This window comes from Streptomyces sp. BA2 (genome assembly GCF_009769735.1).
GTDB lineage: Bacteria > Actinomycetota > Actinomycetes > Streptomycetales > Streptomycetaceae > Streptomyces.
Genome location: NZ_WSRO01000002.1, coordinates 9,081,622 through 9,308,518, shown reverse-complemented (window position 1 = coordinate 9,308,518; position 226,897 = coordinate 9,081,622). Strand labels below are relative to the sequence as shown.

Genomic DNA, 226,897 nt, shown 5'->3' with positions numbered 1-226,897 from the left:
TGCTGTCCAGTGGGTCCGCGGTGAGCGTCTCCGAACTCGGCAATCCTCCCGCGTTCGGTTTCGCGGTGATCGGTGCGCTGTGCGCGCGCTTCGGGTTCACGGTCACCATCGACAGCACTTCTCCCTACGGCGGCGTCCGAGCGGTGGTGATGGTGCCGAAGGAGTTGCTGACCGACATGCCGGAACCCGCGAAACCCGCCGCGACGCAAGGAGCCAACGCGGGCACAGGGGAAAGCGGTTCGGCTCCCGCGACGACAGCGGGCGACCTGCCCCGGCGACAGAACAAGCGCCGCGCCATGGCACTCGTGCCGGACAACCAGCCCGATGAAGCGACTGCGCCGCCGGCCCGGTCGGCGGAGGCACGGGTGGCGGCCATGGGCGCATTTCAGCGCGGCACTCTCAGCGGCCGAAGTGCGGGGGTACCGGCCGCCGAACGCGACACTCCTGCCGATACACACGAAGGATTCGATGCCCCGTGAGCGACGACCTGTCCTGGATGCTCGAGGACGCGCTGGCGATTCCCCATGCCCTGCACGCGGTCCTGATCTCTGCTGACGGCCTGCAGATGTCCCGCACCGCGGAGATCGGCCGGGACGACGCCGACAAGGTGGCCGCCGCCGTGAGCGGATTGCAGTCGCTCAGCCGGTCCGTCGGATTCTTCTGTGGTGACGACGGCACGACCTGGCGCCAGACGCTCATCGAGTTCGACGGTGGCTGGGTGTTCCTGAATGCCGCAGGAGGTGGCTCCTACCTTGCCGTGGCAGCGTCCGCCGAGGTCGACATGGGAGACATCACGTATCGGATGCAGCAGCTGGTCAGCCGACTGGGCAAGGCCATGTCGACCGGCCGCCGCACCGACACGGTCACCTCATGACGGATCCGGACCGTACCGAGCCCGAGCTCGTGTCCGAGGCCGGAGAATTAGTCCGGCCCTATGTCATCACCCGTGGGCGTGACCTGCTCGACGAGGGCGCGTTCGCCCTCATCACTCTCGTCACGGCATCCACCGATGATCAGCAGCGCCCCCAGCGGCTCTCGCCCGAGGAGCAGCAGATCCTGGAGATGTGCTCCAGCGGCTACCTCTCGGTCGCTGAGATCGCCGCCCATTCTCAGCTGCCTCTGGGTGTCGTCAAGGTGCTGCTCAGTTCCCTCGCCGAGGGGGGCTATCTGGTCACCCGTGCGCCGGTGCCCTCGGCTCGTCTCGCCAACAAGGCCTTGCTTCAGGAGGTGCTCGATGGTCTCAAGGCTCTCTCTGTCTGAGGACGCCTACGTGCGCAGCGGTGCACAGCAGACTGCGGTGAAAATCCTGGTCGTCGGGCACTTCGCCGTCGGCAAGACCACTCTGATCGGCTCGCTCTCCGAGATCGCGCCGCTGTCCACCGAGGAGCAGATGACGAGCCTCTCGGAGAGAGTCGACGACCTCAAGGGAGTTCAGGGGAAGACCACGACTACGGTCGCCCTGGACTTCGGTCGCCTGACCCTCAGCGAGCGCATCGTGCTGTATCTGTTCGGGTCACCGGGCCAGCAACGGTTCGTCAATCTGTGGGACGACATGGCCCGCGGAGCACTGGGCGCCCTGGTCCTGGTGGACCCCGAGCGACTGGCCGACAGTTTCGAGGTCATGGATCTGGTCGAGAGCTACGGCCTCGACTTCGCCGTGGCCCTCAACCAGTTCGACGGCAGCGCGGTACACACCCCCGAAGCAGTCCGGGAGGCGCTCGACCTGCTGCCCGACACCCCGGTCGTCACCATCGACGCGCGCGACAAAGCGTCGTCCGTCAACGCCCTGATCACCATGGTCCGCTATCTGCAAAAGCGCGCCGCCCTGGAGCACGCATGACAACCACTCCCGTACCTCCGCCCGGCTGCCCCGCACACGGCAGCGGGCAGCGCATATCCCTTGACACCCCGGAGTTCGCCGCCAACCCGCACGCGTACTACCGTTACATGCACCAGCTCGGCCCCACGGCGCCGGTCACCATCGCGCCCGGCGTGGAGGCGACCCTGGTGACCGACTACAACGCGGCTCTTGAGCTGTTGCAGGACCCCACTACCTTCCGCAAGGACGCGCGCCGCTGGCATGCGCTGAACGAGGGCCTCATCCGCCCCGACAGCCCGGTCCTGCCGTTGCTGGCCTACCGGCCGAACTGCATGTTCACCGACGGCGCCGAGCACGTGCGACTGCGGCAGGCCATCACCGAGAGCTTCGCCCGCGTCAGCAACAGCCGGCTGAGCCGCATCGTCAACCAGGCCGCCCAGTTCCTCATCAACCAGTTCAGCGCTCGCGGCAGTGCCGACCTTCTCAGGGACTACGCGCAACAGCTCCCCCTGTACGTCTTCAACGAACTCTTCGGCTGCCCGGCGGAGATCGGCGACCGGGTCCTGTTCGGCATCTCCGGCATGTTCGACGGCGTCAATGCCGAGCAGGCCAGCCAGGTCCTGCTCCAGGCGGTGGGCGAGCTGGTGGCACTCAAGCGCGTCAACCCCGGGGAGGACATCACGTCCTACCTGATGCAGCACCCGGCACAGCTGACCGACGAGGAACTGGCGCACACGCTGGTGCTGCTCCTCGGCGCGGGCGGCGAACCGGAAGGCAACCTCATCGGCAACGCCTTCTACACGATGCTGACCGTTGAGGAGTACGCGCGCAACGGGCAGTTCGACAAGGCCCTCGATGACACCCTGTGGCGCAACGCGCCCATGTCCAACTACGCGCCGCACTACCCGGTCTCCGACACAGACGTGGCCGGCGACAAGGTCCGCGCCGGTGAGCTGGTCCTGGTGTCCTTCGGTGCCGCCAATACGGCGCTCGCGGACCAGGGGGCCGACACCCGCGGTCACCTGGCCTGGAGCGCAGGCCCGCACGCCTGCCCGTCCAAGGAACCGGCCAGGCTCATCGCCCTGACCGGCCTTGAGGCTCTGTTCAACGCGCTGCCGGACGTTGAACTCGCGGTCCCCGCGGACAGCCTCGCCTGGCGGCCCGGCCCCTTCAACCGGGCTCTGGCCAGCCTGCCCGTCCGCTTCGGTGCGGTCACCCCGCGCCCCGCCGCCGCGCCTGAGCCGACGGCCGCGTCCCCTCTCCACCAGGCGCACCCTCCCCTGGCGCCCACGCCCACGCCCGCGCCCGCGGAGCCGCAGGCCACCGGCAAGCCGGCGCGCTGGAGCAGCTTCGTGAGGTGGCTGACGGGCCAGTAGCCGGTGCACCCCCTGTGATGCAGGCGACACGGGCAGTTGTTGTAGCCTGCATGAAAGATCAACTGCTGGGGTAGGACAGCGCGGAGTGTCTGGAGTGACACGAGATGAAGGAGAGGCAGTGAACCTCGCAACCTCCGCGCCCCGTTCCGCAGGCAACCGGCCGGGCCAACGGCGCACCACATCCAGCAGCAAAAACTCGTGCGGGTGCGACGACCCCGAAAAGACGCAGGGCCGAATACCCGCCGCTTACGGCGGATCGGCCCTCGTCTCCCACCTCGTTGGCGCAGCACGCCCCCGTACCTCCGCGCCATACAGACGCTTCATGCGCCGTGCCGTGCGAGGAACGCGATGACGTCCCTGCCGGAGGCGGGCATACCGGCAGACGAACCCGGTAAGGCCACGCTCGGCGATCACGTGCTGGGTCAACTACAGCGCCTCGGCGCCGCGGTGGGCCTGAGCCAGGCGGACACCGCGCTGTACGGGCAGGTCCTGCTCGACTCCCTCGCGGACTCCGCCCGGCGACCGTTGTCTCTGCCCCCGGCGTCGCCCAGCTTCCTCTCCGACGACCACACCCCCGTCGAGTTCTCCCTGGCCTGCACGTCGGACGCCGCCCCGGCACTGCGGGTGCTCGTGGAGCCCGGATGGACCCACGAGGACATGGGCGACAGCGGCCGCGCCGGACTCGAGGCCATCCACGCGATGGCCGCCCGCTGGAACTTTTCCACCGATCAACTCGACGCCCTGCACGACTTGTTCCTCCCCGCTACGGCCGAGGGGCCGCTGTCACTGTGGTACGCGCTCGATCTGCGCGCGGGAGGGGTCCCCGGCGTCAAGGTCTATCTGAACCCCTCCGCCGCCGGACCCGAACACGCTGCACACACCGTGCAAGAGGCGTTACGCCGACTTGGCTACGACAAGGCCTTCGCGCAGCTTCCCCCCGCGGCGGGCTATCCGTTCCTCGCACTGGACCTGGGCTCCTGGGAGTCACCTCGCGTCAAGGTCTACGTGAAGCACCCGCGTATGTCGGCCGACGACGCCTGCGCGCTCAGCCATGCCTCCGGGGCCGCAGCGGCAGACATCCGCCACTTCTTCCACGCGGCCGCCGGACCCCTCCCGCCATCCGGGCAGCAAGGGGAGGGTGCGCCGCGCCTGCTGCGGCGGTCCGCGCTCACCTGCCATTCCTTCACCGAAGGCGACAGCGACCCCAGCGGCTTCACGCTGCACATCCCCGTCCGTGACTACGTGCGCGACGACGAGGAGGCCCTCGACCGGGCAACCGCTCTGCTGACCCGGTTCGGCATGGACCCCACGGTCCTGCGCCGGAGCCTGCGCGCTCTCACACAACGACAGCTCACCGACGGTGTGGGGCTGATCGCCTACCTCGCTCTCGTGTACGAACGTAACCGGCAGCCCCGCATCACGGCCTATCTGTCCTCCGAGGCCTATCTGACCAGGGCGCCGACAGAGCAGTACGCGCAAGTCGGCCTGTTAGCCGCACAACGCACCCAGAGCGCTCTGAACTCCGGTCGCAAGGCCGCCGATCATGCCATCCCGCACACCGCACCAAAGGAAGTCTCGTGGAGCCGTACCGCATCAAAGTTGTAGAGCCGATCGCGTTCACCACCCGTGCGGAACGTGAGGCCGCGCTGAAGCGGGTCGCCTACAACCCCTTCGATCTGCGTGCCGACGAGGTCACCATCGACCTGCTGAGCGACTCGGGGACCGGTGCCATCTCCGCGGACCAGCTCGCCGCGGGCATGCACGGCGACGAGTCCTACGCCGGCAGCCGCAGCTACTACCGGTGGCACGAGGTCGTCTCCGAACTCACCGGATATCCCCACATCCTGCCGACACACCAGGGCCGCGCCGCCGAGCGCATCCTGTTCTCCGCGCTGCTCAAGCCCGGCACGAGCGTGCTGTCCAACACCCACTTCGACACCACCCGCGCCAACGTCGAACTGACCGGCTGCCAGGCCTACGACCTGCCCTGCGCCGAGGCGAAGGACCTCGACAGCGATTACCCGTTCAAGGGCAACATCGACCTGATCGCCCTTGAGCAGGCGTTGGACAACGCGCATCAAGCGCCCGTGGCGGCCGTGCTGATGACCATCACCAACAATGGTGGCGGTGGCCAGCCGGTCAGCATGGAGAACCTGTACCGGACCGCCGAACTGTGCCGCCGCCACGACGTGCCCCTGATCCTGGATGCCGCGCGTTTCGCGGAGAACGCCTGGCTGGTGATCCAGCGCGAGCCCGGCTACGCCAACCGCACCCCCCGGCAGGTCGCCGAGGAAGCCTTCCGCCTTGCGGACGGCTGCGTCATGAGCGCGAAGAAGGACGGCATCGTCCACATCGGCGGCTTCATCGGTCTCAAGGACCCTGAACTCGCAGAGAAGTGCGCGGGCCTGCTCATCGCCACCGAGGGCTTCACCACCTACGGCGGCCTGGCCGGCCGTGACCTCGACATGATGGCCCGCGGACTTGTGGAAGTCACCGAACCGGCCTACCTCGCCGAACGCGCCGACATAGCCGCCTACCTCGCCGCGCGCATCCGCGAGGCCGGAGTCGACATCGTGGAGCCGGCAGGTTTGCACGCCCTCTACGTCAACGCCGGGCGGCTGTTGCCCCACATCCCCCCGCACCAGTACCCGGGCACCGCACTGGTCTGTGAGCTCTACCTCCGCGGAGGCATCCGCTCGGCGGAGCTGGGCAGCCTGTACCTCGGGGAAGAGGACGAACAAGGCAACTCCGTCAAGACCGCACCTTATGAACTCGTGCGGCTGGCACTCCCCCGTCGGGTCTACACCCGCAGCCACTACGACCATGTCGCCGCCACCCTGGCGGACATAGCCAAAAACCCCGAATCGGTGCACGGCTACCGCATCGTGGGTCAGTCGCCGATCCTTCGCCATTTCAGCATCAAGCTGGAGCCCGTGCAGTCCGGCGGCTGATCGCTCCTCGACACGTCGCGTCGCGCAAGAGTGGGGCCGGCAGCGCCGGCTCCCACTTCTTGAGCTTGACTCTGTCGGGGATCTTGGAGTTTCCCGGTGCGGCAGCATGGTCAACGGGCATGCTCGGGTAGTTCCGCCGACCGATGCAGCTGTCGAGGTGCCTGTTGTCCCTTCGCCCCCGTCCCGGTGAGCAAGTCCCGCCTCTGACTGTGCAGGTCGCGCAGGCGAGCAACCCGGGTGGCACGACAGCGATATGGGTACGTGACCGCCTCGATGGACTGTGGTGCGACGAGGACTTCGCCGACTGGTACACGCGGGACGGGCGACCGGGTCTCTCGCCCGCTCAACTGGCCACCGTCTGCGTCTCCAAGGTCCACAGGCCCGCCTCGAACCCGTGCGCCTGGGCGCCCTGCTCCAACGCGGCTCGAACCAGCTCGACTTGGGTGTCATCCAGTTTGGGCGGCCAGCCGCTGGCTGGACGCCGCCGCACGCTCTCGGGGTGCATCCCCACCATCCGCGCGACCTCGGATGAAGAACGTCTTTGCTCGAACAACTCGACCGCGCGCATGCGACGGGCCTCGGCCAACTGCGGCCGCGTCAGCGGCAGAACGGAGACAGCGGAAACAACGGCCTGCGACGTGGATCAGGTCTCCCGTACTTGCGGGGGTGGTCCCCAGCGCACGGGGCACGCGTCGTCGTCCGACGCGTGCGGGGGATGATCCGGTATTGGACTCCAGGGCGGAGTAGCGATCGGCGCAGGCGGAGTGCCTTGTGAAGCGGCGCGGAGCGCTTTGTCGGGTTTGCCGGCCTCGGTGAAAGTGCTGAGATCTGCGGGTTGGTAGCGGCAGAATAGCTGGTGAAGGAGTCTGCTCCCCGCACGCGCGGGGATGGTCCCGAGCCCGGAGGAGGCCTGGGTCTGCAGGCTCTTGGCGGCGACCTTCATCCGCAGCACCTGGCTGTCGGTGCGGGCGATGTTCGCACAGTTGCTGCGGCAGCGGTCCAGGCTCGGGGTCTCCTTCTTGCCGCCGCGGCCGGGGTGGCAAAGGGCTTTGGCCCGGTCGTAGTTGCAGAACAGGAAGGCTTCCTTGTTCTCGAAGACGTTCAGGGTAGGGTCGGCCAGCAGGCTGCGGGCCTGCCGGACGGTGGCGATCATGCCGCCGAAGCGGTGCTGTTGCTGGGTGGCGGCGTGGATGAGGCGTCGGGCGGCCGGGCCGGATACTCCCTCGCCCTCCTGGAGGGCCTCGTGGACGCGCTGAGGTGCTCGGCGACCGTGCGGGCCGTCTCGAAGTCCAGCAGGTCGTGGATGCCTCCGCGAGAGCGTGAACCGTACTGGCCGCTGATTAGTGTGCGCATGTGCCCGTAGATGATGTCCGTGTCGGTCGGCTGACAACGAGATGGGCACTTTATGCGCGTCTTCACCTGGTCCACCGCCACACCGGCCTTGCACGCCCAATATCGTCTTGATTGACGCTTTCGGGCACGACCCGAACGAGACGTGAGTCAACGGGAGTGCAGGTGATCCAGGCGCGTCCCAGCGAGCAGATGCGTGACCTCGGCGTCGTGCAGTACGGCGCTCGCATCCTCACCGAGCCCGCCCGCCCCTTCGACCTCCCCGCCGACCGCGAGGACGCGGAGCAGGCCGTGGAGAGCTATTCGCCTCTATGGAGCGCATCGGACAGGTCCAACCCTTCACCAAGGGCACGGGGATCGCCGCCCCGCAGATCGCCGTCGCACGGGCGGCGGCCGTCGTCCAGCCCGCCGAGCCCGACGCAGCGCCGATCGTCCTGTTCAACCCGCGCGTCACCGCCTACTCCGACGAGATGGACGAGCAGTACGAGGGCTGCCAGTCCTTCTTCGACGTCCGCGGCCTGGTGCCCGGCCCCCTACGGATCACAGTGGAGACCGCCGCGCTGGACGACACCACGGTCATGGCCAGGCCACAGACGATGGCCTGCGCACGCGCCCACCGGGGCGGCGACGGGCTCCCCCGGCACCGCCGGATGGTCACCGGCGGCGGAAACGCCCGGCGGCGAGTGTGAGCGTCGCGGGGACGGGCAGGCGTCGGGTGCAGGGGTGACAACCTGACGGGCGCCGCCGATGGATGATCAGTGGGCGGCGCCACCTGTGAGCTGAGTGGCCGCGCCTTCGTGGGACAGGGAGCGGCCGCTCACGCGGTTCACCCGGCTACCGGGCGTCGCATATCTGGTCGCGCCGGGGCAGCTTGCCCGTGGCCAGGTAGTCGTTCACCTGCCCGTCCACGCAGGCGTTGCCGTAGTCACCGTAAACACCGTGCTGGTTGGCCCCGGGCACGGTGATCAGCCGGGAGCGTGACCACTGCTTCCGCGCCTGCCGTGCCCCGGAGTAGGTGGTCCGGGTGTCACCCGTGGCGTTGACCAGCAGCGCGGGCACGTCGTTGTCAACGACGGTCGGCGTCTCGGCGGGGCGGTCCCAGAACTCGCACGCCGTGATGTTGTGCGTCAGGGGACTCGCGAAGGGAGCCGTGGCCCGGTCGGCCTGAATGTTGCGCCAGTAGCTCTCGGTCCCGCGCCGGGTCGCGACATCCCCGCAGAGGATGGCCGCCTGGGCACTGCCCTGGTGCGACCCGGCCTTGGTCGTCGTGGACGCCAGCATCCCCGTCAGCCAGGGTTTCGGCGTGACGCGCTCACGGTCGGCCGCCCGCGCGAGGGTGCGGGTCGCGGTGGCCAGTTCGGCCCGGGCCGCGTCGAGATCGCTCCCGAGGCCCCCGAAGAAGACGATCGGCAAGAAGTGTTCGTCGACGCGGAACGTCCCGACCCGCAGGGGCTTCTCGGCCGCGGCCTCCTCGATCCGGTCCACCGTGGCCAGCACGGCCTTCGGGGTGCGGCCGAGGCCATACGTCTTGTGGCGCGCCGAGGTCCAGGCCGCCCAGTCGCGCAGGGCCCGTTCATTGGCCGCGGTGGAGTCCTCCAGGAGCGTCTGGCTGTACCTGGCGGGGTCGATGACTCCGTCGAGCACCATGCGGTCGGTGCGACCGGGGAAGAGCTCGGTGAAGACCTGGCCGAGGTAACTGCCGTAGGAGAAACCGAAGTACGAGATCCGCTTCTCGCCCAGCGCGGCCCTGACGACATCCATGTCACGGGCGGTGTTACGGGTGGTGATGTACGGCAGTACGTCACCGTTGGTGCGCCGGCACCGTTCGGCGAGGTCGCGCCCACGGGTGACCGACCGCTTGAACCCCGTCCGGTCCCGGCCTGCGGAGAAGACCATCGAGCCGACGTCCCAGCCGCAGTCCAGCGGCGTGGAACGGCCGACGAACCGCGGATCCATGCCGATCAGGTCGAACTTCCCGGCGGTCTTCCCCATGAACCCGGCCATGCCGGGCGGCATTTCGAGGCTCGGTCCGCCGGGGCCGCCGTTGTTGAGCAGCATCGTGCCGACGCGGTGCGCGGGATCGGTGGCGCGCAGGCGGGAGATGGCGACGGTGATGGTCCGGCCGCCCGGGTCGGAGTAGTCGAGGGGCACGGTGATGTCGGCACACCGGGCGCCCGCGGCGTCGAGCTTCTTTCCGGCGGTGTCATCGGGGCCGAGGGCGCAGTCCTGCCAGTCGACGGCCTGATCGTAGTACCGGCCGAGAGGCTCGGCCGTGGACGAGGCCGCGGCGGGCAGCGTCCCCGCCCCGACGGCCAGCATCGCCGCGGCGGCGACGGCGCCCCGTGAACACACGTTGATTCTCATGCACCGCACGCTAGGCGCGGCGCCACCTCCGGCTCACTGTGGTCCGCCCCCGAATCGTGCCTGGGGCCAACCCCACCCCGCGGAACTACCTCACCCTCGGCCTGCTCCTGGCTGTCTGGGTCACCGCGGCAGGCGTTTCCGACAACGTCGGCGGCATGCACCTGATGTCTCACATCGCCGCCACTCACCCTCGCGTGACCAAAGCCTGGGCCGACAGCGGCTACCGCACCAAAGCCATCGACGACGGCGCCCGCCTCGGCATCGACGTGGAAGTGATCCAACGCGCCCCGGGCGTCAAAGACTTCAAGGCGATCCCGCAACGCTGGGTCGTCGAGCGGACCTATCCTCGGCAGCTCGCCCCTCAACTGCCCCGGATCAGCCGCTACTTGCCTGGCAGCGGCCACCGCCTCCCTTGGAGATCAGGGTCGGTGTTCATCCAAAGCACCCACCTCGCGATCGCAAGCGCGTACCCTCCTCCCCCACCCGCGCATGAGTTGCCACCTGTGCAGGTAGGACAGCGAGTAGTCCAAGCAGGGAGCGCCCGATCATGAGCACGATCTGCACCCTGCACGAGCGTGTGCATTGACGAAAGGTCACTGTTATGCCAGACATCCAGTCGGAAGCTGCCGGAGTGCAGGCCCACTACGCCGCCCAAGTAGCCGCGGACCTGGAGACCAACCGTAAGGAACAAGAACGCGTCGGGGTCGATGTCGCGGCGCTGAAGGAGCAGTTGCAGGGCTGGAGAGCGACCACGCGGTGCTGCTGAGCATGCAGCAGGCACTGGGCTCCCCCACCGCCCCGGCGGCCGCCGCCAAGAAGGCGACACCTCGCAAGGGCGCTGTGCCTGGCCCGCGGGCGAGTACGAAATACTCCGATGCCGCCCGGACGAAGGAGCCTGCGGCCGCCAAGTCCAAGGCCCAGGACAATCCGGCGAAGAGTGCGCCCAAGTTCGCCGCGAAGAAGGCGACCGCTCCAGCGTCCGGTCCATCGCTGGTCGAACTGATCCACAGCCACCTCGGCCAGCGCAACGAACCGCGCTCCGCCGCCGAGATCACCACTGCACTCACCTGGGCCTGCCCCGAGCGCACCATCAAAACCACCGTCGTACGCACCACCGTGGAAGGCCTGGTCGCCAAGGGCCGCGCCCACCGCACCAAGCAGGGCTCCTCCGTCTTCTACACCACAGCCACCCCGGCAGGCTCTCCCGCCGCACCGCAGCCGGAGACCTCCACCGGCTGAACTAGGCCTGGGCCGGACGGACTCCAGCCGTGAGCACCCTCGCCTGCCAGACGGAATCGTCTCCTCAGTGGCGTGCGGCGGTGGACCGAAGCGGCTGATCGCCAGGGGCAGGCTGGCCGAGGGCGATCCGGTCCTGTTCTCTCCGGCCCACCATGAGGCGGAAATGCCGAACACCTCAGTGCTGTCAGCCAGGGCACCGAGCGCCTCAACCCGCTGTCGAACGCCGGTCCATATCGGATCGTTCATGCCGCGCACCACGCGGAGGGTCCGACAGGCCCGAGGCGGTGACCCCTCCCTTCAGCAGAGCCGCGCCCAAAGCCGATTAATGCCAGCAAACCGGATTCAAAACACCCAGCTATTCCTTCTGGTCGTCCCATGACGTCCGATACCAGCCCCTGAATGACGTCAGCAGCGCCGCGAGCGCGGCGCCGACCCGGGGATCAAGGCCTGGACCACGGAGCAGTACCGCGTTGGACGACGGTTTGTGCTCCATAGCTATCTGGCCGTCCGCACGCCATCTCACGCGCCGTGGCGCGCGCGGGAGGTCGCCGTTATCCAGCACGGCGGCGACGAGGGCGAAGGGAAGCAGAGGAGACAACAGCCAGCAGAAGGCCCACCAGAACAGCCGTCCCTTGTAGCCCACGGCGTCCGGCACACCAGCCTGCGACACCGTCCAGCGGACACGCAACCCGCCGCCCCTGAACGCCTTCCGCCGCGTAATGGTGCCGATGATCTGCCCGTAGGCGTCAAGCACCTGATAGGTCACACAGTGCCCCTCGGTGAACTGCGTGACCAGACGGGCCAGCGTCTGCGCACGTCCCTCGTCGGCCCACAGGAGGAAGGATCGGGTCCCCCTCTTGCGGTCGCCGCGGTACGCGGGGACGCCGCCGGGCGGAAGCTCGCGCTCCACGTGCGCCAGGACGTGGGGCTGCACTCCCGGACCCGCGATGTGGACGGGATACAGAGGCGGCACCAGAAGCCCGGTGGCTTGCGCGCTCCTGCGCGGTCGCGGGGTGTCGTACATGGTGAGACTGACGGTCATGCGCCCTGCTTCCCATCGGTGATACGGCCGGGTGAAATCGGCGGCGTCCGGGCGGCGGCGTGAGCGGTGGTGTCCGGCGCCGCTGGATCCGGCCCGGGGCTCCGCTCAGCAGTCGCGTCGCGCCTGGAATTCCAACAGGACTGTAGTTCGTCCTCGGAGGGCGCCTGACGTGGTAGGGCTGCGACCACCTCCCCTGCCGGCATGAGGCCTGCCCTTGGCTATGTCATTTGGTTGGGGGATCAGGCACGAATTCCGTGAGGACGATCGGAGCGGTTCGGCCTTGGTGACATGACGTTGTCTGGGATCGTGGTGCGGTGTGATGAGCTGGTCGGCCTGCTGTTCCCTTATCTCGACGCCGTGTTGGTGGAATCGGTCTTCCGGGTGAACGAGGTGGTTCACGTCGAGGCGAGAACCCGGGGGCTCGACGTGGTGTGTCCAGACTGCACGACAGCATCCGGACGGGTACACAGCACCTACGAACGGCACCTTGCCGATGGACCGGTGGGTGGCCAGGCGGTACGGATCGACCTGACCGTCCGGCGGTTGTACTGCGAGAACGCCGGTTGCGCTCGCCGTACGTTCGCTGAGCAAGTCAGGGGGTTGACCGTGCGCTATGGCCGCCGAACGCCTGCCGCCCAGCGGGTTCTGGAAGCTGTGGCCATCGCCCTCGCTGGTCGGGCCGGAAGCCGGCTCGCGATCGTCCTGAACACCCGAGTGAGCCGGATGACGCTGTTGCGCGCAGTCATGAACGTCCCTGATCCAGCCTGGAATGTCCCGAGGGTCCTCGGAGTCGACGACTTCGCTACCAGGCGCGGGCAGCACTACGGCACCGTCCTCATCGACTGCGAAACCCACCGGCCCCTCGACCTGCTGCCCGGCCGTGACGCCGCGACGCTGGCCACTTGGCTGCGAGAGCAACCCGGTTCCGCGGTCATCTGCCGTGGCCGGGCCGGCGCCTACGCTGAGGGTGCCCGCGCCGGTGCGCCGGACGCAGTCCAGGTGGCCGACCGCTTTCACCTGTGGCAGAACCTCGGCACCGCCCTCGAACGCAGCGTCCGCCGCCACAGCCACTGCCTCAAGGCGGCTGGCACCAGCGCTGACGGCCTGGTGAACGACACCGGCGCTGCAGAAGTCGAGCAGTTCATGTCTCCGATCGAGGCCCGCATCCGCGAGCGCCACGCAACCATCCACCGTCTCTTGGCTCAGGGGCACGGCATCCGTGAGATCGCCCGGGAACTACACATGGGCGGGAACACCGTCCGCCGCACAGCCCGCGCCGCAGCTCCTGAAGAACTACTGAGCGGGCGACACCAGCCTCGCCGCAGCCAACTCGACCCCTATAAGGCCCACCTGGACCAACGTTGGGCACAGGGCTTCACCAACGCGGTCCATCTGCACGCCGAGCTTCGGGCCTTCGGCTACCAGGGTGGCTACCAGCCGATCAGTGACTACCTGCAGCCGAGACGCCGTCGTCGAATTCGCGTGGTGGCTCCCGCACCGCCGGGTGTCCGGCAGGTCACCGGCTGGATGATGCGGCACCCCGAGCACCTGGGGATCGAAGAGCGCCGCCAGCTCACCGCCCTCCTTGCCCGCTGCCCCGGGCTGACCGCCCTCAACAGGCATGTCCGTGCATTCGCCGAGACCCTCACCACCCGCTCCGGCCAGCACCTCAAGGACTGGATCATCGCCACCAATGTTGAGGACCTCCCCGGACTCAGCACCTTCGCGCACGGCCTGGAAAAGGACTGGGAAGCCGTGGTCCAAGGACTGACCACACGCTGGAACTCCGGCCCGGTCGAAGGCAGGGTCAACCACATCAAGATGATCAAGTGTCAGATGTTCGGACGTGCCGGCCTCTCCCTCTTGCGCAAGCGTGTCCTCCTCACCGCCGCCCGATAACGGACCCGCTCAAGCGGGATGACGCTCGCCGCAGGACCCAGCCCGACGGCCAACAGAGCGCCAGGACAAGTGTGTTGTTGACCACGAAGTACCACGGACTGACCCAGTGGCCTTCTTTGTCCACAAGCCCTGGCCCGTCCTCGCGGCAGAGATGACGCAGCAGGCGGTAGCGCACTGGAGCCCCGGCGGCCAGCAAGAACGGTGCCGCAGCAACGGCCCCGACCGTCACACCGAACCGGACAGCAAGACTCCCCACAACGCTCTCTACTCGCATGACTTCAGTCTGCGGACCAGAGGGGCCCCACACACCGCGCTCTCACGGAATTCGTGCCTGATCCGCGGCGGGTTCGCGCCCGCCGAGCATGACTGGGGCGTGGCATCGCTGCAAAAGGACGGCGCTCCGGGCGGCGCAGGCTGACCGAGGTCGCAAGTTATCCACAGGCCCGCGCGGGATCTCCGCGCGGGCCTTACCGTGCTGCTCCTGTGGATCACGAGGGGGCGTTATGCACAGGGTGGATCTTGCGCGCGAGGCCGATCAGGCGCTGTGGGCGATGCCGGATGACGTGCACGAGGAGATGCCCGCGCTCATCGACTCCGTGGCCGACGAGCGCGAGGACGGCATCGGCCCGATGCCAGCGGCCGGAGCGGCACTCCGCAGACGCCGTCGGGGCGTCTACGTGCCGGCGGGCGGCCTGCTCGTGGTGCTCCACGCAGGCCGAGCGGGCTGAGCCAGCGCCGTCCACCCGTCAACTCAGCCTCCGTTGCCCTGCCCGTGGCGTTTACGGTGGCAGGCGCAGACCCAGCGCCGCCCGGCGCCCGTTATCCTTCGACAGGCTTCACACCGCCCATGCAGACCTGCCCGTAACCCCCGAAGTCCCTCCCGGCGTCACTGCTGTAGCCACCAGGCCGGATCGTGCCGTCCACCACATAACCGGTGGTCCCCGCGATGTACTTGTAAACGACTGCGTTGACCCGCAGATTGTTCACGTACGACCTGATCTCGTATAGGCCTCCTGTCCTGATCCGGATGCAGGCCTTGGTGCTGGTCGACGTCAGCGCCAGGACTTTGTAGTCGTCATACTTATACAGACACAGCTTCTTGGACGGACAGCCGCCGACCGCTGCCGCCGGCGCCGCCGTGGCGGCGAGACTGCCCCCGGCCATGGCCATCGCGCTTACCGCGAGAGTGACCTTACGAATCCAAGCCATGATGAGCCCTTCGTTGACGAGGGGAATGCTTTCGTCCAAGAGCTAAGGGTCTCCGGGCCTGGGAATCCCAGCCTCCGCACACCGGTTGGCCGGATCTCACGTTCTTCGGTGACTCTCTGGCTTGATCGCGGTGGAGTACGCGCGCAGCACGGCCAGCCGGTGCAGACCGGCAGGCAGGAGCACCGTTCCCTAAGCACACTGGACGACGAGAAGGCGGCAACATGACGAAGCCGGCCGCCTGGTTCCCCCGTGGCGGCCGGCTCGTGTCTGAGCGTTCAGAGATCAGAGTGGCGGCGGCGTAGTTTCACCCAAAGAAGTAGCTGCAGCCTGCGCACCTGAACGGGATCACTGCAGTCGTCGAGCTGACAACAGGCATGTGAATTACTGTGCGGCGATGAGCGCAGACTGGGGCCTAATCACAGGAATCGTCGGAGCCGCTACCGGGGTCGTCGGCATGGCGATGGGGTTTTTCGGATGGTCAGTGGCACGCAAAGGCAACAGCCTCGCGGAGGAGGCCAACACCAAAAGCGACGTAGCGAACCGTCTGGCTCGCGAGGCCAACGCCCTTGCCCACCATCAAGATCGTCGCGAGACGGAGAGCCACGACATCAGGTGGGAAGGCGAATGGGTCGCGGCTGGCCGGTACGCACTGGTCGTCAAGGGGACGCACACGGCGTACGACGTCGTGGCGAGAGTGTCTATCGACGACGAGTCTCAGCGTGTAGAGCGCCCCTCCGTAGGGCCCGGTGAGCAGATCATCTTCGACTTCCCAGAGGCCCGCCGAACGTACGAGGAGGAGCTTCGCGCTCGGTGCAGCGAAGGAGCATGAGAGCTCGCCGACGTTCGCAACGCTTGGAGAGTTCGACTGAGGCCCAGGGGCGGATCTTGCGGTCACTACGTGCCGTGGTCACTCGGTCAATGCGGGGCTGTGCTGCTCGTCGAGGGCGGCGCGCAGTTCAGTCGCGGTGCTGCCGTACGCGCGCAGCATGGCCCACCGCGAGGCGAGGGCGCGGGCCCGCTCGATGGCAGCCTCGGCTTGATCGGCCCGGTCGCGTTGCGCGTACAGCGCCGTGCAGGCCTGCTCGTAGGCCCATGCGGTGGGGTAGGGCTGCCGGTCGTGGGCGATGGCCTGGTCCCGCTGGCGGCGGAGTTCGTCGATACGGGCCGTGAAGATCGGCAGGATGGCGGCAGTGACGAGCGCGGCCTGCTCCTAGACGGTGTGCTTGCCGCTGCTCGCGCGGATCATCTGCACCGCGTCCGCGCAGACCTCGCGCAGCTCGGCCGCTGGGGCTTGGTCGCTAGGGCAGCCGCATCCCCAGTTGTGCGTCTCGGGTGTCGGGCAGTGCTCGGTGTGCTCGGTGCCGGCGTCGCAGGACGGGCAGTCGCGGGGCCCGGCCGCTTCAGCCGCCAGCTGCCGCCAGCTGCCGCCCGCACCGGGCGCCCTTGAGCCACTCCCGCACGTCCGCGGTCGTGATGGGGCGCTGCTCCCGGTCGGCGATGTCGCAACACTCGCCGACGAACGCGAGCGCGTCCTGAGCGCGGTAGAGGTCGGTGGCCAGGTCGCGGGCTTCCTCGGCGGTGAGGTCGGGCTCGGTCGCTTCGAGTGAGCCGTCCGGTCCGATTGACCCCTGTCGGCATCGCGCTCGTCTTCTCATGCGCGGCGTGCGCGGGCGGGGAAGGCGCGTCGAGCGCCGCCTCGTCCGCGGCGCCATCGCCGGACCCAGTCTCCCGTTTGCAGAAGGCGCCTGAGATCAGTGTGAGCGGCGATCCGTTCGCTGCCCTTGACGCCGCGCGCCCCTCCGCCGACCGGAGGGCCGTCGGGGAGCTCCGCAGGGGCGCGGACCGGCTCATCGCCTATACCGAGGGCCACCGGTGCGGCCTCCAGGTGATCCGCGCCGACGATGACAAGCACCCGGTGCTCTCTCTCGACACGGCTATGCCCAAGAACGACGATCAGGGCAGCAACCGGTTTGCTGCCGGTCCATACCTGAAGTCCACGGCAACCGGCACCGGAACCTCCAAGCCGTGGGCCTCGGTGTCCTGCGGCAGGAACGCCATGGTCATCGAGTACTCGTCGCATGACACCGAGGCCCCTTCCAAGCCCCGCGGTTCCATCTCGGCCGTCGAAGGGCCGAAGGCAGACAAGACCCTTTACGTGGCCGTCGGGGAGGACAAAGACAGGAAGAAGGTCCTCTCTTCCCTCCCCCCGCGTCCCTGAGCTGCAATGAGCAAGGGTCAGGACCGCCTCGTAGGTGTCCGCCGTCCAGCCGTCACCAGGCATGGGGTGGAAGGAGCCGCCGTCGCGGCGCAGGGTCAGGACGGCCGTGCGCAACAGGTCACGTGCGGGCTCATCGCCGGCGCAGTCCAGGAGGCTGTAAGTCTGCCCGAGGACCAGATCGAGCTTGCTCATGTCGTCGTCGTTCAGCGGCAGCGGGACCAGCGGTCCCGTGGGCGCGAGCCGGACCGGCGTGTAGATAGGGCGGCCCGAGAGGAACTCGCGTGAACGCAGACCCCATCCGTCCGGTGCCAGCAGCCGGTTCAGCTCCTCAACCTGCTTCGTCGCCTCCTCGACACCAGCCGCAACCTCGGGGTGGACGGTTCGTGCCAGGAAGGCGAGCCGGCTGTTATCGGCCGTAGGTTGGTCCACGTCGTAGAGGGCCTCCAGGAACGTGGCCTCGTCCAATCTCCCCCACCAAGGGCTCGATCTCCCGCGCAGGTAGTCGAAGATGTCGTACCGCGTCACCGCTGTGATCAATGGCTGTGGATGTGCCGAGGCGGGGCCACTGGACGTCATGTGTCTCAGGACGAAGGGCAGGAAGGCCACGTACCGGCCGATCGAGATTTTCCCCTCCCAGACGCGACGTCAGGCAGAGTGCCGCAGCAGGGCCGCCGACCGCGAGGGAACAGCTACACCCCACGGAAATCTCGCGTCCAGGACAGTGGCCCCAGCTGTCGGTGGCCAGTTGGAATCCCCCACCAGCGGCCACCTGTTGGGAGCTCCCTGGCCACGGAGGGAACTACGCTCAGTAACGAAGGCCGGTCCCAACTGCCCGGGCGCCAGCCGACCCTGAAACCTAAGTCCCGTGCTCACATCCACCTTGATCTCAACCAAGCTTTAGGTTGCAGGCTGATCTCCATGGCAGCGGAACTGACTGATCGAATTGCACTCATTCGCCGTGAACTGGCTGAACTGGGGCTCACTCAGCCCCAGTACTGGATCCTGCGCTACCTCGCCCCCGACGACCTGGGAGCCGATGTGTCCGGGCGTAGCCTCGACGAGCTGACCGGTTCCCTCCAGGAATACCTGCTGCCGGGCGACGATCTCCCAGCAGACGCGGCCGACCTCACCACCCGCGCCCTAATCAAGCGGACCGCCGACGGTCATCTGCAGCTCACCTCCACCGGCCTAGCGGCTCACACCCGGGTCAAGGAGAGCATCCCGGTTATCCAAGCCCGCCTCGACGAAGAACTGCCGTCGTGACCGGGGTCTGGCCGTCGTCACGCTGGGTTTGGGGATCTGCACCTGACTGTCACTCAATTCGTCACGCCATGACACCGAAACCAGCCCACCAGAACGTCACCGCCTGCTCAACAACGGTGACCCCATGACGTACATGGTGACAGCCACGTGCAGATTCGCACACGGCCGAACAGCACCCCCCACCCACACGAGACGAGGACCACCATAGCCAGCGGCCGAAGCCAACCGAACAGACTCTGATGACCCATCACCCGCACGAGTAACCACACAGAAACACGCCCACACCCACGCCTGAACGCCGCTCCCTCCAACGGCAGACCGAGAGCCATTGATGCTCCTATTGATCGTCAAGCGTGGGCGCTCGCCCGAGCGAGGTACCTTCACTCCATGTCACTCACTCCCGACAGCGAGGTCCGCAGCCGCGACGAGCTGGTCGCCTTCGTTCGAGAACTGCACCAGGACTACCTCCGCCGGGGGCACGAATGGGAGAACCAGAGCCTCGATCACTTCCTTGAAGCCCTCGCGGCGTGGATGGATGCCTCGCCGGGCTGGTACCGAAACTTCGGGAAGGAGCTTCCGGAAGGAGGGGATTGGACCTTCCTGGCCAGGGCCCTTCAGGCCGCCACCGTCTATGAGTGAATCCGCTCCTGAATCGGTCAGGCCGCGGTGAGCCAGTCCCGGTAGGCGCTGGCGAGGTCGTCGTCGCGGCGTGTGCCGCGTTCGATGCAGGAGATCACCGCCGGCCAGACGCCGAAGTGCTCGGCGACGGTGGTGAGGGTGATGTTCTTGGCCTGACACTAGACAGCGCCACGTAGCCGGCACCGGGGACGGCCTCGGCAGACTCCGTCAGCAGCCTGACCACCGCCCCTGCGTCACAGGCCCCACCGCCGACCCTGCCCTCTGTCTGCCACGCAAGCCACTCCTCGCACCGCACTCCACCATCAGCGCCGACACCGACACCCGATAGCGTTCTGCGCATGACAACGGACACAACGCCCGGGCCACCGACACCGATATGCCCGCGCTGCGGCGGAGCCGAGGTACGCACGGTCGAACAGGCGCAGTCCGGCAAGGGCGCCCTGACCAAGAACCTCGGCTCCCGCCTGGCAAAGGGCCCGGAGAAGAGCGGCGATGGATGCATCCACTTCGCCGAGGGGCTCGTCCTGAGCCTCGTGATCGGCGGCGGTCTCGTCTATCAGGGCGACGTGGAGAACAACCAGCTGTACACGGTCGGTGGTGTGGTCCTCGGGCTGCTCATCCTCGCCGCCACCATCGCGGTGGTGCGCGCCGACGGCCGGGACAAGGACGCCGAGACGTCCGGCGAGACACTGGCCAACGAATACTGGATGCCAGCGCACTACTGCTACAACTGCGAGGGCGTCTTCTGCCCCGATGGCACCCCCTGGCAGGGCGTACTCACCACCGAACAGTTCAAAAAACTCGTCTGGCGCCAGGGCCGCTACGACCGCCAACTGCAGCCCGGCGACAAAGCCAAAGACGCAGAGATCCCACCGGGAACCCTGATCGAAGGCTGACGAGCTCGTGCATGGTTGGCGTGCGGGCCTCACGGCGGCACAGTGAGGTCATGGGGAGCGTTGCCCGATCGGTGATCGTCAACCGATCGCGGATTACCGGGCTGACCAGGGACGTGGTCGCTGAACTCGTCGTCGAGATCGGCCCGTTGTGGGCTGCTCAACGTCATCGTCGGCTTTCGGGACGGCCGCGGCAACGCGCCGTGGGAGCAGGAGCCCCCTACAAGTTGGTCTTCGTCGACCGGCTACTCGCCACGCTCGTCCATCTGCGCCATGGGGTCACCCACGATGTGCTGGCCTGCTGGTTCGGGGTGGACCGCTCCACCATCACCCGCGCGATCAGTGAGATCCGGCCCCTGCTGGCCCAGCGCGGCTGCGCAGTCGGGCAGGACGTCCGGCTGCGTACGCTCGCTGACGTCGTCGACCATCTCGGGTCCAGCGGGCAGAGCGCCATCATCGACGCGACCGAGATCCGTGTCCGCCGTCCTTCGCAGGGCACCAACGGCCGTGACCGCTACGTCTCCGGCAAAAGCAAGCAGAACGCGGTGAAGGTCCTGGTGGTCACCGACACTCAGGGGCGGCTGCTGTTCGGCGGCGCGTTGAAGCCGGGCAGCTGCCCCGATATCACCCAGGCCCGCGATGCAGGACTCGTGGAACTACTCGGCCACCATCGTGACCTGCGCATCCTGGCAGATGCCGGCTACCAGGGGCTGGGTGCCCAGACCGGCGGCCAAGTGATCACTCCACCGCACCGCAAGTTCAAGAAGAACGCCCCGCTCTGGTGGGAGGAGCGGTTCGCTCAACAGCGCAAGGCCCACTCATCCCGACGCATCCGGGTCGAGCACGGCATCGCCCACATCAAGAACTGGCGCGCACTGACCCGCCACCTCGGCCGGCGTGAGCTCCTCTACGAACTCGTCCCCGCCATCGCCGGACTCGCATCCATTCCACGACAGTCACCGCCGCCTGTCGCAGCGGGGTGAGAAACACCAACGCACCCCGTCGTCATGCCCGCACGCCAACCATGCACGAGCTCGTTAGCGGCAAAACACGAGCCCCGCTGGTCCGCACGCCGGTAGTCGGCGTGCGCGTGCTCGCGCCCGGCGGTTGCCTCTGTGGCTGTAGAGCTTCGTCGACGGCCAAGGCCTGCAGCTACCCAGGACGGGGAGGACGGCGTCCGCGAACCGCTGGTGACGGTGACTCCCGAACCCATCGCGCTCAGAGTTTGCCTTCCATGAGGACCGTGCGATGCCCCCCGAGCGCGCGTGAGAGGCCTTCGAGGAAGCCGGGGCTGAAGTCGGGCCAGTCCCAGAACTCAAAACCGAGATACCCGAAGGCGAAGTAGTCATCCGACCAGGTCCACGCAGTCACGTCACCAGGGCGCCGACAATACGGGCAGGCGACTGCCGCGCTGCCTGTGTCGCTCCAGGCGCTGATGGCCTCACTGAAGGGTTCCCACACACCCTCAATCTCCTCCAGCCGGTCGGTGTAGAAATCCGCCCGACCGGCACAATGGGGGCACACCGCGAACCTGGGTTCGCCCTGGCCGCAGTTGAATACGGTGCGGCCGATCTCGACCCTGAGTCCGTCGCTGGGCTCCCAGTCCTCCTGACCGACCGCCTTGGCCCAGGCTGGACCGGGCGGATGCCCCGACGGCGCCCCGAGAACACAGTCGGTGAGCTCGGCCCGAACTATCCCCTCCCTGACCAGCCAGTCGAGTCCGCTGTCTGCCAAGGGCCGGGCGTCCGCATGCGTGGCGTCGAGATCGACGACGGTCTGAAAATAGTTCCCCATGAGGCAACAGTAGAAGCAGCCACCGACAGCCCGGCACCCGCCGGCTCCGCCACCTGGCCGGGCGCTGCGGATACAGCCGGGCGAGGGCAAGGCGGCAAGCCTGGTGGTGCCGGTGCTGCTCCGGCCCGGGGAGACGGCGGACAACATGCTCACGTCCGGGGCGTTCGGCGGGCTGGCCAAGCTGTTGGAGGCGCTGCGGGCGCACGACGCGCGGATCGTGGAAAGCCTCGCGGAGCAGCAGGCCCCGAGCCGCTCCAAGCCCGTAGCCACGCGACCTCGGATGAAGAACGTCTCTGCTCGAACATCTCGACCGCGCGCATGCGCCGGGCCTCGGTCAACTGCAGGCGCGGCAGCGGCAGAACGGGGACATGGGAAACAACGGCCTGTGACTCGGAAGACACACCAACATGTTCACACCGCCGAAGCCCCCGCACCCACAACAGCCGTGCCAGAACGTGCCAGGTCGTGCGGGGAACCACGGGGAACACCGGGGACCAACTCGGCAGTCAGCTCGGGTGCAGACACCCTCGATCGCAGGTCAGCACACGAGACGGGGCCAAAGCACCCGAGCTTCCCAAGCTCAGTGTGCGGACGGTGCTGACGCAGACGATGCCCTCCGATACGGTCCCGAGCCATGGCGAATGGCAATGGTGTGCCGGAGAAGGTGGCGTGGATCCTGGTTCGGAACGACCAGGTATTGGTGACGCGTAGTCACGGCAGAGATCGCTTCTACCTCCCGGGCGGCCATCGTGAGCCGGGTGAGTCCGACGGCGAAACCCTGGTGCGGGAGATCGATGAGGAACTGCAGGCGGCGATCGCCCCCGGTTCCATGGTGCACTTCGGCACTTTCGAGATCGGCGAGGGCCATCCGGATCACGGCCCCTTCCGGATGATCTGTTACACCGCCGATCACCGCGGTGGGTTGACCCCGTCGAGGGAGATCGCCGAGCACGCCTGGTTCCGTTACGCCGATCGGGACCGAGTCTCGGCCGTGGACGAGATGGCCTTCGACGCGCTTCACGAGGCCGGGCGACTTTCTTGATCCCGTGACCGCGGCCTTACGGTCGTTGCTGCGGTCTTCTTCTACGTTACGGCCGCACCACAACCGCACCAGATTGGACGGGGAACAGCGGGGAATCACGGGAAAGAAGCACCGGACCGACGAAGTCGCCACAACGCCGTTCGCCCAGGTCAGCGACTGAGACGACCCCGAATGCCCGAAACTTCCCAAGCTGATGGTCGGACGGCGGAGTGAGTGTCTAAAGGGTGTTTGCTGGGCCCTCGGCGTCCCCCGTTTGCCGTAACGCATCTGCGGGGCCCCTGGGTCGGCGCAGGCTCGGGGGGAGGGCCGGCCTGCCCCGTGCCGGAAGGCCCCATGATCCCGGTGGGCGCGTACCCGTTGCCTGCTGGTGAGAGCGCCCCTGGCAGGGCTGCGAACCGAGGGAGAACGCATGAGTGAGCAACCTGGCGTGCCCGTGCCCAACCGCGACGGCCTTCCGCCCGGGGAGTCACCGCGTCCCCGCTTCGAACCCGACAAGATTCTCAAGCCCACCGAACCCCGGGCCGAGTCCGGTATCGAGCTGCCCCTGCCGAAGGCGGGGCGAGACCTGAAGATCTGGGAGATGTCGGGACTGGCCTACCGGTATCCCCGCGGCTGGGGGGAAGAATTCCCGGGACATCCTCATCTGGAATGGCCTCGACGAGGACCTCTACGTCCAAGGCAAGTCGGACGAGTACGGAAACTGGCCGTCATACTGCGATCCCCTGGTGATCTTGACTGACTTGCCAGTGGTAGTTCGTGGCTGCTGATGTCACGGGGGCCGCGCGCGGTGTGGGCTGCCCTGCACCGGATGCTGCGCTGCTGGCGCATGGCAGAGCCCCGGCCACCGTCTCGTCGGCCGGGGCTCTGGGACATCAGTTGGACGCGCTCTCGTCCTCGAAGTGGAACCAGTCGTCGGCGGTCTCGCACATGAGGAGGCGGGCGCAGTCGTCGTCGGGCTTGGGCTGGGACGCGGTGGCCCCGGTGCGGCTGGTGGCGAATGCCGCCGTGGGAGCGGCCACGGTCAGGGCGGCGGACAGAGCCGCTGCCACGATGTCGTCGCCTCACATCAGGGGCTTTCCTACGTGGATGCGTACGAGGTGAAGGCCAGTACGCCGGTGCCACGCACCGGTGTTTGCGGTGTCAGCGCGAGCGGGCTGGTCCCCAGCGTTGTGGCGATCTCAGGCGCCATGTAGAGAGCCTCCCACCTCCATGCGTCCTCGGCTCCACTCAACGCGGGACACACCGGATCCTCCATCAGACCCGGAGCGGTTCACTCCGCACAGGCCAGCACGATCTGGGCCTGCTCGGCCAGACGAGGCGACACCGTCCCGCCCACCCAAAGGGTCAGCTCAGCTACTTCCTCAGCGGACAGCACGACGTCAACAGCAGGTGCCCCCAGCGATATGAAAACGCACTAGCCACTTACGCCTCTCATTCCCGGCGCACCACACTAAGGGTTCTCGGCGTGTGTCAGGGTCTCCCAGGCCACGAACAAGTCGTCCGTCCCGGCCGGTCGCATCCGTGCTGCCAGCTTGCGTGTCTGCGGCAGGGGCTCGCCCAGGCGGTTTCCCAAATGGTTGACACCCACCTCCAGGTCAGGGCCCATCGTCAGCTCCGGCTTTCCGCCGCACAGCCACTTCGGCATCTTCTCGCCGAGCTGGTACCGGGAGTGCAACTCCAGTGCCGCGGCCAGGCGTTCACGGACCGGACCGTACAGGTCCACCCCCTGATGCCAGGCCGTCTCCGCGATATGGGACGTCGCGGCGAGAGCGTACCCGACGTGCTCGAAGTTGCGGCAGGACTCCTGCCCCAGGCCGTTCACGAACCGTTTCTGTCCGAACCAGTACGTCCTGATCTGCTGCTGCGTCTTCACCGTGCCACCCGGCGGCGGGACCGGGAGCTTTCCGTCTGAGCGGAGATAGAAGTAGGCGGGAACCCGGGCCCGGAAGCGGCTCAGCGCCTGATCGAAGGCCTTGCGGTCGTCGAGGAAGACGGCGATCCCGACAGCCGCGTCGGTCATCGCCAGGTCCCAATTGCCGTTGTAGTCGGCGACTTTGCCGGAGAGTTCGGGCAGGTACACGTGGCGCAGCATCCGTGAGAAGCGGTCCACGTCCTGCTGCGGCCACCCGGCACCGGTGTGCCGCACGATCTCCGCCGCCCGGGCCCAGGTCGACCCCGCCCAGGCGGCCTGCAGCCCCGAGTTGCCCTCTGTGTGGTCCTTGATGACGGCCGACCAGGAGTCCATGATCTGCCTCGCCTTGTCCGCATGCGCCTGCTCCTCGGTGACGTACCAGAGCAGGGCGTGCGTGTACGCGGCGATGGCATCTTCGCGCTCCGCCATGCAGGCCGGCGGCTTGGCGTAGGGCTTGCAGGCAACGATCTTGTACGGTCGCGGGCGGCGGTCCAGGACTGCGTACCGGCTGCGGCGCATGGCGTCGTACGCCGCTCGCCACGGCTGTTGCCCGGAGCGCACGCGCTCGCGGACCGCGTCGAGCTGAGTGCGGCCGACGTGCACTCCGGGGTGCGTGAAAGGCGTCGGCTCGGCGGGGTGTGCGGCCGCGGTGAGCAGGGGCGCCAGGAGCACGGAGGCGACCACGGGAGCGGTCCGCCGGGCGATGACGCGAACGAAGGCGGTAGTGCGCGGTGCGACAGCGTACGGTCTCGGCATAACGGAAGCCTCGCCCCTTCCCCGTCGGGGCGCAGGATCTGTTACTCCGCTCAAAGCCCTGCCGAGGGACATGCGCCTGGACGTCGGCGACTTCGAAGACGACTACGAGCGTCGCTTCCAGCTGCACCTGGACGAGAAGGCCCGCAAGGCCGAAGCGAAAGCCAAGGGCAACGTCACCCCCACTCAAACCACCGCACCTCAAGCGCGTTCTCTGACACGGCCGGGTGACACGGCGCTGCATCCAGGGCCCGGGGCGCAGCGCCAACTTCATGTCCGCAGCTCAGGCCGGGTTGCGGCAGCTCTGATCTAGGCTCACAGCATGGGCATGTGCTGGAACTCCTCATCGTCGACTGCGCGTACATAGAAGCCGCGCCGGCCGAACAGCGAGCCGGCCTGGTGGAGAGCGCGGCGTTCGGCAGCGACGACGCCCGGGGGCCCGACCTGCCCGAGGGATGGACCTGGCCCGAGGCCCAGAACGGCCCCTGGTACGCGCGCTACGAGTTCCGCAACACCCTCACCTCGTACAAGCCGCACTTCTGGGCCGGCGAACGCTGGGAAAAGATGCGAGGGTTCGTCCGTCCCGGACTGCGCACGGCACTCGACGAGTTCAGCGCTCCCCTGTTCTGGGGCGAATACAACTGGGAGTCCGCGGACCCTCCCTTCACCCCTTCCGTCCCCGGACGGGAGAACCACTGGTGCCCGGAGACCATGCTCTGGCTCCTCCCCGAGGACGTGACAGCCCTCCATCACTTCTGGACCCTGGCCGAGCCCGGCCTGCCGTCCCTCCGCCAACCGTTCGAACAGCACCTCGCCGGGGCCACGGGGCGGGTCAGCACCTTCTCGTCGTTTGCTGCCCTGGTCACCGAATGGGGAGAGGTCGTCACCGAGGCGGCAGGGCGCGGGTGGGCCATCATCGGCCTGAAATGCTGACATGGACCCGCGCTAACTGGCTCTAACAAAAGCGGTTCGGTCATGTGACTGTCGGCTTGATCGCTCGTTGATGTGAGCATGGAGACACCGCGAAGTCCGGCACGTGCTCCATCGGGCGGCCGGACACCGTGAACCGCGGCGTGAACGGCTGGGACAGCACCTCCCTGGCCCCCGGCACGAAGTCGAGAACCAGAGGAAGCCTCCGCTCTGCCAGGCTCTCGCCGCTGTCGACGGACACGGAATCCCCCAGTTGTGACGGGTTGAGCGTCACGGAATTCCTCACCCTCACGGTCACGAGTCCCCATGGGGACGGCGGTCGCGGGAGTTGAGAGACTCCCGCTATGGGATCTTGGGGAACCTTGGGGCCGGCATTGTTGTCTCTGGCCGGTGTCGCACTCGGCGCTGGTGGGTCGATCTTTGGCCAGTACCTCGTGTCGCGAGCGAGTACCCGGCAGCTCGAAGTGCAGGAATCAGCCGCGCATCGCGCGGAGTTGAAGAACGCGGTCCTGAAGTTCCTCGGCATTGCGTCGCAGGTGGAGAAGGCAGCTCTCACGCGCTCGGTCAGTGATGACACGGCAGACGATGCGGTGCTCGACCGACTCGTGGATGACCTGTGGCTTGCACAGGCGGAGATCGACCTGGCGGCCAGAACTGAGCCCCTGCGAGGTTCTGCCTACCGTTATGCGTTCGGCCTGGTGCAGGCAGTCCGGGGCGAGATAGCCGACTCCTCTGCGCTGCGCGGGCCGCAGACGCAGTTCATGGACGCCGCGTATGACGACATGTGGCCCGGCCAGCGGCGGGCAACCGGGGATTCGGTCGCACCTCGGTGAGACGGATAGAGGGTTTCCGCATGTCGGGTAGTTTGAGCGCTATCTAGTTACTAGTACCCATTTAATCTACGTCCACTGGTAGGCAGGCCGCTCGAAGAGCGCGCCGGCAGCGTCGACAGGAGACTGCGGCAGGTCACCTGGTCCGACATCGACGAACACCGCGACTACATCAAAGACTTGCTGGGGACCGTGACGGTCTCCACGATGCACCAGCGGCTGCGGGACGAGCACAAACTGAAGGTATCGATCTCCTCGTTCCGCCGCTGGGTCCACGCCACGCTGCCCGACGAGGTGAGCCGGTCGCAGGTCACCGTCCTGCGCGATGAGGTCGAGCCGGGCGAGGAGGGCCAGATCGACTACGGCTTCCTCGGCCAGTGGATCAACCCGCGCACGTCGTGAGTGTCCACGGAGGGCAGCGGCGCCGCGGGCAGGGCGTGCAGGGCGAGTACGTGGTCCCGGTGCCCGCGGGCTCGCGGGCCCGCAGCGGTGTGCTCGGCCATGAGGGCGGTACGGGACGAACTTCCGGAGGGGCGAGGACGGTGGCGTGGCCACGGGCCCCCTCGGGAGCTCCTCGGGGACCCCTCCGCACCTCCTGGGTATTCAGGGGGACTTGGCGGTGAAGGGTGGTGGGCGCTGAGGTACGGAGGCCCGGCGGTCCCGCGTCAGCGCGGGCTGTCTGGCATGCCGTAGGCGTCGGCGATCAGCTCGATGGAACCCAGCCGGGCCTGGACGGAGTGACCGACGCCGCCGATCATGAGCTCGTCGGCGCCGGAGTCCCGCTGGACCTGGTTCAGATGGGCGGTGACCTGCTCGGGGGTGCCGTGCGGGACGTGGTTCAGCCAGCTGCCGACGGCCTGGCGTTCCTGGGCGTCGTAGGTGTAGGCGTCCACTTCCTCGGGGGACGGCAGCAGGTAGGACTTGCGCTGGAACATGCGGAGCATGGCGTGCGCGAGGGTGCCGGCCTGGCGGCGAGCCTCCCGCTCGTCGTCAGATACCGCGACGGTGAAGCTGACCAGCGCGTACGGCTCGGCCAGCGCCTCGGACGGAGTGAACCGCTCGCGGTACAGGCGCAGGGCGGCCACGACATCGCGCGGGTTGAAGTGCGCGGCGAAGGCGAATGGCAGGCCGAGCCGGGCGGCGAGCTGCGCCGAGTAGCCGGACGATCCGAGCAGCCACACCGGCAGGCGGCCCGTAGGCGGAGTGATGCCATTGAGCCGATCCTGGGCAGGACCCGGAACGGCGTACACGCGGTCGGCGTAGGGGTGGTCGGCCGGGAAGTCGTCGCCGACGAAGTGCAGGAGTTCGACGACCTGTTGGGGGAAGTCCTCGCCGTCGCTCGCACCGCGGCGCAGGGCCGCGGCCGTGGCGTGATCGGTGCCCGGGGCGCGGCCCAGGCCCAGGTCGATGCGGCCGGGGGCGAGGGCGTCCAACATGCCGAACTGTTCGGCGACCACCAACGGCGGATGGTTGGGCAGCATGATCCCGCCCGCGCCGAGCCGCAGCCTGCTGGTCTCCGCGGTGAGCCGGGCCAGCAGGACGGGCGGGCTGGAGGTGGAGACGCCGGGCATGGCGTGGTGCTCGTTCATCCAGTAGCGGGTGAAGCCGCGCCGGTCGGCGAGCCGGGCGAGTTCGATGCTGCCGGCCAGCGCCTCCGCTGCGGACTGGCTGGTACCGGTCATGGCGGAGTCCAGTACGGACAGGGCAGCGGGGGCGGAGCCATGGCGGGTGCCGCGGATGGGGTCGGTCATGGTCGTGCGGTCCTTCGGTTGTGAGGTGTGCGGCATGCGCCGTGCGCCGTGCGCCGTGCCGGGGAGATGGGGGGGCGCCGGCCGACAGTCGCGTCGGGTCTCTGTCGTCCGGCGCCCGGCCGTCTCCGGCGTACGTGTCCGAAGTACGTGGGATCAGCCGCGGACGCCGAAGTCGACGCGGTCGGTGAGACCGGCGGCGGCAAAGGCGGCGACGAGCTCGTCGCGGCCCTCGGTGAAGTGGGCCCAGCTGTCGTAGTGGACGGGGACCACGCGGCCGGCATCGAGGATCTTCGCGGCCTGGGCGGCCTGGGCGCTGTCCAAGACGATCACCTCGTTGTCGAAGACTTCACTGAAGCGGGGCGCTCCGGCAAAGAGAAGGGCCGTGTCCACCGGGGCGAATCGCTCGGCGATGTCCCTGACCGCGTCGAGAGAGGCGTTGTCGCCGCTGACGTAGACCGTGGGCAGGCCCTCGCCGGTCAGGACGAACCCGACGACCTCGCCGCAGATCGGCTCGACCTCCTCGCGCGGGCCGGGCCCATGGATGGCGGGCACGCCGGTCACGGTGACCGTGCCGGGTCCGCCGTCCCGGCGCTGGAGCTCGACCGACTGCCAGTCGGCGAGGCCGGTGGCGGCCTCTCCGAGACGCTCCCCGCCGCCGGGGGTGGTGAGGGTCAGCGGGACGTCGGCGAGCAGGGCCCGGCCTGAGGTGTCGAGGTTGTCGGCGTGCTCGTCGTGCGAGAGCAGGACCACGTCGAGGCGGCCGAGATCGTCCGGGCTGCCGTCAGCCGCTGCCGTCTTGGTCAGCACGACGGCCGGTGCCTGGTGGTCGCCGGGGCCGTCGAAGGTCGGGTCGGTAAGAAAGCGCAGGCCGCCGTAGTCGAAGAGAGCGGTCGGGCCGCCGAAGACACGGACGGGAAACGGGGCGGTCTGGAGGGTTACGGAAGACACGAGAAGGGTTCCTCACGGATAGATTGCCTGTTAACCATGAGGTGGACTGTACGCACGTCTCACGGATGGATGCAACCCGTACCATGAGAAGCATGGAAGAGTTCGTGATGGAAGAAGCCGCCCTGCCATCGGCGCCGGGCGAGGCGGAGCACCCCTCCCTGAGCCTGGCCAACAGCGCCGTCGCACTGACCGGCGGGCACACGGCCGACCTCCTGGGCACCCCGGCGCAGGCCGAGCAGTGGCTGACGCAGCGCGACCTCGCCCCGGAAGGTGCCGGCTTGGCGGAGGTATGCGCGACGCAGCTGCGCTCGTTGCGCGAGCAAGTCAGATCGCTGCTGGCCTCCCGCATCGCCGGGCAGCCCGCCCTGCCCGCCGCCGTCACGGCCATCAACAACGCGATGACCCGCGTCCCCACCGCGTCACTGCTGCTGTGGGACGAGAAGTCCGGCCCCTACCGCGCCACACCCCACCCCACCACGGCGATCGTCGAGCACGCCCTCGCGGTCATCGCCGCCGACGCCGCCGACCTGCTCACGTCCCCCGACGCCACCCGCCTGACCGCCTGCGCCTCCCCACCCTGCAACCGCTTCCTGCTCAAGCGCGGCCGCCGTCAGTGGTGCTCCACCCGCTGCGGCGACCGCGTCCGCGCCGCCCGCGCCTACGCCCGCCGCACCACTCTGGAGTGACGACGCCGCGCCACCCGCCCAGACAGCACCGCCTACGGCGAAGGCCCCAGTCACCGAGGCCCCGGATGCCGCTCCGGTCCCTGACGCCACCTTGTCCGCGGCGGGAAACGCCGCCTGACGGACACGGGCTCGGCCCGGCCGGGGGCCAGGCTTCCGCCGTGTTCAGCATCGCTGCGAGCTCCACGGCCCAGATCCGCTCGCACCCCTGTTCCTTGCCGAGAACCTGCTCGTGCGCGTCCCGATACCAGCCCCGACGCGAGGTGCAGAGGACACCGCGCTCGGCAAGGAATCGACGACCGCGTCAGGATCCGGCTGGTCGGGAGCGGCCGAATGCGTCGGGGACGCCGGGCACTTCAATCCGCAGTCGCCACGCTCAGGACTGCCCCTGGCCGTGGCCCTCGCGACAGCAACCGCGCTGGTCAGCGCTCCCGTCCCCGCGGTTTCAGCGGCACGGGCGAGAAGGGCGCTGTTCGGCTTCGCCACCTGACCCGGCATCCCCACCGCCCTCGAGACCGAAGGCCCTGCCAAAGCATCCGTCCGGCGAGCCGCCGAACTGCTCGAACTCGACTACTCTCACGCCCGGTTCGGCAGCGTCGACGAGGTCCGCAAGAGCGAGCCCGGCCGCGGCGCCCTCACCGAGCACGCTCGCCCCTTCACCGGGGCCGAGGAGCATGAGGTCCCTCCGTGAGCTCGGCGAAGAACTGGAGGATGTCCGCGGCGAGCAGGTCGGGAGCGTCGTGGGCGGCCCAGTGGCTGCCGCGGTCGAACTGCGACCAGGACGTGATGTGGGTGTGATCGCGTTCGGCCAGTGTGCGGATCGACTTCATGTCGTAGGCGAAGCCGACGAGCCCGATCGGCACGGTGGTGGGCTCCGGATCCGGTTCGGCGCGATGGTTCTCGTAGTAGAACCGGGCCCCTGAGGCGGCGTTGTTGATAAGCCAGTAGATCGTGGCGTTGGTCAGCAGTGGCGTCGCGTCCGGGTTGTCCGAGCGGACGTGCACGAAAGCGCAAGCCGCGCGTTATCTGCAGCGAACCGACATCGCCTTCGTGCCCATCCACGACGCCCCGCTCTCCAGATGAGCCCTCGTCTGGCGAACCGCCGCCGAAGCCGAACTCATCCGCACCTTCGCCGAAACCGTCGACGAGCACGGGCCCGTCAGCCTGTAGCGGAGGCGAACGACCAGCAACTGGCTTACGGCTTCGTCCTGGTCCGCGACCGACGAAAGCCATGCGGCCAGGGCGTCGGTCATCAGGAGCAACCGGTCGCCAGGTTGGCACCAGCCCTCGGTGAACGCGTGCGGCGGGCCAGCAGTGCCACGTCGTGGTTGCGGCTGCTGAAGAGGTCGGGAGTCGTGTCGAATTCCTCGACGGCCACCACCGGGAAGGACTGGGCCAGCCGATCGTGGTGCAGGTGGAACAGGCACCTGTCCCCCAGGGCGGCAGCGCGCCATCGCCAGGCCGGCGCACTTGCGTCGGGGTGGAAATCGGAGTCCGGGTCGACGCGCACCGTGAGCAGGGTCGCGTAGGCGCCCTCGGCGAGCTTGGTGTGCTCGTACGGGCCCGGCTGGGATGGATCGTCACGCTGCTACACGGCGGTCACGGTGACGCCCAGCAGGTCGGCGAAGCCTCGTTCGGTGAGGATGTGCGCCGCGACGCCGTCCGGCAGCAGGCCGTCGGGCGAGCATCCGGCGGACCTCCGCGTCGTCGTACGTCCACGTCGGCTGCCCGAACAGCACGCGCACCGGGGCGTCCTCCGCGGTCACCGGCACGCCGTAGCGCAGGCGGATTGTCGGTGCGGCGCGTGTGCCCGTTCCTTCGACGCGCGGAAACGTCGTGCCGCTGATGTCCCCTGCGGGCGGCTCTCTCTCCCCCCACACACACATACCTCAGGAGACGGATTGTGATGACAGCTTGCTTGAGGGGCCCGGTAGTTGATCAAGGATGGTTTTCTTATGCTTGCGATCGCTGTGAGCTATCAATGGAGTGACCTGCACCATGCAGTTGCGCGATATCGAGATATTCCTGACCTTGGCCGACGAACTGCACTTCGGGCGCACAGCTGAACGTCTGAGAATCGCCCAGGCGTCGGTCAGTCAGTCCATCGCCAAGCAGGAGCGCAGCATCGGGGGCAGGCTCTTCGACCGCAGCAGCCGCACAGTGCGGCTCACCGCTCTTGGCCGGCAGCTCCGCGAAGACCTCCTGCCGATTCCCGACGCGCTGCGGCGCAGCCTGGACCGAGCCGCACTCGCCGCCCGCGGCGGCACCGCCGTGCTGCGGGTGGGAATGATCGGCGAGAACGCTCACGACCTTCTGCCCTTCTGGGAGTCGTTCCGCTCTCGTCACCCCCAGTGGCAACTGAAGGTGCGGCGCAACCCGTTCATCCGTCCCTTCGATTCGCTGCGCCAGGGTGACATCGACGTACTCGTCGCGTGGCTGCCGATCGAGGAGCCCGACCTCAGCGTCGGTCCTGTCATCTGCACCGAACCCATGGTCGCGATGATGGCCGCGAACCACCCCCTCGCCGACGACAAGCACGTGTCCATGGAGGTGTTCGGCGATCGTGGGCTGTTTGGGCCCAGCGAGTCTCAGCCCGCGTACTGGGAGAACGCCTACAGCCCGTTCACGACCCCCTCTGGACGCACCATCGAACGCGCCCACACCGTCGCCAAATGTGAGGAGGTGCCCACGATCGTCGCCACCTCCGACGCCATCGACCTCACCAGCGCCCACGCGGCACGCTACGGCGCCCGCCCCGACATCGCCTACCTCCCGATCACCGACTCCCACCTGCTCAGATGGGGCCTGGTCTGGCGATCCGACTCCGAGACGGAACCCGTCCGCGCACTCGCACAGGTGATACGAGACCTGGGCCGTGTCTGATGGCGCGAAAGGTGTGGTCGCGTTTGTCGTAGTGCCTTTCGCGGCATCAGGTGCATGCTCTTTACGTGTGCTGCACGTCCGCATGGCGGTTGTGGCGCTCGGCGGCCTCGGCCGGTTCCTGCTGAGCGGGCACCTTGATCGCCGGCTGGCAGGTGCGTGTCGGTGCTCAGCGGAGTCACCGGCCGTCGGCGAGGACCATTCCTCTCCTGGAAACGAGCGGCCTCGGCGCCCTGACGGTCTTTGGGCGGATGTGCCGCGTTCGATGGTGGTTCGTCCTGCACCAGGCCGTTCCCTATCGATAGTTCACAGCGATCACAGGCATCAGAAAAGCATCCTTGATCACGTCCTGATCCTCCAGCAAGCTGAACGCGGGTCCGCCTCCGGGGAGTTCCACCGAAGTGCGGCGAACCGTGTGCAGGATCCTGAGCGGTTTGCCTCGCGCGCAGCGCGGGCCCCCGCGGCGCACGTCCGCGCGGCGCACGTCCCCCGCGCGGAGCACCGCTGACAGAGACCGGCACCGGCCGGCATGCACGTCACACACACCTCATGGAGCACGAGTGCGCAAGAGCAAGTTCGCCACGTTTGTCGGAGTCGGCGTCGCCGCCGCGTCCTTCGCCCTGGTGCAGGCCCCTGGGGCCTCCGCCGCCGGGACCACCCCGGTCGAGGCCGAGGAGTCGGTGAAGCTCCGGACCCACACCAAGCTCAGCAGCACGGCCGTGGGTCTCTTCCCGAAGAAGGCGCTGGGGAAGGCGGCCAACGATGCAGGCTCCGACAACATGAGGGTCTACAAGGGCGGCACGCACAACCACTGCGGCTCCAAGGGCACCATCAATGACCGCAAGTGGGTCAAGGTCTCCTACAAGGGCAAGAAGGGCTACGTGGCCCTGAACTGCATCGACGTCGTCGCGGACCTGCCGGGAGGGGACCCCCGGCGCTGACGCCCGGCCGCGCACCGGTGCGCGGCCGGACCGGTGACGACCCGGCCGGGCGCCTGGCGCGGACCGGCCGCCGGTGACGTACGCCGCGCGTACCGAGCACGGCGTACCCCACCGGCGGCCTCAGCGCACGCACCCACGGCACCAGCAGGCGCCCACCAGGGCTGCCGTAGGGTCCCGGCCTTCGAACAGGCCGAGTCCGAAGACGACTCCCGGGCGCCGTGTTCGGCATCGGCCTTCCGGAGCAGCTCAGTTGCGGCTGTCTGAGAGTACGTCTCGGTAGCTGCGCACCACCTCGGCGTACGTCTTCGCGCTCGGCTTCGGGCGGCGCTGGAAGGTGGCCCGGTCGACTTCGTGGAGCCCGAGCTGGGCGCCGTATCCGAAGATCCACTCGAAGTTGTCCATGAGCGTCCAGTGGCAGTAGCCGAGGACGGGTGTGCCGGCTCCGGCCTGTGCCACGAGTTCGTCGATGGCGGCGGGGATGAAGGCGGCGCGTTGGGTGTCGTCCGGGGTCTGGATGCCGTGCTCCGTCACCAGCACCGGAACGCCCGACACCGCATGGGCGTAGCGCGCCGCGCCGGTGAGGGAGCCGGGCGCGATGGCGGTGCCCATGCCGTTGAGTTCGCCTTCGATCTTCACTTCTCCCCCGGGGCCGTGCACGATGCGCTCGTAGTTCTGTACGCCGATGAAGTCGTCGTGGCGTGCCTCGCACAGCCATGGGTCGTACACGGCGGCCCGTTTGGCGTCCCTGCGCTCTTCACCGCCGGGGACGGCCACCTCGTCGGCGATGGCGATGGACACGCCGACGGGCAGGTCGCCGCGGCGGGCCTTGATCGCTGTGCGGGCGGCGCGGTGGGCATGGATGAATGCCTCCTGGAACGCCTCTTGCAGGTCGGCGGGGATGACGTTCGCGCTTGCGTAGGTGCCGGTTCCGGCGGCCCGTGCCGCAGCCGCGAGCATCTGTGTCTTGAGCACCTCCGCCTCGGCCGGGAGCTTCCCGCCCGCCTGCAACAGCTGTTCCAGGTTGGGTTCGTTGAGGGTGACGGCGAAAGCGATCCGGTCACCGAAGCGCGCCATGACACGGTCGCACTGTTCGGCGAACCGTGCCGGGGCGTCCGCACCGGTCCAGGAACCGGCCGCCGCGAACCAGTGCGGTCCGGTGAAGTGGTTGAACGTCACGACGGGAGCGAGGCCGCGGTCAAGGCAGCCGTCGACCATCTGCTCGTAATGGTCGAGAGCCTCGGCGGACACGACACCTCGCTCGGGCTCGACGCGTGCCCATTCGACGGAGAACCTGAAGGCGTTGAGCCCGAGTCCCGCGACAAGGTCGAGGTCCGACTCCCACTGCTGGTAGCCCCTGCACGCCGGTCCGCTGGGCTCGCGGAACAGGGAGGGCGTGGTGTGCTCCAGGAACCACGTGTCGCTGGCGGTGTTGTCGCCCTCGTTCTGGTGCCCCGCGGTGGCGACTCCCCAGAGGAAGTCGTCGGGCAGGCCGTCGCGTGTCATGGGTGCTCCTTGCATTGATGTGCCTTGTGTTCATTCGCCCGGTGGTGGGTGTTCATTCGCCGGTGGTGGGGCGAAGGGTGAGCGGCGGGCGTGGGGCGCCGTCACCGCGTCGCGGGGAAGGGGATGAGGAAGGAGTGCCGGCCGGGGCCGGCTTCCACGTCCGCCATGCCCGGCAGGTCGACCAGCGCGGTGACGTCCGGTGGGACGAGGAGGTCGACGCGCAGCGTGTGTCCTGCGATCTGCCATCCGGCCTCGGCCCGGCCGTAGGGCGTGTCGTGTTCGGCGCGGGCCCAGGTGAGGTCGCCACCCGGGCGTGGGCGGATCAGGAGGCGGCGGTAGCCCGGCTCGGCGGGCGCCAGGCCCGCGACGGTGCGGTGGATCCAGTCGGCGACCGCGCCGAGCGCGTAGTGGTTGAAGGAGGTCATCTCGCCGGGGTTGACGCTGCCGTCCGGGAGCAGACTGTCCCAGCGCTCCCAGACCGTGGTGGCACCCATGTCCACCTGGTGGAGCCACGACGGGCACGAACGCTCAAGTAGCAGGCGGTACGCGGTGTCGGTGTGGCCGGAGGCGGTGAGCGCGTCGCACACCAGGGGGGTTCCCAGGAAGCCCGTCCCGATCCGGTGACCGCGTGCTGCCACCAGGGCGGCCAGCCGGTCACCGGCCTCGGCTCGCTCGGCGTCGTCCTGAAGCAGGTCGAAGCCGAGGGCCAAGGCGTAGGCGGTCTGGGTCTCTTCCGTCAGGCGGCCCGCGCCGGTGTGGAAGCGGGCGCGGAACGCGTGCCGCACGGCGTCGGCGAGCACGTGGTAGTGCCGGGCGTCGTCCTTCTCTCCCAGCACCTCCGCGGTGAGGGCCAGCAGCCGTGCCGAGTGCGCGAAGTAGGCGGTCGCGACGAGCTGGGAGGAGGTCGTCGCCCGGCCGGGGTCGTCGGGGGACGCGCTGGGGTCGAGCCAGTCGCCGAACTGGAATCCCTCGCCCCACACGTGTCCTGGCCCGGCGATCCGGTCGACGGCGTCCACCCAGGCGCGCATGGACGGGTATTGGGCGCGCAGTACCCGGCTGTCGCCGTACCGCTCGTACAGAACCCACGGGACGATGACTGCGGCGTCGCACCAGCCCGCCATCGCGGGGTTGCCGGGAGGCATCGGTACGGGGATGTTCAGCGGGATGTCGGGGCTGATGACCGGCGGAATGCCCTCGGGGTCCGTGCTCTGGTCGGCGGCGAGGTCGCGGAGCCAGGAGCGCAGGAAGTCCCTCGTGTCGTAGAGGAACGTGGCGGTGGGGGCGAAGACTTGGATGTCGCCGCTCCAGCCCAGGCGTTCGTCGCGCTGGGGGCAGTCAGTGGGCACGTCCAGGAAGTTGCCCCGCATCCCCCACACCACGTTCTCGTGCAGCCGGTTCAGCGAGGGGTCGGATGACGTGAACCAGCCGGTCCTGCGCAGGTCGCTGTGCAGGACCACGGCGGTGACGTCATCGGGGGTGAACTCGCCGGGCCAGTTGTCGAGTTCGGCGTAGCGGAAGCCGTGGAAGGTGAAGCGGGGCTCCCACTGCTCGCCGTCGGTGGCGCCGCGCAGGGTGTAGCGGTCGATGGCCGGGGCGCCGCGCAGCGGGCGTACGCACAGCTCCCCGTCCTCCAGGACCTCGGCATGCCGCAGCGTCACGGTGTGTCCCGCCTCGCCGCGGACGCGGATGCGCAGCCGTCCGACCAGGTTCTGCCCGAAGTCGACGAGGGTGCGGCCGGTGGGCGAGGTGGTGACGGCCACCGGCGGGAGGCATTCGATGCGCCGTACGGGAGGACTGTCCGCGGGGAAGAGCACCGAGGTGTCGAAGTCCAGCACACGTACCGGATGCCAGTGGGTGGCGTCGAAGTCCGGTGTGCTCCAACCGGGCAGCTCCCGGCGGGCGTCGTGGACCTCCCCCTCGTACAGTCCGGTCGCCGTGACCGGTCCGGCTGCCGCGCGCCAGCCTGGGCCGGTCGTGGCCGTTCGGACGCTGCCGTCGGCGTACTCGATCCGCAGCTCGGCGAGCAGCCCGGTGTGCGGTCCGTAGAGGTCGCGGTTGCCGCCGTTGAATCCGAGCAGGCCGCGGTACCAGCCGTCCGCGAGGTGCGCGCCCCAGGTGTTGGCTCCCGGCCGCAGCGAGGTGGTCACGTCGAAGGACTGGTAGCGGTGGCGGTGGTGGTAGCTGGTCCAGCCCGGCGCCAGGACGTGGTCGCCGACCACGGCGCCGTTGAGCTGCATCTCGTACACCCCCAGGGCGGTGACCCGCAGCTCCGCCTGTCGCACCGGGCCACTCACGGTGAACTCACCACGCAGCAGCGTGGCCGGGCGTCCCGCCGGACCGGGTGGCTCTTGTGGCCAGGCCGGGGTGATGACCTGGGCGGTCCAGGGGTGTGACATGTCTGCCCTTCTCGGTGGTGCGGTGTTCAGATGGCGCGGGGCAGCCGAAATTCAGGCGGCGGGGGCCGCGTCGGTCTCGGCGGGATCCCGCAGGCGGGGGACGAACAGCGAGAGCACCAGGGGCACGGCGGTGAGCAGCGCTCCGGTCCAGAAGATCCAGTCGTAGCCCGCGTCCTGGTAGAAGGCGGTGCCGTTCTCGACGGTGCTGTGCGTCGCCAGAACGGCGAACGCCAGGGCGGTGAAGACAGCGCCGAAGAGGCTGATGAGCATGTTGAGAATGCCGCTGCCCAGGCCCTGTTCTTCCTTTGACACCACGCCGACGACCAGTACCGGAGCGCCCGCCACGACAAGGCCGGAGCCGAGGTTGGCCAGGCACGAGGTGAGGATGAGTTCGGTCTCGTCGGCGTGGAAGAAGCCCGCCAGGCCGTAGCCGACTCCCATCAGGATCAGCCCGGCCCACCACAGATGGCGGGCGTCGATCCTGCGCATCAGGCGGCTGGCGGCGATGCCGGTCCCGAACATCACGAGATTCCAGGTCACGCCGACGGCCGCGTTGTGCTGGGCGGTCCACCCGAGGCCGGCGGAGACACCGGGGATGTGCGGGTACAGGGCGAGCAGGATCACCAGGCTCGGCATGGTGTAGGCGATGGCCTGGGCGAGTCCGCCCGCGGTGAGCACCAGGGCGACCGGGCGGCGCCTGAGCACCGTGAAGTCCAGGATGGGGTGGGCGGTCGAGCGTTCCACGAGGACGAAGACGGCAAGCGCCACGAGACCCGCGGCGAGCCAGCCGAGCGTCTTGGCGTCGGTCCAGCCCCAGCTCTGTCCCTGGCCCAGCGCGTAGACGACCGCGGTCAGACCTCCGCCGAGCACCAGACCGCCGAGCCAGTCGAAGCCCGGACGCCTGTCGCGCGGCGGAATCTGCGGCACCAGGAAGGCGATCAGCACGAAGGAGAGAGCGGTGGCCGCGGTGATGAACCACATCACGCCCTTGTAGCCCCAGCCGTCGACCAGCCAGCCGGCCAGGAAGGGCGCACCGATGCCTACCAGGCCGACGCTGCTGCCCAGGATGGCGCTGGCCGGCTTCACCAGACGGGCCGGGAAGATGTGCCGTACGGCGGGGAAGGACAGAGCGCCGAACGGTCCGTAACAGCCGGCGATCGCCCGGCCGACGAGCATCAGCTCGAAGCTGCCCGCGGTCGCGGCGATGATGTCGCCGACGGTTCCGAGGCCGGTGATCACCAGCATGAGCCGCTTCTTGCCGTACCGGTCCCCCAGCTTCATCACGAACGGCGTCAGCAGCGTGGTGACGAGGACGAAGGTCAGTCCGAACCAGGCCACGTGGGTGGTGTGGAAGCTCTGCGCCACGCTGGAGGTGGCGTTCGCCCCCAGGATCCCGGCGGCGGCCAGCATCTGGGTCGGCCAGATCAGCGCGATGAGTACACCGGCCAGGCGCGGGGTCCATCTCGCGGTGTCGTCGGACGGTGCTGCGTCGAGCGAGGGGCTGGCGGACGTCGGTGTCATCAAGCCGCTCCTTTCGCGAACAGGGAGGGAGGGGGCGTGGAACGGCAGACCGTCAGCCATGGCTCACATCTGGCCATGGGCGCGAAACGTTCCCTCGCTTTCGGTTGATGATGAAGCCAATACTTAGTGCACGCTAGGTATTGGATGAGTGACACACGTCACGTGACTAGTGGGTCGAGACGCCCTCCGACCAGGCGTCAGCGACGCTCCCCTGGGTGCCGATGACGGCACTCGGTACGGCGACGCACATCGGGACACCAGCGGGCCGCGCTGCTGCGCTTCGGCCTGGGCAGTTAGCCCGAGAGACCTCACCAACAGTGGGTCCGCGGGCCCGACTCCGTACGGGACGGCTCAGCAGGTCGCGGATGTCCGCGTTCTCGCCCGGCTCATCCACAGCCGAATGACGTTCATCCAAGAGAGCGGTGGGACAGGGGCTAGGCACCGCCGACGGCCTCGCCCATAGTCGTGGCAGTCGCCGAGGCCCGTTCCTTCCGGGCCGTTTCCCCGCAGGTGCGACGAGGTCCGTGGCGTTGCGTGTCCTGGGCGCGTGGCCTGGTCGGGGGGGGAGGCCGTCTTCCTCCTGTTGCCGCCCTGTGGAGCCTCGTATGCCCGAACCGATTTCCCCCCGTCCGCCGCCGTGGCCGCCCCTGCGCCGGGCGTCCCGCACGCTTCCGGCGCGGCACACCGGCTGCGCCTGACGTTGCTGGGGGGCTGCGGTCGCTCAACCGGCCGACGCGCGCGATCCGCGCGGCGCCGCCCCGGAGCCGGCGAGCACCGGACCCGGCCGGTGCTCCTGGGGACGGCGGACGGGCCGGCCTGGGTCGACGGGGCGGTCACCGACTGGCCCGCTCTCTACGCGATCGGACCGATGAACACGTGGGGCGCGTCCTGCCCGCGATCGAGGTGTTCGGCCCGGGAGACCGCGGCACCCTGCCGCGGTCTCCCCGCGGGCAAGCCCGCACCGCCGGTGTTCAACCCCAAGGACCCGACACCGGGATCTCCGCCATGACCGGCTACCTGCGGCAGGCGTTCGCCCACGACTTCAACGACCGGGCACGCGACAGCATCTTCACCAGCCCGGGCGACCTGTTCTCCGTACACGACATCGACCTGACCGGCATCTGGGACATCGACCCGCAGGGCAAGCCGCCCAGCCTCAGGGCTCCCCTCCCGGTGGGAGGACGACGACGTCCGGGTGACGGCCACACTGGTCGACCACCACCCCGCGGCACCTGCCTTCGCCTACCGGTTCGACACCCCGAACGGCTCGGTCGTCTTCTCCGGTGACACCGGCGTCAGTGACAACCTCATCGACCTGGTGATCCGCTGCGGGAACATCTGCTCGCCGCCCACACCACCATCGAGCAGGTGGGCCGCGACGTAGCGGAGCCGGCCGGAGCCGGGAACCTGGTGCTCAACCACCTGGTTCCCGGGAACAACGCCAACCGGCGCGGAAGGCGGCGCAGCGCGGCTACTCCGGCCGGCTCATCGTCGGCGAGGACCTGTTTCAACTCCCCGTGGGCCGAGCCTGACCCGCCTCAGTGAGGGCCAGGGGCCTGGGGGTTGCGTCGTACGCCGACGGTGGCGAGGACGGCACCGGCCACGCACAGCACGCCGGTGACCAGGGCGGCGGTGTGGACGCCGTTGATGAATGCCTGGCCGCTGCCCTCGATCACCGCGGCTTTGAGCTGCGCGGGCGCATCTCCCGAGACCGGCGAGACGCCCATCGCCACGGCGTCCTTGGCTTCGTGCAGCTGCTCGGCCATGGGCGCGGGCACGCCGGCTCCGGCCATCTCGCCGGTCAGGGTGGAGCCGACCCGGCTGCTGATCAGGGAGACGAGTACGGAGGTGCCGAGCGCCCCGCCGACCTGGAGCGCCGTGGCCTGCAGGCCGCCCGCCACGCCGGCGTCCTTGACGGGCGCGTTGCCCACGATCGCGTCGGAGGAGGCGGCCATCACCATACCGACGCCCAGGCCCAGCGCGATGAACGGCGGCCACATCGCGGCGTAGGAGGAGTGCACACCCCATCCGAGCATCGCGAAGGAAGCGCCGGCCTGAAGCACCATGCCGAGCGGCATGGTCAGCCGGGCGCCGAACTTCTCGGTGAGCTTGGCACCCAGCGGCGAGGCGACGACGGAGGCCAGACTCAGAGGCAGGGTGCGCACCCCGGCCTCCACGGGGGTGAAGCCCCGCACGTTCTGCAGGTACAGCATCACGAAGAAGATCACGCCGAGCAGGACGAAGAAGTTGACCGCGGTGATGATCGTGCCGATGGTCAGCGCGGGGTTGCGGAACAGCCGCATGGGCAGCAAGGGGTGCTCCACACGCGTCTCGTACCAGCCGAACACCAGCAGGATCATGATGCCGACGGCGAGCGTGCCCAGCGTCGAGCCACTGCTCCAGCCCCACGTCTCGCCCTTGACCACGCCGAAGACCACGACGAGCAGGCCGAGGGCGAGCAGGATGACGCCGGGCACGTCGAAGCGGTGCCGGCCGGTGGCGTTCTTGCTCTGCGGCAGCACCAGTGCGCTGAAGACGAGCGCGATGACGCCGATCGGCGCGTTGATGTAGAAGACGGACTCCCAGCTGACGTGCTCCACGAGCAACCCGCCGACGATGGGGCCGAGCGCCGTGGAGACCGATGACACCATCGCCCAGATACCCACCGCCATCCCGAACTTCTTCGGCGGGAACACCGCGCGCAGCAGGCCGAGCGTGTTCGGCATCAGCAGCGCGCCGAACAGACCCTGCAGAGCGCGGAAGGCGATGACGCCCTCGATTGAGCCCGCGAGGCCGATGGCGACGGAGGCCGCCGTGAAGCCCGTCACGCCGATCATGTAGTACGTGCGCCGGCCGAAGCGGTCGCCGAGTTTGCCGCCGAGGATCAGCGCGGCGGCCAGGGCCAGCAGGTAGGAGTTGGTGACCCATTGCAGGTCGGCGGTGGACGCGTTCAGGTCGCGGCCGATCTCGGGGTTGGCGATCGAGACGACGGAGCCGTCCAGACCGACCATGAACAGGCCGAAGGCGACCGCGATGAGCGTCAGCCACGGGTTGCCGCGGCGGCCGCGCGGGCCTGCCGGTGGAGTGTGTGCGGGCGTGGGTGAGTGATCCACGACGGTGGAGGGCATGGAAGTGCCTTGCTTCCTGGAAGAGATGAGGGCATGCGGCCGCGAAAAGGCGGGGCATGCGGTTACGGAGACGCGACTGATCGCGCGAACGCCGTCAGTCGGCGGCGGGGTGAATGTGCTGCGTCAGCGTCTGGAGCGCGCCGAGGGCGGAGCCGATGGCGCCGCGCTCCCCCTCGGTGAGGGTGTGCAGCGCCTCGAGGACGTACCCGTCCATGAGGTCCCCGACCATGGCGATCCGGTCTCGGGCCTCGGCCGTGAGGTGCAGGTGCGCGACCCGCTTGTCGTCCCCGTCCTGCCTGCGTTCCAGCAGCTCCAGGCCGGCCAGCTGGGTAACCAGCGCGCTCATGTTGTTCGGCTTCATGAGGAGGGTGTCGGCGGCCTTGCGCACGGTGATGCCGTCACGCTCCCCGACCAGACGCAACAGTGCCAGCTGGCCTTCGGGCAGCTTGGGGTGCGGAAAGTCCTGGGCAAGACGCCGGTCGAGCGCCCGGTGCAGCGCGGGCGAGACAGCCGCGAGCCCGGAGGCGATGCGACGGGTGTCCTGCTCGGACGCGCTGGGGGTGGGCATGCAGGAATCATAAGGATGCCCCTATACCTATGTCAACATACCTACTGTCTTCGTTGCGGAGCATCGCCCCCTTCCAGGGCTGCGGAGCCGCTGACCGGTACGCGCTCAACGGCTCTCGGTACGGTTGGGCCCATGGGGACACCACGGGGGCCGCGCGGCGGCTACGCAGCAGGGATGGCCAGGCGCAACCAGATCCTTGAGGCCGCACTGCTGCGCTTCGGCAAGGACGGTTACCGCAAGACCTCGCTGGCCGGCATTGCCCGCGATGCCGGGATCACCGATGCCGGGCTGCTTCACCACTTCCGCGACAAGCAGCAACTGCTGCTGGCCGTGGTGCAGTACTGGCACGAGCAGCTCGACGAGCAGTGGGTCCGCGTGTCCGACTCGGTGCGGGACGCCTTCCGCTGCCATCTGGACGACGCTGCCGAGTCGCTGAACATGCCGGGGATGCTGGAACTCGCCGTCGTCGTGGGCGCCGAGGCCACCGCTCCCGACCATCCCGCCCACGACTTCTTCTCCCAATGGCAGGAAAAGGGCGTACGCGAACTCGCGGACCGTCTGCGTGCCGGCGCCGAGTCGGGTGAACTCAAGGGCGGGCTCGAACACGAGAACATCGCTCGCGAGTGCGCCGCGCTCGACGCCGGGCTACGGCTCCAGTGGCTGGCTTCCGGGCGCTCCTTCGACTTGATCGCCGTGATGCGCTCCCACCTGAACCGCTTGATGAGCAGCATCGCGGCCGACGGCAAAGGGCTGTAACGCCCGTGCAGGTCTCCGGCTGGGGCGGGGGCCGCCTTCGGACGTGAGCTGTTCTCAGACCCGTTCGAGCAATACGGCCATGCCCTGGCCGCCGCCCACGCACAGGGCGGCGATGCCCAGGCGCCCGCCGGTCGTCTCAAGCCCGTTGAGCAGGGTTCCGATGAGCCGTAGTCCGGTCATGCCGAAGGGGTGTCCCAGGGCCAGGGCGCCTCCATAGGGATTGAGTTGCTCATCCAGGTCGATGCCGAGGTCCCGGCTGACGGCCAGGACCTGGGAGGCGAACGCCTCGTTCAGTTCGACGATGTCCACCTCCTCGATGCTCAGCCCGGCCCGGTCGAGGAGACGGCGGACCGCCTCGATCGGGCCCACCCCCATCACCGCCGGATCGACGCCGCTCACCGCCGTGCCGAGGATGCGCGCCCGTACGGGCAGCCCCTGGCGTTCCGCGAGCTGTTCGTCGACGAGTACGGCTGCTATGGCGCCGTCGTTGAGGGAACAGGAGTTCCCCGCGGTCACTGTGCCGCCGGGCCGGAAGGCCGGTGGCAGTGCTGCCAGTTGTTCCCTGCCGGTGTCCGGGCGTGGCCCGTCGTCGGCCGTGACGAGTCCTTGCGGGGTGTGGACGGGAAGGATTTCGCGGGCGAAGAACCCGGCCCGGGTGGCGGCCACCGCCCGCCGGTGGCTATCCGCGGCGAAGGCGTCCATGTCCTCGCGGGAGATGGCCCACCGCTCGGCCACGTTCTCGGCGGTGATACCCATCGGCACGTAGACATCGGTGACCCGGTCGCTGGAGGACAGCTCGGGGTGTTTGTCCTCCTCCTTGAGGGTGCGTCCCACCTGGCTGACGGACTCGACTCCGGAGACCAGGTATGCCTGGGCCTCGCCGGACCAGATCGCGTGTGTGGCGATCCGGGCCGCCTGCATGCTGGAGGCGCAGAACCGGGTCACGGTGGCACCGGGCAGTGCTGGACTCAGGCCGGCGAGCAGGCTCGCCCGTCTGGCCAGGTTGGAGCCCTGGCGCCCTTCGGGGTAGCCGGTGCCGAGCACATGGTCGTCCAGCAGGTCCGACCGGTCGGGCGCCAGGCCGGAATCCGCGACGGCGCGGCCGATGACACCGGCCGCCAGGTCGTCGGGCCGCATGTCGCGCAGCGATCCTTTGACGGCCCGGCCGATAGGGGTGCGGACCAGGGAGGCGATCACGACGGACCGCATACGTGAACTCCTTTGTTCGGGCGGGAGGGACGGTCAGCCTCTGGGGTTCTTCCGGAGTTCGCGCAGGCGCTCCGCGGTGCCGGGCAGGGAAAGCGACCAGAGTTGCTCCCGCGTTTCCTCTTCCACCACCTGGTCGTGCTCCCGCCCGTCGCCCGCGCGCCGCAGCGATCGCTTCGTACGGCGGACAAGCTCCGGTTCGACAGCGTCCGCTCTGGCGGCCAGGGCGTGGGCCACGGCAAGCAGGTCCGGGTCGGGGACGCATCGGTAGGCCAGTCCGGCGGTGGTTGCGGCGGCGCCGTCCAGGCGTTCACCGAAGAGCACCATGGCGGCGGCCGTCTGCGCTCCGACCAGGCGGTGCAGCATCCAGGTGTGACCGCCGCCGGGGTGCAGGCCGAGCTTGAGGAAGCGGGTGTCGAACCACGCCGATTCGGCGGCCACCCGCACGTCGCAGGCCAGCGCGAGATTGAGGCCGGCGCCGACCGCCGGGCCGTTGACGGCGGCGATGGTCGGCAGAGGAGACCGGGCTACCCGCAGGAAGGACTCGTAGACGGTCTCGACTCCCGCGGTGTCGCCCTCGGATGCCGCCAGGAGGTCGGTGAGGTCGGCTCCGGCGCAAAAGGCCGTGCCCGCCCCGGTGAGGACGATTGAGGTGATGGCGGGGTCTGCCTCCAACTCGTCGAATGCCGAGAGGAGTTCGGCGACGAGCGGGCCGGACAGGACGTTGCGGCGGTCCGGGTCGTCAAGCGTGAGCGTGGCGGTGCCCCCTGCGCGCTCGATGCGCAGCAGGCCGCTCATGCGTCACCGCCGGGGGTGGCGGACGGCGCGTCGTCGGCGGACGGCGCATCGACTGCGGACGGCGCGTCGTCGGCGAAGCGGGCGACCAGGTCCTTCTTGGAGACCTTCCCGACGTGCGACAGGGGCAGGCTCGGCATGATCTCCAGTCGCTCGGGGAGTTTGAACTTGGCGATCTCGTGCCGGGACAGGAACTCGGTCAGCTGGTGCAGGGTGGGTGGCGCCACTCCTTCGCGGGGGACCACGCAGGCGCACATGCGCTCGCCCAGTACGGGGTCGTTCACCGGAATGCAGGCCACGTTGACGATCGCCGGGTGCCCGATGAGGAGGTTCTCGATCTCTTCGGCGCTGATCTTCTCCCCGCCGCGGTTGATGAGGTCCTTGCGCCGGCCGGCGACGACGTAGTTGCCCGAGGGATGTCGGCGCATCAGGTCCCCCGACAGATAGAAGCCGTCCGGGGTGAAGGCGCGGGCGTTGTGCTCGGGGGCGCGGAAGTAGCCGCGCAGGGTGTAGGGGCCGCGCGCGGCCAGTTCCCCGACTTCGCCGTCGGGCACCTCCTGGCCGTTCTCGTCCAGGAGCAGCACTTCGTCGTCCGGGCAGACGGGGCGGCCGACGGTCTCCATCCGCACCTCTTCGGGGTCGTCGAGCCGTACGAAGGTCAGCAGTCCTTCGGCCATGCCGAAGTTCTCCTGGATACGGCAGCCCGGCAGCATCCGCTGGGCCAGCGCGCGGGTTTCGGGCTGGAGCCGCTGCCCGCCGCTCTGGATCACGCGGACCGACGACAGGTCGTACTCGTGGATCAGCGGATCGTTCAGCCACTTGATCAGCAGCGCGGGCACCACATGGATGTGGGTCACCCGGTGTTTCTCGATCAGCGGGAACACCTGGGCGCCGCGCGTGGTGGGGTGCAGCACCGTGCGGGCCCCGGCGAGCAGGAAACCGTGCAGGCCGGGGCAGGCCAGCGGCAGGTTGTGCGAGATCGGCAGGACGTTCAGCAGGCAGTCGTCCGGCCGGATGTCGCACACCGACATGGCGTTCTTGGTGTTGAAGACGTAGTCGTTGTGCAGGCGCGGAATCAGCTTCGGGACGCCGGTGGTACCGCCGGAGAGCTGGAAGAGCGCCGCCTCCATGGGGTCGACCTCGACGGCCGCCAGGTCCACATCGCCCTCCGCGCCCGCGCCGCCTGCCAGGACGGCGCTCAGCGCCGTGGCGTCCTGCCCCGGGTCACCGGAGACGATGTGCAGACGCAGGGACGGCGCCGTGGCGCGCACCCGGGCGACGATCTCACGGTGATCGGCGTCCTTGGACCGGTCCGGAGTGATCGCGGCGACGGCGTCCGACAGCCGCGCGAACTGCTCCAACTCCCGGTAGCGGTGCGCCGGGAGAGCCATGATGGGGATGACGCCGATCTTCTGCAATCCGAGATGGGTCACGGCGAAGTCGGCAGTGTTCGGCAGTTGCAGCACCACCCGGTCCAGCGGACGCAGGCCCAGCGCCCACAAGCCCCGGGCCGCTCGCGCGGCGCGCTCCTCCAGTTCGCCATAGGTCATATCGGCGCCGTCGTGGTGCAGGGCCACGCGATCGGCGTACTCCGTGCATGCTTGCGCGAACACGTCGCGCAGTGTGCGGTCCTCCCAGTAGCCCTTCGCGCGGTAGCGCTCGACGTACTCGGGCGGGAAGGGAACGATTCCATCCAGGGTCACGGTGTCCTCCTGCACTCTGGTCGTCTCTGCACTGAGGTCGTCTCTGCACTCAGGTTGTCGCGCTGAAGCCGCCGTCGATGACGACGATCTCGCCGGTCACAAAGGGGTTGGAGTCGATCAGCGCGAGGATGCTCTGGGCCACTTCCTCCGGTGTGACGCACCGCCGCATCGGGGTGTGCCGGCCCCGCCGTTCCATCAGCCGTTCGTAGTTGTCTCCCAGCTGGTCCTCCATCCACTCCCCCACCATCCAGCCGGGGGCCACGGCGTTGACCCGTATGCCCTCCGGGCCCAGACGCCCGGCGAGGGTCTTGGTCAGGTTCACCACCGCCGCCTTGGAAGCGGCGTACGGGAACGGCTGCGGTCCCGGACGCAGTCCCACGATGCTGGCCAGGTTCACCACGGCCGTGCGGCCCGGACGCTTCCCGGCAGCGTCCTTGAGCAACGGCACGCAGGCGCGGGTCACTTGGAAGAGGCCGCGCACATTGACCGCGAAGACCCGGTCCCACTCGGCCATGTCGAGCCCATCCAGGTCAGCGGGCGGGGTACGGGCCGTGGTGCCCGCGTTGTTGACCAGCACATCCAGGCGGCCGAACCGGTTGCGGATCTCCTCCATCATGGCGAGCACCGCGCTCTCGTCGGCCACATCGGCGCGGCAGACCAGGGCCGCGGCCCCGGCCTTCTCAGCAAGGGTGGCGGTCTCTTTGGCCGCCTCGTCACTAGAGGCGTAGTTCACCACCACGTCGTATCCGGCCGCGGCGAGCGCCAGAACGGCTGCCCGCCCGATTCCCCGTGCGGAACCTGTCACCAGCGCTACCGGCTTGTCGTCAGTCATGATCATTCCCTTCGCTCGGACAAGAACTGGCGGCCTAGAGGCCGAGAAGGCGCTCCGCGTTGCCATGGAAGACCTGGTGCATAACAGCCTCCGTGTAGTCCAGCTCGTCCCATTCGCGCAGGATCCGTTCGAACGGCAGGCTCGGGTGGTCGGTGCCGAACATGACCTTGTCCCGCAGCCGGGCGCGGATGTCGGTGCGTAGCTGCTGCGGAAAGTGCTTCGGCGCCCAGCCCGACATCTCCCAGTAGACGTTGCCCTTGTGCAGGGCCACGGCGGTCATCTCCTCGATCCAGGGCCAGCCCGGATGTGCGGCGATGATCGTCAACTCCGGGAAGTCAGCGGCCAGTTCGTCCACCGCCCGGGGGTGCGCGTGGCGGATGCGGGCACCCATGCCGCCGGGCATGCCCGCGCCCATGCCCGTGGTTCCCACGTCGATCATCACCGGTACGCCCAGGGCGGTGATCGCCTCGAACAGGGGGTAGAGCTGCCGGTCGTCCACCGCGTAGCGCCCCATGATCGGGTGGAAGTGGAAGCCGAGCACGCCGTGTTCGCGCACCGCCGTCTCGGCGTCGGCGATGGCTTGTTCCCCGCGCAGCGGGTCGACGGCCCCCCAAGCGCCGATGAAGGTGTCCGGGTGCCGGTCGCGCAGAGCGGCCACATAGTCGTTGCCGCAGGGCGGGGCGCCGGTGACGGTTTCGATGTCGAAGGCAACCAGCACCGCTTCGATGCCGTGCTTGTCCAGGTCGGCCACCACCTCTTCCTCGGCGCGTGGTTCCCAGGGCTTGTTCCAGTACTCCGCGAGCGCTGCCGGGAAGGGCTGCTGGGAGGCGATCCACTCGGCAGTCCCCGGATAGCAATGCAGGTCGATCCTTCTCATCCGCGCCCCTCTTTCCGCCTGTGCAGGGAGTCAGTCACTCCCTCACGTTTCGTCCGCGCAGACCTCTGTACAGCGGGGCCTGGCTCGCCTCAGTGTGTACTACCTACTGCGGTAGTGACTAGACCCTTCGCCGGGCCGATTGCTCATGGGAGGCGCAATGACCGAGGCACCGCCACGATCCGAGGACACCAGTACGCGCGGGGGTGAACTCCTGGCCAGGTGGGAGCGGTTGCCGTTCACCAGCGCCCACCGCAGGGCCTTTCAGATCCTGGGGACGGGCACGTTCTTCGACTCCTTCGACACCGTCGCGCTGGCGGTGACCCTCACCGCGGTCACCTCGACGATGCACATCGGCCTCGGCGACGCCGGCCTGCTCATCAGCGCCGGCTACGTCGGTCAGATCGCGGGCGCGCTCGGACTCGGCTGGGCCAGCGAGCGCTACGGCCGCCGCCCGGTGTTCCTCGCCTCCATGGCCCTGTTCGGGGTGGCCGCCCTGCTGGCCGCGGCCGCGTGGAGCGGCCTGAGCCTGGGCCTCTTCCGCCTGGTGCAAGGGATCGGCCTCGGGGCCGAAGTACCGGTGGCCGCCGCGCTGTTCAACGAACTCGTACGAGGACGCGCCCGCGGCCGCTCGGTGATGCTGTACGAGACCAGTTTCACCCTGGGCAACATGGCCGCGTCCCTCGTCGCGGCGGCACTGTTCGGTCTGCTGCACGACGAAGCCACGTGGCGCACCATGCTCGCCCTGGGAGCGATCCCGCTGCTCGTCGCACTCTGGGCACGCCCACGCCTTGTGGAGTCCCCGCGCTTCCTCATCTCCCGGGGCCGGACCGCGGAGGCGGGGAGGCTGGTGACCGCCATGGAGGCAGAGACTCTGCGCAAGGGAAACCAACTGGAGCCCGCCGAGGCGCCGATCGCGCCCGATACCCGGGCCACTCGACTGGCGGAGATCTTCTCCGCGCAGTACCTCAGGCGCACCATGATGATCTGGACCGTCTGGTTCACCACCTACTTCACCCTCTGGGGACTCACCACCTGGCTGCCGAGCCTGCTGGTCAACGAGGGCGGCATGCACCCGGCGACCGCGTCCCTGGCCAGCGCGGGACTCCAGGCCATCAACGTGGCGCTGGTGGTGACTATCGCGCTGACCGTGGACCGGCTGGGGCGCCGCTTCTGGATCACGCTCGGCTACGCGGTCTCCGCCCTGGGAGCAGCGATTGGGGCGCTCGTCACCTGGTCCGGGCAGACCCAGTCCCCGGTCGGCCTCATCGCCCTGGCCGTCCCCGTCCTGCTGGGCGTGAACGCGGTCGCGCCGATCGCCTTCATGTACACCGGCGAGCTGTACCCGACCCGGATGCGCGCGTGGGGCACCATGGCCGCCAGCAGCTTCCGCAACGTCGGCGCCGTCCTGGCCCCCGCGGTGATCGGCTGGATTCTCGACGGCGACGGCGGCATGGCCGCCCTGTACCTCATGTTCCTCACCACCCTGGTGGTGGGTCTCGCGGTCTTCTGGGCCTTCGGGCCCGAGACCGCCCGGGAGAAACTGGAGTCCCTGGCCTCCTAGTCGCCGATACACTCACTCTTTCGGTAGTGACCATGCAAAGGCCGGCTGACGGGAGTGCGGAACGATGAGTACGGCTGACGAGACCGCGGCCCGGCTGGTGGAGCTCGGCTTCTCCCAGTACGACGCGCGGGCGTACGTAGGGCTGCTCGGCCGGGAGCCCCTGACGGGCTACGCGCTGTCCAACGTGACCGGTATCCCGCAGCCCAAGGTCTACGAGACCCTGCGGCGGCTCACCTCGCGCGGCGCCGTGGTCAAGACCGGCGACTCCCCGGCCCGGTTCGTCGCCGTAGCGGCCGACCAGCTGCTCGGCCACCTCGAGACCGACTTCCGAAGGCGGGTCTCGGACGCCCGTTACGAACTCAACCGGTTCGTCGCCGAAGACCGGACCGAGCAGATCCGGCCCCTGCGGTCCATGAACGACCGCGCCTCCATCGTCGCGCGGGCCCGCACGATCCTCGCGGACGCCGAGCGGCACGTGTATCTCTCGGGCCGCGCCGAGGAGCTGGAAGCACTCGGCGATGAGGCGCTCGCCGCCGCCGAACGCGGCGTCACCTTCGATGTGCTCTGCTTCGGCACCCCGCCCTTCGAACTGCCCGGCCGCACCCTCCGCCACGCCAGCACCGAAGGCGTCGTCTACCGCCACCACCAGGCCCGGCACCTGGCCGTCGTGGCGGACGGCGCGGCAGCCCTGTGGGCGCTGGCACCCGGCGGCAAGGACTGGGACTGCGTGTGGGTCAACGACCCACTGTTCGCCGCCCTCGTCAAGGGGTACGTCCGCCACGACATGTACGTCCAACAGATCTACACCGACCTCAGCGAACCGCTGAACGAGCAGTACGGCCCTGGCCTGGCCGGGCTGACCGGCATCAGCGAAGAGCGCTCATCCACGCCCGCCAAACCCGCGGCACGGCCCAGGAAAAGCACCCCCGGGCGGACCGCATAACGCCGGCGAACCGGTCGGCCGACCGTGTGGACAGTCGGGGAGGACTACGGCACGGGCGACCGTGCCGAGCCAGTGGCCGCTAGGCTCGATTGTGCGGCCGAAGGCGCGTGCCCCGCCTCAGCTTGTTCTTCATGGTCTGAAGCTTGTTCTTCATGGTCTGAGGCTCGTTTCTGATTCTCAGAGGATCTCCCAGTCCAGTTCGGTCTCGTCGACTGCGACGGGCAGGTAGCCATCCACAGCTCTGCCTGTCTCCAGGGCCGTGGCCGTGGCGTCCAGGAGAGCTGGCAGCGACGACCACATGGGGTGACGGCCGAAGCGGGTTCCCTGCTCGTGGTCAGCCACACCGATCCTTCCGCGGCGGTGGTATGGGCGCTGATCGACGATGAGGGTGTCGCCACCACCGTCGGCTGCGAAGGGAATCCAATGGGAGTGCCACCACGGTCCGAAGTCTCCGTCGGGGTCGCCTTCCTCAGCCCTCTCCAGTTCATCGCGGTAGATCCGCATGCCCAGTTGCCAGTCCCTGGCGACAATCTGGACGTTGAGCAGTTTCCAGAACGGGGGCAGCAGGCGATCATAGCCCGTGCCATTGTGACGAAGCAGCGACTCCACCAGAGGCTCGGGAAACGGCTGGCCGATGATCCTTTCGGCCGCTGCGATGTCCGAGCGTTCTGCCGGTGGCTCAAGAGCAGCGAACGTGCGGGATGCATGGCGGGCAAGCCACCTCTCGATACGGGTCCAGGACTCGGATATCGACGAAGTCATCCTGGGATCATGTCAGTTCGGTCCACTGCCCAACGGAAAGTATCGAGACGGGGTCTGTCCTCGAACAACGCCCCAAACGCGATCGCTCGTATGAGAATTCCGGGGCCGTGAACACGGCCTTCGTCTGATCCTGTGCTCTGTTACAGAGGCACGTGACCAGCACGAAGGCCGTGAGGGAATGAGTCTGCCGAAACCTGGTATCCGGCGGGATTCGTTCGTGGTGGCGTCATGCTTCCGGGACGACTTCTTCGACTGCCTGACCGTGCGCGGAGACACGTTGTTCGAGCTGACCGACGCATTGCTGTGTGCGGACGGGCCGGTGAAAACGCCGGTGGACCTCACGCTGACGGCCGAGCACCGGCGCGGGCACGGCGCGATGTACGAAGCCTTGATAACCGGTAACGTGCATGTCCCCCGGCTACGGCAGGTGCTGGCTGGGCTGCCGCAGCCCGAGGCCGCCGACGGGCGCCTGGTCCTGGCGGTGGACGTCACCCACTGGCTGCGACCAGACGCACCGACCAGTACGGACCGCCTGTTCTGCCACGTCTACGGCCGCAGCGGACGCTCGTCGGACCAGTTCGTGCCCGGCTGGCCCTACTCGTTCATCGCCGCGCTGGAGACGAGCCGGACCTCATGGTGCCAGATCCTGGACGCCCTGCGGCTGGGGCCGGCCGACGATGTCGCCGAGGTCACCGCCGTCAAGGTCCGCCGCGTGGTCGAGGACCTCATCGACATAGGGCGCTGGAATACCGGTGACCGGGACATCCTGATCGTCGTCGACGCCGGTTACACGCCCCTCGCATGGCGTATCTCCTCGACGGACTCCCCGTCGAGGTGCTCGGCCGGATGCGCACCGACCGCGTGATGCGCAAGCCCGTCCCGGTGCCGTGGTTCTCACCGCCACAGGGCGGACGACCACCGAAGCTCGGCCAGGAGTTCCGCTTCGCCAAGCCCGAAACCTGGGGCGAGCCCGGTACCGCGACCGCACAGGTCACCGACCGCTATGGCACCGCCCACGTGATGGCCTGGCACCGCATCCACCCGAGTCTGACCACCCGCTTCAGCATGGATCGACCACACCGGCGAACTCCCGGTCATAGGGGGCACGTTGATCCGACTTCGGGTCGACCGGCTACCTGGCGGCAACGAACCACTCCCCATCTGGCTGTGGTCGTCAGCCACCGGCCTGACCGGCGAAGGTGTCGACCCGCGCTGGCGCATTCCTCCGGCGCTTCGATCTGGAACACACCTTCAGAATGATCAAGCAGACCCTCGGCTGGAACCCCCAAAGCTCCGCAGGTTCCCTTGTTTTCGACGTGCAGAATTCGGGAACCGGTGGACTTCCGCCTTCGACCTCCTCGCCCTCGGCGACACCGATTGGCGGCCGCGCAGGTATGAGGAGCGCCGGAGCATGCTGCTGGCGGTACTGGAGGATGGTGCGGCATTCATCATCCGGCCGGTCCCCGCCACCGGCGACGTGGAGACAGCTCTGCAGTGGGTCGGCAGTCTGAGCGTCGAGAGTTGGGAGGTTCAACTCGTCGCCGCGACCAGCGACCAGCAACTTGCATGCCGGAGCTGAACGAGCCGACGTGGGAGAGGAGTTGAACGTTCCGACGTCCGGCTCGTAGTGGGGCTGCGCAGCGTCCTCACCTCGCCCGGTGAACGAGGTGAGGCGCGAGGGCTCAGGTCAGGAAGCTCCCGTTGTACACCCAACGCTTGTCGCCTTTGTGCTCCCCGGTCAAGACCTTGCCCCACCACCAGCTGTAGCCACTGTCCAGGCCCTTGATGCAGTAGACGCGGAATTTGTGTCCCTTGTAGAGAACTCCCTTCTTCGCGTAGCTGGTGCCGGGGCCCGTCCTGAGGTTGGCGGCCTCCCGGGTTGTGTCCGTGAAGTCTGCCGGATTGCCGGTGCACTTGGGGTTGGGGCCGACCGCCGAAGCAGTGGGCGACATGGCGACGGCCCCGCCGAGGAGCAGGACGGTGGCGGCAGTCGTGGTGACCACCCGTTTCAGGACCTGGTTCTGCATGAGTGTCCATTCTCTGAAATGGCTTGCGGGATACCGAAGCAGTGGAGAGCGCCGTTTTTCCATGGAGGACGGTTACGGTCCGGACGAATGGCATCGCCAAGGCAGGCGGACCGCCTCCTCGAGATAGGCCCTCACCCACTACGCAGCTACCGTCGCCTAGCCCACCAACAATTCGCCAACAGGCTCGTTCTGGCCCGCCATTTCGTGCGGCAAGCGAAGCTTCGGCGATATGTGTTCATCGACCTCGCCCTCATCACCGGGGACTGGACGCAGAAGTTGTTCGCACTCCCGCTCGGTAACGGAACTCGGACTTCCCGGCCCGACGGCGCCACCGTCGTGGATGTCACCAATCGTGACCCTGGCCGCCGCCCCGACCGCCTAGTGGAGTGGCCAAAGCCACCGGGCTGAACATCAGGCTGGGCTACGGCTGGCACTCGGGCCCTACTTCGGCGACAAGGTGTGGACCCTTCTCGCCGGCCAGCTGACCGAGGACATCGTCACCGAAATCATCGACGGCATCGGCACCACCCGCGCCCGGCATCATCGGAGAGTTCGGCTCCCATCGCGGTTACGTCTCCCCTCGGTGAGGAGGAGTCCTTCCGCGTGGCCGCCCGCACACACCTGCAGAGGCCGGCCTGACGATCACCGCGCACGCCTACCTAGGGAGGCGTCGGCTACACCTTCGTCCCCGCCGAACCCGCCGAGCAGCCGTTGTCCTGCCGAGCACAGCGGGGGGGTGAGGAACTACGCGCTACCGCACCGGCCGCGTCATGGAGTCACGACTCCGAAGGACTTGTCGGGTTCTGTGACGTAGGAGAAGAGCTTGGTGAGCAGGGCTTGGTCGCCCTCGGTTGTCACGCCCTCCAGGCCCTTGCCCGCCAGCACTCCCAGGAGCTGCGGTTTGGTGAGGGCGAGGGACAGGCCTGGTGCGTTGTTCGGGGACTTGGCCTGGTCGGTGGCGCGGTGGGTGAGTGCCCCGTTGTGGAGGGTCAAGCGGTGGCGGCGCCGTTCGTCGGACAGGACCAGGTCGATGGCCAGTTCTTCGTCCCAGGCGCGGGGGGCCGTCGAGACGAACTGCGATGGAGTCCAGGAGTTGTTCGATGGTGAGGGCCATCGCCATTTCGGGGCGGCCCTTGGCGTCAGCGGCACCGGCGAATTCGAACTGGCCGCCCTCACAGAGGAGTCGCTGCAGGCCAGCGAGCAGCGAGCAGGGCATCACGGAGGCGCGAGCACAGCTGGAGGAGGCGAAGAAGAACGCGGCCGACTCCGCGCACTGGTTCGGCACGCGTGCCGTACACGGAGACGACTACCTCACCCGCGCGGTCGGCGTCGACACGGGCCTCTACGGACTCCCGGCAGCTGAAGCCTGGTACGCGGGCTGGGTACAGGACGACCAGGTCAACTGGCCCCCGGACGCTTCCAGGCGTGACTACACCGTCCGCTTCGCGCCCGGCAGGCCGCCGCCGGCCCGCTTCTTCTGGTCGCGACCATGTACCGCCTTCCCGAACGCCTCCTGGTCGCCAACCCCATCGACCGCTACTCGATCGGCGACCGCACTCCGGGCATCGTGGGCTGACACGGCAGGTGCTCTGGCGCTGCTTGGCGAGAGTGTCGGCGTCGATGGTCAACCTGTGCGGTGCTCGGAGTCCCCTACGCGGACCACGAGTTCTTCGTAGCCCAGTCCCGGGGGCAGCACAACGGCTATCTGTACGAGTTGGTCGGGCGCACACGCCAGAAACCGGGTGGACGAGATGATCGCCCAGCGGCTGGAGGTCGGCGAGAACGATGTCCAAGAGCTGGCCGACCTGGCCCCGGCCCTGCTCGTCGCAGGGCCGTGAGGCCATCCCTCACAAGCCCGGCGGGGGCAGGGAAGTGGCAAGTCGCAACGGTAGATGGTTATTCGTCGCCGCAAGTCCTCGACGCCGGACGACAGATGTCTCAGGCTCAGGGGCGGCGACAGTGGAAGATGCCCCAGCGCAGTTGCCCTTGGTGCGCCGCGTCGACCCACAGGGACAGACTGTTCAGTAGTGTGTCGACGTAGTCGGGGCTGATGACGTTGCGCAATTCCTGTTCGCGGTGGTGGGTCTCCTCGATGAGGCGCTCATAGTGGTTGCCGATCTGGTCGCTGAGATCGTCGAAGTCGACATGCGACATGCCGAGCCCGGCGAGCGAACTGCGGTAGAAGTTGGGCGTGGCCAGTTCGTCCACCCTCAGCCGGGACACGACGGGGTGCAGCGTCTGGGCGGAGATGCCCTCGTCGGCCATCAGGTCGGTGAAGGCCAGGGCCCCTCCCGGTTTGAGGACACGTACGGCCTCGGCCAGGGTGCGTGTGCGGTCTGGGCTGTGGCAGAAGGCTTCCTGGGACCAGACGACATCGAAGCGGCCGTTCTCGCAGGGGATGTCCTGGAACGATTCCGTGACCACGTCGATGAGGTCGTCGAGTCCACGCTCGGTATTGACGGCGCGGTGGTGTCGGTTCTGTGTCTCGCTGATGTTCAGGGCGGTGATCGGGCAGCCGAAGGTGGCGGCCAGGTAGCGGGACGGACCGCCGTATCCGGACCCCATGTCCAGCACCTTGGCCTCGGGTGTGAGGAGGTCGGCCACCTTGTCGGCCACCCGCTCCACCGTGCGACGGGAGGCATCCGCGACCGCCTCGCCTGCGTGCGTGTAGATGCCGTTGTGGATGTCTTCGCCGCCCCACACATGGGCGTAGAACGCGTCGACGTCGCTGGTCTCGTAGTAGTCGCGGGCGACGTCCTCGCCGCGCGAACCGCCGTGGTACGGCATGGATCTGCCTCCGTTGCTCCCTTTGCAGGCCGGTCGCCGAGATCAGTCTCGTGACCGTGCCGCCCGCCTGCATAGAGCCCGAATGAGTCACGGGCTGGACACCGCGGTCCGCACTGCGCCCATTGAGGGTCAGGGCTGCGCCGCTCAGACCTTAAACGGGGAACCCAAAGCTCTTCTATTTCGGTCCCGTTCGAGCTCACTGAGCGCGTTTGGTCGGGTAGGCCTGGCTGCTGACGGCCAGGTGCCACTTGCGGCCGTTGATCCTCTTCCCGGCATCGAAGCCGCGGGGCGCGGCCCCCACCGTCTCGGCGCCCTTGACCGACTGGGAGTCCAGGATCACCGCGACGGTGCTGGGGGTGAGCCCGTCACGCAGCCGAACTCGCTGGTGGAGTTCGCTGTGGATGCGGGCCAGGATTGAACTGGCGCATGGGCAGGCTGTGCTGGCCCGCGAGCGAACATGGTGGCTTCATGATCCTACGATGTCGCCCGCGTCCGCTATATCAGTGGTGCAAGCGACCGTTTGGGTCACCCTCCAAGGCCCCGTTCTCGTATAGCTACGGCGAGGGGACAAGTAGCTCAGCGTGATTTCAGGGCCTCTGCGTGAGTGCGGGGCTCGGAGACCGCTCCGTTGTTCATGGCGGCGAAGTCGGCGTGCGCGGCCTCGACGGCTTCGGGGTACGCCTCGCCGCCCGGTAGATGCTGGCGAACCGACTCGCCAGGTCAGTGCCGTAGGAGTGCCCGATCAGCACGGCCTTGGGCACCTCCCATGCGTCGAGTAGCTCGGCGAGATCGTCGACATGCCGGGCGAAGGAATGGCGGCCCCGCCACGGGGATTGGCCTGTGCCACGCTGGTCGTACCGGTACACGGGTGCGAGGTCCGCGATTCTGGGGGCGACATCGCCCAGATAATCCGGCAGCCCCGGACCGCCATGGAGCAGGACCACGGCCGGCAGCCGAGTCGTCTCCCCCAACGCCATCCAACGTAACTGCGCCTCGTCGGTCATCGACGCGAGGCCCTGCGCCTCCATCAACGTCACCGCGGAGAACCTACCGGTGTCACCAAGACTCCGCCAAAGGTTACAGAGCAAGCTCAGTTCGGCGGCACGTAGACGATCCCCACGGACCCACCGAAACTGCTGATCAGGCCCTGGATTCGCCGATACCGGCTAATCCTCCCGAGGCGGCAGCTGAGGATAGGGCTGCTCCGCGAGATCTCGCTTGATCGCGTTGTCGAGGTCCGCACGAAGCGGTGTCACGTGCTTCTCCCACAACTCGGCGCGTTCCTGCAGAGTCCTCGAGGTGCTATTCGCCAGCACTCCGCAGTAGGGCCGTACACGTACTGACGCGCTGAAGACTTCGTCCGCTGCCACCATGCGCAATACATGATGAAAGTCATGGATCACGTGGCCCGCTTCACTCCGTTCCACCAGGTCTGACGTTTCCGACAGAACGAGGCGCCGAAGCTGGTCCAGCGCCTTCTGGTACTGCTCATAGACGGTCTTCCGGGCTTCCCATCGAGTAGCGGCCCACTCGAACTCGGCCTGGCGGCGCGCCAGTTCCACAGCCTGGCGGTGTGTGGTCTCAGTCAGTTCCAGAGAGCTGCGATGGGATGCCTCTGCGACCTCTAAGGCCGCACGATGGCTCGCCTCTGCCTGGGCCAGTGCGGTGCGGTGGTTCGCCTCCGCCTGTTCTAACGCGCTCCGCTTCTGCCAATGGGCGACAACCAGGGTTGCAGGTATACCCCCGAGGGCGCAGAGCGCTGCGATGCCGGTCAAGTCCATGGCCCACATACTCAATCACGGGGCGCGCCTCAGTCGGAGACTTCGTGAATTCGCTCAGATTGGCTTCTCGAGATCGGGGAGCGCAGCGGCACTGGCCTTCTCACTCAGCCGACTGAATTGGAGTTCACTACCAGGCGACGCCCCCACCGAGCTGACTTCAAGAAGGACCGTCCGCATCCGGCGGCCCGAGAACCCGCTCACGCGTATAGCGGCCGTCAGCGAATGGTCACTCCGCTGCCGCCACCCCGAGCTGGGATCGGGCGCACCTTCCCGCGCCACACCTGTTCATCAGTACTGCAGGCGATGCGAGGACTACAGCGATCACACTGCCAACCCCGTAGTCTTCAAGATTCCCGACAGTGTCCGCTACTGAGGCCGGTCTGGCGGACAGCGATTTCGGCCTTGTCTGCTGCCAGGGACCAGCGCAGTTCCGTGGTCGTCCAGTCGGCGGCGTAGGTGCAGCGGGCGTCGGTCGGCGGCGGGAGCCACTGGGCGGGATCCTGGTCGGACTTGGGCCGGTTGGTCTTCGCGGTGACCGCCACCAGGCTGCGTTCGGCGTCCAGGTCGTTGGCGTAGTCCTTGCGGTGTCCGGCTGACCACTGGGAGCCGCCGAGTGGCGGGAGGCGTCATTCCGCATGGGCGATATTCCGGAGGACCTGTGCTCTCAGTACGCCTTTTCCTGGGCGAGTTGGCGTTCGAGGGGAGTGCGGTAGCAGGGGGTGATGCGGGTGGTCGCCAGGAAGGTGGTCAGGCGGCTGATCTCGACATTGACAGCCGTGCGTGCCGCTGTGCCCGGGTCGGCGAGGAGGCGGTGGTTGATGTGTCCGTCGGGGTGCTGGGCCCAGGCTCCGATGATGCGGCCGTTCCACCAGATGGTGGGGCCGATGTTGCCGTTGCGGTCGAACAGCGCCGCGGTGTGGGCGGGGTCGAGGTACCAGTGGCGGTGGCGCCAGCCCATCGGGGTGGGATCCAGGCTGGGCAGCAGCGCCGCGCCCTGTTCGCGGGGTGTGAGGGGTTCGAGGCTCTCGAGGTCTTCGGGCAGGAGGTAGCCGGTGCCTTCGTCGAGCTCGACGGCCAGGGCGCCGGTGGCGGCGATGGCTTTGCGGGTGTCGCGCAGGCTCCAGCCGGTCCACCACTTCATGTCGTCGACCGTGGCCGGTCCGAAGGCGGCCAGGTAATGGCGGGCCAGTGTGCTTCTCGCCTCGGGCACGGGCACGGCGGGCAGCGGCTGAGCGGGCGTCCAGCGGAACTGTGCCGAAGTCCACGATCCGGCCGGTCGGGAGCGGCGGATGCGGCCCTCGGCCGCCAGGACGCCCAGGACGGTCGAGCTGACGCGCTGTCGGGACTCGTAGGACTTGCCGGGAAAGGTGATCAGCTGCTCGCGCAGGGCGGGCACGTCCGCGGCCAGCTGGGCGGCGCTCGCCTCGCCGCGTGCCGCCATCGCGGCGAGCGTGTCCTGTTCCACCGCGGCGTAGCGCCGCTCGTCCCAGCCGAGGGCCTGAGACAACTTGTCCCGTGCGTCGGCCCGCAGGCGGCCGGGGTCCTGCGCGGTCGCGGAGCGTACGGCGGGTGCGAGGTGGGCGGGCACCACGAACATGGTCCGGCGCATGCACCGTATGCGTTCCATGACGGGCCCGTCGGCCGTCATCTGGTAGAGGGCGTGGTCGACGGCGTCGGCCGTGGAGGTGTGGATGCGGGCGGCCGCGGTGAGGAAGACGGTCGCCGGGTCGGTGGCGTGCAGGCCGATGAGGGCGTCTGCCACCTCGTGCACGGTGTCCACGCGGGTGGGGCCCTCGAGCAGCTGCTGGTGGACGAGGCGGGCGCGGCGCTGGTCGGCGGTGATGCGGGGCAGGGCGGTCGTCATGGCTGGCTCACGTGGTCGGTCCGGGTCATGGGGTTCTGCTGCTCCGGTCGACCGGCGGGCCTCGCTTGCGGCGGGCCGGAAGGGCTAGGTGGGCAGCACCGACCTGGCCGCTGCTGGTAGCGGCCAGGCCGGGAGGCGGTTGTCCGGGAAGTACCGGTGACGGTGATAGGCGGTTGTGTCAGTTGTGTCAGCGCACGAGTTTGATGCCGAAGCGGGCGCCGCCGAGCGCGAACTGGATGGCGCTGTGCATGTGGGCGTACATCTCCATGCCGCGGCAGGAGACAATCGGCCCGAGGTCGAGGATGTCCTGCCAGCCGTAGGCGCGTAGGAGCTCGGTGACCTGTGCCTTGGCGTCCGCGTCCTCGCCGGCGATGAACATCGTGTGCTCCCCGTTGCCGACGGTCTTGGGGGCGACGGCTGTCTCCTGTTCCTGGGTGACACAGGCCTTGACGACCTTCGTCTGCGGCAGGGCGCGCTGGAGGCGTTCGCCCAGGCTGTCGGAGTCCACCGGGTCCAGGGCGGGCATCACGCCCCAGGGGGTGGGCCAGGGGTGTTCCCGCTCCGGGTTGTAGTGGAAGGGGACGGCGTAGTCCATCAGGGTCTTGCCGGCCAGCTGTTCGCTGATCGCGGTAAGCGCCGCTACCGCGTTGGCGCCGTCGATGCCGTTGATGACGAAGTCAGCTTCCGCCGCCGCCTCCCCGAAGGTCGTGAGCTCGATGCCGGGGTGATCGGCGAGCCACTGCCCGAACGGCGGGGTGCCCATGAAATCGGGTTCGGTGCGGGCGAGGGTGGCCTTGGGGTCGCGGGTGCCCACGACCACCGTGTGGCCGAGTTCGGTGAGCTTGGCGGCGTTCGCGCGGCCTCCGCCGCCTGTACCGAGGACTGCGATCTTCATGCCGACACTCCGCTCTCGTGGCTGTTCTCATTGCCGGTCTCGCACAGGAACCAGTGGTTGCCCCACGGGTCCTGGAAGACGGCGACCTCGACGGGGCCGGTCTGCCGCGGCGGTGCGGCGACCGTGCCGCCGTGCCGCTCCACCTCGGCGAGGGTGGCTTCGATGTCCTGGGTCCCGAGGAAGGGCACCGCCTTGCCGGTCTGCCAGAACTTCGACAGGTCGCCGGACTGCGGGTTGCCCTCCCACATCAGTCCGACCTGGGCGCCGCCCGGGCCGGTCCCCATGATCGGGTAGCCGGGGATGTCCGCCTCGACGCTCCAGCCAAAGGCCTCCAGATAGAAGCGGCGGGCGTCGTCGTGTGCCTCACGGGGGACGGTGACGTCCACCAGGTTCAGGGGATGTGCGCTGCTTGCCATGAACTTTCTCCTTCACGGACCCCCCGCTGACTACATCTCCACCATAACATTGGTACGGACGTACGTACCAATAGACTGGTGCGAGAGTGATCCCACACGAGAAGGAGCCTGACCACCGTGACCGAGAAGACCCGCCGCACACGCCGACATGACCCCGACCGCCGGGAACGGATCACCGAGGTGGCCGAAGAGCTGATCGCCGAACGCGGCCTGGAGGGACTGACCCACCGGGCGATCGCCGAGCGGGCCGACGTCTCGCTCTCCTCCACCACCTACCACTTCGCCGACCGCGAGGCACTGATCCGCGCCGCCCTGGAACGCGCCGCCGAACGCTTCGCCGGCTTCGTACGCTCCTGGGCCCAGGAGCACGCCACCGCCGGCCCCGACCAGATCGCCGAGGCTCTGGCCGACAGCGTCCTGGCCTGCCTGGGCGAAGGCCGCACCAACGCGGTCGTCGAGTACGAACTGCACATCGCCGCCCTGCGCCGCCCGGAACTGCGCGAGGCGGCCACCTTGTCCGCACACGTCAGCACCGAGGCCATGACCCCCCTGATCGGCCCCCTCGCCGCCGCGACCATCCCCCCACTCATGACCGGGCTGTGCCTGCACGCGATGACCGCACCCACGCCCCCCACCCGCGACGAAATCCTCGCCATCCTCCGCCACGCCCTACTCCCACCCCAGTGAACGAAGCAACAAGGCAACGGACTTAGCTTGTCCTTTTAACCTCTGATCTCGAACGGGGTGCCGTACGAGGTCACTCACCTGGGGATTCGCCGGACAGGCGGACGACCTTCGCATGATCCTGCATTCCGCCACGGAATCGGATTCATACGAAGGCCGCAGAGGTGAGTTTGCTGAACCACGATGCCCGGCGGGACGCGTTCGACTTCACGTCACACTTCCCTACGTTGTTCTGCGGGACCTGGTGAGCCCTTCGCATGGTTCATCTACCCAGGGGCGTCGGGTGTGGCTCTCACGCTTCTGCCGATTGTGGCTACCCCGGATTGGCCGCCCGGCGCCCCACGACGACTCGGCTGCCAATTAGGAATTGCGAATGATCGCTCCGTAGGGAATCGACAGCGAGGTCGTCCGTCGGGAGGTACCAGCAGCACACCGCACGGAGGCACCACATGGCCACGATCTGGGCCGGCATCGATGCAGGCAAGACTCACCACCACTGCGTCGCGATCGACGAGAGCGGCAGTCGGCTGCTGTCCCGGCGCGTCGCCAACGACGAACCCGACCTCCTCCAACTCCTCGCTGACGTCTTGGCTCTGGGAGGCGAGGCGACCTGGGGAATCGACCTGGCCGACGGCGGAGCCGCCCTGGCCATCACGATCCTCCTCAACCACGACCAGCCGGTGCTCCGCGTCAAGGGACCGGGCCCGTACGCTGCGGGCACTGTACGAACGGCTGGACCGCCTCCAAGACACCGCTCCTGTGGCGGAGGCGACCACCACGGCCTTTCCCTGATCGTCGTCCGGCGCCGCCTCCCCCGTCGGCGCCGGACGACCCGCACGCATCGTCGGCCAAGCACGGTGCTCCGCTCCCGCTCCTCTGGATAAAGAAGCGACCCGCCGGCACCGCTCCTACCGCATCCGGTTTCGGTTCGCGGCGGCTGCCTTCAGGGCCGCAGGGAGTCGGCGGTGAGGTGGGACAGCTGGTGGGCGATGCCTTGGACGAGGGTGGTGCGGGGTGCCCAGTCCAGGAGGGCCGCTGCCCGGGAGCGGTCGGCGAGGGTGGCGTCCACGTCACCGGCCTGCGCGGGGAGCCTGGCGACCGGCACCGCGTGACCGGTCAGCTCCTCGACGGCGGACAGCACGTCCAGCACGCTGGTGCTGACGCCGGCCCCGACATTCAGGACAGTCGTGCCGATCCGACGGGTGGCGGCGGCGATCGCGGCGCGGACCACGTCGCCGACGTAGGTGAAATCGCGTGTGTGACGGCCGTCCCCGTAGAGCGTGAGCTCCGGGCCGCCCAGAGCCGCCGTCAGGGCGCGGCCGATCAGCATGTCGGGGCGTTGGCGGGGCCCGTAGACGGTGAACAGGCGCAGCGCCACCGCGGTGAGCGCGGACGTGGCCCGGCTGGCGTGAGCCAGGCACAGCTGTTCGCCGGCGAGCTTGCTGACCGCGTAGGGGGAGGCGGGGTTCGGTGCGGTCGCCTCGCGGGTGGCGTGGCTGCTGGTCCCGTAGACGCTGGAGGAGGAGGAGTAGACGAGGCGGGGTACGCGGGCGTCCTCGCAGGCGGACACCACGCGTTCGGTGGCGAAGATGTTGCACGACGTGTATTCGGTGAACCGCTCGCCCCACGAATCGCGCACCCCTGGCTGGGCGGCGAGGTGGAAGACCGCGTCGGCCTGCCGGAACAGGGCCGTGAGCGGAACGATCCGCACGTCGGCCGTGACGAGCGTGAAGTTCGGGTCGCCGAGGGCCCGGCCCAGATTGGCCGCGGCGGCCGGGTCGAGGCCGGGGGCGCGGCGGTCCACGCCGACCACGGTGGCCCCGCCCGCGAGGAGGGCTTCGACGAGGTGCGAGCCGATGAAGCCGGCGGCACCTGTGACGACGGCCCTGGCCAGTGCCGGTTGCCGGGTAGCCCATTGCTGCATGAACTTCTCCCCTGAGGTGAGTCTTACCGCTGGTCCGGAGGGTGTGGTCACCGCGTCCCGCCGGTGCCCGGGGTGTCCGGCAGGCCGAGGTCCGCGAGGACCAGGTCGGCCCGGCGGCGCCAGGTGTAGTGCTCCAGGAACTGCCGCCGGGCTTCGTCGCCGAGCGTCCTGCGCAATGTCTGGTCCGTGACGAGCTCGGTGAGGGCGTCGGCCCAGGCCTGCGGGGCGTCGGACGGACGCAGCAGGCAGTTGACCCGGTCCTGAAGGACTTCGCGCAGGACTGGGAGGTCCGAGGCGAGGATGGCCCGGCCGTGGGCCATGTACTCGAACAGTTTCATCGGGGAGGTCCAGCGTCCGATCTCGTCGAGGCGGCCCCAGGTGTACACCTTGGGCTGGTGGGGCGCGAGGACCACGTCGAAGAGCGGGAAGTAGCCGCGGAGGGCGGAGGGCGGCCGGTGCCCGTGGAAGTACACGTTGGGATGCGGGCAGGGGTCCTCCCAGCGGGCCCTGTCCTCGGTGGTGCCGCCGACCAGGTGGAAGTCGTAGCCGGGGAGCCGGCCTGCGAGGTCGAGGATGAGGTCGATGCCGCGCCCGTCGTAGAGGTGCCCGACGTAGCCGATCTTCGGTGCGTCCGGGCGGCCCGGCAGCCCGGGTATGTCGACCGCCGGGTCGGGATCCGGCGGGTCGGCGCAGTCGGGTGCGACGCGGATCGGCAGCGCGCCCAGGTGCTCGTAGGCTTCCTGGAGGTCGTGGGCGAGCGCATGGGTGACGACGACGACCTGTGCGAGCCGGGGGTGACTGAGCAGGGCCTGTTCGGTCCCGGCGGGCAGGTCCCGGCGCAGCTGGTGGACCTCGTACACGAAGGGCGCAAGGTCGGCGGTGGCGGTCAGGGTGTAGGGATCGCGAGCGTAGATGAGGTCCGGGGCGACGTCACCGGTCAGCAGCTCACGAACGTCCTCGCCGCGTTTGCGGTAGCCGGCCGGGGTGTAGTCGGGGGCGGGGATCAGCCGGATCGGGAAGCGGTGACGGACGCCGTAGTACGTGTACGGGTCGTCGTCGGTGTAGGAGCCGGGCAGGGAGTAGAGGGTGGCGTCGTGCCCGGCGTCGGTGAACGCGTCGCACATGCGCATGACATGGACGCCGTTGGCGAAGAACGAGGGGATGCTGCCTCCGTGCAGGTAGGCGATGCGCATGCCGTGCTACTCCTTGCTCGCCGTGGCGCGGTGGCCGGTGTGGATGCGGTGGCCGGTACGGGCGCGGCCGGTTGGTGCCGCCGCGCGCTGGGGGGTTGTTGCCGGGCCGGCTCCGCACGGGCCACCGGGTTCTCCTCGTGGTGGGACGCAGGGGGCCGGTCATGTCTCACCAGCGCACCGGCAGTGTTCGGGGGGACCGGGTGATCTGGCCGCGCTTCCAGTCCGCCGGGCCCGCCGCGCGCAGGGCCGGAAAGCGGCCCGTCAGGCCGGTGAGGGCCTCCTGGAGCTGGACCCGGGCGAGTTGCGCCCCGACGCAGAAGTGGGCGCCGTGCCCGAAGGCCAGGTGTGCCGGAGCGGCCCGTGTGAGGTCGAGCAGGTCCGGCGCGGTGTGGACGTCCTCGTCGTGGTTGGCCGAGGAGGTGAGCGCGATCACCGCCTCGCCCTCCTCGATCTCCACCCCGCTCAGCACCACGTCCTGGGTGGCCACCCGGAGGTTGGCTCCGACGGTGGCCTGGGCGTACCGCAGCAGTTCCTCGACGGCACCGGGGATCAGCTTCGGTTCGCGGCACAGCAGCTGGTAGCGCTCCGGCTGGTCCAGCAGCAGGTGGACCAGGCCGGCCAGCCGGTCGGCGGTGGTGCCGTAGCCGCCGGCGAGCAGGACGATGCAGAACGAGATGAGTTCGCCCTGGCTCAGCCGGTCGCCCTCATCCCGTGCCGCGATCAGCACGCTCAGCATGTCGTTGCCGGGGTGGGCGCGTTTGGCGGCGACGAGGACGGTGAGATAGCGGGTCATGTCGTCCACCGCAGCCATGACGTCGGCGTCCGGCATGGCGGTGACGCTGCGCATCGCGTCGTTCCAGGCGTCGAGCTGGTCACCGTCGAGCCGGGGTGTCCCCAGCAGGTCGCAGATCACCGTCAGGGGCAGCGGCCGGGTGAAGGACGCGACGAGATCGGCGGGGGACGGCTGCCGCTCCATACCCGCCAGCAACTGGTCGGCCCGGAGCGCGATGTCGCCGCGCATCGCTTCTGCCCGGCGACCACTGAGGGCCGGCGCGACGAGTCGGCGCAGCCGGGAGTGGTCGGGCGGGTCGGCGGCGAGGATCGAGTCGGGCAGTGTGGTGGTGCGGGCGGCCCTGGGGCCCTCGCCCCTGGTCGCCCGAGCCCGGCTGAAGCAGGGGTCGGCCAGGACGCGGCGGACGTCCGCGTGCCGGGTCACCAGCCACGCGGTGTCGCCGCTGGGCATCCGGACCCGGATGACCGGAGCGTTGCGGCGCAGCTCGGCGAACTCGGGTATCGGGTCGAGCCCGTCCCGGTGCGGGAAGGGGAACGACTGGATTTGTTCTGGCTGCTTCATTCGGCCTTCCGCCGTTGTGTGAGGGTGTGCTGGTCAGGGGCGTTCGTAGACAGAGACGTGGTAGGTGCTGTCGCCGGTGAAGGGGGTGCCGGTCCAGCTGCCCCAGCGTTCCTTGAGCCGCAGCCCCGCCTGACGTGCCATCAGGTCGAGTTCGCCGTGGCCCGCGTAGCGGAACTCGACGCGCAGGTGCCGGGTGCGTCCGTCCTCGTGGATGACGTAGTGCGAGCGGTAGCGCTGGGTCGACGGGTCGAGTCGTCGGTAGCACAGCACCAGGTGGTCCTCCCCCTCGGAGACGATCTCCGGTCCGGTCGCCGCCGCCAGGGCCTCGGGCACGTGGGCGTCCAGCACGAACAGACCGCCCGGCGTGAGCCGCGCTGCCACGTTGGTGAAACAGCGGGCCTGGGCGGCCTGGTCCGGCAGTTCGGCGAAGGTGCCGCCGGCCAGGAAGGCCAGGCTGAAGCTCCCGTCCACCGGGACCTCCGCGAAGTCGCCGAGCGTCACCGGGATCCCGGCTCCGCCCGGCTTGGCGCGCAGGCGGCGGAGCATCGCCTCGGACCCGTCGACGCCGTGCACCCCGATGCCGCGTGCCCGCAGGGGCAGGGCTACCCGGCCGGTGCCGATGCCGAGTTCGAGGACCGGCCCGTGGCCTGCGAGAGCGGCGAGGGATTCGACGGTCGCTCCGGTGATACCCGGCTTGGCGAACCAGCGGTCGTAGTCGTCGGCGTAGTCGGAGGCATAGCCGGGTCGGGACAACAGCGATGGGGCGGGGTTCATGGGGCTCCTAGCCGAAAGGGTGGGGGTGTCCGGGGCAGGGACCGGACGGCAGGGGCAGGGCTCCGGGGGCGAGTATGCGCACCACCCGCACGCCGGCGTCGCGGGCGGCTGCCGCGGTGCTCTCCACCAGGGCGACGTCCTGGCCGGTGTGCCCGGCGAGCACGTCGAGCGGATCCGTCGCGTCGAGCCGGTCCGTCCGCACGCCGTTCTCCGGCCGGGTGCCCGTGTGTCGCGACACGTTCCACAGCCGCAGGCTGTCCTGGCGGTGATAGGTCCACAGCGCGTGCTGGACGGCGGTCGCCGGCTCGCTCGTGCCGTGCCACTGCTCCCAGGCCGCACGGGCGACCGGTGTCCCCATGCTCCACCGCACCATGAGCGCCTCGTAGGCCGCCTTCTCGGCCAGGGACTTAACGGTGTGCGCCGGCCCGCAGCGGGCACCGAACGCCTGACCGGTGCCGTCGGGCCGGTGCAGGCATACGACGACACAGGCCGTCGTAGCCGGAGCGGGGAGGCCGAAGGCCGTCATCGTCAGCCCGCCGTCCCGGAGGAAGGCCGCTAGGGGCGGCGGGGGAACGAACGGGAGCAGGCTCCGCGGCCGGTCGGCGAGCCCGTACCAACTGCGCCGCAGCAGGTCGCGTTCGAGCACTTCCCAGGCCGCGTGGCGGGCCGCCGCCGTCATGTCGGGGTGCGCGGCGATGCCGGTGGACCCCGACGACTGCGCGGCATCGCACCCGGCGGGGGGCCGGTGGTGGAGAAACGCCGAGCCCGCCGGGACGAACACCTCCGCACCGCCGGTCGTCCGGCCGCGCACCCACAGCCTTCTGGTGTCCGGGCCGGGCCGCGGCTCGATGGCGGGTACCCCCTTGCGGCGCAGTTCCTCGCGGGTGCCCACCAGCTCGGCGGCGGCCTCGGCCTCCCGCCCCGCCATCACATTCCCGAGCCGCTCCAAAAGCTCTCCGCGCGCGCTCAGGACGACTTGGTCCCGGTCGTGCCCTGCGGCGCTGCCGACGAGCACCGGCGCTCCGCCGGCGGCGCTCGTACTCTCGAACGCCGCCGAGCGGGCAGCTACCCGCGCGAACACGATGTCCGGCTGTTGCGGATAGGGCGAGAACACCTGGGGCGCCCATGACGTCACGCGGATTCTCCGATGACGTCGGCACACTCCGCCAGCACCCCTCTGCCGTGGGCCGTCAGCTTGTCGGCGTAGGCCCCCAGGGTGTCCACGGCCTGGTGCGCCGCGCCCAGGAGTGTCTCGTGCCGGGAGCCGACCGCCGGGTCCGGACCGGCGAGCCGCCGGTACAGCAGCACACTGCGGGCCAGCACCACCGTCTGCTGGAACAGGCCGGTCAGCGGCCGGGGGTCGGCCCGCAGCGGCGTCGCGACCAGCAGGTCCTCACCTCGCTCCGCACCGCTGGCGCCCTCGGCCTGGTCGGAGAGGTCAGGCCGGCCGGGGAGGTCGGGGAGGTCGGGGAGCAGGAAAGGATCCGTCAGAGCCGCCGCGTTGCACCGGGTATGCGCACCCTCGTGCACCAGCGCCTCGGCGAACCGCACCGGGCCCGGCAGCCCGGCGGCACCGGCCGTCAGGCGGGCCCGGTGCACCAGGATGGCGCCGTGAATGGTGAAGTCCGTGAACCCGTCGATCGCATCGCCGTCCAGCAGCGCAATCTCGGCGACCGTCTCCCGTACTTCGGCGGCGGCTTCGGGCCAGACCCGGGTCAGCAGGCTGACAGCCTGGGCCAGCGCCTCGCGCTCGCATTCCTGCCACACCGCGACCTCGGCCGTGACCGGCTGTCCGTCGGCGCGCTGATGAGCCGGGATGGACCGCAGCGCCCGGGTCACGCTACGGCTCAGATGGCCCTGCGGGTCAGCGGGCCCGAAGGCGGACGGTGACACTTGCTCCAGTCGTTCGGCCAGCCTCCGCCGCCGCTCCTGATCCAGCGGGCCGGACCGCAGCGCCCGTTGGGCGGTGTGGGCGACCTCGGCCACCGCTGGATGGCGCAGACCGTCGCCGCCCGGCGGCACCAGCTCCGCTCGCTCGAGCACGCTCCGCATGCGCCGCAGCAGCTGATCCCGTTCGTGGACAGCCTCCTTGGCATCCGGTTCGACGCGCATGCACCCTCATTCTCCGGACCTCGACAGCGACGTGCGGCGGGCCGGAAGGGCCCGCCGCGGGAAGTGCGGATGTGCCGTCGCGACTAGTCGCGAGAGGGGATGTCAATCATCAGCGCGAGCTCGGGAAGGTCTTCGTCTGCGACCTGCTCGATTTCCTCGTTCATGGAGGACTCCCTTCACCTCACCGGCCCCACCGTGATCGGTCGGGCTTCACCGGCAGCGTCATCGTCCGTGGCTCAATTGCCGCGGCCAAGGGTGGGTGGCGGATACGAAGGGTATCCGGACGCCGGCGTGCAGTCCGAAATCCGGCTAGCCAAAGGAGTCAGGGCCGGTGTGAGGCACCTGTCCGGTGCAATCGGCTCACGGCGGTTTTTCGGCGGAAGGCCGTGCCGTGGGCGGACCGGGAGGTTCGGGGACCGCCGGCCGAGATGTTGAGCGATCGGCCGGTCTCAGCCATATCGCCGACGCCCGGGATGCGTCAAAGATGGCCGGATGAGGCGGTCTTCCGCTGGGTCGAAGGGATGGGTACTTTGGAGAAGAACCCCTCCTGCGCGCCATTGGCGCCATTCCCCTGCTCTGTCGCACGGACGGTCGCCGAGAATTCCGCATATGTCTGGTCAGGTGGTCAGGGAATCTTCACCAGGCCGAGAGGAGTCGCGGAGCGAGAGCGCACGAAAAAGGGGAGGAATCACATGACGGAGGACTGGCAGCTCGACGTCGAAAGCCGTCTCTGCATCGGTTCGGGAGTGTGCGCAAGTGCCGCGCCCCACCATTTCACGCTCGACAGCACCCGCCGGTCGCGGCCGACCGCCGCGCACGTCACCCCCGACGACCGAGTACTGAACGCGGCGTTCACCTGCCCTGTGGAGGCTATCTCGGTCGTCGAGCGGAGTACGGGGCTGACGCTCTTTCCCGAAGAGGAGGAACGTCAGTGATTCTGCTCGCCGACCCGCATACAGCCGACGAGCCGACCGGCGCGAGGCTGAGTTGAGCCAGTGCGCACCGTGCTGCCACTCCCCCCGCCTCTCGACGCTATTGTGCGGTTGCCCGCAGGGTACATAGTCATTCTCCATGACGGGCTCATCGCTATTTCCTGGACTCTCCGCCACAGCGGATGTCTATGTCCTCTCCTTCCCGAAGTGCGGACGCACTTGGCTGCGGCTACTGATGGCCAAGGCCATCTCGCTCAGCTGGGGCCTCCCGATGGAGATGTGCCGAGATCTGCGATTGGAGGAGTTCAGTGCCGCGGATACGCGGATCCCGGAGATCACCTTCTGGCACGACGACCGAGTCGGCTGGCGCACACCGGGGCAACTGTCCACGGACAAGGAGCACTACCGCGATCGCCGGGTGGTGTTCTTGACCCGCGACCTGCGTGACACGACAGTTTCCTACTATTTCCAGCGGAGTCTGCGGCCGGACAATCCCTATACCGGCCCGCTCGGACAGTTCATCGGTGAACACGAGGGCAGCCTGCGGACCTGTGTCGCGTTCTGGAACATATGGCACGCCTGTCAGGACGTTCCACGGTCGTTCCTCCTCACCTCCTACGAGCGTCTCGCAACCGACACCTCCGCAGAACTCGCCCGGATCATGGCCTTCTGCGGACTCCCGGGAGTCGAGCCCGAAGTGCTGCGGGAAGCGGTCGAATTCGCCAGCTTCCCGAGCATGCGGGCGATGGAACTCAGCGACACCCTCAACTCGGAACGCCTACGGCCCGGCAGACCGGGTGACCCCGAGTCCTTCAAGACCCGCCGCGGGATCATCGGCGGATTCCGCGACTACCTGACAGCGTCTCAGGTCGAGGAGATCGATGACCTGATCAGGACCAACCTGGTGCCCGACTGGCGCGCGCTGGCGTTCGCGGCGGATGATCCCGTCGCCACAGCGCAGCACACCCGGAAACCGACACGCTGACGCCGGGCCGGGCCGGCGGCGACGCCCCCGGGCATGTTCTGGCACCGCAGATGGCTGCGCCTGGCCGCTTAGCTTGTTCTTTATCTTCCGGAGGCGGCCGATGGCTTTGGGGGTTCCCGGGCGTTTAACCGTCTTGCCCACGTCGTACGGGGTGCCGGACAGCGGTTCTTGCCGTGGCCCGTTGGACGTTCACGTTCACCCCTACCGAGTGCGGCACCCGAGCCGAGCAGACCTAGCACGACCTGCGGGTGGATCCCTTCGGGATGCTGCTCGGTCGGGCGTACGTGCGACTCGGCCGCACGGGACCGCGGGCGGACCACAACGAACGGACGTTGCGCAGGACGCTGGCCGCGTTGAAGGACACCCTGGAGGGAGCGGCGCACGGCCTCCCCTGACATGTGTTTCGGTCCTGCCCGAAAGCTCTGTCCCCCTTCCCGTGCACGCGGCAGCGTGTACGCATCAACGGGGAAGGCTCACCGGCCCCACAACTGCGGTAAGGATCACTATGTCTCAACTAGTTGCCCGACGCACCGGAGCAGCCACCGCGCTGCTGGGATTGGCCGCAGCAACAGCCCTGGTAGGAGCCGGTCCCGCTCACGCAGCCTCCTGGAACTGCGGTGGAGAGTCGAACGGCGTGTACACCATGGCGTACTGCCAGAAGGGCGGCAGTAAAGTCAAGGTCAGCTATGTGGAGGAAGGCGACAGGGTCACCGTCTGGGACGAGTTCGACAACGGCCGGTGGACCATCGCCTACGTCAAGGTCGCGGGTGAAGGAACTGCCCGATTCACCAGCCAGGGCCATGAGATCAACCGATACGGAAACCAGGGCTACGACGAGGGCAAGTCCGTCAAGGTGAAGGTGTGCACCTCGAAACTGCCCGGCGCCGTGTGCTCGGGTTGGAGCCCTGCGGGCAAGACCTGACCAGGCAGCACGCCGCGGGGGCGGAGCGCGCAGGGCGCCCGCCGCCAGGCCACATGGCTCAGTCGCGCCCCCACTTCGCATGGGACGCCCCACCTGCAACTCCACAGGCCACCTAGGGCATCTGAAGACACGTCGGCCGAAGCCGGTCGGCAACGGGAGACGTGCCGGCCCGGGGAAAGCGGCGCAGAGGACACGGAGACACCCAGCATGAGGACACATCGCAACCCGACCGTGAACGCGAAGACCCGACGCAGCGCCAAGGGCCTGGGCATCGCGGCGCTCGCCGCTGCCGCCATGGCCACGGCTATCCCGCTCGCAACCGCGACACCCGCCGCCGCGGTGCCTGTGGGCTGCAACCTGGTGCCTGTCCACGACGACTGGGAAGGGCTCTGCTACCGGCGTCCCACGGACGGCGACTCCGGAGGCGTCAGCGGCGCCGTCAAGATCAACAACGTTCGCAACCCCAACTTCGGGAGTATCGAGTTCCGCGCGAAGGGCGAGAACTTCTACCTCAACACCAAAGGCCAGTCGGCGGCATTCACGGCCTGGTACATCCGCGACGGACGGGCCCACTACTTCTTCGATCGCCTCCGGGTGGGCGCAAACAGCTTCAAGTTCGTCGATAAGGACTTGTCCGAAGGCCGCACCGTCTGGATCAGGGCATGCGTCACGCAAGGTTGCGCCACCCTGAAGACACTGCGGTCCTGACCAGGAGACCCTCGTCGGAAACTGCTGCACCGATCCGGAAGGCTCACGCCGCAGGGCCGGGCAGCCGTAGATTCGCGATCAGACAAGCGACTTGACTCACCAGATCCAGCTCGCCGGTCACGGTGACGGTTCCTCGAACGGCACTCCAAGGCGCCCGGTGGTGGAGCGACCGTAGGTCGGACTCAAGGGCTTCGGCCCAGCCCGAGTCTGCCCACTTTTCCGTATCGGGGGTGTCCTCCGTGAAGTCCTTCATGCCCCCGGCGCCCATCTCAGGCATGGACGGCGGCGGCTGCTCGTTGAAGAGCCGCACGAAGAAGGTGCCGTCGAAGGGAGGCCGGATCTTGGGCAGCTGGATCGAGGCGATCTTGTCGAGGCCGAGCGCCACCAGCGTGTACGTATCGCCGTCGCACGGCAGGACGCAGCTGTCACCGGTGTAGTTGGGGCCGCTGTAGAGAACGAAGTCTTCGGAAGATTCGCTCATGATCCATACGCTATCGGTGCCCCCGCCAGATACCGACCGATTCGCGGGGGGAATCCACCCCTTCGGGTGCCTGACCCAGGGACCCAGGGCGTATCGGACAGAGGGTTGGGGCCTGGCTCCCGTGAGGAACCAGGCCCCATGGGCCGAAGCTCAATAGTTGTCACCAGCAGTGCCGTTTGAGCTGATACATGAGACCAGTTGAAGCAACCTGGCTGTCACCGGCAAGGCACGCGGCTTGTCACAAGTTTCCATTCGGCAGTCTTTCTGTCACCAGCAGCAAAGATCGCAAGTACCGCAGGGAGCTCGCCCCGGACCGGCATCGGCCCCAGGGCCGCAGGGCGTGCGTTGCGGTTGACCGCGCGCCCCTCGATCTCGCCATATTGGCACTGTCTGTATAGGGCCTACTGCGATGTGTCATGCCGGTGGGAAGGACGCTGCTGTCGCATATACGACAGCAGCGTCCTTCTCTGGATGGGGTTGGTCATGTCATCTGAGTTCACGGTGTCCCGGGACAAATGTGTGGAGCGGCTTCGTGCGCAGTTGCAGGGCGGGGAGCTGCCGGCGCAGTTGGCAGCGCGCACGGCGACGTCGCGGGGGTCGCGGCTGCTGTACGGGGCGATGCTGCACGGTGCGGCCCGGCTGGAGGCCGGACAGGAGCTGACGGACCTGGAGGCGCCGCTGGTGAGGCTGCTCCAGCGGCTGTTCTCCACGGAGGGAGCGTGGGAGATCGGCCGAGTCTTCCTGGAGGAGGAGTCGGTGCGCAACGCGTCGACGCTGTTCCCCGACAGTCTCGTCGCGCGTCCCGTCGAGCAGGGCTACACCTCACAGGACCTGCTTGCCGACCTGGAAGTGGTCGGTGAGGAGATCAGGTCGCAGCCGAACGTGAGCCTGACCGACCTCGATGCCGCGGGCGCGGCCGGGGCGGACGGCGGGGACATGGACTCGCAGGAGTTTGTGCACGCGATGGCGGACTACGGGTACGGGGCGACGGTAGTGACCGCCTCGGAGCTGCAGAAGACGCTCGGGGAGCCCAAGGCGGTGCAGACCCTGCTGGCGCTGTCGAAGTTCTACTGCGTGCGTGAGTCCAACGAGGCCAGCGCCTCGGACGAGATTTACTGGGCCCTGGCAGCGGGCGCTGATCAGGGCGGGAAGCAGTCGTCCGTCACCCGTATCTACGAGAACGTGGACAAGGGTGAGACACACACCGTCGACACGGGCACCGTGCTGTTCTCCGGCTCGGTCGACAAGGCGCTGGTCTGCACGATCCACTGCTGGGAACGCGACCACAGCATGCCCGATGATCTCGGCGACACGATCAAGGACATCTCCACCGCGGTCCAGGATGTCGCCAGCTTCCTGGGCAAACTGCCCCTGGGCACGCCTTTCCAGACGACGATGAAGTTCGTTGAGCTGGTTGGTCTGATCGGTGAGCTCATCGGCGAGATCCTCAACTGGCTCAGGGACGACTTCGTGGCCGAGCGCACCCTGGCCTTCGACCGCGCGGCCCTGGAGCGGCTGCACAACCGGCCCGGGCGTGAGGACTACTGGAACTTCAACGGCCCATCTGAGGAAGGGCACTTCCAGCTCTACATCCGCAGCGGCCCGATGCAGTACCCCACCATCTCCGGCGGCTGGCCCGGACTCAGGGGCACCAGCTTCACCTCCAACCTCGGCGCGGCCTGCCCCGTGCCCGGCAGCAGCACCGACATCTACCTCTTCCGGGACAGCCAGTACGTCCGCTACACCGTCAGGAACGAGACGATCGACTTCGGGCCCGCCGACATCGCAGCCAACTGGCCCGGACTCAGGGGCACCAGCTTCACCTCCGGTATCGGCGCCGCTTGCAAGGTGCCCGGCAGCAACAGCGACATCTACCTGTTCCGCGGCAGCCAGTACATCCGCTACAACGTCAGCAAGGAGAAGCGCGAGCACGGGCCCGCCAGCATCTCAGCCAACTGGCCCGGACTGCAGGGCACCAGCTTCACCTCTGACATCGAGGCCGCCGTCAACAGGCCCAACAGCAGCACCGACGTCTACCTGTTCAAGGGCAGCCAGCACGTGCGCTACGACCTCAACCGGGAAAGGATCGTCTTCGGCCCCGCCAGCATCCCGGCCAACTGGCCCGCCCTGCGCGGCGGCTCCCGGTGATCTTTGGGATACTTGCAGGCTATGAGGTTGCTGGCAGGGATTCGTGAGACAGACCAGAGTCTGGCCAAGCAGCTTGCTGCCCGTGCCTGGCCCAGCCTTCACCGGACGCTGTCAGCAGTGGAGGAGACGGCGGAGGGGACCAAGCTGTGGTGCGGCGCGGCCGCCACGATGGTCTGGCTGGGCGGCTGGCGCGGGCGCAAGGCCGCCATCGCGGGCCTGGCCGCTGTGGCGGTGGCGCAGCTGGTCTCCAACGGGGTGTGCAAACAGCTGGCCCACCGCCCCCGGCCCCCCAGGGAGTGGTTCCCGCACGACGAGGTCGAGGACCGTCCCGACTCGTCCTCCTTTCCCTCCGGGCACACTGCCGCCGCGGTCGCCTTCACCACCGCCGTCGCCCCCGCATGGCCCCTGGCCGGCGCCCTGTGTTCGGTACCGGCCACCATGGTGGCCATCGAACGCGTGCAAAGCGGCGCCCACTACCCCAGCGACGTGGCGGTCGGCGCCGCGATCGGCCTGGCCAGCGCCTGGCTCACTCACCGCACCCCGCGCCTGATCCTGCACCACTGGCTCTAGCGGCCGCCCCTCAAGGCGCTCCCGTACGCGCCGACCGGTACGAAGTCACGACCACCCCTCAGAAGCTCACCGAGCTCGGCGGAGAGCCTGACCCACGCCAGCGAACGCCAGGTCGCCGAGGCACTCTGTCGGGATGGGGTCTTCCGCGGGGGGCTAGGCAAGGTCGTCAATGCACGCGGCCCTCAACCATCTCGTCCTCTTCTTCGTCCGAGAGGTGGACGTCGTTAACGGCGATGTTCACCTCGGGGAACAGACGCACCAGCAGCAGTAGTCACACAAGTACTTACGAGCAACTACTGGCGCAAGACACTGGTCTCACCCAAGGCGGATCTCCTTGAGGGTAAGCGCTGGAAGGTTACATGGACACTCAACGACCCTCCCAAGACAGGCAGTTGGCGGGTCGTACTGGTCCCCCCTTCGGCGCGGTTCCAGTGCATGACCACTGTCCCCTCGACGCCCTCCCGTATTGCGGCCGGTTTCCCATGCCAACCGCGCGTCGTCAGGGACACTGTGAGCGCTCCCGTCACCTGATGGGGTCGAGGAACGCGTCGAGGCCTAGGCGGACGGTCGCGCCGAGGCCATCGCAGGTGGGGCACATGCCCTGGGGGTCGTTCAAGGAGAACGCGCTCGGTGGCAGGCCCGCGCGATCGCCGGCCCGGGAGAACAGCAGACGCAGCAGCGGGTTGATGTCGGTGACCGTGCCCACGGTTGAGCGCGGGTTGCCGCCCAGGCGTTTCTGGTCGATGACGACTGCCGCGGAGATGTTCTCGACGGCGTCCATGTCCGGCCGCCCGTGGTCGGGCAGGAAGGTCCGGACGAAGGCGCCGAAGGTCTCGTTGAGCTACCGCTGGGCCTCGGCCGCGAGGGTGTCGAACACCAGGGACGACTTGCCCGAGCCGGAGACACCGGTGAAGACGGTCAGGTGCTGTCTCGGGATCTGACGCGCGACGTTCTTGAGGTTGTTCTCCCTGGCACCGGTCACCTTGAGGGCGTCGGCCTCACGTGTGCTTATTGGTGGTGCGGGTGGGCTCCCCCACCGGGGGATGTAAGGGGGAGCCCAGTCTCGGGTGGGCCTGCGGGCGGTGCCGTCAGGCGTTCTCCTTGCGGAAGGTCCGCGTGCCCCACAGCAGGGCGAGGGCGGCCATGACCAGCAGCACGAGGCAGCCGGTCAGCAGCCCCGTGGCGCTCATGTCCCCCCGGAACGCCGCGCGTTCGGCGTCGACCACATGGGTCAGGGGGTTGATCCGGGCCAGGTTGTACAGCCAGCCTGGGGCCAGTTGCTCGGAGACCGGCAGCAGCACCCCGGACAGCAGCAGAAGCGGCAGGAGCACGGCGTTCATCAGCGCGGGGAACGCGGCCTCGCTCTTGAGGACCATCGCCAGTGCGTACGATCCCGAGGACAGCGTGATGGCCAGGACCGCGGCGATCGCCAGGCTGAGCAGCAGCCCGGTCAGTGAGGCGTCGAGGTCGAAGACGAGCAGCGTCACCAGCACGATCAGTACGGACTGCGCGGTGGCTTGCACAGCCTGGGCCAGGACCTTGCCGAACAGCAAGGCGGCCCTGCTCGCGGGCGTGCCGCGGAAGCGGTCGACGACGCCGACCCGGTACTCGGTGAGCAGCCCCACCCCGGCGAAGGAGCCGCTGAACAATGCCGTCTGGACGATGAGGGCCGGGGTGAGGACCTCCCAGGCGCCGCCGGGCGGGAAACCGGGGGTGTGGTCGACCACGGACACCATGAGGGGTCCGAAGAGGAACAGGTACAGCAGCGGCTGCATGATCCCGATGAGCAGCCAGGTCGGGCTGCGCAGCGCGAGCTTCATGTCCCGCACGAAGATCAGTTGGGTGTCACGCAGCATGGACGGCCTCCCTGGCCTGGGGCGCGGGGTCGTCGTCCCGCAGGGAGCGTCCGGTCAGGCTGAGGAACACGTCGTCGAGGGTGGGCCGGTTGACCTTGACCGAGACCATGGTGATCCCCCGGCCGTCGAGGGTGCGCAGCAGTTCCGGCAGGGCGGCGTCGCCGCGGGGCACCCGGAAGCGCACCGTGTCGCCGTCAACGCTCACCTCGGTCGCGCCGGTCAGCCGCCCGGCGACGTCGGCCGCCTCCGCGATCTGGTCGGTCACCTCGATGGTGATCGCGTCGCCGGCGACCCGGGCCTTGAGTGCGTCGGGGGTTCCCTCGGCGACGATCGTGCCGTGATCGGTGACGAGGATCCGGTCGCACAGCGCGTCCGCCTCGTCGAGGTAGTGCGTGGTGAGGAAGACGGTCGTGCCCTGCTCGGAGCGCAGGCGGCGGACGTGGTCCCAGAGGTTGGCCCGGCTCTGCGGATCGAGCCCGGTGGTGGGCTCGTCGAGGAAGACGAGCGTCGGTTCGTGGACCAGTCCGAGAGCGATGTCGAGCCGACGGCGCTGACCGCCGGAGAGCGTCTTGACGGGGCGCTGGTCCAGGCCGGCGAGGTCGAGCCGCTCGGCGAGCAGGGCCCCGCGCCGTTTGGCCTCGGACCGGGACAGGCCGTAGAGCCGGGCCTGGAGTTCGATCTCCTCGGCGACTCTGGACTCGGGCCAGGTGGCGCCGCCCTGGTGGACGCAGCCGATCCTGCGCCGGACGCCCTGGGGGTCCGTCAGCAGGTCGCAGTCGGCCACGGTGCCGGTTCCGCCGGTGGGGCGCAGCAGGGTCGTGAGCATCCGTAAGGTCGTGGTCTTGCCCGCCCCGTTGGGGCCGAGGAACCCGACAACCTCCCCGGGCGCCACGTCGAAGTCGATGCCTTTGACCGCTTCGACACTCTGGCCGCGCACGGTGAACCGGCGGGCGAGACCTCGTACTGTGATCATCAAATCCTTCTCTCGGCCCGGCAGTCGTCCGGCCGACTCGCGGCGCCCGGCCGGGATGCCGGCTCCGGCGCGCGGCTCGTCAGGACTGGCCATCGGCCGCCGCCTGGTACTCGGCGAGGCGCTCCTGCGCCTCGGCCATGTCGTCGGCGGTCGGGGCGTCGTCCTGGGTGAGCTTGACGCGCCAGTAGCCGCTGAAGTCGATCGCGCGCTTGTCGAGCCCCCTGTCGTTGACCAGGTGGCGCCGCAGGGTCCGGACGACGCCTGCCTCGCCGGCCAGCCAGGCGAAGGGGCGCCCGGGCGGGAACTCGGCGCCGCGGACGGCGTCGATCAGGGCTTCGCTGCGGCCGGCCTGGGTTCCGTCGCGGTGCAGCCAGTGCAGGGTGACGTCGCCCGCCGTCTGGAAGGTCTGCTGCTCGGCGCGGCCGGCGACCTCGATGTAGACCTGGGCGCGGGTCCGCTCGGGCAGGGCCTCCAGCAGGGTGCCGATGGCGGGCAGTGCCGTCTCGTCGCCGGCGAGCAGCAGCCAGTCGGTGGAGGCGATCGAGTCCGTCAGGGAGACCGGTCCGGCGTAGAGCGCGGAGGGGCCGACCATGCCGAGCCGGTCGCCGGGGCGGGCGGAGCCGGCCCAGGCGCTGGCCGGGCCGCTGTCGCCGTGCAGGACGAAGTCGACCTCGACGGTGTTCGTCCCGGGTACGCGCCGGCGGAGGGTGAAGCTGCGCATCCAGGGCCGCTCGTCCTCCGCAATGGCCAGAAATGCCTGGTACCAGCCCGTCGCGTCGTCGCTCTGCTCCGGCAGGACGGGCCGCTCCTGGCCGGGCCGGGGGAAGCAGAGCTTGAGCTGCTGGTCCGGGGTCAGGCCGACTGAGTCGTCGAGGTGGGAGGCCTCGAACGTCACGCGGGCCATCCGCGGTGTGATGCGTGTGATGTCGGTGACCTGGATGAACGTGACGGGGAGCTCTGCCATCGAAAACCTTCCACGAACGTACGGGCATACCGGGGCCGGTGACCGCCCAGCTGGTATCCTTACAGCGTAAAGAGTTGCGCCGGTGAGGTTACTTTATGCAGTAAGGAGTTGCAAGGTGGTTGTTTTCGCCGGACAGGGCGATGCCCGCCGATCCATGTCCCTGCTCTGGCGATCGGCCGAATCCGGGGGGCACGCTCTCAAACCCGGATCCAAACCCGGTCCCAAACCCGGACTCGACGTGGACACGATCGTGGCCGCGGGTGTCGCGGTGGCGGACGAACAGGGCATGACGGCCCTGTCCATGCGGGCGGTCGGGACCCAGCTCGGGCGGACCGCCATGGCGCTCTACACGTACGTGCCGAGCAAGAGCGAACTGGTCGACCTCATGCACGACCGGGTGCTGGCCGAACTGCCCACGGAGTACGACACGAGCGCGGGGTGGCGGCCGGCAATCACCGACTGGGCCGACGACGCCTGGGCGTTCTATCTCCGCCACCCCTGGGTCCTCCAGGTCTCGCAGGCCCGACCCGTACTCGGGCCGAACGAGTACACGCGGCTGGAAACGGTGGTGCGGATCCTGGGCGGAATCAGCCTTGAACCCCTGCACGTAAGACGGGTCATCGCGGTGTTGTCCCAGTTCGTGCGGGGTATGGCCATCGTCGCGACGGAACACCGGCAGGCGGCGCCGGAGACCGGGGTGCCCGACGAGGAGTGGTGGGCCCAGCGGTCCGCACTGCTCGCGGAGTTCGCGCCCAACTTCACCGAACGCTTCCCCGCCCTCGCGGCCCTGGAATCGGCCGCGACTCTCGCCGCCATGACCGAGGCGGAGGCGGGCGGCGCCGCGTCACACATGGAGCAGGAGGCGAAGGAGGCCTTCCGGGTGGGCCTGGACCTGATCCTCAACAGCGTCGAGGCGGCGGCGCGGACGGGCTCCGACGGCACGCTCCACGCCTCGGCCGGAACCCCCTGACAGGCTGACAGGGTCGTGCGGGCCCGGGCGGGCCCGCACGAGTCAGCCCCTGCCGCACTCCCGAAACGGTCAGTATCGAAGCCGATTGCACCCCAATCGGCCATCTCCGGCCGAAAATATTCATTGACGGTATCTCGGACGGTGACTACCGTTTTTTGAGCTTGCGCCCTTAATGGCTCGAGGGCGCGATGAATGGTGCGAGAAGCATCATGCCCCGATTTCAGGAGAAAGCCGGTGCACCACATAGCACAGCACGACCGGAGTGACCGTCAATTACCAGTCGGCCGCCGAGCGACCGAGGCGGCCCGCCCTCGCAGGCCCGGCGAGCGGGAACGAATCTTCACCACCCGGGTCGGCCTCAAGATACCCACCAGCCTCACGTACGACCGATGGGAGAAGGCCGGGCAGCACATCTTCCAGATCGCCGACTCCTCCGCCTGGTGCCTGGGCGACTGGCTCGTCTACGGCCAGGACCGCTACGCAGACCGCTACCAGACCGGAGTCCAGGCCGCGGGCCTCGACTACCAGACACTGCGCAACTACGCGTGGGTGGCACGACACTTCGAGCTCTGGCGTCGGCGCGAGACGCTGAGCTTCGGCCACCACGCCGAGGTCGCCTCCCTGCCACCGGCGGAGGCCGACACCTGGCTCGACCAGGCGGAGCAACACGGCTGGTCACGGAACCAGCTCCGACTGCGGCTGCGGGAGGGCCGCAGAGGAAACCGGCCAGCCAGCCCCGCGCGGGCCAGCCAGCTCCGGATCAGCGCCCCCTGCGACCGTGTCCAGCGCTGGCGGGAGGCCGCGTCGAGGGGAGACCGCGACTTCGAGGAGTGGGTCCGGCTGGCGCTCGACCGTGCCACCGCGCACGATCTCGGCCATTGACGCCCCCGCCCGACCACCGGAGACCACCCCAGATGGAGATCCGCATCGACCACCGCACCTGTATCGGGGCCGGACAGAGCACCCTCACGGCACCCACCGTCTTCACTCACGACGACGACGGGTACGCCACGCTCGTGCCCGACGGGGCGCGGACGACGACCCCGCGGAAGGTCACCCAGGCCGCGCTGTCCTGCCCCGTCCAGACCATCGCCGTGGGGAACGACCCACCTGACACCTGACGTCGCAACTCCCGCCACCCCCCAGGGCTGAGGGCTCCACAGTGCGGACCGTGGAGCCCTCAGTGCTGCGCTCACCTCATGGTCCGAAGAGTGCTGTGGCCACTTCAGGGGCCGAGCAGCAGGCGCAACGCGTTCAGCCGCCAACTGCCGGGCAGCCGGGCGCGTTCCTGCTCCGGATCGCCGTCAGCCAGCGCGAGGTCCGGGTAGCGGTCCAGCAGCCGGGCGAGCGCCACCTCGCCCTCCTGCCGGGCCAGCGTCGCGCCCAGGCTGCAGTGGATGCCGTGACCGAAGCCCACGTGGTTCTCCGCCTGCCCGTCCGGCTGACGTGTCAGGTGCAGCCGGCCCGGGTCGGTATAGCGCCGCGGGTCGAAGTTGGCGGAGACCAGCACCGGTTGGACCGGGTCACCGCGGGCGATGCGCGTGCCGGCGATCTCCTGCACCGCTCTCGGGAGCAGCGCCGGGTTCTCCCTGAGCCGTGCCAGCTGGTCGGGATGGGCGAGCAGGGCCGCGGTGCCGTTGCCGATCAGATGCGTGCTCGTCTCGTGGCCGGCCAGCACCATGGTGACCATCTCCGTGTCGTGCTCCAGCAGGCCCACCGTTCCGTCCTGCGCCCGGTGGGGCAGTTCGGCGAGCAGCCTGTCGGCGATCCGTTCGATGGCGGGCGCAGATCGAGGATACGGCGGGCCGTGAACGCCCGGGTCACCAGGCGGCGCAGCCGCGGATGGTCGGGCGGGTCGCTGTCCAGGATGGATCCGAGCAGGTAGACCCATAAGTGCTCGGGGACCCTGAGCAGCTCCATCATCCCCTCAACCGGATCCGTGCCCGGCGCGCCGGGCACGTGGGAAGGGGTGTTGACGAACCGTGGTCGCGCAGCACAGCGTGGACGTCGTCGTAGCGGTCACGAACGACACCGGAGTGCCGTCGACGAACCGGCCGCGGACGACCGGGTCCTGCTCGCGCAGCCGGCCCTAACCGCCGAAGGGGTCGGCGAGCAGGTCGGGGGCCATCATGTGCGGGCCGGCGGGGCACGCCCCTCCCCCACCGGCCGGCGGGGCGTCCTGGAACGTGGGAGACATGATCGGCTCCGGTACTCGCTGGGGCGTCACTTGACCGCGCTGATCACGCCGTGCGGCGTCCACCGGCCGCCGGGCAGCCGCTCGGGCTTCACGAACCCGGCCGCGGCGAACCACTCCTCGTACTGGCCCCACCGGTAGATCGTGCTGCTGGCTGCCGGCAGCGTCGCGAAGTACACGTTGTCCAGGGCCGCGTACAGCGGGCCGTCCCCGCTGTCGTCGGACATGGCGTTGAACACCAGCACCCGCCCGCCGGCCGGCAGCGCCGCGTGCGCCTTGCGCAGCAGCCGTATGTTCTCCTGCGGTGACCAGATCACGAGCTGGTTGGCGAAGAGCACGCAGTCGTGGCCTGTCGGGTAGGTGTCGGCGAAGATGTCCGCGGCCCGCACGGAGATCCGGTCGGACAGACCGTGCTCGGCGACCTTCTTGCGGGCGATCTCCACCGTGCCGGGCAGGTCCAGGACGGTGAACTCCACGCCAGGGTTGGCCTGGGCGAGGGCGATGGCGTTGACGCCGTCGCCGCCGCCCACGTCGAGCACGCGCCGCACTCCGGTGAGGTCGGCCTTCTCGACCAGCACGGGGTTGGACAGCCGGGACCAGGACCGCATGCAGCGGTAGAACAGCTGCTCCAGCTCGGGGTCCGCGGACAGCCGGTGGTAGAGGTCCTCCCCCGTGCCCTTGATCCGTCGCAGGCCGACGTTGGTGTTCTCGCGCAGCGACGCGATGAAGTCCACCTCGGCGGGCCGGACGATCCGCTCCTCGTACTCGACGAGATCCTCGATGATCTCCCAAGTGCCCTCCGCGAAGAGGCCGTTCAGCACGTCTGCATTCTCGTAACCGCCGCCCTGACGCACCGTCAGCCCGAGGGCGGTGGTGCCGAGCAGCAGGATCTGTACCGGCCGCTCCTCCAGGTCGAGTTCCCGGCCGATCTCCGGCGGGGTCAGGCCCGGTCGCCGGTGCAGCAGGGTGAACAGGCCCAGGTCGCTGCCCGCGCGGAGCATCTGAAAGGCCGAGGAGCCGAACAGGATCTGTACCAGTCCGTCGGTGGTGAGCGGGGACGCGTGAGCCATGGGCACTCCGAATCGGCTGAGGTGGAGAGGGTGGTGTGCGGGGAGGCGGAGGTCAGGTCACCCGGGCGAGGCCGACGGGCCGGGAGGCGTAGGCGCCCTCGGCCACGACGTCGCGGATACGGGCCAACGCGTCCCAGACGTCGGTGAACCGGGTGACGAGGGGGGACAGACCGATGCGCAGCCGGTCCGGGACCCGGTAGTCGCAGACGACCTTCGCGTCCGCGGCCGACGCCTGGCAGATCCGCCAGGCGTCGGGGTGGTACAGGGACAGATGCGAACCGCGCCGCTCCGGCGGGCGGGGCGAGGCGGGCCGGAAGTCCAGCGGAGTGAGCCAGGCGTCCGCCAGATCGTCGGCCAGCCGGCCCAGCCGCAGCCCCTTGGCCCGGATCCGCGCCAGGCCGGCCTCCTCGACCAGGGCGAGGGCGGGATCGATCGCCGCCAGCGACACCAGCGGCGGGGTGCTCACCAGGAACCGCTCGATGCCCGGCACCGGGTCGTAGTCGGGCCCCATCTCGAACTGCCCGCGCTGCCCGTACCAGCCCCACACCGGCTGCCGCAGCCGGGACTGCAGGTCGCGGCGCACATAAAGGAAGGCGGGTGAACCCGGGCCGCCGTTGAGGTACTTGTACGTGCAGCCGACGGCGAGTTCCGCGCCGGTGCCGGCCAGGTCCACGGGGACGGCTCCGGCGGCGTGCGACACATCCCACACCACCCGCGCGCCGACCGCGTGGGCCAGGTCGTTCACCTGCGCCATGTCCAGCAGCGCGCCGCTTCGGTAGGACACCAGCGACAACACCACCAGCGCGACGTCACCGTTCAGCGCCGAGCGCAGCGCGTCGAGGTCGAGGCCGCCGTCGAGGTCGGACGGCAGCCGCACCAGCCGCAGCCCACGCTGTTCGGCGAGGCCCTGGACGATGTACCGGTTGGTCGGGAAGTCCTCGGCGTCCATCAGGACAGTGCCGCGCCCCGGCGCCGCGTCGAGGGCGGCGGCCGCCAGCTTGTAGAGGTTGACCGACGTGGAGTCGGAGATCACCACCTCGCCGGGCGCGGCGCCGAGCACGTGCTCGGCGAGGCGGTCGCCGAGCCGTGCGCCCCAGTCGATCCAGCCCTGCCACGACCGCACCAGTCCGCCGCCCCAGCCCTCCTCGACCACCTCCCGCAGCACCTCCGGCGTGGCGGCGGGCAGCGGGCCCAGCGAGTTGCCGTCCAGGTAGATCAGCTCTGGATCGGCGATGACGAACCGCTCGCGGAACGCGGCGAGCGGATCGTCCGCGTCCAGTTCCTCGGCCACCGTGCGCGAGATCCCACTCCCCATCGGCCCTCCTTCTGTTTCGTATCGTCCGTGTCCGCGTGTCCCCGCCGTCCGCGGGGAGGCCGTGGGTGGCCCGGTCAGAGCGTGGAGCGCACCGACCACAGTTCCGGGAAGAAACGGTGCTCACTGATCCGGGCGAGCCAGGCCACGCCCTCGGTGCCGCCGGTCCCGGGCTTGGCGCCCAGCATCCGCTGCACGGTCACCAGGTGGGTGTAGCGCCAGCGTGCGAACTGGTCGGCGGTGTCCATCAGCGCCTCGGCGAGCAGATGCAGGTCGCGATGGCGGACGGGGTCCTGGTAGACCGCCCGCCAGGCCTCCTCGACCTCCGCGCCGCCGCGGTACGGCCGGGTGACGTCCCGGTCCGGGGAGTCGTCGGGCGCGAGCAGCCCGCGGCGCGCCAGCAGCGCGAGCGCGGCGTCGTACAGGCTCGGCTCGTGCAGCTGGCCGACCACCGCCTCGTAGCCCGCCGTGTTCCGGTGCGGCGCGGCCATCGCGGGGTTCTTGTTGCCGAGCAGGAACTCCAGGCGCCGGTAGCCGGCCGACTGGAAGCCGGAGGCCGACCCCAGGACGTCCCGGAACTCGGCGAACTCCACCGGGGACAGCACGGAGAACGTCTCCCACGACACCAGCAACACCTGCTGCACCCGCGCGGCGCGGCGCAGCGTCCACAGCGCGTCGTCGAGCAGGTCGTCGGCCAACTGGTCGCGCGCTGTGCTGAATTCGGTGTGCAGCAGCTTGAACAGCAGCTCCTTGACCTGGCTCATGATGATGAACCCCGGCTCGGTACGGGCCGAGCTGAGCGGATGCTGCAACGCCAGCAGCTCGTCCATCCGCGCGTAGTGGGCGTACGGGGTCGTGTCCGACGGGGATCCGACGGACAACGGGCACGCGGGGCTCCGGGTGGTCTGTTCGGTGGTCATGCGGTCGTTCCTTCCAGTCCCATCTGCGCCAGGACCGCGTCGCCCAGCCCGGTGCCCGGCATGCCCAGGTCGTAGGGGAGGTCGAAGTGGTCGCGCCGATCGGCGACGACCTCCGTCACCGCTGCCCAGGGGCGCAGCGCCGTCACCATCCGGTCGTGTTGGCGGACGTACTCCTCGGTCTCGTTGCCGCCGCGGGCGACCACCGTCTCGGGCAGCCGCGCCGGCAGTCGAAGGATCGGGCTGTTGCGCAGGGCCGCGGCCTCGTCCAGCCGCAGCGCGTCGTTGACGTAGGACAGGCGGACCGGCTCCAGGTCGTACATGCCGCTGAGCAGCACCGCCCCGGCGATCCGGCCGGACACGTCCGGGCCGGCCGGCGCATCCGGCAGCAGGGCCATGGCGGCCAGGTGCGCGCCGGCCGAGGTGCCGCACAGATGGAGGCGGTCCTGGGCGAACCCGAGCCCGTCCGCGTGCCGCAGCAGCCAGTCCACGGCCCGGCGCACCATGCCCGCCATGGCGTCCAGGCCGACGTCCGGCGCCAGCCCGTACTCGATCACCGCGACCGCCGCGCCGGCGGCCAGCAACGGCGGCACCGGGAACGCCGATTCGGCGCGGCCGAGTGCCTGCCAGTTCCCGCCGTGCACGAACACCAGCAGCGGCGCCCGCCCGGCCGCCGGTCCGGGGAAGTAGTCGAGCCTCTCCGCAGGGTGCGGCCCGTAGGCGAGAGAGGTCCGCACCGGGTGGTCCCGGCGGGCGGCCTCGCTCAGCCGCTCGTACTCGCGCAGGTAGGCGTCCAGGCTCGCCACACGCGAACTCGGCGAGTACTGCCGGTCCAGCGTGGCCTGGTCCATGCCCCGGTACACGGCACCTCCGGCCGGCCGTGCGTCGCGCATGCGCTCAGCTCCCCGGCGCGTAGGCGGCACAGGCCCGCTCGTACACCTCGGTCAGCAACGGGTCGATGCCGTGCGAACCGCTGCGGTAGCGGGCTCCGAAACGGCTCGCGTACTCCTCGAACCACTCCCGCCGGTCGGCCAGGAACAGCACGTCGTGGATCGCCATCGACCGCACCGCCATCATCGGCACCGGGGAGTGGCTCACCTCGAACGCCGGGTTGCGCGCGGCCTTCTCCTCGCACTTCTCGTGGAACTGGGCGATCATCAGCCCCCGCCGCACACTCTCCGGCTTGAGCGCGGTGTGCGCCGCGTCCAGCAGGTGCAGGTGCTCGGCCGGCAGGTCCGGCAGGACGAGCAGCAGCGAGCGCAGATTCGGGTTGCCGGACTTCCAGTCGACCTCGCTGAACTCGTCGAGGCCACAGCGGACGATCTCGTCGATCAGGGTCTGGCTCGGGGTGGGGCCGATCAGCCTGATGCGGATCTCCAGCGCGTCGGCACGCTGGGCGGGTTCGACGAACGGGCACACCGGGCCGGTGCGTCCGAGTTCGCCGTGCGGTCGGCGGATGTACTCGCTCAGCCATTCGTCCACGGCGGCCAGGGCCTTGGCCACGTCGACGGAGAGCACGTCGGTCAGCATCAGTGTCAGTCCTCAGGTGTCGGTCCTCGCGGACAGCGGACGGCGGGTTCCTGGTCGGCGGCCCGCGCAAGTCACTCGTCGCCGGTGAGGTCGTGGAGCTTTGCCGAGAGGATGCGGCCGATCTCGGCCAGCGTGTCCGGGCGGGTCAGCATCGACCCGTGGTCGCCGGGCACCACATGGGCCTCGACGGAGCCGCGCACGTACGTCTGCCAGGCCTCGGCGGTCACCGGCGGGTCCTGCTCCTCCGAGCAGGCGATCAGCAGCAGGTCCCCGTCGATCGGGCCGGGCCGGTAGTCGATCGTCAGATGGGTGTTGTTCGCCGAGATCTCGGTGATCGTCGTGAGCCGGTCCTCTTCCAGGTTGGCCAGCACACTGCCCTGGCGGCGCAGGATCTTCCGCGCCTTGGCGAAGGTCATCTCCCCGTCGTCGTGGTGGCTGCCGCCGTCGACGAGACCCACGTGGTAGAGCAGCGTCACCCGGTCGTCCGGGGCGGGCACGTCGGCGTGGGTGAGGCCCTGCCAGTCGGGGATCACGTCGAGCACCGCGACCAGCGCCACCGGCTCGCCGCGCCGCTGGAACTCCGCGGCCAGCGCGTGCGCGCACAGCCCGCCGAACGACCAGCCGGCCAGGTGATACGGCCCGTGCGGCTGCACCCGCTGGATCTGGTCGGCGTAGTCCACCGCCATCTCCTCGATGCTGGCCGGCCGCGGTTCCGGCCGGGCCAGACTGCGCGCCTGGATGCCGTACAGCGGGTACTGCGGCTCCAGGTGCTTGATGAGCGCGCTGTACGACCAGCTGATGCCCCCGCCCGGATGGACACAGAACAGCGGCGGCCTGCTGCCCCCGGTACGCAGCGGCAGCATCACCTCGTACGAGCCGTCCGCGTCGTCGACGTCGAGCCGGGCCGCGATGCCCGCCGGTGTCGGCGCCTCGAACAGGCTCCGCACGCCCAGCTCGACACCGAAGGCCGCGCGCAGCCTGGCCATCAGCCGGGTGGCCAGCAGGGAGTGCCCGCCCAGGTCGAAGAAGTCCTCGCTCACACCGACCACCGGTCGGCCCAGGACCTCCGCGAACAGCTCGCACACCACCTGCTCCTGCGGGGTGGCCGGCGCCCGCCCGAAGTCGGCACGCTCCGGTTCGAGCGCCGGCAGCGCGGCACGGTCGAGCTTGCCGTTGGAGGTGAGCGGCAGCCGGTCGAGCGGAATGATGGCGGCGGGGCGCATGTACTCGGGCAGCCGACCGCGCAGGTGCTCCCGGACGGCCATGAGCAGGGCGCCGGTGCTCCGACCGGTGGCCGGGCTGGTGGTCCAGGAGGAGAGCGACGTGCCGGGGCCGGCCGCACCCGTGGGCGCGTAGGCACCGACGGGCACCCCCTCGCCAAGCAGTTCGCGCTTGACGTACGTGAGATCGAGGGCGGCCGGGTCGTGCCCGTTCCAGCTGACCGCCGTCCAGTAGCCGTACTTCTCGCCCAGACGGTGCAAGTCCTCCGGATCGACCCCGGCCGTGTCCCGGACGTCCGGTGCCGTCCCGGACTCGAGCACGCGCTGCGCGGCGAAGTCGGCCGCGATGCGCGCGTGGGGCACCCCGGTGACGCGCAGCCGGTCGGGCCGCGCGCTGCCCAGATGATCGGCGAGGGCACCCAGGTCACGGGTCCAGGGTCGGGTGGGGGCGTCGTTGAGGGGCCGGGTGGTGATGCCGGTCTTGTAGAGGGTGGCGTCGTAGCGGTAGCGGGTGAGTTCGTTGTGGGCGGTACCGCGCTTGAGCTGGATGTCGGTGCCCGCCAGGTCGGGGACGTGGTGGGCGAGGGCGCTGAAGTACTCGGGGTCGACGAGGAGTTCCTTCTCCTGTACCAGGCTCTGCTCAACGGCACGGCGGATCGCGGCCGTGTCGCTCGGGTCCTCGGCACGCGCCGCCTGCACACCGGAGGCGAAGGTCCGCAGCAACCGCGGATTGCGCAAGTCACCGAGAAACAGGGCGCCACCGGGCGCGAGCAGATGGAAGGCCTGTTCGACGACCTGCGTGAGATATCCGCCGTTCGGGAAGTACTGGGCCACGGAGTTGAGCACGATCGTGTCGAAGTGCCCCTGCGGAAGGTCGCCGTGCTCGTGGGCGGCCTGCACCCGGAGCCTCACCCGCCGAGTCAGCTCGGGGTCACTGTCGACATGGCGCCGCAGCTCCTCCACGACGACCGGGGAGAAGTCCGTGCCCCAGTACTCCTCGCACTCGGGCGCCAGTCCGGACAGCAGCAGACCGGTGCCGACACCGATCTCCAGGACACGGCCGGGCTTGAGCGCCCTGATCCGCTCGAGCGTGGCCGCACGCCACTCCCGCATCTCGGGCAGCGGGATCGGCTCGCCGTCGTAACTGCTGTTCCAGCCGGAGAAGTCCTCGCCCAGCGTCGAACCGGGCGCCGAGTACAGCGAGTCGTAGAGATCCCGCCACTCGCCGATCTGGTCCCGCTCCTCCTCGTCCCCCGTCGGTCCGCCGGTGTCGGGGACGAGGTAGGCGATCAGGCGGGTGCTGCCGGGCTGGTCGTGGTGGGCGACCACGGCGGCCTGGGCGATCGCCGGATGGTCCGTCAGGACGTTCTCGATCTCGCCGGGTTCGATACGGAAGCCGCGGACCTTGACCTGGTGGTCGGCGCGGCCCATGTACTCCAGATCGCCGTCGGCGTTGGCACGCACGAGGTCACCGGTGCGGTACATCCGGCCACCGGGCTCGGGACCGTAGGGATCGGCGACGAACCGCTCGGCGGTCATGCCGGGCTTGTTCAGGTAGCCGCGGGCCAAACCGGCCCCGGCGATGTACAGCTCGCCCGTCACCTGCGGCGGCACAGGCCGCAGATGCGCATCAAGAACATAGACACGGGTGTTGGCCATCGGACAGCCGATCGGCACCGTCGCGCTGCCGCTGTAGGGGCGCGGGACGGGGTGGTGGGTGGCGAACGTGGTCGTCTCCGTGGGGCCGTAGCCGTCCACGACCGTCAGCGCCGGGCAGGCCTCGTGCAGGCGGTGCACGGTGGCGCCGGAGACGGCCTCGCCGCCGCTCCACACTTCCCGTACAGCCGACAGAGCGTCCGCAGCGTGGTCGGTGATCACGTTCAGCAGGGAACTGGTCAGCCACAACGCGGTGACACCCTGAGTGGTAATGGTGTGGTGCAGGGCGGGGACGTCCAGGTCCCCAGCCGGGGCCACGACGACAGTCCCGCCGCTCAGCAACGGCACCCACAGCTCGTAGGTGGAGGCGTCGAACGCGGTCGGCGAGTGCAGCAGGACGCGTCGATGTGTCTGGCGGTCAAAACGCGGGTCCAGAGCCAGAGCGGCGACATTGCGATGCGTCACCACGATCCCCTTGGGCGCACCCGTCGAACCCGAGGTGTACATCACATACGCCGCATCCCCCGACCGCACACCCACCCCAGGCGCTTCGCGCTGCTCCTCTCCCCCAGGTGTGGAGTCGATGACGAACACGTCTGCCGCCGGGAGTTGCGGTTGAGACGCGTCGTCCGTCACCACCAGCGTGGCGCCGGTGTCGGCCAGGACATGGCGGATGCGGTCGGCCGGATAGCGGGCGTCGAGGGGCACGTACACGGCGCCGGCTTTCATCAGGCCGAGGACCGTGGTGACCGTCTCGATCGAACGCTCCAGAAGAACACCGACCGCGTCACCGGGCCGCACTCCCCTGCCGATCACATCGTGCGCGAGATAGTTGGCACGCGCGTCGAGCTGTGCGTACGTGAGCGTGGCGGCGCCGTCGGTGACCGCGGGAGCATCAGGCGTCTCAGCCACCTGTCGTGTGAACAGCTCGCCCAGGGAAGCATCCGGCACGGCATGCGCCGTGTCGTTGAAGTCGACTACGGCACACCGGTGTTCGTCGGGGGTGAGGATGTCGATGTGGTTGAGGGGCTGGTCGGGGTGGGTGGTGGCGATGTCGAGGAAGTGCAGCCAACGCTCGAACAAGGCCTGGACGGTGGGCGCGTCGTAGATGTCACTGGAGTACTCGATCGCACCGCTGATGCCCTGGGGTTCACCGTGGGCGCCGCGCTGCTCGGCGAGGCTGAAGAACAGGTCGAACTTCGCCGTACCCGTACGCCCCGGAGCGACGTCGATCGTCAGACCGGGAAGCCGGAAACTCGCCTCGGGCGCGTTCTGGAGTGCCAGCATGACCTGGAAGAGCGGATGATGCGACAAGGTGCGGGTCGGATTGAGCAGCTCGACCAGGTACTCGAAGGGGACGTCCTGGTGCGCGTAGGCGGCCAGACTCCGCTCCCGCACTCGAGTGATCAGCTCGGCGAAGCTCGGATCACCGGATGTGTCCGTGCGCAGAACCAGCGTGTTGACGAAGAACCCGATCAGCTCATCCAGCGCCTGGTCGGTGCGGCCGGCCACCGGACTGCCCACCGCAACATCCTCGCCCGCCCCCAACCGGGTCAGCAAAGCCGCGAGTCCCGCCTGCAACACCATGAACAAACTCGCACCCGACGCCCGCGCCACATCCGACAACCGCCGATGCAGATCCGCGTCGATATCAACGGTGACATAGTCACCCCGGTAGGTCATCACCGCCGGACGCGGACGGTCCGCCGGCAGCGTCAGCTGACCCGGCAGACCCGCCAACGCCTCCGTCCAGTAGCCAATCTGCGTAGCAAACAAGCTCTCCGGGTCATCCTGGTCACCCAGCAGCTCGTTCTGCCACAGCGTGTAGTCCGCGTACTGCACCGGCAACGCAGACCACTCCGGCACCCGCCCCTCCACCCGCGCCGTATAGGCACGCGTGAGGTCAGCGGCCAGCGGGCCCAGCGACCACCCATCACCCGCGATGTGATGCACGACCAACAGCAGTACGTACTCCTGCGCCGAGAGTTCGAAGAGGTCGGCGCGCAGCGGGGTGTCGGTCGCCAGGTCGAAGGCGTAGCGGGCGGCTGACCTCAGTGCGTCCGGCAGCTCGGCCTCGGTCGTGAGATGGACGGCGAGGTGCGGGACGGCCGCCTCGGGTGACAGCACCTGCTGGCAGGGGACCCCCTCGGCCTCGGGGAACACCGTCCGCAGACTCTCGTGCCGGGCCACCACGTCACCGAGAGCGGCACGCAGCGCGTCACGGTCCAACTCACCACTCAGCCTCAGGGCCAGTGGGATGTTGTAGGTGGCGCTCGGCCCCTCCATCTTGTGGATGAACCACAGCCTGCGCTGGGCGAAGGACAGCGGCATGACCTCGGGTCGCCGGCGGACGGTGAGGGCCAGGCGTCCGGGGGCGGCGGTGTCGAGGAGTACCGCCACTGCGGCCGGCGTCGGGCCCTCGAACAGCGCACGCAGCTCCAGCTCCACGCCGAACGCGGCACGGATCTGGGCGATCAGACGGGTGGCCAGCAGCGAGTGTCCGCCCAGGTCGAAGAAGTCGTCATCGACTCCGGCCCTCGGCAGCCCCAACACCTGCGCGAACAGATCGCACACGATCTGCTCCTGCGGCGTGCGTGCCTCCCGCCCCGATCCGGCCGACGCGAACTCGGGCGCGGGCAGGGCCGCCCGGTCCAGCTTGCCGTTGGCGGTCAAGGGGAGCCGGTCGAGGGGAACGATGGCCGACGGGACCATGTAGTCGGGCAGGTGGTCACGGGTGTGCTCACGGAGCTTGGTGACCAGGGCACCGGTGCCGCGGCGGGCGGCGGGGTCGGTCGCCCACGTGGACAGGGGCGCGGTGGAGGCGCTGGTGGGGAGCGCGGCGTAGGTGCCGACGGGGGCGCGGCCGGACAGCCGGCTCCGGTCGACGAAGACGATGTCCACAGCGTCGGCGTCCTGGGTGTTCCAGGTGACGCCGGTCCAGTAGCCGTGCTCGTCGCCCAGGGTGTGGAAGGCCTCGAGGCCGGTTGGTGAAGCGGTGGGGCGGTCGGGCAGGGGTGCACCGTCTTCGAGGGCCTGCCGCACGGCGAGTTCGTGGACGAGGCGGGGGTTCGGGACGCCGGTCAGGCGAAGTTCCGCGGGCCGTTCGCTAGCCAACTGCTGCCTCAGATCAGCGAGGTTGGCTTGGGCGTCGGCGTGAGCGAGCCAGGGTCGGGTGGGGGCGTCGTTGAGGGGCCGGGTGGTGGTGCCGGTCTTGTAGAGGGTGGCGTCGTAGCGGTAGCGGGTGAGTTCGTTGTGGGCGGTACCGCGCTTGAGCTGGATGTCGGTGCCCGCCAGGTCGGGGACGTGGTGGGCGAGGGCGCTGAAGTACTCGGGGTCGACGAGGAGTTCCTTCTCCTGCACCAGGCTCTGCTCAACGGCACGGCGGATCGCGGCCGTGTCGCTCGGGTCCTCGGCACGCGCCGCCTGCACACCGGAGGCGAAGGTCCGCAGCAACCGCGGATTGCGCAGATCACCGAGGAACAGGGCGCCACCTGGGGCGAGGGCACGGAGCGCGTGGTGGACGACCTGTTCCAGGTAGCCGGCGTTCGGGAAGTACTGGGCCACGGAGTTGAGCACGATCGTGTCGAAGTGGCCCTGTGGAAGGTCGCCGAAGTCGTGAGCGGGCTGGGGGCGGAGGTGGACCCGGGTGGCCAGGACGGGATCGGCGTCGACGTGCCGCCGAAGCTCGTCGATGACGGTGTGGGAGAAGTCGGTGCCCCAGTACTCCTCGCACTCGGGCGCCAGCCGGGCCAGGAGCAGGCCGGTGCCGACACCGATCTCCAGGACGCGGCGCGGCCGCAGGGACCGGATGCGGTCGACGGTCGTGTCACGCCATTCCCGCATCTCGGGCAGCGGGATCGGCTCGCCGTCGTAACTGCTGTTCCAGCTGGCGAAGTTCTCGCCGAAGGCCGTCTGCTCCGCAGCGGTGTACACGACGTCGTACAGGTTCTGCCACTCGCTGAGCTGGTCCTGTTCCACAGCCTCGTCGTGGTCGCGCGCCGAGGTGTCGGCGACGACGTAGGCGACGAGTCGGGTGTCACCCGGCTGGTCCTCGCGGACGACGACGGCTGCCTGCGCGATGTCCGTGTGGTCGGTGAGGACCTCCTCGATCTCGCCGAGTTCGATGCGGAAACCGCGGATCTTGATCTGGTGGTCGGCGCGGCCGACGAACTCCAGCTCGCCGTCCTGGTTCCACCGCACCAGGTCACCGGTGCGGTACATACGAGCACCGGGCTCGGGAGCGTACGGGTCCGCCACGAACCGCTCGGCCGTCAAGCCGGGCTTGTTCAGATAGCCGCGGGCCACACCGGATCCCGCGATGTACAGCTCGCCCACCACACCAGGCGCCACCAACTCCAGCCCCGAACCCAGCACATAGGTCCGAGTGTTGGCGATCGGCCGGCCGATCGGCGGTGCGCCCGCGCCGCCGGCCAGGTCTGCGGCGGTCGACCAGATGGTGGTCTCGGTGGGGCCGTACAGGTTGGTCAGGTCGTCGGTGAGCGTGCGCATCGACTCGGCGAGAGGGGTGGGCAGCGCCTCACCGCCGACCACGATGCGCAGGCCCCGCAGCGCCTCCGGCTCGTGCGCCACCAAGAGCTGCCACAGCGAGGGGGTGCCCTGTACGACCGTGACGCCGTGCCGGGCGATCAGGTCGAGCACGGCGGACGGTTGAGGGACGGCCTCCTTGGGGGCGAGGACGACCGTGGCGCCCGACAGGAGCGGGTGGTACAGCTCCAGCGCGGCGATGTCGAACGCCACCGTGGTGACCGCGAGCAGCCGTTCCCCCGTCCGGAGCGGGACCTTGCGCCGCATTGCTTCCAGGAAGTTGAGCAGCGGCGCGTGCGGTACGACCACGCCCTTGGGACGACCGGTCGAGCCGGACGTGTAGATCACGTACGCGGCGGCCTCGGGGGCCGGCGGCCGTGCGTGGCCGGTCTCGGCCGGGTCGGTGTCGGGGCAGACGGCCAGCAGTGCGTGTACGTCCGGGGAGTCCAGCACCAGTCGTTCCGCCGAACCACCTCTCGGCATACGGGAGTCCGTCGACAGCGTGGTGAGCAGCAGCGCGGGTTGTGCGTCCTCGAGTACGTAGGCGAGGCGGCCGGCCGGGTGGTCCGGGTCCAGCGGCAGGTACGCGGCGCCGCTCTTGAGCACGGCCAGCAGGGCGACCACCAGCTCGGCCGAACGCGGCAGAGCCAGCGCGACCACCCGGTCCGGACCCGCGCCCCGGCGCAGCAGGACGTGCGCGAGGCGGTTGGCGCGGCGGTCCAGCTCCGCGTACGTCAGGGCGGTGTCCCCGGCGATGAGGGCCACGGCGTCCGGGGTGGCGGCGGCCTGCTCGGCGAAGCAGACCGGCAGCAGCTTCTCGCCGATCTCGGTCTCGGTCTCCAGCCAGGTGCCGAGCAGCTTCCCGTGTTCGTCGGGGGTGAGGATGTCGATGTGGTTGAGGGGCTGGTCGGGGTGGGTGGTGGCGATGTTGAGGAAATGCAACCACCGCTCGAACAAGGCCTGGACGGTGGACGCGTCGTAGATGTCACTGGAGTACTCGATCGCACCGCTGATGCCCTGCGGCTCACCGTGGGCACCGCGCTGCTCGGCGAGGCTGAAGAACAAGTCGAACTTCGCCGTCCCGGTCCGTCCGGGAGCGACGTCGATCGTCAGGCCGGGGAGCCGGAAGCTCGCCTCGGGCGCGTTCTGGAGGGCGAGCATGACCTGGAAGAGCGGGTGGTGCGACAGGGTCCGGGCCGGATTGAGCAACTCGACCAGGTACTCGAAGGGGACGTCCTGGTGCGCGTAGGCGGCCAGACTCCGCTCCCGCACCCGCGTGATCAGCTCGGCGAAGCTCGGATCACCGGATGTGTCCGTGCGCAGAACCAGCGTGTTGACGAAGAAGCCGATCAGCTCATCCAGCGCCTGGTCAGTGCGGCCGGCCACCGGACTGCCCACCGGAACATCCTCGCCCGCTCCCAGTCGAGTCAGCAGACCCGCGAGTCCCGCCTGCAACACCATGAACAGACTCGCACCCGACGCCCGCGCGACATCCGACAACCGCCGGTGGAGATCCGCGTCGATATCGACCGTGACGTAATCGCCGCGATACGTCATCACCGCCGGGCGCGGACGGTCCGTCGGCAGCGTCAGCTGATCCGGCAGGCCCGCCAACGCCTCGGTCCAGTAGCCGATCTGCGTGGCGAACAGGCTGTCCGGGTCGTTCTGGTCGCCGAGGAGTTCGTTCTGCCACAGCGTGTAATCCGCGTACTGCACCGGCAACGCAGACCACTCCGGCACCCGCCCCTCCACCCGCGCCGTGTAAGCACGCGTGAGGTCGGCGGCCAGCGGGCCCAGCGACCACCCGTCACCCGCGATGTGATGCAGGACCAGGACGAGGACGTGGCGGTCGGGGGCGAGGCAGAACAGCTCGGCACGCAGGGGGATTTCGGTCGCCAGGTCGAAGGCGTGCCGGGCCGCCGACTTCAGGGCGTCCGGCAGCTCCGTCTCAGTGATGTCGGTGGCGGGCAACTCGACGCTCACGCTGTCGAGGACATGCTGGTAAGAGGTGCCGTCGGCCTCGGGGAACACCGTCCGCAGGCTCTCGTGCCGGGCCACCACGTCACCGAGAGCGGCACGCAGCGCGTCACCGTCCAACTCACCACTCAGCCTCAGAGTCAGTGGGATGTTGTAGGTGGCGCTCGGCCCCTCCATCTTGTGCAGGAACCACAGCCGCCGCTGGGCGAACGACAGCGGCACCGCGTCGGGCAGTTGCTGCTTGGTCAGGGCGAGCCGTGCAGGACCAGCGGTGTCGAGCCGGGCCGCGACCGCGCCCGCGGTCCGTGCCTCGAAGAGCGTGCGCAGGCCGATCTCGACGCTGAAGGCGGCCCGGATGCGGGCGATCAGACGGGTGGCCAGCAGCGAGTGGCCGCCGAGTTCGAAGAAGTCGTCGTCGACGCCGGCACGCGGCAGTCCCAGAACCTGCGCGAACAGATCGCACACGATCTGCTCCTGCGGCGTGCGCGCCTCCCGCCCCGACCTTGGCACGGTGAAGTCCGGCTCCGGGAGCGCCGCCTTGTCCAGCTTGCCGTTGGCCGTCAGCGGCAGGCTGTCCAGGATTGCGACGGCCGAGGGCACCATGTGTTCGGGCAGCCGCTCGCGCGCAAACTCCCTGGTCTCCTCGGGGCGCAGGGCCTCCCGAGCCACCACATAGGCCACCAGCCGGGTCCTGCTGAGCTGGTCCTCGCGGGCGACTACGGCGGCCTGGGTGATGTGGGGGTGCTCGGTGAGGACGTTCTCGATCTCGCCGGGTTCGATGCGGAAGCCGCGGATCTTGACCTGGTGGTCGACGCGGCCGACGAACTCCAGCTCGCCGTCCTGGTTCCACCGCACCAGGTCACCGGTGCGGTACATCCGCGTGCCCGGCTCAGACGCGTACGGATCCGCCACGAACCGCTCGGCCGTCAAGCCGGGCTTGTTCAGATAGCCGCGGGCCACACCGGATCCCGCGATGTACAGCTCCCCCACCACACCGGGCGCCACCAACTCCAGCCCCGAACCCAGGACGTAGGCCCGGGTGTTGGCGATCGGCCGGCCGATCGGCGCAGTGAGCGGCCAGCTGCCGGGGCCGTCGCTCAGGGTGTGGGCCGTGACCACGTGGGTCTCGGTGGGGCCGTAGTGGTTGTGCAGCACGCGCTCTGGTGCCGAAGTGTGGAACTCGCGGACGACGCGGCTCAACGTCAGGGCCTCACCGGCCTGCGCGATGGTCCGCAGCCGGGGCAGCGCGCGTCCCTGCTCGACGGCGGCCTCGGCGACGGCCTCCAGCACGAGGTTGGGCGCGAACAGTTCCTCCACTCCGTGCTCGTCCAGCCACTCGACGAACCGCGCCGCGTCCCGCCGGACGTCCTCGTCCGGGATCACCAGGGTCTTGCCGTACATCAGGGCCGACAGCATCTCCTGCGCGGAGACGTCGAAGCTGATGGCCGTGAACTGCGCGGTCCTTGTGCCGGGTTCGCCGCCGACCGCCTCGTTGTGCCACTCCAGCAGGTTCACCAGCGCACCCACGGGCATGACGACGCCTTTGGGTCGGCCGGTGGAGCCGGAGGTGTAGATGACGTACGCGGGATGATCGGGCGCGAGTGCGGTGACCGGGTTGTCCGCGGACTGACCCGTCACATCGAGCGTGTCCAGCAGCAGCACAGGCGTCCCGCTCGCCGCCTCTACCGAGGCACGGTGCTCGGTCGTCGTCAGCACAAGCGCCGGCCCGGCATCGGTGACCATATGAGCCACACGAGCAGCCGGATAGGCCGGATCAAGAGGGAGATAAGCCGCACCCGCCTTCAGCACCGCCAACACGGCGACCACCAGGTCCGCGCCCCGAGGCAGAGCCAGAGCCACCACGTCCTCCGGACCCACACCACGACCCACCAGCTCATGAGCCAACCGGTTCGCCCGCTCATTCAACTCCCCGTACGACAGCGTGGACCCGTCCCACACCACCGCCACCGCACCCGGCGCCACCGCCACCCGCGCCTCGAACAACTCCGGCAACGTCGCCCGCGACGGCACAACAACCGCAGGCACCGCCAGCACAGCCGCACGCTCCTCCGCAGAGAGCAGATCGATCCGCCCGATCGGCCGGGAGGGATCCGTGACGACGAGGTCGAGCACCCGGATCAGCCGGTCGACGAACCGGGTGGCCGTCGCTCCGTCGAACAGGTCGTCGCGGTAGTCCAGGCGGAGGTACAGACGGCGACCAGGAGCGGCGATCAGAGTCAGTGGATAGTGCGTCGCGTCCCGCCCACGGCCCAGGTCAGGGGTGATCCGCAGCCCGGTCTCCGGCCACTCGCCGGGTTCGTCCCACGGGTAGTTCTCGAAGACCAGGGAGGTATCGAAGAGGTCGCCCAGCCCGGCCAGTTGCTGGATGCGGGCGAGCCCGAGGTGGTGGTGCCCGGTGAGCCGCGACTGCGCGCCCTGCACCTGTTGAACGGCGGTCAGCAGTGACTGCGCCGGGTCCAGGGACACCCGCACCGGCACCATGTTGATGAGCAGACCCACCATGCTCTCGACCCCCAGCAGTTGAGGGTCGCGCCCGGCCACAACGGCCCCGAACACGACGTCGTCGTGGCCGGTGCGCCGGCTCAGCACAAGCCCCCAGGCGGCCTGGAGCACGGTGTTCAGGGTCACGCCGTGCCGGCGCGCCCAGTCGGCCAGCGCTGCCGTGCGGTCCTCGTCCAGCTCCACCGTGATCCGCTCCGGCATCAGTCCGGGGCGGCCCGGATCCACCGGGGTGAGCAGCGTCGGCTGTTCGAGTCCGCCGAGCGCCTCCCGCCAGGCGGCCTCCGCCGCCGGCTGGTCCTGCTGTGTGAGCCATTCCAGGTACTGCCGGTAGGGGGCCACTCGGGGCAGCACGGTGGCGTCGCCCTGGCTGCCGTACAGCGTGGTCAGCTCGCGCACGAGCAGTGGCGTCGACCAGCCGTCGAGCAGGATGTGGTGGGTGGTCATGATGAGGCGGTGGCGTTCGGCGGCCAGGCGCACCAGGGAGAAGCGCAGCAGGGGCGGCTCGGCCAGGTCGAACCGGCGGGCGTGCTCCTTGGCGGCGAGCCGGGCCAGCTCCGCCTCCGCGTCGGCATCGGGAAGGGGCGACAGGTCGAACTCATCCCAGGGAACATCGACCTGACGTGGTATCAGCTGTACGGTCCGGCCGGAGTCCACCTGGCGGAAACCGGCGCGCAGGTTCGGGTGCCGTTGGACGAGCGCGAGCACGGCGGCCCGCAGCCGCGCCGCGTCGAGAGCGCCCTCGATGGCGAAGACGTGCTGCACCGCGTAGACGTCCGCGCCGACCTGCTCGTAGCGGGAGTGGAACAGCAGCCCCTCCTGCATCGGGGAGAGGGGGAGGATGTCTTCAAGGCCCGACGACGTCATTTCTGCACCCTCCACGCTGCTTCGAGCTGCTCGATGTCGTACTGGCTGAGTTCGGTCAGGGGAAAGTCCGAAGGGCTGTGGCCGCCGGTGCCGGAGCGCTCGCCGTGCCGGACCAGTCCGCGGATCGCTCGGAACCAGTGGTCGGCCAGGGCTCGGACGTCCCGTTCGGGCCAGAGATCCGGCGCCCAGGTCCAGACGGCCTCCAGTTCCGGCCCGTCCGGGGCGTCGCGGACCATGCTGTTCACCTCGAGCCCGTGCGCCAGCGCGGTCGCCGGGTCGGCGCTGCTCAGCAGGCCCGTCTCGGCGGCCACGGTCCATTCCGGGCGGCCGGGGACCACCGGGGCGCCCGCCGAGGGGAAACGGCCGAGGTAGTTGAATCCGAGTTGCGGTACGGCGAGCCCGGCCAGCTCCGGCCCGGTCTCGGGATTGAGGTGCCGCAGCAGGCCGTAGCCGATGCCCCGGTCAGGCAGGGAGCGGACCTGTTCCTTGACCCGTTTCAGGGCCTGTCCGAGCGACGGCCCGCCGTCGACGACCTCGTCCCACGCCAGGAGGCCGGGGTCGACGCGGACGGGATACAGAGAGGTGAACCACCCCACGGTGCGCGAGAGGTCCGCGCCCTCGACGATCTCCTCGCGCCCGTGTCCCTCCACGTCCACGAGGAGAGCCGTGTGTCGCCCGCGTGCGTGGGTCCGGCGCCAGTGGGCGACCGCCAGGGCGAGCGCGGTGAGCAGGACGTCGTCGACCTTCGCGTGGAAGGCCGTGGGCACCGTCGTCAGGAGCAGGGTGGTGACCTCGGGTGGCAGGGAGAGCGTGAGCTCACGGGCCCGGCCCACGGTGTCCCGCGTGGCATCGAGCCAGCCAGTGGTCAGCGGTGGGTCAGCCACGGTGAGCAGTTCGGTCCACAGCGCCGCCTCGGCGGTGCGGGCCGGCTGCCGGGCCTCGACCTTGAGGAGACTCGCCCAGCGGCGCAGGGAGGTGCCCACCGGGTCCAGCCGTGGGGGACGACCGCCCCTGACGGCCTCGCAGGCGGCGATGAGATCGGGAAGCAGGATCCGCCAGGACACCCCGTCGACGACGAGATGGTTGACGACGATCAGCAGCCTGCCCCGTTCGGCCGGGCCGGCGTCGAACCAGACCACCTGAACCAGCAGACCACGCTCGGCCGACAGGCGGGCGGACGCCGCCTCCGCCTGTGCGCGGACCAGCTTCGCGTCGACGGCGGCGCCGGCGGTCTCGACACGGTCCACCAGATCCGCGGCCGACACGGACCCCGCCGGACCCACCTCGAGCGACCACGCCCCGTTGTCCTGACCGCTCGGTGTCCGGGTCAACCGCAGCGCGTCGTGGTGGTCCACGAGTGCCTGCACGGCCGCGACGAGGTGGTCCTGGCGCAGCTCGGCCGACACCTCCAGCAGGATCGCCTGGTGGAACGCGTCGATGTCGCCGCCCCGCGCGTCGAACCAGCGCATGATCGGGGTCGGTTCCATCCCTCCCACGCCGGAGTCGTCCGTGTCGGGTGCCGACACGGCCAGTTCCTCGGCGACCTCGGCCAGCCCGGCCGCGGTCCGCTGCTCGAAGACGTCCCGGACCGCGAGTCCGACACCCGCCGAGCGAGCGAGGCTGACCAGCCGGATCGAGACGATGCTGTCCCCGCCAAGCGCGAAGAAGTCGTCGTCGGGCCCGACCTTGTCCACGCCCAGGGCCTGCGCGACCAGCGTCCCCAGCAGTCGCTCGCGCTCGGTCCGCGGCTCACGACGCGGCACATCCGCCCGCGCGCTCTGATCGGGTTCGGGCAGCGCGGCCCGGTCGAGCTTGCCGTTGGCCGTCAACGGCAGCCGGTCCAGGGTGACGTACGTGGACGGCGCCATGTACTCGGGCAGCCGCTGCCGCACGAACTCACGTATGTCTGCCGGTGTTTCGCCGGTGTCGGGGACGACGTAGGCGATCAGGCGGGTGCTGCCGGGCTGGTCGTGGTGGGCGACCACGGCGGCCTGGGCGATCGCCGGATGGTCCGTCAGGACGTTCTCGATCTCGCCGGGTTCGATACGGAAGCCGCGGACCTTCACCTGATGGTCGGCGCGGCCCATGTACTCCAGATCGCCGTCGGCGTTGGCACGCACGAGGTCACCGGTGCGATACATACGAGCACCGGGCTCGGGACCGTAGGGATCGGCGACGAACCGCTCGGCGGTCATGCCGGGCTTGTTCAGGTAGCCGCGGGCGAGGCCGGCCCCGGCGATGTACAGCTCGCCCGTCACCTGCGGCGGCACCGGCCGCAGGTGTGCGTCGAGGACGTAGACACGTGTGTTGGCCATGGGACGGCCGATCGGCACCGTCGCGCTGCCGGTGTAGGGGCGCGGGACGGGGTGGTGGGTGGCGAACGTGGTGGTCTCCGTGGGGCCGTAGCCGTCCACCACCGTCAGCGCCGGGCAGGCCTCGTGCAGGCGCTGCACCGTGGCCCCGGAAACGGCCTCGCCGCCTGTCCACACTTCCCGTACAGCCGACAGAGCGTCCACAGCGTGCTCGGTGATCACGTTCAGCAGGGAACTGGTCAGCCACAACGCGGTGACACGCTGAGTGATGATGGTGTGATGCAGGGTCGGGGCATCGAGATTTCCCGCCGGGGCCACGACGACAGTCCCGCCGCTCAGCAACGGCACCCACAGCTCGTAGGTGGAGGCGTCGAACGCGGCCGGCGAGTGCAGCAGGACGCGTCGATGTGCCTGGCGGTCAAAACGCGGGTCCAGAGCCAGAGCGGCGACATTGCGATGCGTCACCACGATCCCCTTGGGCACACCCGTCGAACCCGAGGTGTACATCACGTACGCCGCATCCCCCGACCGCACACCCACCCCAGGATCACCGGGGTCGGACGCGAAGGCCCGAGAAGACGAAATGTGGAGCAACTCCACGGCCTCGGCACCTGATTCCGGAACCGACCGTTGGTCGGTGATCAGTAGGCGCGCGCCGGTGTCGGCCAGGACATGGCGGATGCGGTCGGCCGGATAGCGGGCGTCGAGGGGCACGTAGACGGCGCCGGCTTTCATCAGGCCGAGGACCGTGGTGACCGTCTCGATCGAACGCTCCAGAAGAACACCGACCGCGTCACCGGGCCGCACTCCCCTGCCGATCACATCGTGCGCGAGATGGTTGGCACGCGCGTCGAGCTGTGCGTACGTGAGCGTGGCGGCGCCATCGGTGACCGCCGGAGCATCAGGCGTCTCAGCCACCTGTCGTGTGAACAGCTCGCCCAGGGAAGCATCCGGCACGGCATGCACCGTGTCGTTGAAGTCGACTACGGCACACCGGTGTTCGTCGGGAGTGAGGATGTCGATGTCGGCCAGCGGACGGGCGGGATCGGTCACGGCCGCGTCCAGCAGCCGTAACCAACGGTCGAACAGGGCCTGAACGGTGGGTGCGTCGTAGATGTCGCTGGAGTACTCGACGGCACCGGTGATGCCCTGGGGCTCGCCGCGCTCCCCGCGCTGCTCGGCGAGGCTGAAGAACAGGTCGAACTTCGCCGTGCCCGTCCTGCCCAACTCGACCCTGGCCCGCAGCCCCGGAAGGTCGAGCTCGGTCTCGGGCGCGTTCTGGAGGGCGAGCATGACCTGGAAGAGCGGGTGGTGCGACAGGGTGCGGGTCGGATTGAGCAGCTCGACCAGGTACTCGAAGGGGACGTCCTGGTGCGCGTAGGCGGCCAGACTCCGCTCCCGCACCCGCGTGATCAGCTCGGCGAAGCTCGGATCACCGGATGTATCCGTGCGCAGAACCAGCGTGTTGACGAAGAACCCGATCAGCTCATCCAGCGCCTGGTCAGTGCGACCGGCCACCGGACTGCCCACCGCAACATCCTCACCCGCCCCCAACCGGGTCAGCAAAGCCGCGAGTCCCGCCTGCAACACCATGAACAGACTCGCACCCGACGCCCGCGCCACATCCGACAACCGCCGATGCAGATCCGCGTCGATATCAACGGTGACGTAGTCACCCCGGTAGGTCATCACCGCCGGACGCGGACGGTCCGTCGGCAGCGTCAGCTGACCCGGCAGACCCGCCAACGCCTCCGTCCAGTAGCCGATCTGCGTGGCGAACAGGCTGTCCGGGTCGTTCTGGTCGCCGAGGAGTTCGTTCTGCCACAGCGTGTAGTCCGTGTACTGCACCGGCAACGCAGACCACTCCGGCACCCGCCCCTCCACCCGCGCCGTGTAAGCACGCGTGAGGTCGGCGGCCAGCGGGCCCAGCGACCACCCATCACCCGCGATGTGATGCACGACCAGCAGCAGTGCGTGTCGGTGTTCGGACACCGTGAACAACTCGGCGCGGAGGGGGATTTCGGTTGCCAGGTCGAAGGCGTGCCTGGCCGCTGACTTCAGGGTGTCCGGCAGTTCCGTCTCGGTGATGTCGATGGTGGGCAACTCGACGCTCACGCTGTCGAGGACGTGCTGGTAAGAGGTGCCGTCGGTCTCGGGGAACACCGTCCGCAGGCTCTCGTGCCGGGCCACCACGTCACCGAGAGCGGCACGCAGCGCGTCACCGTCCAACTCGCCGTTCAGCCGTACGACGAGGGGGATGTTGTAGGTGGCGCTCGGCCCCTCCATCTTGTGCAGGAACCACAGCCGCCGCTGGGCGGACGAGAGGGGAAGGGCAGGCTGGCGCTCCCGCGCCGCCAGGGGCGGCCGAGCGGGTCCCGCGGTGTCGAGGAGTGCCGCCACCGCGGCCGGCGTCGGCCCGTCGAACAGCGCGCGCAGTTCCAGCTCCACGCCGAACGCGGCGCGGATCTGGGCGATCAGACGGGTGGCCAGCAGCGAGTGGCCGCCAAGTTCGAAGAAGTCGTCATCGACGCCAGCCCGCGGCAGCCCCAACACCTGCGCGAACAGATCGCACACGATCTGCTCCTGCGGCGTGCGCGCCTCCCGCCCCGACCTTGGCACGGTGAAGTCCGGCTCCGGGAGCGCCGCCTTGTCCAGCTTGCCGTTGGCCGTCAGCGGCAGGCTGTCCAGTACGACGACGGCGGCCGGCAGCATGTAGTCGGGCAGCCGGTCCCGCGTGAACTCCCGTACGTTCTCGGCGCGGAGAGCTCCCGATGCCGCCACGTATGCGATGAGGCGGGCATCGCCGGACTGCTCCTCGCGGACCACCACCGCGGCCTCGGCGACGTCGGGGTGGTCGGTCAGCACGTTCTCGATCTCGCCGGGTTCGATGCGGAAGCCGCGGATCTTGACCTGGTGGTCGGCGCGACCGACGAACTCCAGCTCGCCGTCCTGGTTCCACCGCACCAGGTCACCGGTGCGGTACATCCGCGTGCCGGGCTCGGGAGCGTACGGGTCCGCCACGAACCGCTCGGCCGTCATACCGGGCCTGTTCAGATAGCCGCGGGCCACACCGGATCCCGCGACGTGCAGCTCCCCCACCACCCCGGGCGCCACCAACTCCAGCCCCGGACCGAGCACATACGTCCGCAGGTCGGGGATACCGACGCCGATGGCGCTGGCCGCCGCGGCGGTTGCTCGCTCCTGGGTCAGTGGCTGGTACGTCACGTGGACCGTGGTCTCGGTGATGCCGTACATGTTGATCAAGGCCGGCGTGTCGTCGGGGTGGCGCAGGTACCAGTCGGCGAGACGGGACGGTTGGAGTGCCTCGCCGCCGAACACCACGGTGCGCAGGGCGAGTCCGCGGCCCGGCGGTGAGGCGTCGGCGTCGGCCTGCGCCAACTGGTAGAAGGCCGACGGTGTCTGGTTGAGTACGGTGACGCCGTGATCGGCCAGCAGGTCAAGGAAGGCGCCGGGCGTCCTGCTGACCTCGTAGGGCACCACGACCAGCCGGCCGCCGTGCAGCAGCGCTCCCCACAGCTCCCAGACGGAGAAGTCGAAGGCGTACGAGTGGAACAGCGTCCACACGTCGTCGGGACCGAAGCCGAACCACTTCCGAGTGGCATCGAAGAGCCGCACCACGTTGCGGTGGGCGACGACGACGCCTTTGGGTCGGCCGGTGGAGCCGGAGGTGTAGATGACGTACGCGGGATGATCGGGCGCGAGTGCGGTGACCGGGTTGTCCGCGGACTGACCCGTCACATCGAGCGTGTCCAGCAGCAGCACAGGCGTCCCGCTCGCCGCCTCTACCGAGGCACGGTGCTCGGTCGTCGTCAGCACAAGCGCCGGCCCGGCATCGGTGACCATATGAGCCACACGAGCAGCCGGATAGGCCGGATCAAGCGGGAGATAAGCCGCACCCGCCTTCAGCACCGCCAGGACCGCGACCACCAGGTCCGCGCCCCGAGGCAGAGCCAGAGCCACCACATCCTCCGGACCCACACCACGACCCACCAGCTCATGAGCCAACCGGTTCGCCCGCTCATTCAACTCCCCGTACGACAGCGTGGACCCGCCCCACACCACCGCCACCGCACCCGGCGCCACCGCCACCCGCGCCTCGAACAACTCCGGCAACGTCGCCCGCGACGGCACAACAACCGCAGGCACCGCCAGCACAGCCGCACGCTCCTCCGCAGAGAGCAGATCGATCCGCCCGATCGGCCGGGAGGGATCCGTAGCCGTGACGGCTCGCAGGGCCGTGCGCAGACGCCGGTGGTGAACGGCCAGTTCGTCGTGCGTGCACAGTTCGGGGTGGGCGTTCACGTCGACGGCCGGCCCGGTGCCATCGCGTCGGTCCCACACGGCGAGGGTGAGGTCGCCCACCAGGCCCGAGGTGAGGTTGTGCGCGGTGGTCGGCAGTCCGGCGAACGTGATCGCGTAGTCGAAGGACATGACGTTGACGACCGGTGCGTACCACGTCCCCATGCGGCCGGGCAGTGCGACGTCGCGCTGGATGTCCTCGGCTCGGTACCGCTGGTGGCCGCCCAGTTCGCGCACGCGCTTGCCGATCTGGGTGAGGAGTTCGCCGAGTGTCAGCTCCGGTCGTAGCGTGAGCCGGAGTGGTAGGACGTTGGCGGCCGTGCCGGGTGTGCGGCGCTCCACCTGGGTGAGGCGCGCCGTCACCGGCAGGCCCAGGACGACGGTGGCCGCGCCGGTCGTCCGGTGGACGTGGAGGGCCGCGGCGGCGATGACCAGGTGCGACCAGGGGGCGCGGGCCCGGCGGGCCGCGTCGCGCAGTGCCGTGTGTTCCGCCGGCTCCAATGCGGTGGTGTGCCGGAGATAGCGCTCCGGCGTGGTCGACGGCCTGCCGACGACTCCGGCCGGCTGCGGGCGGTCGGCGAAGCGTTCCGTCCAGTATGCCCTGTCCTGAGCGAATTGCTCCGACGCCTGGTATGCCTGTTCGGTCGCGATCAGGTCGGACAGCGTGCCGAACGGGCTCGCTCCCACCGGGCCGCCTCGGGCGAGTGCGGTGTAGACGTCGGCGACCCGGCGTGTGATCAGCAAGGACCCGAAGGCGTCCATCACGGCATGGTGGTAGCCCTGGTACCACCAGAAGCGGTCGGCGCTCAGCTTCAGGAGCGCGTACTCGAACAGCCGGTCCTCGGTCAGGTTCATGGGCCGGGCGACCGCGGTCTCCATCCAGTCGCGGGCGGCCTGTTCGGGGTCCGGCTCCGCGCTCAGGTCGGTGACCGCGAGCGGCCAGCCAGCAGGCTCCTGGAGAGCTTGCCGGACCTCGTCACCTTCCTCGACGAAGCAGACATGCAGCGCCTCCGCCTCGGCGACGACGAGTCTCAGGGCTTGCACGAAAAGCTCCGGGTCCACGCCTCCGTGGATCTCCAGGTACTCCCCCACCCGGAAGACTCGATTCCCTCTCCCCAGCCGCTGCTCGGCGATCCATATTTCGCGTTGCGCAGCCGTGAGGGGCAGCGTGGTGCCAGCACTGACGGACAAGTCTCCACCTCCGAGAATTCCCCCGCACGGACGGCCGGAGAGGCAGGAATGAAAAACTCACAATGTCCTGGAAAACGCGTCGTCAATTTCGATCGCGCAGAAGTGAAACGGCGAACTCCGCTCTGTCGGAGCGACGTGGATCGCCGTATGTGTATGGGAGCCGGACGTAACCGCCCGGAAAACTCGACAGAGGGAAACCTAACCCTGGGAGATCCGGAGGGTCAAGGAGATCAATCGGCTATGCCACGTGCATGTCCAGGCCGTGTCCCGCTGGCGGGACACGCGGGACAACCCGGCGGGACCCCCGCGCACGCCCGGCATCGGCCGCGGTGCCCGCCGATACGGCCTGGCGGCCAACTGCCCCTGGATCGGCTGGTGAAGGCCCGCCGCCCGCGCTTGCTGCGGGGCGTGACCGATGCTCGCCACACGCCGGACGGAGTCCTTTCCCGCAGGCGGCGCCCTGCCGGTGCGGCGACCGGCGTCGGGACCCGCGCGTCGCTCGCGAGGCGGTTCGCCTTGATCGACGGGCTCTTGCCCGCCGTTTATCGGCGGTGTTAGCTTCACCGTCCATAAATGCCGATCGCACGTTTCCCGAGGCTGTTTCACAGAAGGAAACCCGTATGGCGAAAACGCAGTGGGTGAGTCATCTGCTGAACCGTGGCGCGGACGACGACCCGTGGGCCGTTTCGAGCGCTTCGGTCACCCGGGGACAGTTACGCAGTGCGGTAGCCGAGTTTGAGGATCGTTTCCGGAACCAGGGAATCGGCGAAGGCAGCTCGGTTCTCCTGAGGATGACGCCGAGTTTCACTTATATTCAGGTGCTGTTGGCACTGTGGAGCCGTGGGGCGCAGGTGGTCCTGGTCGACTTCCGGCTGAAACCGGCCGAGTACGAACCGCTGGTCCAGCTGGTGCGTCCGCAGTACCTCGTCGCCGCGGCCAGCGCCGGAGGGCCGGTGGCCGGATTCCGTCAGGAGTCGGACTTCACGGTCCGGCCGCTTCCGGACGGCCGGACCGCCGTCGACGGCATACGACTGGTGCAGTTCAGCTCGGGCTCGTCCGGCCGGCCCAAGGTGATCGGCCGACCCGCCGACTCCGTGCTGGCCGAAATCGACCGGCACGCCGCCCTCCCCGGGATCCCCAGCGCGGACGACCGGGTGATGCTGCTGAACTCGGTCATGCACAACATGGGCCTGGTCAGCGGCGTGCTGCACGCGCTCGCGTCCGGGGCGACGCTGATCATCCCGCCGACGCTGCGCCCGGCCGAGGTCGTACGGCTCATGGCGGCCACCGGGACAACCGCCGTCTACGGAACGCCCGTCCACTACGACCTGCTGTCCCGCGTCGCCGACCGGCCCCAACTGCCCGCACTGCGCCTCGCGGTGTCCGGCGGCGAGCGGGTGCCGCAGGAGACGTACGAGAACTTCCGTTCACGCTTCGGCCTGCCGATCAGCCCGGTCTACGGACTGACCGAGATCGGACTGATCGCGGGTGACCTGTCCGGCACGTCCGTCCCTCCGCAGCTGGGGCTTCCGGTGCCGGGAGCCGAGGTCAAGGTCGTCGACGACGAGCTGTATGTGCGGATCGACCACTCGCCGTATCTGTACGGCGAGCACGCGGACCGCTATACGGACGGCTGGCTGCGGACCTACGACCGGGTCCGGCAGGACCCCGCGACCGGGGTGCTCAGCATGCTCGGCCGGGCCGACTCGCTGACCGTGATCGGCGGACTGAAGGTCGACCTCACGGAAGTGGAGAACGTCCTCCTGGCCCACGACCGGGTGACAGAGGCCGTCGTGACGCACGGAGAGGTCATCGAGGCGTTCGTGGGCGCCGACCCCGCCGTCGACGCGGACGAGTTGACGGTCTGGTGCCGGGAGCGTCTGAGCCCCGTCAAGGTCCCCAAGCGGTTCCACGTCACGCGACTGCTGCCGCGGAACTCGATGGGGAAGCTGATCCGCGACCGTGCGCTGATGCACGGACGCGTCCTGTCGGAATCGCCCTCGCGGGCACAGGGGGACCAATGATCTCGAAAGACGACCTCAGGGCGATATTGACCGAGAACGCGGGACTCGGGCCGCCCGAGGAACTGACCGACGACGCCGAGCTGGTGATCGACTCCTTCACCCTGGTGGTCCTTCAACACGTGCTGGAGGAGCGGCACGGCGTGGTCATCGAGCCGCAGTTCGACGACATGGCCCAATTCACCTCGATCGACGGCATACACACCTATGTGACCAGGGTCGTGCAGGAGCACTGACCGTCACACCTGGCCCCCCATCCGACCGCATTGCACAGGGAGCGATGATGAGCAACCCCTTCGAGAACCCCGACGGCACCTTCCTGGTGCTCGTCAACAACGAGGGCCAGCACTCGCTGTGGCCCTCGTTCGCCGAGGTGCCCGCGGGCTGGACGGTCGCGCTCGGCCAGAGCGACCGCCAGACCTGCCTCGCCTACGTCGAGAAACACTGGACCGATATGCGCCCGCTGAGCCTCGTGCGCCGATAGGAGACCTCGATGGACGACGCCGCATTCCAGCAGCTGCTGTTACGGGAGGAGGACCTCGAGGAGTCGTTCTACGGCGAGGAGCCGAGCGCCGCCTACGATCCCGTCTTCGTCTCCGGCGACGAGTCGGGACGGGCCATCGTCGACCTGACCAACATGCTCACGCACGGCACGCATCCCGAGACGGTGCACCACGCCTCCGCGCTGTTCACGAACGTCGCGGGATCGGTGGTGTTCCACCATGTCACCCAGTTCGGCCACCGGACCTGCCGGCAGATCTACCAGGAGCTCTTCGACGCGGTGCACGCCTGCGCGCAGTACCGGATGGAACTCAACGACGGCGTGCAGCTCGACATCTCGAGGGTGGATCTGGGGCCTGTCGAGCTGGGAGACGGCGGCTTTGTGGTGCGGTGGCTGTCCACCGTCGACCACTTCCGCATCGAGACCGCCTGGGTGATCGTCGCGAAGGACGACATTCTCACCTTCGTCAACGCCCGTGTCCCGGACGAGTCGGAGATCCAGCGGCTCGCACGCATAGCCGTCGACCGCGTCGCCGAACTGACCGGTGCGTCATGACGTCCACGGCATCCCTGGTCGACTTCGCGTCCGCGCTGGAGACGGTCGAGGAATGGCTGACCGAGTACATCTCAGCGAGCCATCCGGAGATCAGCCGCACGGGGCCCATCTGTCCCTTCGTGGCCCCCTCGCGCAAGAACCGGACGATGGAGATCCGCCTGCGTTTGGCCGGCCACGCGCCGACCCTGGAGCTGATCGAGGAGATCGCCCGCAGCAGCCTGCGAGAGTACGAACTGACGTCCTGGCAGGGCCGCAATCCCATGCTACGGGCCATGGTGGTCGCACTTCCCGACCTGCGCAGTGAGGACACCGGACTGCTCGACCAGGCCCATACCCGAGTGAAGGACGCCTTCGTGGCACAGGGGCTCATGATCGGCCAGTTCCACGAGAACTGCGAGGTGACGGCCGCACGCAACCCCCGCTTCGCGGTGAGCAAGGCACCCTTGCCCCTGTTCGCCATCCGCGCCATCGCCCTGCACGACGTCTTCTTCCTGTCCGAGCGGCCGCAATGGTTCCAGCAGTACCGGGAGCGGTTCGGCAAGTTCTTCGAACCCGGGTCCACCGTGATGGACCCGCTCTTGATGGAGCGTTACCAGGAGGCCGAGCAGGCTCACGGTGGTCCGCCGTAGATTCCGCCCAAGTCCGTACCGGGCATGGCCCCGAGAACATGGCCGTCCTGCGCAACCTCGCGATCAACAAGCTCCACGAACACGGCCACACCAACATCGCCGCCGGTCTCCGCGAGGTGCCCTACGAGCCCTTCACTCGGCCACTCGACCTCCTCCGCGTGTCCCGGTGACCAGCAACTACGCCAAGATCAAACGACTTTGGACCAGCCCTGCCGCCGGACCTCACGCAGCCTGACGACCAACTGCAGGAAGTTTTCACCTCAGCGTCCGGATATACCGGCGGGGGCTTTCGTGTCAGATCGTCGCGGCGGGCAGCAGCCCTTCCAGCATCTGCATTCGGGGAAGACTCAGACCGAACCGGTCTTCCACCACCGACAGAGACCTGACATGGGCGGCGTCACGGTCCTCCTCCCCCTCGATACCGGCAGCCTGAACATCACGGAGGATCAGCTCCGGCGCCGTACCGCCCACATCCGGGAACGAACACAGGTCGAAACCGCACATGTACGTCTCCTGGTGGAAATAGGAGAATGAGGGTGGCGGCACCTTTGGATTCTCACTCTCGTAGTAGAGCTGGAAGATGCGCGTCCCCCTGGAGAGACCGTCGGTGAACCCCGGCCCCGTATACCCCGGCCAGTCCCCGTACGCCACCGCGAAGGGCAGTACCCCGCCCACGTCACGTCGCTGTTCGCCGGCCACGTCAGTCCGTCACTCATACTCTCTCCCATGACGAAGGGGCCCCGAGAACGGTACACGCCGCTCCCAGAGCCCCCGTTGAACGGTCAGTCCTCAAGGGCTACCGGATGTCACACTTCACGACAGCCTTGGAGGGGTCGCACTTCTCGAATCCCGGAGTCTCCACGAAGTAGAGATCCTCGTCCGTGAGACGGAACTCCTTCGCGAACGACTGGAACCGGCTCATCGACGTCGAATTGCCCCACCCCGACATCGCCGAACGGCCACAGACTTCCTTCCAGTGCGGCCTCGGTCGCGCTCATCGTGGGCGCGCTACCGACAAAACCGGGGTCGCATCACAGATGTGACGCACAATCACGCGGGCACCGCGGGCTCGCCGACGGCGCTCTCAGCCCTCCCGACTCCGACGCTCCCCCGTCGAGCCGGGCCGTCCGTCATAGGTGCAGTCACTTCGCCGGGGGTACCCACGCATTCGTCGCAGGCCGCTCCCCGGCCGGAGTTGCCTCGCCCATCTCGGCTACATCCATGTCGACCTCACAGCCTTCCGGGATCTTCTCGCTGGAAGTCGCGCAGGCCGAGGGATCGGCATCGGGGGCGACCCTGTTCGCCTGGCGCTGGCTCTTCCCCTGTTCGTCCGACGTCGAGGTACCCGAAGACGGGTTACCGTCCGAGGACGACGAGCAGGCCGCCGAGCCCATCACAGTGCACAGGATCAAAACGGCCGAAGCTGCAGCAGTACGAGCACGCATCAAAGCCCCCCAACGCGGACGCGGAGTGTCCGGCCCACCAGTCGATCAACCATGCCACCTTGCGTCGTGCAGCTGGCATGGGAAGTGTGAAGAGAACGCATGCCTGCTTGACGCGTACGCGGCTAAATGCGGCATTCGACACAAGATCGCGTCCCGGATCTGACAGGCACTCACGTTATGAAGCGGAGCTGGAGATCGGGTGTGGAGCAAGGCGGCCAGACCGAAGCCGCAGGCACATTGATCGCCCAGGTGCAGAGCGCCGACAAGGGGCGCGTCGGCCGCCTGGCGGGAACCGACCCGCTGTAGCCCAGTTGAGAGGTCGTTAACCTCCACCCTTGTTGCCCATCAAGCCATGTCCTGTCACAGGTACATGTTGGGATCAAACAGGCTTCACAGGTGAAAACGACCTCGAATCTGTCACCTACGTTGCGACGGGACAATTGCGAGGCTCGTGCTGAGTACGGCGCTGGCCGGATTGGCCAGTTACCGCGCTCAGTGGCCAACTACGGCGCTCAGTCACAAACAAGTGTGACTGAGCGCCAGTTGGCCACTGTGCAGTTGGCTGCTTCGTGCTCAGGCGGGAGGGCGCGGCTTCAGTGATCCAGATCGGCAATCCGTTTCCTTCGCTCGATCCCCAGGGTCCCGCCGCATGACCGTCAACCTTCGCGGCAGGCGGGGCCAACCCGTGTACGTCAGGCAACGACAGCCCTATGATCACCGATTGTGCGAGTGTGGTTACCGTCGGTCGTGGTCTATGTGGAGTGGTTCGGCGCTGAGCGGGACCGCACTCGTGCACTGACCCATCGGAGAGCAGGGCTATGCGGGTACCCAGCCACGCGGCCCGCCCAGGCGCGAGGAGACAGCACATGGCGAAGGCGAAGTTTGAGCGGACCAAGCCGCACGTGAACATCGGCACGATCGGGCACGTCGACCACGGGAAGACCACGCTTACCGCAGCCATCACCAAGGTGCTGCACAACGAGTTCCCGGACCTGAACCCGTTCACGCCGTTCGAGGACATCGACAAAGCGCCGGAGGAGCGTCAGCGCGGTATCACCATCTCGATCGCGCACGTCGAGTACCAGACCGCCGCCCGCCACTACGCCCACGTCGACTGCCCCGGGCACGCGGACTACATCAAGAACATGATCACGGGTGCCGCGCAGATGGACGGCGCCATCCTCGTGGTCGCCGCTTCCGACGGCCCGATGCCGCAGACCAAGGAGCACGTGCTCCTGGCCCGCCAGTCCGGCGTTCCGTACATCGTCGTCGCCCTGAACAAGGCCGACATGGTGGACGACGAGGAGATCCTGGAGCTCGTCGAGCTCGAGGTCCGTGAGCTCCTCTCCGAGTACGAGTTCCCGGGCGACGACCTGCCGGTCGTCAAGGTCTCCGCGCTCAAGGCGCTCGAGGGTGACCCGGAGTGGACCAAGACCGTCGTCGAGCTGATGAAGGCTGTGGACGAGAACGTCCCGGAGCCGCAGCGTGACGTCGACCAGCCGTTCCTGATGCCGATCGAAGACGTCTTCACGATCACCGGTCGTGGCACCGTCGTCACCGGCCGGATCGAGCGTGGCATCCTCAAGGTCAACGAGACCGTCGACATCATCGGCATCAAGACCGAGAAGACCACCACCACGGTCACCGGCATCGAGATGTTCCGCAAGCTGCTCGACGAGGGCCAGGCCGGTGAGAACGTCGGCTTGCTCCTTCGCGGCATCAAGCGCGAGGACGTCGAGCGCGGCCAGTGCATCATCAAGCCGGGTTCGGTCACCCCGCACACCGAGTTCGAGGCCACGGCCTACATCTTGTCGAAGGACGAGGGTGGCCGTCACACCCCCTTCTTCAACAACTACCGCCCGCAGTTCTACTTCCGCACCACGGACGTCACCGGAGTCGTGACCCTCCAGGAGGGCACGGAGATGGTCATGCCAGGCGACAACGCCACCATGAACGTCTCGCTGATCCAGCCGGTCGCCATGGAGGAGGGCCTGCGCTTCACCATCCGCGAAGGGGGCCGCACCGTCGGCGCCGGCCAAGTCACCAAGGTCGTCAAGTAGGCGGACCCCTGCCCACCTCCAATGGCCCTGTTCTAAGCCAGCAGGCGCAAGAGCAAGAAATCCTCATTGGGCTGAGCGCGCCAGTAGCCAACTGAAGTACACAGTGGCCAACTCGCGTGCTCAGTCACACACCCTCGTCCTGCCGGTGGTGATAGGGCGTGTTCACAGGTCGAACTCCAGGTGCTGGATGTCGTTGAGCTGCACCTCGTCGAGGGAGCCCGCACGGCGGCCGCCGTCCTGGAAGTGCACCTCGCGGAGGGCGTCGGCGGTGAGGCCGCAGAAGAGCCTGAACGGCCGCAGGGCACCCATCGCGAACTCGCTGCGGTAAGACACGGCATGACGGCCCTGATGGACCCGGGGCGGCGGCCGCCCTCGGGCCGGAAACCGTTGGTCTTGAGATCCGCACAGAACTCGCCACCGACCGGTCAGTTAGACAGACCGCCCTGACCCTCTGACCCGAGCGACGCCGGCACCGGCCCCCTCAGCCCGGATCATGCCAGGACACTTGTGGAGAACCCCGTCTCACCTCCAGCGACATGGAGGAGAGGCGGGCACACATGGGGCGGTCAGACCGACGCGGCGATCCCAACCCCGCGCCCAGATCGAGTTCCACCTTCCCATAGTGGCGCACATGGCCCCAGAAGAAAGACGTCCGCGCCTGGATCAAGGAATGGAATGCGGACCCGAAGCCCTTCGTGTGGACCCAGACCGCCGATGAGATCCTCGAAAGCCTCGCCGCTTGCTCCCGACGTATTGACGACTCAGGCCGGTAACGGAGGACTGGCCGTCGTTGGCATCTCGCCTTGGCCCTCTGCCGGGTTGGTGGCGAGAACACAGGCAACTGGTGGGGCCAAAGGGAGAGTTTCCATGCGGGCTTGAGTGAAGCCTGCCTGGGTGAGCCGATCGTGAAGTTCCCGGCCGGCTCGGGCGGTGGTGTCAGCGGTGGCCCCGGCGCAGCGGGGCTGGCTGGCGAGCGCGATGCGTCCGCCCGGCCGGAGCAGACGGCGCAGTTCGCTGAGCTGTTGCGTCGGGTTGGGCCAGAACCCAAGCGAGTTCACGGCGACGATGGCGTCAAGCGGCTTGTCGAAGCGCGGCAACCGATCCACTGAGGTGTGCAGCAGTGTGACCCGCTGGGTGCGGATGGCAGCCGCGTTCCGCTTACGGGTTTGGCGGATCATGGCGTCAGAGTGGTCGATGCCATAGATGTGTCCTTGGTTGGCGCGGCGGGCCAACTCGGCGATGGCCAGACCAGGGCCGAAGCCGACTTCGAGCACCTGATCGGTGGGTTGGACGTCGAGCAGGGACACCACCCACAGACTCCGCTGCCGGTTGGAGGCGCGGTGTGCCATGACCCATCCGACCAGCCATCCGGGCACACCGTGCGGGCGGCCAAACTGGCGCACGATTTTGGTGGTCACGCGCTGCTTGAGCAAGGTCGATGTCATGGGCGCCAGCCAACAGCTTCAAGTACCCTTGAAGTCAACATGGTGGACAAGCAGCCTACGAAGCAGTTGACGATCGGTGAGCTGGCCAGGATCACTGGGGTCGCTACCTCGGCGTTGCGCTACTGGGAGGAACTGGGCCTGGTTCCCACCCCGGCCCGGGTCTCAGGCCAACGGCGTTACCCGGCTTCGGCAGTGGGACTGGTCGGACTGATCCTGCTCCTACGAGACGTCGGTTTCACGCTGCGCGAGGTCAAGGCGCTTGTCGCCTCTCGTTCCGATGACCCCGGCGCCTGGCGAGAACTCCACCAGCGCAAGCTTGCCGAGCTCGACGAGCACATCGCCCAAGCCCAAACGGCACGCACCGCCATCGCCCACGCACTGGCCTGTCCACACACCGACATCCACAACTGTCCCAACTTTGCTGGCGTCCTCGGCGCCCGCCTTGCTGGATCGCCCCTTCACGAGGCCCACCCCCACTGACGACGTGGGGCAACGCCTCTCAGCGAAACGCAGGCTCACCCGCAAGTCCTTCGCGATCACCGTGTTCTTCTCGCCCCGCTCGAAGCCCTCGGCCGCCAGCACCCTGACCCGTTCCCGGGCCACTTGTTCGTAGGTCCTGCGTCCCCCCTTGCGCATACCGGATGACATCGGCGTAGCGCGGAGCACCCGCAGTGTCACCCCCGACACCCCTTCGGGAAGGTCAGTAACACGGGCGGTGACGGCCACCAACGAAGCAGGGGCGACCAGGTCGTTGGAGTACGCCTCGCGCCGCTCCGCGCTCCGGCCCACACTCCCAGGGCTCCGTCGCCGATGATGAGCGGACTTGGAGCAGGTGTACGACAGGAGTTACTGGCGGTCTTCCTGCTCGGACCACTGAGAGCCGTAGCTCACGCTAACGCCCTGGCCTCGCGCTTCCGAGTGAACCTTCGGCAGGGCGCGTACCTACGCTGTTCATTCCGAGGCATGATCCGCAGCACCTCGGAGAGGTTCACGCCTTCCGGGGGCATCCTCCTCCCGCCTCGTCCCGCCACTTGTGCTACCGGCACGAACGGAGAGAAATGTCGAGCTCCCGCCGACTCGCCCTGGCCGCCGCACTCGCAGCCGCCTTGTGCAGTGCCCCCACTGCAGCACCCGCAGCCTCCCTCACTGCTGGCCAACCATCCCTGAAGACCCATGCCTTCACCAACAAGACGACGGCGACACCTTCGTGCCAATTGACGTGAAGGTTTCACAGCCCACCGACGAGCGAATGTGGCGCCTTGGCCCCATGAACTCGTCCTGGTGGGGCGGACCGGCCAGAGACTGCATTTCCGGCAACAACATCGAAGGCGAATATTGCTGAGCTCGTTGGCGTTCGGCGATCCGGTTGAGATCGGCGTCGAGGAGCGCTAGAGCGTGTCCCTTTGATCGGCTGGTCAGTTGATCGGGTGTGTCTGTCCGATTAGTGATCACTGATGCGATGTGGGACCGGATCGAGCCGCTGATGCCAGCTGATCCGGTCCGCGGTCGGCGGTGGGCCGACCACACCGCCGCACCCTTGAGGCCATCGCGTGGAGGCCCGGTCATGGGGTTCAAAGCTGGGCCCTCAAAGGCGGAGCCCAGTTGGCGGTGAGCGTCAGCATCGCGGAAGCGGCGAGTCGAGCGGCGATGGTGGAGACGGTGCGAATGTCGGAGATTCCGACTCGTCAACCTGTGCAGTAGCTGTGCACGCTGTACCGCTCTGGATTGATACCTATCTCCAACTACCACTGGATTTCATGCGTTTAGCTCGCCAATACGTTGGTTCCTGACTTCGCAACAAGGGGGAAACCATGGCGAAACAACGCCTCGGGGCAATCCTCGGCGCGCTCGCGATCGGTGTTGCCGTGCTACCGACTGGCTCGGCTGTCGCGCAAGCCGACAACCCGACGAAGACGGCGGCCGTCAGCTGTAACGCGAACCACGCCTACACCTTCTCAGCAAGCAGCGGCAGCGGGCCCGTGTACCTGAACGTCTCGGGAGGCAGCCGCAAGGGAGCCAAGGTGATCACGTGGCCGTGGTTCGGCGGGAAGGGCAACGAAAGGTGGTGCTTGACCCAGGGGCCGCGCGGGTACGGGTGGAATCTCCGCCCATGGGACAACAGGGGTCTGTGCCTGGACGTCCCCGGGAGCAGGTACAAGAAGGGACAGGGGCTCATCGTCTGGAACTGCAACGGACGCAAGAACCAGGACTTCTACGTGAAGCCCGTGCACACGGACTACAGCTACACCTTGCTCGGACCGTGGGAGAAGGGAAGTTTGAAGATCCATTGCGGTGCGGACGGACGGGGTAGCCAAGTCTCGCTGTGGCCGCACTTGAACACGAATGCGCAGTGGAAGTAGTTCCCGAAGCACACAGCACCAAGGCCCGCCACGCGGAACTGCGCGGCGGGGCCTCCGTGGTCTCAGGGTGTCACCTCGCACCGACAGCACCACGACACGGCCCTGCCTATCGTCCGCGGCCTCACCCGCTTCCTGGGTTACGTCCAGGGGGCACGCTGAAGTGGTCAGCGCAGGCACCGGCGCGAACGAGTCGAAGGACGCACCGGCTATGCCTGGGAGCCATTTGAGAGCCGACTTACAGGGAAGCGTTCTAATTACAGGAAAGCGTTCTAATCGGCTTCGGACTCCTTGTCCGGGCCTGCTTGCGCGAGCAGCGTGTGATGTTGATGCCACGAACCACTGCGTTACGGCATTGCCGCGTCCCGGGCGAACGCGGCGGTGAAGCCGGCATCGCCCAGGGCCGTACGGACGGCGGCCGTGATGCGGTCGACGTCGCCGCGTTCGGCCGGCGGCAGAGGTGCCCGCACGGAGGTGCGGGAGCGGGCGGCTGTGCCGAGGAGTTGGGCGGCGAGTTCGAAGCGGCCGGCCAGCTGGTGGGCGCCGGCCAAGCCCTCCAGGGCGAGGGCGACGGCTCGGGGGTCCCCGGTGGTGCGGGCGGCCGTCAGGCCCTCGGTGTGGAGGGCCAGGGCCGCATCGTGGTCGCCGCGGAGTTCGGCGATGAAGCCGAGCTCGGCGAGGATGAGAGCGGCGCCGTTCTGGGCCTCGAACCGGCGGTTCCACTTCAGCCAGGTACGCAGGTAGGGCTCGGCCTCGTCCAAGCGTCCCTGACGCCGGGCGCCCAGAGCGAGGCCGACCTCGGCGAACTCCTGGGCGCGGTGGTCGGCATGCTGGACGGCGAGCCGTCGGCCGTTGTGGTGAAGTCGCTCGGCTCGCGCGTGGTCGCCGTCGAGGAGGGCGATGCGGCCCAGTTCGGACCAGCGGACGGATGCCTCGGTCCACAGGCCCAGGTCCTCGGCGATGCGCAGGCCGTGTCGGTGCTGGGCCTGCGCGGACCGGTAGTCGCCTTCGATCTCCGCCAGCCTGCCCAGCACTCCGATGGCCTGCAACTGGCCCCAGCGGTCGCCGAGTTCACGGAAGAGGTCGAGGCTGTCGTCGGCGTCTGACCGGGAGGCTGTCAGGTCGCCGCGTACGTAGCGCTGCACGCCCCGTAGGCTCAGGGACGCCGCGATGCCCCAGCTGTCGCCCCGCGTCCGGACATCGGCCAGAGTACGGTCAACCAGCTCCTCACCCACCTCCATCGCGCCGAACATCGTCGCGGCATGGGCGAGGAACCAACCTGGGGTGCCCCTGCCGATGTCACCGCCGTCTGCCATGTCCTCGTACAGCCGCAGCGGCACTCGACTCACCTGCCCGGGTCCCAGCGGGTCGCCCGACAGCAGGGTCATTCCCGCGTGCCACGCGGCCACGTGGGCGCGGTCGTCACCGGACGTCCCGCTCTCCTGGTCCGCCGTGGGCTTCTGTGCGATGGCCAGCGCCGTGGCCAGGGAGCGCTTGGCTTCCGTGAGCCGGCCACGCAGGAACCAGTACCAGGCCATGGCCCGCACAAGGCGCCGGGCGAGCGGGGCCTCGCCGGTGGTGGCCGCGGTGTCGAGTGCGGCGCGCAGGTTGGCCGATTCGGCGTCGAGGCGGTGCAGCCAGCGCTGCTGGTCACCGCCGCGCAAATGACTCTCGGCCCGCTCGGCGAGCTCGGTGTAGTAGCGGAGGTGGGCGCGGCGCAGCTGGTCGTACTCGGTCGCGGACCCACCCCCGTACGCGGCCGCCGGTGCGGTTTTGTGTGCCGGGTTCGTCCTCGTCGCCCGCAGTTGTTCCAGGCAGTACGCCGCCACCGACTCCAGCAGCCGGTAGCGCGGCTGCGGTTCTTCGAGGGCGCCGGGAGGCTGCTTGCCGTCGGTGACGACGACCAGCGACCGGTCCACGAGCCGGGCCAGCAGGTCGACGACCTCACCGGGCTTCACCCCACCCCCCGAGCAGAGCGCCTCGGCGGCGTCCAGAGTGCAGCCGTCGGAGTGGACGGCCAAGCGGCGCAGCACCGCCCGCTCTGCGGCGGTCAGCAGCTCCCAGCTCCAGTCGATCACCGCTCGCAGGGTCTGCTGCCGCGCCGGGGCGTCTCGCCGCCCACTCGTCAGGAGCCCGAACCGGTCGTCGAGCCGTTCGGCGAGTGTGGCCGCGCCCAGGACGCGGAGCCGGGTGGCCGCCAGCTCGACGGCGAGTGGAATGCCGTCCATGCGGCGGCAGATGGTGGCGACCGCCTCGGCGTTGCCCTGGGAGAGGGTGAAGCCGGGCGACACGGCGGCGGCCCGCGCCACGAAGAGCCGGACCGCACTCGACCGCATCACGTCCGCGGGCGCGGCTCCGGGCATCGGAACGTCCAACGGCGGTACGGGCCACAGCTGTTCGCCGGAAATACCCAGCGGCTCACGGCTGGTGGCCAGGAGGCGTACGCCCGGCGCGGCCTGCAGCAGCAGCCGCGCCAGGGCCGCCGCCGCCTCGATCACGTGCTCGCAGTTGTCCAGGACGAGCAGGAGCCGCCGGTCTTGCAACGCATGGGACAACCGGTCCGTCAGGGGGTGCGGGCTGCCGGCCGCCGACGGCGGCAGTGAGCCGGGGCGGGCGTCGTCGCGGATGCCCAGCGCCACCGCCGCGACCTCGGCCAGTTCGTCGACCGCGGCGCCGGACGCCCCGGCCGAACGTGCCGCTCCGGAGAGTTCCACCAGCCGTACCCCGTCCGGGAACAGCCCCGCGGCCTCCCCGTGGGCACCTGGTCCCGCCTCCCCGCCCGCAACTTCCAGCGCAAGGCGTGTCTTGCCGACGCCGCCGGGTCCCGTCAGCGTCACAAGGCGCTCCCCCGCAAGCAAGGCCCGTACCTCGGCCACGGACCGCGACCGCCCGATCAGACCGGTGACCGGGACGGGCAGCTTCGCAGCAGGTGGATGCGGACGGACAGCCTCCGCCGTCGCGTGGTGGAGCACCACCGGGCGGTGGGCGGCCTGACCTGCCCGGCCGTCCTGACCTGCCCGGCCGTCCTGACCTGTCTGGCTGAGGATCTCCCCCTGCAGCGCGGCCAGTTCGGGGCCCGGCTCCAGGCCCAACTCGTCGGCCAGCAGGCGGCGCACCTCCTGGTAGACGTCCAGCGCCTCGCTGGGCCGACCGCCGCCGTACAGGGCGCGCATATGGGCAGCGCGCAGCCGTTCGCGTAGGGGATGTCGCTCAGTCAGTTCTTTTAGCTCAGCGGCTAGTTGACCATGTTCGCCGAGTAGGAGCCGGGTCTCGGCCTGCTCCTCCCGGACAAGGAGCTGCTGTTCTTCGAGCCGAGCCGCTGCCGCCCGGGCGAACGGCTCGTCCGCAAAGCCGGCGAAGGCGGGACCCCGCCACTGGGCAAGGGCCTCGGCGAACCCGGTGGCCCGCTCGCGGGGGTCCGCGGTACGACGGGCCCAGGCGGCCAGTGCGAGGAAGTGCTCCGCGTCCACCGCGTCGCCGGCCACCCGTAGTTGGTACCCCGGCGGGCGGTGCACCACCATGCCCTCTCCCCCGGCCGTCGCCAGGGCTTTGCGCAGCCGGGACACCAACGTCTGCAGCGCCGCGGCCGGCCGGGCGGGCGGCGCCTCACCCCAGAGGTCCTCGACCAGCCGATCCGCCGAGACAACCTGTCCGGGCGTGACCAGCAGGCCGGCCAGCAGGACGCGCACCTTCGCCTCAGGCACCGCCGCGAGTTCGCCGTCCGCCGTCCAGAGGGCCAGTGGTCCCAGTACCCCAAAGCGCATCGGTTCAGCGTACGGGCAGCACGCGGGCCGTGGGCGAGCACCCGGCAGCAGACCGAAAGCGCCTGGCAGCGGACCGAAAGCGTCTGGCAGTGGACCGAATGCGGATCGCAGGCGGACCGAAAGCGCCCTGCCGCAGAGTCGTTCTCGCAAGCCCGATCCAACCGCAAGACGCACCATCACCCGACAACTTACGGAGTCATCATGAGCAGGTTCACCGGCAAGAAGGCCGTCGTCACCGGTGGGACGCACGGCATGGGCCTTGCCATCGTCAAGGCGCTGCTCGCCGAAGGCGCGGAGGTCGTCCTGACGGGCCGCAGTGAGAAGACCCTCGAAGAGGCGCGTTCGCAGCTCAAGGGCGAGGCGGCACACGTCGTACGCTCCGACGCCGCCAGCATGGCGGACATCGCAGCCCTCGCCGACCTCACCCAGGAGAAGCTCGGCCGTGTCGATCACCTCTTCGTCAACCACGGCGTCGCGGAGTTCGCCGAGCTGGCGGAGGTCACCGAGGCGTCCTGGGACCGGCACTTCGCCATCAACACCAAGGGCACCTTCTTCACCGTCCAGGCGCTGGCACCGCTGATGGAGGATGGCGGATCGATCGTCTTCACCACGGTGGCCAACGACGTCGTCTTCCCCGGACTGAGCGCGTACTCCGCGTCGAAGGAGGCCATGCGCGCCCTCGGGCACGTGCTGGCGGCCGAGTTGCTGCCCCGGAAGATCCGGGTGAACTCCGTCGCTCCTGGGTTCATCAAGACGCCGACGATGGGAGTGACCGGCCTGACCGAGGAGCAGCGCAGGGAGTTCGAGCAGCAGGGTGACAAGACAACGCCGCTCAGGCGCAACGGCACGGTCGAGGAGGTCGCCGCGGCCTCGCTCTTCCTGGCGGCCGACGCGACCTTCACCACCAATGTCGAGTTCGCCGTCGACGGCGGCTTCGCCCAGGGCCTCGTTGCCGCTCACTGAGTCGGCCCGGCCCTCACCTGGAGAGCCTTGGAGAGTCTTATGTCAGCGCAGGACACGGTAGTCGAGAGCCCCGACCCCTCGGTGGCGGAGCACGTACGCCGCTATGTCGCAACGGACGGCGCCAGCGGCCACCGGGAAGGCGGGATGACCAATCTCGTCCTCAGCCACCGGGGCCGCAGGACGCCGGCGACGACACCGCCGCGCCCTACTGCCCGGGGGCGCCGCCCCGGCCACCCACGCGGTGAACCCCCCACCGGCGCCAGGCCGCCACGACGATGACGACCGGGGAGCCGCAGGCCATCGCCCCATCGAGCACCCGCCCTGCCCATATGACAGTTGGGGGTCATCGGTGTCGCAGCCCTCGCCCGACGAGCCGCGCCCGAACAGACCCGACCGGTCCCCGGCCACGGCCACGGCCACGGCCAGGCAGACGTCGGCCGCCGCCAGATCGTCGACGAACACGGCGCCCGGAAACTCGACGCGCAATGCCTCGGCGAGCGTCTACACCTCGACGCCTGTGGGCAGTTCGGGATGGCGCACGCCCGCGTGCCGGGGGAACGTGTAGCAGCCGAGCATGGCGGCCTGCTCGTCGGCGAGCGACCCGACGACGGCGATGCGCGTCCCGTCACTCAGCGGCAGCGCCCCGGATTCGTTGGCGAGCAGGACTACCGATTCCTCGGCGATGTTCCGCGCCGGCTCCCGCATGTGCCGGGGATTCAGGTCGACGGGCTCGCCGCCCATGACGGGCTCCCAGTCGGGATCGAGCAGCCCCAGTTCGCACTTCTGCAGGAGGACACTCAGCGCGGCACGGTCGAGCAGCTCCTCGGGGAGCGGGTCCGCGGGGTTGAAGCAGCGGGTCGCTGGCAGCTCCACGTCGACACCGGCCGCGAGGGCGAGCCGTGCGGCGCAGCCCTCCCCGTCGGCGATCCGGTGCGCCTCCTCAAGGAGCGAGACGCCGTAGTAGTCCGATACCACCGCGCCGGTGAATTGCCATTGCGCGCGCAGGAGTTGAGTGAGCAGTTCGGCGTGGGCGTGGGCGGGCAGGCCGTCGACGTCGTTGTAGGCGGGCATCACGGAGCGGGCGCCGCCCTCGCGCACCGCCATCTCGAACGTCGAACGGCGGCAGGATCACATCCGCAAGCTCCCATGACAACTGCCCAGCAATCACGACAAGCACCGTTGCAGTACTAGGAGCTGTCCGGCCGATCATGTGGCCGTCGGCTGATCTGCTCGTTGTTTCGGGCATGGGGCGGGAACGCGGCGATCTGTCGGACGTGGAGTGGGAGCAGCTGCGGCCCTTGCTGCCGGTGAGCAATGGGCGGTGCGGGCGGTGGCGTGATCACCGGCAGGTGATCGACGGGATCCTGCACCGGGTACGGACCGGGGTGCAGTGGCGTGATCTGCCGGAGCGGTTCGGCCCGTGGAAGACGATTTACGAGCGCCACCGGCTGTGGTCGGCGGACGGGACTTGGGAACGCCTGCTGCAGCAGGCCCAGTCCACGGCCGACGCGACGGGCGAGATCGACTGGGACGTACGTCTCGGTGGACTCCACCATCGTGCGCGCGCACCAGCACACGGCCGGTGCCCGAACCGACCCGCCGCAGATGCTGGTCGCACCAAAGGGGGACGTGGGGGCAGAACACCAGGACGAGGCTCCGTGGCAGAGCCTGGTCGGCCGGCTGGTGGAGGTGGTGAGCGAGGTGAGGGACTGGGCCGCTCGCGCGGCGGCTTCACCAGCAAGATCCACCTCAGCGCCGACGGCCGCTGCCGCCCGCTGTCCCTGATCATCACCGCGGGACAGCAGGCTGGCTGCACCCAGTTCGGGCCGGTACTGGAGAAGATCCGAGTTCCCGGGCTCGGGCCGGGCAGGCCCCGAAGGAAGCCGGACAGTGTCGCGGCGGACAAGGGCTACAGCAACGGCCCCTGCCGTGAGTACCTACGGGGCGGCGGGGCATCCGGCACACCATCCCAGAGAAGACCGACAGACGGGCCGCTCGCCTGCGCCGAGAATCGTGAGGCGGACGGCCACCGGGCTACGACGAGGAGCGGTACAAGAAGCGCAACACCGTTGAACGGGCCATCAACAAGCTGAAGAACGCCCGAGCGGTTGCCACCCGGTATGACAAGCGCGGCTACGTCTTCCTGGGCACCGTCACCGCGGCAGCTCTGGTCACCTGGCTGCGAGCCTGACGCATTCTCACAGCGCGAACGGTCGGTAGGCCAGAGCTTGTTCGACCACCTCAGCCGCTGTCGGCTCCTGCCCCTTGGGCCAGAAGATCAAGCCGCTGACATAGCCACTCGGACAGCCGAGGGCCCTGTCCAGCGCCTCCAGCGCACGGTCGGCCTCGGTGTCATCGACGTAGTCCGCATCCATGATCTTCTGCGCCATCACAACGGCACTCTCACCAGTTATCGCCGCCATAGCCACCCTTCCAGGAGCAGAGGAGCCCAGTAAGTGACGTGATCGACCGGATTGCCCCTAAGGGACAAGGACGACCTTGCCGAGGTTACGGCGCTGCTCGATGAGGGTGTGGGCTCGGGCGGCGTCGTCGAGGGGGATCTCCTCGTGTACGGCGGTGCGCAGGGTGCCCTCCTCGCGCATCTGCCAGAGCTCGCGCAGCCAGCGATCGTAGAGTTCAGGCTTGCCGACAGCGATGGCCCGCATCTGGAAGCCGATCAGCGAGGCGCCGCGGACCAGGAGTTCGTACGCCTCCACCGTGCCGCCGCCGGAGCTGAAGGCCACCAGTCGGCCGCCCGTCGCCAGGGCTCGTACAGCGGGGCCGAGAAGGTCACCGCCAACACCGTCGAGAATCACGTCGTACGGAGCGCCCCAGTCGGCGTCCTCGTAGAGGACGACCTCGTCGGCGCCCAGCCCTCGGACGAAGTCGGCCTTGTCGGCGCTGCTGACGGCGGCAACGACGCGTGCTGCCCCACCGGCCTTGGCGTACTGAAGGGCGAGCGTGCCCACTGCGCTGGCCGCCGCCGTGACCAGGACCGACTCGCCGGGCTCCAGACGTGCAGCCTCGTAGGCGCCACGCGCCACCAACCCGCTGCGGACCAGCGCGACCGCCTCCACGGCGGTCACGCCGTCGGGGATTGAGGAAGTCATAGCCGTGTTCAGAACCGCGAACTCGGCGTAGGCGTCGGCGAAGCACAGCCCGGTGACGCGGTCTCCGACACCGAAGGCGGTGACTCCCGCGCCCAGGGCGACGATCTCCCCAGCGACCTCGCCGCCGAACGGGATCGGCTCGCTGCCCTCCCGGACCTTGCGCACGGTGGGCAGGGTCACCCCGACCGCCTCGACCCGGATCAATACCTCCCCGGCTCCTGCCTCGGGTCGGTCAACCTCCTCGGCGAACAGCACTTCGGGTCCACCGTTGACCTCATGGCGAATGCGCAGCACAGAACCTCCCCGATCCGAACTCATTGGATGCCCCAACGATAAGGCGAATCTCATTGGGACGTCCAATGACATTTGGATAGGCTGAGCCCATGACCTCGGACCTCCAGCGCATCCAGTCCCTGCCGACGTGGCTCGTCGGCCGTGTTGCGGCGCGTGGCCGGGGCATGGTCGCCGACGCGATCGCTGCAGAGGGATTGAAGCTCATGCACCACGCGGTACTGGCCGCGACGGCCGAGTACGGGCCCGCCACCCAGGCCTACCTGGGCCGTCGGCTGGCCGTCGACCCCAAGGACATGGTCGGTATCCTCAACCACCTCCAGAAGGAGGGCCTCGTCCTGCGCACCCCCCACCCCTCCGACCGCCGCAAGAACGCCGTCACCGTCACCCAGGAGGGCACGGCCGTCCTCACCCGCTGCGGAGCTCTGGCCGAAGCCGCCAATGCCGAACTGCTGGCACCACTCACCCCGGATGAGCAGAAGCAGCTGTTGGCCCTGCTGACCCGGCTCCACGAAACAACGGAGATCTGGCCTGATCACACATGATCGGCCGGACAGCTCCTATTCACGCTTGGGCCAGACCGGGCCCTGGTCGGTCCAGATGACGCCCTTGTTGCGGCACAGGCAGAAGGGATGGCCGATCGGGTCGGTGTAGACCTGCCAGCCGTAACCGTTGGGGCCGATGAAGTCCTGCCTCAGTGTTGCGCCGAGGTCGAGGACGCGGCGCTGCTCGGACTCGATCTCGTCCACTTCGAAGTCGAGGTGGAACTGCTTGGGGTGCTCGCTGTCCGGCCACTGCGGAGCGCGGTAGTCCTCCACCCGGATGAAAGCCAACTCGATCTCGCCGAACTGGATACCAGCCCAGTCCTCAGAGCTGCCTTCCTTGACCGGACGGCCCGTCACCTCGGAGTAGAAAGCCGCCAGCTTCATCGTGTCCGGGCAGTCGATAATGAAATCGGTGAGTCGCAGCATCCCGCGATCTTGCCACAAGCTCACACCCGACTTCGAGAGCAGCCCCTAAGCTTGTCCTACCGTTTTAGCTCGGGCCCACGCCGGTCATTCGTAGGATCGGTGGACCCGAGGGCTCCGGGTATGGCAGTGAGCTTGTCGCCGCTTGATGGCTGAAAAACTTGGTCGCCCGGAGCCCATGACGGTCACAACCGCTCACCCGAAGTTCGAGACGCTTTCGAGATGCTGCCCGTGATCACGGCTCGCGAGGGGTCAGAGCCCTCCGTAGCGGTTCTCCAGGGCTGCCATGTCCCAGACCACTGACACGCCGTCCTGTTCTGCGTCCGCGTCCTCCCAGTACGGAAGCCCCTGTTCGTCCGTGGTGAGCACGTAGTCCAGGACATCCGTGGCAGAGCCGTCGGACAGGGCCTGCGCGGCCCAGCTGAGCAGGGCTTGCAGCGAGGTGTACTGGGGCCAGTCGTCGAACCGGCCACCGTCACCGTGGGCATGCGCACCGATGCGACCGTGCCGGTCACCCGGTGCCATCTCGACGAAGAGGGAACCTCCGGCGCCATCTCTGGCCAGCGGCAACCAGGAGGAACGCCAATAGCGCAGTTCATCGGAAACGTCCCTCTGATGTGACCCGATCCACCACACGTAGTCTTTCGCGATCTCGGCTGCGCCGGACAGGCGGTAGTTCCCGGGCAGCAGGCACTCCCCCGAGCCGTCATGGCGGCGCAGGGACGCCACCAGGTCCTCAGGAAACACGAGCCCGCACTGGCGTTCTGCCGCGCGTACCCCATCAGAGCCCGTGGCAGGGGGCAATGAGGCGTACGCGGCCGGCGCGTACTCACACAACCAGTTCTCGATCCGCAACCACGAGCTGTCAATTGTCATGGCATGCATCGTCGTCCGCGGGACCACCTAGACACCAGACCGGCGTCATTGCTCGGCACCACAACCACCCGGTAGTTAAAGATCAAGCTAAGCAGCTCCGCTGAGGTGCGGGAACCAAAGTTCCTGGGGCTTCGCCCCCAGACCCCGTCCACCAGGGGCGGCCACGTTTGTACCGCAGGTGCGGATCAGCAGCGGACTTCGGCGGAGCCGCTCAGTAGTCCTGCGCGGTGCCGTGCATACGAATCGCGGTGAGTGCCGACGCGTGCGGCCAGGTTCCTTCGTAGTGACAAGTCGTCGACGACCGCTCAGAACTCGGTGCCGAGGACCGGCCCCATGCCTGGCAAAGACTCGATGATCTCCGCCCAGTCGTCGGTACGGAACAGAGAGACGGAACAGAGAGGCGGATCCACTCATCCAGTTCAAGAGTCCGGGGGCTACGGGCGTACCCGATTTCCCCTACACCGTCACGCACGCCGACCCCGACCACTTCTTCATCCATGCGGAACCCGATGAGCCAGGTAACTTCAGGTGGCGTATGGGCATGCACCGGCTCTGCAACGGGCAGACAGGAGTCGTCGTGGCGGACCTGGACGGAGAACCCTTTCGCGTAGTGCGCTCCTAACGCCGTCCCCCCTCCCTCAAACGGGCCAACTAGGCAACTGTCCGGGCAAGTAAGCCAAATTCCCTTGGGTGCAGCTCGTTTCGAGGGGCGCACACGGCCAGACGCTGAGTTCTATCCTCAGGACATGCCAGCAGATGCGTCTCGCAGCCCACGTCGTCCCTACGTCGTGGCGCATACCGCCGTCTCCCTGGAGGGTACGACCACGGGCTTCCCGCCGAACGTGGGCCGCTTCTACGAACTCGCCTCCACCTGGCACGAGGACATCACCCTGGCCGGCGCCGACACGATCCTCGCCCAGGAGCAGACGCTGGCCGCAGCTCCGCGTCCCGGACCTTCCGCGGATGGGCCGCTCATCGCCGTCGTGGACGGCAAGGCACGCATCCGGCAGTGGCAGGCGCTGCGCGACGTCGGGCACTGGTCGAACGTCATTGCCCTGTATGCGCAGTCCACCCCACCACGGCCCCCTTCCTCGACCGTGCCCGAGCTTGTCGCCGGGTCCGAGCGAGTCGATCTGGCCGAGGCGATCAGTGAACTCGGGCGACGTGAGGGTGCCGAGGTCGTGCGTGTGGACAGCGGCGGTTCCCTTACCGGCGCGCTGCTGGAGGCAGGATTGCTGGATGAGGTGAGCCTGCTCATTCATCCTTACCTCGCCGGCTCACGAGTCCGACACCTCTGGTACGGAGCGGCGCCCTACCCTGCCGACGCGCTGGAGCTCGTTGACAGCCAATCCTTCGACGACGGCCTCGTCTGGTTGCGCTACCGCCTCGCAAGACAGCCCGCCGCGGACCACCCGGGGCTGCCGTGACGACCGACACACGCTGATTCACTGCGTTCCGCACTCATACGCGCTCCAGCTCCGGCAGGACGAACGGGCCGTCGTTCCCCAATTGTCGGGGCGCGGGAGGCTCCGTGAGATGCCGTGATGCGGGCCCGGATGATCGAGCTGAGCTGGTCGGGGTATACGCGTAACGGCGATCGCCGAAGAGCTGGGGTGCGGTCGGAAGACGGTCGGCTAAGACCTGGGGCTACGGCGGCTTGCGACCTGCCGACGTCCAGGCCGTCACGATGACTGCTTCCTCCCGCAACAGCGTCTTCTACCAGCAGTTCCTGCAACTGCTGGAGGGCGCCAACCCGCCCGGCGAGATCTGGATCGTCACCGACAACCTCTCCAGTCACAACAGCGTGTCCGCCCGGACCTGGCTCGAGGACCATCCCCGTATCCGTCACGCCTCATCTCCGTCGGCGCCTGCTGGCTCAACCTTCAAGAAGGCTGGTCGCGCATCGTCCGCAAATCCGCCTCGCCGGCCGGTCGTTCGCCAACCGCGACAGCATTGCTTACGTCACCGTCCTTGCAACCAGCCAGCTCAACTCCTGTGCCACCCCTGGATCTGGGGCAGACCCGAACCATCAACCCGTCAACTTCGGCGCCGATATACATACACCGTTTGAGGAACTCACTACTAGCCCTGTTCGCACCCACGGAGGCGAGGTCACCGCGGGTCGCGAAGCCGTGCTTGGCGTCGAAGCCGTTGAACGTCGCGGAGAGCGCCAGGTCCGGGCGCAGGGCGGGCATGGTCTTCCGGGGGATGTCGTGGGCGTCGTTTGCGGTGACATCGCCGGTGGGCAGCTTGTCGACGGCCGCGGCCCTGCCGGGGACCTCGGAGCGGCCGTACCTCTGCTGGTTGGCGACGATGCGGTCGCCGAGGCCGAGCGCCAACAGCGCGGAGGCCTCGGCGACGGAGGCGCCGTTCATCGCGACGACGCGCTCCGGCGGTTCGGTGTACGTGGTGGGCACCGGCAGTTCTCGAGCGCGGTCGTGGCGCTTCCCGCGAGGTCCGCCTGCGGCGGCGGTGGCGGCGGCGGTGCCGCAGGCCGCGGCGGTGAGACACCGTGACGCGGCCAGCACGGCGGGCACCCCTTGCTTCCGGCGCAAGAACTCCTACTCGGGCTTGTTGCCGGCGGGGCCGCCGACCTCGTACGGCGTGGTGACGTTGTCGTACGCGAGGTGCATGACCATGCCGAGCTTGCTGTGCCAGAAGTTGTGGCAGTGGTCCATCCAGATGCCGGGGTTGTCGGCCTTGAAGGCGACCTGGACCTCCTCGCCGGGCCGGACGAGCACGGTGTCCTGCCACATCGGGCTGCCGGAGGCCCGCTTGCCGTTCTTGCTCAGCACCAGCATGTGGTGGCCGTGCAGATGCATCGGATGGTCCTCGTTCCCGCGGTTGATGAAGGTGGTGCGGGCCAGGTCACCTTCCTTGATCATCAGCATCGGGGTGTCGGGGAAGACACGGCCGTTGATGGTCTGCTTCAGCCCGAAGGTGCCGTCGTAGAAGCCCAGCCACTCGTCGAAGACGAGCTTGTAGTCGCGGTCGAAGTCGCTGTCCGGGCGGAGTTCCGTCTTCTTCGGACTGCCGTAGCTGTACGGGTCGAATTCGGGGCCGCTCAGATCCGCCTTCAATTGCCCCTTGCCGTTCGGCGAGTACACGATGCCCGCGTCCGGCGCGCTGGCGTCGGTCACCCGCACCGGCCCGTCGGGCATGGTGAATTCGATGTCCATCCGGTTGCCGCCACCGATCACCAGCTTCTTGCCCTTGAGCGCGGTCGGCTTGTGCACGTCCGTGCCGTCCAGGGCAGTGACCTTGTACGGGACGCCGTCGATGGCGAACTCGCGAGTGGCACCGCTGGTGTTGGCCAGCCGTACCCGCATCTTCTCGCCCGGTTCGGCGCGGCGCCGCTCCAGCTCGTCGGAGGCGCCGATCGCGGACACCAGGCCCTTGTCGGTCTGCCAGTCGTGGGCGAGGACGTTGACGTCCTTGTCCACCGGCCGGGTCTGCTTCTTCGGCTCGATGATCAGGGCGCCGAAGAGGCCGCGTTCGACCTGCTCGGAGGCGGCCTGGTGGGAGTGGTACCAGCGGGTGCCCGACTCCTCCACGCGGAAGCGGTAGGTGAAGGACTTGCCGGGCAACACCGCGTCCTGGGTGGCGCCGGCCACGCCGTCCTCGCCGTTGGGGACGTCGACGCCGTGCCAGTGGATGGTGACAGGGGTCTTGCCGGGCAGCTCGTTCCGCAGCTTGATCTCGACCAGATCGCCCTCGGTGACCCGCAGTTGAGGGCCGGGGACCTGACCGTTGTACGTCCAGGCGTCGACCGTCTTGCCGGAGGCCAGCTTTACCTTCTTGGCCTGCGCGGTGAGGGAGAAGCGCCGGTCGGGCTTACCACTTCTGGGACCGCGCAGTTTATCGACGGACATCCCGTGCGCCCCGCTGGTGCCCGGGGCCATGTGGTGGCCGCCGGCCATGTCGTGGTGCTGCCCGGCGGCACCGCCGCCCCAGTCGGCGCTGCCCTTCATCATCGAGAAGGTGTGTGGAAGCCGACTGCCGGCGATCCCGTAATTGACCAGCCCCACCACGGTGCCGAGCACCACCACGGCCGTACCCAGCCGGACCGCCAGTGCCCGTCGCAGGGGGATCTCACGGCCGGTGAACAGGCGTTGCAGCCGCGCGTTGGCACGCCAGAGCAGCAGCCCGGCGAGCGCGGCGGTGATCGACCCGTAGGCGACGAGACTGATCCAGAAGGACCGGTCCGGTGGCAGGAAGGTCTGCACGAAGCAGCCGAAGCCGCCGAACGCCGCGAGCCAGGGCGGCACGACATGACGCGGGGACCGGGCGCGCGCCTGCTCATCCAGCGGCACCGGCGCATCCGGGTCGGGCAGCCTCATCCGGGCGGCGGATGCCAGCCACGGCACCGTCCAAACGACGGTGGCCAGCACGGCCGGGAGCAGCATGACGACGGTGGTGAACAGCCGCCGGTCGCCGACAAACGCCCATCCATGGAGGGCAAGCAGCCCGTACGTGACGAGCCTGGCCGCGGTGAGCATCAGGGCCACGGCCACCGGCACCAGCGCGATACGGGACATCAGCCGCATGCGGCCGACGGTGCGGCGGCCTGGCTGCAGGCCCGTCGTGACGGCGGCGATCAGCCACGCTGGGAGCAGAACGATGCCCAGCCCGGACTCGAGTCCGGCTGCGGTTACGTACACGGCCATCACGCCCGGTCCTGCGACCGTCGGGCCGCGGTCGACGGCGGCTGTGGTGGGCGTCTGCGTGGCCGGCGGAGGTCACGGGCGATCTGGTCGCCCAGGACCCGGAGGCGGCGGCGCCCTGCTGTGGTGGATTCGGTGATCTCAGGCATGCCGTCAGCGTGGCCGTCACCGCACCGGCCGGGCATCCGCCGATCCTCGCTGCCTTCCTCGGCGGATAGTTGTGGGCCGGGCGATGCCGCGTACAACTATCGATTGACGCGTGTCCTCCCGCACCGCGGCTAGCCTGCAGCCATGACATGGGACAGTCGCCTGACAGCCCACCGGGAACGCCTGCGGCCGGTGTTGGGCGCCCTCGTGGCGCTGGCCTTGGCCTCGGCCACGGCCACGATCGACGGGATGGCCGCGAGGTTCGACTACCTTGCCGCGCACCCGCCGCTCTTCGTGGCGATCCCGGTCGGGCTGGTCGTCGGCCTCGCGTCATGGTTCCGTCAGCGGCGTCCCGAGCTGCTTCTGCTGGCTGCACTCGGCGCCTATGTGGTGCTGTCGGCCTGGATCGCCGTGGCGTTCGCGCAGTACATCTTGGCCGACCGCGCCGCCTCCTGGCGCCGGGTCGCCGTCGCCTCCACGGTCGCCGTCACGGTGGTCGCCCTGCCGATATGGCGGGGCGGCGGCTTTGACGCAGCAATCATGAGCGTGGGCATCTGCGTCCTCCCGGCCCTGCTCGGCCTGTACATGGGCGCCCGCCGCCGCCTCATGACCGAGCTGCGCGAGCGCGCCGAGCGGGCCGAGCGCGAGCAGCAGCAGCGGGTGCTGCAGGCCCGCAGCGACGAACGCGCCCAGATCGCCCGGGACATGCACGACGTCGTCACCCACCGCGTGGCCCTGATGGTGCTGCACGCGACCGCCCTCGAGGCGACCAAGGGCGCGTCCGCCGTCGACATGGCCAAGCAGATCGGTGCCATCGGCCGCGAGGCACTGACCGAGCTCCGCTCGCTGGTGGAGGTCCTGCACACCCGATCCGAGGCCCCGCTCGCCCCGCAGCCCGGCCTCGCCGAGCTGGAGACCCTGATCGCCGACTCACGCAGCCTGGGGACGCCGGTCACCCTCGAACTGACCGGAGAGCACGGCACCACCCGCCCACCCGAACTGCCTGCCCTGATCGAGCACGCCGTCTACCGGGTGGTGCAGGAGGCCCTGACCAACGTCCACAAACACGCGGCCGACGCCGAAACCCACGTCCGAGTCCACTGCACGCGCCGACTGCTACACCTCACAGTGATCAACCAGCACGGAATCGGCGGCAACCCCTCCGGTCTGCCCAGCGGCGGCCACGGCCTGCTCGGCATCGCCGAACGGATACGGCTCGTCGGCGGCGAACTCACCGCAGGCCCGACCCCGGACGGCGGCTTCGAGATCGCCGCCGAGATCCCGCTGGACGACGTACCCCAGAAGCAGCCCGCCCACATGGAAGCCACGCGATGAGCGAGACGACGACCCGGGTCCTGATCGTGGACGACGAATGGATGGTGCGCTCCATGCTCAGCACCATCTTGGCGTCCGCCCCCGACATCGAAGTGGTGGGCGAGGCATCGGACGGCAATTCGGCGGTGTCGATGGCCGCCGCCCTGGAGCCGGACGTCGTCCTGATGGACATCCGAATGCCCCGCTCCGACGGCCTGACCGCCACAGAGCGCCTCACCCGCTCGCCCCGCCCGCCGCACGTCGTCGTGCTGACCACGTTCGACCTGGACGAATACGTCCAGACAGCGCTACGTCACGGGGCGGTCGGTTTCCTGCTGAAGGACGCCACCGCGGATGACATGATCGCTGCGGTGCGCAGCGCGGCCCGCGGCGACGCGATGCTCTCCCCCAAGGTGACCCGCCGCCTCATCCGCCGCTTCACGGAGGACGACGACGGCCCCTCCGCCGAGCGGCAGCGCCGCCGCTCCGAGGCCCGCAGCCGCCTGGAGGCCCTGACGGAAAAGGAGCGCGAGGTCCTGATCGCCCTGAGCGGCGGCCTCTCCAACACCGGCATCGCCGCGGCCCTGCACGTGAGCGAGGCCACCGCAAAGACCCACATCAGCCGGATCCTGTCGAAGCTCTCCCTCACCAACCGCGTCCAGGCGGCGATCCTGGCGCACCATGCGGGGCTCGTGGACTAGGGACTTCTTCGGCCATCGTCACCATCGATCGCGGTGTCCCCCCCCCGGCGGGCTCTTTGGTTCTCGTCACACGATTCCAACAGCCGCCGGGAGCACCTCAGTTACACCCGGCCGCTGTACGGCATGGTCACGTCACAGGTGGGCGGTGAACTTCCCGTCGGGCCGTTATGCAGCCAGCCGCGGTCAGCCAGCTTCGCCAGCTTTCCGCGCATGGGTATCCCCTGCTCGAAGAGTGACGGTCTCGCTACGCCAGTCAAACGTGCATCGAATTTCCAGACGACCAATTCGTAGCGTTGCCCTGGCTCTGTCTCGGCATTACCCACCTGGACATTGCCCACGGTCCATCCTTGGCTGTCCGGATCGTCCGGGATACGCCGAGCCAGGTAGTAGTTCGAGTTTCCCGATCCGCGGACCAGTAGCCACAGAGACCTTCCAGACGGCGCCCGCCCCAACCCTTCCAAGGAACGTAGGCACAACGCAGGCGATCTGACAGATGCCGAGTGGGAACGGTTGCGGCCGTTCCTGCCGGTGAGCCAGGGACGAGGTGGCCGATGGCGGGATCATCGACAGGTGAACGATGGGATCCTGCACCAGGTGCGGACCGGAGTGCACTGGCGGGATCTTCCTGAGCGCTTCGGTCCCTGTAAGACCGTCTGTGAACGCCACCGACTATGGCCGGCCGACGGGACGTGGGAACGTGGCATGGCCCGGCGAGCGCAGAACCCGAGTTCCGGGTGACCGTTCTCGTTCTCACCGAAACTGGCCAGTGTGAACGTCGTGCTGGGTCTGGCGCCCCGGCCGTGGCGGCGGTCGGTGGAGGCTCGGATGGTCCGGCAGGTGCGGGCTTGGCCGGGGCTCGACGCTTACCACGCGGACCTGCTGAGCACCTCCGAACCGTTGTGCTCGACCGACCACCAACCCGGCAGACTGCTGCTGAACTCCTCCCGCGCGGCCTCGGTGGCCGTCCGTCTGATGAGTGAGGACAGGCTGCTCGACAGGAACGGCATGAAGCTGGCGGAGGCTGCGGCTGAGCCGGCCCACCCGGTCACCGCGGCCGCGTTCCGAGCCGTCGGCCGGTACCAGACCGTCCGCGACCGCCCACGCGTCGGCGACATCGGCCGCGACCCCGCCTTCCAGACGGCCGTCCGCACCCACCTGAACGACCTCTTCTCCCACGCCCCCGCTACCCGCCGCCACTTGGGCACCACGATCAACAACCTGGCCCTCTGGTGCTACGGCCTCGGCGCAGCAGCCCCCGCCGTGCACGCCTTCTTCATACTGCGCCGCACCGACCCCAGCCACCCCAGCGACCCCTACGCCCTCCAAGGCTCCTTCGTGCTGGCCTCGCTCACCTTCGTAGCGGCTCTGATCGTGCTCACAGCCCAGGCCGGCAACACGTGGCGCCCCCTCAAAGACTTGGAAACCCCCACCGCACTCAAAGAACTGGCCCCGGCCTGCGACAGCCAGCCACCATCCGAAGGTCACTCCCGGGGTAGGAGTTCTTACCCCTCACGGTGATGAGCATGGCTCGATGGGCTAGCCGGCCACCGCCGCCAAATGCCCCCTGACCAGGAAGGCGTCAAGGGGCGTTGTCCTGCGCGGTGCTCCCTCGCCGCCGCAGTCTCCCTGCGGCTCACCGTACGTGTCGAGCACGGATGGGGCGAGGCTGTACTGCGACGACTCCGGAGGGACGCACCCCACCTGGTCGCCCTGGTGCGGGCTGGCGCGCCCTCCTCGAGCGCGGTTGGGCTCGTCGAACCCTCCGAGGCTCACGCAGCCTGAACCACCTCAACCGATTGACTGCTCTTGACTTTCGCCTCGTCAGGTCGATGAGTTTGCCTGCTGCCTCAAGTCTTCCACTGTGACCTTCCCGCCCTTACAGAGCGGGACGCGGAGCATCCCCACATCATGGAGGAGAGATGGAGGCCAGAATGAGCAATCCGATTCGGCTGTACATGTCGATGTCGCTCGACGGCTACGTCGCCGGTCCGGACGATCGACCGGGCCAGGAGCTCGGCCGTGCCGGTGGACGTCTTTTCAACTGGCTCGACGACCGGGAATCCGACGGTCCCAGCGGACAGGTCTATCGCGAGGCGTTGGCGACCGGCGCGGTAATCTCCGGCCGACGGACGTTCGAACTCGCCGGGCGTTGGCAGGGCGACCATCACGACGGTGTGCCGATCTTCGTCCTCACCCACCATGTGGACGACGGGGACGTGCCACCCGGCCACGCGCGATTCGTCACCGACGTCGAGGACTGCGCCCGACAGGCTCGCGTGGCCGCCGGGGACCGGCCGGTCATGGTCCATGGGGCGGGCGCGGCCCAAGCGCTCCTGCGAGCCGGGCACATCGACGAGATGGAGATCCACCTGGTTCCGGTCCTCCTCGGGGAAGGCAGGCGGCTGTTCGACCACCTCGGTGGTGATCACATCGAACTCGAACTCGTCCGGCGGCTCGAGGACCGAGACGTCACGCACCTCCGCTACCGGGTACGCCGACCCGAGGAGACCGCATGAAAACGCTCTTCGTCGCCTACCGCGTCACCGACCTGAACCGCTCGCTCGCTTTCTACACCGCCTTGGGCTACGTCGAGCTGGGCAGGGTCGACGACGGCGACGGGAGTCGCCTCGTGATCCTCAAGTTCCCCGGCGAACCGGCGGCCTCGCTCGAACTGGTCCACCGTCCCGTCAGCGGACGCGTCGACGTGGGCGGCGGTTTCGACCACCTCGCGATCCAGGTGGACACACTGGCCACCACCCTGGAGCGGCTGACCGCCGCCGGCCTGGAGCCGGGACCTGTCCAGTACCCGGGCGGCCCTCGCGGCCCGAAGACATCGTGGCTCACCGACCCGGACGGCTACCGGATCGAGTTGGTGGAGTGGCCGCCCGGACACCCCGACGGCATCACCGCCGCGGACTTCTCCTGAGCGCCCCGTGAGCGGAGTGACGAAGCATCGCGCAGACCGCACGTGCCACCACCGACATCACTCCCCGCGGACCTACTGAAGCGCTACGCCAAGACACACAGCTGTGACTGCGCACTAAGTTCTGCTCGCGAGGCCGTCATCGTGGCGGACCGCTGAACAGGGGGCGGCTTGATGGACCGGGGACCTGGCGAGAACGGGCTGAGCTGGATAGCGGACAACCGTAACGACTGCTTCACCCTCACGCTCGGCGAGGGGCTCTCGCCGTACGAACTGTTGCGCAGCGTTGGAGCCGAGGAGCGCCACATCGTCCCGCTGACCGGCTCCGCGGCGTACGAACTGCTGCTCAGGGATGAGGAGGACCACATCAGTGACCTGGACTTCCTGGACTGGGAAGACGCAGCGGCGGTGGCCCGTCTGACGAGCGGAGGCTTTTTGCCCACCCCGCCGGACACCATCGTCCGAGCGGGATCGGTGGCGGGCTGGGCGTATGCGCTGGAGGAGTTCGGCTGCCGTACCGGGAGCTACATCGCGGAGCTGTCCGAACGGGGACGGGCATTTGTCGTGCATCGCAACGCGAAAGGTTTCAGCCGCGTCGACTACGGCCTCCACGGCGAGGCAGTGACGTCGTTCGAGCCGGGTATGCCACACCTTACGAACGGCCCCCCAGCCGCAGTGGCGCTCGGCTTCGTACACCACGGTGACGAGGTGGGTGATGTGGCGTTCCTCCGGTTCCTGGAGGGCGAGCTCGGCATCCGCCTCCCCTGGGAGGAGACGGAGGCAGAGCTGCCGGCAGCCGCGTTCTCTCACGCCGCCGTGGGATAGCCGCGTCGGGCCTCAACCACCGAGATCCGCCTGAACCCGCTCGATGGGACACGCCCACGACCGTCACGGCGTCGCCTACCTAGCGTGGTGGAGCGATAGGAGCGCGTCAGAGAGCCCGAAAGTTAGCGCTCTAGTTGGCACCGCTCGTCAAGTACGGCGCACAGTTCGACGAGCACACGAGCGCTGTTCTGCACCAGTGCCCTTCATCAATCCCACCAGAGCACGACAAGAAGGCGCTGCTGAGCTGCTCCTCGGTAGAAGTCGCGCAAGGCCTTGAAGTGCTGCTCCAGGTATCTCCTTGCTCCGCCCACGATCTCCTGAGCACCATGGCCGATCAGGAGCGCGGCTTCCGTCTCGTCAACCGGCAGGCTGGCGAGGGCTGCGGGGAAGTCGATCTGATCGAGCACGCCGGCGATGTGGACGACCGCAGGCGCGGTCAGTGCGGTGGGAGTCGCTCCAAAAGAAGCGATGGCGTGCGGAGGGACATCGAGGAAGTTCAGGTCGATCACGGAGCTTCCACCCGTGGCCTGTCGGAGGGCCTGCACACGCGTTTCGCCGAGCGTTGCCAACTCGGCGACGCGCCGCAGGAGGAACGGCGCCCAGTCGAGATCGAGAACGTCCTCCGCTGGTGGATTCCACCCGTGATCCCCATCTTCAGAGGCATCGGCCGCCTGTCGGCAGGCATCGAGGTACGCAGCTGGGACACGGGCGAGCTGCTGAGTGACGGCCATGATCGCAGTATGCCGCCTTCTCTGGGAGCAACTGTGTGGTGCGAGGTGGGTCGAGACGACTTTGCGCAGCTCAGCGCCGGTGCAAGCGAGAGTGCCCATCGTCCCGAGACCGGATCTGCCAACCACGAAGAGCGGGAAGTGTGGCGCGCTCTCTCTGACCGGCACTCTGCTCGGTAGACGCTCAGAGATCGGTCGATTCGGGAAGGGCGCGGCTGGCTCCGGAGCTTGGGCGCCTGAGTAGACGGTCGAGCACAGATTGCCTGGAGGCGCCGAGCTCGCGACGTACCCGGCTGGGTGATGCTGTTGGCATCAGCGAGTACGCGTTTCTCGCCAGCGGTCCACTCAGTTGTACTGAGTCGCTGGTCGTCAGGCACTTCTCCCCCCTCAACCAACGTCAACTTCCCCAAGTCGGCGACGAGTCGACCGACGGCGTCGATGACTGGCCGTGTTCCAAAAGCGTTGACGCGCGCGCGAGCCTCCGGAGGGAAGACAGGCTTCTCGTGATCTTTCGGAGCCTGAAGAAATCGCCGTACGCCAGTGAGGTACTCCATGAGGCTGATGTAGGCCGTTGCACGCTGATCCCGTAGCCACTTCTCCCGCTCTTGTCGGCTCTGCGTGCGAAGGCTGTAGATCGCGGTAACTGTGCTCGACAGGACCGCTAGGGCCGCGACGATATTCGCTCCATCCATGGAATTAGTCTGACCTGCTCCAGCATCGGAACTACCGTCCATGCGCCAGGTTCGTCAGCACGAATGCGTGACGGCGAAGCCAGAACCAGCACACAGCGCTCGATCTCCGTAGCTGTCGACGTGCGAGCTCAGCGAGCACCAAGGGAGGCGCCACCGAATGGTGTCCAACCAAGTCCCTCCCGCCACCGCGGGTCCACTCACCGAGCGTGACCGTCGATACCGCGACGCCGCAGCCGGGCGGTTCCGGCTGGCTGAACAGTCCCTCCAGCCGTAGTTCGAGCGACCGAAGCTCAGGTTCGTTGGCTCAGGGCTCAGGTCAGGTCGCGATTGGCCTACCGCACAGCATCGAGGTCAGATCGCGTCTCTTCCACCTGGGCAGCCATGAGCCCAATATTGTGCTGCTCCAGTCTGGTGACCGGCCACATGCTTTCGACGCTGGCCCCTCATCTTCTTCAAAGGCATACAGGAGATCCTGCTGCCGGAAGTCGCTTGACGGCCTTCCGTGGAGTTTCATCCGCACGCCATCCAGCCCGCGCTGCGGTTGACATCCCACCCCACGTTCGGGCTCAGGTGGCCCAGCGCGACAGTGACGCCGGTGACTTGATCAACCATTGCGTGCGCCAACACCGCCCGCCTCAGCTGCTCCGCCTCATCCTTCAACTAGCCCCGCGATTGACCGCGGAGGACTGTAAGCCGGTTGGGAAATGTCGATAAACCATCTTAAAGCTACCCTCAGAACAGAGCGGTGACACAAGTACAAGATCCGTGCCCTCTTCCTCTATCCGCACGACGCGGGATACCCCTGAGAACGAGCGGCCGGTTGGCGGGCGCAGTGCGCGAGGGAGTGGACCATGGGCGATGAACCGTTTGAGGGCGGCTGGCAGGTGGACGGGCGCTGCATGAATTGCGACGTTGCCCGGCAACTTGCCCCCGGCCTGATCGGTGAGGCCGACGGACGCGCGGTCGTCCTGCACCAGCCGCACAGCCAGACCGAGATCCAGCAGATCCACACCGCTGCGCACGCCTGCCCCACCCGGTCGATTCGTCCCCCGACCGGGCGGCTGGATGCGGCACTGGACCCCTTCCCGCTGGCACTGGACGACACCGTGTACCTGTGCGGGCACAACTCCCCTCACACCGCAGGGGCCAACTCCTACCTACTACGCCGCCCCGACGGCACCGTGATGATGGTGGACACGCCGCGCTGGAGCACTCCGCTGGCCGCGCGCTACGAGGCGCTGGGCCCCGTCACCGACGTCCTGCTCACCCACCGCGACCACACCGCGCACGGCCGTCGCTACGCCGATCGTTTCGGCGCCCAGTTATGGATCCACGAGGGTGACCTCGATGCCGCCCCGGACGCTGACTGCGTGCTCCGTGGCACCGACCCGGTGGAGATCGCAGGCGGAGTAACCGCCTTTCCCCTTCCCGGCCACACGCGGGGCAGCGTGCTCTACCTCGCGGACGAGCGGTATTGCTTCAGCGGCGACAGCTTCTACTGGTCGCGCACGACAGCCGACATCGAGGTGGCCGACAGTGTCGCCTGGTATTCCATCGAGGAGTTGGCCGCCTCCCTGGCCCGGACCGCCCACCGGCTGCGCTTCGAGTGGCTGCTACCGGGCCACGGCGACCGCCGACGCCTCCCCTCCGACGACATGGCACAGCGGCTGCGGCAGCTGACGGCGCGTACCCGAGAACTCCGGCCCCGCCCCGTCGACTTCACCGCGATGCGCTGGTAACAGCGCTGACCCGCAGGATCGAACGAGGCCACCACCATGGCATGACGGTGCCCACGCGAATTCTTGTGGTGTGAACAGCAAGCAGGCCCACGAGATCATGGCCATCCTGGTTCGTCCAGGGCTGGGGGCACCGGTCAGCTGCTCTCGTCCGTGATGCAGGTGGCGTTGTACCGTTCGGCGGCGCTGATACGGCTCTAGCTCGCCTCCCCTCCAGCCACCCTCCCCGCGTTTCTGCCGCAGCCCGCCCCCCCCCCATGCCCGTGGGCAGCCCTGCGCAGACGGCCGGAACGGGGCGCAGCCGATGAGCGACGAGGCGATCCGCATCGCCCGCGGGCTGGGCGGCGAAGTCGAAGTCGACGGCCCAGTCGATGCCTTCGCAGCCAGCGTCCTGAAGCGTGCCGGATTCGACAGGTATCCCACGCCGCGCGCTGTCTGGATCCGGCTGCCGTTCCACCTGGGCACGCCTGGAAGAACGAACACGCCAACCTGGGCTGCGGAGATGCTCACCGCCGCCCGCTGCGGCGTCGACCTCGATCCCGACCTGCGCCCGTGGCAGTGCCGCTCCGCCGGCGCTGCCACAAGCGCTCCTCCCCCGCCCGCGCAGACGCCTCGGCGCCGGTACTGGCCGCGGTATCTCACCCTCAAGCCGACAGTCAGACTCCACTCGATGAGCCCAACAGACCGGCCCGACGGCGCGCGCGGCGCGCGCGGCGCGCGCGGCGCGATGAGTGGTGCACGATCCACCGCACTCCCCCACCGGGTAATGCGCACCGGATGGCGTTCGCTCGTCGGTGCGCACGATGCCGTTCGCTCCAAGGCGGCTGCATGAGGCGGGTGCATAAGGCGGCTGCATGTGGCCTGACCATGCCGGGGTCAGTCGGTAATGGTTGTGCCGTCCACGTGTTCGCGTGCCAGGAGCGCTTCGACCTCGGCGGTGTCGGCTCCCGCAGCCTTGTCGTAGCCCCAGCCGCGGTGGACGACGTACAGCTGGTCCTTGGTGCCGTGCTTGTCCCGGTAGACGGCTGCTGCCGGGCCCGCGTCGCTGAGGTGGCCGGGGAACTTCTGGTCAGCAGTCCAGGCGAGCCCGGTGCGCAGCTTGGTCCACCACAGGTTCTGGTCGCCGCTGCCGTATCCGCGGTGGATGCATTACAGCTCGCCGCCGAACACGGCCAGCGCCGGCCCTTCCAGGGAGTAGTGACCGGCGAACTTCGAGTCCGCGGACCACGAGGTTCCGTTGAAGGTGGCGTGCCACAACTGGCTGTCGTTGCCACCGCGGTGGACGAGGTGGAGCTGTCCGTTGTACTCCGCGAGAGCCGGGGCCCGGGAGGACTCGTGTGCGGGAAGCCGGACGTGACTGCTCCACCTGGCGCCGTCGTAGGTGGTGTGCCACAGGGCCTTGTCGTTGTGGGCCTTGTAGACGCAGTGGACCTTCCCGCCGAAGACCGCCAGCGCCGGCCCGTCCGAGGTCATCCCGCCGAACTTGGTGTCGTCGGACCAGCCGGTCGCCGGGCTGTAGACGGAGTACCAGAGCTCGTTGTCATGGCCGCCGCGGTGCGCGCAGACAAGGCGGTCATTGAACACGGCCAGCGCCGGTTCGCCCCTGACGCATGGGCGGCGAACTTCTCGTCCGCGCCCCATCCCTGCCCCGGCTCGAAGACCGTCCACCACATCTTGAAGTCCTCGGGCGCCTGCTTGCGCACCGGGATGAGCGCGCCGGGGAAGATCCACGGCGAGACGAGCTTGCAGGGTCCCCCGTTCGCGACCCGCCTGATCCACTCCGCGCGCAGCTGCGCGTACAACTCGGCGATCTCCCCGAAGGGAGATGACAGAGCGGCACCCACCACAGCCCCGATGAGTTCCGCGATCTCCGCCGACGCCGCGGCGGCCTCCTCGTTGAGATGGGTCTCGACTTCCACCACTTCGTCTCGACCCACACCTGCATGCCGCGCGCTTCGAGTTCCTTGCGGGCCCTGTCGGCCCGCTCCACAGCCGCGGGCGAGGCGACGTACAGCTCGTCCGGCGTGTTGGCAGCCGAGTTGCCGGTGTCGTCAGTGGACAAGGGGTACCCCTGCCAGTCACGCCCCGGCACCAGCCTGGACAGGATCCGACCTGCCCCGGCGTACCTTCAGGGCCGGGCGCAGAGCACAGCGTTTCAGGCGAATGCGATCACTGTCCCTTGAATGGCGGCGAACCCGGCCGTTCCCGTCGGGTCTGGCGAAATGCCACCCCCAGCAGGCCGGACAGCTGTACTTGCGGCGTCGCGCGGAGACTGCATTCCCAGATCCTGCACTTCACCTCCCGGTGACCAACTCTGGTGACTCACAGGGAAGATGTGACGCGGCTTCTCACCAACCCGCCCGACTGGCTCAGATCCCTGTGGCCGCGCTACCACGACCCTGGGAGTAGCCACGCGGCTGGGCAGGACCATCCGGCCCGGCCGCTGCCGCCGCCGCTCGATCGTCAGGCGGCGCTGAACTCGTGGGCGGGACCACCGCGCCACTCCACCCACTGCGGGTCGTCCAGAATGGCCTCGGGTTCGGCTACGCCGGCGGCCCCACGGCCAACCCCGACGAGCTGGTGGACACACTTCCCTGGACTGACCCGGCCCGGGTCCACCGGGGAAGTGCGTCGCCGCATGGACCGAGAAGAACGCAAGAAGCTGGTGTGGCTTCTCGAAGCCGAAGAGGACGAGTAGGCCGGACTCTGGCAACAAGAACAGCTAGAGGCTCCCCACCAGGGCGCCCTGGTGGGGAGCCTCTAGTGCCGCATCAGGCAACTTTCGCCCTGCTGGCGTGCTGAGTTACGTGCATGGCTGCTCTCGCGTCGCCGCACTACACCGTCCTGCCAGCTGACCGGCAAAACCTGACGGCCCACGACCGGAAAGACCCTGGAGAACCAGACCACCGCGCCGGTCTCCGCCCTGCCCGAACACCGAAAATCGCGTCGGCCGCCCGATAACAGTTCCCTCTCAACGACTCCTCATCGCCCCAACCAGGACAACGAGGTTAGATCGCTGATGAGACGTCTGGCCGACCGCGCCTACGGGTGCGTGTCCGTGATCGCGATGACCTCGTCGAGGTGGTCCAGGGCGGCCTGCAGGTCGTCGATCTTGGCCTGGATGCGCTCGCGCTCGGCTCGCAGCATGGCTCGTTGCTCGGCGTCGGTGTGCCCGGAGTCCCAGCACGGCAGGAGTTCGCTGATCCTTCGGCTGGTGAGACCGGCGGCGAACATCTGCTGGAAGAAGCGGATCAGGGGGATGGCGTCCTGCCGGTACAAGCGCTGGCCGGACGGGCTGCGCTCCGCGATGAGCAGCCCTTGCTGCTCGTAGTAGCGCACGGCGCGCACTGAGACGCCGGCACCTCGTGCCACCTCGCCGATGCGGATCAACCGCTCGGCTGCGGCCACTGTGACAGTCATGGTGATTCCTCTCACCCCTGGCCCTGACGAGCAGCACTTGCCTCTGACGCTAGCGTCAGGTTTTAGCGTACCGGTCATGGATATCAACAACTCCGTCGCCCTTGTCACCGGAGCCAACCGCGGCCTGGGCCGCGCCTTCGCCCAGCGCCTGCTCGAACGGGGCGCCCGCAAGGTCTACGCGACGGCCCGCCGACCGGAGACCCTGGACCTGCCCGGGGTCGAGGTGCTGCCCCTCGACATCACCGATCCCGCATCCGTGAGGGCCGCCGCCGAGGCCGCCCCGGACGTCTCGCTACTCATCAACAACGCGGGAATCAGTACGGGGACCAACCTGGTGACCGGTTCGCTGGACACGGTGCGGCACGAGATGGAGACCAACATGTTCGGCCACCTGGGAATGATCCGGGAGTTCGCGCCGGCGCTCGCCAGGAACGGCGGGGGCGCGATCGTCAACGTCCTCTCCGCCATGTCGTGGTTCGGGGGCAAGGGCGCCAACGCCTACCACCTGACCAAGGCCGCCGCCTGGGCCATGACCAACGGCGTTCGCCTGGAGCTCGCCGAGCAGGGCACGCTCGTCACAGCGGTACACCTCGGCCTGGCCGACACCGACATGACGGCGGGCTGGCCCGTGGACAAGCTCGCTCCGTCGGACCTGGCCGACGCGGCGCTCGACGGTGTTGAGGCGGGGTCCGCCGAGGTCCTCGCCGACCAGTGGAGTCGGGACGTCAAGTCCCGTCTCCCGCTGACGCCGGAAGAGTTCAACGCCGCAATGGACCGCGCCCTGGCGGCGCTGATGGCGGCCTGAGGGGCCCCTCGGGCCGCACGGACTTCGGTCGGCTGCTTCTCCATCGGCCTCTCGAACTCCTCTACTTGAGGTTGGAGTCGTGGTGTCGTGTCGCTGATCAGGCGGGTCCGATGGTCAGGCCGGTCTTGGCGAGCCAGCCGTCTATGAGGTGACTGCGGTACTGGATGAGGCGTAAGCCGCGTCGGATGCGCTGGTCGAGGTGTTCGGGAGCACTGAAGGCGACGTTGGAGAGCCATCCGCGTCGCAGGAGAGGCCAGATGACTTCGACGCGGTTGAGGCCGGGTGTGCGTAGGGCGGCAGGTAGTAGATGGTCAGCCACTCCCGGGCTGCCGCCCACTGCCGCAGGTCGGCGGCTTTGTGGACGTTGAGGTTGTCCCGGACCAGGACGATCGGGCCGCCGAGCTGCCGGTGGGCGGCGTTCAGCAGGTCCCGGTAGTCGCGCCAGGAGAAGCTTTTGCGCCTGCCGCGAACCACGGTGGCAGTCCGGACACGCCACCGTCAACTCCCGGGTGCAGGCCGCGATACGGACCACGCCGCCCGCCACCCACACCCGTTCCACCCGCACCGCATCGAGGTGCGGAGACACGATCTGGACGAGGTCATCACACTTCGTCGACAATGCCGCGTCCTGTGACGGAGCGTCACCGGCGCACGGTGGCGCGGTGGCACACCCAAACTTCACGGAAATCTTGCCAGTGCCTCAGAAGCAGCGCTGCAACGACGGCCGTTGCGGTTCTCCCCGATCGCAATCGTGGCCTGTCGTACCCCAGCTGCATCTGTGTTCCCCCTGTCTCGTCTGCCAGTTGACGACACACGCTAGATCGATTCCGTCAGCCCGGGCGGATCAGGGCTGCGCAGTTCGTGCCTTCCGCAAGTTCGGAGAAGCAGGCGCCCGCCGGCGATCGCCATATCTATGGCGTGTCGCGAACGTGGTGATCGATCTGCCCTCCGCGCCTGGCGCCGCAGAAATGGGGTGCCGTGGTGTCGGTGACGGGGCAGCGGGGGTGAGAGCTACAAGATCCTCCGCGACTGCCAGCAACGCGGCAACGGCCTCCATCACGCCGCCCAAGCCGTCGCCCACATGCACAACCTCGCCCTCGCCTCATTACCAGAAAGCCGCGATCACCGGCCCTGACCTGCCCGAACACAGCCTTGTGCAACACGTTTTAGAGGTCCTCTAAGCGTCCGGCCGTCCCCGTTCCCGCCACTGCTGGCGGACGCTCCCTGGCCAGCAGGGGAGCGTCTGCAGGCCGTATTCACCGTCGTGGAGACACTTGCCTGTGGCCCGGCTCCGGACAGTGTCGGGGCGCCCTTCGTTGGTGAGGACGACCCAGCTCCGCGGCAGCGAGGAGTCACAGGGCTTGGTGTCCAGCACAATGCCGTCGTCGTAGAGGCACTGGTGGGTGTCGATGTTCTCGATCTGCTGCATGGTGCCGTCGGTGCGCCGGATCCTCCATCTCTGGAAGTCCAAGCCGTTGCAGGCATAGCCGCGCAGACCGAATTCAAGGCTGTCGTCCATACATGCCTTCGTATACATGTTCTGGAACGTGCGGACGGTGCTGCTACCGGTGGGACGAGAGCCCTGGAGTGCCGGGCCGTGTCCTGCGGGGATGTCTCCGGAGAGCAGCGTGACGGCGAGCGCCGCCGTGACAAGCCGCAGTGAGCCGACCGGCCCCAGGATTGCGCGGCCGCGGCGGTGTGCTGCGGGAGGCGCCGCCAGGGTTCGTACGCGGCGCATCATGTCGAGCGCGCTCAGCGAGGCCCGGGATCTGTGGTCCGGGCGCAGACAGTCCGTGATCAGGCCACGCCATTGCAGGGGTACGGCGTCATCAAGTCGCAGCCGTGTGCCTCCGCGCGCATAAGTGTCGGCAGCCATCCCGCGGGCTCGCGCCGTACCGCCGGGGAAGGGGTGCAGGCCGCCGGTGAGTATTTGGTGGGCCACGACGCCGAAAGCCCAGATGTCCGCCGTCGGGCGCAAGGGCGCGCCGCGCAGCGAGCTGCGCTGGCTCCACCACTCGGGCGGTACGTGATCGAGCGAGCCGAGCGGCGGTATGTAGGCGTGGGTGCCTTCCAGTTCGGCGCTGAGGCCGAAGTCCGCGAGCCATACCTGGTCGTCGCGTGCGAGCAGGATGTTGGCGGGCTTGAGGTCGCCGTGTACCCAGCCGCGGGAATGGATGTGGGCCAATCCGGCGCTGATGCCCACAAGGAGTTGAGGGGCGTTGGGCACAGGTATGCCCACGGGGGCATCGTGGAGCAGATCCTGCAGGCTGCGCTCAGCGCGGTCCATCACCAGTGCGGTCATGCCGTCGAGGTCGGGACGCTCCCGGTCCTTGAGGGTGAGAGCGGCGTGGGTACGCACGACGTTGGGGTGCTCGGCCATGAGGCTAAAGCGCACCTCGCGCCGCATCAGTTCGTCCATCGAGGCGCGCTGGGCAGGGGGGAGCAGGTCCGTACGCAGCAGTTTGATCGCGACCGTGGACTTGTCGGCGATGTGCTCGGCCGCGTAGACGCTGCCCCAACCGCCGTCGCCGATATGGCCGGTCACGGCCCAGTCCCCGACGCGGTGGCCGGGGAGCAGACCGGGCCGTGACGCCTTGGCACTGCTCATCCCGCTGTTTCTCCTACCGTCCGTCCGCGGTGGGCAGCAGGGCGAGATGGCTCTCCCGTACCAGATCGAAGCGCAGGGCGAACGCGATGAGTTCGTCGCGCTTGCCGCCTCCCCAACGGTTCGGCGGTGTCTCGTCACTGCGCAACCGGAGCTTCACGGAAGCGAGGTAGTCGATGTGGAAGTTGACGGCCGAGCGGGTCAGTTCGCGGCAGCCTTCCAGTGCGTGAAGTCGCTCCAGCACGTCGCCGACGCCCGGTACGGCGCTGCTGGAGGCGTTGCGCAGCCGCGGCTCGCACAATGCCAGCAGGACCAGGAAGTACTTCGACGTCGGGTCGAGGGCGAACGGGCTCAGCGTCGGCTCCCCACGGAATGGTGGCGGTTCGCCGTCCTGGAACACGTGCTCCGTTGCGAACACCTTGAAGGAGCTCTCTTTGTCCACTCCGGGCAGCACCACACGGGAGAACTCGAACGGCACCGGTGCGCCGATCCTGCCCGGCGAGACTCTGATGTGCTCTCCCGCGCCTTCGAGGTTCTCGACAGCGTAGGTCGACGTCTGACTGAAATTGGACAGCCGCCAGTAGTCCTCGGTCGCCGTGATCTGCCCGGCCCTGCGCGAGACAGCAGGGTCGTCGAGCATGAGGGGAACGGGTGTTTCCGGTGTGCCACGCCCGAAGTCGACGGTGTCACCAGGCGCGAGCCGCAGCAGCTCAGGGCGGCCTGGCTCGGCAGACTGGTGCGATCGTCCCTCCGCTCGCTCAGGCAATTGCACGATGACGGAATCCACGCGCCCCCCCCATTGGCCCGGCTGGACCGTCACTCCCGATCCGGCGTCGCGGTGCTTTCATGTTGCGCACCGCCAGCAGGATAGGTGCGGGCCATGTCGCCCACCACCACCCGCCCTCGAGAATGGCCGGTATTTTCCATCAGGGAGAAGAGAGGGCTCCGCCGTACTGCATGACGCGGTAGTAGTGCTGCTTGGCCGCTCCGTCGAAGTACCACTGGCTGACCGCGATGTGGAAGTCGTCGAACGTCGAGCCGGGGATGATGAATCCGCCATAGGGAGAGGTGACGTGGGCCCCGCTCTCCTGTCCGGCCGGCACATGCGTGATGAGCTGCTGCTCCGGGGTGGTGAACAGGTTGGAGGTGGGCAGCGGGAGGACCTGGGCCCTTATTTCCGGCACGCCCACCGGAGGCCGCGGGGCGCCATCCGGGACCATGTCCAGCCAGGTGAAGACGTACTGTCCTCCCATCGCGCGCAGACATATGTCGCCCCACTGCCGTGGCCGGGCAACAGTCGTCGGCGGATTGCCCCAGGCCCATGCGCCGTCGGCGAATCCCCACGGCTGATAGGCGGCAGGGTCACCAACCATGTCTTGGGGGACCCGGTGCAGAAACAGGTCCGACACCACGGCACGGTCGAAGGCCGTCGACAGGACATAGCAGTAACCGTCGTCGGCCACGGCGTAGGTCTTCTGCCGACGGGTGAGCGGGTTTCTGTCATCGCTCCACTGAGCCACGTACTGCCATGTCTCGCCCTTGTCTCCGGAGCGCCAGAAGTCGGTGTGGTGCGTCTCGTACAGGGGACCACGCATGAGGTGCATGTACATCACGTCCCCGATGGTGAACACATCGGACGGCAAAGCCGTCGTCCGATTTCCGTGCGGAGGCACAGGGATGTGACCCTCGGGAACCAGAGCTCTGACGTGCTGGGTGCCCGGATGGCTCACGCAGCTGTCCACACGCAGCGAATTCAGCGCAGTGCTACTCGAAAGCAGTCCCACAGGAGCATTCCATTCTCCGGCCAGTGGAACATCACCGTCGTAAGTATCTCCTCCCGCGAAGAACATCGCGCCATTTCCGGGACACAGCGCTGGTATGCAGAGGTCTGTCCATCGAGCCCCGAACCGGCTCGTCTCGGCCGCGCCCGTCAGGTCCCTGACCTTGTTCATACGGGAGGCCGACGGAGCAACGACCGTCGGCTCGGACGCTATCGCTCGATGCGGCGCAGCGGTCAGCCCCACCGCCCCCAGAGCAGCCCCCAGGGCCGCCTTGGCCGCCGCCCGACGGCCGATGCCGCCCACACCTTCGGGCCTCGGGTACCTCGACCTACGCATCATCAACTCCTGTCCAGGACAGTCCGGTTGGGTCGGCACACAGCGTAGGGAGCCGCTGCTCGCGCAGTGTCCCTGACAGACGTCAGGTGGTGCGATCGCTCGGCGAAGGCCACGTTGGTCCAAAGCGAACTGCGGCGTCGAGCCGTCCGAACAGGAAGGAAGCGACACATGAGGTGGCGCACCCGGGCGAGGGCCATAGCCCTGACAACCGCACTTGGCACGGCAGCACTTGTCGGCAGCACCGGCACCGCATCGGCAGACGTCGGCGCCGAGTACTGGAAGGAATACTGCGACTACGGCAGGGCCTGCATTTACCACACCTCCTCTCAGGTGTGGAATCTGCCCCAGTGCGGCACCAACCCCGTCAACGATTACTTCTACTATGCCAAAGCCCATGGAAACGCCTTCCGGGTCTATTACCAGGGAGAGCGATGGGACTACGTGGCGCCGAACAGCGAGCGGCCCATAAACGCAGACAACCTCCTGGCCACCAGGGTCGAGGTCTACTGCTGAAGCCCCGGGCCTAACAGCTGCCCCCAGGCTATCCGGCCCCGGGGCAGCCCCTCTGCGTCCATGGCGCTACCGAACAGGACGCACGATCACGCGGGAGGCGAGTGCGTACTCCAGGGTGGTGAGCACCAGCTCGGCGTTCGCGCGGGCGGAGGTCTCCCCCACGGCAACCCGGCAGGAGAACGCGTCGCGGATCGCGGAGAGCCACAACGGTCCCTCGCCGGTGGAGATCATGGTCTGGTCGGTGACCCACAGCCGGTTCGGTACCTGCGATATCGGGCTCGCGCATCAGGCGTTCGCCCTGCTTGCGACCCGCCACGGCAGCCTCACAGGCTCGGGCCTGGTGCTCCGATCCAGGGAGAGGGCCGGGACCGACCGGTCCCGAGGCCGGCCTCCTGCCGTTGACGAAAGAACAGACCCGAGACTTTGGAAACGATCAGAGGAGGAGTCCTTGAAAATGCGTCCCCCCAACACGGACGTGAAGGATCAACAACGAGGAGAAGTGGGGCACATGTACACGACCATCAAAAGGTCCGCAATTGTCGCGGCTGCCGCCGCACTCACTCTGACGGCGGGAGCCGGAATCGCGAATGGTGCGCAGGCAGAGGTCACGAAGAAAGCAGGCGTGATCAGCGTGTTCAACAAGGCCACCGGACTGTGCCTGGACGGCGGGGAGGGAAGTGAGATCCTCGCGCGCCCGTGCACGCCGAACAACGCCAACCAGCAGTGGGACGTCCGGCCCGTTGCCGGTGGAGACCAGTGGGTGAACGTCGGGACGGGCCTCTGCCTGTGGATGGGCAATGGGGTAGTTCAAGGCGTCGAGCCGGGACATGGCTGCCCGCAGGACTTCGCGAAGTGGCGGCAGGTCGGAGACGGCATGTTGAGCACCGTCGGCGACGGTGGAGGGAACTGCCTGGACGCGAATGCCGCCGGCGAGGTGTACGGCCGCGCCTGCGGGCCGGACAACATGTACCAGAAGTGGTACCAGACCGCATGAGAGCCGACCCGCCGAGCGTCAGCCGCACCTAGATGAGCACACGGGGTGGATGTGGCCAGGGCGGGCCGTCACGGCCGTCTTGGCCCCCGCCCCGGAGTCTTCGGGGTGCGAGTCAGCTGCGGGAGGCGAGGCCGGGCGCCACCGCGCCCGCGGTGTCGGTGATGAGCGGGAGGCGGGCGCCGATGTTGCTGATGCCGTCGTCGATGCGGACGGGCTGCACGCCGTGGCGCAGTCGAGGAAGTCGTTCCAAGTGGCAAGGGCCTGGGCCGTGTTGCTGCGCTTGATCTAGACGTGCCCGAGGTCGGCGACCACGATCGCCCTCGTCAGCTTCCGATGATCGCCGGAGTCACCCTGCCCCGCCACAACGGCCGCACCGAAGGCGTCAACACCCGCTACGGAACAGCCCGTTCCTTTGACAGTCCCGGGTGCGGGGTGGCGGATTACGCCCTGGGAGACTTACCCGCCATGAAGAAGATCGCGTGGGCTGCTGCGGCGGTCATGGTGGCGGGTGTGGCGCTGTCCGAGTGTAGTGCTGAGCCGGCGGTGAAGCTGCCGAGGGGTGTGACGGGTACGGGGATTCCGTTCACGGTGTTCATCGACCGGCAGGGGCGAGTGGCGAGTGTGGTGAGGGGCCCCATCAGCGAAGATGTGACACGTTCGCTGGCAGGCCCCCTGCTCAAGGAGCCCGCCTAAAAGCGTGTTGCACAAGAACGTGTTCGGGCAGGTCAGGGCGGATGGCCTGGGTTATCTGTTCATGACGCGAGGGCGAGATTGTGCGTGTGGACCTGGACGGCGTGATGGAGGCCGTTACCGCGCTGCCGGTCGTCTTCTTGCCTGCCGCCTTGTGCCAGAAAACGATGTAGTACTTGCCGGCCCTTGTGCTTCTTCCAGTTGGCCATCTTCTCTTGGTTGTTGTCCTTTTCGGTGGCGGTCTGGGTCAGGACATCGTTCTTGCCGCCCTTCTTCCCGACAAGCCGGTAGGAATTCGCGGTCCGCTTGTCAATTCGGGCCCTGGTGCTCTGCCCGGCGGGTTGCTCTGTTGGGCACAGGCGCATCGCGTCCGCCTCGATCCACCGGCGGCGCGGGGCGTATGCAGCGGAGCAGGGATGCCTGGCCCAGCCACTCAGTCGAAAGTGCTGGCCAGGTAGGCGTTGCGGATCCTGATGAGGTGGGGCATATACCGGCTCAGGAGGAGTCTGTCGACGATGCGTCCGACAGGCCCCAGCGGTGAGGCGAAGTCGATGACGTCTCTCATGATGGTGCCGCCGGCGCCGTCCGGCTCGAAGTGGTGGGCATGACGCCATCGCTTGAAGGGTCCGGACTCCTGCTCGTCCACAAAACATCGGGGCCGGTCGTAGGAGGTGATGCGGGCCTTGAGCCGCCAGGTCAGGCCGAGATGGCGAGCCTGGAAGGTCACCGTGTCGCCGAGCGCCAGCTCGCCCCGGGTCTTGCCGCCAACTGCTCGCTCCGACGATTCGGCCATCGAGCGGGTGTGCGCCTCGACGTTCAGGCATACCGCGAACACCTGGTGCGGGGGTGCGGCGACAGCTGTCACGACCTCGAAACGATGCACAACCTCACCCTAGATGCAGGGCACTTCGGGCCCTTGCCCGGGTCGAACGCAGGTCTCACTCTCAGGCTCGGTGGCGGCTCACCAGGGACGCGTGAGGCGGCGGCCCGCCCCCGACACCCTCGGCTACAACGACATGGCACCCGCTCCGGCACGACAACGTCGGGCCCGAAGACCACAACCAGGTCTCAGCGCCCGACGTCACGCTCGGCCCGGATTGACCAGCAGCATCCGCACGACACCAAAGGACCTCGGCCGACTCTGCTTGAGAAACCGGTGAAGCTGCGGGCCTGTCACGCTGCTGCTCAGGCGCGGCATTCGCGGGTGCAGCGCCGGCAAGAACTGCGGCAGCGGCTATGCCTATCGGCTACCGGCTACCGGCTACCGGCTACCGGCTACCGGCTACCGGCTACCGGCTTCAGTTTTCGTCTACTCGCCCCCGGAAGAGCCAGGGGCGGTCGCCATTGCCTCTTCGGGCACTGCCCAAAGGGAGAAACAGTGGCCCCGACGACGTTCGCCCCTCTAGAGTCCTGGGTCGATCAGATACGGAGCCTGCTTACTCCGGAACCCCCGCTTGCGGTGCTCACCCGCCCCGAACAGCTCACCGATCACCATCCCCGGGTACTCCAGCGGCTCACTGCGCCCCTCCAGCACCACCCGCACCCGCCACCGTTCCCCGTTGTGGTCGACCAGTACATCCGCCCACTCTCGGGTAGGGGAATCCACTCCGCGCAGCTCCGGACCCCCTCCGGCCCGTAATCGCGGAACGAGTACACGAACGGCAACTCCCCCACCAGCCACGCCAGATGCGACCACGGGGGAGATCCAGGAAGGACCATCCCCTCCGGCCCTTCCGGCATCGCTACCTCCGCTTCTGACAGCCCTCCGGTCTCGCGGATAACAGCCCGGGGATCCGCCTCCGGCTCGCTGCGGAACAGACAGGTGCCCGTCTCAACATCGACCCGGGACAGCTCCAGCCCCCGAGGCCCGGCTTCGAACGCCAGCTCCGACACCTCACCAAGAAACGCAGAAACCCGTTCATCACAGGCGTCACGCTCACTGGTGTCCGGCTCCGGATCACCTAGCGGCTCATACGAGGCCACATAGCGATGCGAACTCCTGGGCCACTTACGCCACTTCTTCTCGCCCAAGCCGTAGCCCCTTCGCGATGTGAGATGCCGGGTGACCTCGAACGTACCGCCCGGGGTCACCCGGCATCTCAACCATGGTCAAACTCGATACGGATGCATTGCTCCTCGCCGCCGCCCGCGTCTTCGTCGCCACCGTTCTCCCAGTCGGACGCCGGGGCCACCAGGCCTGAAGAGGACAGACTCACCAGGTTCCAGGGACCAGGACTGGACGGTTCCGCGAACTGGATGACTGATGATCGCTCCTCCTGAAGACGGCCTCTTGACCGCAGTAGGAATGTAGGACTCCTCCAGCAAAGATCCCGATGCGGAGTCGAACCCACGCGCGAGCTACCCGGATCCGCGACGCCCGCAAGGACGCTGCCCTTTGGGGCAGCCGCCCCACCCGAAGGACACCGCGTGAAAGTCCCACCCCGCACCATCGTCCCCACCCTCGCCGCCCTCGCCCTCACCGCGGCCGGCGTAGGAACGATGATCGCTCTGGACGACCCCGACACCCTCAAGCCCGCCCCGCAAGCCACCTCCCCCGCCTGCCCCGCCGACACCCTCTAACCGAAAGGCACCCCGGCCATGCTCATCCGGGACCGGTTGGATTTCTTGTTCGAGGACGAGGAGTTCGCCGTTCTGTACCCCGACGACGGCAGGCCGGGGCTGTCGACGGGGCAGCTCGCGCTGGTCTCGGTGCTGCAGTTCGCTGAGAACCTGTCCGACCGGGCGGCGGTCGCGGTCCGCGTATCACCGCTGCGGCGAACGTCAATCTCACGCAGACGCTCAGCCTGGTCGACGGCATCCCGCTGGTGGCCGGACGGCCTGGCCGCCCGCGACAGCGCCCCGAACTCGCCGCCGGTCGCTTCGTTGCGGTACACGCCGGGCAGCTCGTCGGTGTCAACCGAGTCCGTACACCCTGAGGTGATACCACAGAAGCGGTCAGTACGCCGACGAGCCATCGTGTTACGCGTTCAAAGGCAGGCTTCTTGTCACCGTGCTGCCAACGGCTGACGGTGTGCGGTGCTTCACCGGGGTAAATGAGGGCCGGTTTCGGTTTGACGTAGAGCATGATTTACCCGGTGATGAGGGAGCGGACGTGAGCATCGATGGTGCCGATGTGTGGCACGAGCGGCTGGGGTGGGCGTACGGGCTGATAGCAAGCGACCCGGCTGAACGTGCTGCGGCCCTTGTTCGTCTGGCTGACGCGGAGAGGAACACCCAGGACGCCTGGGATCGGCTCGCCAAGACGTGGCGACGGAGGTTTTCGCTGGGGCGGATGGCGGCGAGCAGGAACTACCAGAAGGTCCGCGGGTATTCGCTGCCCGACGGGTTGTGGGACCGGCCGGCCGGTTCAGACATCGTCGCGTGGCCGGGTCTCCCCTACGTACTGCTCTTCCTGGAGTGGGAGGCGAGATATCCGCAGGAGTGGACACGGCACGCCAAGGCATGGGGCGCGAAGCAGAGCCTCATTCGAGATGTGGCTGTCGCTCACCACGATGAGATGGCCAGAACCAAGCTTGTGGACCTGATCGAGATCGTTGTCCAGCGGCCATACCGCTGCAAGGACCGCGAGTACGTGCGCGTGGCCCGAGCTGTGGACTGTGGCGACCTGCGCGGCAGGCTTGAAACGGCCGCCCGTTCGGACAATCCCTGGGCTCGGCGCCATGCCGGGTACGTGCTCTGGCTCCTGGACCGCCCCGAGGTGCCGAATACGCGTCACGTCTGGCGGACCTGGCTGGCGGCCGCATTCAGCGAGTAAGCGCTGGCTGGAATCGCCCGGGGGCGGGTCAATGAGCCTTTTCCAACCTCAGGTTGAGGCGTGACGAAGGGCGGGGATGGTCTTCACGATGGCGGTGACCCGGTTGGTGCTACAGCGGAGTTTCCGCGGGAGGCGCCAGCCCTTCAGGGCGGCCATGGCTTGCTCGCCGAGGCCACGGATCCTGGCGTGGGTGTGTTGTGCCGACGTTGCCGCAGCTTGAGACGCCAGCCGCGGAAGGGCACCCGTATGGTGCCGTCGGCGCCTTGATACGCCTTGATACGCCTTGTCCGCCCAGCACTTCACCTCCGCGTCGCGGGGGCGTAGTCACCGGCAGCGCCCATGTCGCGGCGAGCGCCGGGAACGGTGGGTGAGGCCGACAGCAGCCGACCTGCCGCATCGGCGATGACCTACCACGCCGAGCCGGGCTCGTCGGACATGGCGGCGCCGACCCGGCTGAGAGCTACCGCGGAGCTGCGCACCGACCGGTGACCGGTCTGTGCCGACCTGGTCTACCGGTTCGCGGCTTCGCGAGAGGTGATCCGGTTCGTGCGACCGACCGCGCGGCCCACCGCGTTGCGCACCGCGAGGCCCGGCCGGGTGCGGGGCACCATGAGCCTGGAGAGCAGACCGACGCGTCGCTGCCGCGGGCCTACCTCACGGCGGAGCCGCGACTCGTAGGCGGCGAAGGCGCGGGCGTGATCACCGGGATGGGCGGCGAGCTCTTCTGCGAGGGCGTACGCGCCCGCCATCGCCATGCTGGACCCGTCACCCAGCAGGGCTGTCGCCGCCGCCGCGTCCCCGAGCAGTACGACCCGTCCGCGGGACCACGAGGGCACCCGGACGGTGGTCAGGGGGTCGAAGAACGGAGCCGGGTGGTCGAGGAACGCCGTCACGAGTTCCGGTGCCCGCCACCGCACGTCGGCGTAGGCGTCGGCCACGGTCTGCTTGTGAAGGGCGATGTTCTTGCGGTCGTGGGGCGCCGGCTGCGCGGCCCGGAAGGTGAAGATCGCGAGCGGAGTGGTCCGCGAGGGGTGGAGGACCAGCATCCGGTTCGGCACGGTCAGCATCGTCATCTCGGTCGGGTCCTCGATGGCGTCGGGTTCCAGCGGGACGGTCGCGCCGTACAGGCCCAGGTCGCTCGCGAACTGCCGCTCGGGTCCGAATACCAGGCGCCGTACGGTGGAGTGCATCCCGTCGGCACCGACTACCAGGTCGAAGCGCCGTGGCGCGGACCGCCGGAAGGTGACGTCGACCCCGCCTTCGTCCTGGTCGAGAGCGGTGACCGTGTCGTCGAACAGGAACTCGGCCTCGGTCTGCGCCGACCGGTGGAGCACCTCGGACAGGTCGGCTCGGGTCACCTCGACCGTCGGTGCCTCGTCCGAGGTGAGCGGGAGTTGCAGGATTCGCCTGCCGCCGGGGTCGAGCAGGGTCAGCGACCGATTGCGGGTGGCGAGCTCGCGGAGCTGCGGGAGGATGCCCATGCGGTCCGCGACCGGGATCGCGGGCCCCTTCACGACGATCGCGCTGCCACCGGAGCGCAGCTGCCGGGCGTGTTCGACGACCGTCGGCCGGTATCCATTCCGGGAGAGCCAGTACGCGAGCGCGGGCCCGGCGATTCCGGCACCGACTATCAGCACCTCGGGCTTCTTCATGACGATGACCTCTCGGAGTGTCGATGACCAGGCCCCCGGTGAGTGCCGGGGCCGGGGCTCAGGGCGCGGCGGCACGGGGCAGCGCAATCGGACCAAGGTACAAAACATTTTGTACCTCAGTGGAGCACATCCTTCAGGTACAATTCAAGTTGTACCTGAAGGGGGTGCCGCGTGGCCGGGAAGAACCTGGTCGGTCCGGAGGCCGATGCGCTCGATCTGGGTGTGGTGTTTCGCGCCCTCGCCGACGAGAACCGTCGTTCGGTGTTGACGCAGTTGGCCGCCGACCGCAGCGACAACGAGCGGGGCTGCAACTCGTTCGATCTTCCGATCTCGAAGCAGAACCAGACCCATCACTTCCGCGTCCTGCGCGAGGCAGGTCTCATTGACGAGATCGACTACGGCAACCGCAAGGGCATCCGTCTACGACGCGCGGACATCGAGAAGAGATTCCCCGGGCTGCTCGCGCTCCTGGGAACAGAGCCCCCGGGCGGTACCGCTCCTTGCTGAGCACAGTGAGCACACCGGAGGGGAGTCCGAGTCGGCCCTGAGCAGCGAGCTCGACCGAATCCAGCTCGCGCCCGGCTCGCAGGTAGCCGGGCACGACGCTGGCACGAAGGGGATCGGTGTCGCTTCGACTGCCGTCCCGCGCTCGTGATCAGCGCCGAGCACTTCCGCGCGCGCTCCCTCACACCAACACCCACTGAGGTTTCCTCAACCTGCGTGCGGAGCGGTGCCACTGGGGTGAGGGCAGGGTCCGGGCGTAGAGCAGCTCCTGGTAGACGGGTGCGTGTCGAGTCCAAGCCGTCCTGCCAGGAGCTTTCCGGATGCTCATCTACCCAGCCGGGGCCGATCTGTCCGCCTCCGCTCTGCGCTTCCTCGCCCGTGAGTTGACCGCACGTCGTCTTGCGCAAGGGACGCGATGGCGCCGGCTGGCCGCCGGGCGGCAGGCGCCGCTCGTGCTGGCTCATCTACGATGCGGCCATACCTACGCCCAGCTCGCCGCCGGGTTCGGTGTGGGCACCACCACCGCCTACCGGTACATCGCCGAGGCCGTCGACGTCCTGGCCGCTCTGGCTCCGACCCTCGCCGAGGCGGTGAGGACAGCCTCCGGCAAGGCGTTCGTGATCCTGGACGGCACGCTGCTGCCGATCGACCGAATCACCGCCGACCGACCCTTCTACTCCGGGAAACATAAGAAGCACGGCATGAACGTGCAGGTGATCGCCGACCCGGCAGGACGGCTGCTGTGGGCCTCGCCCGCGCTGCCGGGATCCGTCCACGACATCAAGGCCGCGCGAACCCACGGCATCATCGGTGCCCTGGCGGGGGCTGGGGTGGAATGCTGGGCCGACAAGGGCTACCGGGGCGTCGGCGGCACCGTGCGAGTTCCCTACTGGGGGCGCTGGGAGACTCTCTCCCCTGGCCAGCGGGCCGTCAACTGCTCACACGCGAAGATCCGTGCACTCGTCGAACAGGCCATGGCCGCCCTCAAAACCTGGCGGCTCATGCGCAAACTGCGATGCTCTACCAGCCGTATCACAAGCCTCGTCCAGGCCGTCCTCACCTTGGTGCGGCGCGAGATGTCAGGCGGTAGTGCCGCCGGGGTGTTGGCGGTGTGCGGGGTGCGGGGCGCAGGCGAGCCCCGCTCACTCGGGTCAGTAGCTGGGGGGCCTGACGAAGATGACCAGTTCTGCTTGCCACGACTGGGGCGCAGGGGGGGCTGGGCTGCGTAGGTGACCAGTGGGCGACCCTCGGCGTCCAGGACGGTGAGCTTGGCCGGGACGGCAGCGCAGAACCCATTGCGGGCCCGGAGGAGCGTTCTCACCCCGGGCCCGCGTGCACGACCGGTTCAACGACCGTTGCGGCCGTGCGCAGTCACCACCTGTCAACGGTGGCCTCGACCGGGAGTGGTCCTCTCAGGTGGGAAACTCGCCCAGCCAGCTGTGCCGCAGGAGGTGGTGGGGCAGGTAGGGCGACTCGACCTCGATGGGAATCTTCCCGTCGTAGGCCAGGCACGCGATGGCCAGCGGGCCCAGAGCGATGCTGCCGTCGATGTCACTCGCCCGGTCCTCGTTCAAGGTCCAGTACGCCTGGTGCAACTTGAGCGCCTCGGCCAGCGCCAGGCTAAAGCCCTCGTCGTCCTTGGTGATGAAGCGGTAGAAGAGGTGGATCGGCGGATAGAGGATGCCGTCCAGCAGGTCTCGCGGGGCGATCCGTGCCGTCGACGGGTCGGACGCTTCGAACGTGGCCGTGAGCTTTTCCACCAGGCCGGACCGGCGCAGCCAGTAGGTCTGCAGGGTGTCGACCCAGTGGTAGACGTACCCGTCGTACTTCCCGTGCGGAGCGCGCAAGCGTTCCAGCGGGATCTCACACAGTTGCGTCATCCGTTCCTGCTCACGGCAGATGACAGCCAGCCAGAATGCCTGCAACCAGGTGCCCGCATCCGCGGTAGGCATCGGGCCGATGGCCCGCAGGCTGCGCACCTCGCGGTCGATGACGTATTCCACGGTGCCTTCGCTGGCGCCGGTGACGGCAAACAGCGCCGACCCCACTTGCATCGCCGTGACCGCGGCTTCCCACGTCTCCACTGCTGCCGCCCGCGGGTCAAGGACACAACGCGCTCGCAGAACCAAGCCCGCCGTGTCGAAGTCCCCGTCGATGACAGCCGTCGACTCCTCCAGCTGATCGATCCTCTCGCTGCAGTACTGGCCGAGCCGTTGCGCATACGCTTCGGCCTCCGGCCCTGTCGGCAGTGCATGCCGGTCGATGCGCACCGTCACGGAAAGGGGCCTCCTTGTTGATGGCGAGCCGGCGGCACGCCGCGTCTGGTTGCAGCTCGCTTCGATAACCGGCTGGATCGCGCTTGTTGGTCTGGCCGGGCATGGGAGAGCGCTCGGCAATCGTGCTGCCGCTGGTCTCGGGCCAGGCCATCTGGGCCGCGCGGCTCGCCCTCCCGCCGCGCGGCGGCTGCGCGGCTCGATCTCCCGCCGCGCGGCGGCGTTCAACAGTCTCCGGCGCGGCTGGTCACCGCGAACCGGTAGCTCGGAACGGTCACCGCACCGGGGCCGCCGGCCACGCCCGGGGGCTCGTAGTCGTCATCCTTGGACCTCGTGCGCTCGACATGCACGCACACGGTCACTCGTGCCCCGGAGGCGGCCACGGTGTAGCTGGCGTCGGATGCCTCATTGGTGGAGGCCGGGACCGCGTCCACCCCGTGCTGCGGGGCGTCGCCGCCGCCGTGCTCGACGACCTCGTCCTCGATCATCGTCGCGTACTCATCGTCGAATCCGCTGTCGTCACCGAAGATGTCGCCGAAGCGCGAACTGCCGTCCAGGGCTGCCACGGCCTGCTCTGCGGCACCCGTCAGTTCGTCATCGTTCCACTCGGTACGATCCGAGGCACCCATCAACTGGAACGTGGTGAACACCCCGACCGCAGCCATGCTGAACAGCACCACGCGGCCGACAGTAAAGGCGGCATCGGGAAGCTCAGGCGCCGCGGGGTTCACAGCGTGCCGTACCGCACGGATCCGGCCCTTGGTGATGCACCCCATGGCAACCAGTACGCCGGCCAGCACGAAGCCGAACACAACCATCCCCGTCACCCGACAACTCCCGCCCCATACGCGCCCTTCGGCGCCGGTCCGCCATGCGCTCGACGCGCAGCACACTACCCATGGAACGCATGCGGGTCAGCACTCAACTCATCCCGCCTGATCTTGGTCGGTCAGGTCCAGGTCTTCAGCGCCGCGGCGACCTCGCGGACGCCCAGGCGGCCTTCGGCCACCCCGGCGACCAGGGCGATGGCGTCTCTGCTGCTTACCTCGGCCTTGACCACGCCGGCGTGCAGGTAGGCATCGGCGACCTGCACCTGCACGGCGAACAGCTCGTCGGAGTGCTCCAGCGCTGGCACTCTGGCCAAGCTGTGCGGTGGAGCAGCGGCGCGGTGGTGTGGGAACTCGTAGACCAGGGTGCCCATCACCGCGTGCTGATGGCGGGCGACCGCGGCACCGGTCGCACCGTGATCAGTCACATCCGGATCGCCGGGGAATAGCGACTGCGCGGCCGCCAGGAGCCAGCGCTCGTCGATGATGTGGACGAAGGCCACGTCAGGCCGCAGTGCTGGTGGAGCCTGTGCCGAACTCTGCGGCGAAGGCGGTGCCGTGCTCGTCGGCGAAGGCCTTGGCGGCCGCGGTGAACCGGGGCCGGGCAAGATCGGCGGTCTGCAGCTGCCGGGCGTAGCGGTCGGGCGCGATGTGGCCGCCGGCGGCCTGACGCACCAGGTTCGCGTAGGTCTCATCGTCCTTCTGCAAGCGGATCTCCTTCGACATGACGCGCAGCGCGAACAGCAGGGGTCCGTCTACGAGGTCGGCGAACAACTCCACGAACTGCCCCGCGCCGCTGGTCCCACCTCAGGCCCTAGCACCGCGTTCTCCGTGCGGACGCGGACGGCGAGCCAAGGCGTGTTGGCGATGGTGAAGAGCATGGCAGTAATCCATGCGGTGTGGACGAGGGGCAGGGCGACGCCTTCGAACAGGACGATGAGGTAGTTGGGGTGCCGCATCCAACGGTAGGGCCCGGTGGTGACCAGCGGCAGCCCGGGCACGACGATGACGCGGGTGTTCCATCGAGGGCCGAGCGCCCTCATGCACCAGGCGCGGCCTGCCTGCACGAGGATGAGGACGGCCAGCCGATCAAAGGAACGAAGGCGCGGTCGGTGAAGGCGACCTCTGCAACGGTCCCAACGAGCAGGCAGACATGAAGGGTGATTATGACGGGGTGGTGGCGTTGCCCGTACTCGATGCCGCCGCGGTCGATGGCCCATCGCGCGTTCCGACGGGCGGTTGTCAGTTCGACCAGGCGCACGACGGCCACCGCGGCCACCGCGGTCATGAGAACGAACAGCCTTACGGGGATCGTGACCCAGCCCAGGGACATGTCGGATCGTCCTTCTCACTCCCGGACGGCGGAATCTTCGTCTTACGCGGTCGCGAGTCGGTTGAGGCGTTCGGCCAGGGCGCGGTACCTGCCGGCACGGTCCGCTGATTCCTCCATGTGCGCGGCGATCTCCTCCTGGGCGTGCTGTCCGACCGGTGTAAGTCCGGCGGTCTCGAGGGCGCCGAGCATGCGGACGAAGGGAAGGGCGACGTCCTTGTAGTAGATCTCCGGTGAGAGGATGCCCGACCTGGCCATGGAGCTGATCAGCCGGCCGAAGCCGGGTGCGGCGTGGCCGGGGGGACGGAATGTCTTGAGGACTTTGGCCACAGCCTGAAGCGTTCGGTCGGGGTACATACGCATACACGCCTGGAGGGTGGTCCGGTAGAAGAGCATGTGCCGGTTCTCGTCGTGGGCGATGCGCTGCATCAGGGCCCCGCACGCCGGTTCGTCGCACAGTCGGCGAATTCCCTGGTAGCTGACGCGGGTGCCGAGCTCCTGGATGGTGACGTAGACCAGAGAGGCGATGAGGTCGCCGCGGTAGTCGATCTCGTAGCCGTGCTGCACATGCGCGGCGCGGGCGTCCTCCAAAAGCACCGGATCGGCACTGCGGGTGACCACGAGGTAGTCGCGGATGGCGGTGCCGTGCCTGGCCTCCTCCACGGTCCATCGATTGACCCAGACACCCCAAGGGCCGTCGAGCGACAGCATTTCCCCGATCACCCGGTGGTAACTGGGCAGGTTTTCTTCGGTGAGCAGACTGTAGAGGAGGCCGTCCCGAGCGGCCGCCTTCAGTTTCTGCTGGGAGGGGTCCCATGGCTCCCCTTCGAGGAGACCGTCGTAGTCACGGCCCTGGCTCCACGGGACGTACTGGTGCGGGTACCAGTCGACAGTAGTCCGGAAGTGCGTGTCGAGAGCGTCGGCGACCACCGGTTCGAGGTCGATCAAGATGCGTACGTCTGCGGGGGTGGCGGGCACGGTCCGTGACACCTTCCTTGTCATGCGGTCGGCAGGTTTCGGTGGCGGCGGGCGGCCCTACCAGCGGAGGAGGACCAGTTCGATGGCGAACCCCGGCCCCATGGCGGCGACCAGGCCGGGTGTGTTCGTGGGGGGCGGTGTTCCCATGGCCGCGTGCAGGATGTCCAGCACGGAGACGGACGAGAGGTTGCCCCGCTCGGCCACGGAGCGCCGGGTGAGCTCCAAGTCGCCAGGCTGCAGGCCCAGGGCCTGCTGTACAGCGGTGAAGACCTTCGGTCCGCCACCGTGGATGATCCAGCTCGCGATCTGGTGCGGCGACAGTGCGTGCCGCGCGAGGAGCCCTTGGACGGCCGTGGGCAAGTGCTTCTCCGTGAGCGTCGGGACCTCGGGCGACAGCAGGATCCGGAAGCCGTGGGAGCCGATGTCCCAGCCAAGGACGTCCTCGGTACCGGGGACCAGCAGGCTGTGAGTGTCCACCAGCTCAGGCCCGGCGGGGTAGCCGTCCCGCTGGGCTCCGACGGCCACGACGGCGGCCGCGCCGTCCCCGAAGAGGCTGCCGGCGACGATGTTCGCCACAGAGCCGTCCTTGAGCTGATGCGCCAGTGTGCACAGTTCCACGGCGAGCAGGACGGCCACTTGGCCGGGGTGGGCCAGTAGGTAGTCATGGAGCCGGGCCAGACCCGCGGCGCCTCCGGCGCAGCCGCTGCCGAACAGCGGGATGCGTTTGACGTCCGGCCGTAGCCCGACCCGGTGGGCGAGCCGAGCCTCCAGCGACGGCACGGCCAGCCCGGTGACGGTCGTGCTGATCACCGCGTCGACCTCCTCCGGCTGGATGCCTGCGGTGCGCAGCGCGCCGATCAGCGCCCGCTCCCCCAGGTCCATGGCGGTGTCGAGCCAGACGCGGTTCTGCTCGGTGAAGTCCTCCCGGCGGGCGAGATCGACGAGCTTCTCCAACGGCAGGGACAGCGAGCGGGTTTCCACACCCGAGTTGGCATGGATCTTACGGAGGACCAGAGCACCCATCTCGGACTCCAGCAGCGTCGTGCGGGCCAGGGCGGCCAGGATCTCTTCCTGCCGGCATTGATACGGCGGGAAGGCCGTCTGGATCGCCACCACCTGTGGGCCGGCGGCCCCTGACTGCCGGGTGTGGTCATGTGTCGCCTGACGCATCGGCATCAGCTTCCGCCCTTCTTCACAGGTGTAGTGATCAACAACGGAGACCTGATGCGGGCCGGAGCCCACCAGTTCGCCGGACCAAGGGCCGCCATGACGGCGGGCACCAGAACTCCCCGCACCAGGACGGCGTCCACGAGCGCGCCGAGTGCGACGCCGATGCCGATGAACTTGAGCAGGGCGACGTGGGAAGTGGCCATGGCCGCGGTCGAAATCGCCACGGCTGCCGCAGCGGACGTCATCAGTCGGCCGGTGCGGGCGACGCCCTCGATGATCGAGGTGCGGTTGTCTCCGCAGCGGTCGTACTCCTCCCGGATACGGCCGAGCAGGAAGACCTCGTAGTCCACCGACAGGGCGAGCGCGATGAACAGGACGAACAGCAGCGTCGAGGCGTCCAGCGTTCCCGTCGCCGTGAAGTTGCCAAGTACTGCGCTGCCGTGGCCGTCCTGGAAGAGAACGACGAGCGCGCCGAGGCTCGCCCCGAGGCTGGCGACGGCCACGATCAAAGCTTTCAGGGGGGCAACCAGGGTACGGGTGAAGGCGCTGAGGAGGGCCAGGAGACCCACAGCCAGCAGAAACAGACACCACGGGAGGGCGTCGAGGACGGCGCCCGCCGTGTCGACGACCTCCGCGGCTCGCCCGCCCACCGCCACGCTTCCCGGAGCGGGGGTTTGCCGTACCTCGCGCACCACGATGTCCGCCTCCGGCGTGCCGGGGGCGGCGGACGTGGCCGCCAGCAGCACGACCGCCTCACCGGACGGAGCCACACGCACCACGCGGACACCAGTGATGCCCGGGACACGGGTGAGTTGGTCACCGTAAGCCGGTGTACCGTCCGTCGCCCGCGGTCCGGTGACGACCACGGTGAGGAGCCCCTCCGGTGGCGCGGTGAACTCGGCGCGTACACGCTCGGCCGCGGCGGCCGCGGGAGCCGTCGAAGGCAGCGTGCGTTCGTCCACAACGCCGAGCTGTGCGTGGGTGAAGGGCAGGGCCAGCAGGGCCAGCAGCAGCACCGCCAGGCCGCCCGCCAGGAGGGGCCGTGCGGTGACCGTGGACGCTGTGCGATGCCAGAAGCGACTTGCGTCCCCGGTATGGGCACGCCGCCACCGCGCCAGCGGGTCCCACGCCTGGGCCCGGGGGCCGAGCAGCCGCAGGCAGGCGGGCAGCACGGTCAGGGCGACCAGCGCGGCCAGCACGGTGACGATCACGCCCGCCAGGGACAGTGCGCGCAGCATCGGCACCGGCACCAGCAAGGCGGCGGCGAGGCATACGGTGACGGCGGCGGCGGAGAATGCGACCGAACGGCCGCTGGAGCGGCGGGCGGCCGCCAGCGCCGTGTGAAAGTCCGCGCCCCGTGCGGTCTCCTCCCGTACGCGGGCCATCAGGAAGAGGCTGTAGTCGACGGCCAGGCCGAAACCGATCGCCGAGGCGGCGTTCACCGCGACCCGTGAAACGTCGGCCACCTGCGCCAGCAGGCCCAGAACCGGGATGGTGCAGCCGATGGCCAGCGCAGCCACGACCACGGGCAGCAGCGCGGACACCACGGACCCGTAGGCGAAGACCAGGACGACGAAGAGTACCGGCGCGGCCAGCAGTTCGGCCCGGCTCAGATCGCGCTCGATGGTCTCGTCGATCTCCCGGTTGGCCCACACCTCGCCGCTGGGCTCCACCCGCATCCCCGGGACGGCCGAGCGGGCCGCCGCCACCACATCGGGCGCCACCTGTTTACGTTCCTTGTCCGTCCCCTTCAGCCGTACGACGACCAGCTGGGTCCGTCCGTCCTCGGAGCGCAGCCACGTGTCACCGGTGGTCTGTGCCGACCACACGGTCTTGACGTCGCGCCGCCCGGCCAACTTCTCCATCACCGCTGTGGTGCCGTCCCGGACGCGGGCCTCGCCTTCATCGCCGGCGCGCTGTGAAACGGCCAGGAACAGATCGGGCGAGGGCACGCCGAGCCGCTCTGCCTGCCGTCTGGCGCGCGTCGCCTCCGTGTCCGTCGCAACCGCGCCGCCCGTGCTCAGCGCCGAGAAGGCAACCGGGGCCAGCACCCCCGCGCACACAGCCGCCAGCAGGGCACTCACCACCACCAGCCAGGCCCGGCGCCGCACCGCATCCATCCGTGTGCCTCCGTCTTGCATCCGACCCGGGCGCTTCGTCTGGCTCCCGCTAGGAAGCCGTGAACAGCAGAACGGCGTTCTGGCCGCCGAAGCCGAAGGAGCAACTGATCCCCGCCTCGCCGCGCGTGGGGCGGGGACGTCCGGCGACGATGTCCAGCTTGTGGTCCCCGTCCTGGCCATCGAAGTTCGCCACCGGCGGGACGGCCGCATGGCGCAGCGCGAGAACCGTGTACGCCGCCTGGATCGCCCCGGCCGCCCCCAGCGCGTGCCCGATCACGCCCTTGGCCGCGGTGACCGGCGGCCCGTCATCACCGAAGACGCGGACGAGGGCTCGTGCCTCGGCCGCGTCGTTCAGCGGGGTGGAGGTACCGTGCGCGTTGACGTGGCCGACGTTCCCCGGCCCGCACCCGGCGTCCGCGAGAGCGGTGTGGATAGCGCGGACCGCGCCGTCGCCCTGCGGGTGCGGGGCGATGGGATGGTGCGCATCGGCGCCGGCACCGTAACCCCGCAGCAGCGCCAGGACGGGAGCCCGGCGGGCCCGAGCCGCGCAGGCGCGTTCGAGGACGAGGATGCCGGCACCCTCACCCAGGACGAAGCCGTCACGTTGCGCATCGAACGGCCGGCTGGCCAGGGCCGGTTCAGCCCTGCGCCGGGACAGCGCCCGCATCCGCGTGAAGCACGTGGCCGTCATGCGCGAGCGAGCCGACTCACTCCCGCCCGCCAGCACGATGTCACAGGTACCCGACCGCAGCAGGTCCCGGGCCACCCCGATCGCGGTGGCGCCCGACGCACAGGCGCTGGCGGTGGTGAAGTTGGGGCCGCGCACGCCCAGGTCAATGGCGACCTCGCCCGCGGCCATGCTCGGAACGCTGCGCGGGAGCGCGAGCGGTGAGACCCGCTCCGGCCGTCCGGCGCCGAGGTGGCCGAACTCAGTGACGTACGCACTCAAACTGTTCGATCCCACGCCCAGCACGACACCGACCCGCTCCGCTTCCCAGGTACGACGATCGAGGCCCGCGTCCGCGACGGCCCGCCGGGCGGCGACGAGAGCGAACTGGATGAAGCGGTCCACGCGCCGCGCCGACGCCCGGCCGAGCTCCGTCTCGGCGTCGAAGTCCGTCACCCGGCAAGAGAAGTCCGCCGGCAGTTCCGCCAGGTCGGGATCCCTCGCGGCCAGCGAGCGCCCCCGGCACAAGGCCGCCCAGTTCGCCTCCGCCGTATGCCCGGCCGGAGTCACCAGCCCCAGCCCGGTGACCGCGATCTCAGCGCGCATGCTCGAACGCCCGAGCCGCCTCGCCCAGGGTCGAAGACGGGCGCAGGTCCAGGGCGTTCTCGGGCAGGACGATCCCGTATTCCTCCTCCGCCGCCACCACCAACTCCATCAGCGACAGCGAGTCCAGACCGAGACTCTCGAACGTCGTCCTGCCGGAGAACTCACCGGCATCCGCCTTGACATTCAGGTGGCCGGTCAGCAGGGCCACCAACTCCTCGGGAAGGTCCAACTCCGTCGCGCCTTCCGCCGGCTGCCTCATGCCTGGGTCTCCTGTTTGCTCGCTGCGAGAGGCCCTGCGGCGCTGCCCGCGTCTATCCGTCTAAAGGCCACGCGCGCAGGAGCCTTGCGTCTCAAGCCACTCCACGTGCTGACCGAGCCGGTCCTGCACCTGTCGCCCGACCGCACCCAGCTCTAGCTGCGCGCCACTGTGTAAACACCAACGAGGGGTGCAGGGAACGATCTGTCACTCGTTAGTGCCCTTAAGGCCGTTCCGCCATGGCCATCCATGACGCCGACCTGCTGAACGCGCTGTCATGCCGTCGAGTGCGGGATCAACCGCCTCAAGAGGCATCGTGCCGTCGCCACGCGATACGACAAGCTCGCGGCCCGCTACGAGGCGATGGTGCTCATCGCAGTCATCAATAAGTGGCTGTGACGCTCGGCCGTCACACGGAGGATCCACGTTCCACCACCGCGGGCGGATCGCTGGCTGGAACAGCACCTGACGGCCGCTCCGGCCGGTGCTTGACCTGAACCTTGGTTGATGTACGAGAGTCGTGTCATCGAACAGCGAGACGAGGAGATTCCGATGATTCCGATGGCACAGCCCAGGATTCTGGTGACCGGCGCGACTGGAAAGGTCGGCGGCGCGGTGGTGGCCCAACTGCACGCGGCGGGCGTGCCCGTGCGGGCGCTGGTGAGAGGCGAGGCGGACTTCCCGGAGGGTGTGCAGGCGGTACGCGGCGACCTCGGTGATCCCGCGTCGCTGGACACGGCTCTGGAGGGCGTCGATTCGGTCTTCCTGGTGTGGCCGTTCCTGAGCGCTGAGGGCGCGTCGGACGTGATCGACGCGATCGGGAAGCGCGCCCGACGGGTGGTGTACCTGTCATCCGCCGGGGCCGGGAGCGAGGAGGAGCCGGGTGAGGCGATCATCATGTTCCACACGGAGCTGGAGCGGCTGATCGAGGCATCGGGCCTGGAGTGGACGGCGCTGCAGCCCACCGGGTTCGCGAGCAACACGCTGCTCTGGGCGGAGGAGGTCCGCACCACCGGTGTGGTACGGGCGCCGCTGGCAAGGATGGCCCGCCCGCTGATCCACGAGGCGGACATGGCTGCGGTCGCCGTTCAGGCGCTGACGACCGACGCCCTGCTCGGCACCCGCCCCCTGATCACCGGCCCCGAACTGATCACCCACGAACGGCAGGTGGCGCTGATCAGCGAGGCGATCGGGCGGCCACTGCGGTTCGAGGAGATCACACTGGACGAGGCCATCGAGCAGATGAAGGCCGCAGGCTACCCGGCAGAGCTGGTGGAGGCCGTGGTGCCGGCCCAGGCGGAGATGCTCGACAATCCGGAACCTGTCAACGATGAAGTGGAGCGCATCACGGGCGCCCCGGCCCGCTCCTTCCAGGAGTGGGCGGTGGACCACGCCTCGGACTTCCGTTGAGAGGGACGTCCGAGCAACCCTCAGGGAAGCCCCGAGCAGTTGAACCGTGCAGGTCGGGAGGCCATCTCGTGGCTATGACGTGCCGTCACTCAGAAGGATCCGCGCCCATCCCAGAAAGTCTCTGCAAGAGTTATTGATCACTTCCGACACATGACACATGCCCAAGCGCCCGAGTGTCGGGCGTCGAGAGGCGGAGAGCCGGCCAGGGGTCCGCAGGGGTACCGCGGTGCTGACGCGACTCGCCGAGCCCCTTGTTCGGCGGCGGTCCGTCGAGCGCACCGGGGCGGACCGCCGCCTGGGGAGGGACTAGGAGCGGGCTTGCTGGAAGGACCAGAGAGCCTTGTCGGAGCCGCGGTGCGGGACCAGGATGCGGTTGTCGTGGAATTTCGCCGGGATGGGCAGGCCGGGCAGATTGCCGCCGATCTGGTCGACCTGGGTGAAGGTGGCCTGGTTGGGCTTCTGCTGCTCGGTGACGTAGAGGCTGCGGTTGGAGGCGATGACGAAGACCTCCAGGCGACCGTCCATCGCGAGGATCGCCGTCGGAGTCTCCACGATCTTCCCCGACAGTGATGTCGTGGGCGGCGAAGAACGCGACGGCCCGGTGCCAGAACGCGGCCGCGATGACGGCGCGTTCGTCGTCCAGCGCCTCGGTTTAGGCGAGCCGGGAGTGGCCGTCGATGACCGGCGCCGACTTCGTCGGTGCCGCGGTCATGCATCCGCCATCCACCGCCGGCGGGATACGTCCGAGTCTCTTGACGTCGACGTGAACCAAGTCGCCGACGTGCTCGTGCTCGTAGCGGACGACCTCTTATGCCACACAGAGGGACGCCATCTTCGTACTTCGAACCAATGAAAGAAGGGCATGCTCACTACAATTCCGATGGGCAGACACCTGGAGGCTCTGTGGCAACTGGCGAACCGCGTCTTCGCGGCGTGTGGGCCGTGACGCAGGTGTTAGGGCGGCGGACCGCGTTACGGTACTTGGCCGTCGGCGTGGGGGCATCGCTCCTTGGCGCATGCGGCAAGGAGCAGGACGGTGACAAGAGTCCCGGTTCCGCGACCGGGACAGGAACCGGCCCTGTCGGGCGGGCAGTCAGCGCCTTCCTCAAGGGATCATGGGAGGTCGTCTCTCCCGACATCTGGGACAACACGCCTATCCACGTCGAAGTTGGGGATGGCACCTGGAGCATCACTCCGTCCGACCGTGAGTGGGAAAACAACGCCTCATGGACCGGCCAATGGGCTCTCCGCAGGGGCAGGATTGCCATAGATGGGCCCGCTTCACCGTATACGCCGAACGAAACGCTCCAGGTGGCCGCCGACGACGTTCCTGGAAAGATCGCAGAGGCAGGATCGATGCGGTTACCGTGGACTCCTCGCGGTGATACCGCCGACGACGAACTGCAGGTCAAATACCGTGTCATAAGAGTCCCCCGCCAAGAGCACGCCGTTCTGGTCAGAGCAGACTACGGGGCTCTGCCAACGGTGTCAGTGCCGCTTGTGCGTCGGGGTTTGGTGCTGTAGGAGCGCGCGGGCCGACGAACGCCTCTTCCAGTGGGCGACCACGGCGGGACCATCGAGGGGGGCGGGTTGCCGAGCCTGTGCGGGGCACGGAGGGGCGGGCCGCACACGTTGCGCGTCGTCACGCCCCGCCGGGGCCAACCGTTTACCCGAGGCTCTGCGGCACGTGGATCGCGCCCCACCGTGGAGGTTCCTGCTCCTTACACACCGGTCGTGATCTCGATCAGCTCGGGGGTCTGCAGAACGCGCAGCGAGAACCGCCAGAGCTGGCCTTCCCAAGTGCTGACGTACAGCACGCCGTTGCTGCTGTCCAACGCGAGACCGAGGGCGGAGAAGCTGCCCGTGGCCTTGACCGCCACGTGCTGAGCGCCGGTGGCAAGGTCGACCTTGTACAGGACGTCGCCCCAGTGATCACTGACGTACGCCGTGCCCGCACCGTCCAGCGCGACGTCGCAGCTCTGCCGGGAGAGCGTCGCCACCGAGCGTTTGCTGGGCGGATCGGCCCGCAGGTCCACCTCCCACAGATTCCCGACGTGGTTCCAATTGCCGGTGTAGGCCTTGCCGTTGCCGTCCAGCGCCGCTCCCGAGGTGGACGATCCCAGCTGGTCGACGATCAGCTTCTTGGCGTCCTTCTTCTCCACATCGACCGCGAACAGCTTTCCGTCGAGACCGGTGACGTAGGCCGTCTTGCCGCCGTCGCCCAGCTTGACGCCATACGCCCGTACGCCGGTGGCGACTTCCTCGGTGTTGCCGTTGGCGAGATCGACTCGGACCAAGCGGTTACCACTGTTGTCGGTGACGTACGCCTTGCCCTTTCCGTCCAGCGCAACCCCCCCGGGGCTGCCCAGGTTTCCGGTCGTGACGAACTCGCGCTTGACATGGTTGGTGCGGGAAACGCTGTAGAGCTTGCCGCTGTCGGTGACGACGTATGCCTTCTCACCCGCCGGGTCCAGAGCGACGCCCACGGCATGCCCCACCATGCCGCTCGCGACAAGTACGGCGCCCTCGGTCTGGTACTGAGCCCTGTTCAGGTGCCTCTGCATGTCTTCGCTCATTCGCGGCTGATCTTCATCGCGAATCTTGGCCGCTTTTCTGAAGTTCTCCTCTTCGGTCGAGGACTTCATCGTCGACGAGGCCATGCCGGCTGTCGACTTGGGGTCTTCGTTGGCTTTACGCTGGTGATCGGCCGTCGCCTGGAAATTCGAGAGGTGCGGGCTGAGGAATCCCTGCATGACGTCCAGTGCCCCGTGCGCCGTCTGGCGCGGACACCAGGGGTCGCGCCCCGCCTCCAAACTGTGCACATAGGCCGACACGTCTCCCGCCACGCACTCCTCGTCTTCGTCCCAGACGCCTTCGCCAGCGCCTGGGATGGCTTCCCCCATCGCCGCAGCGGCCCTTTCGGCCTCACCCGCCCGGCCTTTGCCACTGTTGAAGATGTTGCCAAAGAATCCGGTCTTCCCGCTGGATCCGTCTTCTCGCTCACCAGTGTTCGGGCCTGTGTCGTCGGACATGAGCTTCCCTTCTGAGTTCCCTTGCGGAGCGCTACGCCGGCTCTTTTCAGCTCTTGTAGAAAGACGCTTCCTTCCCCTCTGCGAGACCGTCGCTGAGAGTGAGCTTTTCCAGTTCGAACACCTCGGCTTCTCCGGCCAGGACGGAAACGATTTCCGCCTCCCCCTTTTGACTGAAGTAGTCCCTGCCGTCCTCGATCAACTCGAGTACGTCGACTGCTCGGGCGATAACGCGGTAGTACTTCTCGGGCTCGGTTTCCCCGCGTTGATCCCGCGTCTGCGCCCGCTTGCGCGTGTCGTCGTCCTCCGCGCCAGAAATACTCTGGATGCTGCTGAACTCCACAGGCTCCGCGTAGTGCAGCGCCACCACTCCGCCGAAGGTGATGGGGAGTTCGTAGTCGAACTTGCTGACCTTGCGCCGCTGCGTGGCCCGCACCACGGCCCGACTCTCGACCTTCCCGCTCACCGAGAACGACCCCTTGAACTGGGTGGTGAACGATCCGCTCACGGACGCGCTGATCCCGAGCATCAACTGGGCGGACAGTTCTCCGGTGCCCGTGGCTGTGCCGGTGGCCGTGGTGGTGCTCGTCCCCTGCGACTGGGACTCCGAGTCGACGCCCTGGTTGTCCTTGCTGTTCTTCAGGGTGGTCTTCTGGGATTGGTTCATCGCCATGCTCTGCTGCAGTTGTTGCTGCAATGACGCGGTGGCCTTCGCACCGAACGTGAGCTGTACCTGACCTTGGAGGGACCAACTGACGGTGTTCGAAACCGAGTATTCGAAACCAGCGGTCCATGTGACCGGTCGCGGGTCGGTGCGATTCACAAACGTGTTCTCGTAGATCACGTCGGGGGGAGGCTGCTGAATGTCGCTCCGTTCCTCGATGAGCGGTACACCCATATTCATGTAGGTGCACCACCCGCGCTCGTGCGCAGAATCCCCCTCCGGGAAGGTGCCATACGTCACCTTGTTGATGGAGAAACCGACGGGCGCGATCCAGCGATCGGGCTCATTGTCCGACTTCTTCTGGACCTTCCCCTTGACCTTGTCCCACTTGGCGCTCACCGTACTCCACTCCGGCGGCTTCTTCTCGGCTCGGCTCATTTCCTCCCAGCTCTTCCACCTGCGCAGGATGGCAGGCGGCTCACCGGTGAGGATTTTGAGTTCCCTCTGATTCTTGCGCGTGAGTGGGTGACGCATAAACCGTGTAGGTTTATAGGTCTTGCCGACGGCGTTTTCGCTTCCGAGGTTGTCAGGGCCGGGGACGGTTCCGGTCACGGGGGAGATAGCCATACTTCAGGCCTCCTTGCGTCGCGGAGATGCCACGAAGTGAATTATCAGCGGCACTTCACACAACGTGGGTCGCGTCGAATTGGCTTCCGTACGGCCTCCTACCCGACCGGATGACGCGGCAGTCGACCGGCCCAGACCTGCCGAGGAGCGTGCGGAGGCGAGTTACATGCATGGGCCGTACGCCGGTAGTCATCGGTTTATATGAATTAAGCGCAATCGGATGTTCCGGTGCGCCGTCCGCCCGGTAGCCGACAGCCTCCGCCGCGTGATGACCACAGGCGCTGTGACGGGCCGTCATGCGACCGATGGCCATGCTCAGGAAGCCCCGTGCGCCCCCCGATCCCAGTCAGGGCGCGGAACTGCTTCGAGGTCGAGGCGGCCGCGCTGATTCTTCAGGCGGGGATGACTTGCCGCCCCTCGATGGCACGGTGCACGGCGAACTGGGCCGCGCCGCGGGCCAAGAACTTCTCGCGCACGGCGTCGCGAGCGTGTCGTCGTTGAGAGCGCGGCCAGAACCTGCCGCCACAGCGTCACCGCCCGCTCCCGTTCGCGGGCGGTGATCGACTCCTCCCAACGTCAGGGCCACCCGCAGGGGCCCAAAAGCGGGGCCCAGCCACCTCGGAGTACGCGTTCGATCCTCATCCCCCGCTGGTGAGTTGCGTCCCGCCGGGAGACTGATCGTTCTTCTTCTGGGCACGGCTGCCGCGCCTTGCGTACGGGGCCTTCTCGGAGGACCGCCTGTGCGGTCCCTCACGTCCTTGAGGATGGCGCCCGAGCGGGTTCCGATGGTGTCGCACAGAACGTAGAACCGAAAACCCTCCGCAAGCCATCGACGACCCTGTGGTCCTTGTGCCCCGTCCGCCCGAAGGCGCGCCGCCAGAAGGGATTCCCTCTCGCTCGCCGACGAAGAGCAGCTTGTTGGGGCCTGGCCCGGCGTACGACTTCATATACCACCGGAGCAATGCCAACTCGATACGGTGAAACGTTCGTTCTGTCGACACGACAGCACTCGCGTGGCCGAGCCCCAACGCGATTGGTCGCGGGCGGTTTCCGGGATTCAAGGATCTCCTTGTCCTCTGAACCGTCAGCTCGACACGACGTTCTGCCCGGAACGCATCACACGGAGTTCGCCTCTGACACAAGAGAGCTACCTGACCAGGGGAAGGAGCTGGCCATTCTGACAGGGAGACGAAGCGCGAGCGCAAGAGCCCAGTACGCCCCGGCGGCTCCGCCCGCCTGTCGTTGTCCCCTCTCCGTGGCAGGACCAGCAGACGACTGTCGATACGCAGGTCGGAACGTTTTTTCGCCCTTACATGCAGAGCAGCCTTACATTATGCAGTTTTAGACTAAATCCGAAAGCAGTGCCGCGGCCACCGACCGCATCCGCGCTTTCCAGATTGTCTAATTTTCCCTCAGCGCCCTTGCCTGGCCATCCGGTTATGCACGTAGCTAGGTGCTGCGTCCGCATTCCCGCCCGGGTTCCAGATGAGCCTCGGGCCGGCCGGCAGCAGACCGGGGCCCCGTGCGCTGTCGACCAGGGAAGCGGCCGTCAATCCTCTACCTGAGGAGAAGTCATGAAGAAGGCTTACGAAGCGCCGACGCTGGTCCGGCTCGGGACGTTCCGCAAGAAGACCGGGCTGCTGCAGCGGTCCGGGAACGACCGACTCATCCTGAGCAAGAACTGACGACCGACGGTTTCTGACCTGACGTCATGACTGAACTGCACGAGAGTGCGGGGACGGGCCCCGGCGACGCGCACTTCGCGGTCTTCAGCGACCGTGAGGACGCGGCCGCCGTGGCCCGCTCCTTCGCCCACCCCGGGACACGAATCCTCAAGCACCCGTCGGGCCGACCATGGCTGGTAGGGCACTGGGACGACCAGGAAGTCGTCACCGGGTATGCCGGCAGCGCGGCCCTCGCTGTCATCGGCTGCTGCCCGATCGGTGCCGCCGAACTGGAGCGCCGCGCAGGACGGCTGCGCCATCTCGCCGAACTGGACGCACTGGCCCACTCCCTGCCCGGCAGCTTCCACCTCGTCGCCGCCCTCGATGGGCAGCTCAAGGTGCAGGGCACCGCGTCCGGGCTGCGCCTGGTCTTCCATGCTGCCGTGAACGGCGTGCCGGTGGCCGTCACCCGCGCCGACCTACTCGCGAACGCGCTAGGCACCGCGCCCGACGAACAGCAGTTAGCGGTACGGCTGCTGTGGCCGGTCCCCTATCCGCTGTTCGAAACGTCTCTCTGGCGTGGTGTCACCGCTGTCCCGCCACAAGACGCGCTGATCGTCGCCGCGGACGGGCGGACCGTACGCCACTCGCGGTGGTGGACCCCACCGGAGCCGGTCCGTACGCTCGCCGACGGCGCACCGCTGGTCCGCGACGCCCTCACCTCGGCCGTCGACGCCCGCACCCGCCAAGGCGGCGTGGTGAGCTGCGATCTGTCCGGTGGCCTGGACTCCACCTCCATCTGCTTCCTGGCCGACCGGTCCCCCGCCAAGGTGGTGGCCAGCACCTGGCCGGGGCGCGATCCCGCCGACACCGATCTGTACTGGGCCGAGCAGGCGACGAAGCACCTGCCGGACGTCGAGCATGTGGTCTGGGACGCGGACGCCTCGCCGCTGGTCTACGACGACCTCCTCAGCATCGACGACCTGCTCGACGAGCCCACCATCGGTGTCATGGACCGTTCGCGGGTACTCCATCATCTGCCCGGCATGGCGGAGCGGGGCAGCAGGCTGCACCTGACGGGCATCGGGGGCGACCATGTGGCGTGGTGCTCCGAGGCGTACTACCACCGGCTGGCGCGCACACGTCCGCTGTTCGCACTGCGGCAGTTGCGCGGCTTCCGGGCGCTGTGGCAGTGGCCGCTCGGCGCCACCGTCCGCGCGCTGGCCGACTCACGGCCGTACGGGAGGTGGCTCGCCGATTCCAGCGGTCGGCTGCGCGACCCTGCCCCCGTCACGGTCGCCACCAGTCTCGGCTGGGGCATGCCGCCCCGCCTCTTCGACTGGGTGACGCCCGACGCGGAACAGCTGGCGCAGCGAGCCCTGAGTGAGGCGGCCGCGACGGTCACACCCCTGCACCCGGACCGTGGCCTGCACGCCGACCTGGAGGCGATCCGCTCGTGCACGCGCATCATCCGCCAGTGGGACGGCATGGCATCCCGCGCCGGCGTACCCATGGCCTCGCCGTTCCTCGATGACCGCGTCATCGAGGCGTGCCTTGCTATCCGGCCGGACGAACGCGTCACGCCCTGGGCGTACAAGCCCGTCCTCACCACCGCGATGCGCGGCATCGTGCCCGAGACATGTCTGCGGCGCACCACCAAGGCCGCAGCTGCCATGGACGCCGCCGACGGGCTGCGTCGGCACCGCGCCGACCTGCTGTCCCTGTGGGAGAACTCCAGGCTGGAACAGCTCGGCCTGGTCGACGGCCAAGCGCTGCGTCGCCTCGCTCAAAGGCCCTCCGCTCCTGGGCTGCGCGACGCGATCCTCTACTCCACCATCGCCGCCGAAGTGTGGCTGCGTGGCCTCTCCCCCACCCGCACCCGCTAGATCCGCCACCGGAGAAAGGCAGTTACTCACCATGGCATTGCGGTTCGGCCCCGATGTCTCCACCGCGGAGACCGATTACGGAACAGTTCTCCTGGACCAGCGCAGCGGCGACTACTGGGAACTCAACCCCACCGGCTCGCTGGTGGTGAAGACCCTCCTCGACGGCGGCGAGGAAGCGACGGCCGTCGACGCGCTCGTCACGGAGTTCGCCATCGACCGGGCCCGCGCGGAGCAGGACGTCACGGCTCTCGTGCGGGAACTGCGGGAGTCGGGGCTGGCCTCATGACGACACCTAGCGCCTTGGTGCGGCCCGGCGGCGTCCCCTTCACACGGCGTCTGGCCGCCCGCCTCGTGCTGCTTCCGGCCATCGTGCTCTCGTTGCTGTCCCCGCGCCGGATCCGCGTGGTCCTCGGTGTCATACGTCGCGGAGCCGCACCGGCCACCGCCGCGCAGGCGAAGAAGGCCCGGGACGCGGTGTGCACGGTCAGCCTGCTCTGCGCCGGTCCAAAAGGCTGTCTGCCCCGCTCGCTGGCCGCCGCCCTGCTGTGCCGGCTGACGGGCAGTTGGCCCACATGGTGCACCGGGGCAAGCGTAGTGCCCCCCTTCAACGCGCACGCATGGATCGAGGCGGAGGGCCGGCCCATCGGCGAAGACGTGCCCGACGACTACTTCGCACGACTACTCGCGGTGGGGCCGCCGGACACGAACCGGCCTCCCCGCCCATGACGGGCTCGCTGGCGAAGGCGCCGGACCGCTCGACACGGGCCGCGGTGGCCACCATGTACCGGCTCACCACCGGGCACCGGGCCTCCATCGTCGTGGCCACCGTGCTCACTCTCGTCGCCTCGGCCCTCGGGCTCGCCCAGCCTCTCGTCGCCAAGGAGATCGTGGACGCGGGCGACCACGGACGGGCATTCTGGCCACTTCTGCTGCTCCTGGCCGTGCTGTTCATGATCGAGGCAGCCACCGGCGCCGTCGGCCGCTTCGTCCTGGAACGCATGGGCGAGAGAGTCGTACGCCAGCTCCGTCACGGCCTGGTCGCGCGACTGCTGCGGCTGGAGATGCGGGAGTACGACCGCCACCGCACCGGCGATCTGATCTCCCGCGTGACCGCCGACACCACCCTGCTCAGGGAGGTGGTCTCCCAGGCTCTCGTCGACCTCGTCACGGGGGCCCTCGTCGCGGCCGGTGCGATCGCCCTGATGATGTGGATCGATCCGCTGCTGCTTGTCCTGGTCGCCCTGACCGTGGCGACCGCCGCCGCGGTCGTGGCCTCACTGCTGAAAGGCATCCGTGCCGCCTCCGAGCACATGCAGAACTCCGTCGGCGCGATCGCCGCCGACCTTGAGCGCGCGCTCGGCGCTCTGCCGATGGTCCGCGTCCACCGGGCCGAGGACCGCGAAGCACAGCGTGTCGGCGAACGCATCGAATCCGCTCACGACGCGGGCGTGCGGACCGCGAAACTCGCGTCTGTGATGAGCCCGGCGGTCGAACTCGCGGTCCAGGGTTCCTTCTTGCTCGTCCTGGTCATCGGCGGCCTGCGCGTCACCGGCCACGCCAACTCCCTCGGCGACCTCGTCGCCTTCCTGTTGTACGCCTCCTACCTCGTCCTGCCGTTGTCCTCGGTCTTCCGCGCGGTGGGCCTGATCCAGCGCGGCATGGGCGCCTACCAGCGCATCGAACAGGCCCTGAACCTGCCTGCGGAACCCTCTCACCCCGGGCAGCTGACCGTACGGGCGCGTCCCTGCGAGGCGGCTCGGCAAGCCGCCTCGAGCGAGGAACCCGCCCTCGCACTGCGGGACATCACCTTCGGCTACGACGCCGACCGCCCGGTCCTTCGCGGCGTCACTTTCTCGGCCCCCCACCGGAGCCAGACGGCCCTGGTCGGCCGGTCGGGCGCCGGAAAGAGCACGATCTTCGCTCTGGTGGCCAGGTTCTACGAACCGGACTCCGGAGTCCTCATCTTCGACGGGCGGCCCGCCACCGAACTGACTCGCGCGGAATGCCGCGATCAGATCGCCGTCGTCGATCAGAACACCCATGTCGTCCACGGCACCCTGCGCGACAACATCACCTACGCCGTGCCCCACGCCGCCGAGGCCGACGTGCGGCGCGTCATCGAACTCGCCCAGCTCGACGATGTCGTACGACGGCTGCGGGGCGGCCTGTCCGGCATGCTCAGCGACCGCGGCAACACCCTCTCGGGAGGCGAGCGCCAGCGCATCGCCCTGGCCCGTGCCCTGCTCGCCCGTCCCCAACTCCTCCTGCTCGACGAGCCCACCTCCCACCTCGACGCCATCAACGAGACCGCGCTCACCACAGTGATGAAGGACGTCGCGCGGGAATGCGCCCTGCTGGTGATCGCACACCGTCTCTCCACCGTCCAGCACGCCGACCAGATCGTCGTACTGGACCACGGCCGCGCCACCGCCGGCGGAGGCCACGAGGAACTGCTCACCAACAATTCGATCTATCGCGAACTGGCAGCCGGGCAAATGCTCCGACCCGCCGCCGCCCGGCCCCTCCCGCACACGAAGCTCTGATCGGGATGCGGGCACGACGGCGGCCATCGCGAGCATGCCTGAGCGTGGGATGACCGCCGGGCAGGGCCGGCGTGCCCGGCGACCTCGGCGGCGGCGCCTACCGGAGCGCCGGCCGGGACCCGTGCTCTGCCCATGAGCGGCTTGCGGGAACTCACGAGCGGACGACGAAGTCATGCGTCGCCGACAGAATGCGACATTCCACGGAAGCGGACCACGCCCTGTCAGTCTTCAGGCCGAGGCCGCAGCGACGCAGAACTCATTGCCCTCCGGGTCGGCCATCATGATGTGGTGGTCGTCGAACTCTCTGATGACGCTCCCGCCCGCCTTCACCAGGCGCTCAGCCTCTGCCTTGATCCGCGCCCAACGCTCATCGGGACGGCCATGTCCCGGCACCCGGACGTCGATGTGAAGTCGGTTCTTCGCTGCTTTCGGCTCGGGGACCTTGAGAATGGAGAGCCGGGGGCCGATGCCGTCGGGATCGCATAGCCATGCGGCGTCGTCCGCGGAGTCGTCATCCGGAAGGTCGAACTGCGCGAACCACTCCTCGCGGGTTCTGAAGGGAGCGGGCGGTGGCTCGTCGACGTACCCCAGAGCTGTCTTCCAGAACTCGGCAAGGAGCTGCGCGTCCGTGCAATCAAGGGTCAGATCGATTCTGGCTGCCATGACAGGACCGTACTACGCACCTCTGACAACAAGCAGGGCTGAGTCGCCCCAGTATCCAGCCAGCCGCTGCCTCCACGCCGTGACTCGTCGGACACTGCCTGGAGAGAGCCAGATCGCCCGTTGCTACTTCAGGGCGTCCAGCTTCACCGAGTAGAGCACCCTGTCCTCCTCGCCCTCGGTGAGGCTCCAGAGTTCGTTGGTGGCGTACCAGAGGGAAAGGTCCTGCGGGCGGTACGACCAGTCCTTGCGTGACTTGAGCGTCCAGTTCGACGCGGCCCCGCCGACACCGGCCGTGGAAAAGCGTCGGTTGGCCACGGACCCCTTGGACATGTTGAAGTACAGCGTGTCGCCGTTGGCTTGGACGCCCTGGACATCGCTGATCGCGTCGCCGACGTTCTGGGGAACGGTGGATTTCCATCCCTGGACGGGCGTCCGGTTCAGCCGGTAGTCGTCGCCGAACCGATAGCGGTAGACCTCGGTGCCGGCGTAGCCGCGCGAATCCGCCGAAGACCTGTAGTTGCCGCCGACCAGACTGGCGCCGCCGGCGCTGTTGCGGTCCAGCGAGACGTAATCGAAGGAGGCGCCGCCGGAGACGTAGTGCCGTACCTCCGGCAAGACGTACTGGTAGTCGCCGCCGCCTCCGTCCTTCTTCCTGTAGATCTTGCGAGTGTCGAACACGCGGACGCCGGCCTTGCCCGCGTCAGGACCCGGCTGGCCCTCCCAGTTGGAGGTGCTGGACATGAACAAGTACGGGCCGTACCAGGCCAGTCCGCCGCCGTGCCCGTAGATCCGCCGCTGCACGCCCGCTTCGTCCACCCAGACAGGGAGCACGAAGCGGTACTTCATGTCGTCCAGATTGACGAACGCCAGCTTCACGGAGTTGTGGCGGTAGTCCTTCTTGGGCGGCGGAGGATTCTCAGGGTCCGTCACCGGGTCCTGCTTCGTGTTCTGCCACGTCCAACTGACTATCGCGGCACGGTTGTCTCCGGTGACGGGAATGCCGCTCAGCTGTGCTTCGCCGGAGGTGGCCAGGCCCTGCGGTACCCAGGGCATCAGGTGCGCGTTCTCCGCCCCCTGCTTTCCCTGCATCACTGTGTCCCAGCAGTACGCCGAGCTGGTCGGCACGGCCGGTTGCGGCAACGCGTCGGCACGTGCCGCGCACTCCGGATCGCCGCTCCCCAGCATCGCGGTGCGATCAGTGCCGGACAGCGTTCCGTTGATCCCCACGGGCGTGTACTCGGCAGTGGGCGGGGTCTGGTACGGGTTCGCCTTCTCGGTCAGTGTGTAAGGGGCACCCGAGACATTCAGGCTCACCAACGGCGGCGGGGGAAGCGGGGCCGCCACCGCTGGAACGGCTGTGAGTACGGCCATCACTGTGCCGCCGAACACGAACAACTGCTTCCTCACGTGCCACCCCGTCAGTCGATTCGAGTAACTCGAAATCCTGTGCGAGATTAGCAGTGCAGATGGCCCGCCTCGAACGCCACGAGAAGGACCTCGTCGCCTCCCACACGACGGTCGGGACGAAACCCCCTGCACCGGTACGCGACTCGGCACTTCCGTCGCCGGCAGGAATATCAGCACCGACAAACCATTCGGCGACGCAGGACACCGAGGACGCCCTGTTCGCGGCCGTGCTCCCACGGTCGATGCCGCGCGCCTGGGCGCACTCCCTTCGCGCGGTACGCCACCACCATGCAGCCACGACGCGCCTACCCGAGTGATCTGTCCGACGCCCGCTGGGAGTTGATCGAGCCGACCCTGTCAGGCTGGCGGGCCGAGCGCCGCAGCAGGGCGCTGGAGTTCGGTCGTCCACCAGAACACGAGCTGCGCGAGATCATGGACGCGATTCTGTACATGAACCGCACCGGGGTGCAGTGGCGCTATCTGCCGCACGATTTCCCGCCCTGGAAGACGGTCTACGGATACTTCGCCAAGTGGCAGAAGGACGAGGTGTTCGCCCAGCTCACCGGCCTGCTGGGCGAGTTGGTGCGGCAGCAGGAGGGCCGCGCGACGGGGCCGTCGGCCTGCTTGATCGACGAGGACGCCGGGGCTGGCGGCGCTCACCGGCTGCTCCGCCCGCGGGCCATGCCCACGGTGACGGCGGTGCCCAGTTGCCCGGACAGCACCGGGTCCTCGCCCCGAGCAGGTTGTTGTAGCCCTTGGCCCGTCCTTCCGCGCCGATGGCGGTGCCGATGTTCTTGACGAGGGCCGCTTCGAACGACGCCGCCTGGGCGATGGGGACGGGGAAGGCAGTGACTCCCTTCTCCCCGCGCAGTCCGGCGGAGGCATCCACCATGGTCAGAGCGGGGATGCCCAGGCCGGTCAGTGCTGTGAAGTCACAGCGGATGAGGGCTTCTTCTCGCGTGGCAGTCATCTTGGCGAGCAGTGCGTCGGCCCGCTCTTGGGGGGTGTCGGCTGCTTCTGCGGCGGCCTGGCCGGTCAGCAGAGGGGCCAGGCCGGCCCGCGACGGCGGTGAGGATGGCTGCGGATAGGAAGGTGCCGAGCCGTTCACGGCCTGTTTTGGCGCACGGTTAGGTGTCGCGCCCCACGACGTTGCTTCCGTACCGACAGGCGTTCTCGAGGGAAAACGCCTCAGTCAACGCTGGGGAAATTATGCGGGGTTGATCAGCGGGTCAACCCGTTGGTGGCGACGTCTTTCTTCCGCTTCTCTGACCAGGTACAGCCCCGGTCAGCCGCGTTGAAGCATTTCAATTCCGGCGTTCCGTCGGCACCATCGGCTCCATCGGCTCCATCGGCTCCATCGGCTCCACGAATGAGGGATATTCACTCGGCGCGTCCGCATGAGAGGTGAGCTGCGCTATCGGTCGGTTGCACGGGTCGGGCGGGCACTCCCGTGGCTGCGGAGCCTGGCCCTCCATGAGAGCCGCGCCCGTCTTTCTCACCGCGTGCCGGTGTCGTCCAGCTCCGCGGCGACACGCAGGGCGGCCTGCCTCAGCCAGATGTGGGTGGAGTCGTGCGTGTGGAGGGGATGCCACCACAGGGCTTCCTGGAGCGGCATCGCCTCGTAGGGAGGCTCCATGAGGCGTACGTCGGAGAGGCTGCACATCAGCATGGCCAGGCGCTTTTGGACCAGGGCGATCCGGTTGGTGCCGGCCACCATGAAGGGCAGCATGGCGAAGCTGTCGACCGAGACCTCGACGCGGGGCTCGATACCGAGCATGGCCAGTTGTCGTACGGCGGGCGCGTCGTAAGTGCGCTGGTAGGTCACCCAGGGCAGCTCGGCCAGTTGAGCCCGCGTGAGGCGGTCACCCACCTCGGTGTTGGACTCCGCCACCAGGAAGACCCACTCGTCACGGAAGAGGTCGGTGCGGGGCACGTCGCCGACCACGCCGTGCGGCATCAGCAGGCCGTCGGTCGTGCTGAGCAGGACTCCGAGATCCTCCACGACGGTCGTCGGTGTCTGCGTGAACCGGAGCCTGACGTGCGGGGCTTCGGCGTGCACGAGGCGGCCGAGAGCGGCGCCGAAGACCGCCACGGCGTAGTCGGAGGCGATCAGGGTGAAGGTGCGGCTCTCGGTGGCCGGATCGAAGTCGGCCTGGCTGCTGAACAGACGCTCCAGGATGTCGCATGCGGTCGAGGTGCGTTCCAGCAGAACTTGGCCCAGGGCGGTCAGTTCGTAGTGGCCGCCGGTGCGGGCCAGCAGGTCGTCGTCGAAGTGGCGGCGCAGCCGGGACAGCGCTGCGCTCATCGCGGGCTGGGACAGGCCCACGCGCTGGCCGGCGCGGGTGACGTTGCGTTCCTCCAGGAGAGCGCGCAGGGCGACGACGAGGTTGAGATCGAGGCTGGAGAGGTTCACGGGACCTTCATTCGGGCAAGACGCCAGAGGTATTCGTCTGATGGATAAAGAATATCCACAGAATCGATTTCCCTGATCAGGGGTGTGCGGGCCACATTAGTCACACCGCAAATCAGGAGGACATGTCCGTGAAACCCGAAGCCGCTCCCGCGCTCTTCTCCGGCCCCTATGCCCTGGGAACCGTCTCCGCCCCCGGCCAGAGTGCGTTTCCCGCGCTGATCCGCCGTGACGGCTCCGTGGCAGATCTGCGCCGCGCCCTCGACGACGCACCTCTGACGATGCGCGGCGTCATGGAGGACTGGGCCCGTCTGTCACCCGTCCTCGCCGAGCTGGCCGACCGTCCGTCCGGTGACGACCCGTTCGTACACGAGCTTCGGGTGCACGCACCGATCGAGCCGCGGCAGGTGCTGCAGTCCGGTGCCAACTACCGCCAGCACGTGATCGATCTGCATGTGGCCCACCGTGACGGCTCGGACGGGTTGAGCGCGGAGGAGGCCCGCGCCGAAGCCGCGCACATCATGGACCGGCGTGCCGCCGAGGATCTGCCGTACGTCTTCATCGGGCTACCGAGCTCGATCACCGGCCCGTTCGACGCCGTGGTGCTGCCCGCCTGGGCCAAGAAGCCCGACTGGGAACTGGAGTTGGCCGCCGTCATCAGCCGGCCCGCACACCAGGTTTCGATCGAGCAGGCGCTGGAGCACGTGGCCGGCTACACGATCGCCAATGACCTCACCGACCGGGCCACCGTCTTCCGTCGCGACATGCCGCAGATCGGCACCGACTGGCTGCGCAGCAAGAACGCGCCCGGCTTCACCCCGCTGGGCCCCTGGATCGTCCCCGCGCAGTCGGTTGCGGCCCTCGACGACCTGCAGCTCACGCTGCGGCTGAACGGCGAGACCATGCAGGACGAGTCGACCAAGGACATGATCTTCTCGGTTGCGCGGCTGATCTCCTACATCTCGCAGAGCGCGCAGCTGCTGCCCGGCGACCTGGTGCTGACCGGCAGTCCCGCGGGCAACGGCATGCACTGGGGTCGACTGCTGCGCGACGGCGACGTGATGGACGCGACCATCACCGGCCTCGGTGCCCAGCGCACGCGATGTGTGGCCGAGGTTCCCGCATGAGACTCGACCGCAACGATCCCGAGGGCGCGGTCGCCCAGGCCGCCAAGGCCTACTCGAACTGGGGGCGCTGGGGCGCCGACGACCGTCTGGGCACCCTGAACTTCCTCACCGAGGACAAGCGGCTGCAGGGCGCGGCCCTCATCCGCCGCGGCGTGAGCTTTTCCCTGGCGCAGCCCTTCGACATGAACGGCCCCCAGAAGGGATGGCGCAGGCGCACGAACCCGGTCCACACCATGCTGGACACCGGTGCGGACGCCGCGCTGGGCACCCAGGGACTGCCGCACGGCATCGGTGGCGCCGACGACGTGGTGGCGATGCCGCTGCAGTGCTCCACCCAGTGGGACGGCCTGGGGCACATCTTCGACCACGGCAAGGCATGGAACGGACGGGACGCCGCCACCACGGTCACCTCGGGCGGCGACCAGGTGACCGGCATCGAGCACATGGCCGCGCAGATCGCCGGTCGCGCCGTCCTGCTGGATGTCGGCCGGGCGATCGGCACCGACGGCGAGCTCACGGACGGGTTCGCCATCACCGGTGAACACCTGGAGGAGACCGCCCGCGCTCAGGGGGTGGGCGTCGAGCGGGGCGACATCGTGCTGGTGCGCACCGGCCAGTTGGCCCGGGTCCAGCGCGACGGCTGGGGTGAGTACGCCGGCGGGCCCGCTCCGGGCCTGTCGTTCACCACGGCCGAATGGCTGCACCGCAGCGAGATCGCCGCGATCGCAACGGACACCTGGGGATTTGAGGTCCGCCCCAACGAGTTCGAGGCCGCCTTCCAGCCCCTGCACCAGGTCGTGATCCCCAACATGGGCCTGCTCGTGGGCGAGATGTGGAACCTGGAGGCCCTCGCCGCCGACTGCGCCGCCGACGGCGTCTACGCGTTCTTCCTGGCAGCGCCGCCACTGCCCATCACCGGAGCGGTCGGCTCACCCATCAACCCGCTCGCCGTCAAGTAGTCACCGGGACACAAGTAGTCACCGGGACAAAGGAGTTCTTCCATGGCCCCCTCTCGCAAAGTCCTCGTGATCGGAGGCGGCGCGGCAGGCAACGCCCTGACCATCCTGCTGCGCCGGGCCGGCGTCGCGGTCGATCTCGTCGAGGCCAGGCAGGACTGGAATGCCACTGCCGGGTCCGGCATCACCCTGCAGGGCAACGCCCTGCGGGTGCTGCGCGATCTGGGCGTGTGGGAGCAGATCAGTGCGTCCGGCTACGGTTTCGGATCGGTCGGAATCACAGCGCCCGACGGCACCGTGCTGCACATCCAGGACGACCTCCGCACCGGCGGCGATGACCTGCCCGCCACCGTGGGCATGCAGCGCCCCCAGCTGCAGCAGGCCCTCATCGACGCGGTCCGCGCCAACGGCGCCACCATCCGTCTGGGCACCACCGCCACGATCGTCGGGCAGGACGACGACGGCGTCACCGTGCGCCTGAGCGACGGCCAAGAAGCCCGCTACGACCTCGTCGTAGCCGCCGACGGCCTGAACTCCGCCACCCGCGCCGCAATTGGCATCACCGACAAGCCCGAGCCCACCGGCATGGCGATCTGGCGAGTGACCGCACCGCGCCCCGAGGGCGTGACCCGCACCGACCTCGCCTACGGCGGCCCCGCCTACATCGTCGGCTACTGCCCCACCAGCGAAGACACGCTGTACGCCTACGTCGTGGAGGCCAACCGCGACCGGGCGACGCTCCCGCCCGAGACATACGCCGACGAGATGGTCCACCTTGCCTCCGCGTACGGCGGCTACTGGCCCGAGATCACCAAGACCATCACCGACCCCGCGCAGGTCAACTACACCTGGTTCGACCAGATGCTGGTGGAGGGCTCCTGGCACCGCGGCCGCGTCGTGCTCATCGGCGACGCCGCGCACTGCTGCCCGCCCACTCTCGCCCAGGGAGCGGCGATGTCCCTTGAGGACGCCGTGGTCCTGTCCGAGCTGCTGGCCGGCAGCGGCACCTGGGACGACACGCTGCTGAACGCTTACTACGAGCGGCGCATCGGGCGCGTGCGGGCGGTCGTCGAGGCGTCCGTACAGCTGGGCCAGTGGCAGCTCGACCAGGTCCGGGACGCCGATGTTCCCGGCCTGATGGCCCGCACCATGTCTCAGCTGCAGGAGCGCCCGTGACGCACACCGTCGATGTCCACGCCCATGTGCTGCTGCCCGAAGTGGAGCAACTGGTGGCCGGGCAGCCGGGGCTCGATGAGGCCAAGGCGCTGGATGCGCGGCGCAACGGTCCGGCCGCGCTCAAGATCAGCGGCGAGATGATCAGGGAGCGCTTCGCCCGCCTGACCGACGTCGGGGCCCGGCTGCGGGCCATGGACGAACAGCAGGTGGACGTCCAGCTGGTCAGCCCCTCCCCGTCGCACTACCACTACTGGGCCGGCGAGGAGCTCGCGCAGAAGGTGTTCCGCCTCGCCAACGAGGCCACCGCGGCGCACTGTTCGAGCGCGCCGTCGCGGCTGCGCGGCCTGGGTCTGGTGCCGCTGCAGCATCCACAGTTGGCCGTCGCGGCACTGGACCACGCGCTGGAGGCGGGGCTGCTGGGGGTGGAGATCTCCAGCCATGCTCCCGGGCGCGAGCTGTCCGACCCCGCCCTGGAACCGTTGTGGGTGCGAGCCGAGGAGACCGGGGCGCTGTTGTTCCTGCACCCCTTCGGCTGCACGTTGGATGAGCGCCTGGATCAGTGGTACCTGTCCAACTCGGTGGGGCAGCCCGCCGAGAACGCCATCGCCCTGTCCCATCTGATCTTTTCCGGCGTCCTCGACCGCCACCCCCGCCTGCGGATCATCGCGGCGCACGGCGGCGGCTACCTGCCCACCCACATCGGCCGCGCCGACCACGCCTGGCAGGCCCGCTCGGACGCAGGCGCCACCTGTGCCGATCTGCCCAGCAGCTACCTCACGCGCCTGTACTTCGACTCCCTCGTCCACGACCCGCACGTGCTGCGCGAGCTCGTGCGCGCAGCGGGGGCCGACCGGGTGCTGCTCGGCTCCGACTTCCCCTTCGACATGGGCTCCTCGGACCCGCTCGGGGCGCTGCGCGCCGCCCGCCTGGACGACGCCGGCTTCGAAGCCGTGCGCGGCGCCACCGCTTCCGCACTCCTCGATCTCTCCTGAAGGAGGACCACCATGACATCTCGCCTGCTGACCCATCTGCGGCACGTCGACCTCGCCGTGCCCGACTACGACAAGCAACTCGACTTCTACGCCGGCGTGTGGGGCCTGTCCAAGGTCGCCGAGGACTCCGGCATCTCGTTCCTGGCCGCCGAAGGATCACCTGAGCAGTACGTGGTGCGGCTGCGCAAGGCCGACGAGAAGCGCCTGGACCTGGTGTCCTACGGCGCCGCGTCCGCGGCGGACGTCGACACCCTGGCCGAGCGGCTGCTGGCCGGCGGCGTGCAACTGCTCGGCCGGCCGGGTGCGGTCGACACCCCCGGCGGCGGCTACGGCTTCCGGTTCTTCGACGTCGACGGGCGCACCATCGAGGTCCTGGCCGACGTCGCCGTGCGCCGGCACCGCAAGATCGAGGAGAAGGAGGCAATCCCGGTCAAGCTCTCCCACGTCGTCCTCAACTCCCCCGACCTGGACCGCACACGGCAGTGGTACGAGCAGCACCTGGGCTTCCGCCTCTCCGACACACTGTCCTCACCGCACATGGGCGAGGTCATGCACTTCATGCGGATCTCCAACCAGCACCACTCCATGGCCCTGGCCAAGGGTCCGCACACCGCCCTGCACCACATCTCCTTCGAGATGCGCGGCCTGGACGAGTACATGCGCGGCTCGGGCCGCGTGATGCGCGCCGGATTCCGGAAACTGTGGGGGCCCGGCCGCCACCTGGCCGGTGACAACACCTTCACCTACTTCCTCGACCCGCACGGCAACACCGTGGAGTACACCACCGAGCTGGAGCTCCTGGACGAGGACACCTGGCACCCGCACGTCTACGACTTCTCCCAGCCCGAGGTCACCGACCAGTGGGGCACCGCCAACGCGATGAACGAGATGGTCGCCAAGGAGTCCTTCAACGACGTCGACCACGGTGTGTTCATCGCCCCGCCGGTCTGACCGATCCGATCCAACTCCCGGGGGGCGCGCCGGTTTTATCCATGCCCTGATCAGAGCCCGCGCGCTCCCGGCTCCAAACAAAGGCAGCTGCCTCCTATGCGCTTTGTCACCTATCAGCACCACCATTCTGTGCGGGTCGCCGTCATCGAGTCGGGCGGCACCCTGTTCCCGCTTCCCGGGGCGCGGTCCCTGACCGAGGTCATCGCGGCCGGCGGCGGCCTGCCCTCCCTGCTCAGCCGGGGCGCGGAGGCACTGGAGGTGCCTCCCGGCCCGAACGTCGCCGATGTGCGGCTACTACCACCGTTCCAGCCCGCGTCCCTGCGCGACTTCGTGACCTTCGAGGAACACGTCGAGGGCGTGCGCCGCTCCGTCAGCGGGGCCAGCGGAGTGCCCGAGCAGTGGTACGAGGCACCGACGTTCTACTTCAGCAACCCCCACGCGGTGCTCGGCCCCGACGACGCCGTCCCCATACCGCCGGGCTCCTCCGCCTTGGACTTCGAACTGGAGGTGGCCGCCGTCATCGGCCGTGAGGGGCGTGACCTCACCCCCGAGCAGGCCCGCGACCACATCATCGGATACACGATCCTCAACGACTGGTCCGCACGCGACCTGCAGTCCGCCGAGATGAACATCGGCCTGGGGCCCTGCAAGGGCAAGGACACCGCCAACAGCATCGGCCCGTGCCTGGTCACCGCCGACGAGCTGGAGCCATACCGCGACAGTGAGGGGTTCTTGCGCCTAGGCCTGACCGCAGAGGTCAACGGCGAGGTCGTCGGCCGCGATCTGCTGTCCAACATGAGCTGGACGTTCGAGGAAATGGTCGCCTACGCCTCACGGGGAACCCGCGTCGTGCCGGGTGATCTGCTCGGGTCGGGGACCTGCGGCAACGGCGGCTGCCTCGCCGAACTGTGGGGCGTGCGCGGTGAACAGACCCCGCCGCCCCTCAAGCCCGGCGACACCGTCACGCTCACGGTGGAAGGCATCGGCACCCTGTCCGTGCCCGTGGTGCCCGGCGTGGAACCGGTTCCTCTTCCCGCGGGCCGACGCCGCCTTCGGGAGCGACGTCGCGCAGCCCGACGGTGACGTTGCTGAACATCGGATGCCGCGCGTCACGGGACCACAACACCAGGTTGCTGGGCTGGCCGAGCAGTGGCCAGGGTCCGGGCGGGCCTGCTCGGTCATGGTGATCATCTGCCCCAAGGCCTGGCCCGGGGAGCCGCCGCCCGCACCGGACAGGTTGCTGCTGGAGCGGCGCTGTCGCCCACGCCGTGGTTGGTCGGTGTCCACCCGGTGGGTGGCCGGGTGGACGTCGTCGCCGTCGGCGTTGGGCCACTGGTCCGGGACGGTGAGCCTTTGCAGCACCGACAGGTTCCAGTCCTCGTGGCAGATCAGCAGGACGGCGGCCGCCGTCTTCTCATTCACCGACGGGAGCAGCTGGGTGACCGCAAGCTGCAGGCTCCGCGCGCCGAGCCGACGCCGGCATTGCGCCTGCACCCAGCTGCGTACGGACCCGCTCGGCATCCGGGGCCATGCAGATCCTGCGCGCTCACCTCGACCGACTGCTCCCGGAGCTGGCGCCGAGCCCGGAAAAGCGGGCCGGTCAGGCCAACTGACCCGCCGAGTCGCGGCCTTCGGGGGAAGGGGTCAGAGGGCGGGGACGCGGGTGAGGCGTTCGCGCAAGGTGGCGGCGAACTCTTCCGCCCGCGCCAGCTGCGTACGCAGCTTCTCCACCTGTTCGGCCGCGTTCTGCTCGTAGCCGCGTACGCACTCCAGCAGGGCCTCGCGCTCGTTGGCCGCCAGTTCCTCGCCGGAGTCGAGGCGGTCGGTGGCCTCCAGCAGGTCGCGCATCTGGTCCAGGGTGAAGCCGAGCGGCTTCATCCGGCGGATCACCATCAGGCGGGAGACATCGGCCTCGGTGTAGAGGCGGAAGCCGCCCTGGGAACGGGCGGAGGGGATGACCAGACCGGTCTCCTCGTAGTGCCTAATCGTGCGCAGCGACAGCTCGGTCCGTGTGGCGACCTCGCCGATCTGCATGTGCTCGCTGCTCACGCGGGCGCCCTTCCTCTTCTGTCGCCAAGGCCACAGGCGGCCGATGTCGATCTCTACCGTAACGTTAGGGTAGAGTAAGTGATCGTCGGGGTCGGTTCCGTGCCGTCCCCGCCCTCTATGGTGCGGGTTCTTTCCGTGACCGTCAGCCGTGTCGGGGCCGACGATGCCCCCGGCGAAGACCGATGCCTGCAGGAGAGAGCGTGCGCATGCCCATGATGCCCAGCGCCGCCGCCTGCCCGCCGTGACCCTTCGCCCCTGAAGCACCCCTGAAGCAGCGCCCGGAGCCCTCGCTCGTACCCGCTGCCGCGTTCTGAACGTCAGCCCGCCGTACGCGGGCTCCGCGGATGGCCGCCCCGGCCCTCCGACGCCCTCCTGCACGCCCCGCAACGACGACGGGCGTGCCCGAGCACGACAGGTACCTGCTCTTGTCTATGTCCGCACCGTCCCCGGCCGCCCGGCTGCGCGGCTTGCGCCCCGACTGGCTGAACGACCCGAAGGTCTGGCGCACCGAGGTGCTCGCCGGTCTGGTGGTCGCGCTCGCGCTGATCCCCGAGGCGATCTCTTTCTCCATCATCGCCGGGGTCGACCCCGCGATCGGTCTGTTCGCCTCCTTCACCATGGCCGTGGTGATCTCGGTCGTCGGCGGGCGCCGCGCGATGATCTCCGCCGCGACCGGCGCCGTGGCCCTGGTCATCGCCCCGCTCAACCGCGAACACGGCCTCGGCTACCTGATCGCCGCAGTCATCCTGGCCGGCGTCTTTCAGATCATTCTCGGCGCGCTCGGCGTCGCAAAGCTGATGCGGTTCGTGCCGCGCTCGGTGATGGTGGGCTTCGTCAATGCCCTCGCCATCCTGATCTTCATGGCTCAGGTCCCCGAAATGCACGACGTGCCCTGGCCCGTCTACCCGTTGATCATCGGCGGCCTGGTGCTCATGGTGTTCTTCCCGAAGGTCACCAAGGTGATCCCGGCGCCGCTCGTGTCCATCGTGATCCTCACGGTGATCACGGTCGCCGCCGGGATCGCGGTGCCGACCGTCGGCGACAAGGGCGAGCTGCCCTCCTCCCTGCCCGTCCCCGGCCTGCCCGACGTGCCCTTCACGATGGACACCCTGACGACCATCGCCCCGTACGCGCTCGCCATGGCGCTGGTCGGCCTGATGGAGTCGCTGATGACGGCCAAGCTGGTCGACGACATCACCGACACCCACTCCTCCAAGACCCGCGAGTCGATCGGCCAGGGCGTCGCCAACATCGTCACCGGCTTCTTCGGCGGCATGGGCGGCTGCGCCATGATCGGCCAGACGATGATCAACGTGAAGGTGTCCGGAGCGCGCACTCGCCTCTCCACGTTCCTGGCAGGCTCGTTCCTGATGGTGCTGTGCATCGTCTTCGGCCCGGTCGTCTCCGACATCCCCATGGCCGCCTTGGTCGCCGTCATGGTGATGGTGTCCTTCGCGACCTTCGACTGGCACTCCATCGCGCCCAAGACGCTGAAGCGGATGCCTACCGGGGAAATCGCGGTCATGGTCATCACCGTGGTCTGCGTGGTCTCCACCGACAACCTCGCCATCGGCGTCGTCGTCGGATCCGTCACCGCCATGGTCATCTTCGCCAAGCGCGTCGCCCATCTCGCCCACGTCACCGCGGTCGCCGACCCCGACGGCAGCAGCATGGTCTACTCCGTCACCGGCGAGCTCTTCTTCGCCTCCTCCAACGACCTCGTCGGCCAGTTCAACTACGCCACCGACCCCGACAAGGTCGTCATCGATCTCACCGCCGCCCACATCTGGGACGCCTCCTCCGTCGCCGCCCTCGACGCGATCGAGACCAAGTACAAGCAGCGCGGCAAGACCGTCGAGATCATCGGGCTCAACCATCCCAGCGCCCAGATCCACGAAAGGCTCAGCGGCGAACTCACCGGCAGCCACTGACCAATTCATCGCACCAGGAAGGCCGCCCCGGAGTCACACGTCCGCGGTGGCCTTCGGCGCTTCTGGGCCGGGGCGCTCCCATGGATGCCCCTGGTCCGCTGCCGCAACGGCTTGGATCAGGCCAGGGAATCTGCGGGAGCGGATCGCCCAGACCAGGAGCATCTCCATCGTCGCAGGCAGTGGCCTGGCTACTGATGTTGGACGGGCGTGGGGAGCTGGCCGCGAGGCATGTGCGGCTGGTCGCGGCGGCGGTGGGGGTGTCACCGCGGGCGGTGAGGCGGTGGCTGGTCGCGGCCCGCCACCAGGAGGGGTGACGGGAAGAGCGGCGGTCTAGGAGGCCGCGACCGCAGCGTCGCCAACGACGGCACCGCGGCCACGTCCTTACCCTCCGCGCAGGCCGCGGCCGTCTCAGCTGCGCGCGCCCACCTCCTGACGCCCGCCGCCTGGCAGCACCTGCTCCGACTACGCGAGGAACCGCACACGCCGGATCGGTGAAGCCCTCACGCCCCAGCGACCGGGACACAAACCAGGCGGCCTCGACTTCCCCCAGACCGCCGCCAACAAATCCCATCCCGGCCACGCCCTACCCCCTGGCACCGACGACACCCAGCCCCACCCCCACCAGGCACGATCCGCCAACCACCAGCCACAACACATAAGTTAGGAGACACCCCTCCGACACCCGCCCCGCCGCTGCACTCCCCCGCCCCTCAGGAACCTGCACCAAACTGACCAGCGCCCCTGTAACTCACTGTCCCGACCACACATCACACCGATGACCCCAGCAAAACAACCCCCGGAGCAGGTGCCTACCCCACACCCGGGACACCCCATACAGACCAACAACGAACTCACTCAGATCCGCACGTGTGACGCCACAGACACAGCCCACGAGAAGGTAGATCGGAATGGCAGTGAAGGAACTCCGTCCCCATCAGCGAGAAGCCGTGGACGCGGTACTCCGTGCACTGGAACTGCCGGAACGATCAACTGTCCCTCCGCGCGGGCTCCGCACTCAGGTGATCATGGCGACCGGAACCGGCAAGACCCTCGTGGCCACCCGGGCCGCACAGGAGCTCCGCGCAGGCCGTGTGCTGGTGCTCGTACCCTCACTGGACCTGCTCGCCCAGACCGAGACCGCATGGCGTGAGGGAGGCCGCCGGGGGCCAATGATCGGGGTGTCCTCGCTGCGGGGCGAGGAAGCGGTATTCCCCAACACCACGGACGTGGACGAGCTGGTGGAATGGACGCGGGGCCTGGACAGGGTGACCGTGTACGCCACGTACGCCAGCCTCGGAATGGGCACGCTGGAGCGGGCGCACGCTGCGGGTTTGGAGGCTTGGGACCTGATCGTCGTGGACGAAGCCCACCGCGTTTCGGGCCGGATCGGCAAGCCCTGGGCGGTCGTCCACGACAACCAGAAGATCCCCTCCCTGCGCCGCCTCTACATGACGGCCACGCCCCGGCTGTGGCAGCTCGGAGACGAGGACGAGGCCGGCGCACCCGGCGAGCTGGTCGCCAGCATGGACGACAACCCCGACGGGCCCTTCGGCAGCAGGGCGTTCACGTTGACGCTCTCGGAGGCCATCGACCGGGGAATCTGCGCCCCCTACCAGGTCGTCTGCGTGGACGTCACCGACACCGCGCTCCAAGCCGCGCAGCTCCTGGGTGCGGAGGGGCGGTCGGCTGAGGTGCGTGGGGCGCGGCTGGCTGCTCTGCAGACCGCGTTGGTGAAGGCGTCGGCCGAGGAGGGCTTTGGCCGCACGCTGGTCTTCCACCATGTCGTCAAGGAAGCCGAAGCGTTCGCGGCCGGTCTCCCTGGCGTCGCTGCGCAGTTGCACGCCGGCGATCCGGCGCTGTATCCGAAGACGGTCTGGGCCGATTGGCTGTGCGGTGAGCACAAGCCGCTCCACCGGCGGCGTGTACTCAAGGAGTTCGCCGCCGGGATCGCCACGGACGGCACTGTGGTGGAGAAGGGGTACCTGGGATCCGTGAAGGTTCTCGGGGAGGGGGTAGATACCCGAAATTGTGACTCCGTCTACTGGGCGGATGTGCGCGGCTCCATGCCCGACCTGGTCCAGGCCGTCGGTCGCGCGCTGCGGATGCAGCCGGGCGATGGCAAGGTGGCCTCGCTTGTGGTGCCGGTGCTGCTGGGGCCGGGTGAGACAGCGGACAACATGCTCACCAGCCGGGCGTACGGCGGCCTCGCGAAGCTGCTTGAAGCGCTCAGGGCGCACGACACCCGGGTCGTGGAACAGCTCGCCGAGCAACAGGCACAAAGCAGTGTCCGAGGCGTTCAAAGCCGCAGCGGAGAGGAAGGCGAGGGAGCCGAGAGCGACCGAAGCGACTGGCTGTCGGTGCCGGCCCGGCAGTTGCTGAAGTTCAGCACACCGCGCGACCCCGAGCAGCTGGCAGCGTTCATCAACCTGCGCGTACTCAACCCCGAACACCAACACTGGCGGCGCGGCATCGAAGCCGCCGCCATCTACGCCCGCCAGCACGGCGACCTGAAAGTGCCGTTCACCTACCGCGTGCCCAAGAGCGGGGACCAGGAGGCGGAACCCGAGGGGTGGCCGGCCTCGCTCGCCGGGTTTCCACTTGGGCAGTGGATCGCCGACGCAAGGCGGTTCTACGCCCGGGGTGACATGGACGGGGACCGCATCGAGCAGCTGGAGAAGCTCGGCATGGTCTGGTCGCACTTCGACGTCGCGTGGGAGGAGGGACTGGCCGCCGCGCGCGGATGGGCCGCCGAACACGGGCACCTCCTGGCGCCGCTGGACGCCACCTTCCAGGGCGCTGCGGTGGGCATCTGGTTGAAGAATGCGCGGGCCGCCGCCCGGAAGGCGCAGGAGGTCGAGCAGCGGCGTGCGGAGGGGCTATCGGTGGAGTCGTCGGCCGGGGCGCTGTCGGACGAGCGGCGTGAGCAGTTGGAGGAGATTGACGCGTCTTGGTGCCCGTCGTGGCCGGTGACGTGGCAGCGGTGCTTCCACCTGGTCCGGATGCACCTGGACGCGGGCGAGGCGCTGCCCACCGAGGCGGGCGAGGTCCTGCGCCAGGGCGAGGACCTCGGGCGGTGGGTGAAGACGGTCAGGCTCGGATGGGACCAACTCACCACCGTCCAGCAATGGATGTGCGAACACGTCCTCGGAATCACACCCGCGACCGAAGACGAGAAGCCGAAACCGCGGACCAGCCAGGCCGACAAGTGGAACGCCAACCTCGCCGCCGCCCGACAGTTCTACGAACGCGAGGGCCACCTGCACGTCCCCCGCAAACACGTCGAGACGGTGCTCTCCGGGGACGGCTCGGAGCTCCAGTTCGGTCTGGGGGCATGGGTCAGCAACCAGCGCAGCCGGGCCGCGACGCTCTCACCGGAGCGGATGGAGCAGCTGTCTCAGATCGGCATGCGCTGGGCATAGCGCACGTGAAAGTAGGCCCGTGGCGCAAGTGAACTCCGGTCCGGGAAAGGCATGACGCTCCGGCGGGCGGCAGGCTCACCTGAAGCTGGTCGCGGCGGTAGCGGTTGCGCCAGGCGCGTACGGCCTGGGCGGTGTAGGCGGTCAGGGCGGGCGAGGCGGCAGAGTCGGTGCCGGTCTCGATGACGGTGCCGTTGAAGGTGCGGCGGCCTTCACCGGCCGCGCAGCGGCGGGGCCCGTGAAGGCCAGGGATCGACGAGGACCGCGACCTGTGCAGCACCCGCGCCGAAGCGCTCATCTCCCCTGTCCCGGACCGGGCGGCCCGTCATCGGAGCAGGCCGCGTACGTGCCGGCATCAGAGGACGCCACGGCGGTGGGATCTTCATGCCATGTCCGGCCTGTCAGTGTGCCCTTGTAGCTTCCCGCTCATGACAACTGACTTGGCCCATGACCCGCGCCCGATCTTCGCCAGGGCACTTGATCAAGCCGGGAAGCAGGTCGCGGCGGTGCGCCCCAGTGAGCTGAGCAGCCGCACTCCCTGTGCCGATTACGACGTTCGCGCGCTGCTCGGGCATGTCGTCTCAGTGCTGCACAAGCTCGTCCGTGTCGGCACCGGGGGCGATGCGCGCGAGGTCCCCGATGTGCTCGAGGGCATTGCCGACGACGGCTGGGCAAGCGCATTTGCCCGGGCTCGCAGCGAGGTCGAGCGGGTGTGGGCCGACGACGACAAGCTCGACCGCATGGTCGAACTTCCGTGGGCCACACTGCCCGGCCGGACCGCTCTCGACGCCTACACCCGGCTGGCCGCCTACCTGGGGTGCCGACCATAGAAGGAGGGCCCCAGCTCCGCTCGATCAGCAGGACGAGAACGGGAGGCCACCAGAGCGGCGGTCGCTCGTCAGCAGTACGACGCCTGCGGTGTACCGGATGGTCTCGGCCGGCGTGTGGTCGGTCATCGGGATACTCCTCCAATCTAGCCACCAGCTAGGTGGTGCTGTCCCACCGCAGACCACCCTCGTCCTAGAGGACCCGCATGTGTCCGTTCAGGGGCCGGTTGGCCTCCAGCGCTTCCACGACTGCTTCCAACAGCTCCGCGAGCGAAGACCACCCGCGCCCAGGAGGGAACACGCTGTGGCCTAGTTCATCGCGTGTCCCCACCCGGCCTTGCTGTGCGCAGTTATTGCAAGAAGCTGTCAACGGGAGCCGCGTCGTATTCCGTCGCGCCCGCCGTGGTGATGCCGCTGGCCGAGCCGGGCAGCCGCAGAGAGTCGAAGGCGCTCAGATGCAGGTCGGCTCTTCCGTCGCCGTTCGTGTCGCGCAGCCGTACCAGGCCACCGAACTGGTCGTCAGCCGCCAACGGGCCTGGCACGCCAGGGGTGTTGCGGGCGAACCACTGCGAACCGGCACCGGACAGGCCGCTCGACCGCCCCTTGAAGACGTGCACGCCGCCCGCGTAGTCCTGGCCGTCGATCTCCTCGCCCCGCACGCCGACCGCGAGATCCGCGTAGCCGTCGCCGTTGACGTCGCCCGCCGAGACGGATGAACCGAACTCGTCGTAGTTCTCCGGGGATCCCGCGACGCCACTCGTCGACTGGGTGAGGCGGGCGCTTTGGGACGGGCCACTGGTGGCGCCGTACCAGACACTGACGCGGCCCTTGTGCTTCGAGTGGAGAGACGTGCCGATGGCGATGTCGCCGTAGCCGTCCTTGTCGAAGTCGGCGATGACACCGTCACCGCCGCGCTCGGAGCTGCCGCCGTTGCCGGACTGGGACTCCAGGCGCAGGCTCTTGCCCGGCGTGAGCGAGCTCGCGCCGCCCTTGATGAACCAAGCGTCGGACGCGATGGATTCGGAGCTCACCACGTCACCGATGATCGCGAGGTCGGTCTTCTTGTCGCCGTTGACCTTGCCGGAGATCAGGGCCGAGGCGTAGAAGGACGTCGTCTTGTCGAGCTTGGTCACGGTGCCCGTGGTGCCGGAGCGCTTGAGCGGGCCGCGGTAGACGTAGGTCATGGATTCGTTGATGACGGCCAGGTCCTGCTTGCCGTCCCCGTTGAAGTCGCCGGTCGCCAGGTCCTTGCCCATGTAGTTGTTGCGGCCCGGGTTCTTGTTCGGGAGAGTCGTGCCCTTGGACAGGCCGGAGGCCGAGCCCCACAGGACCGTCACAGCGCCCTGGTCGGCACCGTGGGAGCCGTTCTCGCCGGTCGCCGCCACCGCGAGGTCGCCGTATCCGTCACCGTCGAAGTCCGCGGCGGCCCGTACCTCGCCGAACATGTCATCGGCCTCATCGGCGCCAGGCACGCCGGGGCTCGCCTGGGTGATGCGCTGCTGTGTGGCGCCGGGCCCGGTGGCGGTCCCGAAGACCACCGTGACGCCACCGCCCCCTCTGGCGCTGAAGCTCGAGTACGCGTAGTCGCGGTAGCCGTCGCCGTTGAAGTCGTCGCCGTGCTTCGCGGGCGCGGCGCTCGCTGCCACGGCGGGCAGGGTGAGAGGGACGAGGCCCGCCACCAGGAAGGTGGCGAGCGTCGTCGTTGTGCGTATCTGCATTTGTTTTGGGGTTCCTTGTGAGCCGAAGCGTGGTGAAAGTGAAGAGGCGGAGATGGTGGGTAAGTCGGCGACCTGGGCACCGATGGGTGCGTGGTCAAGTGGTGCGTGGTCAAGTGCTGCATGGGGGGGCACCGCGCCGTTCACCGGAAGTCGTCCCGAGTGACGCGTGGGGGCGGCGAACAAGAGACCGCTGGCGGCGTCGAAGGGTTGTACGTGGGCGCAAAGGAACGTCGTAAGTGCTTGGCAGGGCCTGTCTTTTGGACCCCGCCGTCCGCGCGGAGAGCGATCGGCGGGCGGGCGGGCCGGGTGTCGGGGCGCAAGCGGGGATTCAAAAACCAGGCTCTCGACGGGCCGGCATGGCAGTCGCCCCGGCACGCGTGGTCGCCACGTTCACTGAGGCCAACGCCTGGCTGTGGTCCAGCATCACTGCCGACCAACCGGGCTCCCGGTCCGGCTCCCTCCGGGACTCAGCGCTGCACTCAGTGGACGTTAAGTCCGTTTCTGGTAGCGGCCTCGTCCGGGTTGGGTGAGGAAGCCTTGACGTAGGAGGCGTGCGAGGCGGCTTCGGGTGATGTTGACGGTTGCCTCGTCGATGGGCATGTCGAGGAGTTCGTGCAGTTCACGGGCCCGGAACGCCTGGTCGGGTGCTGGTTGAAGGCGTTCACGATGGCCTGGTAGGCGGTGCTCATGTCGGTCGGGGTCGGGCCGGGTCCGGTGGCTTCCGGAGCGGTTTGCTCGATGGCCTTCCGGGCGATGTCCAGCTCCGTGAGCCGGGCTCCGGTCTCGGCCAGGGCGGCGGTGAGGTGGTCGATCTGCTCCTGGAGTTCTTCGGCGCGGGCGGTGGCCGCCTCGTGCCGGGTCAGGATGTCGGCGAGGAGTTGGGTGACGTTCACGCTGCCAGCCCGAGGTCGTCGCGCCAGGCGGGGCTCCGTGTCGTCAGGCGGCGTGCCATGTTCGATGTGGAGGCCCAGTAGACGCGTGAGGCCGAGGTGTCGGGCCGGTGGTCGTACTCGCGGGCCAGGCGCCGGTGCAGCAGCAGGGTCCCGTTCACCTGCTCCACGACCGCTTGGACTGCGGGACGAAGCCTTTGCCCTTGTCGTCGGGGTTGCGGCGGACGATCTCGACGTCGATGTTCTACAGGACGCCGTGGATGACAACCTCGTCCTTGAAGCCCTGGTCCACCAGGGCCTTCTCCAGCCGGTTCCCGCAGCGTTTGGCGGCCTGGTCGAGCAGGGCCGTGCCGGCGGCGTTGTCGTGGGCGGAGGCCGGCAGGACGACGCCGCCGATGACCAGCCCCAACACGTCCACGGCCAGTCCGCGCTTGCGCCCGGACACCTTCTTGTTGACGTCCAGTCCCGTCGTGGTCTTGGGGACGCCGGCCGCCGTCCGGTTCTGGTAGAAGATCGCGTTCACGACCTCCCGGAGGTCGCAGGACCCCGGGTCCCCGGTCGCCGACCACACCACCCGGTCCTGCTTCCAACCCGTGATCATCGGCTCCAGCAGGGCCCACTGTTCGTCCGATAAGTCGCTCGGATACGGCTCTCTGCCCATCCCCCGCACCCCAGCATGTCCATGACGAACATCGGGCTCGCGCAACGGTCAGTCACACGATCGAGCGATCACGAACCGAGAAAGGTCAGCCTTAACGTCCACTCAGAGGCAGACGAATCGGTGGGGACTGAGTTGCCCCTCGGCTGGTGGCGAAACCGCTTTCCCCCATGACCATCGGGCTCAGAATGATCTGCATGACGATGACACGGGTGATCACACAGCAGGCCATCGGTGGCTCCGATGTGCTGGAACTCGCCGAGATACCCCTGCCTTCGCCGGGCCCCGGCGAGGTCCTGGTCCGGGTACGAGCCACCGGCATGAACCCCGCAGACTGGAAGGTCCGCATCGGCAAGGTGGACTTCTTCGGCCCGCCGCCGTTCGTGCTCGGCCACGAGTTCAGCGGCACGGTGGAGGCCGTCGGCGAGGGCGTCACTCGCTTCGCGGTGGGCGAGGAAGTCTACGGCTGGACCCTCCCGCCACACGGCAGCCACGCCGACCACGTGGTGGTCACCGAGGACCGGATCGCGCCCGAGCCACGCACCCTCGACCACGTCGGCGCCGCTGCCCTGCCAATCTCCGGCTTCACCGCCTACCAGGCCCTGGTCACCCTCTCCGACCTACAGCCCGGCCAGCGAGTGCTGATCCACGGCGCGGCCGGCGGCCTCGGCCACCTCGGCGTACAGATCGCCAAGGCCCGGGGCGCGTACGTTATCGGCACGGCCCGCGCCGCCAAGCACGACTACCTGCGCGGACTCGGCGCCGACAAGCTGATTGACTACATGGTGGAAAACTTCTCGGCCCTACGCGGCATCGACGCGGTGCTGGACACCATCAGCAACGAATACGGCCCGCGCTCGCCGCCCACCCTCAAGCCAGGCGGCATCCTGGTCGACGTCGTCGGCGTCGGCGTGGACCGCACCGAGGTGACGGCACGCGCCGCTGAACTCGGCATACGGTTCGTGGAGTTCTTCCTGGAGCCGACCCCCGCCGTGCTGACCGCCTTCGCCGAACTCGTCGACACCCACGGCGTACGCCCCACGATCTCCGAGACCTTCCCGCTCACCGAGTGCGCCAAGGCCCACGAGCTCAGCGAAACCGGCCGGGTACAGGGCAAGATCGTCCTCGTGCCCTAGGGCATGTGTCGAAAGTGGATCTTAAACGCGAGATGATCTTGATCTGTGGAGCGTGGAGATCTGACGGACGAACAATGGACCGCGCTAGAGCTGCTGTTGCCGAAGGGCAAGAAGCCTGTTCGGCCACCGATCTGGACCCGGCGGCAGCTGATCGACGGCATACGCTTCCGGGTCCGTACCGGCATCCCGTGGCGGGACTTGCCCGAGGAGTACGGGCCGTGGGGCCGGGCGTACGACCTGTTCCGCCGCTGGCAGCGCAACGGCACCTGGCAGCGCATCTTCACCGAACTCCAGGCCCGGGCCGATGCGAAGGACCTGATCACCTGGGATATCAACGTCGACTCCACCGTCTGCCGGGCCCACCAGCACGCCGCCGGAGCGCGGGAAAGGGGGACCTTCAGAAGGAGCCGCCTGGCGGTGTCGCCGTCGAGCCCGACGGCCACGGCCTCGGGCGTTCGCGCGGCGGCCTGACCACCAAGCTGCACCTCGCCGTCGAGCAGGGGCAGAAACCCATGTCCATCGTGATCACCGCCGGGCAGCGCGGGGACTCCCCGCAGTTCGAGGCCGTCCTGGGCCGCATCAGGGTGCCGCGGCTGGGGTCCGGCAGACCGCGCACCCGGCAGCGGCGGGTGCGCGCCGACAAGGCGTACTCCTCCCGCAAGAACCGTGCTCACCTGCGGCGTCGCGGGATCCGCTGCACCATCCCGGACAAGGCCGATCACATCCGCAACCGCAAGAAGCACGGCTCGCGCGGCGGCCGCCCGCCGAGGTTCGACAAGATCGACTATCGCGAGCGGCACGCGGTGGAGTGCGGCATCAACCGCCTCACAAGGCACCGGGCAGTGGCCACACGTGCCACACGCTACGAGAAACTCGCCGTCCGCTACGAAGCAACCGCCCTCATAGCGGCCATCAACGAGTGGCTGTGACCTGAGGTCAGCTCAAGCTGCGGCGTGCGACGGCGAGGAACTCCGCTTTGCACGGCTCCAGGCGCTCGGCCAGGCCCGTCCCGTCGCCCTCCTGCCAGACCGCCTGATTCAAGGCGCGGGCGTAGGCGGTCGTCGATGCCTGTAGGCCAGGAGCGCACAGCAGCTGGACGCCGTTCTCGGCTATGCGCAGGCCGTCCATCGCCAGCCTGGCCGTTCGGTACCACTCATCACCGACCTCCCATCGAGGCGGCCGTGCATGAGCCACACCCTCGGCCTCCAAGGCGAACCGGATGAACTCCAGCACAGTCCTGATCTGCTCGGCACGTCGCTCCTCCGTCAGCGCCGCAGCTCGTCTTTGCTCCTCAGCCCGGTCGGCCGCCCGCTGCGTTGTGCGCTGGGTCAGATACGTCAGCGCACCGCCCACAGCCACACCGACCATCGAAACCACCGGCGTCCACAGATCTCCTGCCATGGCCGACTACTACCAGCACCTGCCCACCGACCGCTGCCGATCTTGCGAACCGGACACGCTCGCCCCAGATGCCGAGCCACTGCAAGATCCACTTTCGACACACGCCCTAGTGCAGCGTCAGGCAGCGTTCGCCCTGGCGATCGGACGCACTGACGGCATCCTTGACCCGAATCCCAGCATGTCCATGACGAACATCGGGCCCATGCAGTGATCAGTCACACGATCGAGCGATCACGAACGAGGAAGATCGGACTTAACGTCCACTCAGACTGCGACGGAGAGCAGGTCCACCACGAAAACGAGTGTCGATCCCGCCGGGATCAACGGCGAGGGTGACTGGTTGCCGTAGCCGAGGCGCGGGGGAACGATGATCTCGCGCCGGCCGCCGACCTTCATCCCTCTGACCCCGCGGTCCCAGCCCTTGATGACCTTGCCACCGCCCACGGCGAACTTGAACGTCTGGCCCCGGTCCCAGGAGGCGTCGAATTCCTTTCCGGACTCGAAGGTGACCCCGACGTAGTGAACCCGGACAACCCTGCCCGGCTTCGCCTCGAGCCCGTCCCCGACGACGAGATCGCGGATTGTCAGTTCGGTCGGAGCACCACCCTCCGGAAGGTCGATCTCGGGCTTCGTCAGGTCACTCATTGCAGCCTCATTCCCTCGCCGCCAGTAGTCCTCATACAGACCAGCCAGGCGCATGGTCACTCTATGCGGTAGATCATCATGCCGTCGTGAACGCTGATCTCCTGGAGTGCACGAAGCCCAACGAAGCACGATGCTCAGCGTGACGGCGCGTGCTACGTCATCGGTACGCTGCGCCCGTACTCGATGATGGCGAGGCCCTGCTCTCCCGCCTCCGCAGGTATGGCCCCTGGGCGTCGCCTGGTCGCGCGTGGCCCACTGCGCGGAAGATCGTTCAGCCTGCGCTGATAACGGTCGTGGACTCGGTCCGAGAAGCGACCGCTGCTCACAACCGACCGCAGCAGCGGCCGAGAGGTAGAGCTGAGGGAGCGTCAACTCTGGACCTCAGGCAACAAGGCGTACGCGGTCTCACGCGCACCCGGCTCCTCGCAATCGAACCTCGGGGCAACGCTCCGCGACGACTCCGCAAGATCTGTGCCACAACCCCGAACTCGCCTACGGAGCCGCCGAGTCCCCGCGACGTTCAGCTTCACCCGCCCGGCCATCCCCGGCGTACAGAAGATCCACCCGGAATGGTGGTTCCAAGGCATCAGCTTCGAGCAGGCCCTTGAGGTCGTGCAGAGCGAACGCACCACATAAGAGGACGAGTTCAGGCAGCACGAAGAGCCTGTGAAACGGCCTCGCTGCGGTGAGCGACACAGAGATCGTCGTGCACCGCAGCAACGGCGGTTCCACTCCCCCGGCACCAGTCCCTGTCGTTCGACGGGTTCACGTGATTGCGCGCGCCCATTCGTCACGCGCGCAACACCTGCGCCAGCGCGTCCACGGTCACGCCCACGATTGCCAGGAGCTGCGCCGGGCTCGCCCCGGCCCTGCTCATGACGGCGAGCGACTGGTTCACAGCCGCCACGTGTACAGCGAAGGCTTCGGCGTCCTGGTCGGTCAGTCGGCCGACCTTCAGCGCGGTGCGCAGGCGCAGGAGCTGAAAGCCGAGCGCCTGCTCAACGTGCGCTGCGACGCTCGGACTCAGCGCTGGGATTGCCATGGCTGACTGGGCAATCAGGCATCCATCAGGCAGTTCGGGATCGGCGATGCGCTCGAGGGTGACGTCGAAGAACGCACGAACAGCGGCAACGGGTTCCGAGGCCGCACACGATAGGGCGGCGTCGTACTTCTCGCCGTAGCGCGCGGCGTAGAGATCCAGGCAGCGCAGGAAGAGCGTGTCCTTGGCGCCGAGGGAGGAGTAGATGGAACTGCGGTTCAGGCCGGTTGCCCGAGACAAATCGTCCAATGAGGTGTCGGCGTAGCCGACGCGCCAGAACTGGATCATCGCGGCGTCGAGCGCCGTGTCCATGTCGAACTGCTTCTTGCCTGCCACGCGGCACTTCCTTGCCGATGCGTCGATGGTTCGGACTGTGTTGCGCACCATTCTATCTTGAACTGGTCAGTTCAAGATGTGTAGCCTTCAAGCGCGGTCATGGCCAGGCGTACCGCGCACTTCGCGACCGCGCGAGAAACACACCACGTGGTCCCAGCCACCGCCGTCAGCTACACCGCCCCAACCGCACACCTGACACCTGACACCTGACACCTGACACCTGACACCTGACACCGATGGAGGATCCCCGTGACCGGCCCAGCAACCAGCACGCCGCATGTCTTCGAAACCAACCCCATCCGCGACCTTCCCCTGCAGCACCTGGCCGGATTCACTCACCGCTGGGTCGACGCGGATGGTGTCCGCCTTCATGTCGTCGAAGGCGGGCGGCCGAGCGGCCCGGCCGTCGTCCTGCTCGCCGGATTCCCGCAGACCTGGTGGGCCTGGCGAAAGGTGATGCCGGGCTTGGCTCACCGGTTCCACGTCATCGCGATCGACCTGCCGGGGCAGGGCCACTCCGAGCGTCCGGAGCGCGGCTACGACACGCACGCGGTCGCCGCGCACGTCCACACCGCCGTGAAGGCTCTCGGAGTGTCGACTTACTTCCTGGTCGCCCACGACATCGGCGCCTGGGTCGCTTTCTCCCTCGCCCTCAACTTCGAGAGCCACCTGCGCGGGGTCGCTCTGCTCGACGCCGGAATTCCCGGTGTCACTCTCCCGGAGGCGATTCCCACCGACCCGGATCGAGCGTGGAAGACCTGGCATTTCGCGTTCCACATCGTGCCCGACCTGCCCGAGACGCTGCTTACAGGCCGCGAACACGAGTACGTCAGCTGGTTCCTGAAGATGAAGGCCCTGTCTCCCGACACGTTCGACGACGCCGAGATCGACCACTACGCGGCGGCACTCGCCGCCGACGGCGGCCTGCGCGCTTCCCTCGCGTACTACCGAGACGCCGCGGAGTCAGCGCGTAAGAACCGCGAGGCGCTCAAGTGCCGGCACCTGACTGTGCCGATCCTCGGAATCTCCAGCAGCCACGGCTCCGTTCCGGACATGGCCGCCTCCATCAGCCCATGGGCCGACAACACCACCCGAATCGTCGTGCCCGACGCTGGACACTTCATCCCCGACGAGCAGCCCGAAGCTATCGCTGCCGCGATAGCAGACTTCATCGCCGACGACGACTGACACCCGTCGAACCATGAGTGGGGTGCTGCGGGCTGCAGGAGTCGGTCCAGCCCGCCGTCTCGTTCAGGTGTTCTCTATGTGAGACGGCGTTCCGGGATCTCGGCAGGATGCTTATGGTGGTGCGCATGTTCGGACCCGCCCGTCAGCTCGCTCTCGCGCTCTTCGCGGCCACGCCGTGGAGCGTCGACGACGCGCTCTGTCGCCGCTGACGCTTCGCTCCGCGCTCACGCGAGCCCCGCCTGTCCGATCCCCTCCCGTTCCCGGAGACCCCGTTGACCACCGCTGCCGATGCCGGGGCGCCGCCCCGGACCGCCCTGCTCAGTCCTGCCCCCACCTCCGCCCCCGCCCCTCCGGCCGAGGCCGCGCCGCCGGTCCGGCGGGTGCCGCTGACGGTTGCCGGCGCCATCGGGGTCACACTCGCCGGTTACGTCTTCGCGGAGCACGGGGCCAAGCCCGGCGTCCTGCTGCTGCTCGGCCTCGGTCTTGGGTTCGCCCTGTTCCACTCCCGGTTCGGCTTCACCTCCGCCTGGCGTCAACTGGTGGCCGTCGGCAACGGCACCGGGCTGCGGGCCCACACACTGCTGCTCGGCACCACCGCGACGCTTTTCGCCCTGGTCATCGGCACTGGCAGCGGCCTGTTCGGTTCGGTGCCCGCGCCCAGCGCCGGGCCGATCGGAGTGGCGCTGCTCGTCGGCGCCTTCCTCTTCGCCATCGGCATGCAGCTCGGCGGCGCCTGCGCCTCCGGGACCCTCTTTGCCGTCGGATCCGGCCAGGGCACGATCGTGCTCACTCTCTTCGGCTTCATCACCGGCTCCACCCTCGCCGCCTGGCAGTTCGGCCTCTGGAACGACCTGCCCGCGCTCGACCCGTATGTACTGTCCGACCACATCGGCTGGTTCGGCTCCTGGGCGATGACGATCGCGGTGCTCGCCGGGATCTGGTTCATCGCCCGCGCCGTGCAGGCCCGCCGCACTCCCCCGCCCGTCGGCAACCCGCCCTCGGCGCGCGGTGTCTTCCGTCGTACGGTGCGGGGTTCCTGGCCGCTGGCCGCGGGCGCCGTGGTCCTTGCGTTGCTCGGCGCCGGCGTGCTGCTCGTGTCGGGCGGTGCCTGGGGTGTCACCAGCGCGTTCGCCCTGTGGGGCTCGAAGGTCGTCGGCCTGCTCGGCGGCGCGCCGGAGACCTGGGCGTTCTGGCAACAGCCCGGCAGCGCGGCCCAGTTGTCGGGGCCGGTGCTTGCCGACAAGAACAGCCTCACCGACATCGGCATCATGATCGGCGCGGCCGTCGCCGCGGCCGCCGGCGGCGTGTGGCAGCTGCACCGCAACATCCCCGCCCGCACCGCGCTCGCCGCCGTCATCGGCGGCATCCTGATGGGCGTCGGCGCTCGTCTCGCCGGCGGCTGCAACATCGGCGCCTACCTGGCAGGCATCGCTTCCGGGTCCCTGCACGGCTGGATCTGGGCCGCCGTAGCGATCCTCGGCACCTGGGCCGGCCTGCGCCTGCGTCCGCTGTTCGGGTTGGGCAACCCGAAGCCGACCGACAGCGTCTGCTGACCTGTCGGGGCATCACCTCACCTGTCGGGATATCACCTCACCGCAGCTTTCGGGACCGCAGCTTTCGGGCGAAATCCCGCAGGTCGGCCGTGAAAAGGCCGGGCTGCTCGAAGGCGGCGAAATGGCCGCCGCGCGGCTGTTCCGCCCAGTGCACCACGTTCCACTGGCGTTCGCTCCACCGGCGCGGAGCCCGGGTCTTCTCCCGCGGATAGAGCGCGATGCCGGTGGGCACGTCCACCCTGCGGCCCCATACCCGCGCATCGGAGCCGTACGCTGCCGACTTGGCATACAGGCGGGCAGATGATGTGGCAGTTCCTGTGAGCCAGTAGAGCATGGTGTTGTCCAGCAGCCGGTCGAGCGTGAAGGGCAGACCCTCGCGGGTGTCGGACCAGGTATGGAACTTCTCCAGCAGCCAGGCCGCCAGCCCTGCCGGGGAATCCTCCAGCGCCGGGCCGACGCTGTGCGGCCGGGTGGCCTGCTGGATGTAGTAGCCGTTGTCCGCGCCGTACACCCGGGCGTTGCGTTCCAGTACCGCTCGTTCCGCCGGTGTCGCCTCGCCCTCGGGGTCCTCGATGCCGGGCGGGGGCACCGCCCAGGGGAAGTTGAGGTGCACTCCCAGCAGCCGGTCGGCGTGCGCCAGGCCCAGCTGGCGCACAACGAAGGCGCCCCAGTCCCCGCCCTGAGCCAGAAAGCGGGGGTAGCCGAGCTCGCCCATCAGGGCGGCGAACGCGTCGGCAATGGCAGCCACGTCGGCGCCGGCCACGGTGGTCGGCCCGGACAGTCCGAAACCGGGCATCGAAGGCAGCACCACGTGAAAGGCGTCCTCGGCACGCCCACCGTGCGCGACGGGGTCGGTCAACGCGGGCACGCAGTCGAGAAACTCCACCACCGAGCCCGGCCAGCCATGGCACAGCAGCAGCGGCGTGGCGTCCACGTGCCGTGAGCGCACCACGAAAGCGTGCACCCGCAGCCCGGCAACATCGCCGATGACCTGAGGCAGGGCGTTCAGCTCCGCCTCGGTCCGGCGCCAGTCGTAGCGGTGCAGCCAGTGCTCGACGAGTTGCCGCAGCCAGGGCTGCGGCGTGCCCCAACCCCAGTCCTCGCCGGGCAGGTCGTCGCGGAATCGGGTGCGCGAGAGCCGTTCGCGCAAGTCGGCGAGCGCATCGTCGGTCGTGGTGATCCTGAACGTCTGCATCGAGGCATTCTCATGCCTCCAGCGCAACAGCTGCCAAGGCGTAACGGCTCTCCCAGTCGTGTGAGCGCCGTGCCCGTCTGTGTGCCGGTGTTCGGTCGAACGCGGTGCCGCGTAGTCGAATGCGGTGCCGACCAGACCCAACCCTGTGGACTCACCGAGACCCGCAGCTACCGAACGGACCCTGCCGCTTTGCTCAGCGCACCTGCTGCATCGCGCCCGGCGAGTCGGGCTGCCCGGCCACCGGACTTCGCGGCACTACGACCGCGGTGAGCGCCAGTCTTCACGGCGGAACGTCCGCGGGTAGCGGTGGACTTGGCGGCGGCGCGGCCGCGGGTGGCGGTGGTGCGGCCGCGGTAGGTCAGGGACGGCTTGCCGTGCGTGTCGGCCGCCGCTATGAGCAGGCCACCGAACAGCGAGAGATTCTTGATGAACTGGGTGCGCTGCGCGGCTCGGCGGTCCGGGTCCTCCTCCTTCCACCAGGCGTGGCCGGCCAGGGTCGTCGGCACAAGGGAACCGGCCAGCGCGAGCGCGGCGAAGCGCGGAACCCGCCCGGTGGCAAGCATCACCCCGGCCCCCACCTGCACCGCGCCGTTGACGCGGACCAGGCGTTCGGGGTCCTCCGTGAGACGGGGTATCCGGGAACTCAGCGGAACCGCGACGGGCTCCGCGGCGGAAGCCACGCGCTTGGGGTCCCGGAGGGTACTGAGACCTCCCGACACGAAGACGGAGGCGAGCAAGGGGCGTGCGAATTTCCTGAGAACAGCCATGCCCCACGGCTTCCCCCGATACGGCCACTCAGACAGCCTTTCGCGCGAAACCGGCGTACGGCAAACCGTTGTTTACGGCAAACCCTCGTACGGCAGGGCGGCGCCCGCATGCCCCTTCCTCGCCGGCCCGGCGCGCCCTGGCCACGCTCCGCCGAGGCATTCATACCCCCTGGGCGCTGATCGCGATCGCCGGACCGGCCTCCAGCAGACCCGGCTCGGCCATGCGTTCCGGGTGACGTTCGCATCCATGGGCGGGGTCCAACCGCCCCGGAGACGAGTCCGATCCCTCCGGAGACGAGTCCAATCCCTCCGGGGGCGAGGACAACCGCGCCGGAGACGGGTCCAACCGCTCCGCGGGATAGAAGATGTCGATGTCGACCTCCTCGCCGCCGACGATCTGTGTGTCCCACGCACCGCTGCGGACCAAGGTGTACAGGGTCCGCCTGTCCAGCGTGTCCAGGTGCTTCAGGAGCGTCGCGTCGTCCGGCATTCCGGGGACCCGGGGTGCCAAGCGGCCGCGGATCGTGCGGAGTTGCTTCATGAGTGATTCGAGGTCGGACTCGCGGTCCAGGCCCTGGCCCTGCTCCATGGACTCGTGCTCCATGGACTCCGAGATGCTCTGCTGGATCTTGTCCTTGATGGCCCGGGGCACCCCGTGCTCATCCGTGGTGATCATGGAGTTCCAGGCACGGCTCTTGTGCCGGTACTGGAGCATCGACATGGCCGCCTCATGGCGGACGAAGTCCGCGTCGCGGAACGGCCGCCCCCGCCAGGTGCCGCTGAGCGACCGGGCGAGCGAGATGACCGAGCCCCAGCCGCTGTTGAGGCCGCGCCCCGGCCAGAAGTGGATGGCGTTGGCGGCGTCCCCGAGCAGGAATCCGTACGTGCCGGGCCCTGCGGACGTCCTGGGATGCAGCCGTGCGGTGAACCGCGGCCGCTGCACCATGTCGAGCCGGAACGCGGTGACGGCGGTCAGGTCCGATTCGGGCACGGCGAACAGCGCCAGGCCCTCCTTGACCCGCTTCCACAGCGCCGACCCTTTGATCAGGGCGGGCAGGAACAGGGTGCTGTGGGTGTCGCAGCAGAAGTCACCGTCGTCGCTCCGGTTCATCACGCACGGGCGTGAGGCGATGCAGTCCTCGAACACCTGCCGTACGGGGTCGATGCCCACGACCTCCTTCGCCTCCTCGTCGGTCAGGCGCATGTTGAGGAAGCCCTCACCGCGCAGGGAGTTGAGGAGGAAGCGGTTCTGCGCCACGGTCAGCAGTACGGACATCGGGTCCGGGAGCCGCGACTTCACCTTCAGGCCGAGCACCACGTCCTGGAGATGCGCGCCTTCCAGGGAGTAGATGGACTTGTCGGCCTGGCCGAACTTCTCGGCGAAGTGCTCACGCGTCCGGGAGCGGCCTCCCTCGCAGATGGCGAGCACGTGGTCCGCGGCCGCGGTCTTCTCGTGCTGGACCGCGTCGAACCGCTCCGGTATCAGGCGGATGTGGTCCGGCTTCTCGTTGGCCATCTCAAGGAGGGTGTCCTCGACGTAGGCGATGCGAATGTTCCGGGGGTTGTGACCGTCGATGGAGTCCGGGCCCGCCGGCCACATCTCGCTGTACGCGCCGTCCCTGAACAGCCTCGCCTGTACCTCCTGGGGAAGGCCCAGATACTGGCGGCTCTGGACCGTGACGACCTGCTGCCGCCGGACGTTGCCCTGCTTCGCGTCCTTCCAGACGACTCTGCCTCCGGTCCGGGTCCAGCGACCGTCGTAGACCGTGATGGCGACCCGGGGGCCGAGAAGGGATTCGAGCAGCAGGGCGAAGGCCAGCCCTACGGGGCCGCCGCCGGACACCGTGACCTTGAGCACCGGCACCGGCTGCTCGACAGGAGGAGGTGTGAGCGCCTGCAGCACGGAGAGGTCCATGATGGTCTCCATCGGATCCGCCGCCTCGAAGCGGAACGTCTCCTCGCCGATGGTGATCAGGTCGCCGGGCTGGAGCACGTGAGAGGTCGCGCGTTCCCCGTTGACGTACGTGCCGTTGCTGCTTCCCAGGTCGTACAGCATGAAGCCGTGCCCCTCACGGCGTACCTCGGCATGGAACCGCGAGATGCTCACGTCGCGGATCACCACGTCGTTCGCCGGCTTGCGGCCGAACGTGAGGGGCTTCGTGCCGATGCCGAACCGCTCTCCGGCCAGGGCGCCTTGATGACTGACAATCTCAGGAGGCATGGGTCCTCGGATTCCCTTCACTCACTCGTCGAGCCAGGACGCGCAGCGGGGCGACCGAACCGAGGCCGCCGTGTGTCACTGAGTTCATACGGCGGGGTGCAGTCGTGCGTTCAGTGGGACATTTCGATTGCCTGAAAAGACACCGCGCCGCCGGCCGCAGTCCCGGTCACGCACGCGCGAGCCGGTGAACGGTCGTCATACGTCCATGTGCAGCGAATTACATCGGTAACAGAATTCGCCGGAATGCTTCTCCTGATTCATGCGGGGCTGGTGGGCTGACCGCGCTCAACTCACCGATCACAGGAGGCGCGCGTGAATCTCGTCGTCAACGGCGACGCGGAGAGCGGGGCCGGCGGCACCGCCGACCCCGTCTCGAAGGTCCACGGCTGGAAGGTCACCCAGGGAGCCCCGGCGCTCATCGACTACCGTCTGGGCGGCGGCTACCCGACCGCTTCGGACCCCGGCCCGGCCCGCCGCGGCAGCCGCTTCTACTCGGGCGGCAACAGCCCGCGCACTGTGCTGATGCAGGACATCGACCTGCCCAGGACTGGTCCTACCGGACGCCGCGCCGTCGACGCGGGCAACGTCCGGTACACGCTGGCCGGCTGGCTCGGCGGCTTCGCCGGGCAGGAGGACGGCGCGCGCCTCTCCGTGGAGTTCCGCGACGCCAAGAGCACCCCCATCGCCCTCAGCGTCCTCGGCCCCATCAGCGCGGCCGACCGGCAGGGCAGGACCGGGCTCCTGGAGCGCACGGCCGAAGCCGCCGTGCCGCCCACCGCCCGCTCGGCGCGGGTCCTGCTCGTCTTCACGCGCAGCGGCAGCGGCACCTCCAACGACGGCTACGCGGACGCCCTTTCCCTCACCCTCAGCGCCACCGGAGAACGCCGATGACCGTCAACCGCCGTGACCTGCTCAAGTCCGCCGCGGCCGTCGGCGCGCTCAGCCTCGCCTGGCCGCTCGCCCCGGGCCTCACCCCGGCGCAGGCCCGCGAGGCCGCCGAGAACCTGGGCGCCGAGTACGACCGCGCGCCGTTCACGCTCGGCGTCGCCTCCGGCGATCCGCAGCCGCACTCCGTGGTGCTGTGGACCAGACTCGCGCCCGAACCCCTCGCCGCCGAGCAGAAACTTGCCGAGGTCGTCGAGGTCGAGTGGGTCGTCGCCAAGGACGCCAGGCTGCGCCACGTCGTCGCCCGCGGCACCGCCCCGGCGTCGGCGACGCTCGGCCACAGCGTGCACGTGCCGGTGAGCGGCCTCGCCCCCGGCCGCCACTACTGGTACGCGTTCAAGGCGCTCGGCAAGACCTCCCGCGTCGGCCGTACGAAGACGGCGCCGCGCGGCCGCATATCCAAGGTCACCTTCGCGGCCGCCAACTGCCAGGCGTTCCACGACGGTTTCTACGCCGCCCACCGCGGCATCGCCCGCGAGAACCTCGACTTCGTCGTCCATCTCGGCGACTACATCTACGAGCACGGCCAAGTCGGCGGCGTACCCGAGGAACACGTACGCGACCACGACGGACCGGAGATCCTCACCCTCGCCGACTACCGCAAGCGGCACGCTCTCTACAAGGGCGACAAATCGCTGCGCGAGGCTCACGCCGCCCATCCGTGGTTCCTGACCTGGGACGACCACGAGGTCGTCAACGACTACAGCGGTACCGGCGGCGGCGCCCCGTTCATGCGGCGCCGCGCGGCCGCGTACCAGGCGTGGTTCGAGCACATGCCGCACCGTGACTCCTTCGGCGGCTCGGCGCTGCCCGACCCCGAGATCCACCGGGTGCGGCGCTGGGGCGACCTGCTGGAGCTGGCCGTGCTCGACCTGCGCTCGCACCGCTCGGCGCAGAACCTGCCGGACGGCACCATCCTGGGCGCCGAGCAGAAGACGTGGCTGAAGAAGACCGTGGACCGCGCCCCCGACGCCTGGCACGTGTGGGCCAACTCGATCATGCTGAGCCAGCTGAGGGGCCGCCCTGGCGGCTCGTACATGTTCACCGATCAGTGGGACGGCTTCCTCGCCGAACGCAAGGAAGTCTTGGGGCACGTGCACCAGAGCGGTCTGGAGGACCTGGTCGTCATCACCGGCGACTGGCACTCCGCGTTCGTCGACGACATCCGCACCGACTTCGACGAGCCACAATCCCCCTTGATCGGCACGGAGTTCACCGCCCACTCGGTGACGTCCGGCGCATACTCGGCCGACTGGAACGCCGCCAACGGGCCGCTGATGGGCCAGGCCAATCCGCACCTGAAGTACTTCGAGGGCAACCGGTACGGCTACGACGTGTACGAGGTGACGCCACAGCGGTTCAGCGCACACATGCGCGTCATCGACGACCGCCGTGACCCGCACTCACCCATCAGCACACTGACCACATTCCACATAGACCGGGGCAAGAGCGGCTCCTACGAGGACAAGGACACCAAGGGCTCGCCCGCGCAGTACCGCAGGGACTGACACCACACCACCTGCCGGTGCCCCGGCCCCAGCAGCCCGGGGCACCGGCAGCCCCTCACCCCACACGCGGCCCGCGACCGGACCGCACATGTCCTCGTCAGGGCTGCGAACACCGCCTTCAGCTCATACGGTCACGACGATCTTGCCCCGGGGACGGCCCGTCTCCAGGTGCTTGATCGCGGCGACGGCTTCAACGAGCGGGTAGGTGCTGTCGATGGCCGGTGCGATGGTGCCGGTCTCCGCGAGATTCTTGAGGGTCAGCAGGTCCTTGTGGCGCACCCTCGCTACGAGGCTGTGCAGTGTCTGCCCGACGAACGGTGAGAGCGCGTAGCCGCCGAGCTGACGGCCCATGCCGCCCATCCAGTCGCCGCCGCCTTCGCCTCCGACCATCACCAGGACGCCTGTGGGGGCCAGTGCCCGGCGCAGCAGGGACAGCGGCCGGTTGCCGGCGGCATCGAGGATGATGTCGAACAGCTGCTTGGCGTCGGTGATTTCCCCGCTGGTGTAGTCGATGACGTCGGTGGCGCCCAGGGCCCGCACGAAGTCCGCCGCGCCAGGGCCGCAGACAGCGGTGACGCCTGCTTCACAGGAGACGGCGAGCTGGATGGCATAGGTCCCGACGCCGCCGGAGGCGCCGATGACAAGGACCTTCTGCCCTGGTTTCGGGCGCGCCTTGCCGCTGAGGGCCTGATGGGCGGTGACGCCGGAGACGGGGAGAACCGCGGCTTGTTCGAAGGTGAGGTTGGCGGGCTTGGGCGCGAGCTTGTCGGCCCTGGCGCAGGCGAATTGGGCCAACGAGCCGTCGCCGATTCCGAAGACCTCCTGCCCCGGCTTGAAACGCGTCACCTTCGAACCGACCGTCTCGACGACTCCGGCGAGGTCCCAGCCGCGAACCGGGTTCTTGGGCTTGCGCAGTCCCAAGGCGAGGCGGGCGATGTAGGGCTTGCCCGTCATGAGGTGCAAAATGCTCGGGTCCACCCCAGCGGCATGCACCTGGACCAGCACTTCATTGTCCCGGGGAACGGGCCGGTCGATGTCGCGTAGTTCCAGGCCGTCGGCAGTGCCGTAGGGGTCCTGTGCAATGGCCTTCATGGGGCCCTCCTGGTGGGGATGCTGCTGCCCCCGAGCATCGCGCCGGTTCAACCTGCTGACCAGCCTCCGAGCCCCCCATATGTCCCCTATAAGTCACCCCTTACGTCACCGCAGTCTCAGCGCCCGAGTATCTGCCCGTAGTACAGCGCCCCCCGCAGCCCGAACAGCCGTGCCGTCAGGGCCTTGGAGCCTGCCCCGGCGCCGTTGGGCAGGGTCCAGATGCCCCCCGTGCTGAGGCTCTGGTCGTACTCCGCGCTGTTCTCGTTGTAGACGCCGACCGTGACGTCTCCGTCCCCGTCACCGTCGTGGTCCCCCAGGGCCAGCGCCGAGCCGAACTCGTCGTTGACCTCCGGCGCCCCCGGGACCCCGGCGGAGTCCTGGTGCCAGGCCGTCGACTTGGCGGTGCCCGAGTCGTCGAGCAGACCGTCCGGGCCCGAGGTCAGCACGGTCGCCGAGCCGGCCCGGTCCAACGCCCCGATGGCCTCGGCGGGCGTGCCTGCCACCAGGTCGTCCCGGCCGTCCCCGTTGAGGTCCCCCGCGGCCAGCTTGATGCCGAAGTTGTCCGCGTCCTCCGCCGTGCCCGCGACACCCGGAGTGTCCTGGCTCAAGGTGTGGTTGCGGGTGCCGAAGCCCTCGGCGCCCCCGCCTCCGTAGAACACCCGCACCTTGCCGCCCTTGGCCAGCTCGTCGGGGCCGCAGGCTCCGGTGGGCCGGTCGGCCTCGGCGATGATCAGGCAGTGCCCGAGCGCCAGGTCGTCCACCCTGTCGCCGTCGAAGTCGCCTGCGGCTATGCCGTAGCCGGTGGCCGGGGACTTCCAGTATTCCTGCAGCGCCGAGCCGTTCCAGCGCCACAGGGTGGTGCGCGAGTCGTCGTTGGAGTACGAGGAGATCGCCAGGTCGGTCTTGCCGTTCCCGTCGAAGTCCCCGGCCGCCAGCCTGCCCGAGGTGCCGCCGAATCCGGTGCGGAGCAAAGACGTCAGCGGCTTGTCCTCGGTGAGCGGGCCCGGCCGCAGCGTGACCTCGCCGAACTCCCCGTGGGGCAGGCCCACCGCCACGTCCACGGCGCCGTCCTGGGTGAAGTCGCCCACGGCGAGCGAGGCCCCGGCGCCGCCGCCCGCCGGGCCCTGCGCGATCGTCCTGCCGCGCTCGAAGTCGCCGCTGGACGAGCCGTGCAGGACGACCACCGAGCCGTGGCCCGTCGCCGCCGGGTCGCTGCCGACATCCTCGCCCGGCGCCCCGACGACGACGTCGGTGAAACCGTCGCCGTCCACATCGGCCGTCGCGACGGAACTTCCGAACTGGTCGTTCTTCTCGCTGGTGCCGGGGACGCCAGGGCTGTCCTGGCTGACAGAGGTGGTGAAGGAGCCCACCCCGCTCGATCCGCCGTAGAGCACGTGCAGGTAACCCGCGGACTTCTGGCCGTCGATGTCCCCTCGATACACGCCGACCACGGTGTCCGCGTACCCGTCACCGTTGAAGTCGGGCCCCTGAACGGCCGCCGCCGGCGCCGCGCCTGCCGTTGGGGCGAGCCCCGCCGATACGAGGACGGTGGCGGCGCCGAGCAGGACGGCCGAGAGTCTCTTACTGCGCACAAGTGCTCCAAATCGCAAAGCCGGACGACGAGTTCACGTCGACGACGAGTTCACGTCGACGACGAGTTCACGTGGACGATGAGTTCACGTGGCGGAGGGCAAGCGGATGCTCAAGACCCCAGCACTTCGCCGTACTTGATGGCGCCGTGGGGCAGCGCGAAGCCGAACGGGGTCAGCGACTTGCCCACCGGGTACGTCTCTTCGGTGCTGCTCGGCGCGAACCAGACGCCGCCCGACCTGGGCTCACCGGCGTTCTCCCCGGGTGCGCTCACCGCGGTGTCCCACAGTCCGTCGCGGTTGTAGTCGCCGACGGCCACCCGGGCGCCGAAGCGGTCGCCGGCCTCGGCCGTGCCGGGCATGTTCGGGGTGCTCTGGCTGCGGGCCAGGCCGCCGTAGGGGCCGTGCTCCGTGCCGTTCATGGTGACGTATCCGCCCGCGTCCTTCACGGTGCCCACGTCCTCGCCGGGCACGCCGACCACCAGTTCCGGCCGGCTGTCGCCGTTCAGGTCACCGGCGGACAGCGCGGCGCCGAAGTCGTCGCCCTCCTCGGCGGCGCCGCCGACCTCCGGGTTGGACTGCGTGATGCACTCGTTCTCGGTGCCGAAGTCCGCGGTCTTCGAGCCCTTGAGCAGGAGCACCGCACCGCCGAGCCGGTCCTCGCAATGCGTGGTCTCCGACTCGGGGTTGGGCTGTACGAGGCCGACCGCCAGGTCGTCCGTGCCGTCCCGGTCGAAGTCGGCGGCGGCGAGCGCGCTGCCGCGGTCGGCGTCGGCCCACCACTGGGCGGGCTTGGCCTGGTCGTCCCATCGCGTGATGAAGGTGCCGGAGTCTTCCATGGCCTTCCAGGTCGTGGCGAGGTCGTCCCGGCCGTCGCCGTCGAAGTCGCCGGTGGCCAGGTCGTGGGTGCGGCCGCCCATGCTGTAACCGCGCAGGGTGGTGGTGGTCACCGGGTCGGCGGTGAGCGGGCCCGGCCTGAACCGGAGCGCACCGCGCTCCTCACCGTTCTCGCCGTACGCGAGGTCGGTGTCGCCGTCGCCGTCGTAGTCGCCCGTGGCGATGGAGTCGCCGATGCTGCTGAACTCGCCCGCGCCCCTGGCCACGGTGGTGCCCTTGACGTTCCACTCCGAGCCGTCCAGGACGGTGATGGTGCCCTCGTCCCTGAGCTGCTCGGAGGTGAGCGACTCGCCGCTCGCGCCGACCACGAGCTCGAAGACTCCGTCGCCGTTCACGTCGGCGGGTGCCACGGAGGAGCCGAAGCGGTCGCCCGCCTCGGGCGTGCCGGGTATGCCGGCCTCGGCCTGGCTGATGACGCCGGTGGACTGGCTCGGGCTCTGCGGCCCGCCATAGATCACGCTGACGTAGCCGGCCTTGGCCTTGCCATCCACCGTCGCATTGGGCATGCCGACCGCGATGTCCGCGTATCCGTCGCCGTTGAAGTCGAACCGCGGGGTCGCGACAGCCGCGGCGGCGCTCCCGGCGAGCGGCAGGGTCAGACCAGTGGCGGTGAGTGCCGCTACGACGGTGGTGGCGGCCAGAGTACGTACGCGCACGGTGGAACTCCGTTGATCAAAGGGGGAAATGCGGGGGAAGGGCTTGCGGGAATGTGACTCACGAGGCGTACGAAGGGTTGTGCGAAGGTAGCGTCCTGGTGAACATGACTTGCCTGAGCGCGAGTTCCATCTCAGGGTCCGCCGGTCCTCCCGCAGGCAGACCGGGCCGGGCGTGGTCGTCATGGCCCAGCGCCCTCGCCTACGGCGAGCATCTGTGCTGTGAGGGTCAGGCCTCTCCCCCACCTGAGGCCGACGGGAGCCATCGTTACTGCCAATGGGCCGACAAATGACGGCTGTTCACGTCCCGTTGACGTGTGCCGTCCAGCCCGCCAGGCTCGGAACGCACGTGCGCATCTCCCATCCCCCCGCCCCTCATGGAGTGCTCTGATGCCCAGACGCATCGCACGACTCGCCCTCTCGCTTGTCATGCTCATTGCCGCCACCCTGGGCGGTGTCGTCGCCACCGCCGGAACTGCTCAGGCAGACGGCTGCTACACGTGGTCGCGCACCTTGTCCCAAGGGGCATCGGGCGCCGACGTGACGCAGTTGCAGATACGGGTAGCGGGTCACGCCGGCAACGGCGGCGTGCTCGCCATCGACGGCGACTACGGACCGGCGACGACTGCCGCGGTCAAACGGTTCCAGTCGGCTTACGGACTGGCCGCCGACGGCGTTGCCGGTTCGGCGACATTCAGCAAGATCTACGCCCTCCAGGACAGCGACTGCACACCGATCCACTTCACCTACGCCGAACTCAACACCTGCAACTCCACCTGGGCCGGCGGCGCAGTGAGCGCGAGCACCGCGAAGTCGAACGCGCTGCGCACCATGTGGAAACTCGAGGCGTTGCGGCACGCACTCGGCGACCAGCCCATTCGCGTGACCAGCGGCTTCCGCTCGCATGCCTGCAACGACGCGGTCGGCGGAGCAGCCGGCAGCCGCCACCTGTACGGCGACGCGGCCGACCTCGGCTCGGGCCCGCACTCACTGTGCCGACTCGCCCAGCAGGCCCGCAACCACGGCTTCAACGGAATTCTCGGCCCCGGCTACCCGGGTCACAGCGACCACACCCACCTCGATCACCGCGCCAGCCGCTTCTGGTCGGCGTCGAGCTGCGGCATCTGAACACACCGGTGGGCGCTCCCGAACTGCTCAGGGGCGCCTGCCGGTCAACTCAGTTCAGCATCCGGTCGAGCTCGTGTCAGCCCCGGACTCGGCCCGCCTTCGTCCCCTCGCGCCGGGCCACCGTCAGACCCAACGCCCCCACGAGCAGCAGCACCACGATCGTGCCGAGGGTGAAGGTTTCGAAGGTGAGGCGGGAGACGCCCCAGACGTCCTGGAAGACGTAGTCGATGCCGAAGAGGTTCTCCAGGATGCCGGGGAAGAGGGCCGACCAGGAGCCGATCAGGATCCAGGCGTAGACGAGGATCGCGCACGCGAGGAAGCCCCGGTCGCCGAAGGGGACTTGGTAGGGGCGGGTGACTTCCGGGCGGCGCAGGCGCAGCACGATCAATGCCGGGACGACCGCCAGGTAGGACAGCAGCAGCGTGGTGACCGCCACCGTCAGAACGACGCTGAAGACCGCGCCCGTGTCGCCGCGCACCAGTTGCATCGCGGCGAGCATGAACGCCGTGGCCACCGCGCCGGAGAGCAGGTTCGTGCGGACCGGCGTGCCGAGCCTGGGATGGAAGGCGCCGAGGGCTCGGCTGAAGAAGCCGCCGTCGGCGGCCGCCATCGCCTGCATGCGGTCGCTGACGACCATCCAGGCGCTGCCCTGGGTGAGGAGCGCGAAGACGAACATCACCGCGGTGAGCGTGAGGAGCGGTCCTGCCGCGCCGCCGTAGACGCCGAAGACCAGACGGACGCCCTCCATGAAGCCGCCGATGCCGGTGACCTTCGAGGCGGGGACCACGGCCAGGAGGGCGAGGATCGGCAGCAGGTAGCAGGCGGCCGCGATCGTCGCCGAGCGGCCCAGGGCGGCGGGTACGTCGCGCTGCGGGTTGTGCATCTCCTCGCCGGCCGCGTTCGGCGCCTCGAACCCGACGTAGGCGAAGAGGAGGATCGGGACCAGGGCGAGGAAGCCGGCCGTCGTGGGGGTGAAGTCGGCGCTGGTCAGGCCCTGGAAGCCGTGCTCCGCCCCGTACAGCACCGCAGTGATCGTGAAGAGGGCCAGGGAGAGGACCTTCACCAACGCGCCTGCCGTGGTGATCCACTTGCCGCGGCTGAGGGAGACGACCGCGGTGAGGATGGCGATCCATGGCGGTGATGTCGAAGCGCTTCAGGCTGCGCCGCAGGCCCGGAGTGGCGTGCGGCGCTTGCGGTGCGGCGGAGGAGAGTCTGGTGGACACGGGCAGTTCCTAAGGCGGGAGGCGGGGACTGCGAGCGAAGGTGTGCGGGCGCGGCGACGGTGCGGGGCCACGTCGGGCGGGCGCGGCGACGGTGCGGGGCTGCGTCGGACGGGCGGCGCGACGATCGGTGATCGGAGGCATGGGAGGCCCGGTGCGGGGCCGGGCCCCCCGAGTGCGTCAGGCGGGGCGGATCTCGCCGGTGGCGTCCGTGCGTTCCAGGACGCCGCGCAGGGCCGAACCCACCTCCTTGGCCTCGGCCTCTGTCATGATCAGCGGCGGGGACAGGACCAGGCTGTGCGCGGCGTCGCGGACGATGACGCCGGTCTCGCGACGGATCACGTCGTGCGGCATCCGGTGGGGATGCAGTGGCAGCGGCGCCCGGGTCGTACGGTCCGCGTGATGTGGTCGGCGATGTACCGGGCGTCGTGCCAGACACCCCAGATGAAGCTCGACCCGCGACGGGACAGCCAGGGCAGGCACGAGGTCGGGCGCGAAACGCAGCACACCGCCGTCGTACGACGCGGTCATGCCGACGAGTTCCACACCGGTACCGGCAAGTGCGCGGAAGTCCACGGTGTGGCCGCCGTGCGCACCGCTGACCGCGATGGTGACATGGGCGGCGCCCTGCGGCGGCGTAGTCAGGTCCCAGAGCCCGAGCACCCCGAGCCACCAGCAGAAGTCACGCCCCCGGTACTCGCGCGGCGGCCGGTCGTGCGGGCCCACGGACAGGAACACCCGGCGCCCGGCCCTGCGCAGCTCGTCGGCGATCTGCACCCCGGAGGAGCCGGCACCGACCACGAGGACGGCGCCCTCGGGCAGTTGCTCCGGATTGCGGTAGCCGCTGGAGTGGATCTGCGTCGCCACCGCGCCGTCCGAGACGATCGGCGGGATCACGGGCCGCTGGAAGGGGCCGGTCGCTGCGACGACGAACCGCGCGTCGATGGAACCCTCGGACGTCTCGACCCGGAAGCCCGGCCGACCCTCGTGATTGCGCACCGACGTCACCTCGACGCCGCAGCGGACCGGGGCGCCGATCTTCTCGGCGTACGCGACGAAGTAGTCCGCGACCTGTTCCTTCGACGCGAAGGCGTCGGGGGCGACATCGGAGAACTCGAGGTTGGGGAACCGGTCGTGCCAGGCG

General features: G+C 68.6%; 201 protein-coding genes and 16 pseudogenes (2 of these 217 running past the window's edge). 101 read left to right on the top strand and 116 right to left on the bottom strand.

All coding sequences use genetic code 11. The annotated features are described in order from the left end of the window. The 7 genes from E5671_RS44590 to E5671_RS46750 form a co-directional block, all read left to right on the top strand. Nucleotides 1–479, top strand: the 3' end of a protein-coding gene (locus E5671_RS44590) for a sensor histidine kinase (RefSeq protein ID WP_160509869.1). 721 nt of this gene lie to the left of the window's left edge; only the last 479 of its 1,200 coding nucleotides appear in the window; its start codon lies beyond the left edge, outside the window; the stop codon is at nt 477–479. Beyond that, nucleotides 476–874: a roadblock/LC7 domain-containing protein gene (locus E5671_RS44585; RefSeq protein WP_160509868.1), complete on the top strand. Its 399-nt coding sequence runs from the start codon at nt 476–478 to the stop codon at nt 872–874. The genes E5671_RS44590 and E5671_RS44585 overlap by 4 nt, the downstream gene beginning before the upstream one ends. Continuing rightward, nucleotides 871–1,260: a DUF742 domain-containing protein gene (locus tag E5671_RS44580; protein ID WP_160509867.1), complete on the top strand. Its 390-nt coding sequence runs from the start codon at nt 871–873 to the stop codon at nt 1,258–1,260. Before E5671_RS44585 ends, E5671_RS44580 begins: the two co-directional genes overlap by 4 nt. Beyond that, nucleotides 1,235–1,840, top strand: a complete 606-nt coding sequence (locus tag E5671_RS44575; protein ID WP_160509866.1) for a GTP-binding protein — start codon at nt 1,235–1,237, stop codon at nt 1,838–1,840. The genes E5671_RS44580 and E5671_RS44575 overlap by 26 nt, the downstream gene beginning before the upstream one ends. Beyond that, nucleotides 1,837–3,195, top strand: coding sequence for a cytochrome P450 (locus E5671_RS44570; protein ID WP_160509865.1), 1,359 nt, complete (start codon nt 1,837–1,839; stop codon nt 3,193–3,195). Before E5671_RS44575 ends, E5671_RS44570 begins: the two co-directional genes overlap by 4 nt. A 348-nt stretch (nt 3,196–3,543) precedes the next feature. Next, entirely contained in the window at nt 3,544–4,800 is a 1,257-nt protein-coding gene (locus E5671_RS46755) for a tryptophan dimethylallyltransferase family protein (protein WP_160509864.1), read from the top strand. After that, entirely contained in the window at nt 4,773–6,146 is a 1,374-nt protein-coding gene (locus tag E5671_RS46750; protein ID WP_160509863.1) for a tryptophanase, read from the top strand. Before E5671_RS46755 ends, E5671_RS46750 begins: the two co-directional genes overlap by 28 nt. 343 nt (nt 6,147–6,489) lie before the next feature. On the opposite strand, the gene E5671_RS45680 is transcribed toward E5671_RS46750, so the two are convergent. Next, on the bottom strand, nt 6,490–6,714 hold the full coding sequence (locus E5671_RS45680) for a hypothetical protein (RefSeq protein ID WP_202121502.1): 225 nt from the start codon (nt 6,712–6,714) through the stop codon (nt 6,490–6,492). A gap of 75 nt (nt 6,715–6,789) precedes the next feature. Then, a complete protein-coding gene (locus E5671_RS44550) occupies nt 6,790–7,299 on the bottom strand; it encodes a hypothetical protein (protein WP_160509862.1) in 510 nt (169 codons plus the stop codon). Nucleotides 7,300–7,807: 508 nt separating this feature from the next. Between E5671_RS44550 and E5671_RS44545 the strand changes: the two genes are divergently transcribed. Next, nucleotides 7,808–8,185 (top strand): peptide deformylase, encoded by a 378-nt coding sequence (locus E5671_RS44545; RefSeq protein WP_237330399.1) that lies wholly within the window; start codon nt 7,808–7,810, stop codon nt 8,183–8,185. Between the two features lie 145 nt (nt 8,186–8,330). On the opposite strand, the gene E5671_RS44540 is transcribed toward E5671_RS44545, so the two are convergent. Next, nucleotides 8,331–9,860: an alpha/beta hydrolase gene (locus E5671_RS44540; protein ID WP_160509861.1), complete on the bottom strand. Its 1,530-nt coding sequence runs from the start codon at nt 9,858–9,860 to the stop codon at nt 8,331–8,333. Nucleotides 9,861–9,952: 92 nt separating this feature from the next. On the opposite strand from E5671_RS44540, the pseudogene E5671_RS47560 reads away from it, so the two are divergent. The 3 genes and pseudogenes from E5671_RS47560 to E5671_RS44530 all read left to right on the top strand — a co-directional run. Next, nucleotides 9,953–10,204 (top strand): annotated as a pseudogene (locus E5671_RS47560) (IS5 family transposase); the annotation flags it as partial. A gap of 257 nt (nt 10,205–10,461) precedes the next feature. Continuing rightward, complete coding sequence (locus tag E5671_RS46745) at nt 10,462–10,626, top strand: hypothetical protein (protein ID WP_237330398.1); 165 nt, start codon at nt 10,462–10,464, stop codon at nt 10,624–10,626. A 2-nt stretch (nt 10,627–10,628) separates the two neighbouring features. Next, complete coding sequence (locus E5671_RS44530; RefSeq protein ID WP_237330397.1) at nt 10,629–11,099, top strand: hypothetical protein; 471 nt, start codon at nt 10,629–10,631, stop codon at nt 11,097–11,099. Between the two features lie 355 nt (nt 11,100–11,454). Here the strand turns inward: E5671_RS44530 and E5671_RS44525 are convergent, their stop codons facing one another. Further along, nucleotides 11,455–12,141 (bottom strand): hypothetical protein, encoded by a 687-nt coding sequence (locus tag E5671_RS44525; RefSeq protein WP_237330396.1) that lies wholly within the window; start codon nt 12,139–12,141, stop codon nt 11,455–11,457. Nucleotides 12,142–12,429: 288 nt separating this feature from the next. Between E5671_RS44525 and E5671_RS44520 the strand changes: the two genes are divergently transcribed. Beyond that, nucleotides 12,430–14,040: an ISL3 family transposase gene (locus E5671_RS44520; RefSeq protein WP_202121501.1), complete on the top strand. Its 1,611-nt coding sequence runs from the start codon at nt 12,430–12,432 to the stop codon at nt 14,038–14,040. 503 nt (nt 14,041–14,543) lie between these two features. Then, nucleotides 14,544–14,768 (top strand): hypothetical protein, encoded by a 225-nt coding sequence (locus E5671_RS44515; RefSeq protein ID WP_160509860.1) that lies wholly within the window; start codon nt 14,544–14,546, stop codon nt 14,766–14,768. Between the two features lie 91 nt (nt 14,769–14,859). On the opposite strand, the gene E5671_RS44510 is transcribed toward E5671_RS44515, so the two are convergent. After that, entirely contained in the window at nt 14,860–15,288 is a 429-nt protein-coding gene (locus tag E5671_RS44510) for a proteinase inhibitor I36 SMPI (RefSeq protein ID WP_237330395.1), read from the bottom strand. Nucleotides 15,289–15,643: 355 nt separating this feature from the next. Between E5671_RS44510 and E5671_RS44505 the strand changes: the two genes are divergently transcribed. Continuing rightward, nucleotides 15,644–16,078, top strand: coding sequence for a hypothetical protein (locus E5671_RS44505; protein WP_160509859.1), 435 nt, complete (start codon nt 15,644–15,646; stop codon nt 16,076–16,078). 571 nt (nt 16,079–16,649) lie between these two features. On the opposite strand, the gene E5671_RS44500 is transcribed toward E5671_RS44505, so the two are convergent. Together E5671_RS44500 and E5671_RS44495 are read right to left on the bottom strand one after the other, a co-directional pair. Then, nucleotides 16,650–16,904: a hypothetical protein gene (locus tag E5671_RS44500; RefSeq protein ID WP_160509858.1), complete on the bottom strand. Its 255-nt coding sequence runs from the start codon at nt 16,902–16,904 to the stop codon at nt 16,650–16,652. Beyond that, on the bottom strand, nt 16,901–17,992 hold the full coding sequence (locus E5671_RS44495) for a hypothetical protein (RefSeq protein ID WP_336606022.1): 1,092 nt from the start codon (nt 17,990–17,992) through the stop codon (nt 16,901–16,903). The genes E5671_RS44500 and E5671_RS44495 overlap by 4 nt, the downstream gene beginning before the upstream one ends. A gap of 393 nt (nt 17,993–18,385) precedes the next feature. Here E5671_RS44495 and E5671_RS44490 point away from each other — a divergent pair, with 393 nt between their 5' ends. From E5671_RS44490 to E5671_RS44475, 4 genes are all read left to right on the top strand, one after another. Further along, complete coding sequence (locus tag E5671_RS44490; protein ID WP_160509857.1) at nt 18,386–18,730, top strand: hypothetical protein; 345 nt, start codon at nt 18,386–18,388, stop codon at nt 18,728–18,730. Nucleotides 18,731–19,117: 387 nt separating this feature from the next. After that, entirely contained in the window at nt 19,118–19,369 is a 252-nt protein-coding gene (locus E5671_RS44485; RefSeq protein WP_160509856.1) for a DUF7660 family protein, read from the top strand. Nucleotides 19,370–19,707: 338 nt separating this feature from the next. Next, nucleotides 19,708–20,265 (top strand): hypothetical protein, encoded by a 558-nt coding sequence (locus tag E5671_RS44480; RefSeq protein WP_237330394.1) that lies wholly within the window; start codon nt 19,708–19,710, stop codon nt 20,263–20,265. 50 nt (nt 20,266–20,315) lie between these two features. Next, a complete protein-coding gene (locus tag E5671_RS44475; protein WP_237330393.1) occupies nt 20,316–21,245 on the top strand; it encodes a transposase in 930 nt (309 codons plus the stop codon). A gap of 235 nt (nt 21,246–21,480) precedes the next feature. Here E5671_RS44475 and E5671_RS44470 read toward each other — a convergent pair whose 3' ends face one another. Beyond that, a complete protein-coding gene (locus tag E5671_RS44470) occupies nt 21,481–22,056 on the bottom strand; it encodes a hypothetical protein (RefSeq protein ID WP_160509855.1) in 576 nt (191 codons plus the stop codon). Nucleotides 22,057–22,690: 634 nt separating this feature from the next. Here E5671_RS44470 and E5671_RS44465 point away from each other — a divergent pair. Beyond that, nucleotides 22,691–23,098 (top strand): NUDIX hydrolase, encoded by a 408-nt coding sequence (locus tag E5671_RS44465; RefSeq protein WP_160509854.1) that lies wholly within the window; start codon nt 22,691–22,693, stop codon nt 23,096–23,098. 872 nt (nt 23,099–23,970) lie between these two features. Here E5671_RS44465 and E5671_RS44460 read toward each other — a convergent pair. After that, the gene (locus E5671_RS44460; RefSeq protein WP_160509853.1) at nt 23,971–24,147 is read right to left on the bottom strand and encodes a hypothetical protein; all 177 of its coding nucleotides are present in this window, start codon (nt 24,145–24,147) and stop codon (nt 23,971–23,973) included. Nucleotides 24,148–24,548: 401 nt separating this feature from the next. Beyond that, a complete protein-coding gene (locus tag E5671_RS44455; protein ID WP_160509852.1) occupies nt 24,549–25,766 on the bottom strand; it encodes an alginate lyase family protein in 1,218 nt (405 codons plus the stop codon). A gap of 70 nt (nt 25,767–25,836) precedes the next feature. On the opposite strand from E5671_RS44455, the gene E5671_RS44450 reads away from it, so the two are divergent. Further along, the gene (locus tag E5671_RS44450) at nt 25,837–26,076 is read left to right on the top strand and encodes a hypothetical protein (protein WP_160509851.1); all 240 of its coding nucleotides are present in this window, start codon (nt 25,837–25,839) and stop codon (nt 26,074–26,076) included. A 17-nt stretch (nt 26,077–26,093) separates the two neighbouring features. After that, on the top strand, nt 26,094–26,696 hold the full coding sequence (locus E5671_RS44445; protein ID WP_160509850.1) for a hypothetical protein: 603 nt from the start codon (nt 26,094–26,096) through the stop codon (nt 26,694–26,696). A gap of 40 nt (nt 26,697–26,736) precedes the next feature. Here the strand turns inward: E5671_RS44445 and E5671_RS44440 are convergent, their stop codons facing one another. Continuing rightward, on the bottom strand, nt 26,737–26,967 hold the full coding sequence (locus E5671_RS44440; RefSeq protein WP_160509849.1) for a hypothetical protein: 231 nt from the start codon (nt 26,965–26,967) through the stop codon (nt 26,737–26,739). Between the two features lie 70 nt (nt 26,968–27,037). Here E5671_RS44440 and E5671_RS44435 point away from each other — a divergent pair, with 70 nt between their 5' ends. Together E5671_RS44435 and E5671_RS44430 are read left to right on the top strand one after the other, a co-directional pair. Next, nucleotides 27,038–27,526 (top strand): hypothetical protein, encoded by a 489-nt coding sequence (locus E5671_RS44435; RefSeq protein WP_237330392.1) that lies wholly within the window; start codon nt 27,038–27,040, stop codon nt 27,524–27,526. 177 nt (nt 27,527–27,703) lie between these two features. Beyond that, nucleotides 27,704–27,925 carry a hypothetical protein gene (locus tag E5671_RS44430; RefSeq protein WP_237330391.1) on the top strand — a complete coding sequence of 74 codons (222 nt, stop codon included), beginning with the start codon at nt 27,704–27,706 and terminating at the stop codon, nt 27,923–27,925. Nucleotides 27,926–28,188: 263 nt separating this feature from the next. Here the strand turns inward: E5671_RS44430 and E5671_RS44425 are convergent, their stop codons facing one another. Beyond that, entirely contained in the window at nt 28,189–29,274 is a 1,086-nt protein-coding gene (locus E5671_RS44425) for an LLM class flavin-dependent oxidoreductase (RefSeq protein WP_160509848.1), read from the bottom strand. Nucleotides 29,275–29,427: 153 nt separating this feature from the next. Further along, nucleotides 29,428–30,222, bottom strand: a complete 795-nt coding sequence (locus tag E5671_RS44420; protein WP_160509847.1) for an MBL fold metallo-hydrolase — start codon at nt 30,220–30,222, stop codon at nt 29,428–29,430. 92 nt (nt 30,223–30,314) lie between these two features. Between E5671_RS44420 and E5671_RS44415 the strand changes: the two genes are divergently transcribed. Beyond that, nucleotides 30,315–30,908 carry a CGNR zinc finger domain-containing protein gene (locus E5671_RS44415; protein WP_160509846.1) on the top strand — a complete coding sequence of 198 codons (594 nt, stop codon included), beginning with the start codon at nt 30,315–30,317 and terminating at the stop codon, nt 30,906–30,908. Between the two features lie 653 nt (nt 30,909–31,561). On the opposite strand, the gene E5671_RS44410 is transcribed toward E5671_RS44415, so the two are convergent. After that, the gene (locus tag E5671_RS44410; protein WP_202121499.1) at nt 31,562–31,909 is read right to left on the bottom strand and encodes a hypothetical protein; all 348 of its coding nucleotides are present in this window, start codon (nt 31,907–31,909) and stop codon (nt 31,562–31,564) included. Nucleotides 31,910–32,157: 248 nt separating this feature from the next. Next, entirely contained in the window at nt 32,158–32,415 is a 258-nt protein-coding gene (locus E5671_RS44405) for a hypothetical protein (RefSeq protein WP_237330390.1), read from the bottom strand. A 488-nt stretch (nt 32,416–32,903) separates the two neighbouring features. Between E5671_RS44405 and E5671_RS44400 the strand changes: the two genes are divergently transcribed. Both E5671_RS44400 and E5671_RS44395 read left to right on the top strand, forming a co-directional pair. Continuing rightward, nucleotides 32,904–33,788: a LysR family transcriptional regulator gene (locus E5671_RS44400; protein WP_160509845.1), complete on the top strand. Its 885-nt coding sequence runs from the start codon at nt 32,904–32,906 to the stop codon at nt 33,786–33,788. Between the two features lie 557 nt (nt 33,789–34,345). Continuing rightward, on the top strand, nt 34,346–34,726 hold the full coding sequence (locus E5671_RS44395; RefSeq protein ID WP_160509844.1) for a hypothetical protein: 381 nt from the start codon (nt 34,346–34,348) through the stop codon (nt 34,724–34,726). A gap of 246 nt (nt 34,727–34,972) precedes the next feature. On the opposite strand, the gene E5671_RS44390 is transcribed toward E5671_RS44395, so the two are convergent. The 3 genes from E5671_RS44390 to E5671_RS44380 all read right to left on the bottom strand — a co-directional run bounded on the left by E5671_RS44390 (nt 34,973) and on the right by E5671_RS44380 (nt 40,146). Next, on the bottom strand, nt 34,973–36,229 hold the full coding sequence (locus tag E5671_RS44390) for a family 1 glycosylhydrolase (protein ID WP_160509843.1): 1,257 nt from the start codon (nt 36,227–36,229) through the stop codon (nt 34,973–34,975). Between the two features lie 101 nt (nt 36,230–36,330). Continuing rightward, on the bottom strand, nt 36,331–38,625 hold the full coding sequence (locus tag E5671_RS44385; protein WP_160509842.1) for a glycoside hydrolase family 78 protein: 2,295 nt from the start codon (nt 38,623–38,625) through the stop codon (nt 36,331–36,333). Between the two features lie 51 nt (nt 38,626–38,676). Then, the gene (locus E5671_RS44380; protein ID WP_160509841.1) at nt 38,677–40,146 is read right to left on the bottom strand and encodes an MFS transporter; all 1,470 of its coding nucleotides are present in this window, start codon (nt 40,144–40,146) and stop codon (nt 38,677–38,679) included. A gap of 1,195 nt (nt 40,147–41,341) precedes the next feature. Here E5671_RS44380 and E5671_RS44375 point away from each other — a divergent pair. Continuing rightward, on the top strand, nt 41,342–41,530 hold the full coding sequence (locus E5671_RS44375; RefSeq protein WP_160509840.1) for a hypothetical protein: 189 nt from the start codon (nt 41,342–41,344) through the stop codon (nt 41,528–41,530). A 154-nt stretch (nt 41,531–41,684) separates the two neighbouring features. Here E5671_RS44375 and E5671_RS44370 read toward each other — a convergent pair whose 3' ends face one another. Beyond that, nucleotides 41,685–43,274 carry an MFS transporter gene (locus E5671_RS44370; RefSeq protein ID WP_160509839.1) on the bottom strand — a complete coding sequence of 530 codons (1,590 nt, stop codon included), beginning with the start codon at nt 43,272–43,274 and terminating at the stop codon, nt 41,685–41,687. Nucleotides 43,275–43,368: 94 nt separating this feature from the next. Then, nucleotides 43,369–43,842, bottom strand: a complete 474-nt coding sequence (locus E5671_RS44365; protein WP_160509838.1) for a MarR family winged helix-turn-helix transcriptional regulator — start codon at nt 43,840–43,842, stop codon at nt 43,369–43,371. A 132-nt stretch (nt 43,843–43,974) separates the two neighbouring features. On the opposite strand from E5671_RS44365, the gene E5671_RS44360 reads away from it, so the two are divergent. After that, nucleotides 43,975–44,598: a TetR/AcrR family transcriptional regulator gene (locus E5671_RS44360; protein ID WP_160509837.1), complete on the top strand. Its 624-nt coding sequence runs from the start codon at nt 43,975–43,977 to the stop codon at nt 44,596–44,598. 54 nt (nt 44,599–44,652) lie between these two features. On the opposite strand, the gene E5671_RS44355 is transcribed toward E5671_RS44360, so the two are convergent. From E5671_RS44355 to E5671_RS44335, 5 genes are read right to left on the bottom strand one after another with little or no spacing between them, the layout of a single operon-like run. Continuing rightward, the gene (locus tag E5671_RS44355) at nt 44,653–45,807 is read right to left on the bottom strand and encodes a thiolase family protein (RefSeq protein ID WP_160509836.1); all 1,155 of its coding nucleotides are present in this window, start codon (nt 45,805–45,807) and stop codon (nt 44,653–44,655) included. Nucleotides 45,808–45,840: 33 nt separating this feature from the next. Continuing rightward, nucleotides 45,841–46,602, bottom strand: a complete 762-nt coding sequence (locus E5671_RS44350; protein ID WP_160509835.1) for an enoyl-CoA hydratase — start codon at nt 46,600–46,602, stop codon at nt 45,841–45,843. Beyond that, complete coding sequence (locus tag E5671_RS44345; protein ID WP_202121498.1) at nt 46,599–48,302, bottom strand: AMP-binding protein; 1,704 nt, start codon at nt 48,300–48,302, stop codon at nt 46,599–46,601. Before E5671_RS44345 ends, E5671_RS44350 begins: the two co-directional genes overlap by 4 nt. Nucleotides 48,303–48,351: 49 nt before the next feature. After that, nucleotides 48,352–49,134: an SDR family NAD(P)-dependent oxidoreductase gene (locus E5671_RS44340; RefSeq protein ID WP_160509833.1), complete on the bottom strand. Its 783-nt coding sequence runs from the start codon at nt 49,132–49,134 to the stop codon at nt 48,352–48,354. Nucleotides 49,135–49,168: 34 nt separating this feature from the next. Next, nucleotides 49,169–50,011: an amidohydrolase family protein gene (locus tag E5671_RS44335; protein ID WP_160509832.1), complete on the bottom strand. Its 843-nt coding sequence runs from the start codon at nt 50,009–50,011 to the stop codon at nt 49,169–49,171. A 157-nt stretch (nt 50,012–50,168) separates the two neighbouring features. Between E5671_RS44335 and E5671_RS44330 the strand changes: the two genes are divergently transcribed. Together E5671_RS44330 and E5671_RS44325 are read left to right on the top strand one after the other, a co-directional pair. Further along, nucleotides 50,169–51,572, top strand: coding sequence for an MFS transporter (locus E5671_RS44330; protein WP_160509831.1), 1,404 nt, complete (start codon nt 50,169–50,171; stop codon nt 51,570–51,572). 64 nt (nt 51,573–51,636) lie between these two features. Continuing rightward, the gene (locus E5671_RS44325; protein WP_160509830.1) at nt 51,637–52,515 is read left to right on the top strand and encodes a TrmB family transcriptional regulator; all 879 of its coding nucleotides are present in this window, start codon (nt 51,637–51,639) and stop codon (nt 52,513–52,515) included. Between the two features lie 177 nt (nt 52,516–52,692). Here E5671_RS44325 and E5671_RS44320 read toward each other — a convergent pair whose 3' ends face one another. Further along, nucleotides 52,693–53,277 carry an SMI1/KNR4 family protein gene (locus tag E5671_RS44320; protein ID WP_160509829.1) on the bottom strand — a complete coding sequence of 195 codons (585 nt, stop codon included), beginning with the start codon at nt 53,275–53,277 and terminating at the stop codon, nt 52,693–52,695. Between the two features lie 178 nt (nt 53,278–53,455). Between E5671_RS44320 and E5671_RS45675 the strand changes: the two are divergent. Beyond that, nucleotides 53,456–54,619, top strand: a pseudogene (locus E5671_RS45675) (transposase); the annotation flags it as partial. Nucleotides 54,620–54,688: 69 nt separating this feature from the next. Then, nucleotides 54,689–54,856 carry a hypothetical protein gene (locus tag E5671_RS45670; RefSeq protein ID WP_202122799.1) on the top strand — a complete coding sequence of 56 codons (168 nt, stop codon included), beginning with the start codon at nt 54,689–54,691 and terminating at the stop codon, nt 54,854–54,856. 103 nt (nt 54,857–54,959) lie between these two features. Here E5671_RS45670 and E5671_RS44305 read toward each other — a convergent pair whose 3' ends face one another. The 10 genes and pseudogenes from E5671_RS44305 to E5671_RS44265 all read right to left on the bottom strand — a co-directional run bounded on the left by E5671_RS44305 (nt 54,960) and on the right by E5671_RS44265 (nt 63,047). Continuing rightward, nucleotides 54,960–55,304, bottom strand: coding sequence for an SH3 domain-containing protein (locus E5671_RS44305; RefSeq protein ID WP_237330389.1), 345 nt, complete (start codon nt 55,302–55,304; stop codon nt 54,960–54,962). Between the two features lie 768 nt (nt 55,305–56,072). Continuing rightward, nucleotides 56,073–56,453, bottom strand: coding sequence for an alkyl sulfatase C-terminal domain-containing protein (locus tag E5671_RS44300; RefSeq protein WP_336606021.1), 381 nt, complete (start codon nt 56,451–56,453; stop codon nt 56,073–56,075). Nucleotides 56,454–57,248: 795 nt separating this feature from the next. Beyond that, a complete protein-coding gene (locus tag E5671_RS44295) occupies nt 57,249–58,091 on the bottom strand; it encodes an SAM-dependent methyltransferase (RefSeq protein WP_160509827.1) in 843 nt (280 codons plus the stop codon). Between the two features lie 247 nt (nt 58,092–58,338). Beyond that, nucleotides 58,339–58,425: pseudogene (locus E5671_RS44290) on the bottom strand (IS5/IS1182 family transposase); the annotation flags it as partial. A gap of 298 nt (nt 58,426–58,723) precedes the next feature. Beyond that, entirely contained in the window at nt 58,724–59,119 is a 396-nt protein-coding gene (locus E5671_RS44285; protein WP_237330974.1) for an alpha/beta fold hydrolase, read from the bottom strand. Between the two features lie 138 nt (nt 59,120–59,257). After that, entirely contained in the window at nt 59,258–59,872 is a 615-nt protein-coding gene (locus E5671_RS44280; protein WP_160509825.1) for a hypothetical protein, read from the bottom strand. 344 nt (nt 59,873–60,216) lie between these two features. Next, nucleotides 60,217–60,483 (bottom strand): annotated as a pseudogene (locus E5671_RS46735) (HNH endonuclease); the annotation flags it as partial. 53 nt (nt 60,484–60,536) lie between these two features. After that, entirely contained in the window at nt 60,537–61,736 is a 1,200-nt protein-coding gene (locus E5671_RS44275) for a winged helix DNA-binding domain-containing protein (RefSeq protein WP_160509824.1), read from the bottom strand. 187 nt (nt 61,737–61,923) lie between these two features. Then, complete coding sequence (locus tag E5671_RS44270) at nt 61,924–62,631, bottom strand: NADPH-dependent F420 reductase (protein WP_160509823.1); 708 nt, start codon at nt 62,629–62,631, stop codon at nt 61,924–61,926. Next, nucleotides 62,628–63,047, bottom strand: coding sequence for a VOC family protein (locus E5671_RS44265; RefSeq protein WP_160509822.1), 420 nt, complete (start codon nt 63,045–63,047; stop codon nt 62,628–62,630). Before E5671_RS44265 ends, E5671_RS44270 begins: the two co-directional genes overlap by 4 nt. Nucleotides 63,048–63,164: 117 nt before the next feature. On the opposite strand from E5671_RS44265, the gene E5671_RS44260 reads away from it, so the two are divergent. Next, a complete protein-coding gene (locus E5671_RS44260) occupies nt 63,165–63,734 on the top strand; it encodes a TetR family transcriptional regulator (protein ID WP_160509821.1) in 570 nt (189 codons plus the stop codon). A 446-nt stretch (nt 63,735–64,180) separates the two neighbouring features. Then, nucleotides 64,181–64,429 (top strand): annotated as a pseudogene (locus tag E5671_RS44255) (IS110 family transposase); the annotation flags it as partial. A 245-nt stretch (nt 64,430–64,674) separates the two neighbouring features. On the opposite strand, the gene E5671_RS44250 reads toward E5671_RS44255, so the two are convergent. The 6 genes from E5671_RS44250 to E5671_RS44225 form a co-directional block, all read right to left on the bottom strand. Beyond that, the gene (locus tag E5671_RS44250) at nt 64,675–65,655 is read right to left on the bottom strand and encodes an NAD-dependent epimerase/dehydratase family protein (protein WP_160509820.1); all 981 of its coding nucleotides are present in this window, start codon (nt 65,653–65,655) and stop codon (nt 64,675–64,677) included. A 47-nt stretch (nt 65,656–65,702) separates the two neighbouring features. Further along, nucleotides 65,703–66,848, bottom strand: coding sequence for a glycosyltransferase family 4 protein (locus E5671_RS44245; protein ID WP_160509819.1), 1,146 nt, complete (start codon nt 66,846–66,848; stop codon nt 65,703–65,705). A gap of 166 nt (nt 66,849–67,014) precedes the next feature. Next, the gene (locus tag E5671_RS44240; protein ID WP_160509818.1) at nt 67,015–68,202 is read right to left on the bottom strand and encodes a cytochrome P450; all 1,188 of its coding nucleotides are present in this window, start codon (nt 68,200–68,202) and stop codon (nt 67,015–67,017) included. 33 nt (nt 68,203–68,235) lie between these two features. Beyond that, the gene (locus tag E5671_RS44235) at nt 68,236–68,976 is read right to left on the bottom strand and encodes a class I SAM-dependent DNA methyltransferase (protein WP_160509817.1); all 741 of its coding nucleotides are present in this window, start codon (nt 68,974–68,976) and stop codon (nt 68,236–68,238) included. Nucleotides 68,977–68,983: 7 nt separating this feature from the next. After that, complete coding sequence (locus E5671_RS44230; protein WP_160509816.1) at nt 68,984–70,111, bottom strand: YcaO-like family protein; 1,128 nt, start codon at nt 70,109–70,111, stop codon at nt 68,984–68,986. Further along, nucleotides 70,108–71,088 carry an aKG-HExxH-type peptide beta-hydroxylase gene (locus tag E5671_RS44225; protein WP_160509815.1) on the bottom strand — a complete coding sequence of 327 codons (981 nt, stop codon included), beginning with the start codon at nt 71,086–71,088 and terminating at the stop codon, nt 70,108–70,110. Before E5671_RS44225 ends, E5671_RS44230 begins: the two co-directional genes overlap by 4 nt. A 692-nt stretch (nt 71,089–71,780) precedes the next feature. On the opposite strand from E5671_RS44225, the gene E5671_RS44220 reads away from it, so the two are divergent. The 5 genes from E5671_RS44220 to E5671_RS44200 all read left to right on the top strand — a co-directional run bounded on the left by E5671_RS44220 (nt 71,781) and on the right by E5671_RS44200 (nt 74,635). Then, entirely contained in the window at nt 71,781–72,023 is a 243-nt protein-coding gene (locus E5671_RS44220; protein ID WP_160509814.1) for a ferredoxin, read from the top strand. Between the two features lie 136 nt (nt 72,024–72,159). Then, nucleotides 72,160–73,005, top strand: coding sequence for a sulfotransferase domain-containing protein (locus tag E5671_RS44215; RefSeq protein ID WP_160509813.1), 846 nt, complete (start codon nt 72,160–72,162; stop codon nt 73,003–73,005). Nucleotides 73,006–73,253: 248 nt separating this feature from the next. Next, on the top strand, nt 73,254–73,400 hold the full coding sequence (locus E5671_RS44210; RefSeq protein ID WP_160509812.1) for a hypothetical protein: 147 nt from the start codon (nt 73,254–73,256) through the stop codon (nt 73,398–73,400). Between the two features lie 239 nt (nt 73,401–73,639). Continuing rightward, nucleotides 73,640–73,927 carry a hypothetical protein gene (locus tag E5671_RS44205; protein ID WP_160509811.1) on the top strand — a complete coding sequence of 96 codons (288 nt, stop codon included), beginning with the start codon at nt 73,640–73,642 and terminating at the stop codon, nt 73,925–73,927. A 231-nt stretch (nt 73,928–74,158) separates the two neighbouring features. Continuing rightward, nucleotides 74,159–74,635, top strand: a complete 477-nt coding sequence (locus E5671_RS44200; protein ID WP_160509810.1) for a hypothetical protein — start codon at nt 74,159–74,161, stop codon at nt 74,633–74,635. A 43-nt stretch (nt 74,636–74,678) separates the two neighbouring features. Here E5671_RS44200 and E5671_RS44195 read toward each other — a convergent pair whose 3' ends face one another. After that, nucleotides 74,679–75,116, bottom strand: a complete 438-nt coding sequence (locus E5671_RS44195) for a hypothetical protein (protein WP_160509809.1) — start codon at nt 75,114–75,116, stop codon at nt 74,679–74,681. A 483-nt stretch (nt 75,117–75,599) separates the two neighbouring features. Here E5671_RS44195 and E5671_RS44190 point away from each other — a divergent pair, with 483 nt between their 5' ends. After that, entirely contained in the window at nt 75,600–77,264 is a 1,665-nt protein-coding gene (locus E5671_RS44190; protein WP_160509808.1) for a hypothetical protein, read from the top strand. A 117-nt stretch (nt 77,265–77,381) separates the two neighbouring features. Continuing rightward, entirely contained in the window at nt 77,382–77,834 is a 453-nt protein-coding gene (locus E5671_RS44185) for a phosphatase PAP2 family protein (protein ID WP_336606020.1), read from the top strand. A gap of 523 nt (nt 77,835–78,357) precedes the next feature. On the opposite strand, the gene E5671_RS47865 is transcribed toward E5671_RS44185, so the two are convergent. The 5 genes from E5671_RS47865 to E5671_RS44160 form a co-directional block, all read right to left on the bottom strand. Beyond that, nucleotides 78,358–78,615 carry a hypothetical protein gene (locus E5671_RS47865; RefSeq protein WP_160509806.1) on the bottom strand — a complete coding sequence of 86 codons (258 nt, stop codon included), beginning with the start codon at nt 78,613–78,615 and terminating at the stop codon, nt 78,358–78,360. 60 nt (nt 78,616–78,675) lie between these two features. Further along, the gene (locus E5671_RS47860) at nt 78,676–78,816 is read right to left on the bottom strand and encodes a hypothetical protein (protein WP_160509805.1); all 141 of its coding nucleotides are present in this window, start codon (nt 78,814–78,816) and stop codon (nt 78,676–78,678) included. 106 nt (nt 78,817–78,922) lie between these two features. Beyond that, entirely contained in the window at nt 78,923–79,690 is a 768-nt protein-coding gene (locus tag E5671_RS44170) for an ABC transporter permease (protein WP_160509804.1), read from the bottom strand. Continuing rightward, nucleotides 79,680–80,663, bottom strand: a complete 984-nt coding sequence (locus E5671_RS44165; RefSeq protein ID WP_160509803.1) for an ATP-binding cassette domain-containing protein — start codon at nt 80,661–80,663, stop codon at nt 79,680–79,682. The genes E5671_RS44170 and E5671_RS44165 overlap by 11 nt, the downstream gene beginning before the upstream one ends. A 79-nt stretch (nt 80,664–80,742) precedes the next feature. Further along, a complete protein-coding gene (locus tag E5671_RS44160; RefSeq protein WP_160509802.1) occupies nt 80,743–81,627 on the bottom strand; it encodes a siderophore-interacting protein in 885 nt (294 codons plus the stop codon). A gap of 115 nt (nt 81,628–81,742) precedes the next feature. Here E5671_RS44160 and E5671_RS44155 point away from each other — a divergent pair, with 115 nt between their 5' ends. From E5671_RS44155 to E5671_RS44145, 3 genes are all read left to right on the top strand, one after another. Beyond that, nucleotides 81,743–82,597, top strand: a complete 855-nt coding sequence (locus tag E5671_RS44155; RefSeq protein WP_160509801.1) for a TetR/AcrR family transcriptional regulator C-terminal domain-containing protein — start codon at nt 81,743–81,745, stop codon at nt 82,595–82,597. 234 nt (nt 82,598–82,831) lie between these two features. Beyond that, nucleotides 82,832–83,479 (top strand): LmbU family transcriptional regulator, encoded by a 648-nt coding sequence (locus E5671_RS44150; protein WP_160509800.1) that lies wholly within the window; start codon nt 82,832–82,834, stop codon nt 83,477–83,479. Between the two features lie 32 nt (nt 83,480–83,511). Then, the gene (locus tag E5671_RS44145; protein WP_160509799.1) at nt 83,512–83,718 is read left to right on the top strand and encodes a ferredoxin; all 207 of its coding nucleotides are present in this window, start codon (nt 83,512–83,514) and stop codon (nt 83,716–83,718) included. 104 nt (nt 83,719–83,822) lie between these two features. Here the strand turns inward: E5671_RS44145 and E5671_RS46725 are convergent, their stop codons facing one another. The 8 genes from E5671_RS46725 to E5671_RS44105 all read right to left on the bottom strand — a co-directional run bounded on the left by E5671_RS46725 (nt 83,823) and on the right by E5671_RS44105 (nt 110,228). Beyond that, a complete protein-coding gene (locus tag E5671_RS46725) occupies nt 83,823–84,314 on the bottom strand; it encodes a cytochrome P450 (protein WP_237330388.1) in 492 nt (163 codons plus the stop codon). 506 nt (nt 84,315–84,820) lie between these two features. Next, nucleotides 84,821–85,861 carry a 3-hydroxy-D-kynurenine methyltransferase AcmL gene (gene acmL / locus E5671_RS44135; protein WP_160509798.1) on the bottom strand — a complete coding sequence of 347 codons (1,041 nt, stop codon included), beginning with the start codon at nt 85,859–85,861 and terminating at the stop codon, nt 84,821–84,823. 52 nt (nt 85,862–85,913) lie between these two features. Next, entirely contained in the window at nt 85,914–87,176 is a 1,263-nt protein-coding gene (locus E5671_RS44130) for a kynureninase (protein WP_160509797.1), read from the bottom strand. 74 nt (nt 87,177–87,250) lie between these two features. After that, the gene (locus E5671_RS44125; RefSeq protein ID WP_160509796.1) at nt 87,251–88,093 is read right to left on the bottom strand and encodes a tryptophan 2,3-dioxygenase; all 843 of its coding nucleotides are present in this window, start codon (nt 88,091–88,093) and stop codon (nt 87,251–87,253) included. Then, the gene (locus E5671_RS44120; protein WP_160509795.1) at nt 88,090–88,983 is read right to left on the bottom strand and encodes an alpha/beta hydrolase; all 894 of its coding nucleotides are present in this window, start codon (nt 88,981–88,983) and stop codon (nt 88,090–88,092) included. Before E5671_RS44120 ends, E5671_RS44125 begins: the two co-directional genes overlap by 4 nt. Nucleotides 88,984–88,987: 4 nt before the next feature. After that, complete coding sequence (locus E5671_RS44115) at nt 88,988–89,620, bottom strand: DUF6875 domain-containing protein (RefSeq protein WP_160509794.1); 633 nt, start codon at nt 89,618–89,620, stop codon at nt 88,988–88,990. A gap of 71 nt (nt 89,621–89,691) precedes the next feature. Further along, on the bottom strand, nt 89,692–102,405 hold the full coding sequence (locus tag E5671_RS44110; RefSeq protein WP_160509793.1) for a non-ribosomal peptide synthetase: 12,714 nt from the start codon (nt 102,403–102,405) through the stop codon (nt 89,692–89,694). Continuing rightward, nucleotides 102,402–110,228 (bottom strand): non-ribosomal peptide synthetase, encoded by a 7,827-nt coding sequence (locus E5671_RS44105; protein ID WP_160509792.1) that lies wholly within the window; start codon nt 110,226–110,228, stop codon nt 102,402–102,404. Before E5671_RS44105 ends, E5671_RS44110 begins: the two co-directional genes overlap by 4 nt. 247 nt (nt 110,229–110,475) lie before the next feature. Between E5671_RS44105 and E5671_RS47200 the strand changes: the two genes are divergently transcribed. The 7 genes from E5671_RS47200 to E5671_RS47195 all read left to right on the top strand — a co-directional run bounded on the left by E5671_RS47200 (nt 110,476) and on the right by E5671_RS47195 (nt 114,105). Next, entirely contained in the window at nt 110,476–110,607 is a 132-nt protein-coding gene (locus tag E5671_RS47200) for a hypothetical protein (protein WP_272902855.1), read from the top strand. Nucleotides 110,608–110,848: 241 nt separating this feature from the next. Then, complete coding sequence (locus tag E5671_RS44100) at nt 110,849–112,252, top strand: class I adenylate-forming enzyme family protein (protein WP_160509791.1); 1,404 nt, start codon at nt 110,849–110,851, stop codon at nt 112,250–112,252. Beyond that, nucleotides 112,249–112,485, top strand: coding sequence for an acyl carrier protein (locus E5671_RS44095; RefSeq protein WP_160509790.1), 237 nt, complete (start codon nt 112,249–112,251; stop codon nt 112,483–112,485). Before E5671_RS44100 ends, E5671_RS44095 begins: the two co-directional genes overlap by 4 nt. A gap of 47 nt (nt 112,486–112,532) precedes the next feature. Then, a complete protein-coding gene (locus E5671_RS44090) occupies nt 112,533–112,733 on the top strand; it encodes an MbtH family protein (RefSeq protein WP_160509789.1) in 201 nt (66 codons plus the stop codon). Between the two features lie 9 nt (nt 112,734–112,742). Then, on the top strand, nt 112,743–113,306 hold the full coding sequence (locus E5671_RS44085; RefSeq protein WP_160509788.1) for a hypothetical protein: 564 nt from the start codon (nt 112,743–112,745) through the stop codon (nt 113,304–113,306). Next, nucleotides 113,303–113,935: a DUF6875 domain-containing protein gene (locus E5671_RS44080; RefSeq protein WP_160509787.1), complete on the top strand. Its 633-nt coding sequence runs from the start codon at nt 113,303–113,305 to the stop codon at nt 113,933–113,935. Before E5671_RS44085 ends, E5671_RS44080 begins: the two co-directional genes overlap by 4 nt. 38 nt (nt 113,936–113,973) lie before the next feature. Continuing rightward, nucleotides 113,974–114,105: a hypothetical protein gene (locus tag E5671_RS47195; RefSeq protein WP_272902854.1), complete on the top strand. Its 132-nt coding sequence runs from the start codon at nt 113,974–113,976 to the stop codon at nt 114,103–114,105. 124 nt (nt 114,106–114,229) lie between these two features. Here E5671_RS47195 and E5671_RS44070 read toward each other — a convergent pair whose 3' ends face one another. Together E5671_RS44070 and E5671_RS47190 are read right to left on the bottom strand one after the other, a co-directional pair. Then, a complete protein-coding gene (locus E5671_RS44070; protein ID WP_160509786.1) occupies nt 114,230–114,634 on the bottom strand; it encodes a hypothetical protein in 405 nt (134 codons plus the stop codon). Between the two features lie 97 nt (nt 114,635–114,731). Beyond that, nucleotides 114,732–114,857 carry a hypothetical protein gene (locus E5671_RS47190; protein WP_272902853.1) on the bottom strand — a complete coding sequence of 42 codons (126 nt, stop codon included), beginning with the start codon at nt 114,855–114,857 and terminating at the stop codon, nt 114,732–114,734. A gap of 1,389 nt (nt 114,858–116,246) precedes the next feature. Here E5671_RS47190 and tuf point away from each other — a divergent pair. Then, entirely contained in the window at nt 116,247–117,440 is a 1,194-nt protein-coding gene (gene tuf / locus E5671_RS44065; protein ID WP_160509785.1) for an elongation factor Tu, read from the top strand. A 162-nt stretch (nt 117,441–117,602) separates the two neighbouring features. On the opposite strand, the pseudogene E5671_RS47855 reads toward tuf, so the two are convergent. Further along, nucleotides 117,603–117,713: pseudogene (locus tag E5671_RS47855) on the bottom strand (telomere-protecting terminal protein Tpg); the annotation flags it as partial. A gap of 374 nt (nt 117,714–118,087) precedes the next feature. On the opposite strand from E5671_RS47855, the pseudogene E5671_RS46720 reads away from it, so the two are divergent. Beyond that, nucleotides 118,088–118,213: pseudogene (locus E5671_RS46720) on the top strand (IS630 family transposase); the annotation flags it as partial. On the opposite strand, the gene E5671_RS44060 reads toward E5671_RS46720, so the two are convergent. Continuing rightward, on the bottom strand, nt 118,202–118,885 hold the full coding sequence (locus E5671_RS44060) for a class I SAM-dependent methyltransferase (protein ID WP_202121494.1): 684 nt from the start codon (nt 118,883–118,885) through the stop codon (nt 118,202–118,204). The pseudogene E5671_RS46720 and the gene E5671_RS44060 sit on opposite strands and share 12 nt — an antisense overlap. A gap of 39 nt (nt 118,886–118,924) precedes the next feature. Here E5671_RS44060 and E5671_RS44055 point away from each other — a divergent pair, with 39 nt between their 5' ends. The 3 genes and pseudogenes from E5671_RS44055 (at nt 118,925) to E5671_RS44050 (ending at nt 121,245) form a co-directional block, all read left to right on the top strand. After that, nucleotides 118,925–119,365: a MerR family transcriptional regulator gene (locus E5671_RS44055; protein WP_160509784.1), complete on the top strand. Its 441-nt coding sequence runs from the start codon at nt 118,925–118,927 to the stop codon at nt 119,363–119,365. A 949-nt stretch (nt 119,366–120,314) separates the two neighbouring features. Beyond that, nucleotides 120,315–120,442: pseudogene (locus E5671_RS45660) on the top strand (transposase); the annotation flags it as partial. 254 nt (nt 120,443–120,696) lie between these two features. Next, nucleotides 120,697–121,245: an RICIN domain-containing protein gene (locus E5671_RS44050; RefSeq protein ID WP_160509783.1), complete on the top strand. Its 549-nt coding sequence runs from the start codon at nt 120,697–120,699 to the stop codon at nt 121,243–121,245. 344 nt (nt 121,246–121,589) lie between these two features. Here E5671_RS44050 and E5671_RS44045 read toward each other — a convergent pair whose 3' ends face one another. Next, nucleotides 121,590–125,006 (bottom strand): AfsR/SARP family transcriptional regulator, encoded by a 3,417-nt coding sequence (locus tag E5671_RS44045; RefSeq protein WP_160509782.1) that lies wholly within the window; start codon nt 125,004–125,006, stop codon nt 121,590–121,592. 201 nt (nt 125,007–125,207) lie between these two features. Between E5671_RS44045 and E5671_RS44040 the strand changes: the two genes are divergently transcribed. Then, a complete protein-coding gene (locus tag E5671_RS44040; RefSeq protein ID WP_160509781.1) occupies nt 125,208–125,969 on the top strand; it encodes an SDR family oxidoreductase in 762 nt (253 codons plus the stop codon). A 501-nt stretch (nt 125,970–126,470) separates the two neighbouring features. Here E5671_RS44040 and E5671_RS46715 read toward each other — a convergent pair. Continuing rightward, complete coding sequence (locus tag E5671_RS46715; RefSeq protein ID WP_237330387.1) at nt 126,471–127,073, bottom strand: glycoside hydrolase family 3 N-terminal domain-containing protein; 603 nt, start codon at nt 127,071–127,073, stop codon at nt 126,471–126,473. Nucleotides 127,074–127,177: 104 nt separating this feature from the next. Here E5671_RS46715 and E5671_RS44030 point away from each other — a divergent pair, with 104 nt between their 5' ends. Beyond that, nucleotides 127,178–128,062: an IS5 family transposase gene (locus tag E5671_RS44030; RefSeq protein WP_443032770.1), complete on the top strand. Its 885-nt coding sequence runs from the start codon at nt 127,178–127,180 to the stop codon at nt 128,060–128,062. Between the two features lie 105 nt (nt 128,063–128,167). Here E5671_RS44030 and E5671_RS44025 read toward each other — a convergent pair whose 3' ends face one another. Further along, the gene (locus E5671_RS44025; protein ID WP_237330386.1) at nt 128,168–128,359 is read right to left on the bottom strand and encodes an e9imm peptide; all 192 of its coding nucleotides are present in this window, start codon (nt 128,357–128,359) and stop codon (nt 128,168–128,170) included. Between the two features lie 90 nt (nt 128,360–128,449). Continuing rightward, nucleotides 128,450–129,373, bottom strand: a complete 924-nt coding sequence (locus E5671_RS44020) for a zinc-binding dehydrogenase (RefSeq protein WP_160509779.1) — start codon at nt 129,371–129,373, stop codon at nt 128,450–128,452. Between the two features lie 89 nt (nt 129,374–129,462). On the opposite strand from E5671_RS44020, the gene E5671_RS44015 reads away from it, so the two are divergent. Then, on the top strand, nt 129,463–129,915 hold the full coding sequence (locus E5671_RS44015) for a MarR family winged helix-turn-helix transcriptional regulator (protein ID WP_160509778.1): 453 nt from the start codon (nt 129,463–129,465) through the stop codon (nt 129,913–129,915). Nucleotides 129,916–129,930: 15 nt separating this feature from the next. Here E5671_RS44015 and E5671_RS44010 read toward each other — a convergent pair whose 3' ends face one another. After that, a complete protein-coding gene (locus tag E5671_RS44010; RefSeq protein WP_160509777.1) occupies nt 129,931–130,341 on the bottom strand; it encodes a VOC family protein in 411 nt (136 codons plus the stop codon). Nucleotides 130,342–130,590: 249 nt separating this feature from the next. Then, on the bottom strand, nt 130,591–131,214 hold the full coding sequence (locus tag E5671_RS44005; protein WP_160509776.1) for an SMI1/KNR4 family protein: 624 nt from the start codon (nt 131,212–131,214) through the stop codon (nt 130,591–130,593). A 746-nt stretch (nt 131,215–131,960) separates the two neighbouring features. On the opposite strand from E5671_RS44005, the gene E5671_RS44000 reads away from it, so the two are divergent. Next, nucleotides 131,961–132,641 carry a dihydrofolate reductase family protein gene (locus tag E5671_RS44000; protein ID WP_160509775.1) on the top strand — a complete coding sequence of 227 codons (681 nt, stop codon included), beginning with the start codon at nt 131,961–131,963 and terminating at the stop codon, nt 132,639–132,641. Between the two features lie 456 nt (nt 132,642–133,097). Here the strand turns inward: E5671_RS44000 and E5671_RS45655 are convergent, their stop codons facing one another. The 3 genes from E5671_RS45655 to E5671_RS43985 are packed head-to-tail and all read right to left on the bottom strand — an operon-like array spanning nt 133,098 to nt 136,027. After that, on the bottom strand, nt 133,098–133,769 hold the full coding sequence (locus tag E5671_RS45655; protein WP_202121492.1) for a hypothetical protein: 672 nt from the start codon (nt 133,767–133,769) through the stop codon (nt 133,098–133,100). 6 nt (nt 133,770–133,775) lie between these two features. Then, nucleotides 133,776–135,881 carry a multicopper oxidase family protein gene (locus tag E5671_RS43990; RefSeq protein WP_160509774.1) on the bottom strand — a complete coding sequence of 702 codons (2,106 nt, stop codon included), beginning with the start codon at nt 135,879–135,881 and terminating at the stop codon, nt 133,776–133,778. Next, nucleotides 135,881–136,027, bottom strand: a complete 147-nt coding sequence (locus E5671_RS43985; RefSeq protein ID WP_160509773.1) for a hypothetical protein — start codon at nt 136,025–136,027, stop codon at nt 135,881–135,883. Before E5671_RS43985 ends, E5671_RS43990 begins: the two co-directional genes overlap by 1 nt. A 142-nt stretch (nt 136,028–136,169) precedes the next feature. Here E5671_RS43985 and E5671_RS43980 point away from each other — a divergent pair, with 142 nt between their 5' ends. Both E5671_RS43980 and E5671_RS43975 read left to right on the top strand, forming a co-directional pair. Further along, the gene (locus tag E5671_RS43980) at nt 136,170–137,360 is read left to right on the top strand and encodes a sensor histidine kinase (RefSeq protein ID WP_202121491.1); all 1,191 of its coding nucleotides are present in this window, start codon (nt 136,170–136,172) and stop codon (nt 137,358–137,360) included. Beyond that, complete coding sequence (locus tag E5671_RS43975; RefSeq protein WP_160509772.1) at nt 137,357–138,040, top strand: response regulator; 684 nt, start codon at nt 137,357–137,359, stop codon at nt 138,038–138,040. The genes E5671_RS43980 and E5671_RS43975 overlap by 4 nt, the downstream gene beginning before the upstream one ends. Nucleotides 138,041–138,141: 101 nt before the next feature. Here the strand turns inward: E5671_RS43975 and E5671_RS46710 are convergent, their stop codons facing one another. Next, nucleotides 138,142–138,378: a hypothetical protein gene (locus E5671_RS46710; RefSeq protein ID WP_237330385.1), complete on the bottom strand. Its 237-nt coding sequence runs from the start codon at nt 138,376–138,378 to the stop codon at nt 138,142–138,144. 148 nt (nt 138,379–138,526) lie between these two features. Here E5671_RS46710 and E5671_RS43970 point away from each other — a divergent pair. The 5 genes and pseudogenes from E5671_RS43970 to E5671_RS43950 all read left to right on the top strand — a co-directional run. After that, nucleotides 138,527–138,739: pseudogene (locus E5671_RS43970) on the top strand (transposase); the annotation flags it as partial. Nucleotides 138,740–138,808: 69 nt separating this feature from the next. After that, nucleotides 138,809–139,558, top strand: a complete 750-nt coding sequence (locus tag E5671_RS43965) for a hypothetical protein (RefSeq protein WP_160509770.1) — start codon at nt 138,809–138,811, stop codon at nt 139,556–139,558. A gap of 413 nt (nt 139,559–139,971) precedes the next feature. After that, entirely contained in the window at nt 139,972–140,556 is a 585-nt protein-coding gene (locus E5671_RS43960) for a dihydrofolate reductase family protein (RefSeq protein WP_160509769.1), read from the top strand. Continuing rightward, complete coding sequence (locus E5671_RS43955; protein WP_160509768.1) at nt 140,553–140,966, top strand: VOC family protein; 414 nt, start codon at nt 140,553–140,555, stop codon at nt 140,964–140,966. Before E5671_RS43960 ends, E5671_RS43955 begins: the two co-directional genes overlap by 4 nt. A 171-nt stretch (nt 140,967–141,137) precedes the next feature. Next, nucleotides 141,138–141,788, top strand: coding sequence for a DUF6461 domain-containing protein (locus tag E5671_RS43950; RefSeq protein WP_160509767.1), 651 nt, complete (start codon nt 141,138–141,140; stop codon nt 141,786–141,788). 206 nt (nt 141,789–141,994) lie between these two features. Here E5671_RS43950 and E5671_RS43945 read toward each other — a convergent pair whose 3' ends face one another. After that, on the bottom strand, nt 141,995–142,519 hold the full coding sequence (locus E5671_RS43945; RefSeq protein ID WP_202121490.1) for a DUF1877 domain-containing protein: 525 nt from the start codon (nt 142,517–142,519) through the stop codon (nt 141,995–141,997). Between the two features lie 1,540 nt (nt 142,520–144,059). Here E5671_RS43945 and E5671_RS43940 point away from each other — a divergent pair. Together E5671_RS43940 and E5671_RS45650 are read left to right on the top strand one after the other, a co-directional pair. Beyond that, entirely contained in the window at nt 144,060–144,947 is an 888-nt protein-coding gene (locus E5671_RS43940) for an MBL fold metallo-hydrolase (RefSeq protein ID WP_160509766.1), read from the top strand. Nucleotides 144,948–145,248: 301 nt separating this feature from the next. After that, nucleotides 145,249–145,776, top strand: coding sequence for a hypothetical protein (locus E5671_RS45650; protein ID WP_202121489.1), 528 nt, complete (start codon nt 145,249–145,251; stop codon nt 145,774–145,776). A 317-nt stretch (nt 145,777–146,093) separates the two neighbouring features. On the opposite strand, the gene E5671_RS43930 is transcribed toward E5671_RS45650, so the two are convergent. The 3 genes from E5671_RS43930 to E5671_RS43920 all read right to left on the bottom strand — a co-directional run bounded on the left by E5671_RS43930 (nt 146,094) and on the right by E5671_RS43920 (nt 148,364). Beyond that, nucleotides 146,094–146,417: a hypothetical protein gene (locus E5671_RS43930; RefSeq protein WP_160509765.1), complete on the bottom strand. Its 324-nt coding sequence runs from the start codon at nt 146,415–146,417 to the stop codon at nt 146,094–146,096. Next, nucleotides 146,414–146,866: a hypothetical protein gene (locus E5671_RS43925; RefSeq protein WP_160509764.1), complete on the bottom strand. Its 453-nt coding sequence runs from the start codon at nt 146,864–146,866 to the stop codon at nt 146,414–146,416. Before E5671_RS43925 ends, E5671_RS43930 begins: the two co-directional genes overlap by 4 nt. Nucleotides 146,867–147,986: 1,120 nt before the next feature. Further along, nucleotides 147,987–148,364, bottom strand: coding sequence for a MerR family transcriptional regulator (locus E5671_RS43920; RefSeq protein ID WP_160509763.1), 378 nt, complete (start codon nt 148,362–148,364; stop codon nt 147,987–147,989). Between the two features lie 76 nt (nt 148,365–148,440). On the opposite strand from E5671_RS43920, the gene E5671_RS43915 reads away from it, so the two are divergent. After that, nucleotides 148,441–149,169: an SDR family oxidoreductase gene (locus tag E5671_RS43915; RefSeq protein WP_160509762.1), complete on the top strand. Its 729-nt coding sequence runs from the start codon at nt 148,441–148,443 to the stop codon at nt 149,167–149,169. Between the two features lie 97 nt (nt 149,170–149,266). On the opposite strand, the pseudogene E5671_RS43910 reads toward E5671_RS43915, so the two are convergent. The 4 genes and pseudogenes from E5671_RS43910 to E5671_RS43895 all read right to left on the bottom strand — a co-directional run. Then, a pseudogene (locus tag E5671_RS43910) lies at nt 149,267–149,637 on the bottom strand (transposase); the annotation flags it as partial. A 709-nt stretch (nt 149,638–150,346) separates the two neighbouring features. Beyond that, complete coding sequence (locus tag E5671_RS43905) at nt 150,347–151,777, bottom strand: serine/threonine-protein kinase (RefSeq protein ID WP_160509761.1); 1,431 nt, start codon at nt 151,775–151,777, stop codon at nt 150,347–150,349. Between the two features lie 13 nt (nt 151,778–151,790). Further along, on the bottom strand, nt 151,791–152,561 hold the full coding sequence (locus E5671_RS43900; protein ID WP_160510817.1) for a serine/threonine protein kinase: 771 nt from the start codon (nt 152,559–152,561) through the stop codon (nt 151,791–151,793). A gap of 139 nt (nt 152,562–152,700) precedes the next feature. Further along, on the bottom strand, nt 152,701–153,726 hold the full coding sequence (locus tag E5671_RS43895; protein ID WP_160510816.1) for a DUF4185 domain-containing protein: 1,026 nt from the start codon (nt 153,724–153,726) through the stop codon (nt 152,701–152,703). 333 nt (nt 153,727–154,059) lie between these two features. Here E5671_RS43895 and E5671_RS43890 point away from each other — a divergent pair, with 333 nt between their 5' ends. After that, entirely contained in the window at nt 154,060–154,404 is a 345-nt protein-coding gene (locus tag E5671_RS43890; protein WP_160509760.1) for a hypothetical protein, read from the top strand. Nucleotides 154,405–154,470: 66 nt separating this feature from the next. On the opposite strand, the gene E5671_RS43885 is transcribed toward E5671_RS43890, so the two are convergent. Continuing rightward, complete coding sequence (locus E5671_RS43885) at nt 154,471–154,656, bottom strand: hypothetical protein (RefSeq protein WP_336606091.1); 186 nt, start codon at nt 154,654–154,656, stop codon at nt 154,471–154,473. 256 nt (nt 154,657–154,912) lie between these two features. Between E5671_RS43885 and E5671_RS43880 the strand changes: the two genes are divergently transcribed. Then, entirely contained in the window at nt 154,913–155,398 is a 486-nt protein-coding gene (locus E5671_RS43880) for an RICIN domain-containing protein (RefSeq protein WP_237330384.1), read from the top strand. A gap of 112 nt (nt 155,399–155,510) precedes the next feature. Here the strand turns inward: E5671_RS43880 and E5671_RS43875 are convergent, their stop codons facing one another. Continuing rightward, entirely contained in the window at nt 155,511–155,648 is a 138-nt protein-coding gene (locus E5671_RS43875) for a hypothetical protein (protein WP_160509757.1), read from the bottom strand. 41 nt (nt 155,649–155,689) lie between these two features. On the opposite strand from E5671_RS43875, the gene E5671_RS43870 reads away from it, so the two are divergent. Then, nucleotides 155,690–156,091, top strand: a complete 402-nt coding sequence (locus E5671_RS43870; RefSeq protein ID WP_160509756.1) for a TlpA family protein disulfide reductase — start codon at nt 155,690–155,692, stop codon at nt 156,089–156,091. A gap of 59 nt (nt 156,092–156,150) precedes the next feature. On the opposite strand, the gene E5671_RS43865 is transcribed toward E5671_RS43870, so the two are convergent. From E5671_RS43865 to E5671_RS43855, 3 genes are all read right to left on the bottom strand, one after another. Next, nucleotides 156,151–156,453 (bottom strand): hypothetical protein, encoded by a 303-nt coding sequence (locus E5671_RS43865; RefSeq protein ID WP_160509755.1) that lies wholly within the window; start codon nt 156,451–156,453, stop codon nt 156,151–156,153. Nucleotides 156,454–156,521: 68 nt separating this feature from the next. Beyond that, entirely contained in the window at nt 156,522–156,971 is a 450-nt protein-coding gene (locus E5671_RS43860; protein WP_160509754.1) for an SRPBCC family protein, read from the bottom strand. A gap of 519 nt (nt 156,972–157,490) precedes the next feature. Beyond that, nucleotides 157,491–157,694, bottom strand: a complete 204-nt coding sequence (locus tag E5671_RS43855; protein WP_160509753.1) for a hypothetical protein — start codon at nt 157,692–157,694, stop codon at nt 157,491–157,493. Between the two features lie 821 nt (nt 157,695–158,515). Between E5671_RS43855 and E5671_RS43850 the strand changes: the two genes are divergently transcribed. Continuing rightward, the gene (locus tag E5671_RS43850; RefSeq protein WP_160509752.1) at nt 158,516–158,668 is read left to right on the top strand and encodes a hypothetical protein; all 153 of its coding nucleotides are present in this window, start codon (nt 158,516–158,518) and stop codon (nt 158,666–158,668) included. A 532-nt stretch (nt 158,669–159,200) separates the two neighbouring features. Further along, on the top strand, nt 159,201–159,863 hold the full coding sequence (locus E5671_RS43845; protein ID WP_336606018.1) for a hypothetical protein: 663 nt from the start codon (nt 159,201–159,203) through the stop codon (nt 159,861–159,863). A gap of 509 nt (nt 159,864–160,372) precedes the next feature. On the opposite strand, the gene E5671_RS43840 is transcribed toward E5671_RS43845, so the two are convergent. Continuing rightward, complete coding sequence (locus tag E5671_RS43840) at nt 160,373–161,515, bottom strand: FAD-dependent monooxygenase (protein ID WP_160509751.1); 1,143 nt, start codon at nt 161,513–161,515, stop codon at nt 160,373–160,375. A gap of 171 nt (nt 161,516–161,686) precedes the next feature. On the opposite strand from E5671_RS43840, the gene E5671_RS43835 reads away from it, so the two are divergent. After that, complete coding sequence (locus E5671_RS43835) at nt 161,687–162,022, top strand: winged helix-turn-helix domain-containing protein (protein WP_160509750.1); 336 nt, start codon at nt 161,687–161,689, stop codon at nt 162,020–162,022. 317 nt (nt 162,023–162,339) lie between these two features. Beyond that, nucleotides 162,340–163,083 (top strand): annotated as a pseudogene (locus E5671_RS43830) (transposase family protein); the annotation flags it as partial. A gap of 348 nt (nt 163,084–163,431) precedes the next feature. Here E5671_RS43830 and E5671_RS43825 read toward each other — a convergent pair. The 10 genes and pseudogenes from E5671_RS43825 to E5671_RS43780 form a co-directional block, all read right to left on the bottom strand. Continuing rightward, on the bottom strand, nt 163,432–164,295 hold the full coding sequence (locus E5671_RS43825) for an Imm49 family immunity protein (RefSeq protein WP_160509749.1): 864 nt from the start codon (nt 164,293–164,295) through the stop codon (nt 163,432–163,434). A 221-nt stretch (nt 164,296–164,516) separates the two neighbouring features. After that, nucleotides 164,517–165,104 (bottom strand): hypothetical protein, encoded by a 588-nt coding sequence (locus E5671_RS43820; RefSeq protein ID WP_160509748.1) that lies wholly within the window; start codon nt 165,102–165,104, stop codon nt 164,517–164,519. Between the two features lie 137 nt (nt 165,105–165,241). After that, nucleotides 165,242–165,622: a fic family toxin-antitoxin system, toxin component gene (locus E5671_RS43815; protein WP_336606017.1), complete on the bottom strand. Its 381-nt coding sequence runs from the start codon at nt 165,620–165,622 to the stop codon at nt 165,242–165,244. 1 nt (nt 165,623) lies between these two features. Then, the gene (locus E5671_RS43810; RefSeq protein ID WP_160509747.1) at nt 165,624–165,899 is read right to left on the bottom strand and encodes a hypothetical protein; all 276 of its coding nucleotides are present in this window, start codon (nt 165,897–165,899) and stop codon (nt 165,624–165,626) included. Next, nucleotides 165,875–166,452, bottom strand: a pseudogene (locus tag E5671_RS43805) (isoprenylcysteine carboxyl methyltransferase family protein). The gene E5671_RS43810 and the pseudogene E5671_RS43805 overlap by 25 nt, the downstream one beginning before the upstream one ends. Before the next feature lie 42 nt (nt 166,453–166,494). Further along, nucleotides 166,495–167,427, bottom strand: a complete 933-nt coding sequence (locus E5671_RS43800) for an acyl-ACP desaturase (protein WP_336606016.1) — start codon at nt 167,425–167,427, stop codon at nt 166,495–166,497. Nucleotides 167,428–167,484: 57 nt separating this feature from the next. After that, nucleotides 167,485–168,603: a type III polyketide synthase gene (locus E5671_RS43795; protein WP_160509745.1), complete on the bottom strand. Its 1,119-nt coding sequence runs from the start codon at nt 168,601–168,603 to the stop codon at nt 167,485–167,487. Beyond that, complete coding sequence (locus tag E5671_RS43790) at nt 168,603–170,717, bottom strand: MMPL family transporter (RefSeq protein WP_160509744.1); 2,115 nt, start codon at nt 170,715–170,717, stop codon at nt 168,603–168,605. Before E5671_RS43790 ends, E5671_RS43795 begins: the two co-directional genes overlap by 1 nt. 49 nt (nt 170,718–170,766) lie before the next feature. Then, the gene (locus E5671_RS43785; RefSeq protein ID WP_160509743.1) at nt 170,767–171,990 is read right to left on the bottom strand and encodes a beta-ketoacyl-[acyl-carrier-protein] synthase family protein; all 1,224 of its coding nucleotides are present in this window, start codon (nt 171,988–171,990) and stop codon (nt 170,767–170,769) included. Next, the gene (locus tag E5671_RS43780; RefSeq protein ID WP_160509742.1) at nt 171,980–172,249 is read right to left on the bottom strand and encodes an acyl carrier protein; all 270 of its coding nucleotides are present in this window, start codon (nt 172,247–172,249) and stop codon (nt 171,980–171,982) included. The genes E5671_RS43785 and E5671_RS43780 overlap by 11 nt, the downstream gene beginning before the upstream one ends. A 273-nt stretch (nt 172,250–172,522) precedes the next feature. On the opposite strand from E5671_RS43780, the pseudogene E5671_RS43775 reads away from it, so the two are divergent. Both E5671_RS43775 and E5671_RS43770 read left to right on the top strand, forming a co-directional pair. Then, a pseudogene (locus E5671_RS43775) lies at nt 172,523–172,645 on the top strand (IS5 family transposase); the annotation flags it as partial. 153 nt (nt 172,646–172,798) lie between these two features. Beyond that, on the top strand, nt 172,799–173,656 hold the full coding sequence (locus tag E5671_RS43770) for an NAD(P)H-binding protein (RefSeq protein WP_237330383.1): 858 nt from the start codon (nt 172,799–172,801) through the stop codon (nt 173,654–173,656). Between the two features lie 306 nt (nt 173,657–173,962). Here E5671_RS43770 and E5671_RS43765 read toward each other — a convergent pair whose 3' ends face one another. The 4 genes and pseudogenes from E5671_RS43765 to E5671_RS43755 all read right to left on the bottom strand — a co-directional run bounded on the left by E5671_RS43765 (nt 173,963) and on the right by E5671_RS43755 (nt 177,976). After that, entirely contained in the window at nt 173,963–174,208 is a 246-nt protein-coding gene (locus E5671_RS43765; RefSeq protein WP_160509741.1) for a hypothetical protein, read from the bottom strand. 10 nt (nt 174,209–174,218) lie between these two features. Next, nucleotides 174,219–174,332 (bottom strand): annotated as a pseudogene (locus E5671_RS47850) (IS481 family transposase); the annotation flags it as partial. 1,045 nt (nt 174,333–175,377) lie between these two features. Beyond that, entirely contained in the window at nt 175,378–176,688 is a 1,311-nt protein-coding gene (locus E5671_RS43760) for a YncE family protein (RefSeq protein ID WP_160509740.1), read from the bottom strand. Nucleotides 176,689–176,734: 46 nt separating this feature from the next. Continuing rightward, the gene (locus tag E5671_RS43755) at nt 176,735–177,976 is read right to left on the bottom strand and encodes an epsilon-toxin family protein (RefSeq protein ID WP_237330382.1); all 1,242 of its coding nucleotides are present in this window, start codon (nt 177,974–177,976) and stop codon (nt 176,735–176,737) included. Between the two features lie 1,574 nt (nt 177,977–179,550). Here E5671_RS43755 and E5671_RS43750 point away from each other — a divergent pair. From E5671_RS43750 to E5671_RS43730, 5 genes are read left to right on the top strand one after another with little or no spacing between them, the layout of a single operon-like run. Continuing rightward, on the top strand, nt 179,551–179,661 hold the full coding sequence (locus tag E5671_RS43750) for a keywimysin-related RiPP (RefSeq protein ID WP_107473153.1): 111 nt from the start codon (nt 179,551–179,553) through the stop codon (nt 179,659–179,661). Between the two features lie 26 nt (nt 179,662–179,687). After that, a complete protein-coding gene (locus tag E5671_RS43745; RefSeq protein WP_160509739.1) occupies nt 179,688–181,526 on the top strand; it encodes a lasso peptide isopeptide bond-forming cyclase in 1,839 nt (612 codons plus the stop codon). A 31-nt stretch (nt 181,527–181,557) separates the two neighbouring features. After that, nucleotides 181,558–181,812 (top strand): lasso peptide biosynthesis PqqD family chaperone, encoded by a 255-nt coding sequence (locus E5671_RS43740; protein WP_160509738.1) that lies wholly within the window; start codon nt 181,558–181,560, stop codon nt 181,810–181,812. Beyond that, nucleotides 181,809–182,252 (top strand): lasso peptide biosynthesis B2 protein, encoded by a 444-nt coding sequence (locus tag E5671_RS43735; protein ID WP_160509737.1) that lies wholly within the window; start codon nt 181,809–181,811, stop codon nt 182,250–182,252. The genes E5671_RS43740 and E5671_RS43735 overlap by 4 nt, the downstream gene beginning before the upstream one ends. Further along, the gene (locus E5671_RS43730) at nt 182,249–184,069 is read left to right on the top strand and encodes an ABC transporter ATP-binding protein (RefSeq protein WP_160509736.1); all 1,821 of its coding nucleotides are present in this window, start codon (nt 182,249–182,251) and stop codon (nt 184,067–184,069) included. Before E5671_RS43735 ends, E5671_RS43730 begins: the two co-directional genes overlap by 4 nt. Nucleotides 184,070–184,297: 228 nt before the next feature. Here E5671_RS43730 and E5671_RS43725 read toward each other — a convergent pair whose 3' ends face one another. Together E5671_RS43725 and E5671_RS43720 are read right to left on the bottom strand one after the other, a co-directional pair. Further along, nucleotides 184,298–184,732: a VOC family protein gene (locus E5671_RS43725; protein ID WP_160509735.1), complete on the bottom strand. Its 435-nt coding sequence runs from the start codon at nt 184,730–184,732 to the stop codon at nt 184,298–184,300. Nucleotides 184,733–184,855: 123 nt separating this feature from the next. Then, nucleotides 184,856–186,139 carry a hypothetical protein gene (locus E5671_RS43720; RefSeq protein WP_160509734.1) on the bottom strand — a complete coding sequence of 428 codons (1,284 nt, stop codon included), beginning with the start codon at nt 186,137–186,139 and terminating at the stop codon, nt 184,856–184,858. Between the two features lie 288 nt (nt 186,140–186,427). On the opposite strand from E5671_RS43720, the pseudogene E5671_RS43715 reads away from it, so the two are divergent. After that, nucleotides 186,428–186,772, top strand: a pseudogene (locus tag E5671_RS43715) (transposase); the annotation flags it as partial. An 862-nt stretch (nt 186,773–187,634) separates the two neighbouring features. Here the strand turns inward: E5671_RS43715 and E5671_RS43705 are convergent. Continuing rightward, nucleotides 187,635–188,552: a LysR family transcriptional regulator gene (locus E5671_RS43705; protein WP_160509732.1), complete on the bottom strand. Its 918-nt coding sequence runs from the start codon at nt 188,550–188,552 to the stop codon at nt 187,635–187,637. Nucleotides 188,553–188,674: 122 nt separating this feature from the next. On the opposite strand from E5671_RS43705, the gene E5671_RS43700 reads away from it, so the two are divergent. The 6 genes from E5671_RS43700 to E5671_RS43675 all read left to right on the top strand — a co-directional run bounded on the left by E5671_RS43700 (nt 188,675) and on the right by E5671_RS43675 (nt 194,834). Continuing rightward, a complete protein-coding gene (locus E5671_RS43700) occupies nt 188,675–189,676 on the top strand; it encodes a fumarylacetoacetate hydrolase family protein (RefSeq protein WP_160509731.1) in 1,002 nt (333 codons plus the stop codon). Further along, nucleotides 189,673–190,635, top strand: coding sequence for a cyclase family protein (locus tag E5671_RS43695; protein WP_160509730.1), 963 nt, complete (start codon nt 189,673–189,675; stop codon nt 190,633–190,635). Before E5671_RS43700 ends, E5671_RS43695 begins: the two co-directional genes overlap by 4 nt. Nucleotides 190,636–190,677: 42 nt before the next feature. Then, nucleotides 190,678–191,808, top strand: coding sequence for an FAD-dependent oxidoreductase (locus tag E5671_RS43690; protein ID WP_160509729.1), 1,131 nt, complete (start codon nt 190,678–190,680; stop codon nt 191,806–191,808). Further along, complete coding sequence (locus E5671_RS43685) at nt 191,805–192,800, top strand: amidohydrolase family protein (protein ID WP_160509728.1); 996 nt, start codon at nt 191,805–191,807, stop codon at nt 192,798–192,800. The genes E5671_RS43690 and E5671_RS43685 overlap by 4 nt, the downstream gene beginning before the upstream one ends. 12 nt (nt 192,801–192,812) lie before the next feature. Then, nucleotides 192,813–193,751 carry a VOC family protein gene (locus tag E5671_RS43680; RefSeq protein ID WP_160509727.1) on the top strand — a complete coding sequence of 313 codons (939 nt, stop codon included), beginning with the start codon at nt 192,813–192,815 and terminating at the stop codon, nt 193,749–193,751. Nucleotides 193,752–193,847: 96 nt separating this feature from the next. After that, on the top strand, nt 193,848–194,834 hold the full coding sequence (locus tag E5671_RS43675; RefSeq protein ID WP_160509726.1) for a fumarylacetoacetate hydrolase family protein: 987 nt from the start codon (nt 193,848–193,850) through the stop codon (nt 194,832–194,834). 561 nt (nt 194,835–195,395) lie between these two features. Here the strand turns inward: E5671_RS43675 and E5671_RS43670 are convergent. Further along, on the bottom strand, nt 195,396–195,800 hold the full coding sequence (locus E5671_RS43670; RefSeq protein WP_336606015.1) for a MerR family transcriptional regulator: 405 nt from the start codon (nt 195,798–195,800) through the stop codon (nt 195,396–195,398). Between the two features lie 431 nt (nt 195,801–196,231). On the opposite strand from E5671_RS43670, the gene E5671_RS43665 reads away from it, so the two are divergent. From E5671_RS43665 to E5671_RS43655, 3 genes are all read left to right on the top strand, one after another. Beyond that, nucleotides 196,232–197,731 carry a SulP family inorganic anion transporter gene (locus tag E5671_RS43665; RefSeq protein ID WP_202121488.1) on the top strand — a complete coding sequence of 500 codons (1,500 nt, stop codon included), beginning with the start codon at nt 196,232–196,234 and terminating at the stop codon, nt 197,729–197,731. A gap of 908 nt (nt 197,732–198,639) precedes the next feature. Next, entirely contained in the window at nt 198,640–201,150 is a 2,511-nt protein-coding gene (locus E5671_RS43660) for a DEAD/DEAH box helicase (protein WP_160509724.1), read from the top strand. 425 nt (nt 201,151–201,575) lie between these two features. Next, nucleotides 201,576–201,977: a maleylpyruvate isomerase N-terminal domain-containing protein gene (locus E5671_RS43655; RefSeq protein ID WP_202121487.1), complete on the top strand. Its 402-nt coding sequence runs from the start codon at nt 201,576–201,578 to the stop codon at nt 201,975–201,977. A 347-nt stretch (nt 201,978–202,324) separates the two neighbouring features. Here E5671_RS43655 and E5671_RS43650 read toward each other — a convergent pair whose 3' ends face one another. The 3 genes and pseudogenes from E5671_RS43650 to E5671_RS43640 form a co-directional block, all read right to left on the bottom strand. Continuing rightward, nucleotides 202,325–203,692: an FG-GAP and VCBS repeat-containing protein gene (locus tag E5671_RS43650; RefSeq protein ID WP_160509723.1), complete on the bottom strand. Its 1,368-nt coding sequence runs from the start codon at nt 203,690–203,692 to the stop codon at nt 202,325–202,327. Between the two features lie 479 nt (nt 203,693–204,171). Next, on the bottom strand, nt 204,172–204,585 hold the full coding sequence (locus E5671_RS43645) for a hypothetical protein (protein WP_237330381.1): 414 nt from the start codon (nt 204,583–204,585) through the stop codon (nt 204,172–204,174). Beyond that, a pseudogene (locus E5671_RS43640) lies at nt 204,582–205,243 on the bottom strand (transposase). Before E5671_RS43640 ends, E5671_RS43645 begins: the two are co-directional and overlap by 4 nt. Before the next feature lie 194 nt (nt 205,244–205,437). Here E5671_RS43640 and E5671_RS43635 point away from each other — a divergent pair. Next, nucleotides 205,438–206,376, top strand: coding sequence for an NADP-dependent oxidoreductase (locus tag E5671_RS43635; protein WP_160509722.1), 939 nt, complete (start codon nt 205,438–205,440; stop codon nt 206,374–206,376). 45 nt (nt 206,377–206,421) lie between these two features. Next, nucleotides 206,422–207,305, top strand: a protein-coding gene (locus E5671_RS43630) for an IS5 family transposase (RefSeq protein WP_443032769.1) whose coding sequence is annotated in 2 segments (ribosomal slippage) — nt 206,422–206,788 and nt 206,788–207,305 — 885 coding nt in all. Because the reading frame shifts where the segments join, the coding sequence is not laid out codon by codon here. 7 nt (nt 207,306–207,312) lie between these two features. On the opposite strand, the gene E5671_RS43625 is transcribed toward E5671_RS43630, so the two are convergent. The 3 genes from E5671_RS43625 to E5671_RS43615 all read right to left on the bottom strand — a co-directional run bounded on the left by E5671_RS43625 (nt 207,313) and on the right by E5671_RS43615 (nt 209,797). Next, nucleotides 207,313–207,777 carry a hypothetical protein gene (locus E5671_RS43625; protein WP_160509721.1) on the bottom strand — a complete coding sequence of 155 codons (465 nt, stop codon included), beginning with the start codon at nt 207,775–207,777 and terminating at the stop codon, nt 207,313–207,315. Between the two features lie 264 nt (nt 207,778–208,041). Then, nucleotides 208,042–208,422 carry an FKBP-type peptidyl-prolyl cis-trans isomerase gene (locus E5671_RS43620; RefSeq protein WP_160509720.1) on the bottom strand — a complete coding sequence of 127 codons (381 nt, stop codon included), beginning with the start codon at nt 208,420–208,422 and terminating at the stop codon, nt 208,042–208,044. A gap of 790 nt (nt 208,423–209,212) precedes the next feature. Continuing rightward, entirely contained in the window at nt 209,213–209,797 is a 585-nt protein-coding gene (locus tag E5671_RS43615) for a TetR family transcriptional regulator (protein WP_160509719.1), read from the bottom strand. 249 nt (nt 209,798–210,046) lie between these two features. Between E5671_RS43615 and E5671_RS43610 the strand changes: the two genes are divergently transcribed. After that, nucleotides 210,047–210,985 carry an alpha/beta fold hydrolase gene (locus tag E5671_RS43610; protein WP_160509718.1) on the top strand — a complete coding sequence of 313 codons (939 nt, stop codon included), beginning with the start codon at nt 210,047–210,049 and terminating at the stop codon, nt 210,983–210,985. Between the two features lie 272 nt (nt 210,986–211,257). Continuing rightward, entirely contained in the window at nt 211,258–212,538 is a 1,281-nt protein-coding gene (locus tag E5671_RS43605; protein ID WP_160509717.1) for a YeeE/YedE family protein, read from the top strand. A gap of 37 nt (nt 212,539–212,575) precedes the next feature. On the opposite strand, the gene E5671_RS43600 is transcribed toward E5671_RS43605, so the two are convergent. The 3 genes from E5671_RS43600 to E5671_RS43590 all read right to left on the bottom strand — a co-directional run bounded on the left by E5671_RS43600 (nt 212,576) and on the right by E5671_RS43590 (nt 216,721). Further along, a complete protein-coding gene (locus tag E5671_RS43600; protein ID WP_160509716.1) occupies nt 212,576–213,733 on the bottom strand; it encodes an epoxide hydrolase family protein in 1,158 nt (385 codons plus the stop codon). 167 nt (nt 213,734–213,900) lie between these two features. Next, nucleotides 213,901–214,500 carry a DoxX family protein gene (locus E5671_RS43595; RefSeq protein WP_160509715.1) on the bottom strand — a complete coding sequence of 200 codons (600 nt, stop codon included), beginning with the start codon at nt 214,498–214,500 and terminating at the stop codon, nt 213,901–213,903. Between the two features lie 160 nt (nt 214,501–214,660). Further along, a complete protein-coding gene (locus E5671_RS43590) occupies nt 214,661–216,721 on the bottom strand; it encodes an FHA domain-containing protein (protein WP_160509714.1) in 2,061 nt (686 codons plus the stop codon). 312 nt (nt 216,722–217,033) lie between these two features. Between E5671_RS43590 and E5671_RS43585 the strand changes: the two genes are divergently transcribed. Together E5671_RS43585 and E5671_RS43580 are read left to right on the top strand one after the other, a co-directional pair. Continuing rightward, nucleotides 217,034–217,612 (top strand): phosphoesterase, encoded by a 579-nt coding sequence (locus tag E5671_RS43585; RefSeq protein ID WP_160509713.1) that lies wholly within the window; start codon nt 217,034–217,036, stop codon nt 217,610–217,612. Further along, entirely contained in the window at nt 217,609–219,174 is a 1,566-nt protein-coding gene (locus tag E5671_RS43580) for an alkaline phosphatase D family protein (protein WP_160509712.1), read from the top strand. The genes E5671_RS43585 and E5671_RS43580 overlap by 4 nt, the downstream gene beginning before the upstream one ends. 123 nt (nt 219,175–219,297) lie before the next feature. Here E5671_RS43580 and E5671_RS43575 read toward each other — a convergent pair whose 3' ends face one another. The 3 genes from E5671_RS43575 to E5671_RS43565 all read right to left on the bottom strand — a co-directional run bounded on the left by E5671_RS43575 (nt 219,298) and on the right by E5671_RS43565 (nt 223,408). Next, a complete protein-coding gene (locus E5671_RS43575; protein WP_160509711.1) occupies nt 219,298–220,266 on the bottom strand; it encodes an NAD(P)-dependent alcohol dehydrogenase in 969 nt (322 codons plus the stop codon). A gap of 116 nt (nt 220,267–220,382) precedes the next feature. Continuing rightward, on the bottom strand, nt 220,383–221,858 hold the full coding sequence (locus tag E5671_RS43570; RefSeq protein ID WP_160509710.1) for an FG-GAP-like repeat-containing protein: 1,476 nt from the start codon (nt 221,856–221,858) through the stop codon (nt 220,383–220,385). A 110-nt stretch (nt 221,859–221,968) separates the two neighbouring features. After that, entirely contained in the window at nt 221,969–223,408 is a 1,440-nt protein-coding gene (locus tag E5671_RS43565; protein WP_160509709.1) for an FG-GAP-like repeat-containing protein, read from the bottom strand. A 387-nt stretch (nt 223,409–223,795) separates the two neighbouring features. Between E5671_RS43565 and E5671_RS43560 the strand changes: the two genes are divergently transcribed. Then, on the top strand, nt 223,796–224,533 hold the full coding sequence (locus E5671_RS43560; RefSeq protein ID WP_160509708.1) for a D-Ala-D-Ala carboxypeptidase family metallohydrolase: 738 nt from the start codon (nt 223,796–223,798) through the stop codon (nt 224,531–224,533). Nucleotides 224,534–224,609: 76 nt separating this feature from the next. Here the strand turns inward: E5671_RS43560 and E5671_RS43555 are convergent, their stop codons facing one another. Both E5671_RS43555 and E5671_RS43545 read right to left on the bottom strand, forming a co-directional pair. Next, nucleotides 224,610–225,656 carry an APC family permease gene (locus tag E5671_RS43555; RefSeq protein WP_336606090.1) on the bottom strand — a complete coding sequence of 349 codons (1,047 nt, stop codon included), beginning with the start codon at nt 225,654–225,656 and terminating at the stop codon, nt 224,610–224,612. Between the two features lie 277 nt (nt 225,657–225,933). Then, on the bottom strand, nt 225,934–226,897 hold the 3' portion of the coding sequence (locus tag E5671_RS43545) for a flavin-containing monooxygenase (RefSeq protein ID WP_237330379.1). The gene runs 167 nt beyond the window's last position; the window shows 964 of its 1,131 coding nt (coding positions 168–1,131); its start codon lies off the right edge, out of view; its stop codon occupies nt 225,934–225,936.

What these genes read in the sequence shown, in the direction of transcription:
- E5671_RS44580 (WP_160509867.1), top strand. Translation starts at nt 871, where the DNA reads ATGACGGATCCGGACCGTACCGAGCCCGAGCTCGTGTCCGAGGCCGGA.
- E5671_RS44575 (WP_160509866.1), top strand. Translation starts at nt 1,235, where the DNA reads ATGGTCTCAAGGCTCTCTCTGTCTGAGGACGCCTACGTGCGCAGCGGT.
- E5671_RS44570 (WP_160509865.1), top strand. Translation starts at nt 1,837, where the DNA reads ATGACAACCACTCCCGTACCTCCGCCCGGCTGCCCCGCACACGGCAGC.
- E5671_RS46755 (WP_160509864.1), top strand. Translation starts at nt 3,544, where the DNA reads ATGACGTCCCTGCCGGAGGCGGGCATACCGGCAGACGAACCCGGTAAG.
- E5671_RS45680 (WP_202121502.1), bottom strand. Translation starts at nt 6,714, where the DNA reads ATGCGCGCGGTCGAGTTGTTCGAGCAAAGACGTTCTTCATCCGAGGTC.
- E5671_RS44550 (WP_160509862.1), bottom strand. Translation starts at nt 7,299, where the DNA reads ATGATCGCCACCGTCCGGCAGGCCCGCAGCCTGCTGGCCGACCCTACC.
- E5671_RS44545 (WP_237330399.1), top strand. Translation starts at nt 7,808, where the DNA reads ATGGAGCGCATCGGACAGGTCCAACCCTTCACCAAGGGCACGGGGATC.
- E5671_RS44540 (WP_160509861.1), bottom strand. Translation starts at nt 9,860, where the DNA reads ATGAGAATCAACGTGTGTTCACGGGGCGCCGTCGCCGCCGCGGCGATG.
- E5671_RS46745 (WP_237330398.1), top strand. Translation starts at nt 10,462, where the DNA reads ATGCCAGACATCCAGTCGGAAGCTGCCGGAGTGCAGGCCCACTACGCC.
- E5671_RS44530 (WP_237330397.1), top strand. Translation starts at nt 10,629, where the DNA reads ATGCAGCAGGCACTGGGCTCCCCCACCGCCCCGGCGGCCGCCGCCAAG.
- E5671_RS44525 (WP_237330396.1), bottom strand. Translation starts at nt 12,141, where the DNA reads ATGACCGTCAGTCTCACCATGTACGACACCCCGCGACCGCGCAGGAGC.
- E5671_RS44520 (WP_202121501.1), top strand. Translation starts at nt 12,430, where the DNA reads ATGACGTTGTCTGGGATCGTGGTGCGGTGTGATGAGCTGGTCGGCCTG.
- E5671_RS44515 (WP_160509860.1), top strand. Translation starts at nt 14,544, where the DNA reads ATGCACAGGGTGGATCTTGCGCGCGAGGCCGATCAGGCGCTGTGGGCG.
- E5671_RS44505 (WP_160509859.1), top strand. Translation starts at nt 15,644, where the DNA reads ATGAGCGCAGACTGGGGCCTAATCACAGGAATCGTCGGAGCCGCTACC.
- E5671_RS44500 (WP_160509858.1), bottom strand. Translation starts at nt 16,904, where the DNA reads ATGAGAAGACGAGCGCGATGCCGACAGGGGTCAATCGGACCGGACGGC.
- E5671_RS44490 (WP_160509857.1), top strand. Translation starts at nt 18,386, where the DNA reads ATGGCAGCGGAACTGACTGATCGAATTGCACTCATTCGCCGTGAACTG.
- E5671_RS44485 (WP_160509856.1), top strand. Translation starts at nt 19,118, where the DNA reads ATGTCACTCACTCCCGACAGCGAGGTCCGCAGCCGCGACGAGCTGGTC.
- E5671_RS44480 (WP_237330394.1), top strand. Translation starts at nt 19,708, where the DNA reads ATGACAACGGACACAACGCCCGGGCCACCGACACCGATATGCCCGCGC.
- E5671_RS44475 (WP_237330393.1), top strand. Translation starts at nt 20,316, where the DNA reads ATGGGGAGCGTTGCCCGATCGGTGATCGTCAACCGATCGCGGATTACC.
- E5671_RS44470 (WP_160509855.1), bottom strand. Translation starts at nt 22,056, where the DNA reads ATGGGGAACTATTTTCAGACCGTCGTCGATCTCGACGCCACGCATGCG.
- E5671_RS44465 (WP_160509854.1), top strand. Translation starts at nt 22,691, where the DNA reads ATGGCGAATGGCAATGGTGTGCCGGAGAAGGTGGCGTGGATCCTGGTT.
- E5671_RS44455 (WP_160509852.1), bottom strand. Translation starts at nt 25,766, where the DNA reads ATGCCGAGACCGTACGCTGTCGCACCGCGCACTACCGCCTTCGTTCGC.
- E5671_RS44450 (WP_160509851.1), top strand. Translation starts at nt 25,837, where the DNA reads ATGCGCCTGGACGTCGGCGACTTCGAAGACGACTACGAGCGTCGCTTC.
- E5671_RS44435 (WP_237330392.1), top strand. Translation starts at nt 27,038, where the DNA reads ATGGGATCTTGGGGAACCTTGGGGCCGGCATTGTTGTCTCTGGCCGGT.
- E5671_RS44425 (WP_160509848.1), bottom strand. Translation starts at nt 29,274, where the DNA reads ATGACCGACCCCATCCGCGGCACCCGCCATGGCTCCGCCCCCGCTGCC.
- E5671_RS44415 (WP_160509846.1), top strand. Translation starts at nt 30,315, where the DNA reads ATGGAAGAGTTCGTGATGGAAGAAGCCGCCCTGCCATCGGCGCCGGGC.
- E5671_RS44400 (WP_160509845.1), top strand. Translation starts at nt 32,904, where the DNA reads ATGCAGTTGCGCGATATCGAGATATTCCTGACCTTGGCCGACGAACTG.
- E5671_RS44390 (WP_160509843.1), bottom strand. Translation starts at nt 36,229, where the DNA reads ATGACACGCGACGGCCTGCCCGACGACTTCCTCTGGGGAGTCGCCACC.
- E5671_RS44385 (WP_160509842.1), bottom strand. Translation starts at nt 38,625, where the DNA reads ATGTCACACCCCTGGACCGCCCAGGTCATCACCCCGGCCTGGCCACAA.
- E5671_RS44380 (WP_160509841.1), bottom strand. Translation starts at nt 40,146, where the DNA reads ATGACACCGACGTCCGCCAGCCCCTCGCTCGACGCAGCACCGTCCGAC.
- E5671_RS44370 (WP_160509839.1), bottom strand. Translation starts at nt 43,274, where the DNA reads ATGCCCTCCACCGTCGTGGATCACTCACCCACGCCCGCACACACTCCA.
- E5671_RS44365 (WP_160509838.1), bottom strand. Translation starts at nt 43,842, where the DNA reads ATGCCCACCCCCAGCGCGTCCGAGCAGGACACCCGTCGCATCGCCTCC.
- E5671_RS44360 (WP_160509837.1), top strand. Translation starts at nt 43,975, where the DNA reads ATGGGGACACCACGGGGGCCGCGCGGCGGCTACGCAGCAGGGATGGCC.
- E5671_RS44355 (WP_160509836.1), bottom strand. Translation starts at nt 45,807, where the DNA reads ATGCGGTCCGTCGTGATCGCCTCCCTGGTCCGCACCCCTATCGGCCGG.
- E5671_RS44350 (WP_160509835.1), bottom strand. Translation starts at nt 46,602, where the DNA reads ATGAGCGGCCTGCTGCGCATCGAGCGCGCAGGGGGCACCGCCACGCTC.
- E5671_RS44340 (WP_160509833.1), bottom strand. Translation starts at nt 49,134, where the DNA reads ATGACTGACGACAAGCCGGTAGCGCTGGTGACAGGTTCCGCACGGGGA.
- E5671_RS44335 (WP_160509832.1), bottom strand. Translation starts at nt 50,011, where the DNA reads ATGAGAAGGATCGACCTGCATTGCTATCCGGGGACTGCCGAGTGGATC.
- E5671_RS44330 (WP_160509831.1), top strand. Translation starts at nt 50,169, where the DNA reads ATGACCGAGGCACCGCCACGATCCGAGGACACCAGTACGCGCGGGGGT.
- E5671_RS44325 (WP_160509830.1), top strand. Translation starts at nt 51,637, where the DNA reads ATGAGTACGGCTGACGAGACCGCGGCCCGGCTGGTGGAGCTCGGCTTC.
- E5671_RS44320 (WP_160509829.1), bottom strand. Translation starts at nt 53,277, where the DNA reads ATGACTTCGTCGATATCCGAGTCCTGGACCCGTATCGAGAGGTGGCTT.
- E5671_RS45670 (WP_202122799.1), top strand. Translation starts at nt 54,689, where the DNA reads ATGCTGCTGGCGGTACTGGAGGATGGTGCGGCATTCATCATCCGGCCG.
- E5671_RS44305 (WP_237330389.1), bottom strand. Translation starts at nt 55,304, where the DNA reads ATGCAGAACCAGGTCCTGAAACGGGTGGTCACCACGACTGCCGCCACC.
- E5671_RS44295 (WP_160509827.1), bottom strand. Translation starts at nt 58,091, where the DNA reads ATGCCGTACCACGGCGGTTCGCGCGGCGAGGACGTCGCCCGCGACTAC.
- E5671_RS44285 (WP_237330974.1), bottom strand. Translation starts at nt 59,119, where the DNA reads ATGGAGGCGCAGGGCCTCGCGTCGATGACCGACGAGGCGCAGTTACGT.
- E5671_RS44280 (WP_160509825.1), bottom strand. Translation starts at nt 59,872, where the DNA reads ATGGACTTGACCGGCATCGCAGCGCTCTGCGCCCTCGGGGGTATACCT.
- E5671_RS44275 (WP_160509824.1), bottom strand. Translation starts at nt 61,736, where the DNA reads ATGACGACCGCCCTGCCCCGCATCACCGCCGACCAGCGCCGCGCCCGC.
- E5671_RS44270 (WP_160509823.1), bottom strand. Translation starts at nt 62,631, where the DNA reads ATGAAGATCGCAGTCCTCGGTACAGGCGGCGGAGGCCGCGCGAACGCC.
- E5671_RS44265 (WP_160509822.1), bottom strand. Translation starts at nt 63,047, where the DNA reads ATGGCAAGCAGCGCACATCCCCTGAACCTGGTGGACGTCACCGTCCCC.
- E5671_RS44250 (WP_160509820.1), bottom strand. Translation starts at nt 65,655, where the DNA reads ATGCAGCAATGGGCTACCCGGCAACCGGCACTGGCCAGGGCCGTCGTC.
- E5671_RS44245 (WP_160509819.1), bottom strand. Translation starts at nt 66,848, where the DNA reads ATGCGCATCGCCTACCTGCACGGAGGCAGCATCCCCTCGTTCTTCGCC.
- E5671_RS44240 (WP_160509818.1), bottom strand. Translation starts at nt 68,202, where the DNA reads ATGAAGCAGCCAGAACAAATCCAGTCGTTCCCCTTCCCGCACCGGGAC.
- E5671_RS44235 (WP_160509817.1), bottom strand. Translation starts at nt 68,976, where the DNA reads ATGAACCCCGCCCCATCGCTGTTGTCCCGACCCGGCTATGCCTCCGAC.
- E5671_RS44225 (WP_160509815.1), bottom strand. Translation starts at nt 71,088, where the DNA reads ATGCGCGTCGAACCGGATGCCAAGGAGGCTGTCCACGAACGGGATCAG.
- E5671_RS44220 (WP_160509814.1), top strand. Translation starts at nt 71,781, where the DNA reads ATGACGGAGGACTGGCAGCTCGACGTCGAAAGCCGTCTCTGCATCGGT.
- E5671_RS44215 (WP_160509813.1), top strand. Translation starts at nt 72,160, where the DNA reads ATGACGGGCTCATCGCTATTTCCTGGACTCTCCGCCACAGCGGATGTC.
- E5671_RS44195 (WP_160509809.1), bottom strand. Translation starts at nt 75,116, where the DNA reads ATGAGCGAATCTTCCGAAGACTTCGTTCTCTACAGCGGCCCCAACTAC.
- E5671_RS44190 (WP_160509808.1), top strand. Translation starts at nt 75,600, where the DNA reads ATGTCATCTGAGTTCACGGTGTCCCGGGACAAATGTGTGGAGCGGCTT.
- E5671_RS47865 (WP_160509806.1), bottom strand. Translation starts at nt 78,615, where the DNA reads ATGGACGCCGTCGAGAACATCTCCGCGGCAGTCGTCATCGACCAGAAA.
- E5671_RS44170 (WP_160509804.1), bottom strand. Translation starts at nt 79,690, where the DNA reads ATGCTGCGTGACACCCAACTGATCTTCGTGCGGGACATGAAGCTCGCG.
- E5671_RS44165 (WP_160509803.1), bottom strand. Translation starts at nt 80,663, where the DNA reads ATGATCACAGTACGAGGTCTCGCCCGCCGGTTCACCGTGCGCGGCCAG.
- E5671_RS44160 (WP_160509802.1), bottom strand. Translation starts at nt 81,627, where the DNA reads ATGGCAGAGCTCCCCGTCACGTTCATCCAGGTCACCGACATCACACGC.
- E5671_RS44145 (WP_160509799.1), top strand. Translation starts at nt 83,512, where the DNA reads ATGGAGATCCGCATCGACCACCGCACCTGTATCGGGGCCGGACAGAGC.
- acmL (WP_160509798.1), bottom strand. Translation starts at nt 85,861, where the DNA reads ATGGCTCACGCGTCCCCGCTCACCACCGACGGACTGGTACAGATCCTG.
- E5671_RS44130 (WP_160509797.1), bottom strand. Translation starts at nt 87,176, where the DNA reads ATGGGGAGTGGGATCTCGCGCACGGTGGCCGAGGAACTGGACGCGGAC.
- E5671_RS44125 (WP_160509796.1), bottom strand. Translation starts at nt 88,093, where the DNA reads ATGACCACCGAACAGACCACCCGGAGCCCCGCGTGCCCGTTGTCCGTC.
- E5671_RS44120 (WP_160509795.1), bottom strand. Translation starts at nt 88,983, where the DNA reads ATGCGCGACGCACGGCCGGCCGGAGGTGCCGTGTACCGGGGCATGGAC.
- E5671_RS44115 (WP_160509794.1), bottom strand. Translation starts at nt 89,620, where the DNA reads ATGCTGACCGACGTGCTCTCCGTCGACGTGGCCAAGGCCCTGGCCGCC.
- E5671_RS44110 (WP_160509793.1), bottom strand. Translation starts at nt 102,405, where the DNA reads ATGACGTCGTCGGGCCTTGAAGACATCCTCCCCCTCTCCCCGATGCAG.
- E5671_RS44100 (WP_160509791.1), top strand. Translation starts at nt 110,849, where the DNA reads ATGGCGAAAACGCAGTGGGTGAGTCATCTGCTGAACCGTGGCGCGGAC.
- E5671_RS44095 (WP_160509790.1), top strand. Translation starts at nt 112,249, where the DNA reads ATGATCTCGAAAGACGACCTCAGGGCGATATTGACCGAGAACGCGGGA.
- E5671_RS44090 (WP_160509789.1), top strand. Translation starts at nt 112,533, where the DNA reads ATGAGCAACCCCTTCGAGAACCCCGACGGCACCTTCCTGGTGCTCGTC.
- E5671_RS44085 (WP_160509788.1), top strand. Translation starts at nt 112,743, where the DNA reads ATGGACGACGCCGCATTCCAGCAGCTGCTGTTACGGGAGGAGGACCTC.
- E5671_RS44080 (WP_160509787.1), top strand. Translation starts at nt 113,303, where the DNA reads ATGACGTCCACGGCATCCCTGGTCGACTTCGCGTCCGCGCTGGAGACG.
- E5671_RS47195 (WP_272902854.1), top strand. Translation starts at nt 113,974, where the DNA reads ATGGCCGTCCTGCGCAACCTCGCGATCAACAAGCTCCACGAACACGGC.
- E5671_RS47190 (WP_272902853.1), bottom strand. Translation starts at nt 114,857, where the DNA reads ATGAGCCGGTTCCAGTCGTTCGCGAAGGAGTTCCGTCTCACGGACGAG.
- tuf (WP_160509785.1), top strand. Translation starts at nt 116,247, where the DNA reads ATGGCGAAGGCGAAGTTTGAGCGGACCAAGCCGCACGTGAACATCGGC.
- E5671_RS44060 (WP_202121494.1), bottom strand. Translation starts at nt 118,885, where the DNA reads ATGACATCGACCTTGCTCAAGCAGCGCGTGACCACCAAAATCGTGCGC.
- E5671_RS44055 (WP_160509784.1), top strand. Translation starts at nt 118,925, where the DNA reads ATGGTGGACAAGCAGCCTACGAAGCAGTTGACGATCGGTGAGCTGGCC.
- E5671_RS44050 (WP_160509783.1), top strand. Translation starts at nt 120,697, where the DNA reads ATGGCGAAACAACGCCTCGGGGCAATCCTCGGCGCGCTCGCGATCGGT.
- E5671_RS44045 (WP_160509782.1), bottom strand. Translation starts at nt 125,006, where the DNA reads ATGCGCTTTGGGGTACTGGGACCACTGGCCCTCTGGACGGCGGACGGC.
- E5671_RS44040 (WP_160509781.1), top strand. Translation starts at nt 125,208, where the DNA reads ATGAGCAGGTTCACCGGCAAGAAGGCCGTCGTCACCGGTGGGACGCAC.
- E5671_RS46715 (WP_237330387.1), bottom strand. Translation starts at nt 127,073, where the DNA reads ATGGCGGTGCGCGAGGGCGGCGCCCGCTCCGTGATGCCCGCCTACAAC.
- E5671_RS44030 (WP_443032770.1), top strand. Translation starts at nt 127,178, where the DNA reads ATGTGGCCGTCGGCTGATCTGCTCGTTGTTTCGGGCATGGGGCGGGAA.
- E5671_RS44025 (WP_237330386.1), bottom strand. Translation starts at nt 128,359, where the DNA reads ATGGCGCAGAAGATCATGGATGCGGACTACGTCGATGACACCGAGGCC.
- E5671_RS44015 (WP_160509778.1), top strand. Translation starts at nt 129,463, where the DNA reads ATGACCTCGGACCTCCAGCGCATCCAGTCCCTGCCGACGTGGCTCGTC.
- E5671_RS44010 (WP_160509777.1), bottom strand. Translation starts at nt 130,341, where the DNA reads ATGCTGCGACTCACCGATTTCATTATCGACTGCCCGGACACGATGAAG.
- E5671_RS44005 (WP_160509776.1), bottom strand. Translation starts at nt 131,214, where the DNA reads ATGACAATTGACAGCTCGTGGTTGCGGATCGAGAACTGGTTGTGTGAG.
- E5671_RS44000 (WP_160509775.1), top strand. Translation starts at nt 131,961, where the DNA reads ATGCCAGCAGATGCGTCTCGCAGCCCACGTCGTCCCTACGTCGTGGCG.
- E5671_RS43990 (WP_160509774.1), bottom strand. Translation starts at nt 135,881, where the DNA reads ATGGCCGTGTACGTAACCGCAGCCGGACTCGAGTCCGGGCTGGGCATC.
- E5671_RS43985 (WP_160509773.1), bottom strand. Translation starts at nt 136,027, where the DNA reads ATGCCTGAGATCACCGAATCCACCACAGCAGGGCGCCGCCGCCTCCGG.
- E5671_RS43980 (WP_202121491.1), top strand. Translation starts at nt 136,170, where the DNA reads ATGACATGGGACAGTCGCCTGACAGCCCACCGGGAACGCCTGCGGCCG.
- E5671_RS43975 (WP_160509772.1), top strand. Translation starts at nt 137,357, where the DNA reads ATGAGCGAGACGACGACCCGGGTCCTGATCGTGGACGACGAATGGATG.
- E5671_RS43960 (WP_160509769.1), top strand. Translation starts at nt 139,972, where the DNA reads ATGAGCAATCCGATTCGGCTGTACATGTCGATGTCGCTCGACGGCTAC.
- E5671_RS43955 (WP_160509768.1), top strand. Translation starts at nt 140,553, where the DNA reads ATGAAAACGCTCTTCGTCGCCTACCGCGTCACCGACCTGAACCGCTCG.
- E5671_RS43950 (WP_160509767.1), top strand. Translation starts at nt 141,138, where the DNA reads ATGGACCGGGGACCTGGCGAGAACGGGCTGAGCTGGATAGCGGACAAC.
- E5671_RS43945 (WP_202121490.1), bottom strand. Translation starts at nt 142,519, where the DNA reads ATGGCCGTCACTCAGCAGCTCGCCCGTGTCCCAGCTGCGTACCTCGAT.
- E5671_RS43940 (WP_160509766.1), top strand. Translation starts at nt 144,060, where the DNA reads ATGGGCGATGAACCGTTTGAGGGCGGCTGGCAGGTGGACGGGCGCTGC.
- E5671_RS45650 (WP_202121489.1), top strand. Translation starts at nt 145,249, where the DNA reads ATGAGCGACGAGGCGATCCGCATCGCCCGCGGGCTGGGCGGCGAAGTC.
- E5671_RS43930 (WP_160509765.1), bottom strand. Translation starts at nt 146,417, where the DNA reads ATGACCTCGGACGGGCCGGCGCTGGCGGTCTTCGGCGGGAAGGTCCAC.
- E5671_RS43920 (WP_160509763.1), bottom strand. Translation starts at nt 148,364, where the DNA reads ATGACTGTCACAGTGGCCGCAGCCGAGCGGTTGATCCGCATCGGCGAG.
- E5671_RS43915 (WP_160509762.1), top strand. Translation starts at nt 148,441, where the DNA reads ATGGATATCAACAACTCCGTCGCCCTTGTCACCGGAGCCAACCGCGGC.
- E5671_RS43905 (WP_160509761.1), bottom strand. Translation starts at nt 151,777, where the DNA reads ATGAGCAGTGCCAAGGCGTCACGGCCCGGTCTGCTCCCCGGCCACCGC.
- E5671_RS43895 (WP_160510816.1), bottom strand. Translation starts at nt 153,726, where the DNA reads ATGAACAAGGTCAGGGACCTGACGGGCGCGGCCGAGACGAGCCGGTTC.
- E5671_RS43890 (WP_160509760.1), top strand. Translation starts at nt 154,060, where the DNA reads ATGAGGTGGCGCACCCGGGCGAGGGCCATAGCCCTGACAACCGCACTT.
- E5671_RS43880 (WP_237330384.1), top strand. Translation starts at nt 154,913, where the DNA reads ATGTACACGACCATCAAAAGGTCCGCAATTGTCGCGGCTGCCGCCGCA.
- E5671_RS43865 (WP_160509755.1), bottom strand. Translation starts at nt 156,453, where the DNA reads ATGCGCCTGTGCCCAACAGAGCAACCCGCCGGGCAGAGCACCAGGGCC.
- E5671_RS43840 (WP_160509751.1), bottom strand. Translation starts at nt 161,515, where the DNA reads ATGAAGAAGCCCGAGGTGCTGATAGTCGGTGCCGGAATCGCCGGGCCC.
- E5671_RS43795 (WP_160509745.1), bottom strand. Translation starts at nt 168,603, where the DNA reads ATGCCGATGCGTCAGGCGACACATGACCACACCCGGCAGTCAGGGGCC.
- E5671_RS43790 (WP_160509744.1), bottom strand. Translation starts at nt 170,717, where the DNA reads ATGGATGCGGTGCGGCGCCGGGCCTGGCTGGTGGTGGTGAGTGCCCTG.
- E5671_RS43785 (WP_160509743.1), bottom strand. Translation starts at nt 171,990, where the DNA reads ATGCGCGCTGAGATCGCGGTCACCGGGCTGGGGCTGGTGACTCCGGCC.
- E5671_RS43780 (WP_160509742.1), bottom strand. Translation starts at nt 172,249, where the DNA reads ATGAGGCAGCCGGCGGAAGGCGCGACGGAGTTGGACCTTCCCGAGGAG.
- E5671_RS43770 (WP_237330383.1), top strand. Translation starts at nt 172,799, where the DNA reads ATGATTCCGATGGCACAGCCCAGGATTCTGGTGACCGGCGCGACTGGA.
- E5671_RS43760 (WP_160509740.1), bottom strand. Translation starts at nt 176,688, where the DNA reads ATGTCCGACGACACAGGCCCGAACACTGGTGAGCGAGAAGACGGATCC.
- E5671_RS43755 (WP_237330382.1), bottom strand. Translation starts at nt 177,976, where the DNA reads ATGGCTATCTCCCCCGTGACCGGAACCGTCCCCGGCCCTGACAACCTC.
- E5671_RS43750 (WP_107473153.1), top strand. Translation starts at nt 179,551, where the DNA reads ATGAAGAAGGCTTACGAAGCGCCGACGCTGGTCCGGCTCGGGACGTTC.
- E5671_RS43745 (WP_160509739.1), top strand. Translation starts at nt 179,688, where the DNA reads ATGACTGAACTGCACGAGAGTGCGGGGACGGGCCCCGGCGACGCGCAC.
- E5671_RS43740 (WP_160509738.1), top strand. Translation starts at nt 181,558, where the DNA reads ATGGCATTGCGGTTCGGCCCCGATGTCTCCACCGCGGAGACCGATTAC.
- E5671_RS43735 (WP_160509737.1), top strand. Translation starts at nt 181,809, where the DNA reads ATGACGACACCTAGCGCCTTGGTGCGGCCCGGCGGCGTCCCCTTCACA.
- E5671_RS43730 (WP_160509736.1), top strand. Translation starts at nt 182,249, where the DNA reads ATGACGGGCTCGCTGGCGAAGGCGCCGGACCGCTCGACACGGGCCGCG.
- E5671_RS43725 (WP_160509735.1), bottom strand. Translation starts at nt 184,732, where the DNA reads ATGGCAGCCAGAATCGATCTGACCCTTGATTGCACGGACGCGCAGCTC.
- E5671_RS43700 (WP_160509731.1), top strand. Translation starts at nt 188,675, where the DNA reads ATGTCCGTGAAACCCGAAGCCGCTCCCGCGCTCTTCTCCGGCCCCTAT.
- E5671_RS43695 (WP_160509730.1), top strand. Translation starts at nt 189,673, where the DNA reads ATGAGACTCGACCGCAACGATCCCGAGGGCGCGGTCGCCCAGGCCGCC.
- E5671_RS43690 (WP_160509729.1), top strand. Translation starts at nt 190,678, where the DNA reads ATGGCCCCCTCTCGCAAAGTCCTCGTGATCGGAGGCGGCGCGGCAGGC.
- E5671_RS43680 (WP_160509727.1), top strand. Translation starts at nt 192,813, where the DNA reads ATGACATCTCGCCTGCTGACCCATCTGCGGCACGTCGACCTCGCCGTG.
- E5671_RS43675 (WP_160509726.1), top strand. Translation starts at nt 193,848, where the DNA reads ATGCGCTTTGTCACCTATCAGCACCACCATTCTGTGCGGGTCGCCGTC.
- E5671_RS43665 (WP_202121488.1), top strand. Translation starts at nt 196,232, where the DNA reads ATGTCCGCACCGTCCCCGGCCGCCCGGCTGCGCGGCTTGCGCCCCGAC.
- E5671_RS43660 (WP_160509724.1), top strand. Translation starts at nt 198,640, where the DNA reads ATGGCAGTGAAGGAACTCCGTCCCCATCAGCGAGAAGCCGTGGACGCG.
- E5671_RS43655 (WP_202121487.1), top strand. Translation starts at nt 201,576, where the DNA reads ATGACAACTGACTTGGCCCATGACCCGCGCCCGATCTTCGCCAGGGCA.
- E5671_RS43650 (WP_160509723.1), bottom strand. Translation starts at nt 203,692, where the DNA reads ATGCAGATACGCACAACGACGACGCTCGCCACCTTCCTGGTGGCGGGC.
- E5671_RS43635 (WP_160509722.1), top strand. Translation starts at nt 205,438, where the DNA reads ATGACGATGACACGGGTGATCACACAGCAGGCCATCGGTGGCTCCGAT.
- E5671_RS43625 (WP_160509721.1), bottom strand. Translation starts at nt 207,777, where the DNA reads ATGGCAGGAGATCTGTGGACGCCGGTGGTTTCGATGGTCGGTGTGGCT.
- E5671_RS43620 (WP_160509720.1), bottom strand. Translation starts at nt 208,422, where the DNA reads ATGAGTGACCTGACGAAGCCCGAGATCGACCTTCCGGAGGGTGGTGCT.
- E5671_RS43600 (WP_160509716.1), bottom strand. Translation starts at nt 213,733, where the DNA reads ATGCAGACGTTCAGGATCACCACGACCGACGATGCGCTCGCCGACTTG.
- E5671_RS43595 (WP_160509715.1), bottom strand. Translation starts at nt 214,500, where the DNA reads ATGGCTGTTCTCAGGAAATTCGCACGCCCCTTGCTCGCCTCCGTCTTC.
- E5671_RS43590 (WP_160509714.1), bottom strand. Translation starts at nt 216,721, where the DNA reads ATGCCTCCTGAGATTGTCAGTCATCAAGGCGCCCTGGCCGGAGAGCGG.
- E5671_RS43580 (WP_160509712.1), top strand. Translation starts at nt 217,609, where the DNA reads ATGACCGTCAACCGCCGTGACCTGCTCAAGTCCGCCGCGGCCGTCGGC.
- E5671_RS43575 (WP_160509711.1), bottom strand. Translation starts at nt 220,266, where the DNA reads ATGAAGGCCATTGCACAGGACCCCTACGGCACTGCCGACGGCCTGGAA.
- E5671_RS43560 (WP_160509708.1), top strand. Translation starts at nt 223,796, where the DNA reads ATGCCCAGACGCATCGCACGACTCGCCCTCTCGCTTGTCATGCTCATT.